Below are 195,725 nucleotides of genomic sequence, written 5' to 3'. Positions count from 1 at the left end.
CACCGTGAGCGTCTCGGTGCAGCGTTCGGGCGGCAATTCGATCGATGACATCATCCAGACCAGGATCGCGGAGACCGGCGCCGACCTGCTGGTGCTCGGCGCCTACAGCCACTCATGGCTGCGCCAGCTTCTGTTCGGCGGCGTGACGCGCACGGTGCTGCGCACCGCGCCGGTGGCAGCCTTCCTGTCGCGCTGATGCCTGTCGCTCAAAAAATGGCTCCGGTTTTGAGACAACGACATGCATGCAAGCAGAGACTTGAGGCGCGTCGCATGAATCCGTTTCGACGCGACACGCTTTAAGTCCACAGCGATCTCTGAGGCCTGCCCTTGCCAAGGCCCCTGCTCTTGCCAAGACAGGGGCTTTCCGGCTAATTCCGCGCGCATTCCCCTGTTTTCTTGCGCGCGATCCCCGCGTGCTGCGGAGTGCGCGACATGTCCCTTCCCGAAAAAGCCTTTCCGGTCTCCTGGGACCAGTTCCATCGTGACGCCCGCGCGCTCGCCTGGCGGCTGGCCGGCGCCAACAAGGGGCAGTGGAAAGCGATCGTCTGCATCACGCGAGGCGGGCTGGTCCCCGCCGCGATCATCTCGCGTGAGCTTGGCATCCGCGTCATCGAAACCGTCTGCGTCGCCTCCTATCACGACTATACCAGCCAGGGGCAGCTGCAGGTCCTCAAAGAGATCACCCCAGCCCTGCTCGCCGAAGACGGCGCCGGCGTGCTGATCATCGACGACCTGACCGACACCGGCAAGACAGCGGGCATCGTGCGCGCGATGATGCCCAAGGCGCATTTCGCCACCGTCTACGCCAAGCCGAAAGGCCGGCCGCTGGTCGATACTTTCGTCACTGAAGTCAGCCAGGACACCTGGATCTATTTCCCGTGGGACATGGGCTTCACATACCAGAAGCCGATCGCCGACGACCACGCCGGCTGATTCGCCACAACCTGCCTGTTACATACCAGCAGCTTGCACCGGGCATGATTTGCTTTCGCAAACGGGCCTGGCAGGCCAGATATTTTGCGAAATCGACGTCTATTGGTGGAAATCGGCCAGACGAGTGAAATTTTTTACTTTTATTGCCGACAATTAGCCGTAAGATTCATGAGGCGGCAAACGATTCTGGAGGCTGGGGCTAGCTTCTCCGATGTTGACGAGGCCAACGACGCACAACCATCTGGTCGAAAGGGTCCGGCGACTCTTCGGCACCGCACCCTGTCGCCTACAGGTTGCCGCCCTGCCCTGGCGCGATACCGGGAACGGCGTCGAGATCATGCTGATCACCAGTCGCGATACCGGTCGCTGGGTTTTGCCCAAGGGCTGGCCAGAGGCCAGGGAGCCGCTCTGCGAGGCCGCGGCGCGCGAGGCCGGCGAGGAAGCCGGGCTGCGCGGCAGTGTCTCTCATCTCGAAGCCGGCCGTTACTTCTACGCCAAGGTACTGGCTTCCGGCGAAGAAGTGCCGTGCGAGGTCCTGGTGTTCCCGCTGCACGTCGACAAGATCGCCGACCGCTGGAAGGAAAAACACTCCCGCACCCGCAAATGGGTCAGTTCCAGCGAAGCGGTGCACATGATCAACGAACCTGATCTTTGCCAGATTATCGCCTATTTCTGCGCCGACCCGCACAGCTTTCCCTAAACGGGACATTGGATGGCCGCACCGCGCGCCCAAGTTGTAAACCAGTTCGGCTTGCAAGGCACGATACGCATTTGCGCATCAACGTGAATGCTTTGCTAAGGAATCAAAGGTAGGATTCGGCAGCTCTGGTATTTTTCAGCGATGTCGAACCCTGCAAATCCGATTCCGAACGTGTCCGACGAGCCCCAGCGCGAGCATCGTCCGCGTGTGCTCAAGGGCGGGTCAATCATTACCGGAATTTCGAATTCGGAAGTCGGTTGCACGCTGCGCAATCAGCACGAAAGTGGCGCCGAACTGAAGATACCGCTCGAAGCCCGGGTTCCAGATCACTTTCTTCTCTATGTGCCGCTCGACGGCATTGCCTATCGGTGCGAGGTCCGCTGGCGGCACAACGACCGTATCGGGGTGCAGTTCACCAGCACCGAGCCAAAACCCCGGCTGCATTACGGCTGATCCTGCCGGGACCTGGGGTTGGCAAGCCGACCACCAGCCAATCTCGAAAAACATCAAGCTAGCGGCTATGGCTGGCCGTTCCGCCAACCCAGACGCGTTTCAATACGCCCCGCGCTCAGTTTGACCAGCGCAGCCAGGTCCGGGTTCTTTTGTTTCAGCTTCAGATCGGGAACGACGATCGAGATCGTCGCGCGACAGGCTCCCAGATTGTCGCGGATCGGAGCGGCGATACAGGCGACTGAAAAATCGGATTCGCCGGCCTGGATCGACAGCCCCTGCGCCAGCGTCGCTGCGGATGCCTTGGCAAGCACATTCTTGTCGGTTTCGGCGCGCCCCGTCGGCGAGGCCGTCGCCGAGCGGGCGAAGATCTCCAGACGCTCGGCTTCCGGCAAATGACCGACCAACAGCCGGCCCGAGGCGGTCCAGTTGAGCGGCGTGCGCGTGCCGACGCGCGACGTCACCTGGAAATGATCCTTGCCCTCTTCCATGGCGAAGACGACCATGTGGTCGCCATCGCGACCACATATCTGGACGGTCTCTTTCGAATTCTGGGCCAGTTCATGCATTTCCTGCACCGCAACGTTGAGCAGGTCGAGGGTGCGGGCATAGGTCAAGCCATATTGATATAGCCGCGGCCCGAGCCACAACAGGCCGCCATCCTTGCGGTCCAGAAGCTCCTTCTCGACCATGTCGTCGACAATGACATAGATGGTCGACAGCGGTGCGCCGATATCGCGCGCGATCTCATAGGCGGTTGCAGGCCGTCCCTGCCGCTGCAGGCAATCCAGAATTTGCAACGCACGATCAATGCCGCTGGTACGCGACCGGCGCGGCTCTGTAGCGACCTTGGTGCTGCTCAGGTCTCGATCGGTTGTCATCGTTGCCATGAGGCCTCGGGGTTCATCGCGCATGGTTGTCACAGGGCAGTAGCATGGCGGCAGTCAATCCGGCCAGTTGAGGATTGCCGCCTCGCTGGTGAGGACGCGCTCGTTGAAAGGCGTCGCGATGATTTCATTCGACTTGCGCGCAATATCGAGTTCCTCGCCAAGCCGGGCAGCCACGACGAACTCTTCGTCCGGATGAAGGTTGCAGGGGTCGAGAAGGAAATAGCCATGCTCGACTTCGTGGTCGCGCACGATCACCGGCCGGTCGCCGGCGGCCAGACGATCGGCGAGATCCCATGCGGTGATGCGGGCCTGTGCCGGATCGATCGTAAGCTTCAGGCGGTCGAGCGGGTTGTTGGTCGGATCGGGCTCGATGCTGACATTGACGCCAGCCCGCCCTTCAAGCGTCTCTATCCAGCAATCGAGCGCCCTGCGTTCGCGGGCACGAATGGCGTCATGGTCACGCACCTTCCAGGCCTGAAGTGCCGCGAGCGCCCCGACGATGCCCTCCTTGCCCACCTTCATGCCACGGCCGATGCCGCGGTTCTGCAGGTAGACGTTGCGAACCCTTTCCTTCGGCCCTGCAACGATGCCGGAGGTCGGACCGCCAAGGAATTTGTGGCCGGAATAAAGGACGAGATCGGCGCCGGCTGCGAGAAAGCCGGTGAGATCATATTCCGACGCCGCATCGACGATGACAGGCACGCCACGCGCGTGCGCAACCTCGGCAAAGATCGCCAGCGGTATCTGGGCATAGTCGACCACATGATGCGAAACGACAAAGACCGCCGCCGCGGTGCGATCGGTGATGGCACCAGCCAGATGATAGGCCGAGGCGCTGGTCGCCTGGCCAACCGGGACGACCTTGGCGCCGGTCAGCCGGATCGCCTGTTCCACCGGCGCACCATAGGAGATCATGTGCCCGGACTGGATCAGCACCTCGTCTTTCAGGCCTGATGTGTCGGGCAGCCGCTCGATCGCCCAGAGGTTCGGCCCGGTCATGCAGGCAGCCACGGCAAGACTGATCGCCGCCGAACAGGAAGCCGTGATGAAGCCGGCTTCGGCGCCGGTCAATTGCGCAATGACGGCACTGGCACGCCGATGCAGGTCGCCCATTTCGACGAATTCGCCGAGGATGGCGGAGACGGCCTCGACCGCTTGCGGGACGACGATGGAGGCACCAAGCGAGGTCATCGTGCCGGACACGTTGATGACGGGCCTCAAGCCCAGCTGGCGGCGGATGTTGTCGGGTCTGTTGTGCTTGGTCATGTCCTGTCCTCAGTCGATCGCTATGACGGCTTCGATCTCGACGGTGATGCGGCCGGGCAAGGAGCCATGGCCTACCGCTGAACGCGCGTGGATACCGGCTTCCTGGAAAACATCGATAAGCAGGTCCGAACAGCCATTGATGACAGCCGGATGGTCGGCAAAGTCGGGTGTCGCGTTGACCATGCCGAACAGCTTGACCACACGCCGCACACGGCGCAAGTCGCCCAGGGCCGTGTGCATGACGGCGATCAGGTTAATGCCCGTCAGCCGGGCATGAGCATAGGCCTCGTCAATGGTGACGTCGGCGCCGACCTTGCCGGTATGGAGCCGGCCATCGGCTTCGCTCGGTCCCTGGCCGGACAGGAACAGCAGCTTTCCCTCCTGGACGTGGGTAACAAAATTGGCGATTGGCGACGGCGCCTCGGGCAACGTTATGCCAAGCGCCGAAAGCCGGCTGTAGGGCGTGCTGTCCGGATGCTTGAACAGCTCGGAAAAGGTCATTTCAAACTCCAGTCAGACATTTTTTCATTGTGGCGGATGCATGCCACGTGATGTCCGCCGCCGACAGGCTCGACCGGCGGCACGGTTTCAGCGCAGGCCGCGATCGCTTCCGGACAGCGGGTGCGGAAGACGCAGCCGGAAGGCGGATCGATCGGGCTTGGAATGTCGCCATGCAAAGGTATGTGCGAGCGGCGCCGCGTCGGGTCCGGCACTGGCGCTGTCGCCAGCAGGGCTTTCGTGTAGGGGTGGCGTGGCGCGGCATAGACAAGGCGGCTCGGGCCGCGCTCCATGACGCGGCCGAGATACATGACCACCACCTCGTCGCAGAGATATTCGACCACCGAGAGGTCATGCGCGATGAACAGCAGCGTCAGGCCAAGCTTTCTTTGCAAGTCGCCGAACAGATTGAGCACCTGTGCCTGCACCGAGACATCGAGCGCCGAAACCGGTTCGTCGGCGACGATGAATTGCGGCTCGACGGCGAGCGCGCGCGCGATGCCAATGCGCTGGCGCTGGCCGCCGGAGAATTCGTGCGGATAGCGGCTGGCGTGGTCAGGCGACAGCCCGACCAGCGTCAGCAGCTCGGCGACCCGCTCCGCCCGCTTTTTGCCGCGGGGAAAGCCGCGCGCGTCGAGCGCCTCGCCGATGATGGCGGCGACCCGCATACGGGGATTGAGGCTGGAAAACGGATCCTGGAAGACGATCTGCAACTTCTGCCGATAGGCGCGCATGTCGCGCGACGACAGTGAGAACAGGTCGACGCCGTCGAACAGCGCCTTGCCGCCCGTCGGTTCAACCAGCCGCAGCAAGGCCCGGCCGGCGGTGGTCTTGCCCGAACCGGACTCGCCGACAAGGCCGACAGTCGAGCCGCGCTGGACATCGAAACTGACATCCTCGACCGCATGCACGATGCGGCCGTTGCGCGCTGGAAAATGCTTGGTCAGACCCTGCACGCTGAGCAGCGGCTGCGCCTCGACGGTTTGGACAAGCGCGCTCATAGCTCGGCGCTCCTGATGCAGCGGGAAGCACCGTGCGGGCCTGCCGGCACGAGTGCGGGCGGTGCTGCCCGACACGGCGCTATGGCGAAATCGCAGCGCGGCTCGAAGGCACAACCTGGCGGCAGATTGGTGATCGGCGGCACGCTGCCAGGGATCGAATAGAGCGCACGGCGCTCGCCGGCGGCGTCGATGTCGCGGGCGGCGTTCGGCGTGCAGGCCAGCAGGCCCCTGGTGTAGGGATGGCGCTGATGCGCGAACAGATCGTTGACCGGCGCCTGTTCGACGACGCGGCCGCCATACATGACGACCACATCATGGGCGATTTCGGCGACGACACCGAGATTGTGGGTGATGAACAGGATCGACATACCCATCTCGGCCTGCAGCCGGCGCAGAAGGTCGAGGATCTGCGCCTGGATGGTGACGTCGAGCGCTGTGGTCGGCTCATCGGCGATCAGCAGAGACGGGCTGCACGACAGCGCCATGGCGATCATGACGCGCTGGCGCATGCCGCCGGACATCTGGTGCGGATAGTCGTCCAGACGCGATTCGGCGTCGGGGATTTCGACATGCTTCAGCATGGCGAGCGCGCGCTTGCGCGCTTCGCGACGATCGACCGGCTCATGCAACGCGATCATCTCGCCGATCTGGTCACCGACCGTGAACAGCGGGTTGAGACTGGTCATCGGCTCCTGAAAGATCATCGCGATCTCCGAGCCGCGCATTTTCCGAAACTGCTTCTGGCTGAAGCCGGCAAGATCGTGGACGCGCTCTTGCCTGTCGCGAAACAGGATGCTGCCGCCGGCAATCGCACCCGGCCGCGACAGAAGCCCCATGATGGAGAGGCTGGTGACGGATTTTCCCGAGCCGGATTCGCCGACCACCGCGAGTGTCTTGCCGCGCTTCAGATCGAAGGTCACGCCATCCACCGCCTTGGCCGTCAGCCGGCGCGTCACGAACCACGTCCGCAGATCGCGAACCGACAGGATGACGTCGCTGGCGAACGGCTCTGTCACGACTTCCACCCGCAATGCGGACAGGCGTGGGGGCCGCCCTCGCCTTGCCTGGGCATATGGCGATGAGCTGCAACGGCGTGGGCACCCAGAATGGCATGACGCGGTTCAAACAGCCGGTGCAGTGTGCTCGGCACGCCTTGGGAATCGCGCACGGTCAGATCGGCGTCGACAACATCGAACAGCGTAAACTCCGCCGCCTTGCCTTTGTCCAGCAAGCCGTCGGTCGGCAGGCGGATGGCGCGGCGCGGCGCGGTGGTCGAGGCCGCCACCACATCCTCGAATTTCATGCCGAGCGACAACAGCTTGGACATGGTGGTGGCCATGTCCCAGACCGACGTATCCAGCGAGCGGTTGTGGAGATCGGTCGAGATCGTTGCCGGTGGCAGGCCGCGCTCGAGGGCCGCCTTGGCGACATCGAAGGAGAAGGACGCGCCGCCGTGACCGACATCGAGCACGATGCCTCGCGCCGCCGCCTGTTCGGCCAGCAGGTAGAGATCGTCGTCCTCGATGATCGAGCCGCCGGCCTTGCCGTTGAAGCAATGGGTGACGATGTCGCCTTCGGTCAAAAGGCCGAGCACGTCGTCGTAGAGCGGCGGCGGCTCGCCGACATGCACCATAATGGGCAGCTTGAGGATGCGGCTGAGTTTCTTGGCCAACCGGACGGGCGTCAGATCCCAGCCGCCTGTTATGACATGGCTGGCGCGGACTTTCAGGCCAACGATGACGTCGCGGTTGGCCTCGACCGTGGCGATGACGCGGTCGAAATCGATCGAACGCATGTCGATCAGCTCGCTGACGCGGTTGCAGGCGACGAGGCCGATCGAACCGATGTTCAGGAAGGCGTAGACGTTCTCCTTGGCAGGTTCGATGATGAATTCACGAAAGCCATGGAAATTGGCCTCGCCGGCCGAGCCGGCATCGACCATCGTGGTCACGCCACGGGCCGCACCACACTGTTCAGGGCGCAGCGAGATGTCGGTGCCGCCATACCAGACATGGACATGGAGATCGGTCCAGCCGGGTGACAGAAACGCACCCTTGGCATCGACTGTGTTGACGCCCTCGCCCGCTGCAATCGCTGACGCGGTCTCGGCGATGCGGCCCTGCTCGTCGACCAGCACGTCGATCGGCTGATCGAAGCCGCCACCGAAACCGACGGGTCTGGCGCCCTTGATGAGCAGCGGCCGGTCGGCCTTTTGGAAACGATTGCCGAACATCAGATATCCTTTGCCAGACGGGGGTCGAGAAGATCGCGCAGGCCGTCGCCTACAAGCTGCAGCGACAGCACCGTGACGACGATGGCGGCGCCAGGGAACATCATGACCCAGGGCGCCTGATCCATGTATTGGCGACCGGTGGCGATCATGGTGCCCCAGGTCGGAATGTCGGGCGAAATGCCGACGCCGAGGAAGGATAGGCCGGCTTCCGCCAGGATGGCGTTGGCGAAGATGAAGGTGCCCTGCACCAAGAGCGGCGAGGTGACGTTGCGCAGCACGTGGCGGATCAGGATGATTGGCGTCGGCACGCCCAGCGCGCGCGCCGCCTCGACATAGGGAAGTTCGCGGATGACCAGCGTCGAAGCCCGCACGACGCGCGCAAGCCGCGGCGCATAGACGATGCCGAGCGCGATGACGAGATTGACCGCAGTCGCGCCGAGTGCGGCGACCAGCGCGATGGCGAGCAGGATATCCGGGAATGCCATCATCGCATCGATCAGCCGCGAGACCGGCGCATCGAGCCGCTTGAAGTAGCCCGATGTCAGCCCGAGGATGGTGCCGATGATCGACGAAAAAATAACCACGGCGAAGCCGACGCTGAGCGAGGTGCGCGCGGCATAGAGCATGCGGGTGAAGACATCGCGGCCGAGATCGTCGGTACCGAACAGATGGTCGAGGCTCGGCGGGTGCAGCCGGCTGGCGATGGAGAGTTTTGACGGCGCATAAGGAGCGATGACGGGCGCCAGGATAGCAGCCAGCACGATGATCACCAGCACGGCGATGCCGGCGGCCGATGTCGGCCGGCCCAGCAGCCGTGAAAGGATGTTGGGCTCGGAGTGGAGCGGGATCGAGATCGCGGCCATCAGTAGCGAACCCTGGGATCGACCGCGAGATACAGCATGTCGATGGCGAAATTGACCAGCACGTAAAGCCCGGCAATGACCAGCAGCGCGCCCTGGATGACGGGATAGTCGCGTCTCAGCACCGCCGAGACGACGAGGCTGCCGACGCCTGGCAAGCCGAACACCGTCTCGGTCACCACCGCTCCGGAAATGAGTAGGGCTGCGGTCAGGCCGATGACGGTGAGGATGGGGATCAGCGCATTCTTGAAGGCATGCTTCAGCACCACGCGCCATTCGCTCATGCCCTTGGAGCGTGCGGTGCGCACATAGTCGTCGTTGAGCACGTCGAGCATCGAGGCGCGGGTGAAGCGCGTGATCAGCGCCGAAGAGACGAGGCCGAGCGCCAGCGCCGGCAACACGAGATGGTTCAGCCTGTCGGCAAAGGATGCGCCCGGCCCGCCATAGCCTGACGTGTCGAACCAGCCGAGCTTCACGGCGAAGAACTGGATGAACAGCAGCCCCAGCCAGAAGCTCGGCACGCTGGCCGCGAACATGGCGATGGTGGTCGTTGCCTGATCGAAGACCGAACCACGCTTGTAGGCGGCCAGTATGCCGACCGGCAAGGCGATCAGCGTCGCGATCAGCAGCGAGAACACGGTGAGGAAGAAGGTCGGCTCGGCACGCTGCGCAAGTGCTGATGTGACCGGCTCGCCAAGGAAGATCGACTGACCGAAATCTCCTTGCACCACGCCAAGCACATAGCGTCCGAACTGTTCGAGAATCGAGCCGTCGAGCCCGAGCCTGGAGCGAAGTGCTGCGATGTCGGCGGCCGACGCGTCGGGGCCGAGCATCACCGCTGCCGGATCGCCTGGCGTCACGCGCACGATGACGAAGACGATGGTGACCACCAGCGCCATGACGACGATCATGCCGAAAAGTCTGTTGAGGATCGAGCGCAGCATCGGTTCAGCCTGTCCCTTCCACAATCCATCGAAACGGTCTTGTCGGGCGCCGGCAAAAGTCTGGCCGGCGCCCGGTTGCGGGAGGAACTACTTGCCTTCCAGATAGGCGTTCCAGAAATACGGCCATGGCGCCGGCGTCACGCCCTTGAGCGTCGGCGCCTGGGCGGCCAATGCGTTGAAGTCGCCGATCTTGACCGCCGGAACCTCGTCGAAGACCGCCTTTTGCACATCGGCGAACAGCGCGACGCGCTTGGTCGGATCGGACTCGGCATTGAAGGCGCCCAGCACCTGGTGCTTGCGGTCGGAAACCCACCAGCCCGGCGAGGAATCCGACATGATGCCGGTCAGCGAGGGCTCAGGCAGGAACGGGCTGTGGGTGATGTAGATGTCCCAGAGCGCCGGATCGGTGCGGTTCTTGGTCAATGTCGCCCATTCGACCACGTCGAGCTGAACCTGGAAACCGGCGGCCTTGAGATACTCCGCGGCAACCTGCGCCATCTTGTAGTGGAATTCGTACTGGCGGCTGGTGAGGATACGCAACGGCTTGCCGTCGTAACCGGCCTCTTTCAGCAGTGCGGCGGCGCCCTCGGTGTCGCCGTCGGGCTTGTAGGCTTCGACGCCGGCATCGGTGTGCCAGGCATAGCCTTCGGGATAGAGCGCGCCGTCGGCGGCGAAGAAATCCTTCGACCCGAAGGCGGCAAGCAGCATGTCGTTGGGCGCCAGTGCCGCCTGGATCGCCTTGCGGATGCGGATGTCGGCGTTCAGTCCCTGCTTGGTGTTGAGGACGAAAACCGGCCAGCCGAAGGGTTTCAGGATGACGGGCGCGGTCTTGCCGCCGGAAATCTTGTCGAACGATTCCACGGGCAGTGAATCTGCATAGGCGAACTGGCCGGCAACCGCACCTTCGACGCGGGTGTTGGCATCGGGGACCGGCACGAAACGGATTTCGTCGAGATATTGCTTTCTGGCACCGCCATAACCGTTTGGCTCGCCATCGCGCGACTTGTAGCCGTCGAAGCGGGCAAGCTGGATGAACTGGTCGGGCTTGCGGTCCTTCAGCATATAGGGGCCGGTGCCGACAAAACTGGTCAGCGGGTCCTGCCCTGCATTCTCGGAGGGAATGATGATGGCGGCGGCGTTGTTGAGCGACAACAGCGCCAGCAGTGGCGCGAATGGCTTCTTGAGGCTGATCTTGACCGTGCCGTCGTCGACCGCATCGACCGAGGCAATGACCTCGGCGGCCTGCTTGCCGCGCGTGGCGATTTTCATCCAGCGCTGCAGCGACGCGACGACGTCGGCCGAGTTCATGTCGCTGCCGTCATGGAACTTCACGCCGGTTCTGAGCTTGATGGTGTAGACGAGCCCGTCAGGTGAAATCTGCGGCATGTCGGCGGCGAGAAGCGGCGTGATGCCCCAATCCTTGTCGAAGGTGTAAAGCGTTTCGTAGATGTGCTGCGTGACGATGCCGACGAGATCGGCGGTCGACGCCATTGGATCGAGCGTCGGCGGTTCGCCGATCGTGGCCACATCGATGACGCCGCCCTTGGCGGGCTCAGCCCAGACATTGCCCGTCGCCGGCAGCATAAGCGCGGCGAGCGAAGCTGCGATTTGGAAAAAGCGCTTCATCTTGGTTCCCTTCGCATCTATTCCATATTTATGGAACTTATATCTTAGTTACGGACTAGTAGATGCATCGGCCCTTCGCAACGTCAAGTTTTTTCTCCCCGGGTTGCATCCGAATCCGGGAATCGATTTGCGCCGCCATTCCCGACCGATCGCCCATTTCACCGGCAGATTGACGTATCGCCGCGGAATTGGACCCCTGTGGCCAGCGCAGATGGCGGCAATCCAGGGCAAACGGCGGCTTGCCCAGGGGCAAACGGCGGCTTGCGATCATGCCAAAGCGAATTCCGCTCAGCCGGCTTTCTATCCCCGTTATCCACATATGTGACACACAAGATGTTGGGGTCACAAAAGCTACGCAAACGAATCCTTGACGGCGCAAAACGAGTCGCCTTTTATAGGCCATGCGCTCCTGTTGAGAGTGCGACCGGAAAGTTCTGAGCCCGGTCTTTTTCCCGGATTATGTGCGTTTTTGCCCGCATTTCCGCCTGTTTACGAGGCCGGCGGAAGCGTTGGGATTGTGGGGTGGTTGGGGACGATAGGGACAATTGTCGGACTGGAATAAATTGTCTGTTAATACTATATTTAGTGTTTGCAGGTAGGTTCGACGCTAGATAGTGTGAATTTCCCTCGAGCGAGGGAATCGGAAAAAATCAGTTTTGAGGGACCCGCGGGTTCGTCGGCGCGTTGGACATGCACTTCGCAAGGAGTTTGACCAGCAGGGCCGGTGGAGACTGCAAAATGGAGAGCCGGCCGTTTTCGAACGCCGGCAGACGGCGGACATGCGCGTTTCGCATTGGGGGCAGAAATCCCTGGGGAAAAGCGCTATATATAGACAAAAGGGACCGGACCAATGCGCATCGAGCGTCGTTTCACCAAGCCAGGACAATCTGCCTACGCGGAGATCGAATTCCGCAAGGCGCTTTCGGAGATCAAGAATCCGGATGGTTCGGTGGTGTTCCGCTTGGACAATATCGACGTGCCGGCGCAGTTCTCCCAGGTTGCCGCCGACATCCTGGCGCAGAAGTATTTCCGCAAGGCCGGTGTCCCCGCGCGCCTGAAGAAGATCGAAGAGAACGACGTCCCCTCCTTCCTGTGGCGCTCGGTCGCCGATGAGGCCGAGCTGGCCAAGCTGCCGGAAGCCGAGCGCTACGGCTCCGAGATCGACGCCCGCCAGGTCTTCGACCGGCTGGCCGGCACCTGGACCTATTGGGGCTGGAAGGGCGGCTACTTCAAGGCGTCGGAGGAAGACGCGCGCGCCTTCCGTGACGAGCTTGCCTATATGCTGGCCACCCAGCGCGTGGCGCCGAATTCGCCGCAATGGTTCAACACCGGCCTACATTGGGCCTATGGCATCGACGGCCCGAGCCAGGGCCACTTCTATGTCGACCCGTTCACCGGCAAGCTGACCAAGTCGAAGTCCTCCTATGAGCACCCGCAGCCGCATGCCTGCTTCATCCAGGGCGTGCAGGACGACCTCGTCAACGAGGGCGGCATCATGGACCTGTGGGTGCGTGAAGCGCGCCTGTTCAAATACGGCTCCGGCACCGGTTCCAACTTCTCGCTGCTGCGCGGCGAAGGTGAAAAGCTGTCGGGCGGCGGCCGCTCGTCGGGCCTGATGAGCTTCCTCAAGATCGGCGACCGCGCGGCGGGCGCCATCAAGTCGGGCGGCACGACGCGCCGCGCCGCGAAAATGGTCATTGTCGACGCCGACCACCCCGATATCGAGGAATTCATCGACTGGAAGGTCAATGAAGAGCAGAAGGTCGCCTCGCTGGTGACCGGCTCGAAGATCGTCAAGAAGCATCTCGAAGCGATCATGAAGGCCTGCGTCAACTGCGAAGGCAATGGCGACGACTGCTTCGATCCGGCCATCAACACCGCGCTGAAGCGCGAGATCAAGGCGGCCAAGAAGTCCGCCGTGCCGGAGAACTACATCTACCGCGTCATCCAGTTCGCCAAGCAGGGCTATTCGTCGATGTCGTTCAAGACCTACGACACCGACTGGGATTCGGATGCCTACCTGACAGTTTCGGGCCAGAACTCCAACAATTCGGTGTCGCTGAAGGACAATTTCCTGCGCGCCGTCGAGGACGACGCCGACTGGCACCTGACCGCCCGCAAGGACGGCAAGGTATTGAAGACACTGAAGGCCAGGGACCTGTGGGAAAAGATCGGCTACGCCGCCTGGGCTTCGGCCGATCCGGGCCTGCACTTCAACACGACGATGAACGACTGGCACACCTGCGCTTCCGCCGGTGCGATCCGGGCGTCCAACCCGTGCTCGGAATACATGTTCCTCGACGACACGGCCTGCAACCTGGCATCGATCAACCTGCTGCCCTACCGCAACGCCGACGGCACCATCGACATCGCTGCCTATGAGCACACGGTGCGGCTGTGGACCATCGTTCTCGAAATCTCGGTGATGATGGCGCAGTTCCCGTCGAAGGAGATCGCCAAGCAGTCCTACGAATACCGCACGCTCGGCCTCGGCTATGCCAACATCGGCGGCCTGCTGATGACGTCGGGCATTCCCTATGACTCCGACGAAGGCCGCGCGATCTGCGCCGCACTCACCGCCATCATGACCGGTGTCGCCTACGCCACTTCGGCCGAGATGGCTTCCGAGCTCGGCGCCTTCGCCGATTACGATCGCAATGCGCAAAACATGCTGCGCGTCATGCGCAACCATCGCCGTGCCGCCTATGGCGAGAAGCAGGGCTATGAGAAGCTGGCCGTAAACCCGGTGCCGCTGGTCGCTTCCGACCTGAAGCAGCAGGATCTCGCAACCCACGCCAAGGCTGCCTGGGACCGCGCCATCGAGCTCGGCGAGGAGCATGGCTATCGCAATGCGCAGGCAACCGTGATCGCGCCAACCGGCACGATCGGCCTGGTCATGGATTGCGACACCACCGGTATCGAGCCCGACTTCGCCCTGGTGAAGTTCAAGAAGCTGGCCGGCGGCGGCTACTTCAAGATCATTAACCGCGCCGTGCCGGAAGCGCTGCGCACGCTCGGCTACTCCGAAGCCCAGATCGGCGAGATGGAAGCCTATGCGGTCGGCCACGGCAACCTCAACCAGGCGCCGGCAATCAACCCCGGCGCGCTCAAGGCCAAGGGTTTCACCGACGAGAAGATCGCGGCGCTCAATGCAGCGCTGAAGTCGGCCTTCGACATCAAGTTCGTCTTCAACCAGTGGACGCTCGGCGCCGATTGGGTGAAGGAGACGTTTGGCTTCACCGACGAGCAGCTCAACGATTTCTCGTTCGAGATCCTGCCGGCGCTCGGCTTCTCCAGGAAGGACATCGAGGCCGCCAACATCCATGTCTGCGGTGCGATGACGCTGGAAGGCGCGCCCTTCCTCAAGGCCGAACACCTGGCCGTGTTCGACTGCGCCAGCCCGTGCGGCAAGATCGGCAAGCGCTCGCTGTCGATCAACAGCCACATCCAGATGATGGCGGCGGCACAGCCCTTCATCTCCGGCGCCATCTCCAAGACCATCAACATGCCCAACGATGCGACGGTGGAAGACGCCAAGGGCGCCTACATGCTGTCGTGGAAGCTGGCGCTGAAGGCCAACGCGCTCTACCGCGACGGCTCGAAGCTGTCGCAGCCGCTCAACTCCTCGCTGCTCGCCGATGGCGAGGACGATGAGGACGAAGCCCTCGAGCAGCTGATCGCCGCACCGGCGGCGGCGCGCGCCGCACAGATCACCGAGCGGATCGTCGAGCGCATCATCGAGCGCGTGTCGCGCGAGCAGGAAAAGCTGCCCGGCCGCCGCAAGGGCTACACCCAGAAGGCCAAGATCGGTGGCAACACCATCTTCCTGCGCACCGGCGAATATGACGATGGCCGTCTCGGCGAGATCTTCATCGACATGAACAAGGAAGGCGCGACCCTGCGTGGCCTTCTCAACAACTTCGCCATCGCCATCTCGCTCGGCCTGCAATACGGCGTGCCGCTCGACGAATATGTGCACGCCTTCACCTTCACCAAATTCGAGCCGGCCGGCATGGTGCAGGGCAACGATGCCATCAAGAGCGCGACGTCGATCCTCGACTACGTGTTCCGCGAACTGGCGATCTCCTATCTCGGCCGCAACGACCTCGCCCATGTCGACCAGTCAGACTTTTCCAACACCGCGCTTGGCCGTGGCATCAGCGAAGGCAAGACGGATGCGGTCTCCAAGGGCCTGACCCGTGGCGCCTCGCCGGTGAAGCTGGTGTCGCGCGTCAGCGGCAATGATCCGAAAGGCTTTGCGGCACCCTCGGGCGCCCCTGCCCGCTCGGTGCCGACAGCCTTCTCCGGCTCCAATGTGCTGGCGCTGAAACCCGCCAGCGACGAAGCGGTCGCCTACAAGCGCGACTATGAGGAGCGGGCGAAGGAACTGGCCGAGGACATCGCCTTCGAGGAAGCGGCGGGCTCTGCTTCCGACGCCACGGCGGGATTGTTCACCGACGCCGCGGCCGTTGAAGCGGCCGAAGCCAAGAAACTCGCCAACGACCGCCGCGCAAGGTCCCTGCTGCAGGGCTACACCGGCAATTCCTGCTCCGAGTGCCAGAACTTTACCATGGTGCGGAACGGGACTTGCGAGAAGTGCGACACGTGCGGCGCGACGAGCGGGTGCAGTTGAGGAAAACTTGCGTCGGCGCTAAAACGCGACATCATCGGCCCGATCGCAAGATCGGGCCGAAATGTTTAGGTGACATGTATCGGGCCAACACGTGATTGATCACATCACCATTGCTGTGAGCGACCTTGAGAAGAGCAAGCTCTTCTACGAAAGGGCTTTTGCACCCTTGGGATACAGCCTCTCCTTCGGCAAGGAGGGCGTGTTCTGGGCCTTTGATGTCGGCGCCGGCAGCCTGTTCGAGATCCAACAATCGGACAGCAAACCACCGCTGACACGTGTACACGTGGCTTTCCGGGTGAACAGCAAGGCAGACGTCGACGCGTTTTATCGAGTTGCTCTCGAGGCCGGCGGCACAGACAATGGCGTACCAGGCCCGCGCCCGGAATATACCGCGAACTACTACGCCTGCTTCGTTCTTGATCCCGATGGCTACAACATGGAAGCCATGCTCAATGAGCCTAGCGTCTAACTCGCAGGCAACACCTGCAGCGTCTGCTCGTCAAACAACGGCTCGTCCTGGCCGATGCGGACGAACAGCAGCTTGTGCCCCTCACCCGCAGGCACCTCGAAATACTGGATGCCGTCAGGCATTTCGCCCCAGTCGCCGCAGGGCGGCTCCGGAACCTCGTTGGGGTCGGCTAGCGCTTTCAGTTCTTTCGCGTAGGCAGCGTCCGGGCTGAATGTGTAGCGCTTGACGCCGGCGGGTACTGTGCCCTCGGTGTAAGGCGCCAGCACGCAGCGGGCGCTGACGGCCTTGTCGGTCTTTTGCAGGAACAGGCGCTGCAAGGCAGCTTCGGCGGTTTCGCCTGATATGATGTCGAAAACCTCGACAAGAGGATCGGCCGCGCCGCCATCGCTGTATTTGATGGCGAGCGCGTTGCCGGCGAATTCGAAATGGATCTGGCGGAAGCCGAAGTCGCAGCGCTGCGCCCAGGCGGCCAGCCCGACATTCTTGTCCGTCAGCCTTTCCCAGACGCATTTGTCGATGGGCGGGCGCGACGGCGACGGCGCGTCCGCGCGCGCCACGGTGATTATCGTCGCGGATGCAAACAGGGCGCTGGCCCAGATGATCGATCTCATGGCGCTATTCATCGCTGCATCCTGTCAAAGTGAAGGCATCCCACGCCGAGCCATCGGGATTGGCATTGGCGAAATCGGCTCCTTCGGTGAAGGCCACGCCGAAATCGGGCAAAAGCAGACCCTTCGGCGCGGGCGTCGCTTCGCGCGAATTCAGCTGCTCGGCGCCGCCACCGGTCAAGGCATAGACTTGGCCCATCCAAATCCTGCACAGCCCGCTGCCGTCCTGCAGCCCCGCTTCGCGGTCGTCGTCGGTACAGGCGTGGCGGATGGTGCCGAGCGGAAAAGAATTCCTGCCGTTGGTCCAGGTGATGTCGGCCGGCAGGCTTGTGCCGGCGTTGGGCACGCTCAGCGAAAACACCTGCGCCGTCAGCGCCGCCGGCTCGTTGGCGAGCGGCCGGAATTGCATGACCGCGCCCGAGCGCGGCTCGCGATAGGTGGCGTGGCTCAGCAGGCATTCTTTTGCGAAGGCCGCCTGCATCGGGCCGAGCAAGCCCAGGAAAACGAAGGCCAGTGTGCGGGTGATCATCAGATGTCTCTGGGAAAGCGTTGCCTGGGGCCGCACAGTCGCATCATCCGCGCGAAAGCATAAGCGAAATCCGGAACGGCTGGGTTTGTCCGCTCCTGGACGAAAACTTATCCTGTACCCACGGCGACAGCCTGTATGGTCGAGCACAGCGGCCCAGGAGACAGATGATGCGGCGTTTGGTGATGACGATGGCAATGTCCGCATTTGCGGGCGGCCCGGCACTGGCGGCGGCGCCCTATGTCGGGGCATGGTCCAGCGACCGGCTGAACTGCAGTGCGGCGGCCGACGTCCAACGCGAAACCGTCTTCACTGTAGACCAGGCTGCCCTGTCGCTTCCCGAGTTTGGCTGCGAGCACGCGACATTTCGCAAAAATCCGACCGGATGGGTGGTGCGGGCAAGCCAATGCTACGGCTCTGACCCGTCGCTCGAAGAGCCGTTCACGCGCGTCATTCATATCGTCAGGCACGGCGCCACGCTGCGGTTCACCTGGCCTGGTTTCGACAGCGGCCCCCTCGTCCGCTGCTGAATGCGTCCATCGCCTCAGAACAGCCCGACCAGAAACGCGGCGCCACCGAGAAAGCCTGCCGAGCAGACCCACAGCAACCACAGCCCGCGCACCCGGCATTCGAGCACCGCCGAGCCGGGGTTGGCGGGGTCATAGTGCACGTCGACCTTGCTGCCTTCGACATAGTCTCGTGCCTGGCCGCCGACGAGGCCGGGCAATGAAGCCGTCACGGTGGCGCCGAAGGTCACGCGATCGGCGCTGTAGCGCTGGCCGGCGACGCCATAGGAGTAGACGATGCGAGATTTGAAGACGGTGCGCCAGCGTCGATAGCCTGAATGGCTTCGAAGCGCCTGCAGGCCCGAGGACTCGATGCGACCGGCCGCGATCGGCCATTTTGCCGCCTGCTCCGCCAACGATTTCTGGGCGAAACCCATGCGCAGGATAAACAGACCCATGAACAGCAGCAGCGCTCCCGCGCCGAGGTTCTGCGGCTTGGGCAGATGCGGGCCGATCGCCTCCAGCACACCGCCGACGGAAAACACCAGCACCAGCGCGCCGACCACCAGTCCGGCCGAAAGCTGGACCATGAACTTGAAGGCGCCTTCGGGCATGGTGCGCTCGATCACGGCTTTGCTCGGAGCCGCCGGATCATAGAACACGGTCACCTCAGCACCGCGGGGAAACCGTGCAAGGGTCTCCTTGACTTCGAAATTCCCCAGATTCTCCTGCACGCTGTAGCGCGAACCGCGAAATGTCTTGCCGCCAACCTTGTATTCGAAGGTGATTGCCGGAAAATTGCGGATCTCGGTGGAATCGCTGCTGTCCGAACCGCTGCCAGAGCTGCGGACCTCGCGTGCCTCAACGCGCGAAGAGACGATCTTTCCCGGCGCCGGCAACCAGCGGCTGACCGCCTTCACTTCTCGCCATTTCAGAAAGGTGACGATCGACAGCCCGCCGGCGACCGCGCAGGCAAAGCCGACAAGCAGAATCTTGAGCTCCAACTCGTCTCCCCCCAGGAGTGCAGGAGCCTGCACATAGACAGCAAGGCCGCGGCAATGTCTCGTATATTCGAGAAGCCGCCTCTCCAGAAAGGAAAAGACCGTCTTCCGTTGATCTGGATCAACGCACATGCACCGCTCATGCTGTCTCCTCGACACTCATCGAAGGGAGAACGAGCGTGTCGACTTACGACCTCATGGTTATCACCGCAGTGCTAGTCTGTTTCGGGTCATTCTCTGCAGTCCTGGCCTATGCCACCCTCGATGAATCGCGTCGCCGGCCACGCAGATAAGAGCAGCGCAAACAGCAACAGTCCACGCCGCGTCATGCTGGCCTGACAGCCAGGAAGGTGCTCCATTCTTCGCGATCGCGGCCGACGTTGAAATCGTCCCTGATCAGGACCAGCCCGGCGCTTTCGAGACGGGCCGCGAAGTCGTCCCTGCGCCAGTAGACCGTATGATATTCGCCTGACGTCTCACCATCGCCGTTGCGCAGAGATACGAGAAAGGCGCCGCCTGGCCGCAGCGACCCGGCTATCTTGGCAAGGACCTGGTCGGTCTGGTCGCGCGGCACATGGATCAGGACGCACAGGGCCAGCACCGCGTCGTAGGGGCCGCCGAGATCATCGGTGAGGAGATCGAGGAGTTCGCCGCGCTTGCCGCGCGCGGCCTGCAGCTCGAGAAACCGCTTCGTCGCGTCGGTGCGCCGAACCTTGACGCCCAAACTCTCCAGAAAGTCCGCATCGTATCCCGCTCCGGACCCAACTTCCAGAATCCGGCCGCTGGTACCGGCGATCGCCACAAGGCGCTTCAGCGATGCCTGCTCCCTCTCGTTGGGAACATGCCTCACGATGGCATCGTACTGTTCCGCATAATCCTCATAAGCACTGATCGTTTGACGGCTCTTCGCCAGATCCTGCGATGACACGCTCATCTTTCCCTCCCTTGCATTCTAAGTCGGTCAAAGAGACTTGCCTCAGCGGATGCTGCCGTTGGGAACATGTCCGTCGAGCATGCCGATATCGCGCAGGAAGTGGTCCGACAGGCAACGGCGATCGAGCAGGCGGCGCGAACGGGGCCTGAACGGAGCGGTGAAGAGGTCGAGCATCGGACGACGAAGCGTGTTGTAGATGGTGGTGGTCATTGCCGTGTCCTTCCGGGTTCGAGTTGATGAACAGAGCATGCCAGCTTGCAGCCTTGGATTCCAATCGAACGTCGCGTATCATGCATCAGGAGGATTGATGCGTCATGAGTTGGGAGCTGCCGCCGCTAGGCGCTATCAGGGTGTTTGAGGCCGCAGCGCGGCTGGGCAGTTTCACCAAGGCCGCCGAAGAACTCGGTATGACCCAGTCGGCTGCCAGCTATCAGATCAAAGTGCTGGAAGAACGCGCCGGAACGCCGCTTTTCATAAGAAAAACAAGGCAGATCGCCCTGACCGAGGCTGGACAGCAGTTGGCGCCGCACGCAACGGGCGCGTTCTCTACCTTGGCGGATGCGTGGGTCGCAACCAAGGGTGGAGCGACAGGCGTGCTTTCCGTGACGACGATGGAAACATTCGCAACGAACTGGCTGGCGGTCTGGCTTGGAACATTCCAGCTGATGCATCCCGATCTTGCCGTGAAGGTGAATACATCGGCCCGGCTGGTCGATTTCACACGCGAGGATATGGACATCGGCATCAGGACAGGCACCGGAAAATGGCCCGGCCTGACAGCGCATTATCTGTTCAAGGCAGACTACACGCCAATGCTCAGCCCCAAGCTGGCCGAGAGCGTGGGCGGTATTCGCCACCCCGAGGATCTCTACAAGGTAGCGCTATGCTGTGCGACCGATCCCTGGTGGAAAATCTGGTTCGAAGCAGCCGGCGTGCCCTTCGATCCCGATCGCGTCATCGCGGGTCCAATGCTGGGTTCGCAGGCTTATGATGCGATGGCGGCACTGACCGATCAGGGCGCCGCGATCCTCACCCGCAACATCTACAGCGCCCTTTTGGCAAAGGGCCAGTTGATACAGCCGTTCGAAGTCCTCGGCTCCGACGGCGACGGCTATTGGCTGGTGCACCTGGAAAGCCGCCGCAACACGCCCAAGATCAAGGTGTTCCGGGACTGGGTTCTGGCCCAGACGGCGGATATCAGGGAGAGCGAAGCACGCCGGGCCTGACGGACTGTCTCAGTCGGCGTCGGCGACGGTCTGCCGGCCACCGGCCCAATTGCGCCATTGCCGTTCGTCGCCGTGGAAGACGTTGAGGTCGATGCGGCCGGTGACGCCATGCGACAGGCCGGAGCCGGAATACTGCCAGAACAGCCATTTGCGGTCGGGGTAGACCTTCGACGGATGCCGCGCCACCGCGCGCACCCAGAACGGATAATCGAGGAATTCGCCCCTGAGATTGTCACGGTAGAAATCAGGCGCGGTGTAGATGATGGGCCGCTGGCCGTAATGGCGTTCCAGCTTGTCCATGAACACCTGCATCTTCTCCAGCACCTTTTCGCGCGACGGCCGCCGCTTGCAGCTAGACTCGCCGTTCCACTCGACGTCGATCACCGGCGGCAGCGCGCCTTCGACCCTGGGCACATTGCGGATGAACCAGTCGGCCTGCTCGCCAGCCGTGCGACACCAGTAGAAGAAGTGGTAAGCGCCACGCTTCAGGCCAGCAGCGTCGGCATTGCGCCAGTTCTTCATGAACATCGGATCGAGATGATCACCACCGTCGGTCGCCTTGATGTAGGCGAAGTTGGCGCCCTGGACGCGCAGCTTGTCCCAGTTCACGTTGCCTTGCCAGCGTGAGACGTCGACGCCGTGCACGGCAAGATGGCGGGGCGAACCCTTGCCGAAATTGATCGGCTTGGCGTCGCGAAAACCATAACGGGTGAGCGGCCCGGCAAGCATGGCCGGTGCCGCGCGGGTCAACAGCTTGGGCGGCGACACCAGGGCTGCCGGCTCGACCGGCAGCCCGCCGACATCAGGCACTTGGGGATCAGGTACATCGGGCGCGGCAAACACCCCCGTCTCTTCCTCCTCCGCCAAGCCGAACGGGCGCGTTTTCTCCCCCGGACCGTTGCCAGACATGGGAGCCAATTCGGCCCTTGCCGCCCTGTTACCCCTTGCCGCCGGAGCAGCGGCGATCGGTGCCGGCGGCCGGATCACGGAACTGGTGGTTTCGCTCGACGGTTTCTGCAAATCCAAGGCATCGATGCCGGCCGTCGACGTGCAGCCGGCAAGGCATAGCGATGCGATCAAGAAACTGATAGCGCCCGGAATCCGCATCTGGACCTGTACTCAAAACACAACAGACCGAGGGCAAAATGACAGCCAACGGACAAACCGGATCAGTTATGAATGAGAAATTACCAATAAAGTTTGAATCAAGGATTATTAGTCGGAGCGAAGGTTGACGAACGGGGTTCGCGACGGCCAAGCGGGAGCCGGGAAGAGAGTTCCGGCGCTAGCCATTCTTCCTGAAGACCCCGATCATCGGCCCCAGATTCCAGTAGTCGTCGTTGCGGCCGATGGCAGGCGCAAACAGGCTCGATATCGTGCCGTCGAGGAACAGCGCGTTGTCGCAGCCGAGCGCGTCGCGGAAAAGCCGGGCGAAGGCATGGAAGGTCACCGTGCCGTTCGAAATCGCAAACACCGCAACGCCGTCCTTTCGCACCCCGACCCCGTCGCGGGTTTTTCGCGAAGTGCTGTCGGCCTGGAATTTCGGATGCAGCTGGCCGTCGATCACCAGCATTGGCCCGGATTGCGTCGCATAATCGACGCTCGGACGCCTTTTCACAAAATCCCTGGTGGCGCGGACCGCGGCCTTGCCGTCGCGCATGTAGAAAATACCGTTCGGCTGCAGGGAAAAATTGCCGCTTCCCGATCCCGTCTTCACATCAGCCATTTCCTGGCCGTGCTCGACATAGAGACCGACCGGCGCGAGGTTCGGGTGATACATGCCGGCATTGATGCCGAACAGCATCGTGCGCCCGGCCGCCTGTTGCGCGGCATGGAGATTGTGCAGCGACTGAAACGGATTGCCCGCCGGATCTTTCCAGAACAGCTCGACCTGATATCGTTTCGGGTCGACCTCGCACACGAGATAGCTGGTCGCCTCGAAGGCGAAGTCCCTGCATGGCGGCAGCGAGGCAACCCACTGGCCCAACCCCATGCCGAGTGTCGCCACCGACGGCAGCGCGCCCTTGGCGAGCGCCAGCAGCAATGGGACCGATTGCAGAAGGGTCAAAAAATCCATGCGCGTACCGGAATCGAAGTTCGAGGCCCGGTACGGATATAGCCCGTTTCAAGCGATACTGTGGAAGACTCAGGCGCGCTTAGACAAGCCATCCCATGGCGACGCACAGTAGCAGGACGACACCGAGCACGCCGCGATAGATGACGAACGGCCAGGCCGAAAAACGCTCCAGCACGCGCATCAGCCCCCATATGGCGAAGAAGGCGGAGATCGAGGCAACGACCAGCCCGACGGCGAGGACCGACCAGCCATGGGCGTCGAGATGGACCTTGTGCAGTTCCCAAAGCTCCTTGAGACCGGCGAGCGCAATCGCGGGCAACCCGAGCAGGAACGAGAAGCGCGCCGCTTCGGCCCGCTTGAAGCCGAGCCCCAGTGCCGCGGTCAGGGTCGAGCCCGAGCGCGACACGCCGGGGATAAGCGCACCGATCTGGGCAACACCGACGAGCAGTGCATCCGCCAGCGACGCTTCGCCCATGCTGCGCCGGTGGCGTGCAAAGATCTCGGCCAGCGCCAGCAGGATCGCCATGGCGATGCAGGCCCAGCCGATCACAGTCAGGCTGCGCAGCGGCGAATTGCAGGCGTTGAGCACGCCCGACAGCGCAACGCCGGCGATGACGATCGGGATCGTCGCCAATATGATCCAGAGCGCCAGCCGGAAATGCCGGTCAGCGAAATCGCGTCGCGCCAGTGCGTCGAGCGATCCAAACAGAGTATCCCTGACGTCACTCCAGAAATAGCTGACCACCGCGGCAAGGGCCGCAAGCTGCATGGCAGCGGAGAAGGCGGAACCGGGATCCTGCCAGCCGAGCACGGCCGGCACGATGCGCATATGCGCGGTCGAGGAAATCGGCAGCAGTTCGGTGATGCCTTGCACCACGCCGAGGAACGCCACCTTGGCAAATCCCAGGCCGACGAAGCCCGTGTCCAGGCCTTGAGTGCAGATGTCGGCCAATGTCGAATTCCATGCATGAGAGATCGGACTTGCGCGGAGAGACCAGCATCGGTCAATCCCGGGCAAGCCTTATCGTCACGGGCAGGATAATCAATTTACGGATTTGTAAGCTGGTGCCGGGATGCACGCGATTCAAAACCAGCCCACCTTGGGGCCAGCTTGAGGTTCATAGGAAAAATCACAAAGCGATTTACGGGCAGAGCCAGAGTTTCTGGCATGTCCTGGCGATCACATGCGCCGGCGGCACGTCAGGTTCATCGACGGAGGGCCGGCGAACCCGTTCGAGCAGCATGCGCACCTGTTCGGGGCGGACACGATCGCGCTCCATCACAAGCAGGACCATCGGATCGCTCAAAAGCTCATCCAGGGTGCTGATGCTGTCGTTCATCCGTCGTCTCCTCGAATGCCGTGCCCGCGCCCCTTAAATAGGGAGACAAAGATGGCCCGCCAATGACGCTTTGCCGGCTATCTCGTGTCTCTTTCGATTAAATTTTGGTCATGGTTACGCTCTTCCTTCTCTCCCTGCGGACGAAGGAAAACTAGCCTGGCGGCGGAGCGCCTTCGTACTGCGGCAAGCCGTCATCGAGCATCAGCCAGGGCTGCTTCGAGGCCGTGAAAATATGCATTTGCGGCTTGAAAACTGTGGGATCGTCGAGCGAACCTGTGGTGATGCCGATAATCCCCGCGGAATCGCGCCGGGAGAACATCGTCGTGCCGCAGCTCGGGCAAAAGCCGCGTTTGAGGTCCGGCGAGGAGTTTATCGTCGCCAGTGGCCCGTCCACCGTCAAATCGTCGATGCGAAACAGCACGCGGGCGTTGAAGGCGGCACCGATCGCCCTCTGGCAAACCCGGCAGTGGCAGATGCGTTCGTTGATGGGGGCCGCGTCCGTGCGGTAGCGCACCGCCTTGCACAGGCATCCGCCCTCATATCTTGCCATCGCCCGGATCCATTGGTGGAGAGAATAAGCGGCACCGTAGCTGCGGGACCGATTGGGTCAATTGAAAAGCTTTGATACAACGTCATCGATTATCGTGATGCGGATGGAACCGAAGCCATGACGCCGGACATCGAAACCATCGGCATTGCGGACCTGTTCGGGCCGCCCTCGCCCGCTCGCGACCGCGCCGACGCCAGGATCATGGCGGCAGCCTCCGGGATCGGCTTCATGGCGGTCCGGGACTTTCCCGGCGACGACTGGCTGACACCGGACAGGCGCGCACAAGTGCTGCGCATCTTCTCGCTTGCCGAGGCCGAGAAGCAGAAACTGCTGCGCTGGAATTTCGACCGCACGAAAAACAATTTCTATCGCGGCTGGTTCCCGCTGCAGCCGACAGCCGTTTCCTACAAGGAAGGCATCGACATGGGACCGGATCTCGCCCATGCGGCTGATGTCCCGGCTTCCGACGATCCGTTGTGCGAGCCGACACCCTTGCCGACCGAAGACGCTCTGCCCGGCTGGCGCGCGGCGGCAGCGGATTACTATCGCGCGATGGAGACTGTGGGCAACGCACTGATGCGCTCGATCGCCCGCGGGCTTGGCCTGCCGGAAACCATCTTCGACGCCTATTTCAAGCATGGCATCTCGACGCTGCGGCTGATCCGTTATCCCCTGCGGGACGCCAATGCCGGGGTCGACACCAGCGGGCCGGAGTTTTCGGTTGTCCACAAGGGTGAGACGCGCACCATCATCGGCCGCGAGCATGCCGATTCCGGCTTCGTCACCTTGCTGGCACAGGACGGCGTCGAGGGCTTGCAGGCCAAGAACCTTGCCGGCGAATGGATCGACGTGCCGCCGGCCAACGGCACGCTTGCGGTCAATTTCGGCCAGCTGCTGGAACGCTGGACCGGCGGGCGCGTCCGGGCAACGCGGCACCGGGTGATTGCCCCGAAGACGGCGCGCTTCTCGATCCCGTTCTTCTACGAACCGCGCGTCGACGCCGAGATTGCGCCGTTGCCGCTGACCGGCGCGGAGCCCTTCGAGCCGTTTCTCTACGGCGACTATCTCTGGGAAGCGGCGACGAATTTCGTCGAGATGAGCGGCATCAAGCATCTCAGGCAGCCGCGCCGCGCCAAGGCTTCATAGACAAAGCCCGCCGGCCGCCTCATGGGAGACGGCCGGCGGGAATCGACGGGCGGTCATTCCGTTTCGCTGACGACCTCGTCCCAGGTCTTCACCTTGGTCTCGCCATTGAGGAAAGGCAGCGCGGCGGCCGTCAGCTCGGGGGCGAAAAAGACGTCGTAATGGGTGCGGTTGGGCAGTATCGCCAGGCGGTTCTGTGACAGGTTCTCGCGCATCCAGCCGGCGTCTTTCAGTCCGCCGCCGAGCATCTGGTAGAACTTGATCTCATGCTCGGGCCGGTACATGTCGCTGTCGCCATAGGCCAGCATGACCGGCATCTTCAGCTTGGCGACGTCGGCGGAGTAGTCGTAGTCCTGGCGCATGAAATTGCCGAGCGCGTCGAGCAGCTTCGGGAAATCCTGCGGACGTGGCGCCACTGCCATGTAGGATTTGTACATCGGCGTGTCCTTCATGAAATCGGCCGCCGCCGCACTGACCTGCGCCTGCTGGCCGCGCATCTCGGCGTAGAAGCCGTCCGCGGCGTAGCCGGTCGACACTAGGACAAGCCGGCGCACCGCTTCAGGATGCTGGACGGCCATGCGGAAGGCGACGCCGCCGCCCAGCGAATAGCCCATGACGTCGACCTTGTCGTAGCCAAGCGCCTTGACGATATCAGCCATGTCGTCGCCCATCGCCTCCAGACTGAACGGCCGCTCGCCGAGCGCCGTGCGGCCATGACCTTGCAGGTCGACACCGATGATGGTGCGGTTTTCGGCAAGCTTGGGCAGGAGCGGCGCGAACATGTCCGTGGTGCCGAGGCCGCCATGCAGCAGGAGCAGCGGCTCGCCCTTGCCGTAGATGGCATAATAGTAGGTCAGGCCGTTGATCGGCAGCAGGCCGGACTTCTCCGGCTTCGGCAGTGCGTTCGTTTCGGTCGTCATGGCGGATTTGGTCTCCTCTGCATTGGTGATGCCCGGGCAGCCAAGAAGCGCTGCGGCCGAAACAAGAATGGCGAAAATCAGGGTTTTGGACATATCGATCTCCTCTCGTCCTGCCGATATCAAAGCGTTTTGGCGAGGTCTTCGAGCTGGTCGGTGCACTGGCCCCAGCCCTCGTGGAAACCCATCTTCTCGTGCTGTTCGCGGTCGGCGGCGCTCCAATGCCTGACCCGAGCGATATAGCGGGTCTTGCCGTTGCCCTCGTCCTCGAAGGTCAGCACGCCGGTCATGAACGGCTTTTCCGACGGCTCCCATGCCTGGGTATAGGCATCGGTGAAGACGATCTTCTTGCCGGGAACGACTTCGAGGAAGACGCCTGGGTTGGGGTATTCGTTGCCATCGGGGCTCGCCATGACGACAAGGCTCGAGCCGCCGGTGCGCACATCCATTTCGGCGCGCGGCGTCGTCCACGGTTTTGGCGAGAACCATTGCGTCACCAGTTTCGGGTCGGTCCAGCAACGATAGACGTTTTCGCGCGGCGCATCGATGATGCGGGCGAGGACCAGTTCGCGGTCATTGGCGGGGGCGATGTCGAGCTTGGTGGTCATGATGGTGTCCTTGGTGTGGGTTTGATCTGGCTTGCGTCCCAAGGACGAGCCGATGAACCGCAAACCGACATGGCCGGCGACAAAAATATCGGCACCGTCTCCGATTGTGCGGAGACGTCACCTACTTCGTCATCCACGGGCGGAGCAGGAGCGTAGCGACGCGGCGCAGACCCGAGGATGACGAAGCGATGGGCGCGCGTTTCCGCCAATCGCCGAGGCATTCGGCTTATCAAAGCAGCATATCTGATCGAGAAACTGGGTGTACTGTCGACGCCTCAGTGGCGCTTGGCTTGCACCAGATAGGCCTCTATCTCGGTCTCGCCGAGCCACTTTGCCGCCTCCAGCCGATGCAGGCCTTCGACGAGGATATGGCGCTTGCCGTCGTGGCGAACCTGGATCGGCGTCTTCATGCCATTCTCCAGGATGTCCTCGGCCAGATGACGGACGGTCTCGGGATGCAGCGTCTTCTTGCGCGCCGTCGGCACGTAGATCTCGTCGACCTTGACCTTTTGCACTCTGAGCATGCCGACCCCCGTGGCGGAAACGCCGCCTCCCCTGAGATAGTCCGTTTGATGGAGTCGGCCAAGGGTGCGGCTAACGAATACGATGCCCAAGGTCATTCTCATAAGATGCCATGACAGCAGACCGTTTGCCTGTCGGCGTGCGTTTCGATATTGCGTCGGCGCGATCGTCGATGGCCACTGAGGCAAAAAACCCATGAGCAAATCTCTCGTCACCTTTGTCGGCGTCGCTCATCCCTGGATGTGCGACGTGATGGGGCACGTGAATGTGCGTCACTACGCGGCGATGTTCGACGATGCCAGCTTCCAGCTGCTCGGCCATATCGCCGGACAGGACGACAACCAGGCGTCGCAGATCGGATGGGCCGATGTGCGCACCGAAATCGACTATCGGCACGAAACGAAAGCAGGGGCGCTGATCACCATCCATTCGCATGTCGTGAAGATCGGCCGCACCTCCATCACCTTCGAACAGGTGATGTCGGGCTCGCTCGATGGCCTCGTCCGTGCATCGAGCCGGACGACCAGCGTGCGCTTCGACCTCGCCGCGCGCGCCTCGGTGGCGTTGGACGAGGCAATGCGAAACCGCGCGGCCGCCTTGCTGATCGAATAAGCCTGTCTCGGCCGGTCAGCCTTGGTAGATGCGGTCCTCGAGCGGTGTCTCGGCGATCAACGTCTGCAGCCCGGACAGCAGCGCCTTCTCGGCGCGGTTCATCGCCTTGTCCGGATTGACCAGCAGGAAGATGTCGATGGCCGGCGGCGCGTCGTAGGGCGGCAGCCGCCACAGCGTTCCATCCGCCACGTCACGCCGCGCGACGTGCAGCGGCAGCGGGCCGATACCGAGCCCGGCGACGATCATGCGCCGCACCTCTTCCAGGCTCGAGGACACGCCGACGACATCGGCGTTCAGCCGGGCTTCGCTGCGCAACAGCGCGACCGGCCGCAACGCGTCCGAAATATGGTCGGTCTGGAACGATACGGAAGGTTCATCCCTGAGATCGGCCAGCGTCAGTCCGGTTTGCCCGTAGAGCCTGTGGTGCGGCCCACAGAAGAAGCCGAAGAACTCGCGGTAGACCATCGCGTATTCCAGCGCCGGATCGCGCTGGCTGACCAGGCAGATGCCAAAGGAAGCACGCCGCTCCCTGACCTGCTTGGCGACTTCGGTGCTTGCGGCGACCGAAATGGTGATGCTGGCGCGCGGGTAGTTGCGGTGGAACTCGGACAGCGCCCGATCGAAGAGCGGCGAGACGACATGGCTTGCCGTCGCGATCATCACATGGCCGGTGACGTCGTCGCTGATGCCGCGCATCAGCAGCGGCAGCTGCGATATGGTGCCGAACACCTCGACGCTCTGCTCATAGAGAAGCCGTCCGACCTCGGTGAGTTCAAAGCGTGTCGCGTCGCGCTCGACCAGCCGCCGGCCGACCCGGTCTTCCAGCCGCCGCAGGGCATTGCTGACGCTGGGCTGCTTGAGGTTCAGCCGCTCGGCGGCGCGCGTGATGCTCTTCACCTCCGCGATGACGACGAACGTCCGCAGAAGGTTCCAGTCCAGATCCCAGACCAGCCGTTCGGGGCGCGGCAGTGCCATTCCTGATATCTATGCTCCCTATTCCCATTATCTATTTGCGCAATGATACCGCAAAGGCAATCATTGATGACAGGAAAGCGTCTGTACGCCTCCCAAGAACAAACCTTGCGCGCCATCCAGAGGACAGGAAATCAGATGAACAGAGTATTTTCCGGCATCGCCGTTGCGGCCCTGCTGCTTGCGTCGACCTTCACGGCCGTTTCGGCCAGGGCCGACGACCTCGAGAAGATCAAGGCTGCGGGCGAGCTGAAGATTTCCATGAGCGGTCAGTATCCACCCTTCAACTTCGTCAACGACCAGAATGAAGTCGTCGGCTTCGACGCCGATATCGGCAAGGCCATCGCCGAGCGCATCGGCGTCAAGGGCACCATTATCACCACGGCCTGGGACGGCATCATCGCCGGGCTGCTCGCCAACAAATACGACACCGTCGTCGGCTCGATGACGATCACGCCCGAGCGCGAAAAGGTGGTCGATTTCGTCGGGCCTTACTACCACGCCGGCCGCGCCGTTTTTGTCAGCGAGGCGTCCAAGGTGCAGAGCCTCGACGACCTCAAGGGCAAGACCATTGGTGTGACGCTGGGCGAGACGCACGAGAAATGGGCACGCGAAAAGGGCGGCTGGGATATCCGCACCTACAAGGGCCTGCCGGAACTGCTGCTGGAGCTGAGGGCCGGCCGTGTCGACGCCATCGTCGTCGACAACATTCCGGTCATGGTTGCCGTCAAGGAGACGGGCGAGAAGGTCCGCAAGCTCAACACGCCCGATATCGAAGGCGGCGCTGTTGCCATCGGCATCGCCATCCGCAAGGACAATCCTGAGCTCAAGGCTGCCATGCAGAAGGCGCTGGACGACATGCTGGCGGACGGCAGCTACGAAAAGATCTCGATGAAATGGGTCGGCAGCGACATCCGCTGACCCCTCCCTGGTTTCAGGCGGCCAAAGCCGTCTGAAGCGTCACTCCTGCTGGGCCCTTTCATGGATTTCTCCTTGATGCAGCGTGTCTTCCCGTTCTTCGTGGAAGCTGCCCTGGTGACGATCGAGATCACGGTGCTGGCCCTGATCCTGGGCCTTGCGGCTGCGGCATTAGCCGCGGCCGCCAAGATGTCGAGGTCGGCAATCCTGCGGACCATCGGCACGCTCTATGTCAGCCTGTTTCGCGGCACGCCGTGCCTGATCCAGCTCTTCGTGCTTTATTTCGGCGGCCCGCAGATCGGGATCAATCTGGAGCCGTTCGCCGCCGGCGTCATCGGCCTCGGCCTCAACATCGGCGCCTATATGGCGGAATCGATCCGTGGCGCGCTGGTCGCGGTCGACAGAGGCCAGACCGAGGCTGCCCGCACAATCGGCTTCAGCCGTTTCCAGACGCTGCGCAAGGTCGTGCTGCCGCAGGCCGCGCGGCTGATGATCCGGCCGCTCGGGGTCAATACGGTTGCTTTGTTGAAGGGATCAGCACTTGTGTCGACCATTTCAGTCGTCGAATTGACCTACACCGCCCAGCGCTTCATCGGCTCCACCTACAAGCCGTTCGAGATCTTCGGCGTTGCAGCCCTGCTCTACATGATCATGGTCTACGCGGTCGCGCGGGTCGTCGACCTGCTCGACAAACGCTTCGCCATCGTCTGACCGGAGAGAGCACGATGCAAGGTTTGGATTTCACCGTCGTCGCGCCCTACTGGGACCTTCTGCTGATCGGCGCCTGGTGGACCGCGGTGCTGACTGTTTCGGCGGGCGCGCTCAGCTTCGTCGGCGGCATCCTGTTTGCGGTCACCGTGCTCTATGCCCCGAAGATCGTTGCCTATCCCGTGCGCGCGCTCATGTGGGTGTTCATGGGTACGCCGCTGCTGCTGCAGCTGTTCCTGATCTATTTCGGCCTAGCGCAGATCGGCATCGACATCCCTGCGCTGGCCGCCGGCATTGTTGGGCTTGGCCTGCACTTTGCCGTCTACAATGCCGACATCATCCGCGCCGGCATCGTGGCCGTCGATGTCGGCCAGACGGAGGGCGCGCGCAGCATCGGCTTCGGCAAATGGCAGACGCTGCGTCATGTCGTGATCCCGCAAGCCATCCGCAACACCGCACCGCCGATCGGCGGCAACCTGATCGCGCTGTTGAAGGAATCCTCGATCGTCTCGGTCATCGGCATCGCCGAGCTGGTCCATTCGGCCCAGCTGGCGATCAGCGAAACGTTCCGCCCTTTCGAGTTCTACATCACAGCCGCGGCGCTCTACTACATTCTCAACCTTGTGCTCGAGGCGGCTTTGCGCCTGTTTGAAAGACATGTGGAGGCTTCCCGATGAGCACGCAGCGGCCCATGGTCGAGGTTCGCGGCGCGCGCAAATCCTTTGGCGCCGTCGAGGTCCTCAGAGGTATCGACCTGTCTGTCGATCGCGGTCAGATCGTCGCGATCATCGGGCCGAGCGGCTCCGGCAAGAGCACGCTGCTGCGCTCCATCAACCATCTGGAATCCTTGAATTCCGGTGAAGTCTGGCTCGACGGCGTGCAGGTCAACCAGCCCTTGCACGGCCAGGCCTTCGAGCGGCACATCAACAAGGTGCGCCAGCAGATGGGCATGGTGTTTCAGCACTTCAATCTGTTTCCGCATCTGACCGTGCTCGAGAACATTTCCATGGGACCGATCATCCTCAAAGGAATGACCAAAAGTGACGCGCATGCGCTGGCGCATAGCCTCTTGTCCAAGGTCGGGCTCGCCGACAAGATCGACGCCTATCCTTCGCGGCTTTCGGGCGGCCAGAAGCAGCGTGTGGCGATTGCCCGTGCGCTGGCGATGCAGCCCAAGGTGATGCTGTTCGACGAAGCCACCTCGGCGCTCGATCCGGAACTGGTCGACGAGGTCAACGCGGTGATGAAACAGCTTGCCGCCGAACACATGACTATGCTCATCGTAACGCATGAGATGCGCTTCGCCGGCGAGGTGGCGGACAGGGTGCTGTTCATGGATGGCGGCGTGATCGTCGAGGAAGGCCCGCCCGGCGACATGTTCCGCGCGCCGCAGAAGGAACGCACGCGCACCTTCCTCAAGAAATACCTTTCCGCCTGAGTGTGACCATGACCAGACCAAACACGGAATTCCCCGATTTCGGACTGACGCCGGAGCAGCGCCGGCACGCGGTGCGCGGCCATTACTACGAGTGGCCAGGCATGGATGGCGAGCGCGGTGAGATCTGGTGCTACAGCGACCGTTTTTCCTATCGCGCCGGCGAAACGGTGACGCTTCATGTCAGTTCGACGGCGCCGTCCTTCAGCATGGCGATCATCCGCGACGGCGGCACCGAGACCAAAGTGTTCGAGAAATTGGGCATCGCGTCGCGTTGGCAGGACAGTCCTGACCAGTGTTCAGCCGAGGGTTGCGGCTGGGAAGCGTCGTTCGAATTCCGTGTCGGGAACGGCTGGCCGTCCGGTGCCTACCGGGTCACGCTGACCGCAGACGGTCGCGACGGCAAGCCGATCCAATGCCACCATATTTTCATCGTCAGCCCGCAGCCAGGCAAGAAACCCGGCCGTGTGCTGCAGGTGGCGGCGACGGGCACCTGGCTGGCTTACAACACCTGGGGCGGTTCCAACCACTACCAGGGCATTACCGGGCCGGATCGCAATCAGTATTCACCCATCGTGTCGACGCAGCGCCCGTGGTGTCGCGGCTTCGTCGTGCTGCCGAAAGACGCGCCGCGCGTACCGCTGGAAGTCGCCGTGCCACCGAAGACCGTGCCGCGCTATCCGCATATGGAGTGGGCGCTCGCCACCGGCCATTCGAAGAAATACGCTTCGTCGGGCTGGGCCAGTTATGACAGCCACTTCTTCCGCTTCGCCGAACGAGCCGGCTATCAAGTCGATCTCGCCAGCCAGCATGATCTGCATTTTTCGCCGGAAACTCTCGACGGTTACGACTGCGCCGTCTTCGTCGGTCATGACGAATACTGGACCTGGGAGATGCGCGACGCCGTCGACACCTATGTCGAGCGCGGTGGTCATGCGGCGCGCTTTGCCGGCAATTTCATGTGGCAGACGCGGCTGGAGGACGAGGGCCGCAGGCAGGTCTGCTACAAATATCGCTCGCGTGCCGAGGACCCGGCCTATCTCCCGGGCGGCGACGTCACCCGCGCCACCAACTCCTGGGAGGCGCCGGAAATCGGCCGGCCAGGATCCGCGACCTTCGGGCTCAACGCGACCCGCGGCCTCTATGCCGGCTGGGGCGGCTGCGCGCCGCGCGGTGTGCGTGGCTTTCCGGTCTACCGGCCGGAACACTGGGCGTTCGCCGGCACCGGCATCTACTATGGTGACCTGCTGGGCGCCGACAGCCATGTCTATGGCTATGAGGTCGACGGGCTCGAGTTCGAGATACGCGGCGGCCTGCCCTACCCCACGGCGACCAGCGGTGCGCCTGTTGGCCTGCAGGTTCTCGCCGTCGGCATGGCATCCCAGGTCGAGGAAAGCGCCGACATCCCGATCGAGGACCAGTTCCTCACCGACGAGGATGGCCGCTTCACCGCCGAGACTTTGTTCGGCGAGGCGAGCGACGCCAATCTGGAAAAGGTCAAACGCGGCAACGGCATGATCGTCAATTTCCCACGCGGCAAAGGCGAGGTGTTCCATGCCGGAAGCTGCGAATGGGTCGCCGGCCTGCTAAGACAAGACCCGATGGTCGAACGCGTCACCCGCAATGTCCTCGATCGTTACCTTGGAAAGCCCTGACATGTCGAAAGTCCAGACCGCCGCTCAAGAAACCGAAGCCCGGCGCCAGTCGCATCTGTTCTATCTGTCGAGCCTGCGCCGGCCGCTGATCGACCGCGCCGAGGGCATCTATATGTGGACGCAGGACGGCCGCCGCTTCATCGACGGCTCGAGCGGCCCGATGGTCGCCAATATCGGCCACTCCAACCGCAACGTGCTGGATGCCATGAAGCGGCAGATGGACCGCGCCACCTTCGCCTATCGCCTGCATTTCGAGAACGAGCCGGCGGAAGAGCTGGCGCGGGAGCTCGCCGGCAAGCTGCCGGAAGGCATGGACCGCATCTTCTTCGTCTCCGGTGGCTCGGAAGCGACGGAATCCTGTATCAAGCTGGCGCGGCAATGGGCGGTCGCCACCGGCCAGGCCAGCCGCTGGAAGGTGATCACGCGCTTTCCCTCCTATCATGGCGGCACGCTGGGTTCGCTCTCGATCACCGGCGACGATGCGCTGGCCGAAACGTTCGAGCCGATGATGCGGGTGATGCCGACCGTGCCGGCGCCGAATGCCTGGCGCGACCGCGACAATCTCTCGATGGAACAGCGCGGCATCCGCTATGCCGACATGCTGGAGGAGAAGATCCTGGCCGAGGGCCCGGACAGCGTGGTGGCCTTCATCATGGAGCCGATCGGAGGTGCTGCGACCGCGGCCCTGGTGGCGCCGGACAGCTATTATCCACGCATCCGCGAGATCTGCGACCGCTACGGCATCCTACTCATCCATGACGAAGTGATGAGCGGGGCCGGCCGCACCGGCAAATTCCTCGGCGGCGACCACTGGAACTGCAAGCCCGACATCGTCGCGCTGTCAAAGGGGCTGGGCTCGGGCTATGCGCCGCTTGGCGCGCTGGCCGCCCCGATGCGGCTGGTGCAGCCGCTGCTCGACGCGGGCGGCTTCCAGCACGGCCACACCTATGCCGGCAACCCGCTGGCTTGCGCCGCCGGACTGGCCGTGCTCAGCGAAATGGACCGACTCGGCTTGATCGCCAATGCGGCTGCCATGGGCGACGTGCTGATGGACGGGCTGAAGGGGCTGGCGAAGCGGTTTCCGTTCATCGCCGACGTGCGCGGCAAGGGCCTGCTCACCGGCGCCCAGATGGTTGCCGATCCTGAGACCCTGAGGCCGATCGACCAGACCAAGAAGGCCACGCAGAGGCTGCTCGACCTCGCCTATGAGCGCGGGTTGATCATCTATGGCCGCAGGGTCAAGGGCGGCGTCGACGGCGACAATTTCATGGTCGCGCCGCCGATGATCGTCACCAGGGAACAGGTCGGCGAGATCGTCTCCATCATCGGCGACTCGCTGGAGGTTCTGGCCTCTGAACTCGACCTGCCGGTCGAAGGCCAGGGGTAAAAGAATGGCGCCGCGCAAAGTCATCATCACCTGCGCCGTCACCGGCTCGGTGCACACGCCGTCGATGTCGCCCTATCTGCCGGTGACGCCGGACCAGATCGCCGCCGACGCGATTGCGGCGGCCGAAGCCGGCGCCTCGATCCTGCATCTGCACGCCCGTGACCCCAGGGATGGCCGCCCGACCGCCGATCCGGACGTCTACATGCAGTTCCTGCCGCGCATCAAGCAGGCGACCGATGCGGTGATCAACATCACCACCGGCGGCTCGTCGCTGATGACTCTGGACCAGCGGTTGGCTGCACCGCTAAGGGCCGAACCCGAAATGTGCTCACTCAACATGGGCTCGATGAATTTCGCGCTGTTCCCGATGCTCGACAAATCGAGGGAATGGCAGCACGAATGGGAGCCGAAGCTGCTCGAAGCCACCCGGGACACCATCTTCAAGAACACCTTTGCCGATATGGAGGGCGTGCTGGAGCGGTTGGGCAAGGGCTGCGGCACGCGCTTCGAATTCGAATGCTACGATGTCGGCCATCTCTATTCGCTGGCGCATTTCCGCGACCGGGGTCTGGTGTCGGGACCGCTGTTCATCCAGTTCGTGCTGGGCGTATTGGGCGGCATCGGCGCCGACCCTGACAACCTCGTCCATATGAAGCGGATCGCCGACAAATTGTTTGGCGACAGCTACCAGTTCTCCGTGCTGGCCGCCGGCCGCCAGCAGATGCCGTTGATCTCGATCGCCGCGGCGATGGGCGGCAATGTCCGGGTCGGGCTGGAAGACAGTCTCTATGACGGCCGCCAGCTGGCGAAATCCAATGCCGATCAGGTGCGCCGTATCCGTGGCATTCTCGACGGGCTGTCGCTGGAGGTTGCCACGCCCACCGAAGCGCGCGACATGCTGGCGCTCAAGGGCGGCGACCGGGTGGCGTTTTGAGAGACGACCGTGACCAATCCAACATCCGATGACGTCCTGTTACGCCCCGGCCGAGTGGAAGACGTCGAAACGATCCACACGGCGATCCTGAAACTCGGCACGCATATTGGCGCGCCCGAGGAGATCATTTCGACAGCAGATGATCTGCGCACCTATGGCTTTGGCGAAAAGCCCGCCTTCTCGACCCTGATCGCCGAAGTGGACGGGGAATTTGCCGGCCTGTGCCTGCATTTTCCGATCTTTTCGACCTGGATGGGGCGGCCTGGCGTCTATGTGCAGGATCTCTATGTCGAGGATCGGTTCCGCGGCCGCAAGATCGGCGAGCGGCTGCTGCGGCATGTTGCGGCGCAGTGCCGGAAGGAAGGTGGCGTCTATCTCCGGCTGTCCGTCGACACCGACAATGAAGGTGCCAAGGCCTTCTACGAGAGGCTGGGCATCGCCTGGTCGAGCTACGAGCAAACGCAGAAGATCATCGGCGAGGCGTTCTTTGCGTTCGCCGACGCGGCCGAAAATGGGGATCAGGAATGAAAGCCTTCTATGCCGAGGAACAGAAGCGCCACGACCCCAAGGCCTTTCTTTCGAGCGGTGCGGCACAGCCCAATCCGGAAATGCCGGAGCGCGTCGAGAGATTATTAGCCGGCGCATTATCTGCGGGATGCACGATCGAGCGGCCTCGGGATCACGGGCTCGGTCCGGTCGCGGCGGTGCATACGCCGGAATATCTTGATTTCCTCGAGCATATCTACACGCGCTGGCAGCGCATCGACGGCGCGTCGGCCGAAGTGATCCCGAACATCCATCCGATTGCGCGCAACGGCTCCTATCCGGCCTCGGCGGTCGGCCAGGCCGGTTATCACATGGCCGACACCGCTTGCCCGATCTCGGGCGAAACATGGCAGAGCGCGCTGTGGAGCGCCTGGAGCGCGGTGGACGCGGCCGAGGCGGTGATGTCAGGCGCGCCGGCCGCCTACGCTCTGTGCCGCCCACCTGGCCACCATGCCTTCGCCGACGTCGCCGGCGGCTTCTGTTTCATCAACAACTCGGCCGTTGCCGCGCAGGTCTTGCGCAGGACGGCGTCGCGCGTGGCGATCCTCGATGTCGACTTGCATCACGGCAACGGCACGCAAGGGATCTTCTATACGCGGCCGGACGTACTCACCGTCTCGCTGCATGCCGATCCGGTGCGCTTCTATCCGTTCTTCTGGGGCCATGCCGACGAGCGCGGCGAAGGCCCCGGCCTCGGCTACAATTTCAACCTGCCACTGCCGCGCAAATCCGCCGACGCGGCGTTTCTCGCAGCGCTCGAGGTGGCGTTCCAGCGCATCCGTGCCTTTTCGCCGGACGCGCTGGTCGTGGCGCTCGGCCTCGATGCGTTCGAAGGCGATCCGTTCGGGGGGCTTTCGGTGTCGACGCCTGGCTTCTCGCGCATTGGCGAGGCCATCGCCAAGCTCGGCCTGCCGACGGTCATCGTCCAGGAGGGCGGCTACCTCTGCGACGAACTCGGTGACAACCTCACTGCGTTCCTCACCGGCTTCGGCGGCAAGACGCGATGAATGCTCAAGCCAGCGTCAGGAGCGCTGCTGCCTGAGCATGGCGATAACCCGGTGCACACTCTCCAGCGTCTCGTCGATTTCGGCTGTAGTGTTGTAGTGGGCAATGCCGATGCGCACGACGCCATGCTCGGCCGGAATGCCCAATTGGTGGACGATCTCCCAGGCGTAGTTGTGCCCCGACCACAGGAAGATGTTTTCGGCATTCATCTGCCGAACGATCGTCTCCGGCACGATACCGTCGACGGTGAAGGAAACCGTCGGCACGCGCTCGCTGAGCCGCTTCGAATCGGTGATGCCGTGGATGGTCAGACCTGAAATGTCGGAGAGGCCGTCGATCAGCTGTTGCGCCAGCGGGTTTTCATAGGCGATCGAAACCGCAAACGCCTTGGCAATCTTCTGCCTTCTTGAACCGCCCTCGCCTGCCGCCGCGCCAAGGTCGGCAAAGTAGTCGACCGCGGCGGTGAGCCCGGCCATCAGCTCGATCTGCGGTGTACCCAGTTCAAACCGCTCCGGCAGGCCATTGGACGAACAGCGGCATTTGTAGGGCTGCAAGTCATCGATGACGTCGCGCCGTCCCCACAAAATGCCCATGTGCGGACCGAAGAATTTGTAAGCCGAACAGATCAGGAAATCGCAGCCGAGTTCCCGAACATCGATCAAACCGTGCGGCGCGAACTGCACGGCATCGACATAGACCAGCGCGCCGGCGTTCCTGGCGATGGCGGTCAGCGCCTTCACGCGATTGATGGAACCGGTCAGGTTGCTGGCGTAGTTCAACGCAACCAGCCGTGTCTTCTCGGAAAGCAGACCAGCCAGCGTCGCCTCTTCGACCTGCCAGCTCTTTTCGTCGAACGGCAGCCAGCGCACGACGAGGCCGAGGTCCTCGGCCAGCTGCAGCCAGGGCGATACGTTGCCCTCATGGTCCATGCGGGTGAGGATGATCTCGTCGCCGGGCTTCATCGTGCGGCCGAGCGTGCGCGACATGTGGTAGGTCAGCGTCGTCATGTTGGCGCCGATGATGATTTCCTCGGGGCTCGCGGCGCCAAGGAAATCGGCCATCGCCTGATGCGCCTCATCGACGACAACTTGCGCGGCAATCGTCGTTTCGAAATAGCCGCCAAGATTGGCATTGGTGGTCAAAAGACAGCGCGACACGGCGTCGGCGACTGCCTGTGGCACCTGCGTGCCGGCAGGGTTATCGAGATAGATGCGGCGGCGGCCCTTGTCGGCCAGGGACAGTGCCGGAAATCTTTCGCGGACCAGCTCGATCGGAAAATTCATGATTGCCCGGCTCCCTTGTAATAATTGAGTAATCGGCCGCAGCCAATCCCGTTCAAGGACAGGGATTGCCGACCCGCTGGTGGATCGCGTCCACCGCTTTCTGCATCTCTTCGGTCCAGACGATTTCGACGGAAGACAGCGCCATGTCGAGCTGCGAAATGGTGGTGGCGCCGACGATGTTCGAGGTCACGAACGGCCGGCTCGAGACATAGGCATTGGCAAACAGCGCCGGTTCCAGGCCAAAGGAGCGCGCCAGCTCATTGTATTCGAGCTGTGCTTCAGCGGCATTGGGCGTCTCGTAACGTTGGCCGCGGTTGAACAGCTGCGAGCGCGACCCTTGCGGGCGCGCGCCATGGTCGTATTTGCCGGTGAGGTAGCCCTGCGCCAGCGGCGAATAGGGGAGCAACGACACCTGCTCGCGCTCGCAGACCTCGGCAAGATTCACCTCGAAGGTGCGGTTGACGAGATTGTAGGCGTTCTGGATCGACGCGACGCGGGGTCCGATCCCTTTGTCAGCCTCCGCAAGGAACCGCATCACACCCCAGGAACTCTCGTTCGACAGGCCGAAATGGCGGATCTTTCCGGCCTTCACCAGTTCGTCGAACACGGCGAGCGTCTCGGCAATCGGCGTTTCGTCAGCCGGAGCGCCGACAGAATCGGCGCGCGGCGATACGGCGCCGACGCGCGTCGGGTTGGCGCCCCAGGGAATGTCGCGTTCGGGCCAATGGATCTGATAGAGGTCGAGATAGTCGGTGCCGAGCTTGGCCAGTGACTTGTCGACGGCGTCAAAAATATCGGCGCGCACCAGCTGCGATGGCCTGTCGCCGCGAAACCAGCGGTTGGCCGTGCGGCCAACAACCTTGGAGGCTAGGATCACCTTGTCGCGGTTGCGATTGGCCTTCATCCAGCTGCCGATGATCTTTTCGGTCCGCCCTTGTGTCTCGGCCTTGGGCGGGATCGGGTAGAGCTCGGCGGTGTCGATGAAATTGACGCCGCGCGAAAAGGCCAGGTCCATCTGGGCGTGGCCCTCGGCCTCGGTGTTCTGCTGGCCCCAGGTCATGGAGCCCAGGCAGATCTGGGTAACAAGAAGATCGGTCCGACCGAGACGGCGCTTGTGCATGGAATTCTGCTCCGGAGGGAAAGCGTGCGCGGTAGCGCGGGAGGAAGCGCATCTATAGGCAAAGCAGAGGCGCTCTCCAAGCCTCGGCAGACCGACTTTTGCGTGAACCAGCTGCGTTTAGCGGCGAGCGCCGGCCAGCGCGCGGCGCTTGGCTTCGTCGATCAGCATGTTGGCCACCTGCATGCGGATCATGGCGCGCTGGCGCAGATGCGGGGCGACACGGTCGGGATGGTTGGCAAAGGCAAAGCTGCGGCGCATGCGGCTGAAGTCGGCGATCTGCTTGGGCTGGTTGAGGCCAAGTTCGACCGCGATGGATTCGGGATCCATCGGCGGCAGCTTTTCCTCGGGCTTTGGTTCTTCGCCGGCGAGAACCAGTTTGGCATGATCGAGCAAGGCGGCGAATTCGGTCGCCAGATCAGCACCCGCCTCGCGATATTCAGTGGCAAAGCCGCTGCCCGAAACCTTGATGCGGCCGGAATGGAGTTCATCGGCCACCGAGAGATAGTCGAACGGGATGGATGGACGAGCGCCGGCCTCTTCGCCCTCGATCTCGTCATCCCCAATTCCGTCGCCCTTGTCGGAAGCGACGAAGAGGTCGTCGAGCAACGAAGCGAAATCCCGCTTGGCGCCAGTAGCGATGTCAGCCTCCCTCTTGCCCGACCGTGCAAGCTTCAGAGCATAGAACCGGCTCGTTAAAAATGCATGCCACCGATCTTAACGAATTTAGCCGTTGCGCGTGTTCGCCGCTTCAACCTCCTCAATCCCAAAAACAAAAAGCCGGACTGCACTTTCATGCAGTCCGGAATTCGCCAGGAGTGGCGAGGAAAAGCCGGCCATGTAGCCAGCATTCGAGCCTACGGTGCGCGGCGCGCAAAAGTTTCGATCGATTCAGGAAATGGCGAAAAAAATTCGCCAAGACATGGCAGGCATGCAAATGCTGCACTGCACAATTGTCACGATTCACCTATACTGGCTGGCGTGGAGGACCAAACTGGAGCCTAAATCATGGGTTTCTTCACTGAAATGTTCGCCCGGCCGCGCCCGCAGGAACATCTGAGATACCGCTCGGCGCTCGCACTTCTCCATGCAATGAGCAATGCCGACCGCGCCGACATCGGCATCAAGCCGGCCGATTTTCCGCGCATCGCCCGCGAAATGTCCATTCGCTAACTACCATCGGAGTCGTCAGATGTCCCGGATCAGTCCGGGACATCTCGAAAAGTCAATCCTCAGCGCGCTCCCAGGAACGTCGCCTTGCCCAACGGCACGCCATTGTGGCGAAGGATGTCGTAAGCCGTGGTGAGGTGGAAATAGAAGTTGGGCATGGCCACATGCAGCAGATACTGCATGCCAGGCATCGAACTTTCGCGTCCGCCAAGCTTCAGCTCGATGATCTTGTCGTCGGAGCCCTCGAACTCGGCAGCCGAAAACGTCGTCAGAAGGTCCAGGGTCTTCGTGATGCGTGCCTGGATATCGGCGAAACTCGCCTCATTGTCCTCGTATCTCGGCACTTCGCGACCGGCGAGCCGGGACGGCGCGCCCTTGGCGTGATCAGTGGCGATCTGCACCTGCCGGGTCAGAGCGTACATGTCGGGCGCCAGCCGAGAGGTCAAAAACACCTGCGGATCGATCTTGCGGTCAAGCGCATTCTGTTCGGCGGTCGCCAGCACATTGGAAAGTGCTTTCAGCCTGGCTGAAAACACAGGCACGGATGCCTCATACATCGATATCGTCACGTCAAATCTCCTGCCCGGCCGAACGCCGGCGGACGCGACGTAGCGCCTTCGCGCAGGATTTTTCAAGACTGCCGACGCCGCGTCACCACGTTGCCGCAATCGCCAGAGTAGAATCTGCCCATCGAGCGGAGATTCCCGATGAGACGCGCCCTTTTCGCAGCGACTGCCTTTCTCTCCCTTGCCCCGATCGGCCAGACGGCATTGGCCGCCGAAGATGCACCCGAAGCGCCTTATGTCGACGACCGGTCGAGCGCCGATGCGGTTGTCCGTTCGCTCTACAGCGCCATCAGCCGGCACGAATTCGCCCGTGCGTGGGGCTATTTCGGCGATACAAAGCCGGCAAAGGATTTCGACAGTTTCGTCAAGGGTTATGACGGCACCGACAAGGTCGAGGTCGCCACCGGAGCTGTCTCCGACGAAGGTGCGGCCGGCAGCATTTTCTACAACGTCCCCGTCGCCATCCGCGCCACCGACAAGAGCGGCGGCGAAAAGGTGTTTGCTGGCTGCTATACGCTGCGCCAGGTGAATGCCCAGATCCAGGCGGCTCCGCCCTTCGATCCGATCCACATCGAAAAAGGCGCGCTGAAACCCTCCACCGCCGATTTCGAGGAGGCGCTGCCGCCTAGCTGCGGCGACGGCCCACCACCGCCGAAGAAAGACACCGCACTGGAGCAGGCCAAGAAAGCCTTTCTGGCGACCTATGGCGACCAGTGCGACAAGCAGTTCCTCGCCGATGAGCCGACCGTTTTTTCGATCAAATACAAGGACAAGGATGCGCAGCCCGGCGATCCCGACAAGGAGACACGGCTGTTCCATTTTTCCTGCTCGGCCGCGGCCTACAATGAAAGCTCGATTTACTACATGACCGACGACGTCTCGGGCGTGCAGCAATTGCAGTTCGCCGAACCCAAGATGGACATCCGCTACGAAAACAATGACAGCGACGGCAAATTGCTGGGCATGACTATCGTCGGTTTCCAGACGTCCGGCTGGGCGGTCAATTCCGACTATGACGAGGCTGCCCACACGATCACCACGTTCAACAAGTGGCGCGGCGTCGGCGATGCGTCCGACGCGGGGACGTATCTGTTTAGCAACGGCAATTTCTCGCTGGTCCAGTACGACGTCGATGCGTCCTATGACGGCGAGCAAAATCCGCAGACGGTTGTCGACTACAACACCGCGCCTTGAGCGCCACACGGACTTGCCGGCAGCACCGATCAGGGCGCCTTCGACAGCATCCAGTTGAGCGTGCCGCGCCAGTCGGTCATGCGGATCGGCGTGCCATGGGTGCCGGTCTCGAAACGGATGAAACGGGTTGGATAGGCCTTCGATTTGGCCAGGATCGAGCGAAAGAACGCTTCCTGATTTGCCACCGGGAACACCACGTCGTGGCTGCCCTGGCCGAAAAAGACCGGTACGCGGCGCTTGAAGGCAGGGCTGGTGAAAAAGCTCTCATCCCACAGCGAGCCGAGCAGCAGCAGCCCATTGATGCGGCCGCCTGTGTCCTTGCGCGCGGCCAGCTTCCAGCAGAGCGCGCCGCCCATCGAGCCGCAGGCGACGAAGATCTTCGCGCCGGGCGACTGTTCGGCGTAGTGACCGATCAGGGCAGCGACCTGCGCCGCTCCCGTATCGGCGAAATCGGGAAAGTCCGGGCTGAGATAGAGGCCGCCATTGCCGGCCATCAGGTTTTTGAGCCGGTTGAAATTGCCGCCGAAGGTGAAGTCGTCGACGCCCTGCTTGCGGCTGCCGCCCTGCCCGTGCAGGTAAAGCACGATGATGCCGGCGCCCTCGGTCTTGCCGACGGCGACATGCCTGACATCGCCGGCATCGGTTTTCAGCAACAGGTCCTGCTGCACCTTGCGAACGCTGGTGTCGGTGTATTGGGCGTTCACCCGGCGCTCGGGCACCTGGTCACGCTGGTTGATATCGCGCAGCTCGCGGTAATCGAGGACCGTGTAGGCGCCGTTGCTGTCGGACGACAGCGTGGCCGGATAGGCGAAGAGATCGTCCTTGAAAGGTTTTAACGTGAGCGTCTGACCTTCAGCGACCGACGACACCAGTGTTGCCGCGGTTGCAAGGACGTAGAAATATCTGAGAAAGTGAAAAGTCATCCCTCAGGCATGCGTAATTCGGCTTGGGTTTGTCAATCCTGCAGCACGCCGCCTGCGTCTTCCAGCGCCTCGCGCGTGTCGACATCGACAGACGCCGCCGCGCCGATCTCGACGTCGATGACATCGAACCCTTCGGCCTCGACGAGATGGCGGGCGCCGGTGTCGCCTTCCAGATGGGCGATCGCCGGAAACAGCGAACGCGGCAACAGCACCGGGTTGCCGCGCGTGCCGTCATGCGAGGCGCGGACCACCGCATTGCCGCCGGCCTTGCGGAAGGTATCGATCAACCTGTCGAGGTCGTCGGACGTGATGTCAGGCATGTCGCCGAGAACGATCATCACGCCGGCGCAACCTTCCGGCAGATAGGCAATGCCGGCTTTCAGCGAGGTGGACAGGCCCTCGGCAAAGTCGGGATTGTCGGCGAAGGTCACGTCGAGGCCCGCCAGCGCCGCACGCACCCGCTCGCGCTGGTGGCCGGTGACGACAATCGTGCCCGATGCCTTCGAGCCGAGCGCCCGCTCGGCGGTGCGGCGCACCAACGGCTTGCCGTCGAACAGCGCCAGCAGCTTGTTCGGCCCGCCCATGCGGCTCGACCGTCCCGCCGCCAGAAGCACGATGCCAACCTTGAGCTGGCTTTTGACCGGCAGCGGTTCGCGCGGCTGCGGCCGTGTCGGGATTTCCATCAGCAGCCCGCCGACCCCCATGCCGGCAATATCCCTGGCGGTCACGTCGAGGCCGGCGATCAGCCTGTCGAGCACCCAGTCGAAGCCGTTCTCCTTCGGGCTGCGGGCGCAACCCGGCGCACCGATGACGCGCTTGCCGTTGAGTGTACCCAGCACCAGCAGATTGCCGGGATCGACCGGCATGCCCGCGCGGACGACGGTACCGCCCGCCTTCTCGATCGCCGCCGGAACGACATCGGCGAAATCGCTCATCGCCGAGGCGCCGAAGATCACCACCATGTCATTGTCGCGCGCCAGGGAGACCGCGGCTTCCGCCACCGGCGCGATCTCATGCGGCGTGCGGCGCTCCGCCGTCAGCCTGCCGCCCGTACGCGCCAGCCGCGCTTCGGTGACGCGCAGCGTCTTGTCGAGCACGGAAGGCTTGATACCGGGCAGAACCGTCTGGATGACGCCGACACGCACGGGCCGGTAGGCATTGACGGCAAAGATCTCGCCACCGGCGCAGATTTTCGTCGCGGCGTCGACCAACGCCGAACTGACCGCGAAGGGAATGATCTTCACCGTCGCGACCATCTGGCCCTTCTCGACCGGTGCATGCTGCGCCAGTGTGGCGATGGTGATGGCCGGATCGATGGCATTGATGGCATCGATCATGGCGGCATCGACCGTGAAGATGCCCGACGCTTTGGCATGGAGATTGACCCGCCCGGTCGCGGCCGACCTGGCCTCGATGCCGCGAAAGGTCATGCTTTCGGCTATTCGTTGAGCGGCGGCATCCTCGCCGAGGTCGTCGGCGGCCAGTACGGCTGCAACGACCTGCGAAATGCCGGCGGCCCGCAGCAGCGCCACATCTTCGGCGCTCAGCCTGTGTGCCTTGCGAAAGCGGCATTCGCCGGCGGTGGTGGCGTGCGCCAGCACCGCGCCTTCCGCCGTCTCAATCGGGATCGGGCCGAATTTCACGCCGCCGCGCCTTTTGCGTCCAGCCCGCGCGAACGGAAGGCGAGGATCGCTTGCGCCAACACCGCAACGGCGATCTCGGCCGGGCTGGCAGCACCAATATCGAGCCCGATCGGCGCATGGATACGGGCGATCTGGTCAGCGGTTGCGCCCAGCGCCAGCAGGCGTTCGACCCGCTTGGCGTGCGTCTTGCGGCTGCCCAGTGCGCCGACATAGAAGCAGTTGGCATCGAGCGCGGCTTTCAGAGCGAAATCATCGACCTTCGGGTCATGGGTGACAGCGACAAGTGCGGTGTAGCTGTCGAGCGGCTGGCGCTTCAGCACATCCTCCGGCCATTCGGCATGAAGCGCCACGTCAGGGAAGCGGTCCGGCGTGGCGAAGGCGGTGCGGGGATCGATGATCTCCACGGGGTAGCCGGCAATCCTGGCCATCGGCGCCAGCGCCTGGCTGATGTGTACGGCACCGATCACCACGAGGCGCGGCTGCGGCAGATGCGCATTGAGAAAGAAAGTCCGCCCCTCTGCTTCGACCGAACCGGAATTGCCGGTGCGGAACGCCTTGGCAATCGCGGCGCCGAGATCGCCGGCGACCGGATCGCCCTCGCGCACGATCCGGTCGCGACCATCACCGAGATCGGTGACAAGGATCGCCGCACGGCGGGCACGGCGTTCGGCGTTGAGCGTTTTCAGCGCGTAGGGATCCATTCGAGATCAGCCCAGCCTTTCCACGTACACCTTGATGCGGCCACCACAGGACAGGCCGACCTGCCAGGCGGTTTCGTCGGCGACACCGAACTCCAGCATCCTGGCCTTGCCGCTGTCGATGACGTCGATGGCCTCGGTGACAACAGCGCCTTCGACGCAGCCGCCCGAAACGGAGCCGTGGAAATTGCCGTCCGCGTCGATGACCAGATGGCTGCCTACAGGCCGGGGCGCCGAACCCCAGGTCTCGACCACTGTCGCGATGGCCACGTCCTTGCCGTCCTTCATCCAGCCTTCCGCGATGATCAGCGGATCGCGGGCCTCATCCAGATAAATGCTGTTTTCCATGACCGTTTCTCTAGGAGTCTGTTTTTCTCGAGGATCCGTTTTCGGATTGGAAAGATATGGTTATGCGGCGTGCCTCGCGCCAGCGTCCAGCCATCGGCGCGGATCGACGGATTGTATCGATTTCTTGTCCAGCGACGCGCAGAGATCGGCGAGCGCATCGAGATTGTGCACCGAGCGGAACTCGTCGACATGCGGCAGCATCGCCTTGACGCCACGGGCGCGCGCCTGGAAACCGTCGAAGCGCAGCAATGGGTTCAGCCAGATCAACCGCCGGCAGGATTTGTGCAAGCGCTCCATTTCCTCCGACAGGCCGCCGACATCGTCACGCTCCAACCCGTCGGTGATCAGAAGCACGACCGCGCCCTGCCCCAGCACGCGCCGCGACCATATCAGGTTGAACTCGGCCAGTGTGTCGCCGATGCGGGTGCCGCCCGACCAGTCCTTGACCGCCGCCGAACAGTCGGCAAGTGCGGCATCCGGGTCGCGATGGCGCATCTGCCGGGTCAGGTTGGTCAGCCTTGTGCCGAAGACGAACGTGTGCACGCGCCGGCGTTTTTCCGTGAGCGCGTGCAGGAAATGCAGGAAAATGCGCGTGTATTGGCTCATCGAGCCGGAAATGTCGGCCAGCACCACCAGCGGCGGATGAACTTCGCGCGGTGAGCGGAATTTTGGCAGGATCAGTTCGCCGCCGGTGCGCGCGGCCGAACGCATCATGGCGCGCGGATCGATGCGGCGGCCATGCGCGTCGGCCTTGAAGCGCCGCGTCCGCACCATGTCGAAAGGCAGCCGCAGTTGCGCGATCGCCTTTTTCGCGTCGGCCATTTCGGCGGCGTTCATCTGGGCAAAATCCTTGGCCCGCAGCACCTCGTTGCCGGAGAAGGTGAAGCGGGCGTCGACCTCGATCTCGGGGATTTCTTGGCGCGGCTGGTTCTTCTGGTGGCCCTCGAACATCGCCTGGCTGACGCGGTTCTCGGCAGGACGGGGCTTCTGCTTTTCCCTGGTGTCGGGCGCCACCGGCGAAAACATCGCCAGCATCTTTTCGATCAGCTCGCGCGACTTCCAGTACAGCCGGAACGCTTCGTCGAAAATGGCGTGATCCTCATGCCTGGACACCAGCACGGCGTGCAGCGTCCAGTAGAAATCGTCGCGCGACCCTATGCCGGCGACCAGCACCGCCTCGATGGCATCCTTGACCGAGGCCGGCCCGACCCGCATGCCGGCCTTGCGCAAGGTGCGGGCGAAATAGACGATGTTGTCGGCGATCCGCCCATCCGCCGTCGCTTCTTTCGGTTCGGGGCGCGGCATCGCCTACTCCGCCGCCGAAAGCTCGGCCTTCACCTCGTTGAGGATGCGCCGGCCTTCGCCCTGTTCGATGCGGGCAATGTCGTCCTGGTATTTCAACAGCACGCCGATCGTGTCGGATACGGTTTCTGGATCGAGCGCCACCTTGTCGAGCTCGGTCAGCGCGCCGGCCCAGTCGATGGTTTCCGCGACGCCCGGCACCTTGAACAGCTCGATCTGACGCAGCTTCTGGATGAAGGAGACCACTTCGGCCGAAAGCCGCTGATTGGCCTGCGGCACCTTGCGGCGCACGATTTCCAGCTCGCGCTCGGCGTTGGGATAGTCGACCCAGTGATAGAGGCAACGCCGCTTCAGCGCATCGTGGATCTCGCGGGTGCGGTTGGTGGTGATGATGACGATCGGCGGTTCTTCCGCCTTGATGGTGCCGAGTTCGGGCACCGTCACCTGGAAATCGGACAGGATTTCGAGCAGGAAGGCTTCGAAGGCCTCGTCGGTACGGTCGAGCTCGTCGATCAGGAAGACTGGAGCAGCGCCCGTCTTGCCGGTCAGCGCATCGAGCACCGGGCGGCGAATCAGGTATTTTTCGGAGAAGACATTGCGCTCCATGGCGGAGCGCTCGACTTTGCCGGCCGCCTCCTCCATGCGGATCTCGATCATCTGCGCGGCGTAGTTCCACTCATAGACCGCGGAAGAAACGTCGAGGCCTTCATAGCATTGCAGGCGGATGAGCCGGCGGCCAAGCGCCTGCGCCAGCACCTTGGCGATCTCGGTCTTGCCGACGCCGGCCTCGCCCTCGAGGAACAGCGGCCGCTTCATGCGCAACGACAGGAACAGCACGGTCGCCAGCGACCGGTCCGCCACATAGTCCGCGCCGGTCAGGAGATCGAGCGTCTCGTCGATCGTCCGCGGCGCGGCGCGCGGTTTCAGCTCGGTCATTCTTTCTCCGTGAACGCCGCCGCTCCGCTTTCCAGGACGTGGTAGCTGCGGGCGTGGTAGATCAGCGGCCGCAAATTATCGCCCATCCGCAGGCCTGTCACCTTGCCGAAAAGCACACGATGGGTGGCCAGGTCCTTGGTGTCGATCAATTCGCAGTCGAACACGGCGAGCGCGCCCTTCAGCGTCGGCGCGCCGGTGGAGATCACGTCCCATTCGCCGAGCGCGAAACGCTCCTCGACCGGCAAGCCGGTGATGCCGGAAAAGCCGACCGACAGCGGCTCCTGGTGCGAAGCCAGCGTGTTCAAGGCAAATTTGCCGTTTTTCACGAACGGCTCGTTCTTCAGATTTTCACGGTTGAGGCAGACCAGAATGGTCGGCGGGGTGTCCGATACCGAACAGGCGGCGATCACCGTTGCGCCGCGCTTGCCCGCCGGCCCGTCGGTGGTGACCACATGGACGTGGCCGGCAAAGTGGCTCATCGCGTCGCGATAGGCCTGCGGCCCAATGTCGTTCTTCTTCAGCACCGGAAATTTTCCATGGTCAGGATCCTACCGACATATATGGCCAGACATAGCCCGCCACAAGCGAAGTGCCTGAGCCATATCCCGAAATTCGCGTGTTGCACCAAGGCCGGGCAGCCTTTAGGTCTTGGCGGCAATAGTGCCAGGACCTTAGAACCGGCACGGAGGACTTCATCGCTCGAATGCGACCCAGGACAAGAACAATAGCGGCGCTGTTCTGGCTGTTCATGGCCAGCGCCGCCAGCGCCCAGACGCTGCTGGTCGGCGTCGCCGCGCCCCTGTCGGGACCATCGGCCATTCTCGGCAAGCAGATCGAGGCCGGCACCGGTCTGGCGGCCGAAGCGAACGGCATCGCACTCAAGACCGTAGATGACGCCTGCACCGCCGACGGCGGCGCTGCGGCGGCCAGGGAATTCGTCGCGGCCAAGGTCAATATCGTGGTCGGCTTTCTCTGCACCGAGGCGATCGAGGCAGCGATGCCGATCCTGAAGGACGCCAACATTCCGGTCATAACCGTTGGCGTGCGAACCGAAAGCCTGACCGACCGCCGCGCCAAGACCGGCTGGCCGGTCTATCGCCTCGGGCCGCGCGGCGACGATGAGCGCAACACTGTCGCCTCTGCCCTCACCCATCTGTGGCAGAACGAGCTGTTCGCCATCATCGACGACGGCACCATCTATGGCCGTGAAATCGCCGAAACGTTGCGGGCTGCGGCCGAGCAGGCGGCGCTGAAACCGGTATTCACAGACACGTTCCGGCCACAGCTCGACAATCAGATCGGCATGATCGGTCGGCTGAAGAAGGCCGGCGCCACGCATGTTTTTGCCGGCGGCGACGGCGACGACATCGCTATCATGGGCCGCGATGCCGCACAGCTCCAGGCCGGTATCGTCTTTGCCGGCGGCGAAAATCTCCGCACACCGCCGGGCGATGTGCCTTATGCCGTGGGCACACTGATGATCGCACCGCCGGAATGGGCCGATGTCGCCGACCCCAAAGTTCTGGCAGCCTTCGCCACGCAGAAGATCGTGCCTGACGGCTATACGCTGCCGGCCTTTGCGGCGGTCGAAATCGCCAAGGCGGCGGCAGGCTTGTCTGAAAGCTCGGGCAAGCCGCTGGCTGAAGCCCTGACCGAACAGGATTTCACCACTGCGATCGGGCCGATCCGCTTTGATGCGAAAGGCGATCTCAGCCAGAGCCCCTATCGCGTCTTCCGCTTCGACGGCACACGCTTTGCGCCCTTGGAAAGCAACTGATGTTTCGCACCGGCCCGCGCAACCTGATCACCGACGTTGCCGGCCTGCGCGTCGGCAATGCGTCGGATGCCAGGCTGAAATCAGGCGTCACGACGATCCTTTGCGATGGGCCGACGGTGGCGGGCGTCCAGATCCTGGGCGGTGCGCCGGGCACCCGCGAGACCGATCTGCTCGAGCCGCACAATTCGGTCGAGGTGGTGCACGCCGTGGTGCTTTCCGGCGGTTCGGCTTTCGGCCTCGACGCGGCATCCGGGGTGCAGGCGGCGTTGCGCGAACGCGGCATCGGCCTGGAGGTCGGTGGTTTTCGCGTGCCGATCGTGCCATCGGCGATCCTGTTCGACCTGCGCAATGGCGGCGACAAGGATTGGGGCCGTTATCCACCCTACCGTGAGTTTGGCTATGAAGCAGTGCAAACCGCCACCGTCGATTTCCAACTCGGCACGATCGGTGCCGGCACCGGTGCATTGACCTCAGGGCTGAAGGGCGGTCTCGGCTCCGCCTCGACGCTGCTGGACAGTGGCATCACCATCGGTGCGCTGGCCGCCGTCAATCCGACCGGTTCGGTAACCGTTAGCCGAACCCGCCATTTCTGGGCGGCGCCGTTCGAAATCGGCGACGAATTCGGCGGGCTTGGCTATCCCTCGCCTATGCCGGACGACGCCAAGCAGATTCTTTTGAAATATCGCGACAAGCATTTTGGCAGGCAGATGGAGACCGGCGGCAACACCACCATCGCCGTCATTGCCACCGATGCGGTTCTCACCAAGGCTGCCGCCAAGCGCCTGGCGATATCGGCGCATGACGGGTTCGTGCGCGCCATCTGGCCGACACACACGCCGGCCGACGGCGACCTTGTGTTCGCGCTGGCGACAGGCACGAGCGGCATCGAACTTTCCGCCGACGCGGCAATCGACCTTTACGCCGCTGCCGGTGCCACGATGGCGCGTGCCATCAGCCGCGGCGTCTATGCAGCAACGCCTGCCGAAAACGATCTGTTTCCGGTCTGGTCGTCACGCTTGGGGTGACGCGAAGGGTTGATCAGACCGGGTCGGACTTTTCTTCCTCGAACGTCACCGCGACATCGGAATTCGCCGACAGCCAGACCTTTTTGCCATCGACCTCGGCAATCAGGCTCAGGGGAATGTAATGATGATGGCCCTTGTGAGCCCCCTCGCCGCTGTCGGCCTTGGTCAGCTTGATGCGCTGGCCGTCGACCTTGTCGACGGTGCCGACATGCACGCCATCGGCGCCGACGACTTCCATATGCTCACGAATTTTGCTGGTGTCGGTCATGGTGGTTCTCCATTGGGACTGCCGACATTAACAAATGACGGGCCGATTGGATGCATCGGCTTTTGCACTGCACGACGTTTTGATTTCGTCGTGCTAGGGGATTGAAACGATCACGGGGGTGAAGACCGATGCGAATGCTCTTTCTGTTTGCTGTTGGCTTGCTTGCACAGTTTGCGACCTCGATCGCCGCACGTGCCGGCGATGTCGCCGAGCTTGAAATCCTCGGCTTCACCAAGGACGGCGGCGTCTTCGCTTTCGAGGAATATGGCGTGCAGGATGGATCGGGCTTTCCCTATGCCAACCGCTACTACATCGACACCAGCACCGACAGCTTCCTCAAGGGCACGCCGATCCGGGTCCGGCTCGAGGACGAGAATGCCAAACTGGACGCGGCGCGCCTTCAGGCCCGGCAAAAAGGCGAAGCCATTGTCAGCCAGGCCGAGCTGAGCGCCAACCGCGGCATCACTGCGGGTTTCAACCCAGTGACCGAGCTTTCGGCCGATCCGCACCGGATGGCGGTCAACCCGCGCCCGATCTTTTCGCCGGTAGACCCACCGCTCGAGTTCCGCCTCGATGAGGTCGGCATGAACAACACCGATGGTTGCGAGAGCCAGGGCGAGATCAATGGTTTCCGGCTGCTGCGCATAGAGGCGCAGGATGGCGGCACCACCAAGCTGCTGCACGAGGACAAGGCGATACCGAAAAGCCGGGGTTGCCCGAACGGCTATCGCATCGGCGCCGTGCAGACCTTTTCAATCGACAGTCTGAGCACCTATGCGGTGCTGATCGCGGTGCGCCAATACGGCTTCGAGGGGCCGGACTTTCGCTGGATCGCGGTGACCGGCCGGCTGTGACACCGCTTGTTCAACCCGCCAGGCGCGATCGTGCGCTGAACCGCCTTCGCCACGCGATACCGACGCCGCGCACGGCGTTTTTCGGCGCCTTGTTGTGGGCGGTGACGATGGGCGCCAGTGCGCTCGTCACCCTGTTTTTGGACGACTGGGAGACACCGGCGAAAATCCGCATTGTCACCTTGCTGTTCGCAGTGGGAGCTGCGCTGGCCTTTCCGATTGGCCTGTTTGCGGCGCGGCTGGTGTCGCAGGGAAGGCGCTGGGAAGTCGCCTTCGCGGCGGCGTTCGTGTGCCTCGCCGCGGCGACGATCGGCCTGACCGGCGGGCTGTTTGCCTTGCAGTACCGCTCCTACTATGCCGAGTGGCATGCACCTGCTTTCACCCACACCTGGGCCCTCCAGTTCGTCTTCACGACGTTGATTGCGCTCTATCAGTTCGTCGTGCTGGGCATCCGGCTTTATTTTCCGCTGGGTTTCGTCGCGTTGTTTGCCGCGGGCGTCTGGTTTGCGCGCCAGCAGCGTTGAGCATTTTGCCCGCCTCTGTTAGGACGCGGGCAAACTTCTCGATACGTCAGGACTGACCGATGATCCCTCGCTATTCCCGGCCGGAAATGGTCGCCATCTGGTCGCCCGAAACCCGGTTCCGCATCTGGTTCGAGATCGAAGCCTATGCGTGCGATGCATTGGCCGAACTCGGCGTCATCCCCAGGGAAGCGGCAAAAACCATCTGGGAAAAGGGCAGTGCGGCAAAATTCGATGTCGAGGCGATCGACGAGATCGAGCGCGTCACCAAGCATGACGTCATTGCCTTCCTCACTCATCTTGCCGAATTCGTCGGGCCGGATGCGCGCTTCATCCACCAGGGCATGACGTCTTCCGACGTTCTCGACACCTGCTTTGCCGTGCAGCTTACCCGCGCCAGCGACATCCTGCTCGCCGACATCGACGGCCTCCTTGCAGCACTGAAGCGCCGTGCCTTCGAGCACAAGGACACCGTCACCATCGGCCGCAGCCACGGCATCCATGCCGAGCCGACGACCTTCGGCGTCAAGCTGGCGCAGGCCTATGCCGAGTTCTCGCGGTGCCGCGAGCGCCTGGTGCATGCGCGCGAAGACATCGCCACCTGCGCGATTTCGGGCGCGGTCGGCACCTTCGCCAACATCGACCCCTATGTCGAGGAACATGTGGCGGCGAAGCTCGGCCTGAAACCCGAGCCGGTGTCGACGCAAGTGATCCCGCGCGACCGCCACGCCATGTTCTTCGCCACGCTGGGCGTCATCGCCTCGTCGGTCGAGCGGCTGTCGATCGAGATCCGGCATTTGCAGCGCACCGAAGTGCTGGAAGCGGAAGAGTATTTTTCACCGGGCCAGAAGGGTTCGTCGGCCATGCCGCACAAGCGCAACCCGGTGCTGACCGAAAACCTCACCGGCCTTGCCCGCATGGTGCGCTCCATGGCGCTGCCGGCGATGGAGAATGTGGCGCTGTGGCACGAGCGCGACATCTCGCACTCCTCGGTCGAGCGCATGATCGGGCCGGACGCCACGGTGACGCTCGATTTCGCGCTGTCACGGCTGACCGGCGTCATCGACAAGCTGCTCGTCTATCCCGAGAACATGCTGAAGAACATGAACAAGTTCCGCGGTCTCGTGCATTCGCAGCGCGTCATGCTGGCGCTGACGCAGGCCGGCCTGTCGCGTGAAGACTCCTACCGGCTGGTGCAGCGCAACGCCATGAAAGTTTGGGAGCAAGGCGCTGATTTTCTTGAAGAACTTTTGGCCGACAAGGAAGTGATCGCAGCGCTGCCGGAAGCCGAAATCCGCGAGAAATTCGACCTGGGCTATCACACCAAGCATGTCGACACGATCTTCAAGCGGGTGTTCGGGGAGGCCTGAGACACGTCCGGAATAAAAAGAGGTCCGCAGGCCATAGCCGGCGGACCTCTTTTTTGTTTGATGTTCCGGAGGCCGGTCAGGCCTTGCCGGGAACAGCCCTGATCACCGTGCCCCAGGGATCTTCACGGGTTACCGGGCTCGTCACATTGTCCGAACGCATTTCGACCCAGGCCAGACCAGACCGGGTGGAATCGCGGCGGCCGGCGCCCGAACTCTGCCAGGCGTTGGCGCCGATGTGATGGTGATAGCCGCCCGACGACAGGAACACCGCCTGGCCACCATATTTGGCCACCGTGTCGAAGCCGAATTCCTGGTTCCACCAGGCTTCGGCGTCTTCCGGCTTGCCTACGCGCAGGTGGACATGGCCGACAATGCTGTTTTCCGGCGCGCCCTGCCAGCCGGCATCACCTGCCGGTACTTCGGCAACGACGGACGGGATGTTCAGCCGCTCCGTCGCCATGGCTATCTTGTCGCCATTCCACTTCCAGTCCTTGGGGAGGCGATCTGCATAGATCTCGATGCCGTTGCCTTCGGGATCGGTCAGGTACAGCGCTTCGCTGACCAGATGGTCGGAAGCGCCCTCGATAGTAATCTTGTCTGATATGGCGTGGTTGATCCAGCGGCCGAGATCGGCGCGGCTGGGCAGCAGGAAGGCTGTATGGAAGAGGCCGGCGCTACGCGGATCATCCGGCTTGGCCGAAGGATCGGCCTCGATGACCAGCAGCGGACGGTTGGCGGCGCCCAGCGTGATCGCACCATCGGCGCGACTCAACTCCTGCAGACCAACAACTTTGCGATAATATGCGGCAAGACTTTCGGCGTCGCGTGCCTTCAACCCGACGCGGGCAACGCTGACCGGGGTGGTGGCGGCAAAAGGCAGTTCACTCATCAGATGCTCCGTTCGACCGGCTTGCGATGAAACTCCCAGGGCGAGAAGCCCCGCGCCGCCAATCATTGTACGTCGTGTCAGTTCCAAAGTCAGGGTTCCCGCACACGGCTGTTTCTTTTCCTGACCACAGATCGTCCATCGGCATCGTTCACACAAGACGCGAAGAAGCGAACATCGTGTTCACTATTGTGATCAAGAGCGCTGTTCGTGCCCGTTGCACGAAGCGGCGCTGCTCGCTATCTCAGCGTCATGAAGGTTAGAGACGCAGATATTCTCGTCGTGCCGGGTTACACCAATTCCGGCCCCGATCATTGGCAGAGCCGATGGCAGTCGAAGCTGTCGACGGCGCGCCGCGTCGAGCAAACGGAATGGTCGAAGCCGGTGCGTGAGGACTGGACGGCGAGCGTGGCCAAGGCCGTCAACGAGGCCGAGAAACCGGTCGTCCTGGTCGCGCACTCGCTTGGTGTCGCCGCGGCGGTGCAAGCCATTGCGCAGTTCAGGAAGCCGGTTGCCGGGGCCTTCTTCGTGGCGCCGCCCGATGTCGCCAATCCCAAGGTCAAGCCGAGGCATCTGATGACCTTCGGTCCCTACCCGCGCGAGCCGCTGCCTTTTCCATCCATCGTCATCGCCAGCCGCAACGACCCGTTCTGCGCCTTCGATGTCGCCGAGGACATTGCCGGGGCGTGGGGCTCACTGTTCATCGATGCCGGCGAGACCGGTCACCTCAACGCGGATTCGGGCTTCGGGCCGTGGCCCGAAGGTTCGATGACCTTCGCCAAATTCCTGACGGATCTGAAGGCCTGAGCGTCTTCAGGAGTCGATCGAATCCCTGACGCTCTTGATCAGGGTTTTTGCGCCGAGCCCGATCAGCGCGTGTTCCGAGCCCATGGCCAGCAGGCGGTAGCCCATCGACACGACACGGCCGGCAATTGCCGGCTCGACGACATAGATCGCGGCGTGCTTTCCGGCCTTGCGGGTGCGCTCGGCGACCGAAGCCACCGTCTCCATCATGCTTTCCAGCGTCGAATTGATCGTGGCGCCATTGCTCCAGGCGATCGAGAAATCCGATGGTCCGAGGAAGATGCCGTCGATGCCCGGCGTGTCGAGGATGCCATCGAGCGCATCAAGGGCCGCCCGCGTCTCGACCATGGCGAAAGCCATGGTGCGCTGGTTGGAGTCGCGCAGCCAGTCGGCCTGGTCGCCCTTGCCGTGGCGCGGAAAAGCGTAGGTCGGCCCCCAGGAGCGCTCGCCGAGCGGCGGATATTTCATCGCGGCTGCGAACAGTTTTGCGTCGGCAACCGAGTTCACCATCGGCGCAATGACAGCCTCGGCGCCGAAGTCGAGCGCGCGGCTCGCCATGTCGAAACGGCCGACAGGAATGCGCACCAGCGCCGGCTTGCCGGCAGCGAGCACCGGCACCAGGCCACGCAGCACGCTGTCCTCGTGATGACCGCCATGCTGCATGTCGAGCGTAACGGCGTCGAAACCCTGCTTGGCGACGATTTCGACGGTCAAGGCATCCGGCACACCGGACCATGCGGTGAACAGCGTTTCATCGGCCGCAAGGCGGGACTTCAGGGACATGGACTCTTTCCTCGTTAACATCAGCAGTTTCAGCCGGAAACCGCGGCAAAGGCAAAGAAAAACCGCCCGGATAGGCCGGGCGGTCGATTGGTCCAGTCATTCTTTGTCTGTCGCAGGTTCTCTGTCGCAAAAACCGTGGGACACTTTTGCGGAACCGGCTTTGGCCCGGATCAGGTGTTCTTGATCTGCTCGATCGCCTGCGCCATCAACTCGTCCATGGTACGACGGATCTGATGGTCCGACTGGTCGACGCCGGCCGCATCGAAATCCTTGCGGATCTTGCGGAACACGTCGTGGTCGCCGGCTTCCTCGATGTCGGAAACAACCACTTCCTTGGCATAGGCGTCGGCGTCGGCGCCCGACTTTCCGAGCTTTTCGGCGGCCCACAGGCCGAGCGCCTTGTTGCGGCGCGCCGAGGCCTTGAACCGAAGTTCCTCGTCGAAAGCAAATTTGCGCTCGAAGCCCTCTTCGCGGTCTTTCATGCTGCTCATGGCGTCCCTCCGGGTCAAATTCGATTCGTTGGCAGTGAATATGTGTGTTGCCAAAGCACAAACCAAAAGGTCGCGGGCCGGTCAATACGCTTCATCGCATGCTGCGCTGCGGCATTTCAGTCCCGAAAGCGGTTGATTGGAAGGATTTGCCGATTGAGCAAACGATGTGATTGGGATAGACCCGGCATTGAACCCCACCGTAGCCGCACTATTTCAGGCAGACGGACAGAAAATGGTCTGATACCGCCTGTCCGAAACCCCAGAGAAAAATCAGATGAAAAATCGCCGCCGCATTTATGAAGGCAAGGCCAAGATCCTCTATGAGGGACCCGAACCGGGCACGCTTATCCAGTTCTTCAAGGATGATGCAACCGCGTTCAATAAGAAGAAACACGAGGTCATCGACGGCAAGGGCGTCCTCAACAACCGCATTTCCGAGTACATTTTCAACCATCTCAACCGCATGGGCATTCCGACCCACTTCATCCGCCGGCTGAACATGCGCGAGCAGCTGATCAAGGAAGTCGAGATCATTCCGCTCGAAGTGGTGGTGCGCAATGTCGCAGCCGGTTCGCTGTCCAAGCGTCTCGGCATCGAGGAAGGCACGGTTCTGCCGCGCTCGATCATCGAATTCTACTACAAGGCCGATGCGCTCGACGATCCGATGGTGTCGGAAGAGCACATCACCGCATTCGGCTGGGCAAGCCCGCAGGAGATCGACGACGTGATGGCGTTGGCCATCCGTGTCAACGACTTCCTCTCCGGCCTGTTCATGGGCGTCGGCATCCAGCTCGTCGACTTCAAGATCGAATGCGGCCGCCTGTTCGAGGGCGACATGATGCGCATCGTCGTCGCTGACGAGATTTCGCCGGACTCCTGCCGCCTGTGGGACGTGGCGACGCAGGACAAGCTCGACAAGGACCGTTTCCGCCGCGACATGGGCGGCCTTGTCGAAGCCTACCAGGAAGTTGCCCGCCGCCTCGGCATCATGAACGAGAACGAGCCGCCGCGCCCGACCGGCCCTGTGCTTGTCGCCTCGACCGAAGGCATCAAAGGCAAGCCGCACTGATAGCGGCTTGCAACCCGATAGTCAGAACAGGAGCATGTCCAGCGTGATCAAGGCCCGCATTACCGTCACCCTCAAGAACGGCGTGCTCGACCCGCAAGGCAAGGCGATAGAACACGCATTGTCCGGCCTGGGCTTCGGCGGCGTCGGCGCGGTACGGCAGGGCAAGGTATTCGACATCGAGCTGGCGGAAAGCGACAAGGCCAAGGCCGAAGCGGACCTCAAGGCCATGTGCGACAAGCTGCTGGCGAACACGGTGATCGAGAATTATAGTGTGACGCTGGGGTGACGTCGACAGCGCCCGCCAGCTGGCGGGCGATAATCCCGTCTAGATCGGGCGTGGACTGCGCGGCCTGCGAATCCACAAATAATAGATCGCGACGGCGCCAGCGATAATCGCGAGCAGTTTGTAGAACATTCGTTTGACATCACCGCCGTCGAAAACCTTGTCGATCCCTTCGGGACTGGCCGGATTTCGCAACACCTCGATCTCGGTGCCGACCGATGTGGGCATCTTCACATAATAATCTCCTGCCACGTCAAACGAATACTCGCCACCACCCGGAGCGCGATAGATGAGCCTTGCGGTGGGAATTTTCGTGATGCGCCAAGCACCCTCTCCCGGCGCCAAGGCCGGAGCAGCCCTCGCGGCATCTGAAGAGCAATCGGCGCGAGACCGCTCTACCCAGTCGCGCCTGACTTTCACTTCCAGCACACATTGCATGCCAGTCTCGACCACGTTCGCCTTTTGCCGCTCCCAAGTGAACGTGTGAATGAAGCGGAGGACGGCCGGCTTCATTGACCATGCGCCGGCGTAAAACAACGCCGCCGCCAGGGCAGTCATTGCAACCTTGACCGCGATTCGCCCGCTTGCCCTGCGTCGCTGAGCCCATTCCAGGGTTCGCAACTGTATTTCCCGGGTCCGAGGATCGTCAGAAAGCTGGCTCGGATCGCGCCCGTCGGCGATCGCGCGCTGCAGGCCCATCAACACCATTATGTTGAACCAACCCACAAGCGCGACCATCAGAAGGTGCCAATGCAACCGATGAAAGGTGGTGTGATGGCTAGCAATACAGGCGTTTGCGAAATCAATCCGAGACAAGCCGTGACGACCACCCGCGTTCCAGACACCGTCCCCCGAAACAAGCGGCAACAACAAGAATGCCGTAAGGCCCGCTCCAGTCAGAAAAAGCGCGCGGTAGGCGCGAAAGCGCCTCTTGTAGGTAAAGACATCAATCGCATCCGATATGATCATCCCTGCAGAAATGACGCCGAGGCCGACTGAAATGATCGTGGTCATGAGAAACAGGCGTGTGAACGAGACGGCACAGGCGCCGAGGCTCGTATGGAGGGAAAGCCACTTTGAAAAAAGCTCCCCCGTGGAAGGGCTGGCGTTCCACATCAGCATGAATGCGAACGCGCCGAGCGACGCCACGATCGTCGCCGACACCCACATGGAGCGTCGAATGTCCTCGCGTTCTTTGATCTTGCCGTTGTCCACCGGAGTCTCAAGTCGTTTGCAGCCATCGTCCTTATGCTGCTGCAGACGTTAAAATCCCGGATTCATACTGTATAAAAATCTTCAGAGAGCGTCTCGGACACTTCGAAGGCGAGCCCAGACTTGATCAATAGTGAGAATCCCAGCCCATCATTGGACGTTTCGCAGCTACAGATCTTGATCGATGGCTTTGTTCCAGCGACTTCCGCGCGTTCACCGGAAAAGCCGCGTGATTTGAACGAGCGTGAAACTTTCCAAACGCAATCCCACGCCGGAAAGTGTTATCCTGCGCGCCGACTCGGCAGCCATGACCAGGAACGGGGCATTATTCTTCTCTCCGACAACCGTGTCTGGTTGACCAACCACGTTTCACCCCGGTATCTGGTTCAGATGCTCGAACGGGAACTGCCATGAAATCAGCCGTCGTCCTCCTGCCCGGCCTCAATCGCGACCGCGATATGATCGCGGCGCTGACCAAGATTTCCGGAACACCGCCGGTCACCGTCTGGCAGACTGACACCGAAATCCCCGATGTCGACCTGATCGCCATTCCGGGCGGCTTTTCCTTCGGCGACTATCTTCGCTGCGGCGCGATCGCGGCGCGCATGCCGGTCATGCGGGCGGTTGCCGAAAAGGCAGCCGCGGGCGTCACGGTCATCGGCGTCTGCAACGGTTTTCAGATCCTGGTCGAGGCCGGCTTGCTGCCGGGCGCATTGATGCGCAACACCTCGCTGAAATTCGTCTGCCGGCAGGTGAAACTCGAGATCACCAACGCCAACACCATGTTCACCCGCCGCTACCAGCCGGGCCAGATCATCCGCTCGCCGGTGGCGCATCATGACGGCAATTATTTCGCCGATGCCGACACACTTGCCCGCCTCGAAGGCGAAGGCCAGGTGGTGTTCCGCTATGCGGACGGCACCAACCCCAATGGCTCGATCAATGACATTGCCGGCATCGTCAACAGCCAGGGCAATGTGCTCGGCCTGATGCCGCACCCGGAAAACCTGATCGAAGCAGCCCATGGCGGCACGGACGGCCGTGGACTGTTCGAAAGTGTCCTCGGCATCGCTGCCTGACGTCATCGAAGCGAACAGCTTGAAAACAGCCGGACATTCCTGTCTCTTTATCAGGGCAAGTCCGATTCATTGGGGAGAGAGACGGTCATGAAACTCTATTCGCGGCCGTTGTCGCCCTACTCGTCGATCGTGCGGGCACTAGCCTACATCAAGGATGTACCGCTCAAGATCATCGCGCCGCCACCGGGTTTTCCGATCCCTGAAGCGTTTCGCGCCATCTCACCGATGAACCGGATTCCGGTGCTGATCACCGGGTCGGGCGAAACGATCGTCGAGTCGGTGGTCATCGCCGAATATCTCGAGGAACGGTTTCCGGAACCGGCGCTGCTGCCGCCCGACTCCAAGGACCGTGCGCTGGTGCGCATGTTCGCCCGTATCACCGATCTCGATGTGCTGACCCCGACGATGAAGCTTTTCGAGCTTCATTTCGTGCCGAAGCGAAACAATGCCGAGATCGACGCCCAATTCGCCCGCCTGCATCACGGGCTGGCGGCAATCGAGGCGCGCATGGCGCAAGGGCCTTTCGCGCTCGGTGACGACATCAGTTTCGCCGATGCATGGCTGACGCCGACGCGGTTCATTTTCAACAATTTCCGGGCCATGACAGGGCGCCACGACCTGCTCGACGCCTATCCCAAATTCGATGCCTATGAGCAGATCGCCTCGCAGCATCCGGCATTGTCGCGGGTGTGGGGCGAGATGACCGACGGTTCGAAGATCTTTCTGTCCGAACTTGAGATGGGTGCCGCTTGATCAGGAGCAAGACGATCGCGCTGGTTGCCGCGGCCGGTTTCGCCTTGGCATCCTGCCAATCGACGCCGAAGAGCACGCCAGTCCCGTCAGGCAAAAGTGCAGCGCTTCTGGCTATGGAACAAGTGGCGATAGCGGCCCACAAATGCTGGATCGCTAGCAAGGACCCGGCCTTCAAACAGTATCAGATGGCCAACGAACTGAATTCGTTCAGCGGCACACCGCGTTTCCTGCTGGTGCCGGCCAAGCACTATGGCGGCAAACCGCTGCTGGTCGTGCAGGCGCAAGGCAATTCAAGCCGCGTCGATGCGTTCGGTCCGTTGATGAACGACCCGCTCGGCGCCCGCATTGGCTCTGACATCGCCCGCTGGCAAGCCGGCAATCCGGCCTGCGCCGCGACGGCCTAGCCCATGGGCCGGTTCCTGCAGATTGCGGGTCTGGTCATCGGTCTGGCCGGGCTCGTCCTGCAGTTCTGCATCACCATTCCGGCGTCGATGGAAGCCGGCCGCAGCCTGCTTGGCTCCATCGTCTTCCTGCTCAGCTTCTTCACCATCCTGACCAACATCGGTGCAGTGCTGGTGTATACGTCGCTGCTGTCGCCCTCCGGCTATGCGTGGTTGCCCGCCTTCGCCGGGCCGCGGATGCGCGCTGGCGTCGCGGTTTCGATCGCGCTGGTCTTCACCATCTATGCCACGGTCCTTGCACAGCTTTGGCAACCGCAGGGACTGTTCCTGCTCTGCGACGTCCTGCTGCATTATGTGACGCCGGTGCTGTTCGTGCTGTGGTGGCTGATATCAGGCACTGACGGTCGGACGCGCTGGAGCGACATTTCCTGGTGGGTGCTCTATCCCATCGCCTATCTGATCTATGCGCTGGCGCGGGCGCCGTTTGCCGGCGAGGTGCCCTACCCCTTCCTCGACGTCGCCAAGAATGGCGCAGCCAGCGTCGCCATCTCGGCGCTGGCCATCACCGGACTTTTTCTCGTGCTGTGCGTGGTCGCCGTCCTTGCAGACCATGGCGTTGCACGCACCAGGGCTCCAAAACTCCGCTAGCTTCAGTCCCAGAACGGCCTGATGCCCTCGAGGTGGGCATCGCAGCGCGAAATGCCGATATCCTTGAGCTGGTCGTCGGTCATTTCCAGCAGCGCCAGCCGGCTGCGTCGGCGCTCCAGCAGGCTGTCGATCCATCTCGCCAGCGATCTGACCAGGCGCACCAGACGGCTGACAAAGCCGCGCCGGCCCGATGGGCGTGTCGATTGACCTGATAACGCGGCGCTCGAATGACGAATTGTCGCGATTGTATTCATTTTCTTTCTACCAGAATTCTAAATTGTACCCTTTTGGCACGCGATTGATATGTATTGACTCAGAATTCGACGCAATATAGAAAATTGTCACCATGACAAATTGGCTTCCAGATCTCACTGCCGGCTCCGGCCCGCTGTATCAGCGGCTGGCGGATTCCATCGAAACGGACATCGATCGGGGCGTGATCGATGCCGGCGCAAAGCTGCCACCGCAGCGCGACCTCGCCTACGACATCGGCACCACCGTCGGCACCGTCGGCCGGGCCTATCAATTGCTGCGCGAGCGCGGGCTGGTCAGCGGCGAAGTCGGGCGCGGAACCTATGTGCTCGGCCAGCGCGCCGATGGCGCAAAACCGGACTTCCTGGCTCCGGACGTCAGCGGCGAAGGCACACGCACTATCGATGCACCGCGCGGCGAGCTGCGTTTCGACAGCATGGCGGCGCCCGACGTCGGCCAGGGCGCTGATGTCTCCGATGTCCTGTCGCGCGTGGCGCAGGACCATCCACATGAGATTTCAAGCTACGTCAGGGATTTTCCCGACCGCTGGTACGAAGCCGGCGCCCGTTGGCTGTCGCGCAATTCGTTTCACCCAAATGCCGACGCCATTGTCCCGACGCTCGGCACCCATGCCGCGGTGATGGCAGCGATCGCCGCGCTGACCACGCCGGGCGACTATGTCGCCTTCGAGCACCTCACCTATTCACAGATTTCCCGCAGCGCCGGTCTGATCGGCCGGCGGACGGCCTTGGTGGCATCGGACGATGAAGGCATCGATCCCCAGGATTTCGAGCGCGTCTGCGCGCAAAAGCATCCCAAGATGATCTTCCTGATGCCGACGGTGCAGAATCCGACACTGGTGACCTTGTCGGCGGCGCGCCGCGAAGCAATCGCGCGCGTCGCACGCGAATACAATGTCGTTCTCATCGAGGACGATCTCTATGGCCACCTCACCGATGATCCGACGCCGTTGCTGGCCGAGTATGCCCCTGAACGCACCATTGTCGCCGGCGGCCTGTCGAAGTCGGTCGCGGCCGGTGTGCGCGGCGGCTGGCTCTCCTGCCCGCCCGCCTACCGCCACCGCATCCGTGTCGCCCACAAGATGATGACCGGCGGGATGCCCTTCCTGCTGGCGGAGGTGAATGCCCGCTTGGTGCTTTCCGGTCAGGCCGGCGATATCCGCAAGCGCAGCATCGCCGAAATCAGCGCCCGCATCGCGATCGTGCGCGAGACTTTGGCCGGCTTCGCGTTCAAGTCGCACGACAAGGTGCCCTTTGTCTGGCTGACTTTGCCCGACCCGTGGCTTTCCGGCACCTTCAAGAATGCTTGCCTCGAGCACGGCGTGCTGATCAATGACGAGGACCAGTTCAAGGCCGGTCGCTCCGAGCAGACTTTCCACGGCATCCGCTTCGGTATTTCACAGCCGAAACAACGCAAGGACATCGCTGAAGGCGTCGCGGTGATCCGGCGTCTGCTGGATGAAGGCCGCGCCGGCTACGACAGCTTCTCGTGAGCCAACTCGCGACTGACAGGCCCATTAATAAGCGTCGGTTTGGCGCAGAGCAGCCCCTCCATGGCTCTCAGATCAGCCCTCTGCCTTGAAGTTCTTGGCTTCCTTCTCGGCGTTGTCTTTCCCGTGCTTCTCAGCCAGCTCCTTGGCCTGCCCAGGTGAAACGTCGGTGGTCTCCGCGATATGCATAGCCTCCTTGTCCGAGAGGCGATTGTCTTTCTTGCCCTGCTTGGTGGCCATGGTCCAAATCTCCCGATTGGTTGGAGACTTAACGGCCGGAATGTCATCCCGTTCCCCAATGGCGGTGCAGAAGCCTTCACAAACAGACAACAACGTTCCCCCACGACCCGCGATCTCGTCGCGCCCGTCGTCACCTTGTAGCTTTCCGTTGTTTTTCAGCATCCGATGGGGTGTATTGGCTCCCAAGCTTGCGATAAGACGGGACTCAAATCCCAACGCCCCGGATACAAATCGCCGCCCATGACCATTTCCAATTCCGTGCCGATCACCCCCGAGCTCATTGCCGCGCACGGGCTGAAGCCCGACGAGTATCAGCGCATTCTCGACCTTGTCGGGCGCGAGCCGAGCTTCACCGAACTCGGCATCTTCTCGGCGATGTGGAATGAGCACTGCTCCTACAAATCCTCGAAGAAGTGGTTGCGCACGCTGCCCACCACCGGCCCGCGCGTCATCCAGGGACCGGGCGAGAATGCCGGCGTGGTCGACATCGGCGATGGCGACTGCGTCGTCTTCAAGATGGAGAGCCACAACCACCCGTCCTACATCGAGCCCTACCAAGGTGCCGCGACCGGCGTCGGCGGCATCCTGCGCGACGTCTTCACCATGGGCGCGCGGCCGATCGCGGCGATGAATGCGTTGCGCTTTGGCGCGCCTGACCACCCCAAGACCAGGCATCTCGTTTCGGGCGTGGTCTCCGGTGTCGGCGGCTATGGCAACGCCTTCGGCGTGCCGACGGTCGGCGGCGAGGTCAATTTCGACGCCCGCTACAACGGCAACATCCTGGTCAACGCTTTTGCAGCGGGCCTGGCCAAGACCGACGCGATCTTCCTATCGGAAGCCAAGGGCGTCGGCCTGCCGGTCGTCTATCTCGGTGCCAAAACCGGCCGCGACGGCGTCGGCGGCGCCACAATGGCCTCGGCCGAATTCGACGACAAGATCGACGAGAAGCGCCCGACCGTTCAGGTCGGCGACCCCTTCACCGAAAAGTGCCTGCTGGAAGCCTGCCTCGAACTGATGGCCTCGGGCGCCGTCATCGCCATCCAGGACATGGGTGCTGCCGGCCTCACTTGCTCGGCGGTCGAAATGGGCGCTAAGGGCGACCTCGGCATCGAGCTCGATCTCGACAAGGTGCCGGTGCGCGAAGAGCGCATGAGCGCCTACGAAATGATGCTTTCGGAAAGCCAGGAGCGCATGCTGATGGTGCTGCGCCCGGAAAAAGAAAAGGAAGCCGAGGCGATCTTCCACAAATGGGGGCTCGACTTCGCCATCGTCGGCAAGACCACCGACGATCTGCGCTTCCGCGTGCTGCACCAGGGCGACGAGGTCGCCAACCTGCCGATCAAGGATCTCGGCGACAAGGCACCCGAGTATGACCGGCCGTGGGTCGAGCCGAAGAAGCCTGCGCCGCTGGCCGCCAATGACGTTCCGCAGGCCGATGTTGCCGATGCGCTGCTGAAGCTGCTCGGCGGCCCCGACCTGTCCTCGCGCCGTTGGGTCTGGGAACAGTATGACACGCTGATCCAGGGCAATTCGCTGCAGCTTCCAGGCGGCGATGCCGGTGTGGTCCGGGTCGAAGGCCATGCGACCAAGGCGCTCGCCTTCTCCTCCGATGTGACGCCGCGCTATTGCGAGGCTGACCCCTATGAGGGCGGCAAGCAGGCGGTGGCCGAATGCTGGCGCAACCTGACCGCCACCGGCGCTCTGCCGCTGGCGGCCACCGACAACCTCAATTTCGGCAATCCGGAACGGCCCGAGATCATGGGGCAGCTGGTTGGCGCGGTGAAAGGCATCGGCGATGCCTGCCGCGCTCTTGGCTTCCCGATCGTCTCCGGCAACGTCTCGCTCTACAACGAGACCAACGGCCAGGGCATTCTGCCGACACCGACCATCGGCGGCGTCGGCCTGATCGCCGACTGGTCGAAGATGGTGCGGACTGGCTTTGCGGCGCCAGGCCAGATGATCCTGCTGGTTGGCGCGCCCGCCTCCTGGGGAACGCATCTTGGCCAATCGGTCTATTTCAGGGACATCCACGGCCGCACGGATGGCCCGCCGCCGCCGGTCGACCTTGAGCATGAAAAACGCGTCGGCGACCACGTGCGTTCGCTGATCGCATCCGGCATCGTCACGGCGGCGCATGATGTTTCCGATGGCGGCATCGCCGTGGCTCTGGCCGAAATGGCGATGGCGTCAGGTATCGGCGCCACCGTTCCCGGGCTCGTCGGCACTGACCCGATCCCGGTCTGGTTCGGCGAGGACCAGGGTCGCTATTTGCTGACGCTGTCGATCGACCCGCATGGCGATGAATGGGACTCCATTCGCAAGCAGCAGAGCGAACTCGGCATCTTCGCGCCGTGGATCGGCTCAACCGGCGGCAGCGTGCTGAAGCTTGGCGAGGCGCGGTCAATCCCGGTCAGCGAATTGACCGGGGCCTACGAAGGCTGGTTCCCGCGCTTCATGGATCAGGCCAGTTGACCACACTGGCCGCCCGGGCGCTGCTTGCAGTCGTTTTCTGGCCGTCGCTGTTCTTCTTCTGGTTCCTCGGGCCGTTCGTCTTTTTCCTGCTGTCGACGACCTCGAGCGAGGTTTGCGCCCGGCTGGAAACGCGCGTGCAGTTTCTTGCCGCGGCCAACGGCGCCATCCCGATGCTGGCGCTGCAGAACCTCATCTACGCGGTCCCGATCGTCTGCCTGGTGCTGTGGGGCCGCCTCGCGCCGGATCCGGCACGGGCAAGGCATATCGTCACCTGCATCAAGCTTTTTGCCAGCGCGGCGGTCGTCGGGGCGTTGTGGGAGTACGGCTCGTCACTTGTCTGCGACGGTTACGGACAACCGTTCTTCTCGACCGCCTGGCAGATGACGAGTTATCTTCCCATCGTCAGCCTGGCTGTCAACGTTCCGCTCTATGTGCTGGCCTTCAGCCTTGGTCGCGCTTTCTCGACGCGCGAGGACGTTGCTGAGGATGAAGCAAGCCCACCGGCCTAGGTCCTCCCTGAGGTTCCCGGAACCGTCTTGCCCTTGGCGGGACAGAACGGCTTCAATCCGGACCGGAAAGGCTTTAGGCTCGCCCGACTCTCATCTTATGGCCGGCTACCGGCGCTCGAAACAGGATTTTGCCATGGCAATGGATGCCCACGACATCGAAAAACTGATCAAGGACGGCATTCCGGACGCCAAGGTGACGATTCGCGACCTCGCCGGCGACGGCGACCATTATGCGGCCGAGGTGGTGGCCGAGAGCTTTCGGGGAAAAAGCCGCGTCCAGCAGCACCAGATGGTCTACGACGCGCTGAAGGGCAATATGGGTGGGGTGCTGCACGCACTCGCCTTGCAGACCAGCGTTCCCGACTGACCCGCGCCGGAATATAGACCGCAACCTCACGAGTCGGTGTCGAGGGGACTGCTTGGCCCAACACGGCCCATCCTTTGCGCCATTTCAGCCACGGCACGGCTAATGTCTTGTTTCGAGCAATCGTTGGGTTTATTTGAAGGGATATGTTTCGAGCCTGACTCCCACAGGCGGGAAAGGATATTCCATGAGCGGTATCAACGACTACATCGACAACGAAGTGAAGGGCAACGACGTCGTCCTTTTCATGAAGGGCACGCCCGGTTTCCCGCAATGCGGATTTTCCGGCCAGGTCGTCCAGATCCTCGACTATATCGGCGCCGACTACAAAGGCGTGAACGTTCTGGACTCCGCCGAACTGCGCCAGGGCATCAAGGAATATTCCAACTGGCCGACGATCCCGCAGCTCTACGTCAAGGGCGAATTCGTCGGCGGCTGCGATATCATCCGCGAGATGTTCCAGGCGGGAGAACTCCAGACATTCCTGGTCGAAAAGGGCGTCAGCGTCAAAGGCGCCGCCTGATTTCTGTTTTTCGTGCATGTCGTCTGCCTGAAACAGCCGTACAGTTTCGGGTGACGTGCACCAAACGCCAGGGCAGCCCCACCTCGGCAATTTTATGTCCTGAACCCAGGACCAAGACGAGCCAATGCGCCGGCCCGCCCGGCGCATTTTCGTTTGAAAGATCGGACTTGCCGTGGACCAGCAAAAATCAGCGCCGCAATCGGCAAGCAAACTGCCTATTCCACGCTGGGAGTTCATCGCGTTGTGCGCGGCGCTGATGGCGCTGAATTCGCTGGCCATCGACATCATGCTGCCGGCTCTGCAGCAGATCGGCGCCTCGCTCGGCGTCGAAAATGAAAACCACCGGCAGTACGTCATAACGGCCTACATTCTGGGCTTCGGCGGCGGCCAACTGTTCTTCGGGCCGATCTCGGATCGCTTCGGCCGTCGCGCACCACTGGTCGCCGGGCTGGTGATCTATGTCGCCGCGGCTGCGGCGGCCGCCGTTGCACCAAGCTTTGAAACACTTCTGCTGTGCCGGGCCGTGCAAGGCCTCGGTGCGGCCGCGACCCGCGTCATTGCCGTCTCGATTGTGCGTGATACGTTCGACGGCCGGCGCATGGCCGAGGTGATGTCGCTGATCTTCATGGTGTTCATGGCGATACCAGTCATTGCTCCCGGCATCGGCCAGTTCATCATGCTGTTTGCGACCTGGCATTGGATCTTCGTCACCATGGCTGTCGGTGCGCTGATTGTCTCGGCCTGGTCGCTGCTGCGCCTGCCTGAAACATTGCATCCCGAACATCGCCGGCCGCTGACCGTGAACTCGATTGTCGGTGGCTTTCGCATCGTGCTCACCAACCGCATTGCCATCTGCTATGCCTTCGCCAGCACCTTCGTTTTCGGCGCCATGTTCGGCTTCATCGCCTCGGCGCAGCAGATCTATGTCGACATATTCAACGTCGGCGAGATGTTCCCGGTCATCTTCGCCGGGGTTGCCGGCGTGCTTGCTTTCTCCAACTTTCTGAACTCGCGCCTTGTCGGCCGCATCGGCATGCGCCGTCTGTCGCAGAGCGCGCTGCTGCTGTTCCTGGTCATCAGCCTTGCCTGGCTGGTCGTTTCGCTGGAAATGAAGATGCCGCTGTGGCTGTTCATCGCCTTTTTTGCCAGCGCCATGCTTCCGTTCGGTGCGCTCGGCGCGAATTTCAACGCGTTGGCCATGGAGCCGCTCGGCCAACTGGCCGGCACGGCGTCGTCCATCCTGGGTTTCATGCAGACGTTTCTCGGCGGCATTCTCGGCACGCTGATCGGTCAGGCTTTCAACGGCACGGTAACACCGCTGGCCGCTGGTTTCTGCAGCGTCTCGGTCGCAGCGCTGCTGATGATCTTCATCGCCGAGCGCGGCAAGATGTTCCAGCCGCAGAACCCGCCCGTTCTAGGGCACATCACCGACTTGCACTAAATTGTTGTTTTGCGCATGTCGTTCTCCCAAAACCGACGCCACTTTTGGGCGACATGCATCAGGACGAACCTTCAAGGGCTGCCGTGAAGCGAGGCGCAAGCATACGCCCCGCGATTGCTCCACCCATGCTGTCCGAAAAGGGCAATGGCAAAGCGTCATCGAGTGCCCTGAGGATTGAAGCCACGAAGGCCCGGCCGAGCCGGGCATCGGTCCCCAGGTCGGAATATGTGGCGCGAGGCTTGCCAATCAGTGTGCCGTTGCGGCGAAGCGAGAACCGCAGCGTCAGGGACATGCCGGCGGTTCCGGGCGGCGGCTTCCAACACGCATAGATAGCGTCCGACATCTCCTTTATCGTGTCGACGGGATCGGAGCTGCGACAGCTGCGCTCGTGCGAGCTTGCTTCGTGGGAGCTGGCAAACAGGGCGGCTGCAAGAGCCGCCGTCACAATTGCGAACCGAGGTTTCATTCGAGAGCCTTCGGATTTGCTTGAGATTGGATTGCTCTTCCAGCTGACCTTAGGTGATCCTATTGCGCCCAGAGCTCGCGGCGCAATTCGTGCCAGCTTTCCCGGTCGGGCGCGACAAGCAGGCCGCCGCCGAGATGCGAGGGCAGATAGGCGCTGCCGTCGAAACGTGCGGCATGGCCGCCAGCCTCGGCATGGATCAGCATACCGGCCAGATGATCCCACGGCATCAGCTTGTTGTAGACGACGAAGTGGGCATGGCCGCTCGCCAACAGACGGTATTCGTGCGCCGCGCAGCGATAGGCGAACTGCGACAGGATCTTCGTCTGGTTGCGCGCCAGCCGCGACCGCTCCGGCTCGGGCATATATTGCCAGGAGACAGAGCCGGTCATTTGCGAGATCGGCGCGGGTGCTGCGACATGCACCCTCTCGATGCTGCCATGCGCATGCCGGATATGGCTGCCGGCGCCCCTGGCGCCGATCAGCCAGTCCTTGCCGACGGGATCGTGGATGATGCCGGCAACGGTCTCGCCCTTGATCACGACCGCCAGCATGACGCCGAACAAAGGCACGCCGGAGGCGAAGTTGAAAGTGCCGTCCACCGGGTCGATGACGAAAGCCAAATCGGCATCGCCCAACCCGTTCAACAGCGCTGGATTGTCGGAACAGGCCTCCTCGCCGACGACCATCGCCGAGGGGTAGCGCTCGCGCAGCCTGGCAGTGATGAGCCGCTCGGCGTTGACGTCGGCCTCGGTCACCAGGTCGGCGGCCGAGGTCTTCTGGCGGATGTCACCCTCGCCCAGCCGTCGAAAGCGCGGCATGATCTCGGCTTTTGCCGCATCGGACAGAAGGCCAGCGAGCCAGTCGATCGCGGTGTCGTCAAATGTCATCGGATATGTCTAGCCTTGTGCTGAGGGTCTCATTGAGCGCCGCGAAATCGAACAGTTTTCTGTCGAGCAGATGCGATGGCCTGCTGTTGGACAGTGCGCGTAGCATCATGTCCTTACGACCGGGCATGCGCTTTTCGATATCCTCGAGCATCGCCTTCATGGCGTTGCGCTGGAGACCTTCCTGGCTGCCGCAAAGATCGCAGGGAATGATCGGGAACTGCATTGCGGCAGCGAATTTTTCCAGATCAACCTCGGCGCAGTAGCTCAACGGCCGCAGCACCATGACGTCGCCCTCGTCGTTGAGCAGCTTGGGCGGCATGGCGGCGAGACGGCCGCCATGGAACAGGTTCATGAAGAAGGTTTCGAGAATGTCCTCGCGATGGTGGCCGAGCACCAGCGCCGAGCACCCCTCCTCGCGCGCAATGCGGTAGAGATGGCCGCGCCTGAGACGCGAGCAGAGCGAGCAATAGGTGCTGCCCGCAGACAGCTTGTCGGTGACGACGGAATAGGTGTCCTGATACTCGATGCGATGCGGGACGGCGTATCTGTCGAGATAGTCCGGCAGGATATGTTTGGGGAAATTCGGCTGGCCCTGATCGAGATTGCAGGCCAGCAGATCGACCGGCAGCAGCCCACGCCATTTGAGGTCGAGCAGCACGGCGAGCAGACCGTAGGAATCCTTGCCGCCCGACAGCGCGACCAGCCAGCGCTGGCCGGGCTTCACCATCGAGAAATCCTCGATCGCCTGTCGGGTCAGCCGCAGCAGCCGCTTGCGCAATTTGTTGAACTCGACCGAGGATGGCACATCGGCAAACAGCGGATGAAAGCCGCCCTCGATGTCGCTGGCTCGTTCAAGCGATTCGGCGTCTGGCAGCATGTTCATGGCGTCAGTTCCAAAATCCGGGAGCAACGACTGTCCGGCGCTTCGTTGCGCCCGGAATTAGCGGAGATGGCCGACAAAGAAAAGGCCGCCTCGACGGGCGGCCTTTGCATGGTATCGCAAAACGCGTTCGCTTAGCGCGAATAGAATTCGACGACCAGGTTCGGTTCCATCTGCACGGCGAACGGAACGTCCGCCAGGCCGGGGATGCGCGAGAAGGTCGCGACCATCTTGTTGTGATCGGCTTCGATGTAATCCGGCACGTCGCGTTCGGCCAGGCCGACCGCTTCGAGAACGATGACCAGCTGCTTCGACTTTTCGCGCACTTCGACGACATCGCCCGGCTTGCAGCGATACGAGCCGATGTTGACGCGCTTGCCGTTGACGTTGACGTGGCCGTGGTTGACGAACTGACGGGCGGCGAAAATGGTCGGCACGAACTTGGCGCGGTAGACGACCGCGTCGAGACGCGACTCGAGCAGGCCGATCAGGTTCTCCGAGGTGTCGCCCTTGCGGCGATCCGCCTCTTCATAGACCTTGCGGAACTGCTTTTCCGAAACGTCGCCATAGTGACCCTTCAGCTTCTGCTTGGCGCGCAGCTGCAGGCCGAAATCGGAAAGCTTGCCCTTGCGGCGCTGGCCATGCTGGCCGGGGCCGTATTCACGCTTGTTGACCGGGGACTTCGGGCGGCCCCAGATGTTTTCGCCAAGACGGCGGTCGATCTTGTACTTCGCGGATTCGCGCTTGCTCATCGCATTCCCTTTTCAAAACAACACACCCGGAACCTCATGGCCCGGGTGAAGGAAACGCGCCCTCCTCTGGCCCCCGTTTTCGAGACCTGACAGGGTTTTCCCACGCAACGCGGCGGAAAACCCACGGGACACGTCATTTCAAACAAGATAGTAGAATTGAGTTTCCACGAATCTTGCGCACATAAAGAAAACCACCGGGCATTGCGGCCCGGTGTTGGCGCGCTGATTAAACGGAGATTTAACCGGTGTCAAGCTTGTGGCTGGCGCGGCGCAACGCAACCCTATAGCGTTCACGACGTTGATGCGATGCCGGATGTGGCGGGAGGTTTGCGCCAACGGCACCAGGAAGGGATCTGGAGCTTGAGGAGTCCAATGAGCATGAAGAAGTTCTTCCTTACCTTGGCAGGCGCCGCGGTGCTTGCAGGTTCGATGGCGGTGGCGCCCGAACCGGCGATGGCGCGCCATTGGCATGGCCACAAACAAGTCTGCCGCATCATCGTCAAGAAGAGAGTGGTGTGGCGGCACGGCCATCGCAGGGTGATCGTCGAGCGGATACGGCGCTGCCATCGCTGGTAAGGCAAAACATTTGCCCGGAGATTCTGCTTAAGGAAACAAGGCCCGCAGTTCCGCTGCGGGCCTTGTTTCCTTGGGCCGGCGTTTCGCGAATGACACACTCAGTCTTTTGACTTCTTTTCCGGCAGCCCTTTGCGCTTGGTCTCGGCGAATTCCTCGAGCTGCTTTTCGCTCATCGATTCGTACATTCCCTTGGAAGCGCCTTGGAGTTCGCTCTTCTTCGTTTCGCCGCGCTTGGCCGACAAGGCAGCGCCGGCGGCTTTCTGCTGGGCTTTCGAGGTGGCTGGCATGGTGCTTCTCCTTTCCTGTCGGAGAAACGCCGCGCTTCGGCGGTGGTTCCAGCGCCGGCGGTCCAGTCCCTCAGCCGACTGTGCCAGCCCATCAGGCGGCCGGCTTGGGCGATTTCGTTGGCAGCCTTCCCGCCTCCGGAGCCCTGGTGTAGGACGGCTGAATGAAATCACTGACCGATCCCTCGCAAGCACTCTCCACCGGCCTCGCGAAAATCCGCACCGAATTCCACGTGCCGGATGGATTTCCGGTAGCCGTAATGGCCGCCGCGGAGGCGGCGGCCAAACGTTTGCCCAACCAGCATGCCGATCGAACTGATATACCCTTCGTCACGCTGGATCCGGCAGCCTCCACCGATCTTGATCAGGCGTTTTCAATCGAGGCGAGCGGCAGCGATCTTCTGCTGCATTATGCCATTGCCGACGTAGCCTGGTTCGTCGAAGACGGCGACGCGATCGATCTCGAGGCCTGGACGCGAGGCGAGACGCTTTACTTGCCGGACGGCAAGGCCGGTCTATATCCGCCGGCACTTGCCGAGGGTGCGGCGAGCCTGTTGCCGGATGGACCGCGTCCAGCTGTCATCTTCACCGTTCGGGTCGCTGGGGACGGTCTGGTGAAATTGGACGGCGCGGAGCGGGCAATCATCCAAAGCCGCGCGAAGCTCGCCTATGACAGCGTGCGGGCCTCCGATGTCCCGGCCGGCTTTGCCGAAATGGCGCGACGCATGGCGATGAACGAAAAGGGTCGTGGCGCGTCCCGCGTCGACCCGCCCGAGCAGGAGGTGGAAAGGCTGGCCGATGGCACATTCCGGCTTTCGTTCAGACCGCTGCTGCAATCCGAGCAAGACAACGCCGCGCTTTCGCTGGCCGCCAACATGGCGATTGCCGATGCCATGCTTGCGCACCATACCGGGTTGTTCCGTGTGATGTCGGAGCCAGATGCTTTCAAGGTGCAAAGACTGCGCAACGCGGCACAGGCTCTGGGACTGTCTTGGCCGGCCTCCACCAGCTTGCGTGACTATCAGCGAACCCTTGACCCGGCCGATCCGCAACAGGCGGCGCTGATGCTGGAAATCCGGCATGCAAGCCCCGGCGCATCTTACCAACCCTACAAAGAGGGGGTTGTCCCCTGGCATGAGGCGATGGCTGCGACCTATGCTCATGCAACTGCGCCGCTCAGGCGGCTGGCCGATCGCTACGTCGTGCGCTGCGCGCTGGCGATCGCCAACGGCCAGCCCGTGCCGCAGGCCGTCACCGATGCGTTCGCTGGACTGCCGAAGGTGATGGGGCGTGCGGATGCCAGCGCTTCGCAGATCAACCATGCGGCCATCGACCTTGCCGAGGCGGTCATGCTCAGGGGACGCGAGGGAGAGACGTTCAGAGCCGTCGTGACCGACGTCAACCATGGCGTGCGCGTCCAACTTGCCGACATGCCTGTCGTGGCCAACCTGAAGGCCTCCGGGCTCGAACAGGGTGATGGCCTGACGCTAAGGTTGGTCTCGGCCGATCCGGATCAACGCAGCATCGTGTTCGAACCTGCCTGAACGGCAGACGGTCCGGTCACGGCCTAGCGCACGACCAGTCCAAAGCCCTGCATCAGCCGGCTGGTTGCGAAGTCCACCTTGCCGGAGGTGAAGACGGCGATGTCGGGCTCGCCCATCGGCAGCGGTCCATCGACCGGCGCCAGCAGCGACATGGCGCGGCGGGCGATCGCTTCGGCCGGGTCGATCCAGTCGACCGGCCAGGGCGCGGTCTTGCGCATGCGATTGGCCAGGAACGGATAATGGGTGCAGCCGAGTACGATGATGTCGGTGCGGGCGCCGTCCTTCTCGACAAAGCATGGCGCGATCTCCTCGCGCACGATCTCCTCGTCGACGAACCCCTGGCGCATATAGATTTCGGCCAGCGGCGCCAGCCGGTCAGAGCCGACCAGCCGCACGTGGCATTTCTGCGCCCATTTGCTGATCAGGTCGCGCGTGTATTGACGCTTGACCGTGCCAGGCGTCGCCAGCACCGAGACGAGCCCGGAGCGGGTGCGTTCCGCCGCCGGCTTGATCGCTGGAACCGTACCGACAAAGGGATGACCGGGGAATTTCTGGCGCAACGCGTCAATCACCAGCGTCGACGCCGTGTTGCAGGGAATGACCGAAATCTCGGGCCGGAATTTCTCCAACAGTGTGCCGAACAGCCCAAGGATATGGGCGTTGAGGGCTGGTTCCTCCCAGGCGCCATAGGGGAAAGCGGCATCGTCGGCGACATAGACAAAGCGGCGGTCAGGCATCAGCACGCGCGCTTCGCGCAGCACAGTAAGCCCGCCGATGCCCGAATCGAACATCAGGATCGGCCGCTCAGTCATTGTCGGTTCCCTTGCCGCCCAGCGGCGGCGTGTCACTGTCGTCACCATTGGCGGCGTCACCATTGGCGGCGGGCGGCTGGCGACCCACTTCCGCCTTGCGGGCACGCGTGGCGGCCGCAGGCAGGCGCCGTGGATCATCGCCAGGGGAACCATCGCCGCGCGGCATCGCCGGCGAAAACCGGTCGAGCGACGAGATGATGCCGCGCAGCACCTTCAACTCCGGTTCGGCAAAACCGGCGCGCGTCAGCACAGCGCGCAGATTGTCGATCATTTTCGGCTTCTTCGGTGCCGGCCGGAAATAGCCGCGCGCTTCCAGGGCGCCTTCGAGATAGGCGAACAGACCGTGTAGCTCTTCCTTGCTTGCCGGCTTCATGTCCCGACCGGAAAAATTGGTCTTCGTCTCGTCTTCCAGGCCGGACTTCATCCACTCGTAGGACATCAGCAGCGCGGCCTGGGCAATGTTGAGCGAGGAGAAATCGGGATCGACCGGAAAGGTCACGATCTCGTCGGCAAGGCCGACCTCGTCATTGTAGAGGCCGAAGCGCTCGCGCCCGAACAGGATGCCGGTGCGCTGGCCCAGTACGTGACGAGCCCGTAGCACCCTGCCCGCTTCCACCGGCCCGCGCACGGATTTGAAGCCATCACGTTGCCTGGCCGTGGTGGCGAAGACAAAGTTCAGGTCGGCGAGCGCCGAGGCCAGATCGTCGAAGACGGTGACAGCGTCGATGACATGATCGGCGCGGCTGGCCGCCGCGCGTGCCTTCTCGCTCGGCCAACCGTCACGAGGGTTGACGAGACGCAGCTCGACCAGGCCGAAATTGGCCATGGCGCGAGCGACCATGCCGATGTTCTCACCGAGCTGCGGCTCGACCAGGATGATCGCCGGGCCGGTGGCTGGAATGGTCATGGCGTCTTCAGTGGCTGGCATGATTGTCAATGAACTGCTGTTTGCGGCATTTCAGCGTCCCCTGCCATATTCAGCCGCGAAAATGAAGCATTCGCAAATGATGAAGGCCAGGGCCTCACATTCGTGACCGATCGCCGTTTGCGTGGCCAAAAACGCTTTGATATACGGGCGGCATCTCCCGGTCGAACGCCACGTGGGCAAGGCCGTCCTATTTCCCAGCAACGAGGCATTCTTTCCATGGCGAAGATCAAGGTGGCGAACCCGGTCGTCGAACTCGACGGCGACGAGATGACCCGTATCATCTGGCAGTTCATCAAGGACAAGCTGATCCACCCTTATCTCGACCTCAAGCTCGAATATTACGACCTCGGCATCGAGCATCGTGACGCCACCAACGACCAGGTGACCATCGATTCGGCCAACGCCATCAAGAAATACGGCGTCGGCGTGAAATGCGCGACGATCACCCCCGACGAGCAGCGCGTCGAGGAGTTCAAGCTGAAGAAGATGTGGAAGTCGCCGAACGGCACCATCCGCAACATCCTCGGCGGCACGATCTTCCGCGAACCGATCATCATGAAGAACGTGCCGCGCCTGGTGCCTGGCTGGACCAAGCCGATCATCGTCGGCCGTCATGCCTTCGGCGACCAGTACCGCGCCACCGATTTCCGCTTTCCCGGCAAGGGCAAGCTGACGATCAAGTTCGTCGGCGAGGACGGCAAGGTGATCGAGCATGACGTGTATGACGCTCCCGGCGCCGGTGTCGCCATGGCCATGTACAATCTGGACGACTCGATCCGCGAGTTTGCGCGGGCCTCGCTTAACTATGGTCTGCTGCGCAACTATCCGGTCTATTTGTCGACCAAGAACACCATCCTCAAAGCCTATGACGGCCGCTTCAAGGACATCTTCCAGGAAGTCTACGAGGCCGAGTTCGAAGCCGAGTTCAAGTCGAAGAAGCTGTGGTACGAACACCGCCTGATCGACGACATGGTGGCCTCCGCCCTGAAATGGTCGGGCGGCTATGTCTGGGCCTGCAAGAACTATGACGGTGACGTCCAGTCCGACACGGTCGCGCAAGGCTTTGGCTCGCTCGGCCTGATGACCTCGGTGCTGATGACGCCGGACGGCAAGACGGTGGAAGCCGAGGCCGCGCACGGGACCGTCACCCGCCACTACCGCCAGCACCAGAAGGGCGAGGAAACCTCGACCAACTCGATCGCCTCGATCTTCGCCTGGACGCGTGGTCTCGCCCACCGCGCCAAGCTCGACGACAATGCCGAATTGAAGCGCTTTGCCGACACGCTGGAAAAGGTCTGTATCCAGACGGTCGAGTCCGGCTTCATGACCAAGGACCTGTCGCTGCTGATCGGCCCCGATCAGCCCTGGCTTTCGACCTCGGGTTTTCTCGACAAGATCGACGAGAACCTGCAGAAGGCGATGGCCTGACCGGCAACCGGCATGGGCAAGCCCACCGTCTACGGGGCGGATTACAGCGTCTATGTGCGCATCGTCCGCCTCGTGCTTGCGGAGAAAGGCATCGACTACGAGCTTGTGCCGGTCGATGTCTTTGCCGCCGAGGGCATTCCCGCCTGGTATTTCGAGCACCACCCGTTCGGCCGCATCCCGGCGTTCTCGTATGACGGGTTTCGGCTCTTCGAGACGAGCGCGATCGCGCGCTATGTCGACGAGGCTTTCGCAGGACCAGATCTCCAGCCAACGGACGCTCGCGCCCGCGCAACCATGAACCAGATCATCGGCATGCTCGACGCCTATGCCTACAGGTCGATGGTCTGGGATGTCGCCGTCGAGCGGCTGGAGAGGGAGCCGCCCGACGAGACCCTGATCGCCAACGGGCTTTCACAGGCCAGCAAAGCGCTTCAGACGCTTTCCTCGCTGAAAGCGCCGGGGCCGTGGTTGTTGGGCGATCGGCTGACACTGGTCGATCTGCACGCAGCGCCGATCATCGGTTACTTTCTCAAAGTCAGTGAAGGGCAAAAGCTGCTGGCCGAATTTCCTGAAATCCAGGCTTGGTGGGACCGGATTTCAGCGCGCGCCAGCTTTGCCGCGACCACTCCGGCGGCCTGAGCCACCTTCATTCCGGAAGGTAGATTTCCGCCTTCATGAAGGTCTTGGCGCGACCCAGGATCAGCACACGATCTCCGGCCAGGTCGCACAAAAGGTGCCCGCCGCGCTGCGAGCACTGGAACGCTGACAGATGGGTTTTGCGGAGCTTTTCAGCCCAGTACGGCACCAGCGTCGCGTGAATGGAGCCAGTTACCGGATCCTCGGGGATGCCTGCTCCGGGAACGAAATAACGGGAGACGAAATCATGCGTTTGCCCGCGCGCGGTGATGACCAGTCCAAGCGGATGAAAGGCGCCGATCCTGAGCAAATCTGGAACGAAGGACCGCACGGACTGCTCGTCGGCAAGCTCGACGAACAGGTTCTCGAAATTACGAAAGCCCGCGACCGGATGCGGGGACAACATCTGGTGCAGTGCCGTCATGGTTTCGCCATCGACAGGTTGCGGCGCAAAACAGGGCAGGTCGAGCTGATAGGCGCCCTGCTGCTGCGAAACCCGCAACTTGCCTACCCGTGTGGCAAAGGCCATGTCATCAGTCACATTGTGTTGCGAAGCCAACACATGGGCAATCGCCAGCGTGGCATGGCCACAGAAGTCGACTTCGTGCACCGGTGTGAACCAGCGCAAATCCCAGCCCTTGCCGTTTGGCCGCGCAAAGGCGGTTTCGGCAAGATTGTTCTCGTTTGCGATGGATTGCATGACATCGTCCGCCAGCCAATCCGTCAAAATGAGGACGGCGGCAGGATTGCCCTGAAAGGCGCGGTCGGCAAAAGCGTCTACCTGATACATGATCAGCGTGGGCACGGCACCCTCCAGATGTCAGCCAGGCAGCCGGCTGTCAGGCCGGCCACGCTTCGAGGGGTGCTGGTTTACGCCGCCTCGCTGATCGCAGCCCTCACCGCCGCAATCGCATCATTGGCCTTGGAAGCATCAGGGCCACCGGCCTGCGCCATATCGGGCCGACCGCCGCCGCCCTGCCCGCCCAGTGCGGCGGAGGCGACGCGCACCAGGTCGACGGCGCTGAAGCGGCCGACGAGATCGTCGGTGACGGCGACCACAACACTCGCCTTGTTGTCCTCACCGGCGCCGACGAAGACGACGACGCCGGAACCGAGCGAACTCTTGCCAGCATCGGCCAGCGGCTTCAAATCCTTGGGCGAGACCCCGGAGACCGCCTTGCCAAGGAAGCCGACACCGGCCACGGTCTCGTTCTCCGACGGCGCACCAGCGGCAGCACCGCCGCCCAGCGCCAGCTTCTTGCGCGCTTCGGTCAGTTCCTTTTCGAGCTTCTTTCGCTCATCGAGCAGCGCCTCGACACGCGCCGGCACGTCGGCCGGCGAGATCTTCAGTGTCGCGGCGACCGATTTCAGACGCCGGTCCTGCTCATCGAGATGCCTGCGCGCGGCTTCGCCGGTCAACGCCTCGATGCGGCGTACGCCGGCGGCGACCGCGCTGTCGGAGACGACACGCACCAGGCCAATGTCGCCGGTCGCCCTGACATGCGTGCCGCCGCAGAGCTCGACCGAATAGGGCCGGTTGGCCTTGGCGCCATGCACGCCGGTGCCCATCGACACGACGCGCACTTCGTCGCCATATTTCTCGCCAAACAGCGCCATGGCGCCTTCGGCGATGGCATCGTCGACCGACATCAGGCGCGTGGACACCGGGCTGTTCTGGACGACGATCTCGTTGGCCATGCGCTCGACCTCTTCGAGATCCTCTGGCGAAATGGGCTTGTTGTGCGAGATGTCGAAGCGCAGGCGCTCCGGCGCCACCAGCGAACCCTTCTGCGCGACATGGCTGCCCAGCACCTCGCGCAGCGCCTCATGGATCAGATGCGTCGCGGAATGGTTGGCGCGCAGCCTGGTGCGGCGCGCGTGATCGACCTTCAACTCGACGGCGGCGCCCGTCTTGACGGTGCCGCTGGCCACCTTGCCGACATGGACGAACAGCCCATCAGCCTTCTTTTGCGTATCCGAAACCTCGATCGAAAAACCTTCGCCTGAAATGATACCGGTGTCGCCCATCTGGCCGCCGGACTCGGCATAGAACGGCGTCTGGTTGACGACGATCGCCACCGCGTCGCCCTTGCCGGCGCTGTCGACAGTCTTGCCGTCCCGGACAAGCGCCTGGATGATGCCTTCCGCAGCTTCAGTCTCGTAGCCGAGGAACTCGGTGGCGCCTGCCTTCTCGCGCACGGAGAACCAGATGGTCTCGGTGGCCGCGTCGCCAGACCCAGCCCAATGCTTGCGCGCCTCGGCCTTCTGCTGCTCCATCGCATTGGTGAAGCCGGCAAGATCGACCGAGATGCTGCGCTGGCGCAGCGCATCCTGTGTCAGATCGAGCGGGAAGCCGTAGGTGTCGTAGAGCTTGAAGGCCGTTTCGCCGTCCAGCATGTCGCCGGCATGCAGCGTTTCCGTCGCCTCGGAGAGCAGGCCGAGGCCGCGCACCAGCGTCTTGCGAAACCTGGTCTCCTCAAGCTTGAGGGTCTCGGTGATCAACTGTTCGCCGCGCAGCAATTCAGGATAGGCCTGGCCCATTTCGCGCACCAGCGCCGGCACCAGCTTCCACATCAGCGGCTCGCTGGCACCGAGTAACTGCGCATGGCGCATGGCGCGGCGCATGATGCGGCGCAGGACATAGCCCCGGCCTTCGTTCGACGGCAGCACGCCGTCGGCCACCAGGAAGGAGGACGAGCGCAGATGATCGGCAATGACGCGGAAGGACGCGACCGTCTCCTTGTCGGGACCATGCCCGATGGCGGACGAGGCCGCGTCGATCAGATGACGGAACAGATCGGTCTCGAAGACGCTTTCCACCCCCTGCAGGATGGACGCCATGCGCTCCAGGCCCATGCCGGTGTCGATCGACGGGCGCGGCAGGTCGATGCGCTCCTCCTTCGTCACCTGTTCATACTGCATGAACACCAGGTTCCAGAACTCGAGGAAACGGTCGCCATCCTCCTCCGGGCTGCCGGGAGGTCCGCCCCAGATGTGTTCGCCACGGTCGATGAATATCTCCGAGCACGGCCCGCAGGGTCCAGTATCGCCCATTGCCCAGAAATTGTCCGAGGTCGCGATGCGAATGATGCGATCGTCCGAAAACCCGGCGATCTTCTTCCAGAAGCCGGCCGCCTCGTCGTCCGTGTGATAGACGGTGACCAGCAGCTTGTCCTTGTTCAGCCCGAACTCCTTGGTGATCAGGTTCCAGGCAAGCTCGATGGCGCGCTCCTTGAAATAATCGCCAAAGGAGAAATTGCCGAGCATCTCGAAAAAGGTCAGATGGCGCGCGGTATAGCCGACATTGTCGAGATCGTTGTGCTTGCCGCCGGCGCGAACGCTCTTCTGGGCGGTCGAGGCGCGCGAATAGGGCCGCTTCTCCAGGCCGGTGAAGACGTTCTTGAACTGCACCATGCCGGCGTTGGTGAACATCAGCGTCGGGTCGTTGCGCGGCACCAGCGGGCTCGACGCGACGATCTCGTGACCCTCCTTGCGGAAGTAGTCGAGAAATGTCGACCGGATTTCGTTCACGCCACTCATGAATGCTGCCTTTTCGGAAGAGCCGCCGGCAAACCGACGGAAATGGGCTCTGCGTTTTAGAAGATAGGACTTGGCCTTTTAGCCGCCGCGCTTCACCCTGTCCAGAAACACGGAATTGGTCCAATCCATGGCCCCTGCCGGCAGTTCGAACCCGCTTGGTTTCGCCGCCAAAACGCAAAACCGCCGGCACTGGGCCGACGGTTTCGAAACGCAATACTCGGAACACGATTACATAAGCCTGAGATAATAGAACGCGATTATGGCCGAACTCCGGCCGGCATCGCGCACGAAGCTGTTACATCGCGCCGGATTCTTCCTCGAAACCGTCGTCGCCACCTTCAGAGCCGCCATTCTCAAGGAACTTCTCGGCGATCAGCCCGGCATTCTGCCTGAGCGCCAGTTCGATCTCGCGCGCGGTGTCGGGGTTGTCGCGCAGGAACAGCTTGGCATTCTCGCGGCCCTGGCCAAGACGCTGCGAATTGTAGGAGAACCAGGCGCCCGACTTCTCGACCACGCCGGCCTTGACTCCGAGATCGACCAGTTCGCCGGTCTTGGACACGCCTTCACCATACATGATATCGAACTCGACCACCTTGAAGGGCGGCGCCAGCTTGTTCTTGACCACCTTGACGCGGGTCTGGTTGCCGACGACCTCGTCGCGGTCCTTGACCGAACCGATGCGGCGGATATCGAGGCGCACCGAAGCGTAGAATTTCAGCGCGTTGCCGCCGGTGGTGGTTTCGGGCGAACCGAACATGACGCCGATCTTCATGCGGATCTGGTTGATGAAGATGACCATGGTGTTGGAGCGCGAGATCGAAGCGGTCAGCTTGCGCAGCGCCTGGCTCATCAGGCGGGCCTGCAGGCCGGGCAGCGAATCGCCCATCTCGCCTTCGATTTCGGCGCGTGGCGTCAGCGCGGCGACCGAATCGACCACCAGCACGTCGATGGCGCCGGAGCGCACCAGCGTGTCGCAGATTTCCAGCGCCTGCTCACCAGTGTCGGGCTGCGAGATCAGGAGGTTCTCGAGATCGACGCCAAGCTTGCGGGCATAGACTGGGTCAAGCGCGTGCTCGGCATCGACGAAGGCGCAGATGCCGCCCTTCTTCTGAGCTTCGGCCACGGTGTGCAGGGCCAGCGTCGTCTTGCCCGAGCTTTCCGGCCCATAGATCTCGACGATGCGGCCGCGCGGCAGGCCACCGACGCCAAGCGCGATGTCGAGGCCAAGCGAGCCGGTCGGCACCGTTTCGATCTCGACGACCTGCTCGTTCGCGCCGAGCCGCATGATCGAGCCCTTGCCGAAAGCCCGCTCGATCTGCGACAGCGCCGCATCCAGAGCCTTTGATTTGTCCACTGCCTTATCCTCTACAAGCCGCAAAGAATTCTGAGCCATGATACATCACCCCTTGGTCGTCAATGAAGGCCGGACAATCCGTAATCCCTGCCATTTTGTACCTTTTTTGTTCTCGTTTGGCAAGAGGGGTCAAATATCTGAAAAACAATCAATATCCAGATTTGTTCTTTTTTTGTCTCACGATTTCGTTTCACGATGCATCCCGCATTGGGCCAGACGGCTCGATTGTTTCGATCTGCCGAATCGCTGCCTTGCATGCGAAGCTTCGTCACGCAGCCTAGCGCTTGTGCGGCTGGAATAACAAAGGTCATATCGCCGGCATGCTGAAATCCGCGAAAATACTGGCCGTAGGCGGCGCCCATATCGACCGGCGCGGTCAGGTGTCCGGCCCCTACGTGCCTGCCGCCTCCAATCCCGGCACGATGCGCGAGGATGTCGGCGGCGGCGTCTTCAACGCTTTGCGCAGTGCGGTGCTTCGTGGCGTCTCCGCGTCGCTCATGTCGGTGCGCGGCGGCGATGCCGCCGCCGACACCGTTTCGCGAGCCATTGCCGAGGCAGGTATTGCCGACCTGTCGGCGGTGTTCCTCGACCGCACCACGCCGAGCTATACGGCGCTGATCGACCGCGAGGGCGAGCTGATCGTCGGCTTTGCCGACATGGCGCTCTATGACCTGGCGTTTCCCAAGCAGATCAGGCGCTCCAAGGTACGGGAGGTGATTGCTGCCGCCGATGCCGTCTTCTGCGACGCCAACCTGCCGACGGCGGCACTGGAGCGGCTGGTTTCGCTTGCCGCCGGCAAACCCGTCTTCGCCATTGCCATTTCGCCGGCCAAGATCGTGCGTTTGAAGCCGGTGCTTGGCGATCTGGCCGTCGTCTTCATGAACCGGCGCGAAGCGATCGCGCTGGCAGACCTGGACGCTGCGGCTTCTCCGCAAGACATCGTCGACGGGCTGAGACGCGCAGGGCTCAAAAGCGGCGTGGTGACGGCGGGCGGTGGCCCCATGCTGGGCTTCGATGAAGCCGGCGCCTTCTCGATCCTGCCGCCGCCGCCAAGAAAGGTCGCTGACGTCACCGGCGCCGGCGATGCGCTGGCGGGCGCAACGGTCGCTGCCTTGCTGCGCGGCCTGCCGCTGCGGGTGGCCTTGCGCGACGGCATTGCCGCGGCGACGCTTGCCATCGAAAGCGCCAACGCCGTTCCGGAGTTCACCACGGCGAGCTTCGCGGAAGCGTTGGCTCTTGTGCCGGATGCGCAGGAAGTGGCATGAGACCGGCAAATTTATAGTGCCGTAGTGTTGCCGAGCGTCCCGATGGACGCGCCGCACTCCGGATTGGAGACCCAGATGACCCCAGAGACCGCCCGCCCCTTCATCGATATCCACGCGCCGGTGGCGCAGGCCCTGGCCGCCGGTCGGCCGGTGGTGGCGCTGGAAAGCACCATCATCACCCATGGCATGCCCTACCCCGACAATGGCGCCATGGCGGCCGATGTCGAAAAGATCATCACCGATGGCGGCGCCGTGCCGGCGACGATCGCCGTGGTTGGCGGGCGCATCAAGATCGGGCTTTCGGACGGCGAACGCGAATCGCTGGCGATGACGGGCGACGCCATGAAGCTGTCGCGCGCCGATCTCGGTTTTGCGGTGGCTCAAGGGCGCACCGGCGGCACCACGGTCGCCGCCACGATGATTGCGGCGCATATGGTCGGCATAAAAGTGTTCGCCACCGGCGGCATCGGCGGCGTGCACAAGGGTGCGGAAAAGAGCTTTGACATTTCCGCCGATCTCGACGAGCTGGCGCGCACCCCGGTCATCGTCGTGTCGGCCGGCGCCAAGGCCATCCTCGACATCGAAAAGACGCTGGAAGTGCTGGAGACGCGCGGCGTGCCGGTGGTCGGCCATGGCTGCGAGACGATGCCGGCCTTCTGGTCGCGGCATTCGCCGTTCCGTGCGCCGCTGACCTTGCACAAACCGGAAGAGATCGCGCATTTCTACCAGACGAGGGCAGCGCTTGGCCTCGGCGGCGGCATGCTGATCGCCAATCCGGTGCCCGAGAACCACGAAATCCCCGCTGAAGAGATGGCCGGCTACATTGAAGCCGCGCAAAAGGCCGCCGAGGCGCTCAACGTGACCGGCAAGGCGGTGACGCCCTTCCTGCTGTCGAAAATCCTCGAACTGACCGGCGGCAGGAGCCTGAAGACCAACATCGCGCTAGTGGAGAACAATGCGCGGCTGGCGGCGAGGATTGCGAAGGCATTGTAGGTTCACGCGACAAAGACCCCCTCACCCGGATTGCCAAAACCGAATTGCAAAGGGCAATTCGGGGCAATCCGACCTCTCCCCGAGGGGAGAGGATCTCCCAGAGCCGACATCGACCTCTTCTCCCCTCGGGGAGACGGTGGCCGCGAAGCGGCCGGATGAGGGGGCGGCCTCGTGCTTGCGGGAATCTACTTCCCCGCCCGCCGCCCCGCCTCATAGGCCCGGCGCGCCCAGACCGTCATCTCGTCGGGATCATCGAAAGCGCTGTCGGGAATGCTCCAGTAGGGCATCGAGACCAGCTTGCCGTGGCGGGAGCCCGTATAGGTCCATTGCCGGCAACCGGCGGCTTCGAAGTCGGGGGCGCTTTGCTCGTCGGCCTTCAGCATCAATTCGCCGCGCAGCACGATGGCGACGATGACACCGTCGAAATAGATGCCCTTGCCGCCGAACAGTTTGCGGATGCTGACCGGGCCCAGGCCCTCGAACAGTTCGGCGATGCGTTCATTGTCCATGCCGCGATCATGTCACCGGCATTTGGCCTTGTCATCGCCGCAACCAAAATCATGCTGACAGGTTGAGAGCCATCCGTCGGAGTTTTTGTCATGCCGCTTCTGCTTAAAGGGTCCTGCCGCTGCAATGCCGTGCGTTTCGAGGTGGAGAGCCACACGCCGGTACCGTTCATGCTGTGCTACTGCTCGATCTGCCGCAAGCAGCAAGGCGGCGGCGGTTTTGCCATCAATCTCGGCGCCGACAGCGCGACGTTGAACATCAGGGGCAAAAGGAGCCTCGGCGTCTACCGGGCCGAGATCGAAGACGACGAACATCCGCAGTGCGAAATTTCGACGGGTGAGCGCAATTTCTGTCGCAAATGCGGCTCGGCGCTGTGGCTCTACGATCCGACCTGGCCAGAGCTTGTGCATCCCTTCGCCTCGGCGATCGACAGCGACCTGCCCATTCCGCCGAGCAAGGTGCATCTGATGCTGAAATACAAGGCGAACTGGGTCGAGCCCGACATTGGCAAGGGCGACAAGACGTTCGACGTCTATCCGGAGGAATCGATCGCCGACTGGCACAAGCGGACGGGCATGTGGGTGGAATAGCGATTTCGCTACGCGAAAGGAGCAGGCTCCTGATTCGTTTTGATCATCTTGTAGAGTCCGCCAAAGGCGGCCATCAAACCGAGAACGGTTACAAGACCAAGGAGCACAACCATATCGACCCTATGCGCCTCGAACGCGCAAACTCCAAATAAAACGGCAACAGCGGGTATGCAGAATTCGAATGCAATATATAGGAGCTTTATCCTGTTCGGAATCGACTTACCGAACACGTAAGAATCAAGAGACATCCGTATCTGATTGTCATTTAAATTCATGTGCAACAACAGATTACGCTTCACATACCGGTAAACACCGTAATATGCAAAAAGGGCAAACGCCATTATCAATATCGATACAGAAACCAATGGTACGATCAGGCTGTTCACGGAACGACCCCGCTTCAAAGACCATCAAACGCTGGACACCGGGAAATTATATGATGGTGACGCTCTATTTAGCGTAAATTGCGCCGCGAGCTTTTGATTTATCCAGCGATATTGGAATCCTGGCCGCGCATCAAGCGGAAGCGCGTGCTTCGGCCAGCGCCTTCAGGTCGGCCGGCTTCAATTCAACGGATTCGCCACAGCCGCACGCCGAACTCTGGTTCGGATTGTGGAAGGTGAAGCCGGTGCGCAGCGTCGTCTGCTCGAAATCCATTTCGGTGCCGAACAGGAATAGCGCTGCTTCCGGCGCGACGTAGACATGGGCACCGTCGCGCTCGATGTGGTCGTCCTTGGTGTTGGGCTCGGTCACCAGATCGACCGTGTATTCCATGCCGGCGCAGCCGCCCTTCTTGATGCCGAGACGAATGCCATGCGCGTTGTCGCGGGTAGCGACGATCTCGCGCACCCGGTCGGCGGCCTTTTCGGTCATCGTGATGACGGCGAAGCGTCCCATTCGTTTTCTCCAACCCGTTCAAGTTCAAGGCTTGTCGGACTTCACATAGATGGTTGAAACAATGATAAATGACAAGAGCGGAACGCAAATCGAGCGCCCGAGAGCACATCCGACTGTCAAGGAAACGAGCTGAGCATACCGTCAATGACAGATACAAATCAGGTGATTGTTTTCACCGAGAACCCCGAACGAGTTATGCCTCGCATGCTCGTACTGTTAGCCATCGCAATGTTCCTGGGGCTTGGAGCATTGTTTCAAACGGATAAGCCCATGCCAATCAGAGTGGGAACCGGTGTTCTCGTCTTTTTCCTGGCTTCAGTTTGTCTGCGTTCGACAGTGAGATTACTAAGAGGGCGGTATCGTGGAGTAACCATTGGACCAAACGGCTTCCAGTGCAATGAGATCGCTCCTCAATTTGTCCCTTGGTCAGCTGTGACCAGTATGTCGGAAGTGCCCATTTCTTTTCGTGGTCGACATCAATTCTCTGTCGTCGAGGTGAGAATCGAGGAATCCAGCTGGAAAGACCTCTCTCTGACAAAGGCCGCAAAATTAAACAAATTTCAAACTGGATCCATGTGGGTACCGTCGGTAGGTGCGGAGACAAGCTTTGAGAGCTTCTTCGCCACTATGAAGTCATACGCCAGCGCTCACGGCGTGGACTAAGGTCAGTACCAGCCCACCGCGACCTGCGCCTCTTCCGACATGCGGTCGGCAGACCAGGGCGGATCGAAGGTCATGTTGACCTCGACGCCGGAAACGCCTTCGACGGCGCCAACGGCGTTTTCCACCCAGCCGGGCATTTCGCCGGCGACAGGGCAGCCAGGCGCGGTCAGCGTCATGTCGATCTTGACCGACCGATTGTCCTCGATGTCGATCTTGTAGATCAGCCCAAGCTCGTAGATGTCGGCCGGGATTTCCGGATCGTAGACAGTCTTCAGCGCCGAGACGATGTCGTCGGTCAGCCGCGCCAGTTCGTCGGCTGGAATGGCTGATCCCGAAACCAGTGCATTGGGCGCGGTTTCCGGAGTGGTCTCGGCTGCGCTGCTCACATCATCCATGGTCGTCACCCAAAAAACTCGTCATCCGAAGAATTTGCGCGCTTTTTCAAGCGCCTCGGCCAAAGCGTCAACTTCGGCCCTGGTATTATACATGCCGAACGATGCCCTGCATGTGGAGGTTACACCAAAACGTTTCAACAGCGGCTGGGCGCAATGGGTGCCCGCGCGCACCGCAACGCCCTGCCGATCGATGACCATCGACACGTCGTGTGCATGAATGCCTTGCAGCTCGAACGAGATGATGGCGCCCTTGCCAGGCGCGTCGCCGAAGATGCGTAGCGAATTGATGGCGCGCAGCCGCTCATGCGCATAGTTCTTCAGATCTTCCTCGTGGGCTGCAATGCGCTCGCGGCCGACCGATTCCATATAGTCCAATGCCGCGCCAAGCCCGATCGCCTGGACGATCGGCGGCGTGCCGGCCTCGAAGCGGTGCGGCGGCTCGTTGTAGGTGACGATGTCTTCCGTCACTTCCTCGATCATCTCGCCGCCGCCCATGAAGGGGCGCATGCCCTGGAGAATGTCCTTCTTGCCGTAGAGCACGCCGATGCCCGAGGGGCCGTAGACCTTGTGACCGGTGAAGACGAAGAAGTCGCAGTCGAGATCCTGCACGTCGATCGGCATATGCACAGCGCTCTGACTGCCGTCCACGAGGACGGGAATTCCACGCGAATGCGCGATGCGCACGATCTCCTTGATCGGCGTCACCGTGCCCAGCGCATTCGACATCTGCGTGATGGCGACCAGCTTGGTGCGGTCGGTCAGGCGCTTTTCAAATTCCTCGATGTGGAAGACGCCGAGATCATCGACCGGCACCCAGACCAGTTTGGCGCCCTGCCGCTCGCGGATGAAATGCCAGGGAACGATGTTGGAATGGTGCTCCATGATCGACAGCACGATCTCGTCGCCCTCGCCGATGTTGGGCATGCCATAGCCATAAGCGACCGTGTTGATGGCCGAGGTCGTGTTCGAGGTGAAAATGATGTTGTCGGTGCTGGGCGCGTTGAGGAAGCGGCGCACCGTCTCGCGCGCCTTCTCATAAGCATCCGTCGCCGCATTGGAGAGGAAGTGCAGGCCGCGATGGACGTTGGCGTATTCCTGGGAATAGGCGTGCTGGATTGTGTCCAGCACCACCTGCGGCTTCTGTGCCGAGGCGCCATTGTCGAGATAGACCAGCTTCTTGCCGTAGACTTCCCGCGACAGGATCGGGAAATCGCGGCGGATCGCTTCGACGTCGTAGAAATCTCCGATCTTGCCCGACGCGTTCATCACTTCACCCGTGTGCCACGAACCAGTCGTCGAGCCGCGCTTCCAGCGCCTCGACGATCATCTCGTCGTCCAGTTCCTCAATCACCTCGGCAACGAAGGCTTTCACAAGGAGCCCCCGCGCGGTCTTCTCGTCGACGCCCCGTGCCATCAGGTAGAACAGATGGTCGTGGTCGATCTCGGTGACCGTCGCGCCATGGCCGCAGACGACGTCGTCGGCGAAGATTTCCAGCTCCGGCTTGGTCGAGAACTCGCCGTCATCCGACAGCAACAGCGTGTTGCAGGCCATCTTGGCGTTGGTCTTCTGCGCATATTGATGGACGTTGATGCGGCCCTGGAAGACGCCCCGCGCCTTGCCCGTCACCACGTTGCGGATGACTTCCGTCGAGGTCGTGTGCGGTACGGCATGGTCGAGCACCATGGTCACGTCGGTATGGGTGTCGCCGGCCAGAAGGTTGATGCCGCGCAATTTGAAATCGGCGCCTTCGCCTGTCGTCCTGACCACGATCTCCTGGCGCACAAGCTTGCCGCCGGCATTCATGAAGAACACCGTCAGCTTCGAATTCTTGCCTAGATGCGCCTTGAACTGCGCCAGATGCGTGGCCGTTTCCGGCTGCTCCTGCACGATCAGCCATATCACTTCGGCACCCTCGCCCAGCACGAGCTGGCTGACCGAGCTGACCAGGGCAGCCCCGTCACCCGCCTGGCGCTCGACGATAACGGCCTTGGCGCCAGCGCCGACACGCACTGGCAGGCGCACATGGGTCTGGCCACCGGCTTGCAGGTTCTGCAGTTCGATCGGCTTTTCGAGTTCCGCGCCATCGGCGATATCGACGAAATAACCGTCGGCAACGAACGCCGTGTTCAGTGCACCGATGGCGTCGTCGCTGCCATAGGGATCGAGCCCCGGCGCGATGCTGCCGTCGGTCAGCTTTTCCGACAGGCGCTGGAAAGTGACGCCTTCAAGGACCGGCACCTTGGCGTCGGACGTGCCGTTCAGGATCGACACCACGGTGGAACCGGCGACAATCGGTGCAATGGCTTTGGCCATGGCGGCCGGATCGAAGTCCGGCACCGCATTCAACAACCGGCGCAGGTCGGTGTAATGCCAGGATTCGACACGCCGCGTCGGCAGGCCGTGCTTGATCGCCTCGATGGCGTCGTCGCGCTTCAGCATCACCGCGCCGTCGCCCGGCAGCAGCGACAGCCGGTCGCCGAACGCGTCGATCAACGCTGTTTCGGCCTGCGTGCGTTGGGGTGTCGAGTGCATATTCATCAGTCTTGCCTTGCCTTCTGGCATCTCACGCGGCTTCGCCGATCACGCCGGCGTAGCCATTGGCTTCCAGGTCAAGCGCCAGCGACTTGTCGCCCGACTTGATGACCTGGCCCTTGTAGAGCACGTGCACGGTATCGGGCACGATGTGTTCGAGCAGGCGCTGATAGTGGGTGATGACCAGGAATGCCCGATCTGGCGCGCGCAATGCGTTGACGCCGTCCGAAACGATCTTCAGCGCATCGATGTCGAGGCCAGAATCGGTCTCGTCGAGCACGCACAGCTTCGGCTCCAGCAGCTTCATCTGCAGGATCTCGGCGCGCTTCTTCTCGCCTCCGGAGAAGCCGACATTGAGCGGCCGCTTCAGCATCGCCATGTCCATGCTGAGCGAGGCGGCTGCTTCCTTCACCCGCTTCAGGAATTCCGGGATCTTCAAGGGTTCCTCGCCGCGCGCCTTGCGCTGCTCGTTCATCGCCACTTTCAGGAATTCCATGGTCGCCACACCCGGTATCTCCATCGGGTATTGAAAGGCGAGGAAGATGCCTGACGTGGCGCGCTCGGCTGGATCCATTTCGAGGATCGACTGGCCGTTGTAGAGGATGTCGCCCTCGGTCACTTCATAGTCCTCGCGGCCGGCGAGGATGTAGGACAGCGTCGACTTGCCCGAGCCGTTCGGCCCCATGATCGCGGCGACCTCGCCGGCTTTCACCGTCAGGTTCAAGCCGCGGATGATTTCGGTGCCGTCATCGACGATGCGGGCGTGCAGGTTTCTGATTTCAAGCATTGTTCTTTTCTCTGAAATAATCGCCGTAAGTGATGGAGTAGTCGGTGTGCCGGCGCTGCAGGGCCATGAACCACGATAGGGACATGCCAAAACCGGCCGAGAAGACGGCAATGCCGAGGAACACATTGACGAAGGCAATGAGCAGGACGCCGGCAAATGCCGAAACAATTGTCGCGGCGGCAAATTTGGCCATGGCGATCTTGCCCTCGCGGCGGACAGCCCACAGCCGCCGCCAGCGTACGGCAAACCAGATTTCTTCTCTCGGCAGCTGCGTCGCCATGGCCACTTAGCCCACCGAGCCTTCCAGCGAGATACCGATCAGCTTCTGCGCTTCGACCGCGAACTCCATTGGCAGTTGCTGGATGACGTCCTTGACGAAGCCGTTGACGATCAGTGCGATAGCTTCCTCTTCAGGGATACCGCGCTGCATGACGTAGAATTTCTGGTCCTCGGAAATCTTCGACGTCGTCGCTTCGTGCTCGAACTGCGCCGTCGAGTTCTTGGCTTCCATGTAGGGCACCGTGTGCGCGCCGCACTGGTCGCCGATCAGCAGCGAGTCGCAGTTGGTGAAGTTGCGGGCGTTGGTCGCCTTGCGGTGCGCCGAGACCTGGCCGCGATAGGTGTTCTGCGAGAAGCCGGCGGCGATGCCCTTGGAGATGATGCGGCTCGACGTGTTCTTGCCGAGATGGATCATCTTGGTGCCGCTGTCGACCTGCTGATAGCCGTTCGACACGGCGATCGAATAGAACTCGCCCGAGGAATCGTCGCCGCGCAGGATGCAGCTCGGGTATTTCCAGGTGATGGCCGAGCCGGTCTCGACTTGCGTCCACGAAATCTTCGAGCGGTCGCCGCGGCAGTCGCCGCGCTTGGTGACGAAATTGTAGATGCCGCCCTTGCCCTCGGCGTCGCCGGGGTACCAGTTCTGCACCGTTGAGTATTTGATCTCGGCGTCGTCGAGCGCCACCAGTTCGACGACCGCGGCGTGAAGCTGGTTTTCGTCGCGTTGCGGCGCCGTGCAGCCCTCGAGATAGGAGACGTAAGCCCCCTCCTCGGCGATGATCAGCGTGCGTTCGAACTGGCCGGTGTTCTTCTCGTTCATGCGGAAATAGGTCGACAGTTCCATCGGGCAGCGCACGCCCTTGGGCACGAAGACGAAGGAGCCGTCGGTGAACACGGCCGAATTCAGCGTCGCGTAGTAATTGTCGGAGGTCGGCACGACCGAACCGAGATACTTCTTCACCAGCTCCGGATGCTCACGGATGGCTTCCGAGATCGAGCAGAAGATGACGCCGGCCTGCGCCAGCTCCTTCTTGAAGGTGGTGACGACCGAGACGGAATCGAACACGGCGTCGACGGCGACGCGGCCCGACTTGTAGACATTGTCGCTGACTTCCTCGAGTTCGGAGGCGTCGGTCTTCTGTACGCCGGCGAGGATTTCCTGCTCCCGCAGCGGAATACCCAGCTTCTCATAGACCTTCAGCAGTTCGGGATCGACATCGCTGAGCGACGTCGGGCCGGGCGTGCTCTTCGGCGCTGCGTAGAAGTAGATGTCCTGGAAATCGATCTTCGGATAGTGGACGCGCGCCCAGGTCGGCTCGTCCAGCGTCAGCCAGCGGCGATACGCTTCCAGGCGCCATTCCAGCATCCAGGACGGTTCGTCCTTCTTGGCCGAAATGAAACGGATGATGTCTTCGCTCAGCCCCTTGGGGGCCTTATCAACAGCGATTTCGGTCTGGAATCCGTATTTGTATTGGTCGACGTCGATCTTTCGGACCCGATCGATCGTGTCCTGCACAGCAGGCATATGCGTTCTCCATCCACGCCGGGGTCAAGGCCCGACAGTTTTCAAACTATGGCACCGCCAAAATGAACGCCGAAGAAGCGCTCGCGGCAGCGTAAGTTCCATATAGTGCGCCCCGACCGGAAATTCACCCGGCCAACACGAAACGCACGGCTCCACCAGGCCGAAAGGCCCAAATTCGTCCAACCGCTTACGCGGCTTTTTCTCTACTCGCCCTACGCGCGGCGATTCCAGTCAGCGCAACGCGAAATAACTCGATGTCTTCCGCGCCGGTCGCCGGTCCGATCGACACGCGCAAGGCGCCAAGACTGTCGCCGTAGCCCATGGCTTTCAGCACATGGCTCGGCCCGACCTTGCCCGACGAGCATGCGGAGCCGGCCGACAACGCCACACCGGCCAGATCGAAGGCGATCTGCGCGGTTTCAGCTTTGACGCCCGCAATAGCGAAGAATGTCGTGTTGGCAAGCCTTGGCGAACCGGTTCCAAAGATTTCCGCGTCCGGCACCAGCAATTTCATGATGGCCTCGATCTCGTCGCGGCGCTGGCGCACCGCATCGACGGCCGGCAATCCGGTCAGGGCCTCGCGTGCCGCGGCGCCAAAACCGGCAATGGCGGCGAGATTTTCAGTGCCGCCGCGATGGCCCTTCTCCTGGCCACCGCCGTTGATCAGCGGCTTCGGCATCATCAGGTCGGAAGCGGTGACGATGGCGCCGACGCCCTTGGGGCCGCCGATCTTGTGCGAGGACAGAATCAGATAATCGGCGTAATCCGCTGACATGTCGATCGATACGCGGCCCGCGGCCTGGACCGCGTCGACGACGAGGATGCCGCCCGCAGCCTTGACGATCTCAGCGATGCGATCGATCGGCTGGATGACACCGGTCTCGTTGTTGGCGGCATGGATGGCGACCAGCGGCAGGCCATCGGCCTTGTCATGGCGGCCGAGCGCCGCGACCAGGGCGCCGAGATCGGCGATGCCATTGGCATCAACGCCGATCCGCGTCACCTGTGCTGCCGGAAAGCGCCCACCATTCAACAGGCAGGGATGGTCGGCCTCGGACACGTAAAGCCGGCTCATGCGCACAGTACCACGCCCCATCTGCCAGTCTGATGTCAGCAGCGTCGAGGCGGCTTCCGTCGCGCCGGAGGTGAAAACGACATGCTCCGGCTTGGCGTTGACCAGTGCCGCAACGTCACGCCTGGCGGTCTCGATCAGGCGGCGTGCGGCGCGCCCTTCGGCGTGGACCGATGACGGGTTGGCGGCGACATCAAGCGCTGCGACCATAGCCTCGCGGGCCGCGGCAAGCAGCGGCGCACTGGCATTATAGTCGAGATAGGCGCGTATTGCGGCCATTTTCGTCCAGTTGGTCCCGTCAGAAGCCATTCCGCCGACGTATCGCGTTATTTCCTTGAAATTCCAAGGCGAGCCGTCCTATTTACGCGGCTTGCGGCGCGGGTGGCCGGGCTCGATGTCTTGCCACTCAGTTTTGAACAATTCTAAACTAGCTTCTAAGAAGACGCTCGCCCTGCGTCAAGGCCAGAGGAAGACACGTTCCGGGCGCCGCGCATTCGTATACCCAAGTGGAGTATTTCATGCCTGAGGTCATTTTCACCGGTCCTGCCGGCCGTCTGGAGGGACGTTACCAGCCTTCCAAGGAAAAGAGCGCGCCGATTGCCATCGTCCTGCACCCGCACCCCCAGTTCGGCGGCACGATGAACAACAAGATCGTCTACGACCTCTTCTATATGTTCCAGAAGCGGGATTTCACCACGCTTCGCTTCAATTTCCGCGGCATCGGCCGCAGCCAGGGCGAGTTCGATCACGGCACTGGCGAGTTGTCGGATGCCGCCGCAGCCCTCGACTGGGTGCAGTCGCTGCATCCGGATTCCAAGAGCTGCTGGGTTGCCGGTTACTCCTTCGGCTCCTGGATCGGCATGCAGCTTCTGATGCGCCGTCCCGAGATCGAAGGCTTCATCTCGATCGCGCCGCAGCCCAACACCTATGATTTCTCGTTCCTGGCGCCCTGCCCGTCATCGGGCCTGATTATCCATGGCGATGCCGACAAGGTCGCGCCACCAAAGGATGTGCAGGGCCTGGTCGACAAGCTGCACACGCAAAAGGGCATCACCATCACGCAGAAGACCTTGCCTGGCGCCAACCATTTCTTCTCCAACGACGCCGACCTGCTGCTCGAGGAATGTGCCGACTATCTCGACCGCCGGCTGGCCGGCGAATTGTCGGATCCGCGGCCGAAGCGGCTGAGATAAGCAAAGAAAGCTGGGACAGCGATGTACGAACCTCCTCAGTTCAGGGAAACGCGGCCGGAAATCCTACACGGGTTGATCCGGACGCATCCATTGGGCCTGTTGGTTTCCAACGGGCCCGAGGGGCCGGTCGCCAACGCCATCCCGTTCCTGCTCGACGCCGAAATTGGGCCGAACGGCAGGCTGCGCGCCCATCTGGCGCGGGCCAATCCGCAATGGCGCCTGCTGGCCGACAATCCGGCTTCACCCGTGCTGATCGTCTTCCAGGGCAGCGATGCCTATGTGACGCCATCCTGGTACGAGACCAAGCGCGAAACCGGCAAGGTGGTGCCGACCTGGAATTATGCCATCGTGCAGGTTCGCGGCACCGTCAAGGTGATGGATGACCAGGACTGGCTGGCGCAGCAGATCGCCGATCTGACCGTGTCCCAGGAAGGCACTCGGGAAGCGCCCTGGGCGGTGACCGATGCGCCGGCGCCGTTCATCCAGTCGCAGATCAAGGGCATTATCGGGCTGGAAATCGAGATCAGCGAAATCCACGGCAAGTGGAAGGTCAGCCAGAACCGGCCGGTCGCCGATCGCGTCGGCGTTGCACAGGGGCTCGAAAGCGAGCAGCACTCGTCGCCCGACATGGCCGGCCTGGTCAGATCCTATGGCGGGCTGGACGGCAATTAAGCTTCGGCAAAGCCGAGCAATCAGGCAGCCTTATTTGCCGGTCCGATCAGCCAAAACGTCTTCTTGCGGACCGGCAACCCCGACGGCATCGGCCGAAAGATGAAGCCGAGCCGGGCAAAGACCAGCCCACAGGCAAGCGCGAAAGCGCAGCCAAGGCCGAAGCCGGCGACGGTGTCGCTGGGATAGTGCGCGCCAACGAAGATCCGTGTCGAGGCAATGCAGGCGGTGATCGCCAGGGCGACGTACCAGCGCCTTGGGAACAACAGCAGGGCAACCCCGAACACGGCGCCCATGGTCGTTGCATGGCCGGACGGGAAGCCGGCGAAGCGCGCATCGAAAGCGAATGGATGCAGCGACAACACCCCGAATTGATTGAAATACATCGGCCGAGCCCGGCCGATCGCGTATTTCAGCACATTGACGGTCAGGCCGGACAGGCCGACGGCGCCCAGCACCAGGAAAGCCAGGCAGGTCCAGTTGTAGGCGAGCATCAGCGAGCGCCTTGAAAGGCTTCGCCAGTCCGTCAGGTTCGCGGCGACGAGCAAAAGCGCCGACGGAATGAGATACCAGCCACCCAGGCCGAACTGCGTGAAAAAATCGGCCAGGCGGACGAACCCCGGCGACCATTGGTCGCGAAGCATTCCCGCAGGGGTGTCGAGGCGAACAAATGCTGCTGCCGTCAGCAAAACCCACACCAGCACCCAGACCGACCACAAAATGTTCGGGTATCTGGCCGGGCGAGCGGCAAAGCGCTTTCTTGCGATCTGCATCGTATCGCGAAAATTGTCGACCGATCGGCGCCCCACTCCAAGGAGCATAGCGGAAACGGAACGACGCGATTTCACCAGCATTTGAAATTCGACCCTGTCATTGACGAGCCGTCATGGGGCCACACGATAAAGGCCAAGCGACAGTTTGTCTCCCGACGAATAGTTGAGGCCGTCGACTTCGGCAACGCGGGTCGCCGACTTGCCTTGCGCCGCCAGCAGCCCATTCAGCTTCTGCTCGTCCCCGATTTGTGTCAGCGCCAGCGCGCAGGCCGGATCGCCAAGCAGATGTTTGGCGACACCATCGACATCGGTCAGGACGGTTTTGGTGCCCACCAGGAACACCAGGCTCGGCTCGTGATATTCCGCTGAGGCGAGCACCGTGGTGTCGCAAGGCTTGTTGGCGCGGACCGCCGCCTCGATCGCCGGGCTCAGCCAGATCGGCTTCAGCGACGGCGCGATGACGCCGAACAACAGCCCATAGGTGATGCCGGCACACACCGCGATGGCGCCGATGCGGCGCAGCGGCACTTGCAGCTGCTGCGAAAAAGCGAAATAGCCCGCCCCCAGTGCTGCCGCGGCCGCCGGAATGCTCCACCAGGATAAGGTGCCGGTGAGGTAGATCGGTGCTCCGATGCAGACAGCCGCAAGGCCGAGGCTGACCACGGCAAGCCCGAACGCGGTCGACCACCACAACCAATTCTGCCAGCGCCTGAGCGGCGCATTCGCCTCCTGCGGCGACAATGTCAGCAGCCAGCCGATCAGCAGCGCCATGCCGGGATAGGCCGGCAGGACGTAGTGCGGCAGCTTGGTCGGGATCAGCTCGAACACCAGCCAGAACGGAATGTACCAGGCGAGGCAGAAACGCAGCCGTGGATCGTCGCGCAGACGGTTGAGGGCCTGGAGCCCGGCACCGACCGCGATCAGGCCGAAGGGCCACATGAACAGCGAATAGGTCAGCATGTAGAAACCGGGCGGCAGGCCGTGCGATTCCTCGCCCGCGGCGACCTTGGCCACCATGTCCTTGCCGACGGCATCCTGGAGAAAGGCGCCGCCGCTCTTCCAGGTGATGAGAACAACCCAAGGCAGCACGATAAGAAGCACCAGAGCGACACCGCGCACGAGCTTCAGCTTCAAAAGCCATCGCCAGTCGCGTTCGAAAGCAAACAGCGTGGCGACCGTCAGCACCGACAATAGCGGAGCGACAGGCCCCTTGATGAGGATCCCCAGGCCTTGAGCCGCCCAGAAGATCCACGGCAGATGGGCCGCTACCGGTTCGTTCCGGCGCGCTGCCAGATAGATCTGGGCGAGCGCGCCTTGCGCCGCCACGCAGCAGGCCAGCAGCATGGCGTCGGTCTTGGCGTCGCGGCCCTCGAAGGCGGTGGCGAAGATTGCCGCCATCATCAGACCGGCGGCGAGACCGGCATTGGCCCCGAAGAGCTTCGTGCCCGTCCAGGCAATGCCGACGACGGCCAAGGCAATGCCAAGCATGGAGACGAGCCGGTAGACCCAGATCGGCGCCGCTGCCCCCTCGCCGCTCAGCGCCACGGCCGTCGATTGCAGCCAGTAGATGCCGATCGGCTTCTTGTAGCGTGAGGCATCCTGAAAACGGATGTCGACATAGTCGCCGGTTTCGACCATCTGCTTGGTGGCCTGGACAAAACGCGACTCGTCGCGGTCGATTGGTGGAAGGCTCATCAGCCCGCCGAAAGTCATCAGCAGGCTGAACAGAAAGAGGATAAGATAGTTCCTGTTCATCGCGGAGCTTTCCGGATCTGATCTGCGGGATGGCCCCGTCGCGGCGCTTCAGGCCCTGCCCTGCGCGGCGCCTCAATACGCCAGCCAAAACGGCGAAGCAAGGATTCGCAACGCCATCCGCGCGGGACGCAAAACCGGAAACCACTTTTGCTGATCGCGAGTTCTTTGTTGAAGCGCGATCAGACGCAAAACCGGATTCCACTTTTGCTGATCGCGCTTGGATGCTAAACGCCCGCGTTCATGCACGCCCGAGCCACAGCGGCCGGGCGCTTTCGGGAAAGAAACAATGTCCGCCTTCAAATCCGATTTCCTGCGCACGATGAGCGAGCGCGGTTTCATCCACCAGACTTCGGATGATGCCGGCCTCGACGCTATCTTCGCCAAGGAGACGGTGACGGCCTATATCGGCTTCGACGCGACGGCCAAAAGCCTGCACGCCGGCTCGCTGATCCAGATCATGATGCTGCACTGGCTGCAGCAGACGGGTCATCGGCCGATCGCGCTGATGGGCGGCGGCACCTCGATGATCGGCGACCCGTCGTTCAAAGACGAGGCGCGCAAGCTTTTGACCCCGCAGGACATTGACGACAACCTCGCCGGCATCCGCCGCAACTTCATGCCCTACCTCAAATTCGGCAGCGGTCAGAACGACGCCATCATGGTCAACAACGCCGACTGGCTGATGGAGATCAACTACGTCAATTTCCTGCGCGACGTCGGCCGTCACTTTTCCGTCAACCGCATGCTGGCCTTCGATTCCGTCAAGCTCCGGCTCGATCGCGAGCAGTCGCTGTCGTTCCTCGAATTCAACTACATGATCTTGCAGGCCTATGATTTCGTCGAGCTTTACAAGCGTGTCGGCTGCCGCCTGCAGATGGGTGGCTCCGACCAGTGGGGCAATATCATCAACGGCATCGATCTCGGCCGCCGCATGGAGGACGCGCAGCTCTATGCGCTGACCACGCCGCTGCTCACCACCTCGTCGGGCGCCAAGATGGGCAAGTCTGCCTCGGGCGCGGTCTGGCTCGATGCGGAGATGCTGAGCCCCTATGAGTTCTGGCAGTACTGGCGCAACACCGAGGATGCCGACGTTGGCCGCTTCCTGAAACTCTACACGACGCTGCCGCTGGACGAGGTCGCGCGGCTTGAGCGGCTCGGCGGATCCGAAATCAATGAAGCCAAGAAGATCCTCGCCACCGAGATCACCGCCTTGCTGCACGGCCGCGCAGCTGCCGAACAAGCCAGCGATACGGCGCGCAAGACGTTCGAGGAAGGCGCGCTCGCCGAAGCGCTGCCGACCGTCGAGGTTGACAAGGCAGCGCTCGAAGCCGGCGTGGGCGTCCTGTCGCTGCTCGTCACCGCCGGACTGGCGGCGTCGAACGGCGAGGCGCGGCGGCATGTGCAGGGCGGTGCGGTGCGCCTGAACGACGAGCCGGTCAGCGATGAGCGCCGGCTTGTGACTTCAAAGGATTTGAGTCCGGAAAACGTCGTAAAGCTTTCTCTGGGCAGGAAAAAGCACATTCTGGTGCGGCCGATTTGACCTCGATCAGCGGTACTCGAAGATCGACCTGAATATCCCGGGCGCGATCACCGACAGCGGATTGATGTCCAGCAGCGGCTTGTTGGCATTGCCCTTGAGCCGGTAGGTGACGCCGATCAGGCCGCGGTCGCGGCCATTGCCGAGCAGCGCGCCGACGATGGGCAATTCGCCGAAGATGCGATTGAGGCCATAGACCGGCATGAACGTGCCAGTCATGTCCATGTTGTTGTTCTGATCGTAGAGCGTGCCCTGGAACGTCGTGCCGATGCGCGGGCCGCGCAGCACGCCATTGGCGATTTTCAGGTAACCGCTGCCCTTGTCGATCTCGGCGTAACCGCGTTCGAACTTCACCCGCGACGTGTCCAGCTTGCCCTTGACCGCCTGATTGAGGCTGCGGTTGTCGCCGGCCGGCGTGGTCGAGACGATGGAGGCGAGTTTCGGTTCGTTGACCACGAAAAAGTTGCTGGTATCGACCTTGCCCTTCAGCGATCCGTCGCTCGGCCCCGCCAGCGCCAGGGTGATCGATCCACCTTCCATATGCTCGTAGATGTTGAGGAACCTGAGGATGGCGCCAGCGTCCGCGGACTGCATGTTGAGCGCGCGCTGGCCAGCGCCAGTGGTGTTGCTGATGCTGATCGCAGCGCCCGAACTTGCCGTGGCGCTGACCTTAAGCCCGTTCACCCGCGATCCGGCCGCGCTGTAGTCGAGCTTCAGATTGGACAATTGCTCGTCGTGGAAACCGGTCAGTTGATCGACATCGGCGCTGACGGAAATGGCATCGGAACCGGTCGTCTTGGTGGCCGTGTCGACGTCCGAGGTGAACTGCTTGATGAGCGAGCGTGCATCCAGCGCGTTGCCTGATATGTCGACCGCATAGCCCTTGCCGGATCGCTTCACCGACACCGCAACGTCGTCGCCCCTGTTCAAGGTGACCTTGCTGAACCGCGCCGACGACAGCGCGCCATTGACCAGCACGATGCTGCCGTCGATGGAGAAGGTCTTTCCGTCGAGATTAAAGTCGGACAGCGTCGTGGTGTCGCCGGACTTGGTCATGACGAAGGTGACATTGGCGGGAACCCCTGCCCCCTTGCTCCAACCCGCCCAGGGAATGTCCAGCCTGGCATTGGTCAGATCGGCCGAGACGTTCTGGTCGCCGCTGCCGCTCTTGTCGATCGCGACCTTCACCGTTCCGCCAAGCAGCGGCTTCAAGCCGGGCATGGCGGCGGCGCGGATCTTGTCGTCGAGCACCAGGGTCACCTTGCGGATGCGCGCCGGCCCGTCATCCCTGAGCGGCTCGATCAGATCGAGTTCGGCCGGAATGCCGTTCAGCAACGCCTTGGCGGAGATCACCGCCTTTGCAGGGTCGACCGTGATCGAACCGTCTGCATCCGTCACGACCTGCCCCTCGAAAGGCTTGGCCAAGGACATACCGGTGTAGTCGAGCGACACCAGCCAATCGAGTTTCGAACTGTCGACGCCGGACTGCAGCGGAATATCCGCCTTGACGTGGCCGGTGACGCTGCCCGACAGCTCTTCCGGCAGAATGCCGACATGGCGCATGGCGTTGATCGGCTCGTAGGATGCGAGCTCGGCAACAGCGGATGCTTCGCCATCGACGTCGATGTCGAGCGCGCCGACGACCGGCGGGCGGTTGGCCGCCTTGACCGTCAGCGTGCCATTGCTGGCTGCCACGGTGCGACCGCTGGGCATATAGACGGTACCCGAGGACAAGGAGATATCGACATCGTTGCCGTGGAAGCCGACGACGCCAACCGCATCGCGTATCGGCGGGATGCGGCCGGCGGTGTCGAAGCGCGATCCCTCGATCTGGAAGCGGCCGAACACCTCGTCGGCGGACAGCGGCACGCCGTTGCCCAGGCGGCCCGGCACGACCTGGAACTGGAGGTTGGCGTCGACGACGCGGCCGCCGAACAGATTGGCCAGCACCCACAGCCGGGCGTTGCGCGCTGAAAACCATGGCCACAGCTGCTTGACGTGAGAGACCTGCATGTTGTGGATGTTGAACGCCAGATTGATCCCCGGCGCCTTGCCGTCGACGAACGCCACGGCGGCGGTGCCGAGCACCTCGCCGGAGGCAGCGGACCGAAGCGCGATCTGCTCGGCGACCAGCCTGTGGCTCACCGTGTTGTAGACACCGGCAATCCGGGCGAGGAAGGTGAGCGCTGGCTCAGGCGACTCCGAAGGTGCCAGCGACGAACCGTCGCTGGTCAGGTCGTAGCGATAGGACGGCTCCTCGCCCGCCGCGCCGCTTGCCGGCTTCGGCCCGATCGAACCGGCGAAATCGAATGTCGAGCGGCCGGTCTTCAGCAGCAATCTGTCGACCTGGACCTTGTTGCTGCCGGCAACCAGTGTCGCATTGACATCGACGTTGGCCGGAAGCAGCCCACGCGTGCCGAGATCGAGGATCGAGCCCGTCGATGACAACGCGGCCGTCAGCCGCGATGCATTCACGCCGAACCCTTCCGATCCTGTCAGTTTCAGCGTGACCGCGCCCAACTTGCCGGCAGCGGCCGTCGTGTCACCGGCATCCGCCAGATCGATGCTCGCATCCAGCGCCGTGACACGGTGCGCCGCGATATCGCGGGTGGCGGAAGCTGCAACGGTAACCGTCCTGCCGTCGACATCCGCCTTGGAGGAAAACTGCATGCCGCCCGGTCCCGACTGCACGACGGTGGCGTCGGTTATCTTGAAGAGCTTGATCGCTGCGGTTTCGGGCAGCACGAATTCGACATTGCGAAGATCGATCTGGCGCAGCGAATCTTCCCGCACGGCATCGAGTGCCCGGTTGACGTTTCCGAACACCGCAGTGGACAGCTTCTCCGGATCGATGAGGCCGTCCTCATTGCGCAGCGCGGCGGTCCAGTCGCCGCCTGACGGCATCGCGGCGACGACAATGTGGGCATCGGAGATCCTGGCGCTGGTCAGCCGCACATCGCCCCACAGCAGCGGGACCAGGCGCACGCCAAAGCGCACGCGGCCGGCATCGGCCATCGGCTTGCCGTCTGATGTCTTCAGGCTGACGTCGCTGACCTGGAGCGCGACGAAACTCGAACTGTCGAGCGTGATGCGGGCAGGCCCGACCGCGACATTGACATCGACACCGGCCAGTTTCTCAAGAGCCGTTTCCGCCTCGGTACGAAGCCGGTCGGCCCCGATGCCGGAGGCACCAACCAGATAAACGAGCACGGCCGCCAGCAGCACAAGAGCGACCAAGCCGGCAAACAGCCGCGACAGCATGCGAAAGCCGCGCCCGATCGACGCCTGACCGAGCGGCGGCACGCGGCAGGCGGACGGAAAGGCCGCCAGGTCGGTGATCTCATCACGCCTGAACCGGATCTTCTCGTGCTGCGGTTGCTCCTGATCCACGCAATTTTCCGTTGTACGAACTCGATCGTGGACGAATCCCCGTTCGACACTATATCGGTGTGGCTTGGCGCGTAACCACAAACAAGGGCATCGATATGGCTGACTTCGACGTAGGCGATCTGGCGCCGCAATTCGATCTGCCCCGCGATGGTGGTGGGTCGCTCAGCCTCGCTGCCTCGTCCGGAAAACCCGTCGTCCTCTATTTCTATCCTCAGGACGACACGACGAGCTGCACGCAAGAGGCAATAAGTTTTTCGCAGTTGAAGCCGGAGTTCGAGAAGGCCGGTGCCGTCGTGATCGGCCTCTCACCTGACAACGCCAAAAAGCACGACAAGTTCAAGTCGAAATACAATCTCACCGTCGACCTCGCCGCCGACGAGGAGCGCAAGGTGATCGAAGCCTACCATCTGTGGGTCGAGAAATCGATGTACGGCCGCAAATACATGGGCGTCGAGCGCGCGACGTTCCTGATCGGCCGCGACGGGCGGATCGCCAGGATCTGGCGCAAGGTCCGGGTCAAGGGCCATGCCGAGGACGTGCTCGAGGCCGTTCGCGCCCTTTGAGGTTTTGCCGGCACGGCTGACTCCCTACAACCCTACGCCCGTCTGGCGGGCAATCGCCGCCAGCAAGCCGGCGCCGCAAGCCTTTGTTAACCCTAATAATGTGTAATCGAGCTGTCGTGGTGTCGTAACCGAAAGCTTGGTCCCGTGAACGCAACCGGTCAGTCAGCAGTCTTCGGCAGGCGCAAGGAGCCCCATACGGTCATCATCGCCCGGGGCAACGAGATCAGGCACTTCACGATCCGCCCCTGGCTCGTGGCCTTTATTGGCTCGGCGCTCGCTGCCATTGCCATCGGCTACCTCATGGCCACCTCCTATCTCGTACTGCGCGACGACCTGATCGGCGCCACCACGGCGCGGCAGGCGCGCATGCAGCAAGCCTATGAAGACCGCATTTCGGCGCTTCGCGCCCAGGTCGACCGTATCACCAGCCGCCAGTTGCTCGACCAGCAATTGATGGAAACCAAGGTCAGCGAACTGCTTGAACGCCAGAGCCAGCTGAGTCAGCGCCACGGCCGGCTTGGCCCGCTGCTTGAACGCGCCGAGAACGAAGTCGGCGCGGCGCCGGCCGAAGATCCGGCAGCGGTTGCGAAGCCGGACAAACGCGCCGAAGTGACCGGCAGCATCGCCCCACCTGCGCAGAGCTATGCGGTCGCCAGCCCGAGCGCCGACCTCGGCTCCGGCGACACCAGGCCGTTCTCGCTGTGGTCGACGCGCTCCGATCCGCTGCCCAACGATTCAGCCGCGGATCGTGCCGACAAGCTGTTCGTCTCGATCAACCAGTCGCTGAAATCCATCGAGAGCGACCAGCTCACCCGCATCAGCACGCTTGCCGACAACGCCTACAAGAGCGCCGACGCGATCACCCAGGCGCTTCAAGCAGCCGGGCTGCCCGTCGACAGCGACTTCGGCAAGGGCGATAGCGATGTCGGCGGACCGCTGATCCCACTCGACAGTTCGATGATGTTCGACAGCAAGGTCAAGGAGTTGGACGAAGCGCTTGACGCGCTCGACCACCTCAAGAAGGAAGCGCGCCAGCTGCCGCTCACCAATCCGGCGCCGGGCCACTCCGTCACCAGCCCGTTCGGCGTGCGCACCGACCCTATCCTCGGCACCGCAGCACTCCATTCCGGCATGGATTTCAGGGCGCCGATCGGTATGGCCGCAAAGGTCACGGCGCCCGGCATCGTCACCAAGGCAGGTTGGAACGGCGGCTATGGCCGCATGGTGGAAGTCGACCACGGCAATGGTTTTGCGACGCGCTACGGACATCTCAGCGAGATCGACGTGACCGTGGGCGAGAAACTGGACGCCGGCGCCGTCATCGGCAAGACCGGCAGCAGCGGCCGCTCGACCGGCCCGCATTTGCACTATGAGGTCCGCCACAATGGCGAAGCCATCGATCCCCTGCGCTTCCTGACTGTCGGCAAGAAGGTCGCCCAGTATCTGTAGGCGATTTCGGGATTCTGCTCGATGCGGCCGATGGCCGATCGTGGCCGTTGATGGACCATGAGCGGTTTCCACCGTCCGTTGGTCAGTTTTCCCGGTGCATCGACAGAAACGAGGTCGCTGCCGAAACCAGGGTGGCCGCGCCGACCTTCAAGGCGGCCTCATCGACGCGAAACCGGGCATGGTGAAGCGGAAACACCGATCCGACCGCCTCGTTGCGGATGCCGAGCCGGAAGTAGACCGACGGACACTTCTCGCTGTAGTAGCCAAAGTCGTCCGCGATCGTCCATCCAGGCGTGTTGAGAACATTGTCAACCCCGATGCAGGCCTTGGCACTGGCGACAATCAACTCCGTCATCTCGACGTCGTTGACGACGCCGGGTTCGCCCTTGTGGATGTCGAGCTGCACACTGGCGCCGTGGGCCGTTGCTATTGCCTCCAATATCGCACGAACGCGCCGCCAGGCCCGCTCGCGGGTGGCGTCGCTGCCGCTGCGGATGGTGCCTTTCAAGGTGACCTTGCCGGCGATCACGTTGTAGGCGTTGCCGCCGTTGATGCCGGTGACTGAAATGACCAGGGGATCGTAGGGATCGATCTCGCGCGAGACGATCTTCTGCAGTTCGCTCACCATGGCGCAGGCTACGGCAATCGCGTCGATGCCCTCATACGGCTTTGCCGCATGCGCGGCCGAGCCGGTGACGAGAACATCAAATGTATCGCAGGCCAGAGTATAAGGGCCGGAACTCACGGCGATCTTGCCGGTCGGCGTGTACGGATCGACGTGGACGCAGATGGCGGCGTCGATGTCGTCGAGAAGCCCCTCCTCCACCACCCGCTTGCCGCCCGACGGTTCGTCTTCCTCCGCCGGCTGGAAGAACAGGCGGACGGTTCCGCCAAAGTCGTCCCTTGACTGGTGAAGATGGGCGGCGACCGCAAAGGCCATCGATGCGTGCGCATCATGGCCGCAGGCATGCATCACACCTGGGTTCATCGATGCGAATTCGACACCGGACTCCTCCTCGATCGGCAAGGCGTCGATGTCGGCGCGAATAGCCAGCTTTCGATTTGACGGCTTGCCGGTGCCGACAATGTCGACCGCGAGGCCAAAGCCCGCGACATCGCGAATGTCGGCAATTCCCTGATCCACCAGCATCTGCCTGAGATAACGCTGCGTGTTGGCTTCGCGGTTCGAAAGCTCCGGATTGCGGTGCAGATGGCGGCGGATCTCGATCATCCGGTCGAGAATTCCGGCATCGATATCGGTCGTGTCGGGATTCGCAGAACCGCTTGCCATGGCCGGACCCTCAGGATTTGACATGGATCTCTCGCGGGAACCTGGTCAGCGTCTCATGGCCGGTTTCGGTGACCAGGATGGTCTCGCTGATCTCGATGCCCCAGCCGTCCATCCACATGCCGAGGATGGAATGCACGACGTTGCCCGGTTCAAGCACAGTCTTGTCGCCCGGCCTGAGGCTGATCGTGTGCTCGCCCCAATCCGGCGGATAGGCGACGCCGATCGAATAGCCGATGCGCGACTCCTTCTTCAGTCCGTAGCGTTGAATGACCTTGCGCCAAGCGCCCTCGACCGCTTCGGCTGATGTTCCCGGCCTGACCGCATCGAGCACCGCATCCATGCCTTCGAGCACCGCTTTTGCCGTATCCCTGACATTTGTCGGTGTTTTGCCAAGCTGCAGGGTTCGCGCCAGCCCGGCGGCATAGCGGCGGCAGACGCCGGCAAGTTCGAGCGCAATCGTCTCGTTGTCCCCAAACCGCCTGTCGCTCCACATGATGTGCGGCGCGGACGCATTTTCGCCGCCGAGAATTGTCGGCGGCAGCGCGGTGATGTCACCCGCGAAGTCCGCACTACCGGCGATCTGCGCCGCCTGGATGGCGGCGATGGCATCGCACTCGCGAACACCCGGCGCGATCACTTCGAAGGCCCGCGTGACCGCTGCTTCGGCCAAGGTCGAGGCCTTGCGCAAATAGGCGATCTCGGGCGCCGATTTGACCGCTCGAATCCAATTCACCAGCAGATCAGCATCATGCCATTTTGCATTGGGCAGTCCGGCGACGAGCCGGGCATGCCCTTTCGGCGAGAAATAGTAGGCTTCGAGTTCGATGCCGATATGTCTGATACCCCAGCCCTTCGCGACGATCCAATTCGCGATCCAGTCCATGGGATGGCGATCGACGCGCTGAACGTGGTCTTCCGGGAAGCCAACCACGTTTTCCGGCTTCATCCAGGCTGTCAGAAGACCGCCGGCCGCATCCATGGCGCGCCCGATCCAGACCGGCTCGACCTCTTCGATTGGAACGAGCACCACCTGCGGCGTATAGAATGACCAGCCATCATAGCCGGTGATGTAATGCTGGTTGGCAACGTCGTTGACAACAAGGAGTTCGAGACCGCGCTTGGCCATCTCGGTACGGATCTTGCGCAGCCGCTGTTGGTACTCGTCGCGGGCAAACGGCAATTCGATCATTTTTGCTCCATGCTTTGTCGGATCAACGGTCGGGTTCGCCACCTTTGAAACGGTTTCGACAAGCCGGCAATCAGCCAGCGCGGCGCGTAGGCAGGTCCTGAGCAGGATGCGTCCTTTCACGGCCTTCCATGGATTCGGGTTTCGCCACCATTTATTTTTGAATTCCATTTGACTGAATAAATAAGCGGTGCCAAGTTACCCTCTCCAAGGGGCGCACGTCATGGCACTGCGGGGGACCAATCAGGAGTTCGGGCGGCCGTACAACCGGCGCATCGTGCTCGAGTCCATCCGCCTGCATGGACCGATCGCCCGCGGCGAGATTGCCCGGCGTGTCGGCCTCACCGTCCAGACCGTGTCGACCATCGTCCGCGAACTGGAAGACCAAGGCTACATCCTGTCGCTGCGCGAAGAGCCGAAGGGGCGCGGCCTGCCCCCGGCGACCCTGCGCATCAACCCCGAGGGCGGCTATGCCGTCGGCGTCCACATCACCCCGCTCGGCATCAGTGCCGCCTTGATCAATCTGAGCGGCGACGTAATCGAGAGCAACTATCGCGAAGCTCCGAACGCGGCGCCGGACCATGCCTTCGACCTGATCGGGGCGATGGTGATCGAATTGACCAGACTGCGGGCTGGCGGACGGGTGCTCGGGGTCGGCCTGGCCCTGCCCGGACCGTTCGGCGTCGAATCCATGAGTTTTGTCGGCCCGACCACCATGACCGGCTGGAAGGATGTGGCGCTGCGCGAGCGGCTGGCTGCCTCGACCGGATTGCCGGCCTTCTTTGAAACCGACATGGCGGCAGCGGCCATGGGCGAGCGCCTCTACGGCCTCGGCGCCCAGTTTTCCGAATACTACTATCTCTATTTCGGCGTCGGCCTTGGCGGTGTCATGGTTCATGACGGCGGCGCCTTGCGCGGCGCCTGGGGAAATGCCGGCGAGATCGGACACATTCCCGTCGTTCCCGGCGGCGAGGCTTGCCCGTGCGGCAACAGCGGCTGTCTCGAAAGATACCTCTCGCTCGAGGCGCTTCGGCGCTGGAACGGCAGCGAGGCCGATTGGGTGGCTGAAGTCGGCCCGATCTTCCACAATGCCGTCGCTATCATCGAGAACCTGTTCGACCCGGAGACGGTCATCCTCGGCGGGCTGGCATCCGCCGATCTGCTCGAACGGCTGGCTGGTTCGGCCGGCGGCTTGCACAACTCCGTTTCCGCACGGAAGGACCGCACGACGCCTCGAATTCTCGTCGCGCGCGGCGGGCAACATTCGGTGTTGCGCGGTGCTGCCGCCCTTGCGGTTTCGGGGGTGCTGTCACCCCGCTTCGGGCAGATGTTCGCTGCCGAACGCGAGCGCGAGCGCGACCTTCTCAAAGCCAGGGAGATTGCGGCATGAACGAACCCCTGCTGGTGCTCGACAACGTCACCAAGAACTATGGCGCGATCGAAGCGCTCAAGGGGATCAGCTTCTCGATCGGCAAGGGCGAGGTCGTGGCGCTGCTGGGCGACAATGGCGCCGGCAAATCGACGCTGGTCAAGATCATCGCAGGCGGACTGGAGCCGACCTCGGGCCGTATGCTGTTCGAGGGCAAGGAGTTTCTTGCCCGGTCGCCCGCCGAGGCCAAGGCGGCGGGCATCGAGACCGTCTACCAGGACCTGTCGCTGTGCACCAATGTCGACGTGGTCGCCAATTTCTTCATGGGCCGCGAGATCACCCGGAAGGTTCTCGGCATTCCCGTGCTCGACGAGCGCGCCATGGAAGCCGTCGTCGGAAAGGCGCTGGCCAGCGCCGGGACCCGCATTCCCTCGCTGCGCACCAATGTCGAGCATCTTTCGGGCGGCCAGCGGCAGGCCATCGAGCTGAACCGGTTCGTGCACTGGGGCGGCAAGCTGGTGCTGCTCGACGAACCGTTCGCAGCGCTTGGCGTCGAACAGACGCGGCGCGGCCTCGACATGATCCGCCAGGTGGCGAACCAGGGCATCGGCGTCGTCATCATCACCCATATCATGCAGCAGGCCTTCCAGGTCGCCGACCGGATCGTGGTGATCCGGCAAGGCGTCGTGGCCGGCGATGTCGCACGCAACAAAACAAGTCCCGATGCGGTGATCAACATGATCACCGGAGAGACGCTTGCCGGTGCCGGACCGGCGGGCTGAGGGACAAAAGAGGGGTCCGGCTTAAGAGGAGCGAACGACATGAAGCGAATACTTCTTGCTGTCTTCGGTATCCTGGCACTGGCCTTTGCCACGCTCACGCCGGCATTCGCCCAGTCCAAGGGTATCGTCTACTATATGGTGCCGACCCTGCTGGACGAGTTCCAGACCGGCTCGGTGAGCGCGCTGGAACTGTTCCTGAAGCAGACTGGCTACGAGATGAAGACGCTGAACGCCGACAACAAGACCGACGCCCAGCAGTCACAGATGAACGACGTCATCGCGCTGAAGCCGGCGGCGATCATCCTTGCCGCCGTCGATTTCAACGCACTGAAGCCGTCCATTGAAGCCGCCCGCGCGGCCGGCATTCCGGTGGTCGAGTTCGACCGCCAGATCACGTCGACGCCATCCGACTTCACCTCTGTCGCCGGAACGGTCGAGATCGGATACGTCGCCGCCGACCAGGCCGAGAAGCTGCTGAAAGCAAAGAACGGCTCGGTGAAGGGCAAGGTCCTGCAGGTGCTCGGCGACCCCGGCGACCCCTACACGCTCGACATCCAGAAGGGCTTTGAAGAGAAGATGAAGGCGTTTCCGGACGTCAAGATCATCTCGCTTCCGGCCATGCAGTGGGAAGCCAGCAATGCCGGCACCATCGTTGCCGACCAGATGCTGGCGAACCCCGACATCGATCTGATCTTCAGCCATGCCGCGCATCTTTCGGTCGCTGCTGTCGCCTCGCTCGAGGCCGCCGGCAAGAAGCCGGGCGACGTCATGCTGATGAGCTCGAACGGCGCTCCGGTCGGCCTCGACCTGATCCGCAAGGGCTGGCTCAACGTCGAAGTCGAGCAGCCGCTCTACGCGCAGGCCGCGGCTGTCGCCATGTTCATGGACAAGATCGCCAAGAAGGAAGAGATCAAGCCCGGCGAATACGACGTGCTCGGCCTGAAATCGACCGTCACCAAGGAAGCCTGGGGCCCGAACATCAAGATCCCGGGTGCCGCCATCACCAAGGAAAATGTCGACAACCCGGCCTTCTGGGGCAACCAGAAGCCGCCGACGGACACCGTCAAGTCGGTCGAATAGTCATTTGAAAGCGCTCCGGGCCGTAGCGGCCCGGAGCCTGCCCTTTCACAACGCCGCGTCCGAAGGGACGCCGTGGCGAATTTGAATCCGCGCCCGATCCTTGCGAAAATCAGCTTGATTTTCGGGGTCGTGCGCCAACCGGATCAGCCCATGAACCCGCGCACACGCATAGCCCTGGAGTTCGTTCTCGACAACCTCGTCTGGTTCATGTTGCTGTTCGTGCTGGTGGTCTTCTCGATCTTCGTCCCGAACTATTTCCAACTCGGTATCTTCGCCAACATCATCGAGGCGTCCAGCGTGCTCGGCGTCATGTCGATCGGCCTGGCGCTGGTAATCATCGCCGGTCACATGGACCTGTCGGTCGAATCCGTGGCAGCGCTCAGCGCCATGGCGGTCGGCATCCTGTTCTGCTCGTCCGGAATAGGGCTTGGCGTTCAATTGCATCCCGAATGGCTGATGGTTCCGGTGTCGCTGCTGCTGGCGCTGGCCGTCGGCGGCCTCATCGGCGCTTTCAATGGCTATCTGGTGGTCAAGGTGAAGATGAGCGCCTTCATCATCACGCTGGCGTCCTACATCTGGGTGCGTGGCCTCGTGCTCGTGATTTCGGGCGGCCGCTCGGCGCAGGACCTGGCGCCAGCCATCCGCTGGTTCGGCATCCAGCGCCTTATCGGCCTGCCGCTCACCGCCTGGATCGCGGTGGCCTGTTTCGTCGTCTTCTCGCTGATCATGGCCAAGACGCCGTTCGGCCGGCATCTCGTGATGATCGGCGGCAACGAGACGGCCACCTTCCGCGCCGGCATCCGGGTGAACCGCAATCTCATCATCGCCTTCGTTCTCGCCGGCGCCATCGCCGGTCTTGCCGGCTGGCTGCTGGCGATCCGCACCTCAGGCGCCACCGCCAATCTCGGCGTCGGTCTGCTATTCAACGCCTTCGCCGCCGTCGTCATCGGCGGCGTCAGTCTGAAAGGCGGCGTCGGCACCCTGCCTGGCGTCTATGCCGGCGTGCTGTTGCTCTCAGCCATCAACACGGCGATCAACCTGATGGGCCTGCCGGCCAACTTCACCCAGGTGATCCATGGCCTGCTGGTGCTGGCCGCCGTGCTGCTCGACGCTTTCAAGCAAACCATCCGCCAAAGACTCGCATGACAGGACGGCTCGCATGACCGGACGACTGAAAGACAAGGTGGCGCTGATCGTCGGCAGCGCCCGCGGCATCGGCAAGGGCATTGCACTCCGCTTTGCCGAGGAAGGCGCGAGGCTGGTGCTGGCCGACACCGAAGTCGAGGCCGGGCAAGCGACCGCGCACGAGCTGGGCGTTCCCTTCATCCGCACCGATATCTCGCAAATGAGCGATGCCGAGGCAGCCGTCGCGCTGGCGCTCAAGCTCCATGGCCGCCTCGACATCATCGTGCAGAATGCCGGCATCTATCCCTGGCAGCTGATCGAAAACACCAGCGCCGACGACTGGGACCGCGTCATGGCGGTCAATCTGCGCGGCACCTTCAATGCCAGCCGCGCGGCCCTGGTGCCGATGAAGGCGCAAGGCTTTGGCCGCATGCTCTACACCTCCTCCATCACCGGCCCGCATGTCACCAGCCCCGGCCATGGCCATTATTCGGCCAGCAAGGCCGGCATCAACGGCTTCATCCGTGCGGCGGCGCTCGAATTCTCCGGTTACGGCATCACCGTCAACGGTGTCGAGCCCGGCAACATCCTCACCGAGGCCATCGAACTGCATCGGGGTGCTGCCTACATCAAGAACATGGAGGACTCCATTCCACTCGGCCGCCTCGGCAGCCCGCGCGACGTCGCCAACGCCTTCCTGTTCCTCGCCTCCGACGATGCCAGCTACATCACCGGCACGACCATCATCGTCGACGGCGGGCAGCTGCTGCCCGAGGGCAATGATTTTCGGCTGTTGCCGCCTTGATCACAGCACGAACGGCAGTGAATCGCTCAGTCTCCTGACGACGAGGGGAATGAGAAGCATAACTTCAAGCGACAGATCCATCGCCCGCGTATTAGTTGGCAAACATTCCCCCACAAGTTGCAGCGGAACAACTTCGCGTCTCAAAGGTTGTTCACAAAGTGCTGATCAAGGGGGATGTTTGGCAATGACCAAAGAAATCAGAACCAGCCATATCTACCAGCGGGCACATGCTTTGGCCGAGGGTGGTGTCCACCACTCGCCAGCCGAGATCATTGCCGCATTGCTCGCCGAGGGCTACCCGGAAGCGGCCGAGTTGCTGAACTCCAGAAACATTCATGCCGATCTGCTGCGGGTTTGTGACGCGGCGGCGAATGGACAGCCAGGCACGCCATACCGTGGGCTTCGTCATTGATGCGGCCGTGGATGGATCGTGTCATTGGAATGGTGGGCGATGACGGGCTCGAACCGCCGACATCTTCGGTGTAAACGAAGCGCTCTACCAACTGAGCTAATCGCCCGCTCCGGGCCGGACCTTTAAGCGGTCAGGATCGGCTTCGCAAGGCCAAATGAGCGCAAGACGCCTTGGTTGGATGCCGGTTTTGCCAACAAAACGCCGGCTGTCAAAAAACCTTCTCCTGTTTGCTGTTATGCTGTCCTGTCACGCTTGACACCCGGTGGCGAACCCCTTATCCAGCGCCCCAACGACGAACACGGCTGACACGTGTTCGCCATGCGCGGGTGTAGCTCAGTTGGTTAGAGTGCCGGCCTGTCACGCCGGAGGTCGCGGGTTCGAGCCCCGTCACTCGCGCCACCCTCCAACCCCTTGTTCTGCAAGGGCTTCAAGGAGGGTGGCGTCGAAGCAAGTTTGGTCGAGTTTTAGTTTTTTTTGCGCCAAGTTTCAACTTTTTGAACATGCTGACTGGCGGTCCCCTGAACTGGCGTTTCAGCAAGGCACAGGCCGGCCTCGGCGATCTCGGCTCACACCATATCGACCAGGCGCACTTCCTTGTCGGCGAGGTCGCCGAGGTCGCGGCCATGACTGGAACATGGAGCAAGGATTCCTCAAACCAGATCCTTGACGTCAACGACGATGCTTTCGTCTGCGCGGCACGGCTCGAAAACGGAGCGACGGCGTCGTTCGAGGCGACGCGCGTGGCTGGAGCCCACAATCTCGGCGGCTTCATCGAGGTCGACGGCACCAAAGGGTCCGTCGCTTTCCACATGGAGCGGCTGAACGAACTGGTCATCTACGAGCCGAAGCGCGGTCCACGGGTGCAGATGGTGACGCAGGCCGGCCATCCTTACAGCGACTTCTGGCTGCCGATGGGCATCCAGGGCCAGCATCCGCTCGGCTGGAACGAGTGTTTCGCCCATCAGGCCAGACACATGCTGGAGGCCGTGGAAGGCGGCAAGCCGATCGCGCCGCGAGCCACTTTCGAGGACGGATACCGTGTAGCCGAAACCGTCGATGCGATCGCGCGGTCAGCGGAATCGGGAACCTTCAAAACCGTCAGGTTCCGGTCCTGAGTTCGCGGAATGCCGTTCTATGCAAATGCCGTTGGCAGCCCCGACGCGGACTTTTCAACATCGGTCAGAAGCGGACTCTCCCAGGGGAAAGCGCACATGACAGCTTGGCGCCGCGTATCGGCCGTCGAGAAGCGCTTTTTATTTCCTGAAGGCAGACATGGCCGACCACCACACTCCAGGTCCTCCAAAGCCTGCCCCGCATGATCCGCTTACTCAAATAATACTCGCCCCCCGGCGTCAGATCCTGCGAAGCGCGTCAGCGGGGAGAAGACGTGTAGCGCGCCAGGCCGGGTAGAGCGCGCCGAGGGGGCCAGCGATGAAGACGAAGATCAGCGCCTGCGCGATCGACCAGCCTGACAGGTAAGGCACGATCAAGCCCGCTGCGAAGTTTGTCTTCGCCGCCATCTCCATCGTGAGGACGCCGAGAATGATCCCGATGACCCCGCCGGCTGCGCTCATGATCACGCCTTCGATGAGAATGAGCCGAAGAATCCGCCGCGGTGACCAGCCAAGCGCCGCGAGAACTCCAATCTCGAACGTCCGTTCGTTCACGGCCATCAGAAGTGTATTGGCGACGGCGACAGAGGCCATCGCCATGACAACCAGTGAAATTGTCTGGGCAATCGCCCGAAGCAGATCGAAGATGCGGATGCTGCTGGAAAACTGCTCGGTGTCACCTACCTCAAACCCCTGTGCGGCTGCGATGAGCCGGGTTCGGGCAACAGCGATGTCATTCTTGTCGAGTGGGCGCTTCAACCTCACCTCGTACAAGGTAAAAACGTCCTCCCGCGACAGGAGTTGCTGCAGTCCTTCAAGCGGAACGATCGCGCTGTTCTGGTTCAGCACGGACGAGAACGACGCGATGCCGACAATCCTATAGGGCTGGAACTGCAGCTCGACGGTATCACCCACCCGCTTGTCCAATGCGCGGGCGATCGATTCGCCAAGGATCACGGACCACTGGTCCCCCGGTGCAGGGATTCGCCCCGCCAGGAGGTGCATGTCTTTCCACAGGAAGCTGTCGCTCGGCCAGCCGGCCATGACAATATTTGCAGCGTCGTCAGCGGTGGTGATGTTCAGGAGAATGCCCGACACGGCCTCGACGTTTGGTACCGCGGAAAGCCCGGAGCTCAGCGACTTGGGCACGGCGCTGCTCACGAGGTTGAACGCACTGCGTTGGCTCACCACCAAGTCCGCACCGTTCTCATTGATTCCTGAAGCAAATGAGTGCTGGACGCCAGCGGTCAGGCCGGTAAGCGCCACAAACCCCGCGACCGCCAGAGCGATGCCGAGAACCGTGAGGAGGGTGCGAAGCGGGCGCGAAATGAGACCGCGCAAGGGAAGGGTCAGCTCTGTCATGGGTTAGCGGATCCGCAACGTCGGCGCGGGCGTCGGCATCGCCGTCATTCGGTTGTCCGAACGGATGCGGCCGTCGGATATCTCGACGCGCCGACCGCACAGCGCGGCCACGTCCTCGTCATGGGTCACCACGATCACTGCGGTACCGAACTCGCGATGCGCGTTGCCAATGATGCTCATCACGGACTGGCTCGTCTGCACGTCGAGACTTCCTGTCGGCTCGTCCGCAACGAGAAGCTTCGGACGGTTGGCAAGCGCCCGCGCAATTGCAAGCCGCTGACGTTCGCCGCCCGAAAGCTCGGCCGGCCGGAGCGTAGCGCGTTCGGCAAGACCGAAATGTGCCAGAAGTTCGAGCGCGCGAACGCGACGCTGCCGCGCTCCGCCGAGGTTTCCCAACAAAGCCACCTCGATATTCTCGCGCGCCGATAAGGACTGGAGCAGGAAGAAGTTCTGGAAAACGATGCCGATCCTGCTGGCCCGCAGGGCTGCCCATGCTGCCCTCCCGTTGACGGCCCGTCCTTCGAACCGAACTTCGCCGCGCGTCGGCCGGTCGAGGCCGCAGACCAGGTTCAGGATCGTGGACTTGCCGCTCCCGCTGCGGCCGACAATGGCGACGGTCTCATCATCCTCGATCGCAAGCGACACACCGTCAACGGCGACAATACGACCGCCATCAAAGTCGCGGCCGACATTGCTCAATTCGACGAGGAGGGACATGAGCACAAGCGAGGCGTCATACCCGGCCTTTCCTGAGATCGGCGACAAGTGCTGGGATCGAGCCGCCGTTGCCGGCGAGCAGTTGGGCAACACGGTCCCGCTGCTGCACGGTCACGGAGCCGCCGTCGACAAAGACATCGCCGATGCAGAGCTGTCCGCGGCAGTGGCGGACACGCCAGTCCACTGACGTTGGGCCGTGGAGCGGCCGGCGGAATTCGCTGCGCACCAGGATGTCGCCGTTAGCCAGAGCCTTTGTGCCGAGCACGGTGAAAGTCTTGTCCTGCGTCCGCTCCAGCCTTTCGGCCAGCCTGTGTGCAATAGCATACAGAAGCGCATCGACCACCGAGGCGCGGTCGTCTGCACTCGCCCGGCGCCAATACGTCCCGAGCACGGCTTGCGCGATCCCCCTACCGTCGAACGCCGCGGAGATCGAGCGGAGCTGCGACTCTGCAGGTCCACCGTGCCCAAGCACTATCGCCGCCTGGCGCACAGTCTCAACCAACTTGACCGCGTCACTCTGCTCATCGGCAGCTGCCGAAAGCGATGGGGCGCAGATCGCGAGTAGCACCGGGACAAGCAACAGCCGGGCCAAAGCTGCCCAGCTTGCGTACGACCATGGGCCTGCTGTCATGATCCTATGTCATCCAATGCGCTGTTGGCTGTCAACATCGAGCGTCTCGGGAGCCTGTAGAGGCGCATGCCCAAAAGCGGCAGCCAGCGGTTCGAGGCGAGCGACCCGCGCTTTCTGCCTTTCCGTCAGGTCGGGATGGCGGCTACGCACCTGTTTGCCGAACGTCGCGGCGACCTGCAGTACCCGCTCCTCGCAGCCGCGGGAAAATGGCAGGCCCAGTTCACGGTAGATCCGCTTCATCTCACCCACGGGGTCGGCGGTGAGATCCTGCAGCCGCACTTCCGCGAGGTCGGCGGCTGGGATCTGAGCTCTATCGGCTAGATAGTGCATCTCTGTCGCGAGATATTCGCAGGTGATGATCTCCTCCTGCTCATCCTCGGGCAGTGGCGGCTGCAGGGCGAACGCACGTTGCAATTCGCGCGCCAGAAGGAGGTTGGACCGGAACACGACTTCCGGCGAACGGGAGATGTGGACAAACTTGGCGCCCGGAAACAGTTCCTGGAGGTAGCGGACGCGCGCCGTATGGCTCGGCGACTTGAGCAGAAGTCGCCGTCCGCCTGCAACGAGAGTAAGCTTCTGAACGAAACCGAACTGATGCGAGCGCCAGCGGCTTAACTCCCCCTTCGAAAGCGCGTCGAGATCGTGAAATCGATTAAAGAAGGCTTGCCGGCGGGGAAGTATGGCGCGTCCCGCGAGGACGGACATCCCTCCCAGATTGTTCAACGCGAAGTCGTCCTCCCCCGGCAGCTTGGCGCCCACTGGCACGACTGCGCTAAGGCGCGTCAACGGCAGCAACGGCACGAAAAGGTAGCGCAGGAGAAACCATCCAGGGACGAATGCCTGAGGGGCCAGGACCTGCGGCCAACTCGGCGATCTCAGGTCTGGATCGGCTGCCAGCAGGTTCTGCAAAAACGTCGTTCCGGATCGGAAGTAGCCGAGGACGAACACGGGGGCATTATCCCTCCCCATCTGGGGAGGTCGTAGCCGCAGCCATGCCGCAAGGATCACGCGCTCCGGCAGGGAGGTGACTGTATTGATCCCCGAAAGCAGGAGCAGGAGCACCAGGCGCGGCCAGTAGGCGGGGGGAATGTGGCCTTCCGCGCGCCATAGAATCCGCAGCACGGCGTCAAGAGGTGCCACGCACATGAAGTGCGGATACGGCAAATAGGGCGCCAGCCGACGGGCTGCGAGCGAGATGTTTTCGTGCAGGGCCTTCATCAGGCAGTCCGGAACATCATGGTCTCGGTGGTCAATCCCGGCCCAAACGCCATGCCGCAGCCGAGCAAGCCCGACGGCTCCTTCAGCATTTCAGCCATCACGAACATCACGGTCGCCGATGACATATTGCCGTATTGCCGGAGCACTTCGCGCGATACGGCGAGCGCGGTCGGCTCCAGTTTGAGTGCCCGCTCGACCGCGTCGAGCACAGAGCGGCCGCCGGGATGCACCGCCCACAAATCGATCTCCTTGGCGGGCCTGCCGCCGAGGATGGCCGGATGCTCGTTGCGCAGCGTCTCACGGACCGCGCCGGGAACCTGGCCGGACAGCACCATGTCAAAGCCGTCGTCGCGGATGTGCCAGCTCATCAGCTCCTTGCGCTCCACTGCCACGATGGCGTGGAAGCTTTCGAGCAGGATGCCGTGCGGTTCGGCCGTTACCAGTGCGGCCGCGCAACCGTCGCCCCACAGGCAGAACGAGATCAGCTTCTCAAGCTCGGTGGCTTCCCTGAAATGCAGCGTGCACAATTCGATGTTGACGATCAGCACTCGGGCGTTCGGGTCGGAGCGCACGATATGGCGAGACAGCTTCAAGGCGTTGATGGCGGCATAGCATCCCATGAAGCCGACGATGGTGCGCTCGACCGACGTCGGCAGGCCGCATCGCTGCACCAGTTCGAGGTCGATGCCAGGCGCTGAAAAGCCGGTGCAGCTCGTCACGATCAAATGCGTGATCAGCGAGCGGTCGTCGTCGGCCAGCAGCGTGTCGACGGCCTTGTGCGCGAGCTCCGGCGCGGCGGCTTCGTACATCTGCATACGAATTGCTGTGCTGGCGAAGGAACCCCTGACCGAGGTGCCGTCACGGTCGATTGCCCCGCCGCGCGGATCGTCGGCGGGCGCAAAGCAGGAATAGCGATGTTCGATGCCGGCGAGACTGACCATTCGCTCGAAAAGCGTAAGACGCTGGGCATCGTTTTCAAGCAGCGAAGCTCCATAGCGGAGGAAGAATTGATGCACGTCGTGTTCTGGAACTGACGTGGCAATACGGTTCAGATACGCTTGAGAGGACAAAATTGCTCCGACAATGAGCCCAATCGGGTCTCATAAGAGGTCTAGGAATTGGGGAAGCGTTTCCTAAGGCAAACGTCGGCATAAGGTATTTTATTGCGCGGTGCCGATATTTCTCATTAGCAAACTGTGATACCAGCCTCCGATCTTGTATGAAAGGGGCCGACCTTCGGCTTCGCCGTCCGGACTGAGTTCACATGCGAGTTCCGCCATGAACAGTGCGCGGCCATAAAGGTACGACCGAATTCTATTTGCCGGATTGCCGGCTGAAGCCTTAGATTTCCGATCCATCGCATGACCGACATAAACATCAGGCATCTGGAGCCAGAACTCCTCGACGGCCTCCCGGCCGACGATCCTGGTGCGATTGCATCCCGTCGTGATCTCGTTCGCATCAACGCATTGATGTTCCAGGCCAGGATCATGGCATCGCTCTTGCGAACGAACGTGCTGACAGCGCCGCTGCGCATCCTCGAACTCGGCGCCGGTGACGGAAAGTTCATGCTGAGAGTGGCGCGGCTGATGGCGCGGCGTTGGCCCGATGTGGAGATCGTCATGGTCGACAGGATCGACCTGATCGGCAAGGATGTGTGCAACTCTTTCGCTGAATTTGGTTGGCGGGCGCAACCTGTAACCGCCGATATATTCGATTGGACAGGGGACAGGCCCTTCGATCTTGTTTGCGCCAACCTCATCCTCCATCACTTCGACGACACGCGCCTCCTGGAGCTGTTTTCCCGGATAATGACGATGGCCCCGATGCTCGTCGCGACGGAGCCGCTCAGGGCCAAGGGGCCACTTGCCGCTACGCGGCTCCTGCGACTGATCGGCGCCTGCGCGGTTACACTGAACGACGCGACGCAAAGTGTCCGCTCCGGTTTTCGCGGCACGGAACTTTCACAATTGTGGCAGCTGTCAGGTGGAATGCCCGTGATGGAGGCCCGCAAAGGCCTATTCACTCAAGGTTTTGTAGGTGCCATTATGCCCGGCACCAAATGATGCACGACGCAATTGTCATCGGTGCCGGCCCCGCCGGCAGTTCTACCGCCATTGTGCTGGCCCAGCATGGTTGGTCGGTGGCGATGGTGGAGAAGGTCGCGTTTCCTCGCCGAAAGGTCTGCGGCGAATTCATATCGGGCACCAGCCTTGCCTTGCTCGACCAGTTGGGCGTCGGCGAAACTTGGCGCGCGGAAGCCGGCCCCGAAATACGTCGCGTCGGGTTCTTTTCTGGCGATGTTTCAGCCGAGGCGCGAATGCCGAGCGCCAAGACGGGTCTCGGCCGCGCTCTCGGCCGCGATCGTTTGGATTACATGTTGTTACAGGCCGCCGAACGCGCGGGTGTCGAAATTCTCCAGCCTTGCAAGGCTGTCGCTATTCGTCGGCACGATGATTTGCAGTTTGTGACCGTGGAGGCGGGCCAGCAACAAAAGGTTGTTAGCGCACCTGTAATTATTGCCGCGCACGGATCCTGGGAAATCGGGAAACTCCCAAGCCAGTTTGAAAGAGCGAGCCAACCTTCTGACCTTTTCGGTTTCAAAGCGCATTTTACCGGCGCCGCGCTGGCGCCCGACCTGATGCCGCTGCTGGTATTCCCGGGCGGCTATGGGGGAATGGTAACGGCAGACCATGGCCGGGCTTCAATTTCCTGCTGCATCCGCCGAGATGTTCTATCCGGCCTGCGCCGGCGCTATGGAAACATTGCGGCGGCGGATGCGGTATGGCGCCACGTCGTGGCCTCGTGCCGAGGCGTGGAAACTGTGCTGGCCGGTGCCGAATTGGATGGCCCATGGCTCGCCGCGGGACCGATCCATCCCGGTATTCGAGCTGGCTATGATCAGGGCATCTTCCGCGTCGGCAACATCGCAGGTGAGTCACACCCTGTAATCGCGGAAGGGATTTCGATGGCGCTGCAATCCGGCTGGCTCCTTGCGAGAGAACTGATCGCGTTGGGTAAAGGTCACGAGGGCCACGACGAGGCCGGACGTCGCTACGAAAGGGAATGGCGTCGGCAATTCTCGACCCGTGTGCGTGCCGCAGCCTTGATTGCCCGAATAGCGCTTGGGCCTGGCAGCGGGATGGTGATGCGCGCCGTGATCAAGAACTTTCCGGCGGCTTTAACGCTTGGCGCTCGATTGAGTGGAAAAACCCGGCCTGTTCCGGGTTTTTGACGTCAAGCAGCGCGACTCACTGGGCGTCACCTGACGGTGTACCAACGTGGCGGTTGACCGTGACGAGGTCTCAGAACACGCCCGCAATTCGATCGTGCGTTCTACACCGATCTTCCACTAAGAAATGGACAGGATCTCGAGTTCGCGCTGCCCCAGCTGGACAACGTCGCCAACGGTTTTGCCAGTCAGCGCGATGGCAACCGGCGAACCATGCGATACGGAAGCCTGAGACGGGTTGGCCTCTTCCTCACCGACGATGCGAAAGGTCTGAGTGCGGCCATCGTCACGCTCGAAGGTAATGGTGTGACCGAAGGCGATCACTTCGTTGGACGTCGGCACCGACATAAGCTGAGCCGTACGGACGCGCTCGGCATAGTAGCGCATATCTCGAACCGGGACCGCCGACTGCCGTCGCCTCTCGTTGATATCTTCCAGCACGTTAACGGCCTCGAGAGCCTGCTGAGCGCGAGCCAATTCAACCTGCAGCATCTTGAGGCCCGCCTCGGTGACGAGGTTGATCCGATCGGAGATAGCGCGGGCCGGCGCTTTCCTCCTTGGCAAATGCGACGCGCAATTGGTCTGGACTCCGTGTCGAACACTGTCAGCAATCCGAAAACCTACAGCCGACAATAAAGCAGCAACAAATTTGACGGGTGACTTTGGCGGAAACGGAATGTCCACAAAGGCTCGACGGCAGGTCTGCTCCCTTGCCTTCAATGCCAGAACCGGACGGTCCTCTTCCGGCCCCAAACAAGACATTGGAAGTCGGTGCGCAGGCTGCCCGCTACTGGCACAAAGCAGACTTGGGCGCTGCATTTTGCCGTTTGGGAATAACCACGGCTTGAGGACATTTTCTTATTGCACCCCCTCACGGTGCCAAACTCCCCTGCTCCACCTCCCCGGCATTGGGATCACCAGGCGCCGTCGCCCAGGCGAGTTCCACCAGCGTCACGGTGCGCCTTCAGGTCCCATCGAGCTGGCAGACGATGAGGCCCTGCTCCTCGATATAGGTCAAGAGGCGCCGGGCGCGGCGCAGTGAGTGCGAGCCATAGGCGCGGGCGATTGCGGCGTCGCTCGGGCATGGCCAACCTTCCTTCGCCGCACGCGCGATCATCATGAACACGCCCTGCATATCGTCGGGCAGCAGCGAGGCGCGCACCGAGACGTCCTGCCAGGCGTCATCGCCCGCTGCCATGTCGGAGCCCAGCCCAGCGCGGGCGCGCGTCAGCATGCGGCGGAATTCGGCCAAATCGGGCCCGCAGCCCTCCGTCCTCGTGCGTCTCAAAGTGTTAGCGAAAACTAATATTATTCGGCATCGTCCAAGACAATATGTCTATAATTTTGGCATATGTACAAAATTTTAATCAATTTTTTCTGGTCATCATGTCTTACTATCATCATCGGAGCTGACTCTTTGCTACTTATTCAGGGTATGTCTACAGAACGGTCGATGTTATGGTGGGTCGAGTGACGATTCCCTGGAACGATATTGTTCGTTGCAACGTTGCTCGGGAAGCGGTATCCGGGACTCTTATCGAATGATTTGAGAGGCCAGGCACCACGAGGAAGGATTTCTGATGAGCACCATCACGAACGCCAAAGGCATCCCTCTTCCCTACACCGGTGCTTCCACCCATTGGTTCTCGGCAACCGGGTCCGGACCGGAACTGCACGGCACGCCCGGCAACGACTCTTTCTGGGGAGACAGCAGTGTCAATGTCACAATGTACGGTGGCGCGGGCGACGACTACTATCATCTCTATTCCACGATCAACAAGGCGGTCGAGGATCCTGGGGCAGGTGTCGACACGATCGACACTTGGATGAGCTACAAGCTGCCCGCTAATTTCGAAAACCTCGTCGTCACCGGCGATGGCCGCTACGCGTTCGGCAATGCGCTGGACAACATCATCACGGGCGGCGCTGGCAGCCAGACGCTGGATGGCGGCAAGGGCAATGATGTCCTCATCGGCGGCGACGGTGCCGACGTCTTCATCGTCTCGAAGGGCAACGGAAGCGACCTGATCTTCGATTTCGGCGCGACGGACACCGTGCGTCTCAATGGCTACGCCCTCACCTCGTTCGAGGCCGTACAGGCCAACATGGTCCAGGCGGGAGCGAATGTGCAGCTCAACCTCGGCTCCAGCGAGGTTCTGGTGTTCAACAACACCACGATCGACAAGTTTCAGCCCGCCCAGTTCGAACTGCCGATCGACAAAACGGGCATGACGGTGTCCTTCGTCGACTACTTCAACACGCTGAATCTCTGGAACGGCCACAGCGGCACCTGGGATTCCAACTTCTGGTGGGGCGCTCCGAACGGCAGCACGCTGACCCAGAACGGCGAGCTGCAATGGTACATCGACGCCAATTACGGCCCGACGAGTTCCGTCCACCCGTTCAGCGTGGCAAACGGCGTTCTCACCATCACCGCGGCGCAGGCCCCGGACGACATCAAGCCGCTCATCAACAATTACGAATACACTTCCGGGATCCTGACGACGCACGACACCTTCTCGCAGACCTATGGCTATTTCGAAATGCGCGCCGACCTGCCCGAAACGGCCGGAGCATGGCCAGCCTTCTGGCTGCTGCCGGAAGACGGCTCGTGGCCGCCGGAGCTGGACGTGCTCGAAATGCGCGGCCAGGAACCGAACACGCTGCAGATGACGGCGCACACCAACGAGACGGGACAGCACACCAAGATTTCGTCCTCGGTGAATGTTTCGAACACCGATGGCTTCCACACCTACGGCGTGCTGTGGACGCCGGATCAGCTGATCTGGACCTACGATGGCGTCAAGGTCGCTGAGGCCGCGACGCCGTCGGATATGCATAGCCCGATGTATATGCTGGTCGATCTCGCGGTCGGCGGTTTCGCCGGGGCGCCTCCCGACCATCTGGCGACGCCGGCACAAATGAAGATCGACTATATCCGCGCTTACACGCTGGACGATGTGCAGCAGAGCCATCTGAGCATAACAGGCGAGCACACGGTCTAGGCGACCAGTGCGATGTTGCGGGATCATGTGCCATTGAGGGATGCGACGAGGCAGCAGGGCCTGCGGTCGGTGTTCATGCGCGCCATTGCCGATATCGGCGTCTTCTCGCTGCTGATCAACATCCTGCTGTTGGTGATCCCGCTCTATCTGCTGCAGGTGTATGATCGCGTGCTGCCATCCTCCAGCATCGAGACGCTGCTTTATTTGTCGGCCATGGCGGTTGTCGCGCTCGCCTTCCTCGGCTTGCTGGACGCGGTCCGCGCCATTTACACGCAGCGCGTCGCCGCTACGGTCGATCAGAAACTGGGGGCGACGACATTCGCCGTCTCGCTTGGCACCAAATATGCCGGCGGCGGCCTGTCGCCGCTGCGCGACCTGGCCTCGGTCTGCGCCTTCATCAGGTCGCGCGGCGTGGCGGTGCTGTTCGACCTGCCCTTTGCTCCTGTCTTTCTCGCCCTGCTCTATCTCATCCATCCTGTTCTGTTCTGGCTGACGCTCGCCGGCGCGGTGCTTTTGTTTCTTCTGGTCGTGGCCAATCAGCTTGCCATTGGCAGGAACGATGCCCTGTCGGCGGAACGCTCGGCCGCCGCGAGCCAGGCGGAGCAGGCCTTTGCCCGCAATGCCGAAACGCTGCGCGCCATGGGCATGGTGCGGGCCGCCGCCGAGGTGTGGGGCAGGCACGTCGCGGAAGCGCTCACCCTGCATGACCGTTCATCGAGCGCCAACGCGATCTTCAGCGCGGCGTCGCGGGCGCTGCGCATGATGCTGCAGCTGGCAATACTGGGCGCCGGCGCATGGCTGGTGCTGCAGGGGCAGATGACAGCCGGCATGATCTTCGCGTCCTCGCTGGTGTCGTCGCGCGCGCTGCAGCCACTCGACCAGCTGATCGGATCCTGGCGGCAGATCGTCGACGCCAGGCGTTCGTGGAAGCGGCTGGAGACCGCGCTTGCGGCACGTCCGGCGGAAGCGCGGAAGCTGACATTGCCGGACCCCTCCGGCGCGATCACCGCGCAGGACCTTTTCTTCATCGCGCCGAATGCCTCCTTCGGCACGGAACCCATCCTCAAGCGGCTGAATTTTGTGATCGGCGCCGGCGAGGCGGTGGCAATCATCGGCCCGAGCGGCGCCGGCAAATCCACGCTGGCGAAATTGCTTGTCGGCGCGCTCCAGCCGACCGGTGGCTCGGTCAGGATCGACGGTGCCGACCTCAGGACCTGGGACGAAAACCAGCTCGGAAAGCACATCGGCTACCTCGCGCAAGAAGTGGAGCTTTTTCCCGGATCGATCGCGCAGAATGTTGCCCGCTTCGACCCCGATGCCGATGACCCCGCGATCGTCGAAGCCGCCAGGCGCGCCGAGGCGCACGAGCTGATCCTGGCGCAGCGCGACGGCTACCAGGCCGCCATCGGTCTATCCAGCACGACGCTGTCGGGTGGCGAGCGCCAGCGGATCGGGCTGGCGCGCGCCTTCTACGGCAATCCGCGCATTCTCGTCATGGACGAGCCCAGTACCCATCTCGACGGCAGCGGCGAAGCGGCGCTCGAAGCGGTGCTTTCCGCCGCCAAAGCGGCGGGCGTTACGGCAATCGTGATAACGCACCGCCCTTCGATCGCCGCGGCCTGCGACCGCGTGATGCTTCTGCGCGGTGGAGTGGTCGAAGCCTTCGGTCCAAGCGGCGACGTGTTGCGGCAGTCGACCGCCGGCAAGGGCCTTCCCCCACAGCGCAACACGGTGGTGACAGGGTCGTTCGCCACGACGATCCGCGGCACCTCGCATAACGTCTGCTTTGGATCGTGAGGATGTCGGCGCAGAGCTTGGCCTGGGAAGGCCGACCACGCACCGACCTCCGGCGGGTGGCCTTCACTGGCTACGCCGCAATAGCACTATTGGCGGGCTGCTTCGGCTATTGGGCCGTCAGCGCGCCCTTGGCCGGCGCGGTGATCACGCAAGGCACGATCTCGGCGGCGGGCGGAAACATTCTCATTCAGCATCCCGAAGGCGGCATCATCCAGGAGTTGCTGGTCCATGAAGGTGATCGCGTGCAACAGGCCCAGGATCTGATCCTGCTCGATCGAACAGCCGCGCAGGCCGAGTTCAACCGGCTGACGAGACAGTCGATCGCGCTCAAGGCGAGCGCCTCGCGGCTGGAGGCGGAACGCGACGGATTGGACCGGCTCGCGCCAATCACAGGGACCGCGCCAGCACCGTTCCAGCACGATTTCGAGACTCTGGTTCGAGAACAGCAGAAGGAATTCAGCGCCAGGCTCGCTCGGTTTCGATCGGAACAATCGATCCTCACGCAACGGGTTGCCATGCATCGCCAGTCGGTCGTGGGATTGCAGGCCCAGAAACTCGCCATCCAGCAACAGGCCGAAATCGTGAAGAAAGAGCTCGGCATCAAGACCAGCCTGTTGGACAAGGGCCTCACCAATCGCAGCGAATATTCGCAGCTTTTGCGCAGCGAGGCCGATCTCGTCGGGCAGACCGGCGCGCTGGAGGCGGATCTTGCGGCGACCGCCACCCAGATCGTCGAAGCGCAGGCGCAGACCGAGCGTGCGACCACGCAACGCGTGGAGGAAGCGCTGACCAAGCTGGACGACGTCCGTACCAACCTGGCCGACATAGAGGAACAGATACGGGCAGCCGAGGCGGTGCTGAGGCGAACAACGATCAAGGCGCCGGCCGCGGGCATCGTGGTGTCGTCGACCTATAATTCCAAGGGAAGCGTGATTGCCCCCGGACAGAAGATCATGGAGATCCTGCCCACGGCATCGGGCCTGATCGTCGATGCACGGCTGCGGACGAAGGACATCGATCAGGTTCGTGTGGGCCAGCCGGCAAAACTGCGATTGTCCGCGTTGAACATGCGGCTCACCCCTGAGATTTCAGCCACGGTGACACAGGTTTCCGCGGACCGGCTTATCGACGAGGCTACGCACGAACCCTATTTCCGGGCCAAGCTGAAGATTGCCCCCGACCTACCGCCCGGCGTGATAGCGGAGCAGCTTTACCCTGGAATGCCGGTCGAGGCGTTCATCAGCACCGACGACCGGACTTTCTTCGAGTATCTCGCACGGCCGATGCTCGATTCCTTCGCTCGCGCTTTCACGGAACGGTAGATGTTGCGGGCCGCATAATCCGTCGGCACGCCGTCAATATCGCCAGGGGATGCCCACGCCAACTTGAATATATCCGCTCGGCTGGCCCCTGAGAGCTTCTCAGGGCGAATGATGCCGCAACCTTCGGCCTTCAGCTTTGCAACTTGGGTTTCAAGGTCCTTGTCGACGGTGCTGGAAGGTACCGCGCGCCTCTCGTGGCGCCAAACGCGACCCAGCACGTACCGAATTTGGTCCAGCCGGCGGTGCGCGACCTCACCAAGCGCTCTTTGACAATTTTGCCATGCGCTGCCCTAACCTCACCCCCTCGCCAGCAGCGCCTCGACCTCCTGCAGCGTCGGCATCGACGGCGCGGTCCCTGGTCGCGTCACCGAAATGCCGGCGACGGCACAAGCAAAGCGCACGGCTTGCAACGGCTCCACGCCCCGCGACAACGCGGCGGCAAGACCACCATTGAAGGCATCGCCCGCCCCTGTGGTTTCGACCACGGCGCCCGCACTGACGGCAGGTACATGGTCGGAGCGCTCCTTCGAGTGCAAAAGCGCGCCCTTGTCACCCAGCGTGACGATGACCGTGCCGACGCCCTTTTTCAGCAGACTGTCCGCGGCAAGGCGCGCCTCGTCGACCGAGGAGACCTTCATCCCGGTCAATTCCTCCGTCTCCGTCTCGTTGGGCGTGAGGTAGTCGCACAGCGTATAGATGCGGTCGGGAAGCTTTGCCGCCGGGGCCGGGTTGAGGATCGTCGTCACCCCTGCCCCACGCGCGATCTCCAGCGCCCGCATAGCGGCTTCGATCGGCTGTTCGAGCTGCGTGACGAAAACGCCGGCACCGCTGATCAGCGCGGCATTGGCTTCGATATCGGCAGGCGAGATCAGCATGGCGGCACCGGGGCTGACGATGATGGCGTTGTTGCCGGTGGTCTCCTCGACGAAGATGTAGGCCGCACCGGTGTAGCTTTCCGGCGTGTCGATGACGGCATTCTTGACGCCCGCCTGCGCCCAGGTCTGCCTGGCCATGTCGGCGAAGGGGTCGACGCCGAGGCGGGTGAGGAAGGTGACGTCGGCGCCGAGCTTGCCGACGGCCACCGCCTGGTTCGAGCCTTTGCCGCCCGGACCGAGCGTGAAGGATGTGCCGAGGATGGTTTCGCCCATGCGCGGTTGCCGCTGCGCCCTGTAGGCGGTGTCGGCGACGAACACACCCAGGATGACGACAGGCTTGCCCGAAGCCATGCCGCTACTCCGCATCCGGCGGCACGACGCCCTTGCGGAAGGCGAAGCAGCCGTAGAAGCGGCGTTCGCCGGTCTGGATGACGCAATAGGCCTGTTTGGCGCGCTCGTAGAAGGCATAGCGCTCGACAGCTATCATCGGCCAGGACTTGCCCTCGGCCTTGTCGACTTCCTTCTGCACTTCCTTCTGCACAGCCGGAATCTCGTCCGGCTTGCCGACGATCTCCATGCGCGCGGCGGAGTCATCGACGAACGTGTCCAGCGGGTAGAGCGACAGCACCGCCTTGGCCACCTCGGCAGCCGAGGCATCGATGCGCAGCAGGCGGCCGAGCGCGGTCTGGCGCGCCACCGAATCGGACGGAAAATTGGTGTCGGCGATGATCAAATCATCGCCATGGCCCATTGCCCGCAATGCCTGCAGCACGTCGGCATTGAGCAGCGGGTTGATGCCTTTGAGCATGATAGTCCTCGTGAAGTCCGGTTGAGATCAGAGACGCTTGCCGGTCTCGGCGTCGAAAAGATGGATCTGGTCGAGCCGCGGCTTCAGGGTCAGCGTGTCGCCGGGCTTGAAGTCGTGGCGCTCGCGAAACAGCGCCACCATCTCGCCGTCGCCGAAGCGCAGGAACACCAACGTTTCCGAGCCGGTCGGCTCAACCACCGAAATCTTCGCCGGCACGCCATCGGGATGGATCTCGAGATGTTCCGGGCGCACGCCATAGACGACGGCCTGGCCGTCCTGTGCGGCATTGCCTGGTGCAATCGGGAACAGCGTGCCCGCGATGTCGACACCGGGCTTGGCGCCCTTGCGCATGACGCCCTTGAGCAGGTTCATCGAAGGCGAGCCGATGAAGCCGGCGACAAACAGATTGGCCGGTCGGTCGAACAGTTCCAGCGGCGCGCCGACCTGCTCGATACGGCCGTCACGCATGACGACGATCTTGTCGGCCATGGTCATGGCCTCGATCTGGTCGTGGGTGACGTAGATGGTGGTGGTCTTCAACCGCTGGTGCAGTTCCTTGATCTCGGTGCGCATCTGCACGCGCAGCTTGGCGTCGAGATTGGAGAGCGGCTCGTCGAACAGGAACACCTGCGGATTGCGCACGATCGCGCGGCCCATGGCGACGCGCTGGCGCTGGCCGCCGGAAAGCTGCCTGGGATAGCGCTTCAGATAGGGATTTAGATCGAGGATGTCGGCGGCGCGCTTGACCCGCTGGGCCACCTCGGCCGCTTCGGTTTTCCGCAGCTTGAGCGCAAAGGCCATGTTCTGCTCGACGGTCTTGTGCGGATAGAGCGCATAGTTCTGGAACACCATGGCAATGTCGCGCTTGGCCGGCGGCAAATGGTTGACGACGCGGTCGCCAATGGCGATCGTGCCGGCGGAGACGGTCTCCAGCCCGGCCACCATCCTGAGCAGCGTGGACTTGCCGCAACCCGAAGGGCCAACCAGCACCACGAACTGTCCGTCGGCGATGTCGACGCTGACTTCGTGCAGAACCTTGACCGTTCCGAACGCCTTGGCCACCTTGCTGATCGCGACTTGAGCCATATACTCCCCTTCCGGCTCCCACTGGCCGTAGGCGCAGAAGCTAACCAACGCGACCGGTCAGGGCAAGTCAGTCTCTTATAGATAAAAACCTGTTCTCGTTGACACGGCGTTTGGTTGTGAGAATAGTGGCGGACGCTGGTCCGAATGCCGGTTACCCGATCCGCAAAATCGGAACTTCAATCGAGCAGGTGGGGTCCTGCGCAGTTCGTTTCCGAGCCGGGAGAATCGTTGGCGCTCCAGCGTCCGACAAGGTTGGTCATATCCATTCACGCTGATGTTCTGGGAGGAATAGTCATGAGAACAGGTCTTTACGATAAACTTGTCCGTGCCGGCGCCACACGGCGCGACATATTGAAGGGTGCGGCCAGCATGGCCGCGATCGCCGCCGCATCCGGCGCCGGGCTTGGCGCCTTGACGCGCCCTGCTTCGGCCGCAAGCGAACTGCGCGCCAAGATCCTGCAGATTCCCGGCGTTGGCAAAGGGCAGCCGACGGATGCCGATTTCCAGAAGGTCGGCGAACTTTGCCTCGAGGCGACCAAGGCCAACGTCAAGGAAGGCGAATTCGCCGGCGTCGAGCTCTCCTTCATGGGCCTCAACAACCAGAACCTGCACAATGTGCTGTTCCGCGGCTTCCTGAAGCCGTGGGAGGCCTATACCGGCGCCAAGATCAACTGGATCGACCTTGCACAGGCGGACTACAATCCGCGCCTGCAGCAGGCTATCGCCACGAACACAATCGACTTTGATATCGTCGAGATGGGCGCGCCCTTTGAAGGCGACGTCTGCGGCAAGGGCCTGACCTCTGAGATGCCGGACTGGGTCAGGAAGCAGATCGATATGGACGACATTGTTGCCTATCTGAAGCCGCCAGTCGGCACCTGGAACGGCAAGCAATATCGCGTGACCGTCGACGGCGACACGCACAACTTCAACTACCGCACCGACGTGTTCTCCGACTCTGATCTGGCAGCAGCCTGGAAATCCGATAGCGGCGACAAGGCAGGCCTGACGGAATGGGGCGTGCCGAAGACATGGCAGCAGGTGCAGGCCGTGACCAAGTTCCTTAAGGGCAAGAAGATGAAGGGCCAGGATGTCTACGGCTACCTCGACGCGCCCAAGCCTTGGGGTGGATTCGGCTTCTACTTCCTCGGCAGCCGTGCCAGTGCTTATGCCAAGCACCCTGATGACAAGGCGTGGCTGTTCGACGCCGATACGATGAAGCCGCGCGTCAACAACCCGGCCTGGGTGCGCGCCATCCAGGACGTGATCGACGCGCTGCCTTTCGAACCGCAGGATCAAATCAATGCCGACCCGAACCAGACGTGTTTCTCCCAATTCCTGGGCGGCACTGGTTCGATGCTGGCTTGGTGGGGAGACGCTGGCTCGAATGCGAAGACTAACGACTCCTCGGTCGTCGGCGACGTCACCGGCTTTTCGATCCTGCCGGGCTCGGACGATGTCTACAACTCCAAGACAGGCAAGTGGGACAAGCTCGCCAGCGGCCCGAACTATGCGCCGAACTGCGCCTATCTCGGCTGGGGCGTCTATGTCATGGCCCGCGTCGACTCGGACGAGAAGAAGAAGAAGGCAGCCTGGTCGGCGGCGGCCCATCTCGGCGGCAAGGACCTGTCGCTCTGGTGCGCGGCGTATCCGTCGGGCTTCCAGCCTTACCGTAACTCCCATTTCGACATTCCGGAATGGGTGGCGGCCGGCTACGACGAGGCCTTCATCACCTCGTATCTCAAGTCGGAAGCCGACAGCTACAACCATCCCAACGCGGCGATCGAGCCGCGCATCCCCGGCATCTTCCAGTACTACAGTGCCGCCGAGGACATTCTGGCCAACACCTTCGCCGGCAAGATGAAAGCGCAGGAAGGCGCCGACGCGATCGCGGCTGCCTGGGAGAAGCTGACCGACCAGATCGGCCGCGACAACCAGGTCAAGCTCTACAAGGCCTCGCTCGGCGTGTAGGCTGGCCCCATATGAACCCATGGTCCGGCGGTGAAGGCTGTCGGACCACAAAGCTCCATCGTAGAGCCTTCCTGAATGGGCGAGATTTGTGGCTGACCAGACTTCGACCGCAAACCAGTGGCCGGCAGATGCCGGCCCCTACGACCTGATTTCTCCGGCCCGCAAACGGCTTGGCTGGGCATTGATGGCGGCTGCGACGCTTGGCCTGCTGGCGGTCATTGCGCTGGAGGTCTTGTACAAGAGCAGCGCCGATGGCGTCGGTTTCGAGACCTGGCGTCCCGTCGTCTATGCCTATGTGCTTTGGGGTGTAGCCATCGGCATCGGTCAGGTGCTGACGCGCGGCGAGGATGGCCAGCGCGCGCTATTCCTGCTGCCGGCGCTGTTGTTCACCATCGCCATGGTGATCTTCCCGACTCTGTTCGGTTTCTACATCGCGCTCACCGACTGGAACCTCAGTTCCTTCAGCGGCCGCAAATTCAACGGGCTCGACAATTTCTGGCAGATGCTGGGCGACCCCTACTATCGCAATGCGCTGTTCAACATGGTGCTCTATGTGCTGGCGGTGGCGGTAGAATATGTCATTGCCTTCGGCTTGGCATTGCTGCTCAACGCGCAGATCCGGGCGCGAAAATTCTTCCGTGTTGTCTTCCTCTTGCCCTTGATGCTGTCGCCGGTCGCGGTGTCGTGGATGATCGGCAAATCGCTGATGGAGTACCGCTTCGGACCGGCGGCCACATTGGCGCGTCATCTCGGCTGGGAAAATCCGGCCTTCTTCTCTGACCCGATCATCGCGCGCATTGCGATCATGGTGCTGGACGCCTGGACCTTCATTCCGTTCATGATGATCATGCTGCTGGCCGGGCTGCAGGCGATGTCGCGCGAGGTGCTCGAAGCCGCACGCGTCGACGGCGCCAATGCGTGGCAGACCTTCTGGCAGGTCACCTTCCCGCTGATGCTGCCGGTTTCGGTGACGGCGTTGATCCTGCGCATCATCTTCAAGCTGAAGCTTGCCGACATCATCATCACGGTGACATCGGGCGGCCCCGGCGGCGCCACCGATTCCGTGTCGAGCTTCATCTACCGCGAATATCGCGACCGCTCGAACGTCGGCTACGGAACCATGCTGGCGATGGCCTATCTGGTGATCATCGTCGTGTTCGTCACCTGGCTGCTGAAATTTGCCAACCGTTTTGTCCGCAATGTGAATTGAGCCAAGATGAGCGTTCAGACCACCGAATATGTAGCCTCGGAGATCCGCTCACCGGCGAGCTTCCTCGCCAGCCGCGTCTTCATCTATGGGGCGCTGGCCTTCTGGGCGTTCATCTGCCTGTTTCCGATCTACTGGACGATCACGACCTCGTTCAAGACCGCGGTTGATGTCACGCAAGGCCATCTCATCCCCTTCGTCGACTTCCAGCCGGACTGGAAGGGCTGGCGCTCGCTCGGCCTGTCGCCGGACTCGATCTTCCAGACCTCTACGGTGCGCGAGGAGTTCCTCAAGCGCTTCATGAATTCGGTGATCACCTCGGTCGGCGCGTCGAGCCTCGCCATCGTCATCGGCAGCCTCGCCGCCTACGGGCTCACCCGCTATCGCTATCATTTCGCCTGGTTCAAGAACGAAGACATCTCGTTCTTCTTCCTGTCGCAGCTGATCCTGCCGCCGGTGGTGCTCGCCCTGCCCTTCCTGGTGCTCTACCGCGAAGTCGGTCTGCTCGACACGCGCGTCGGGCTGATCCTGCTCTACACGCTGATGGTGCTGCCGATCGTCATCTGGATCATGCGCGACCAGTTCAACTCGATCCCGGTCGAGCTCGAGGAAGCAGCGCTCGTCGACGGGCTGTCGATCTGGGGCGCCTTCTTCCGCATCGTCATGCCGATCGCGCTGCCGGGCATGGTCGCCGCCTTCATCCTGGCAATGGTGCTGTGCTGGAATGAGTATTTCTTCGCCGCCCTTTTGACCTCGACCGACGCCAAGACCATCCCTGTCATGGTGGCGAGCCAGACCGGCTCGCAAGGCATCAACTGGTGGTCGATGGCAGCACTCGCCACCGCCGCAATAGCGCCACTCGCCGTCATCGGCATTGCGCTCGAACGCTATCTGATCATGGGCATGACCGCGGGAGCGGTGAAGTAGCAGGGCCAGCCTTCCCTTCTCCCGCAAGCTGTGGGGGTGAGCAGCCGGTTCGCCGGGACGCTGCCAAGCAGCGGGGACACGGTAGGTGGATCGGCCACCCCGGCCCTTCGCAGGCTCAGGGCGTTCGAAGCTCGAAAAGCCAAGCAATTGGCTTTTCGTCCGCCACGCGGACCGCTTCTCACCCCGCAAGGGGAGGAGGAAGAACCGCGCTAGGCCCTTAGAATTGTGCGCAGGTGATCCATGATCATGGCGACGCCCTTCTGCCCGAGTTCCGCTGAAGCATCCCTGGCACTCGCCGTATACCAGCTCTTGTTGTCTTCGAAGTGGCCAGCATCGACAGCCTCCGGGCATAGCGCCAGCATCAGTGAGGTCTCGCCGATGCCGGCATGGTCGAACGGGTACTTGCCGTTCATGTCAGCCGACATCAGCGGATGCACCTGCACCCAGTTGAAGAAATTCTCACCCGCAGCGTGTCCAGAATAGTAGTCGGCCATCGCCTGAGAGCCCCACCAGCCCTCGCCGCGTTCCTTCTCGAGAAAGCGGAAGATCGCCTGCCGACCGGCGGTCTTGAACGCCAGATCGGTCGGCATGCCCGCGGCGAAATTCTCGGTCTGGTGGTGGATGATGGCGTGGATGTTGCGAAAGCCGATGCGCAGCAGGCTGTAGAACAGCTCCTCGCCGAACGGCGCCAGCGCGTTGCCGCCGACCTGCACCGAGCCGCTGCCTTCCGGCGGCGCCACCGCATAGCTCGCAGCACCGTAGTAGAAGGGCGGCAGGATGACGACGTCCTTCTCCTTTTCGAACAGCTCCAGCGTCTTGACGACGGCCAGCGTGTCCATGCCGACCGCCATGTGTTCGCCGTGGTATTCGAGCACGCCAAGCGGCAGAGCGACCGGCCAGTTCTCGGCGATCGCCTTGCGGATCTGGTGCGGCAGCATCAGTTCATAGCGCATGATCTATTCCATGTTGGTGTGGCGGGCGCGCATCGCTTCGGGCGACGCGCCGATCAAATCCTTAAGCTTCAGCACCATCGCCTCGAACAGCAGGAACAGCGCGCCTTCGAACACCGAGCCCATCGGCAGCACCGATGTCCTCTGTGCCCCCTGATCGTTGGCCATGGTCTGCGCGGGGATGAGCAGCGTGAAATCGGCGCGCTGTGCCGCACCGCTTTCGGCCTGGGCGGTTAGCAGCAGGTTGGTTGCACCGGCATCGTGCGCAACCTGCATGAGGGTCAGCACGGTCGAAGTCTCTCCCGGCCCGGAGCTGACCAGGAAAACATCCCCCTGCCCCAGCGGCGGCGTGGTCATGTCGCCGACCACGGCGACAGGCAGGCCCAGATGGTAGAGCCGCATCGCAAAACCCTTGACCTGCAAGGCCTCGCGGCCGCAGCCGTAGACGACGATCAGTCGGGCGCTCGCCAGCATCTTGCAGGCGGCGTCGATCCGGCTCTCATCGATGCGCGCCAGCACGCCGCCGAGTTCGTCAAGCGCGGTCTCGAACAGGCTTTTGCTCTTGTCGCTCACCGCAAACCTGCCATTGAAATCATCCTGGGATTTTGCCGCCCTTGCTGCCGCGAACAGCTTGATTTTGCTCATGCTAGCAACCGCGAAAATGCGTGTCCAACGCGCAGCTACGCTTTTGCCAGATCACAGGCATGATAGTGTCATGTCAGACAAATCAAGCGAGGCAAACGGCAGGATATGAAGACACGGCATTTCGACCGCATCGGCAATGGCGGCATCAGTTTTACCGAACTCGGCTTCGGCACGGCGCCGCTCGGCAACCTCTATCGTGCCGTCTCGGACGAGGACGCCAACGCCACGCTGGAAGCCGCCTGGGCGACCGGCTGCCGCTACTACGACACCGCGCCGCTGTACGGGCTTGGCCTGTCGGAAACGCGGCTCAACCCGTTCCTGCGCGGCAAGAAGCGCGACGACTACGTGCTGTCGAGCAAGGTCGGTCGCATCATGCGCGCCTGCCCGCCGGAAGAGCGCACCGGCATCGGCAAGTTCTTCGACACGCCGTCGCGCCGCGAGGTGTACGACTACAGCTATGACGGCGTCATGCGCTCGTTCGAAGCCTCGCTGGAGCGTCTCGGCGTCGACCGTATCGACATCCTCTTCGTGCATGATGTCGACATCTTCACCCATGGCAGCAAGGAAGCGTCCGACCGGCGCATCGAGGAGTTCATGCGCTCGGGCTATTATGGCTTGCTCTCGCTCCGCGACCAGGGCGTCATCAGGGCGTTCGGTGGTGGCATCAACGAATGGCAGGTTGCGCAGACGCTGGCTGAGCGCGGCGACTTCGACCTGTTCTTGCTGGCCGGGCGCTATACGCTGCTGGAACAGGAGGCGCTGGCATCCTTCCTGCCGCTCTGCCAGGCACGCGGTATCGGCATCGTTCTCGGCGGGCCCTACAACTCCGGCATCCTTGCAACAGGGCCGAAGCCAGGCGCCTACTACAATTACTCCGAAGCAACGAAGGACATCCTCGACCGGGTCGCCGGCATCGAGAGCGTCTGCAAGCGCCATGGCGTGCGGCTGATCGAGGCCGCCCTGCAATTCCCGCTGCTGCACCCCTCGGTCGTCTCGGTGATCCCCGGTGGCCAGCGGCCGAGCGAAGTCGAGAGCAACCGCTCGCTGCTCGATGCGAAACTGCCCGCAGCGCTTTGGGCCGATCTCAAGAAGGAAGGTCTGATGCACCCTGAAGCGCCGACCGCATAAGCCGGCCGCCATCGCGTCAGCGTCGGGCACAAAAATGAAAAGCCGGGCAAGCCCGGCTTTTCTGGTCGCGTGTACCTGCGTAGGCCACGAAAATGAAAAGCCGGGCAAGCCCGGCTTTTCTGGTCTCTGAAAAGAAAAACCGCTTAGTTGACTGCGTCCTTGAGGCCTTTGCCGGCCGAGAACTTCGGCACGGTGCGTGCCGGAATCTTCACTTCGGCGCCGGTCTGAGGATTGCGGCCGGTCGACGCCGCACGCTTTGACACGGTGAAATTGCCAAAGCCGACAAGCCGGACATCGCCGCCCTTCTTCAGTTCACCGGTGATCACGGAAAATACCGCATCGACCGCCGACTGCGCGTCACCCTTCGAAATGCTCGCGGCGTCGGCGACAGCGGATACCAGTTCGTTCTTGTTCATAAAAATTCCCTTCCATGAGAACACCGGAACTATCGACTCATCCGGCAGGAAACGGACTTTAGAAAGAAGCGTTCCCGCAACCAAGTCGAAAAGGCAGGAAAAAAGCGGAAAAAGCCCGGAAATGCTGGGTTTTTCACATGAAAAAGCCGGGCGCTAGGCCCGGCTCTCTGTTTGTGCACTGCAACCTTAGCGAAAACCAACGCATGGCCCCGAAAACCGTGGCCGGTTTTCGGAAAGGACCATACGCAAGTCCAAGGCACTAGAGCGTCCTTTGCGTCCAAGTGGACGCGCGGCGCTCTAATGCGCCAGAGGCTTTCCAGCGTCGTCGGCACTGTCTGTCGCGGCCGGCGGATTGACCGGTTCGACCCATTCGATCGGCTCCGGCATACGCACCAGCGCGTGGCGCAACACCTCACCGACCCGAGAGACCGGAATAATCTCCATGCCGTTCTTCACATTGTCCGGAATCTCCGCCAGGTCCTTGGCGTTGTCTTCCGGGATCAGCACCTTCTTGATGCCGCCGCGCAGTGCGGCGAGCAGCTTCTCCTTGAGCCCGCCGATCGGCAAGATGCGGCCGCGAAGCGTTATCTCGCCAGTCATCGCCACATCCGCCCGGACCGGAATACCCGTCAGTACCGACACAATGGCTGTCGCCATGGCAGCACCTGCGGACGGGCCGTCCTTCGGCGTGGCGCCTTCCGGCAAGTGCACGTGGATGTCGCGCTTGTCGAACAGAGGCGGCTCGATGCCGAAATCGACGGCGCGCGAGCGGACATAGGAGGCCGCCGCCGAAATCGATTCCTTCATCACGTCGCGCAGATTGCCGGTCACCGTCATGCGGCCCTTGCCGGGCATCATGACGCCTTCGACCGTCAGCAGCTCGCCGCCAACTTCCGTCCAGGCAAGACCCGTAACGACACCGACCTGATCGTCAGCCTCGACCTGACCGAAGCGGAAGCGCTGAACACCGAGGTAATCGGCAAGGTTCGCCGCCGTGATGCTCACCGTCTTCTTCTTCGTCTTCAGAATCTCGGTCACCGCCTTGCGCCCGAGCTTCATCAGCTCGCGCTCCAGGCTCCTGACGCCCGCTTCACGGGTGTAGGTCTGGACGATGGCGCGGATCGCGTCCTCACCGACGGAAAACTCCTTCGGCTGCAGCGCGTGATCGCGGATCACCTTCGGCATCAGGTGCCGCTTGGCGATCTCGATCTTCTCGTCCTCGGTGTAACCGGCGATACGGATGATCTCCATGCGGTCCATCAAGGGCGCCGGGATGTTCAGCGTATTCGCCGTCGTCACGAACATCACGCTCGACAGATCGTACTCGACCTCGAGGTAGTGGTCCATGAACGTCGAGTTCTGTTCCGGATCGAGCACCTCGAGCAACGCCGACGACGGATCGCCACGGAAGTCCTGGCCCATCTTGTCGATCTCGTCGAGCAGGAAGAGCGGATTGGACTTCTTCGCCTTCTTCATCGACTGGATGACCTTGCCGGGCATCGAGCCGATATAGGTGCGGCGGTGGCCACGGATCTCGGCCTCGTCACGCACACCGCCCAGCGCCATGCGGATGAACTCACGTCCAGTCGCCTTGGCGATCGACTTGCCGAGCGAGGTCTTGCCGACGCCGGGAGGGCCGACGAGGCACAGGATCGGCCCCTTCAGCTTCTTCTGGCGGCTTTGCACGGCGAGATACTCGACGATGCGCTCCTTGACCTTGTCGAGGCCGAAATGATCGGTATCGAGCACGTTCTGCGCGAAAGCCAGGTCCTGTTTGACCTTGGAGTTCTTGCCCCACGGGATCGACAGGATCCAGTCGAGATAGTTGCGCACGACGGTCGATTCCGCCGACATCGGCGACATCGTCCTGAGCTTCTTCAACTCGGCTTCCGCCTTTTCGCGGGCCTCCTTGGAGAGCTTGGTCTTCTTGATGCGCGCCTCGATCTCGGCGGCTTCGTCGCGGCCGTCCTCGCCCTCGCCGAGCTCCTTCTGGATCGCCTTCATCTGCTCGTTGAGGTAGTATTCGCGCTGCGTCTTCTCCATCTGGCGCTTGACGCGTGAACGGATGCGCTTCTCCACCTGCAGGACGGAGATTTCGGCTTCCATGAAGCCCATCGCCTTTTCCAGCCGCTCCTTGACCGAGAGCGTGGCCAGCATTTCCTGCTTTTCAGGAATCTTGATGGCGAGATGCGAGGCAACCGTGTCGGCGAGCTTGGAATAGTCGTCGATCTGGCTGGCGGCACCCACCACTTCGGGCGAGATCTTCTTGTTCAGCTTGACGTAATTCTCGAAATCGGTGACGACCGAACGGGCCAGCGCCTCGACCTCGACCTCTTCCTCTTCCGGCTCGACCAGCGCCGCAGCGCGGGCCTCGTGGAAGTCGGGACGGTCGGTGAACGAGACGATTTTCGCGCGCGAGGCGCCCTCGACCAGAACCTTGACGGTACCGTCGGGCAGCTTCAGCAATTGCAGCACGTTGGCGAGCGTGCCGATGTCAAAGATGGCATCGGGCTCGGGATCGTCGTCGGCGGCATTCATCTGGGTGGCAAGCAGAATCTGCTTTTCCTGACCCATCACTTCTTCCAGCGCCTTGATCGACTTCTCACGCCCGACGAAGAGCGGAACGATCATGTGCGGAAACACCACGATGTCGCGCAGTGGGAGGACTGCGAAGACGCCGTCGCTGGGAGCCTTGGATACTTTGGCCATTGTCCAACCTTTCATATCGCGGCCGCCAATCAGCCAACCGCGAATCCTATATTAACGACCGGGGATCGTTCCGCCTACCACCGTTTGTGACGGGAGTTTTACAGCACAGAAATCGGGCACCTCGGCCTTCTCCAATTAGTTGGATGCACGATCCACAAAGATCAAGGGGCGAGCACAAATCCGCACCTCCAACTTGCCCTGAAGTGACACATTTGCGACGCCAAGACCGGGCCCGCCCACAAAACCCTGGGCGACAGCAAAACGGCGCCTTGCGGCGCCGTTTCAGAATTTCGCTGCGGGCTCATGTCAGGCGCTGACATTGCCCTTCTTTTCCTTCTGCTCGGAGTAGATGTAGAGCGGCCGGGCACTGCCGGTCACCACCTCCTCCGAAATCACCACTTCGCGCACGCCTTCGAGCGCCGGAAGTTCGAACATCGTGTCGAGCAGGATCGCTTCCATGATCGAACGCAGGCCGCGGGCGCCGGTCTTGCGCTCGATGGCGCGCTTGGCGATCGCCGACAGGGCGTTCTCGTGGAAGGTCAGGTCGACATTCTCCATCTCGAACAGACGCTGGTACTGCTTGACCAGCGCGTTCTTCGGCTCGGTCAGGATCTGGATCAGCGCCGGCTCGTCGAGATCCTCCAGCGTCGCCAGAACCGGCAGACGGCCGACAAACTCGGGGATGAGGCCGAACTTCAACAAATCCTCTGGCTCGACCAGGCGGAACACGTCACCGGTGCGGCGATCCTCGGGCGAAGCGACGATGGCGCCGAAGCCGATCGATGTCTTGCGGCCGCGATCGGAGATGATCTTGTCCAGGCCGGCGAAGGCGCCGCCGCAGATGAACAGGATGTTGGCGGTGTCGACCTGCAGGAATTCCTGCTGCGGATGCTTCCTGCCGCCCTGCGGCGGCACGGAGGCAACCGTGCCTTCCATGATCTTCAGCAAAGCCTGCTGCACGCCCTCGCCCGACACGTCGCGGGTGATCGAGGGATTGTCGGACTTGCGCGAGATCTTGTCGATTTCGTCGATGTAGACAATGCCGCGCTGGGCCCGCTCGACATTGTAGTCGGCCGACTGCAACAGCTTCAGGATGATGTTCTCGACGTCCTCGCCGACATAGCCGGCTTCGGTCAGCGTCGTGGCATCAGCCATGGTGAAGGGCACGTCGATGATGCGGGCCAGCGTCTGCGCAAGCAGCGTCTTGCCGCAACCGGTCGGGCCGATCAGCAGGATATTCGACTTCGCCAGCTCGACATCGTTGTTCTTGCCGGCATGCGCGAGGCGCTTGTAGTGGTTGTGGACCGCCACCGACAGCACGCGCTTGGCGTAGGGCTGGCCGATGACGTAATCGTCGAGAACCTTGAGGATCTCCTGCGGTGTCGGCACGCCCTCGCGCGACTTCACCATCGAGGTCTTGTTCTCCTCGCGGATGATGTCCATGCAGAGCTCGACGCACTCGTCGCAGATGAAGACCGTCGGACCGGCGATCAGCTTGCGCACTTCGTGCTGGCTTTTGCCGCAAAACGAGCAGTAAAGCGTGTTCTTGGAATCGCCGCTGTTGTTGCCGACCTTGCTCATTTTCATGTCCTTTCATGGCCGCCCGCCGATGGTCTGGCTGAAAGGGCGCATACTCTATCTATCGCGGGAATCCGCCGCCGCCAGTGTGTCCCGGCTCCCGCAACGCATTCCGTACGAAACACAAATCAGAAAACGTGGCAATGATTCGCGACAACCCCGCATAAAGCTAAGCCGCCGAAACTCAACATAGCCTTAACGTAGGCAATCCTGTCCCCCGAGGGAACAGCCAATTGTGGCCGAAATGCCGCAAGACGCACCAAAAGCGCGTGATGCCGCCATCCAACTGCCAACCAGCCCTTATGCCACAGCACCTTCAGCCGGCTCGCGCGACGAAATGACCTTGTCGATGAGGCCGAAATCCCTGGCTTCGTCGGCGGTCATGAAATGGTCGCGGTCGAGCGTCTTCTCGATCTCTTCGTAGCTCTTGCCGGTGTGCTTGACGTAGACCTCGTTGAGGCGACGCTTCAGCTTGATGATGTCCTGGGCATGGCGCTCGATGTCGGACGCCTGGCCCTGGAAGCCGCCGGAAGGCTGGTGAACCATGATACGGGCGTTCGGCGTGGCAAAGCGCATGTCCTTGTGGCCGGCAGTCAAGAGCAGCGAGCCCATCGAGGCCGCCTGGCCGATGCAGAGCGTCGACACCGCCGGCTTGATGAACTGCATGGTGTCGTAGATCGCCATGCCCGAGGTGACGACGCCGCCCGGCGAATTGATGTAGAGGTTGATTTCCTTCTTCGGATTCTCGGCTTCCAGGAACAGCAGCTGCGCGCAGACCAGCGTCGCCATGCCGTCCTCGACCGGACCGGTGATGAAAATGATGCGCTCCTTGAGGAGGCGAGAGAAAATGTCGTAGGCCCGCTCGCCACGATTGGTCTGTTCGACCACCATCGGAACGAGGTTCATGTAGGTTTCGACGGGGTTCTTCATCAGATATCTCTTATCTCGCGGTGGGATTCCGGCGCCGGGAATGCTGGCAGATCGGGCAGAATCGGTTCTGGATCGTTATTCCGTAAATAGGATGCCGGCTCATCCTTGTGCAAGGCCGCCCCCTCCTAGCCATCTGGGTAAGTCGAATCAAGGTTACATTTCACGGGATTCATCGACCTGTGCTGTGATCATTCGGCGGTGTTGTCACCACCGTAGCAATTTCTTAACCGCATCGCTAAACGAAATGCGCCGAAATCGCTTTTCTCCGAGGCGGCTTCCCCTACAATTCAGCGTTGAACCTATGAGTTCAACAGGGGGAGTGTCATGTCTGGGAAAACCGCATGCTTCGCCATTGCCGGGCTGACCATGCTCGGCACGATTTCGCAGACGGCGGCCGGCGGCCGCGCCGTCGAATGCTATGAACCCGTCCGAACGCCTGATGTCTACGACACGGTATACGAAGACGTGCTGGTCAGTCCGCCCGGCCAGCAGGTCGACTATGTCCCTGCCATCTACGGCACCCGCGAACGCGTGGTGATGACCGTTCCGGCACAGGTGACCTACGAGGTCGTGCCCGCCGTCACCCGCATCGTCTACCATACGGTCCGGGTCGATGGCGGCGGCTATTCCTGGGAATGGCGCGTCATCCATGGCCGCAAGGTGCTCTGCAAGATCTGGCACAAGGCGCGTTATGAGCGCGTCGCCGAAACCGTCGTCATCCAGCCCGAACGCACGCGCCGCGTCGTCACTCCCGCACAGTACGACAGCATCGCCGAGGAGGTGCTGGTGCAGCCGGAACAGAGACGCGTCATCGATGTTCCCGCCTCTTACCAGACCGTCGCGCGCCGCGTGCTGCTCCGTGAAGGGTCTTCAGGCTGGCGCCGCGTGCATATTCCCAGGCATTGCCAGGATTAGGTCAAGCGTCGGCGGCATTCAGGCCACCTCCGCTCGCAGCCATGCCTTCAGGCCGGCGACATCGCCATCACCAATGGCGGCGGCAACGCGCCGGCCGACCGCGGCGCCGAACTTGTAGCCATGGCCGGAGCAGGCCGAGACGATCAGGCACTTCCCCTTTTCATGCGCCATGAATTTCTCGTCGGCGGTGAAAGTGTAGGCGCAGGTAACGACTTCGGTCACCCGGTACTCATCGATCCGGGCGATCGGCGGCGAGAACAGGTTGCGGATCGCCTCGCCCTCACCGGCCACCGGCTGACGGTTCCAGTCGGCGTCGCTGGTCGGCACCCTGTGCAGCCCGGACCCAAATTTCATGCCGGCGCCGCCGGAGGGCGGGATCACATAGCCGTCGACCGTGCCACCGATATCGAGGACGACGGGTGACGCCTGCCAGGCGGCCTTGAGGTCGGCCGGCGGTTCGACATAGGCGAGTGCGGTTCGATATGTCTTCAGTTCGCCGTCCAGTTCCGGAAACAGTTTCAGCACCCAGGCACCTGCCGTGACGACGATGCGGTCGGCCTGCATCGTCTCGCCGCTTTCAAGCACGATATGGCCGGCCTCGGAGTCGATCGCGGTGACCTTGCTGTGTTCGTAGACATTGGCGCCGTTGGCGCGCAGCCACTTTGCCAGACCGGAGGCGATCTTGCGGCAATGCAGCGCGCCACCTTCAATCGAAAAATAGGCATAGCGGAACGAACCGGCTTCGAGAAACGGCCAGCGCTTCACGGCTGCATCCGGCTCCAGCAATTCGAAGGGAAAATTGCCCTCTTCCAGTCCCTCGCGGTATTCCTCGGCCTCGTCGCCCGGCTCGCGCGAAATGCAGACAAATCCGCGCGCATCGAGGTGGCTTTCGCCGAGATCGGCCCACATCTCGTCCCACGCCTGATAGGCCTCGGTGATCAACCGGCCATAGCCGGTTCCCGCCCGGTAGGCGCGGCGGATGATGCGGTGGTGGTCGCCCGACGCTGCCAACGGGTTGGGGATCGGCCCCTGCTCGACGATGGAAACGCTGTGGCCGGCCTTGACCAGCGACCACGCCGTGGAGAGACCGGCGATACCCGCGCCGACAACGATCACATTCATCAAATCAGTCTTTCCGCAGGCGGTCGGCTGGCTCAACGCATTGGGTTGCGGGCGCCAACATACGGTCTGGAACCCGGCTGGCAAGCCGCGCTATTGGTCTGACATGAGCAAATTGACGCCGCCCACCCTGGCCTTTGATCCAGCCACTCGTCACCTGCGGCTGGACCCGCACGAGCCGACCTTCTTCCAGAACCCTTACGAGGCCTATGCCTTTCTGCACGGCGCATCGAACGCATTCTTCTGGGAAGAATTCGGCTTCTGGTGTTTTGGCGGTTTCGATGACGTCAACCGGCTGCTGCGCGACCGCCGCTTCGGTCGCCAGAACCCGGCCGGCATTCCTGACAGCCGCGGCATCGGACAGGACCGGAACCATCTCAGCGCCTTCGACAGCATCGAAGCCAATTCCATGCTGGAGCTCGAGCCGCCGGTGCACACGCGGCTGAGAACGCTGGTCAATCGTGCCTTCGTCTCGCGCCAGGTCGAACGGCTGCGGCCGCGTGTCGAAGCGCTCGCCAACGACCTGATCGACCGCTTCGAACCGGGCCAGGCCGTCGACCTGCTGCCCGCCTTCGCCGCGCCCTTGCCGATCACCATCATTGCCGAAATGCTCGGCGTGCCGGTCGAGATGGGGCCGCAACTGCTCGACTGGTCGCACCGGATGGTCGCCATGTACATCCACGGCCGCACCCGCGAAACCGAAGAGACGGCCAACCGCGCTGCGCGCGATTTTTCCGACTTTTTACGCGGCTATGTCACTGAGCGGCGCAAGAACCCCGGCGACGACCTGCTGTCGCTGCTGATCTCGGCGCAGGAGGACGGTGAGAGGCTGTCGGAGGACGAGATGGTGTCCTCTGCGATCCTGCTGCTCAATGCCGGTCATGAAGCGACGGTGCATCAGACCGGCAACGCTGTCCGCTCCATCCTTATGCAAGGCGGCGATGTCAGCCGCTTCTTCGGTTCACCAGAAGCGGCCGCGGCAACGGTCGAGGAATGCCTGCGCTTCGACGCGCCGCTGCACATGTTCACGCGCTACGCCTATCAGGAGATCGAGGTCTCGCCCGGTATCGTGGTGCAGCCGGGCCAGACGATCGGGCTGCTGCTCGGCATGGCCAACCATGACCCGCGCGCCTTCGCCGAACCGCAAGCCTTCCGGCCGGATCGCGCGGACCAGAAGAATGTATCCTTCGGCGCCGGTATCCATTTCTGCATCGGTGCACCGCTGGCCCGGCTCGAATTGCAGGTGTCGCTGAAAACCCTGTTCGAGCGCCACCCAAAGCTCCATCTTGCCGAAAGGCCAAGCTTCCGCGACACTTACCACTTCCATGGGCTGGAAACGCTCGCCGTCGGCTTCTGACGATCGCGGGCCAGAGGCTGCGATATGAGGTTGTTTTCGAGACCGACGACGGCGTTCGCAGTGGCAATGCTTTGTCTATGCCTGGGGACAGCGCATGCCCAGGATCTGCCCGAAAACATCCCGTGGGCAAACAGTGTTGCGATCGCCGAGAAGATGGCGACCGGCCTGCTGGGGCAGAAGACCGGATCGAAGGACTTTCCCGCGGCATCCTTTGCCGTCGCGGTCGATCTCAACCTTGACGGATTTGCGGAAATCTTCGCCTATCGCCATGCGCCGGATTGCGACGGCATCCGTTGCGGCAACTTCATGTTCGTCCTGGAAGGCAACAGCTATCACGAGGTTCTCGGCGACATTCCAGGCGCAAGACTGGCGCCGCAGGACAAAATCGCGCTCGGGGCCTTCAAGCGAAACGGTTTTCTCGACATGCAGTTCGACCAGATGACGATAAGTTGGGACGGCAAGCGCTATGCCGACGCCTCCAGCTTTCCGGCCTCATCGCTCGACGGCGCGGCCTTCCTGACGGCTTGCCAGAAAAGCAAATCCAACGAGCAACCGGCCGACGGCGAAGCCGAGCGCGTGAGCGCTGAATGCCAATGCCAGCTTAACCGGTTTCAGGTGACCAGCTTCACGCAGGCCGATCTCGACATGTACACCGCGTCGCTGGGGGAGAATTTCGACTATCCGACGGGCGGGAAAGAGATTGCCTGGCAGGCGCTTCTGAAAAATGCCGAGGATGTCGGCACCGGCTGCAACGTCGCCAGCGGCAAGAGCCAATGGCCGCCAGCCTATTTCAATCATGGCGACCAGCCGCAACAGAAGCTGAATTTCGACGGCTTCCTCGATGCCTGTCCGGCACAGGCCTTCATCCTCACCAACCACAAGATCGGCTCGCCGGACCGTGCGCTCACCCTTTGCGGCTGCCTTGCCCGCGAAGTGCCGACCCAGGGCATTGGCCAGGAAGGGCTCGATCTGCTGACGCAATATTATCGCGACGAGATCTCCGACGCGGATGTCGAGGCACAGGCTGCCGACGTCCTGGCCTTCCACGACAAGGCGTCGGAAGCTTGCCTCAGCCAGTTTCCGGCAAAATAGGATGGCGACACTTTGCCTGACATGACCGAGTTGAAATTCGCCTTCCTGGAAGAGCCGCCATTCTGCTTCACCGGCGCATCGGGCGAGGTCTCCGGCTGTGACGTCAAGCTTGCGCGCCGCCTCGGTGACATGCTCGGATTGGCGAGCTTCAGCCCGATCGAAACCGAATTCGCTGAACTGCTACCGGGGCTGGTCGCGGGCCGCTGGACCATGACGACCGGCCTGTTCGTCTCCGAAGAACGCAAGCAGCTTGTCGATTTCACACGGCCGATCTGGGCGTTGCAGGACGGGTTGCTGGTGGCGAAAGACAATCCGCGCGGCTTTCGCGGCTACCAATCCATCGCTGAGAACCAGAAGGCGTTGATTGGCGTCATAACCGATCAGGTTCAGCATCTTACCGCGTTGCACAACGGAATCGCGCCTGAGCAGGTCAGGATGTTTGCAACTCAGGCGGATGCGGCACAGGCTGTCGCCGATGGCACGGTGCACGCTTATGCCAGCGTTGCGATGGCGCATCGAGGTTATCTGGCGCAGCGGCCCGACATGCCGCTTGGGTTTGTCGAGATTCCTCCGATTGAAAAGCAACCGTCGGCCGGCGCCTTTGCGATCGCCAAGGGCAACAGCGCCCTGGTCCGGCACATCGATTCCTGTCTCGGCGAATTGCTGGGCAGCGACTGGCACCGGCAGATGATGGCCCGATACGGATTTTCGGACAGCGATATCGATCGCGTCGTCTGATCCGTTCCCGATGCCTACAACTTGATTACATATTCTTTGCGGGTCGTTTCAAGCACTTCCCAGCTTCCCCTAAAGCCGGGCCTCAGCACGAAGCTGTCGCCCGCCTTGACGGTGCGCGCTTGCCCGCCGTCCTCCGCGATCACCGAAACGCCGGACAGGATGTGGCAGAACTCCCACTCGTCATAGACGATGCGCCACTTGCCGGGAGTCGATTCCCAGATGCCGGCGTAAAGGCCGCCCTCCCGCTCCTCGACATTCCAGGTGCGGAATTTCGGATCACCCGAGATCAGCCGATCCGGCGCCGGCGCGCCCTGTTCGGCGTCGACAGTGTCGACGCCGATGGCAAGAAATTTTGGCTCGGCCATGATCGGTCAGACCTTGGCGAGCGCCTGTTCGAGGTCGGCGACGATGTCGTTGACGTCCTCGATGCCGATGGAGAGCCGCACGGTGTCCGGGCCCGCGCCGGCCTTGACCTTCTGCTCGTCGGAAAGCTGGCGGTGCGTGGTCGACGCCGGGTGGATAACCAGCGACTTGGTGTCGCCGACATTGGCCAGGTGCGAGAACAGTTCGAGCGCCTCGACGAATTTCACGCCGGCGTCATAGCCGCCCTTGAGAGCGAAGGTGAACACGGCGCCGGCGCCAAGCGGGGAGTACTTCTTCTGCAGCGCGTTGTTCTTGTCGCTGGGCAGGCCGGGGTAGTTAACCGAGGCAACCTTGGGGTGATTGGACAGCCAGGCGGCAACCGTCACGGCGTTGTCGCAGTGGCGCTGCATGCGCAGCGGCAAGGTTTCCAGGCCGGTCAGGATGAGGAAGGCGTTGAACGGCGAGATCGCCGGGCCGAGATCGCGCAGGCCGAGCACGCGCGCGGCAATGGCAAAAGCGAAATTGCCGAAGGTTTCGTGCAGGACGAGGCCGCCATATTCGGGGCGCGGTTCCGACAGCATCGGATACTTGCCCGATTTCGACCAGTCGAAGGTGCCGCCATCGACGATGGCGCCGCCGATCGAATTGCCATGGCCGCCGATGAACTTGGTCAGCGAATGCACGACGATGTCGGCGCCATGCTCGATCGGCCGGATCAGGTAGGGCGAGGCCAGCGTGTTGTCGACGATCAGCGGCAGGCCGTGCTTGCGCGCGATGTCGCCAATCTTCTCGATGTCGACGAAGGTGCCGCCCGGATTGGCGAGGCTCTCGATGAAGATCGCCTTGGTCCTGTCGTCGATCTGGCTTTCGAAGGTCGAGATGTCATTGGTGTCGGCCCAGCGCACCTCCCAGCCATAATTCTTGAAGGCATGGCCGAACTGATTGATCGAACCGCCATAGAGCTTGTTGGCGGCAACGAAATTGTCGCCCGGCTGCATCAGATTGTGGAACACGATCACCTGCGCGGCATGGCCGGAGGCGACCGCGAGTGCCGCCGTGCCGCCTTCAAGGGCCGCCATGCGCTCTTCCAGCACCGCCTGCGTCGGGTTCATGATGCGGGTGTAGATGTTGCCGAAGGCCTTCAGCCCGAACAGCGAGGCGGCATGGTCGGCATCGTCGAAGACGAAGGAGGTCGTCTGGTAGATCGGCGTGGCGCGTGCGCCGGTCGCCGGATCTGGTTTGGCGCCGGCATGGACGGCGAGCGTATTGAAACCTGGCGTGCGGGTCACTGAAAACCTCCCTGAAAAACCTTCTGAAATTCGCCGGGCATTCTTGGCGAAGCCCGGCCTCGAATGCAAAGAAGAAAATACCCTTCCGTGCAGGACCTTTTATGAAGCGGCAGGAAAATACCGCGTTTGCCGGAATAATTTTGCGCTTTCGCCCCTCGCCTATTTCTGGCGAACGCCGAAACTCTGGAATCCGGCGCGCATCAGCGGCTTCTTCGACGACAGCACGCCGGAGTTGACACCGGTCCAACCGATCTCGCCGGACAGCTTGCCATATTCGATCTTTGGGCAGCGGTTCATCACCACCTTGATGCCGGCAGCCTCGGCGCGCGCGGCTGCCTCGTCATGGCGCACACCAAGCTGCATCCAGATGACTTTCGGCAAGGGATCGAGCCGCAACGCCTCGTCGACGATGCCAGGCACAGCCGCTGGCGCGCGAAAAATGTCGACCATGTCGATCGGCTCTGGAATATCGGCGAGCCTGGAATAGGTCATCCGGCCGAGGATTTCCTTGCCGGCCTGGCCAGGGTTGATCGGGAATACCTGATATCCCTTGGCCAGCAGATATTTCAGCACGAAATAGCTCGGTCGCACATCGTTGGCGGACGCGCCGACCATGGCGACGGTCTTCACCGAATTGAGGATGCCGGCGATGTAGGTGTTGTCGTAGCTATCGTGGTTCATGCGGCTTCCTGCGGTAGTGGTATCGGTAGAGTTCACGGCTGAATCCAAGCGAAGCGTAGAGTGCGCGAGCCGGCGTGTTGTCGGCCACTACCTGCAGGCATGCGGCGTGAGCCCCTGCCCGCCGCGCCCAGTCGATGAGGCCGCCGACAGTCTTGCGGCCCAGGCCTTGCTGCCTGAAACGGCCGTCGGTTTCAACCGATTCCAGCACAAGCAGGCCATTGCGGATGACACCATAGGCCAAGGCGGCAATTTCGCTGTCCCGTTCGCACGACACAAATGCACGCTCGCCAACAATCAGCCCGGTCATCTGCCGAAAGATGCGGCGCTCGGCGTCGTCGAAGGCGCCCATGCGGAACTTCGCCGCGAGCCAGTCCTCGTCCGGCACCTTCAAAACGGTGACCTGCTCGTCGCGGACTTCGGCCAGGTCGCCGATCCCGGCATGGAGATGGATCGTTCCGCCTTCCGGCTGGTAGCCGCGATGGTCGAGTGCGGCTTCGAGCTCGCCGGCGATGTCGGGAACCCGAAACAAGGGCGTCTGGCCGTGGCCGATGTAGAAGGACTCGGTGGTGTCGATCACTGCATCGGGCGCGCCGCGCTTGCCACGCAAGGGATTGGCCGAATTGGTGCGCCGGATGCGTCCGCCCGATTGCCGCAGAAGCCAGCCGTCAACGACCGTCTCGGTCGCCGCGGGCCAGCCTTCGCGGCACGCCTGCTCGACGCACCAGTTGAGATCATCGTCGCCGGCGCTCACGCGTCATCCTCCCGCAGCGCTTCCTCCATAAAGGCCTGCGGATCGGTACAGAAGTCGCGCATCATGCGAAAATGATCGGTATCGCTGAAATCAGTTGGGTCCAGCCCGAAGCGGCTTATGCGGAACAGCCGCGCCCCGGGACAAGCCATCAGCAGCGGCGAATGCGTCGCCATGATCACTTGCGCAGTGCCCGACTGGTCCATGCGCCGCAGCATCTTGAGCAGTTCGATCTGGCGTGACGGCGACAGCGCGCTCTCAGGCTCGTCAAGGATATAGATGCCCTGCCTGCGGCAGCGCTCCTCGAAAAAGCGGATAAACCCCTCGCCATGCGACCAGGACAGGAAATCCGGCGGTGGTGGCCTGAAGGGGTCTTCCAGCGCCGCCTGATCGAGATAGCGAGCCACGGAGTAGAAGGATTCGGCGCGAAAGAACCAGCCGGCGGTGACTTTCGGCAGCCAGTGGCCACGGAATGTGTTTGCCAGTGCCGCACCGCTCTTGTCGATGGCGCTGGAATGGTCGACCGGCCTATAACCCTTGCCACCGCCGGCTTCGTCGTAGCCGGCAAGTGCGCCGATGGCCTCGAGCAGCGTCGATTTGCCGGTGCCGTTCTCGCCGACAATGATGGTGATCGGCGTGGTGAATTCGAGTTCGAAGTCATGGCCGCGAAACAGCGGCAGGTTCCAGGGGTATTTTTCCCAATCCTCGACCCGCGCGGGATCAAGCAGGATGCGCTTGAGATAGGGAGCCTTGAGCCGCGTCAGCTGCTTGCGATGGGCCATCAGCCAGGCAGCGAAATCGTGCCGTCTTCCGCGATCGGAAAGGCCGGATTGTGCGCCACTTCCCAGACATGTCCGTCGGCGTCGGCGAAATAGCCGTACCAGCCGCCCCAGAAGGCCCGGCCGGCCGGCTTGACGATGCGGCCGCCGGCTTCTTGCGCCATGGCGAGCACCTCGTCCACCTCGGCGTCGGAGCGGGTGTTGTAGGCGAGATAGACAGCCGACGGCGCCCCGGTGAAGGCAATGCCGGAATCCTCCTCGGCGCTGGCGCGCGGGAACAGGCCGAGAATGACGCCGCCCATCTGGAAGAAGGCAACACCGTCGGTGATGCCGGCATGACGGGTCAGGCCCATCGCCTCATAGAAGCGCACCGCGCGGTCGAGATCGTCAGTCGCGATCGTTATGATGGAAATGTGTGGTTCCACGATTACTCGTCCGTCCATTCCGGCTTGCGCTTGCCGATGAAGGCGCCAATGCCTTCCTCCGCGTCGCGTGCCAGCATGTTCTCGACCATGATGCGGCCGGTATAGGCATAGGCGTCCGCCAATCCCATTTCGGCCTGCGCGTAAAACGCCTCCTTGCCAGTCTTGATCACCAAAGATGATTTGGAAGCAATGGTTTGTGCGTATTTGGTGACAATCTGATTCAGGTACTCGCGCGGCACGACTCGGTTGACCAGACCGAACTCCTTGGCGGTTGCCGCATCGATGGTCTCGCCGGTCAACAGCATCTCCATCGCATGCTTGCGCGAAACGTTGCGCGACAGCGCCACCATGGGCGTCGAACAGAACAGACCGATGTTGACGCCCGGCGTGCAGAACGTTGCCTCGTGCGAGGCGATCGCCAGATCGCAACTGGCGACCAGTTGCAGCCCCGCCGCGGTGGCCAGGCCGTCGACCTCGGCGATGACAGGCAAGGGATGACGCACGATCGCCTGCATCAGCGTCGCACAAGCCGCAAACGTCTCTGCGAAGAAGGCCTTGCCATGATCGGCATCGGCGCGGCGCGCGGTCATTTCCTTGAGATCATGGCCGGCGCAGAACACCTTGCCGGCCGCCGACAAAACGATGACGCGAACGGCCTTGTTGGTCTTGGCGCGCTCAAGTTCGGCCGTCAGCGCCGCCATCACCATCAGCGACAGGGCGTTGGCGGGCGGATTGGCGAGCGTGAGGCGCAGCACGCCCTTGTCCAGTTGTGCGACAACCGGACCTTCAATGGCGGCAGGCTTGATGGCAAGGATTTCGGCCATGGATAAGGTCTCCGCGATTCCGCTCGGGGCTGCCAGAGTATCTAATACCGGATCGGATTTCGTCCAACACCCATCGCTTGCGCCAGGGGACGAAGGTTGCCAGAAATGCCGCGCTGCCCATACAGCTACGCACAAAACGAGAGACCGACATGCCCGCCCAAACCAACCTGAAGCCGGTGCTGACCGCGCAACAAGTCAATGCGCTGATGGAAACCGTCTATCCGCAGCTCAATAAGCAGTTCAAATATTTCGAGGCGATCGACGTGTTCCCTGGCGGCTGCACCGTGCGGCTCAATGCCGGCGAGCGGCACCTGCGTCCCGGCGGCACCGTATCCGGCCCCTCGCTGTTCACGCTGGCCGACATCGGCGGTTATGTCTGCGTGCTGTCGCATGCCGGGCCGGACGCGCTTTCCGTTACCGTCAACCTCGACATCAATTTCGTCCGCAAGGCCGAGGCTGGACCGATCGACGGCCATTGCCGCATTCTGAAGCTGGGAAAGAGCCTGATGGTGTTCGACATCGACATCGTCGCCGGCGCGGACGGACACACGGTGGCGCACGCCACCGGCACCTATTCGATCCCTCCGAAGCGAAATGACGATGTGGTAAAATAATACCTTTTATCTAAACTATTGTTTTTGCAGCCCTTTACCTGCTATCGACCGTTTCGCGCGTCTTGACGCCACAACCACCCTCGCCTATAAGCCCTCACGAAGCAGCGGCCCGCAAAGGCCGCCGTTTTGTTATTGGCCGCGGGCAAGCGCTTTTCGCCAATCCAAGCAACAAGAAACGCCTTCCCTCGTGAAGGTCAGAACCGAGAGCAGAAAACATGACAACCTTTTCGCAGAAGCCTGCGGATGTGGTGAAGAAGTGGATCCTGATCGACGCCGAAGGTCTCGTCGTCGGTCGTCTGGCCACTGTCATCGCCAATCATCTTCGCGGCAAGCACAAGCCGACCTTCACCCCGCATGTCGACGACGGCGACAACGTCATCGTCATCAATGCCGACAAGGTGGTGTTCACCGGCAAGAAGTTCACCGACAAGGTCTATTACTGGCACACCGGTCACCCAGGCGGCATCAAGGAGCGCACCGCGCGCCAGCTGCTCGAGGGGCGTTTCCCCGAACGTGTCGTCGAGAAGGCCGTTGAGCGCATGGTCCCGCGTGGCCCGCTCGGCCGTCGCCAGATGAAGAACCTGCGCGTCTATGCAGGTGCCGAGCATCCGCATGTCGCCCAGCAGCCCGTCGTGCTCGACGTGGCCAAGCTGAACGCCAAGAACAAGAAGGTCGCATAAGATGGCTGAGCTTTCCTCGCTCGCAGAACTGGGCGCCGCCACGGGCAACACCAACACCCAGCCGGCAGCTCCCGTCCACGTCCAGAAGCTCGACAAGTCGGGCCGCGCTTATGCCACCGGCAAGCGCAAGAACGCCATTGCGCGCGTCTGGGTGAAGCCGGGTTCCGGCAAGATCATCGTCAACGACAAGGAATTCGCGACCTATTTCGCGCGTCCGGTCCTGCAGATGATCCTCAACCAGCCGATCATCGCCTCCAACCGCGCCGGCCAGTACGACATCATCGCGACCGTCGTCGGTGGCGGTCTCTCCGGCCAGGCGGGCGCCGTGCGTCACGGCATCTCCAAGGCGCTGACCTACTACGAGCCGACGCTGCGCGCCGTGCTCAAGAAGGGTGGCTTCCTGACCCGCGACAGCCGCGTCGTCGAGCGCAAGAAGTACGGCAAGGCGAAGGCCCGTCGTTCGTTCCAGTTCTCGAAGCGCTAAGCGCTCCGAAATTCAGACAATCGAAAGGCCGCCTCCGGGCGGCCTTTTTGTTTGCGGCTCGGCAGGGAGGTAGAAGAGCGCGGCACCCTACCTCCCTTCGATGAGGAGGTCGGCGCGCAGCGCCGGGTGGGGTGATGGCGCCGGGGCGGCAATGCCTGGCGGCAGACCTCAAGGCCTGCCGGCCTTGATGAAATCAATAAACGCTCGCAGCGGGGCTGGCACCAGGCGCCGGCCGGGATAGTAGAGGAACGGCCCGGGAAAACTCGGCCACCACGGTTCGAGAATGGGCTCAAGGGCGCCGCTTTCGAAGTAAGGGCGGAGCCAGCCCTCGAAGAGGCCGATGATGCCGGTGCCGGCGATGGCCGCGTCGACGGCAAGATCGGTCGCCCCGCCGATCCGCACGATCAACGGCCCCGTCGGATCGACCCGCACCACCTCGCCGTCGCGCTCGAATTCCCAGGGCAGCATCGCACCGCTGGCAAAGCGCCCGCGCACGCAAGAGTGGCCAAGCAGGTCGCTCGGGTGTTCCGGGCGCCCATGGCGAGCAAGATAGGCAGGGCTGGCGGCGGTCGCGAAATGCTGCACGCGCGGCCCGATCGGCACCGCGATCATGTCCTGTTCCAGCCGCTCGTCATAGCGGATGCCGGCGTCGCACCCGGCTGCCAGCACGTCGACAAAGTTCTCGTCGGCGATCACCTCCAGCCGGATACCGGGGTAAGCGGCGAGGAAACCCGGCACGATATCGGGCAATATCAGCCGCGCGGCGCTGACCGGCACATTGAGACGCAACGAGCCCGCCGGCCTGTCGCGAAAGCCGTTCACCACGTCCAGCGCCGCCTCCACCTCCGACAGCGCCGGGCCGAGCCGCTCCAGCAGGCTGAGGCCCGCCTCAGTCGGGACAACGCTCCGCGTCGTGCGGTTGAACAGCCTGACACCGAGCTGCACTTCCAGGCGACGCACCGCCTCACTCAAGCCGGAGGCGCTGCCGCCGCTGGCACGCGCGCCGTCGCGGAAGCCGCCAGCGCGCGCCACCGCCACGAAGGCGTTCAGGTCACTAAGGTCCATCATTGTCCGTAATTCCGCACAGCCTGTGTGGATTGTACCTGATTATCACGAGGTTGAGCAGCGCCTATCTCTGTCTCCTCAAAGGAGATCAATCATGTCCAACATCCAACAATCCGGCACCTTCACCCTTGGCAGCCACACCGTGAAACGGCTCGGCTACGGCGCCATGCAGCTCGCCGGACCCGGCGTGTTCGGGCCGCCTAGGGACCATGACGCTGCATTGGCCGTGCTGCGCGAGGCCATTGCGCAAGGCGTCGACCACATCGATACCAGCGACTTTTACGGTCCGCACGTCACCAACCGGCTGATCCGCGAGGCCCTGGCACCCTACAAGGACGATCTCGTCATCGTCACCAAGATCGGCGCCCGCCGCGGCATGGATGGGTCGTGGTTGCCGGCCTTCTCTCCCGAAGCGCTGACCCAGGCGGTGCACGACAACCTAAGCAATCTCGGGCTCGAAGTGCTCGAAGTGGTCAATTTGCGCATCATGTTCGATACCCATGGTCCGGCCGAGGGATCGATCGAAGCGCCGCTCACCGTGCTGGCCGGGCTTCAACAACAGGGCCTGGTCCGGCACATCGGGCTGAGCAACGTGACGTCGGCGCAGATCGCCGAAGGGCGCCGGATCGCCGAGATCGTCTGCGTGCAGAACCAGTACAATCTGGCACATCGCGACGACGACGCCCTGATCGACGACCTTGCCCGCGACGGCATTGCCTATGTGCCGTTCTTCCCGCTCGGCGGCTTCAATCCACTGCAATCTTCCACCCTGTCGAAAGTCGCAGCGCGCCTCGGCGCCACACCCATGCAGGTCGCGCTCGCCTGGCTGCTGCGCCGCGCGCCCAACATCCTGCTGATCCCCGGCACATCGTCGGTCGGGCATCTCAGGGAAAACCTAGCGGCGGGTGAACTCGAATTGCCACAGGATGTGCTCAGCGAACTGGACGGCGTGGCGCTGGCGGCTTGAAGCTAGCCAATCTCCCCCCTCGTGGGGGAGATTGGCTGCCGCAGCCGCCGCTTAGTTGATACTCGCCGTATTCGCCGGCTCAGCCGGCCGCGCCTCATCAGCATAAGGCACGCGAAAACCGTTCGCCGCCAGCCAGTCGATGGCCGCCTTCGGCTCGTCGGTCTGGATGATGGTGGCGCCCCGATCAGCCCAAAAACCCCAGCTTTCGCGCGGCAGGCTGGCTTGCACTGCCAGTTCGTCGCCGCGGCCGCCAGCCAGGAAGCCGCCCGGCTTGTTGACGATGGCGTAGGTGTCGGCCCAGATGTGCCAGTTACCCCTCACCGCGGCCGCGCGCATGCGCGTGCTGAACAGTGGTCCGCCGGTCTCGGTCAATTTCTCGGCGCCTGCCCGCCAGTTGATCAGCTCGATCGCACGCGGCGAAAAGGCACCGTCGACCGTCTCGGCGAAACCGGCATCATGCACCGCGTCGTCGGCGATGATGGGCATGAACTGGAAGCCGCCGCCGATGGCGCCCATGGCGGCCTTGACCGCGGAAATCCGCTGTGAATTCCACAGGTTCTCCTTGACGATGACCTGCTCGGCCATGCCGAGGTCGCGGGCGACCGCGATCATGCCTGGGAGGTCGCCGACTTCGAGCTTGTTGTCGAGATTGATGAGGATCCTGTCCCTGGTCGCCATGAGCATCTCGCGCAGCGTCGAGACTGTCTCGTCGGTGACGGCGCCGGTGCCCTCAATCACAAGCCTGCAGGTCTTGAGCTCGGCCAGCGTGTATTTGACCACCTCGCCCTTGCAGGTCGTGGTGCGGTCGAGCCAGCTGTCATGCATGACGACGAACTCACCGTCCTTCGAGCGCCGGATGTCGACCTCGACGATCTCGGCGCCCATGGCGATCGAACCTTCCACAGCGGCAATCGAATTCTCCGCATAAAGCGTCTTGCCAGCCTGCATGCTACCGGCGCGATGCGCGGCCACCATGACGTGGTCGCGCCACTGGTTGGCATGCTCGAAGCGGTCGAGGATCTGCCTGGCGCGGGTTTCGCCGGCCAAGGCTTGGCCAGAGGCAGCCGCCAAGGCCGCGGAAAACAGAAGGCTCAGCCAAAGGGTCCGCATCGAGAATCGCTCCTTGCCGGATCGAAACCCGGATAGGCGATGCCCGTGACATCTGGGTGAACGAAGCCGGCTAGCGGATTTCTGGTTTGAGCATGATCTCTGGACAAACGGTTTCCGTTTGTCCGAGAAAACCGGCTTCCACTTTTCGGGATCATGCTCGCAAAAGCTCTCCTCAGATGCGTTTCGAGAGCCGGCGGAACCACGCCATGGCCGGCATCTCGACGAAACGCCAGGTGATCCAGGATGCGGCGATGGTGGCGGCGAGCATGACGACGATCGCCACCGCTCCCGTCCAGCCGGCGCCGAAGCCGGTGGCAGGCTGGCCGCGCAGCATGAAGTCGCCAATCAGGCCGAGGCCCAGCTTGCGTTCGACAAGCCCGGCGACGTTGATCAGGCGCGCCTGGACGAAGATGTGGACCATGTAGATCGAATAGGACAGCGCGCCGAGCGTCAGCATGACCGGGGCTCTCAGCAAGGCGCTGATCCAGCCGCCTTCATGGGCGAACAGAAACAGCGCCAGCGCGAACACCATGGGTGCCGCGATGCCGAAATCATTGCCGCCGGCCAGCGAAACGAAAAGCACGATGACGGCCATCATGACGATTTCAGCAAGGGTCCAGTCCATCCGTGGGCCACTCCTGGCGAGGGCCTGTCGTGCCCCTGCAATGGAATCATGCTGAAACCAGGCCAGCAAGGCGCCGAGCGAGAAGCCGTACAGGCAGCGGATGAAGCCGAAATCGAAGGACACATCCATATGATGGGTCGAGAAGCCGAGCAGGAACAGCGGCGCGGTGACGGCGGCGGCAACGAACCATATCCAGGCGCGCGCGCCGGCGACGAAGACCACGCCAGCAAACAAGAGATAGGCGAAGAACTCGGCCGAAATGCTCCAGCTTGGCGCATTCCAGGTCAATTGATCTTCGAAGCCGACACCCTGGAGCAGGAGAAGATTGGCAAGCAGACTCCTAGGGTCGAAGCCGCCGGTGAAGGGAGCAGCCCCGGTGCCATGCAGTTGCGGCAACATCAGCCGCAGCAGCTCGAAGCCGGCAAAGGCGGCAAGCATGAGCAGATGCAGCGGGTAGATGCGACCGAAACGGACCAGGGCGAAGCGAGCAACCTGTTCCGGCTGATTGAGCCGATTGCCGTAGCTGCTGGCAATGACGAAGCCGGACAGAACGAAGAAGAAATCGACGAAGAGGTAGGACGAACCGATGAAGGCGCTTTGCGAAATCGTCGAACCGGTCGGGAAGTGAAACAATGCCACCAGAAGCGCACAGATACCGCGCCACGAATCAAGGACCAGGAAGCGTTCACCGGCGATCGTACCGGTGTGGGTCGACGCCGCGGCACGCGTGGCGTTGAGAAATGCCGTCTGCGTCATGATGATACAAATCCTGTCTTGCCGTGGCACTCGCGCAGCGCCACTCCGTCTCGCCAAGCTGTGACTGGCATCTTCCGTGCCGGTTCTGTAGTTGTTGCACCCCGATGAAAAACGAGGATCCGTAATGGCGAACAACAACATCGACAACGCCTTCACCGCCCGTTCCAAAACGGGCGCCGCATTCGAGCCGACCTACTCCGGCGCACTGTCGTTCATGCGGCGCAAATACACCAAGGACGTGAAGGGCGCGGATGCGGTGGTGTGGGGTATTCCCTTCGATGCCGCCGTCACCAACCGGCCCGGCGCCCGCTTCGGGCCGCAGGCGATTCGCCGCGCCTCGGCGATCCTCGACAACGACCCGCAATATCCGTTCTCACGCGATCTGTTCGAGCATCTGGCGGTCGTCGACTATGGCGATTGCCTGCTCGACTCGGGCAACCACCAGAAGACGCCCGGCACGATCGAGCGCGAAGCGGCGAAGATCCTCAAATCCGGCGCCTTCCTGCTGACGCTCGGCGGCGACCATTTCGTCACCTGGCCGCTGCTCAAGGCGCATGCCGCCATCCATGGGCCGCTCGCTTTGGTGCAATTCGACGCCCATCAGGATACCTGGCCGGACGACGGCAAGCGCATCGACCACGGATCCTTCGTCGGCCGCGCCGTCAAGGAAGGCATCATCGATCCCGACCGGTCGATCCAGATCGGCATCCGCACCCATGCGCCCGACACGTTCGGCATCAAGATCCTCTACGGCCATGAAATCGAGGAGATGCGGGCGTCCGACATCGCCTACGCCATCGTCGACCGCACCGGCGGCAAGAAGACCTATCTCACCTTCGACATCGACTGCCTCGATCCGGCCTATGCGCCGGGAACCGGCACGCCGGTTGCCGGCGGACCGTCCTCGGCGAAGATCCTTTCGACGCTGCGCCAGCTCAACCAGATCGATATTGTCGGCGCCGATGTCGTAGAGGTTGCGCCGGCCTATGATCACGCCGATATAACGGCGATCGCCGGCTCCATGGTGGCCATGCAATATCTCGGCCTGCTGGCGGAGCGAAAGGCACGGCTTGAAGAGCTGAACAACGGCCATCACAACGGTGCCGCAGTGAACCACGGTAACGGCATATAGTCCTAGAATATCAGGGAATTTGATCAATCCATGAAACCGAAAATCTTCATCGACGGCGAACACGGCACCACCGGCCTGCAGATCCGGGCGTTGCTGGCTGAGCGCGGCGACCTGGAAATCATCTCGGTTCCCGCCGAGCGCCGCAAGGAAACGGCTGCGCGCGCCGAGTTCCTCAATGCCGCCGATGTCGCGATCCTGTGCCTGCCCGACGATGCGGCAAAGGAGAGTGTTTCGCTGATCGCCAACAGCACCACCAAGGTCATCGATGCGTCGACCGCGCATCGCGTGGCGGAAGGCTGGGCGTATGGCTTCGCCGAGATGGACAAGACACAGGCGAAGACGATTGCCTCGGCAAAACGCGTCGCCAACCCCGGCTGCTGGCCGCAGGGACCGATCGCAACGCTGCGGCCGCTGGTCACCGCCGGCCTGCTGCCGGCGGATTTCCCGATCACCGTCAACGGCATTTCGGGCTATTCGGGCGGCGGACGGCCGATGATCGAGGACTATGTCGCCAAGGGCGAGGACGCCTCGGAATTCCTGCCCTACGGCCTCACTCTGCAGCACAAGCACGTGCCGGAACTGAGGGCCTATGCCAGGCTGTCGCATGATCCGATCATGCAGCCGGCGGTCGGCAATTTCGCCCAGGGCATGATCACCGTTGTGCCATTGCAGCTTGGCGGCCTCGACCATGTGCCGACGGGTGCGGAGCTGCATGCGGCGATCGCCGACCATTTCGCCGCCATCAAGGGCGGTGTGGTCGAGGTGGCGCCCTACGCGCATTCGGAGCGCATGCCGGAAATCGATCCGGAGATCTACAACGGCACCAACCGGATGAAGGTCTATGTCTTCGCCAACGACAAACGGGCGCAGGCACTGCTGCTGGCGGTCTACGACAATCTCGGCAAAGGTGCCTCGGGTGCTGCCGTCCAGAACATGGACCTGATGCTCGGCCTCTGATGGACGCGCCAACCTTTCCGACGCGCTGGAAAGTCAGGGCGCCCGAACTCATTGCCGAGACCTTTTCGAGCCGTATCTGGAAGGTTTTGCGAGAAGACGGCTCGCCGGCGATCGTCAAGGCACTCAAGCCTTTCGACGATGTCGCCGACGAGTTGCGCGGAGAGCATTATCTTGCCTGGCGGCGCGGCGAAGGCGCGGTGCGTCTGCTCGGCCGCGACGGCCACAGCATGCTGCTCGAATATGCCGGTGAAACCCTGCTGCAGCAGGTTCTCGACGAACAGAGCGACAACGCCGCCACTGAAATCGCGGCCGATGTGATGGCAAAACTGTTTTCACAGGGGAAAGACCCCTTCCCGCCCGAGCTTCAGCCGCTCAGGGAACGGTTTTCAAGCTTATTCAAGAAGGCCGCAACCGACCGCGATTCGGACCATGACAGCCTTTATGTCGAGGCCGCCATCATTGCCGACCGGCTGCTGGCGGATCCACATGATATCAGGCCCCTGCATGGCGACCTGCATCACGAAAACATCCTGCACGGGCGGCGCGGCTGGCTGGCCATCGATCCGAAGGGGGTTCTCGGCGATCCCGGCTTCGACGCCGCGAACATGTTCTACAACCCGCTCGACCGAGATGAGCTTTGCCTCGATCCGGAGCGAACAGCGCATATGGCGGACGTCTTTGCCAGAACACTGGGCCAGACACCACCAGCCATCCTCGATCATGCCATCGCCTATGGGTGCCTGTCGGCGTCCTGGCATCATGAGGACGGCAACGCGGTCGAGGAGAATCGCGAATTGTCGATCGCCGGGGCGATCCGGGCGGTGCGGGCAAGCTTCTGATCGCACGGGGCAACGGCGCGGTGCTAACCGCTTGTTCACCACAATGGGCTACTGACTGGTCTCGGCTCCACTTCGGGATTTGTCATGGTCAGCGCGATTTCGGGTTCCTCACCGGCAACCCAGCATTCCTCGTCCAGTTCGTCGAGCAATGCAGCCCAGGAGGCCGCGCTCGAAAAGCAGATTCAGGATTTGGAAGACCAGGCCAAGGCCATCAAGGATCAGGTCAAGGCCGCCCAGGTGCAGCAGGATATCGCCGTGGCCCAAGCCAAGCTCGATGCGCTCAAGGCCGCCGACAAGGCAGCCAAGGCCGATCAGGGGCAGTCTGCACCATCCGCCGCAGCGTTGCGTCAGGCGGAGTTCGACGGCGAGAAGACGACATCGTCAAACGAATTCTGGATGTGACTGGCCGATCGGCTCGGGATCAGCTCCTGAGCGCGATTGCATGCGGCAAGGGATAGGCGCCCTTGGTGCCGCGCCAATGCGCTGATGCAAAGCCCAGCACAATCAGTGCAAAGGCTTGATGGGTCAGCGCCATATGCAGCGGCACATGCATCAGCAGCGTGCCGATGCCGATCGAGGCCTGCACCAGCACCAGCAGAAACAGCAACGTCGCGCGCCGCGCATGCGTTGAGCCTGGCAGCCGCCGGCGCGTGGCGATCATGTGCCACAAGGCCACGATGAACACCGTATAGGCGCCGAGCCGATGGATGAACTGCACCGTCTTCGGGCTTTCGAAGAAGTTGCGCCATGCCGGCTCGAGGATCAGCAGGTCGCCAGGGATGATCTTGCCATCCATCAGCGGCCAGGTGTTGTAGCTCAAGCCGGCGTCGAGCCCGGCGACCAGGCCTCCGAGATAGATCTGGATCAGCGCCAGCAGCACGATGAAGCCAGCCAGCCTCTGCGTCGACCGATCGGCGGCGGGTTCGGAATGCGGCGCCAGTCCGCGCGCGACCACCATGGTCGCGGTGAAGATCAGCGCCGCGAGTGTCAGGTGGGTCGCCAGCCGGTACTGGCTGACGGAGACCCGGTCGACCAGACCGGAGGCCACCATCCACCAGCCGATGGCGCCCTGCAGGCCGCCGAGCAAGAGAATGCCCACGAGTTTCGGTCCCAGGCCGCGCTCGACGCGGCGCGTCGCCCAGAAGAACAGCAGCGGCAGGGCAAAGACCAGGCCGACGCTGCGCGCCAGGATGCGGTGCGCCCATTCCCACCAGAAGATCGACTTGAAGGCCTCGATGCTCATGCCCTTGTTGAGCTCGGCATATTGCGGGATCTGCTGATAGAGCTGGAATTCCTCTTGCCACTCGGCGTCGTTGAGCGGCGGTATCACGCCGTGGATCGGCTTCCACTCCGTAATCGACAGGCCGGAATCGGTTAGCCTCGTGGCGCCGCCGACCAGCACCAGCGCAAACAGCACCAGAAGCACCACATAGAGCCAGCCGCGCAGCAGCGCCCGGTTATGCAGGTCGCGGTCGCGGGCGACGTATGGCGCAGCAGCTGATATGGCAGCCATGATCTTGTCCCGGCAGGTTGGTTTGGCGGATTGGTGGACCATCGCACCCGTGCTGGCAAGGCCATGCGGCGCGGCACGCCGTCGCGCCGCGCCTCACCGGTTGCACAGCTTCGCGTCAAGGCCTATGCGGGGCAACAGCCCTTGAGCTTGCCGGGCCGCCTGTGCGAATTGCCGGCATGCTCGACCAGGAGACCAACCATGCCCCTGCGCCTGAAAAAGCTGATCGGAATGTTCCTGCTGGTGGCGCTGGTCATCATCTATGCGCTGGTCGCATCGATCTTCGCGGTCGCCCGGCTGTCGGAATCGGGCCCGTGGGTGCATTTCCTGTTCTTCCTGCTCAGCGGCCTGCTCTGGGTGCTGCCGGCGATGGGCATCATCAAATGGCTGATGCTGGAGCCACGGACCAAGCGCTAGGCGGAACCCGACCCCATCAGATGGTAACGACCATCTTGCCGGCATTGGCGAGCGGCGTCGTCACGCCCGACAGCATGGTGCGGATATGGGCAAGGCTCTGGTAGCGGCCGTTGACTGAAATGCGCGGCAAGGCATGCAGGAAGCCGGCATGCTCGGCACGCAGCACACCGTGGCGCGTCGTCACGGCGGAGGTGTAGCCGGCGTCGCGGGCAAAGCCCACCTCGCGGCAGCCGACAGCGCTGGCATAACCATAGGGGTAGGCGAAATGGCTGGGCTTCTCGCCCAGTTCGGCCTGCAACATGCCGCGCACGGCGCCGATCTCGTGCCGGGCACCGGTTTCGGAAAGCCGCTTCAGATTGCTGTGGTTGATCGTGTGGGCGCCGATCGTCACCAGCGGATGCGCGGCCATGCCGCGGATCTCGTCCCAACTCATCAATGTGCGCAATCGCGGGCCGTCGGCGTCGATGCCATTTGAGCGAGCCAGATCGCGCAACACCGCCTGCAGGTCCTCCTCGCGGACTTCGGAGGTGAGATAGGCGTGCAGGCGTGCATTGGCCTGCAGTTTCTTCGCAGGTGTCGAGCAATCGATCGTCAGGGGACCATTCGGTCGCGTCAGAGTGAGGCTATCGCGCGCTTTGACGATATCCTCGACCACATCCCACCACAGGTCGGCCGTGCCGTTGATCAGCCCCGGCGCTACATAGATGGTGATCGGCGCGCCGTGCTTCTCCAGCACCGGCAGCGCCTCGGTCATGTTGTCGCGATAAGCGTCGTCGGCGGTGATGGTGGCAAACTCGCCGCCCTTGCCGCCTGCCTTGATGCGCTCAACGGCTTCGTCCATGGAGACAAAGGCATAACCATGCGCCTTCATGTCGGCGATCATGGCATCGAGGAAACCGGGAGCAATGTTGAGATGCCGGTTGACGCTGTCGGGCCTTTCCGGCGTCGCGGTAACGCGATGCAGCATCAGGATGGCGCCGATGCCGCCGATGAATGGTTTGGCCAGCGGTGCGAGACCGGTATAGCGGGCGACGTTCAGCGCCAGTTTCCGGATTGCCTCCCCGCCGTCGATCATTCATTCACCTTTTGCGCCTAGGCTGATCCAAGCACGGAATGCGCCTACGCGAACCCCCAAATCGCGATCAATACGCCCTAAGGATTGAGGTATGGTTGACGCTGCAGCGTCATTTGACGGCAATCGGCTTGCGGCGACCGAGGCGTCGTCGCGCGCCTTGCCACGGAACCATGCCGGCCTGTCGATTTCAGTGGCGTCCACGGACGGACTGGTGGCCTATGCCGAGTTCTGCCGCTCGGCCCTGTTTGCACCGCCGCAGAGTGCTGCCTGGATCCTGAGCTGGGCTGCCGAGGTCCGACCGGATCTGCTCGTTGCGACACTGAGCACCGAAGGCAAGCCGGTTTTCTCGTTGGCCCTGGAGGTCACCGCCAGCGGTCCGTTCCGCGTCGCCCGCTTAATGGGTGGCCGCCACGCCAATGGCAACTTCGTCGCCGCGGATCCGCACTGGCTGGCCAGATCAGATGTTCCGGCCATCCGAGCGATGCTGACGGCCATCGCCAAGGCACGTCCGGACATCGATCTCGTCGCACTGGAACGATTGCTGCCCGATCTCGACGGCGTCGCCAATCCCCTAGGCGCGCTTGACCATTTTGCCAGCCCCAATCTGTCGCTGGCCGTTGACCTCGACGGCGGCTTCGATGCGCTGCTTTCTCGCGCCAGCGGCAAACGCAAGCGCAAGAAGCACCGTTCGCAGACACGCAAGTTCGAAGCCGTCGGCAGTCATCGCCGCATCGAAGCCAGAACCGCCGACGAGGCGAACAGGCTGCTCGACGCCTTTTTCGAGATGAAGGAATTCCGCTTCCGCAAGATGGGCATCGCCAACGTCTTCGGCGACAGGCAGGTGCGCGGCTTCTTCCGCGCGCTGTTTTCGCAAGCGCTTGCCGAGGACGAGCCCTCCTTCATGCTGCACGGGCTCGAGGTTGCCGGCAAGCTGCGCGCCATCACCGGGTCGAGCCGTTCAGGCAAGCGACTGATCTGCGAGTTCGGCGCGATCGCCGAGGACGATCTCGGCCACACCAGCCCCGGCGATTTCCTGTTCTTCGACAACATCCAGGAAGCCTGCGAGGCCGGTTTCAAGGTCTATGATTTCTCGGTCGGCGACGAGCCTTACAAGCGGCTGTGGTGTGATATCGAAACCCGGCATTTCGAAGTGCTGATACCGCTGACCCTGAAGGGCCGCGTGCTGGCGCTGGCGCTTCGGCAAGGCACAGGGCTCAAGGCCTTCATCAAGAACAGCCCGACGATCTGGAAGCTGACCAAGATGCTGCGCCGCAGGGCGGCCGGACAGGCAGCGCCCGCCGAAGACGATAGCTAAGGCCATGAAGCCGACCATCCGCACACTGTCGCTGCAGGAGCTGGCGGTTCTCGTCGACTGGGCGGCCGCAGAAGGCTGGAACCCAGGCCTTGAAGACGCGGCGATGTTCCAGGCCGCGGACCCGGAAGGCTTCATCGGCGCCTTTGTCGGCAACGAAATGGTCGCCGCAGTGTCGGCAGTGGCCTATGGAAGCGAGTTCGGTTTCATCGGCCTCTACATCTGCCGGCCGGACATGCGCGGCAAAGGCTACGGCAAGGCGGTGTGGAACGCTGGGATGACGAGACTTGCCGGCCGCACTATCGGCCTCGACGGCGTCGCCGAGCAGCAGGCCAATTACCGGAGCAAGGGCTTCAGGCCGGCTTACGAGACCATCCGCTACAGCGGGCGCACGGCAGGCCCGGCGGTCAACGCCGACGGACTGAGGACAGTGACGACTGAGCTCGTGCCCGACATCATCGCCTATGACACGCATTGTTTTCCGGGACCGCGGCGGGCGTTCCTGCATCGATGGCTGCAGGCACCGCATCACGGGCTGGCGGCGATCAGTTCACGCGGCACCACCGGCTACGCCGTGGCGCGGCCGTGCCGTTCCGGCTTCAAGATCGGCCCGCTGTTTGCCGACGACCTGGAAATCGCCCTGCAATTGCTGGACGGACTGGCTGGTGCCTGCGGGAGCGGCGACCTGCATATCGACGTCCCCGCCGATAATATCGGTTTCATAGCCGCACTCGAGTCGGGCGGCTTTGCGCCGACCTTCGCCACCACCCGCATGTACAAGGGCCCGGCTCCGAAGCTTGGGCCGCAGCGGCTGTTCGGCGTAACGACCCTGGAACTGGGATAGAGATCAGACGCCGCCCGAACAGGCCTCCGCCAAGCGATCCGCGGCTCTCTCAGGCGGCGGCTGTGCGCCGTCCCGGCACCGGATTGCCGGGCGGTTCGTGGCCGAGCGGCGTCACCAGCGTCAGGTCGGGATAACCATTCTCGATCAGCCTGACCGCGGCCTGCGTCACCTCGTCGTCCGGCTCCAGCATGGAGAGAAAGACCTCGGTGGCATCGCCGGCCAGACGGCCGATGCCTTGCGCGTCGGCCGGTCCGCATTCGACCACGACCAGATCATAGGCCGTTGTCAGCGACTGCATGATGATCGGCAGCCGGTCGGCGGCGCGCATGGCGCGGACCGGATCGGCGGTGCCGACCGGAATGACGTGACAGTCCGAATAGAGATCGGCGTGGATGACGTCGCTGAACTGCGCTTCCGAAGCGAGCAGATTGGTGATGCCGGGGAAAAGCCCGCTATCCAGCATCGGCCGCGAGGCCGCCCCCGAAGCGGTCAGGTCCAGCAACAGCACGCGCAGGCCGGCGTCCGCGACCTCGCGGGCCACCAGGATCGCCGATGCCGCCGCCTCGTCGCCCTCCGGCGAGACGAATATGGCGCGCGCCGCACCGCTGGCGATCAGCTTTTCGGCAGCCTTCTCGATGTCGATCTCGCCCAGGGTGGAACGCACCGGTTCGGGCTCGGCAACCGTCTGCTCGGTGGTCGCCGCATCGGGCATCGCACCCCTATCAGTCGCCTCGGCCCTGTAGGGCATCGTGGCCGTGTGGAGCTCGGCCTCCGCTTCAGCCAGACGGTCCCCCATTTCCTGACGAACGACAGAATCCTGAGGGATCGCGGGTTCCGCGCGGACAGCCGGCATTGCGACCCTATCAGGTGCCTGCGCGACATGTGGCATCGCGACCTCGTCGATCCGCTCGAAGCGGGAACCGGTCGCCGGCCGCATCGCGCGGCCTGAAAACAGCTCCCGCAGCAGCGTCACGATAGCCATGATCAGCAGCGATGCGGCGAAAGCGGCGCCAACGATCGGCCCGACCTTCGGGAAATAGGCCTCGGAGGGAACCGACGCTTTTGAGGCGATCCGGGCGTCGACCGGCAGATAGTTGCGATCCTGGCGCGAAGCCGCTTCGCGGTAGTTGGTCAGATACAGTTCGAGTTGCTGCCGTTTGGCAGTCGCGTCGCGCTGCAGCGCGTCGAGATCGACCTGCTGCTCACCGGCCTGCGCCGAAGCCGCCTTCAACGTGTTGACGTCTGCGACAAGCTGGTTCTCGCGGGCCTTTGCCGTCTCGGCCTGCATCAACAGGCCTTTCATGATCTTCTGGGCCTCGCTACGGATCTGTGCGTCGAGATCGGCCAGTTGCGATTTCAGCGCGCGAATACGCGGATGATTGCCAAGCAGCGTCGTCGACAGATCGGCGATGTTGGAGCGCAATTCGACCTGGCGCTCGCGCAAGCGCTGGATCAGATCCGATGACAAAACCTCTGGCACGGCATCCAGCGAACCGCCATTCTGCAGCGCCCTGCGCACACCGTCGGCTGTCGCTTCGGCCGCGGCGCGATTGGCGCGCACTTTCGACAGTTCGCTCGACAGCTCCGAAAGCTGCTGGGTGGCCAGCACCGAATTGTTGCCACCCATCAGAAGATCGGACTGTGAGCGGTAGGCGGCGACTTTCGCCTCGGCGGTTTTGACCTGCTGCTGCAGATCGGCGATCTCCGGCGCCAGAAAGTCGGCGGCAGCGTTGTTCGATTCCAGCTTGGCCGCCCCTTGCCCCGCTATATAGGCGGCGGCAATGGCGTCCGGTATGGCGGCCGCCAGCTTGGGATCTTCCGATGAGAACTCGATAGCAATGATGCGGGTCTTCTCGACGCCATAGACGTTGAGCTTCTCGTGCATTTTCTTGAGGACGCGCTCTTCCGTCGGAATTTCCATCGGGTCGCTTTTCAGGCCAACTAGAACCAGAGCACGGCTCAACGGCGACATATCGAGCGCTTCGTCGAACTCGGGCAGCTTTTCCAGACCAAGCTTTTGCGCGACCTGCTTGAGGATTTCGTTGGAGGAAATTATCTGGACCTGGGTGGCGACGCCTTGTTCGTCGAGAATTGGCTTGTCGGTGTCGTTGTTGTTGCTGGCCGGCCGCGTATAGACGGATTCACGCGGAGCGATCTCCACCTGCGTCTCGGCCTTATAGTGCCGAGTCGCCAGCGAAGCGAAGGCGAACGCCAGCCCCGTCACCACTAGGACGACGACGACTATGCGCAGCCAGTTCCTCGCTAGGCTGGCGAAGAGCTGCCTGAGATCGACGTCGACATCTGCGGCCGCGGACTGAACGGACATGCATCCCTACTCCGATACTGGGTCAGCACGTACCGTAAACAACTATGGTAACTCAGCCGTTAAGATCGCGGTAAGTTCCCGTTAGGGTTTACTGGCGGGCGATAAACAAAACCGCCAAAAATCGTAAAACTCTTGTCGATGCGCCGCGTGTCGGCCGCTCCCTTTACCGGCCATTAACCCTAACAGGATGATAACGGGCCTCGATCCCTGATGTTTGCTGCGACGCTGCAGCGGCCAGTCGAAGGTACCTGTCCGGTCATGAAAAGCACTGCTTCCCTGTTTCGCGCTCTGCTTGCCGTATCGATGCTTGCTGGCTGTTCCAGTTACCGGCCGACGCCGGCGGCCTTCCATGAGGTGCTCGATCAGCCCTATCGTCTTGGCGCCGGCGACCGCGTCCGCGTCACCGTGTTCGAGCAGGACGGGCTGACCAACACCTACAGCGTCGACCAGTCCGGCTACCTCTCCTTCCCGCTTGTCGGCGCCATACCGGCGCGCGGCCACACCGCGCAGCAGATGGAAAAGGCAATCGCCGACAAATTGCGGCAAGGCTACCTGCGCGATCCCGACGTCTCGGTCGAGATCGACCGCTACCGGCCGATCTTCGTCATGGGCGAAGTCGGAGCCGCGGGGCAATACTCTTACGTCCCCGGCCTGACAGTGCAGAAGGCAATCGCCATTGCCGGCGGTTTCTCGCCGCGCGCCAATCAGGAAAGCGTCGACATCACCCGCGACATCAACGGCAAGGTGATGACCGGCCGCGTGGTCACCTCCGACCCGCTGCTGCCCGGCGATACCGTCTACGTCCGCGAACGTCTGTTCTGACAGATACCAAGTGGCGGACACACTCAGGATCGTCCATTGCTTTCGTTCACCCGTCGGAGGAATTTTCCGGCATGTGCGCGATCTGACCGAGGCGCAGGTCGCGGCCGGGCATTCCGTCGGTATCGTCTGCGATTCGACCACCGGCGGCGAGTTCGAGGAACATCTGTTCGAGCAGATGCAGGACATGCTGGCGCTCGGCATCCATCGCACGCCGATGCAGCGCCATGTCGGCCCGGGCGACCTTGCCTCGGCCTGGCGCACTTACAGGATCATCAAGGAATTGCGGCCGGACGTGTTGCACGGGCACGGCGCCAAGGGTGGCGCTTATGCCCGTCTGTTCGGCTCATTGTTGCGGGTATCAAGGTCTCGCGTAGCCCGCCTTTATTCACCGCATGGTGGCTCTCTCCACTATGACGAGAACACGACCACCGGAAAGCTGTTCTTCGCGCTCGAGCGCTTCATGGCCCGCTTCACCGACTACCTGCTGTTTGTCTCCGACTATGAACGGCGAACATATCGCAGGAAGGTCGGCGAGCCGCCCATTCCCAACGCCCTTGTCTATAACGGCCTGCGCGCCACCGAATTCGAACCGGTGGTCACGGAGCCCGACGCGGCCGATCTGCTCTATATCGGCATGATGCGCGACCTGAAGGGACCGGACATCTTCATCGATGCACTGGCCCTCGCCGGCCCCCAGTTCGGCCGCGCGCTGACCGCGGTGATGGTCGGCGACGGAGACGACCTGCCGCGTTACCACGCGCAAGTGAAACGCCTCGGGATTGAGCGCCATGTCCGCTTCCTGCCGCCGATGCCGGCCAGGGAGGCTTTTGCGCTGGCGGCGCTCGTCATCGTTCCCTCGCGCGCCGAGGCCATGCCCTATATCGTGCTGGAAACGCTTGCGGCGGGAAAGCCGATGATCGCAACCGCGGTCGGCGGCATTCCAGAGATCTTCGGCACCGGTTCCCCTGCCCTGATCCGGCCCGACCCGGTCGAGCTTGCCGACAAGATGAGCCAGGCGCTGGCCGACCCCGCCGCCTATCACGACCTGATGCCCGATGGCGCCGACCTCAAGGCGCGCTTCGGCGCCGATGTGATGGCCGCCGACATCGAGAAGGCCTACTTCGCCGCGCTCGGCAAATAGACGCAAAGGCCAAGCCGTTTCAAAGCCACGGGTTGTTTCAAGGGTTTCTTAGCTCTCTTTTGCTATTCACCGAAGGGAAGCTTGCGGAAAGCCCCATGAACGAGATCGACCCCGCGCGCCGCTTTTCACCAGAGGCGGTGCGTAAATTCGACGGCCCGGCCGATGGCGACACGCCCGGCGGCATGAACGATGTCGCCCGCCAGGTCGCTTCGCAGTACAGGCGCGATACCATGTCGCCGATCATGGTCAGCGGCGTCCTGCGCATGGTCGAATTCGGGTTGTTGCTGCTGTCCGGGCTCGGCGTCTATTTCCATTATGTCGGGTTCTTCAACTATCTCGCCTGGCAATATCCGCTGACGATCGCGGCCGCGTCGTTCCTTGCCGTGGTGCTGCTCGACGTCACCGACTGCTACCAGATCGTCGCCCTGATGCGGCCCATCGCCAATTTCAGCCGCATCCTGCTGGCCTGGGCTGGCGCCTTCGCGCTGATGGCGTTGACCGCGTTCGCCACGAAGATGTCGGAAGACTATTCGCGCCTTTTGTTCGGCACCTGGTTCGTCATCGGCTTCGTTCTCATCTTCGGCCTCAGGCTGGTGATGTCGAAGCTGATCCGAGCCTGGGCGCGTGATGGCCGCATGGAGCGGCGCGCCGTGATCGTCGGCGGCGGCAAGGCGGCGGAAGTCCTGATCCGCTCGGTCGAAAAACAGCCCTACAACGATATCCGCATCTGCGGCATCTTCGACGATCGCGGCGACAAGCGCTCGCCGCCCATCGTCGCTGGCTATCCCAAGCTCGGCACCATTTCGGAACTGATCGAATTCGCCCGCATCGCCCGCATCGACATGCTGATCGTATCGCTGCCGCTGACCGCCGAATCGCGCGTGCTGCAGTTGCTGAAGAAACTGTGGGTGCTGCCGGTCGACATCCGGCTGTCGGCGCATTCCAACGCGCTGCAGTTTCGCCCGCGCGCCTATTCCTACATCGGCGCGGTGCCGATGCTCGACATCTTCGACAAGCCGATCAACGACTGGGATTCGGTTGCCAAGCGCGCCTTCGACATCGTCTTCAGCCTGATCGGTATCGTGGTGTTCTCGCCGGTGATGCTGGCGACCGCGATCGCCATCAAGCTCGACAGCAAGGGGCCGGTGCTGTTCCACCAGAAGCGGCACGGTTTCAACAACGAGATCATCGAGGTCTACAAGTTCCGCTCGATGTATACGGACAAGGCCGACCCGACCGCCAAGCAGACGGTGACCAAGAACGACCCGCGCGTCACCCGCGTCGGCCGCTTCATCCGCAAGACCTCGATCGACGAGCTGCCGCAGTTCTTCAACTCGCTCTTGGGTTCGCTGTCGTTGGTCGGTCCACGCCCGCATGCCATCGCCGCGCAGTCGCACAATTTGCTCTACAATGAAGTGGTCGACGGCTATTTCGCGCGCCACAAGGTCAAGCCCGGCGTCACCGGCTGGGCGCAGATCAATGGCTGGCGCGGCGAGATGGACACCAACGAGAAGATCCGCATGCGGACGGAATATGATCTCTACTACATCGAGAACTGGTCGCTGCTGTTCGACTTGCGGATCCTGTTCCTGACGCCGATCCGGCTGCTCAACACGGAAAACGCCTATTGAGCGCGATCAGCCATGATTTGCCGCGCGCGGCGGTCAACGCCAAGCTGACCGCGCTGATTTCCTCGGGCGCGGTCTTCCTCGGCATTCTGCTGTCCGGCTTCGTCATCAGCGAGCCGGCGCCCTATGAACTCTACATGGCTGGGCTGATCGCCATCTGGGCGCTTTTCGGCTTGAGGATTTCCCGCGCGGCCACGCCGCTCCTGGTCCTGCTGGTGACGATGAACATTGGCGGCATGATCTCCATGACGCAGATGGCGGACCTCGCCAACACGCCGCTCTATCTCGCCGTATCGCTGTTTCTTGCCTTCAGCGCGGTGTTCTTCGCATCGATCACCGCTGTACAGCCGAGCCTCTACCGACTGATCTTCATTGCCTACGTGGTTTCCGCCGTGGCGACCTCGCTGCTTGGCATTGCAGGCTATTTCCACGCCTTTCCGGGCGCCGAAATGTTCACCAAATACGACCGTGCCGCCGGCGCCTTCCAGGACCCGAACGTGTTCGGACCGTTCCTGGTGCTGCCCGGCATCTATCTGCTCTATCTGCTTTTGACCGGACCGGTCACGCGCATGCCGCTTTTGGCAGTGCCGCTGCTGATCATCACCGCCGGTATCTTCTTCTCGTTCTCGCGCGGCGCCTGGGGCATGTTCGCCGTCTCGGCAGTCCTGCTCACCGGCTGCCTGTTCCTGCAAAGCGCCAGCGGCATGTTCCGGCTGCGCGTGGTGGTGATGACGATCGCCGCGCTGGCGCTGCTGGTCGTCGCCATGATCGTCATCCTGCAGCTGCCCGGCGTGTCGGAGATGTTTTCCAACCGCGCCCATCTCGAGCAGAGCTACGACACCGCCCGCCTCGGCCGCTTCGCCCGCTACGGCATCGGCTTCCAGATGGCGATGGAGCATCCGTTCGGCATCGGCCCGCTGGTCTTCGGCACGATCTTCGGCGAAGACACCCACGACATCTGGCTGAAGATGCTGATGGACTATGGCTGGCTCGGCTTCGTGTCGTTCCTCACGCTCGTCGCCTGGACGATGGCAGCCGGATTCCGCATCCTGCTGCGCGACCGGCCATGGCAGCCCTATCTCCTGTGCGCCTATGTCGCCTTCATCGGCAATATCGGGCTCGGCACCTTCATCGACATCGACCATTGGCGCCATGTCTACCTGCTGCTCGGCCTGATCTGGGGCGCCATCGCGCTGGAATACCGCCACCAGCTGCTCTTGCGGCCTGCCTTGCAGCGCTCATCAGCACCCGCAATCGCAGCGGGATAAAAGTCGCGGAATTCGGTTGACCCGCACGGGGTTATCACGATACATCGCGACCGGTCCGGAGTGTAGCGCAGCCCGGTAGCGCACTTGACTGGGGGTCAAGGGGTCGTCGGTTCGAATCCGGCCACTCCGACCATTTCAAACAAGGACTTGCCCCCAAAGTCCGCCTTTCCAGATGCCCCGGTCAGTCTGGCCAAATCTTGGATCGGGGCAAAATCCCGGAACGTGTCCTCTATCGTCTTGCTTGAAGTCCGGGTTAGGCCCGCCCTACCCCTGGCATACATCGACCCACTCAGCGCCGATTAGATCGACCATGCGCTGCGGGCTGATCCGCACTGCAGCATTGGTGGCGCCTGCCGCTGGCACCACCTCTTCGAATTCGCGCAGCGATACGTCGCAATAAACCGGCAGCGGCGCCGGCAGGCCGAACGGGCAGACGCCGCCGACCGGGTGGCTGGTCGCTTCGACAACCTCGGCGGCGTCGAGCATGCGCGGCTTGCCGCCGAACTGGTCCTTGAACTTGCGGTTGTCCAGCCTGGCGATGCCGCTGGTCACCACCAGCATGGTGCGGTCGCCGACGCGCAGGCAGATCGTCTTGGCGATCTGTGCCGGCAGCACGCCATGCGCCTCAGCCGCCAGGGTCACTGTGGCCGAGCTCGCCTGCGTGACGATGACATCGATGTCGGGTGCGTGGGCGGCGAAGAAGGCACGAACGGAGTCCAGGCTCATATCGAAAAACCCATGGTTCAAAACCGTGAAGGACGGCGGAATGCGGTCCGGCAGCCAAGGCCGCCGCGCGTATAAGGTCGTGCGACATACAAATCGGCAAGCGCCAGGCTGAAGCGGAACGCTGCGGCAGGTACGAGGAAACCCGCCAAGGAGGCCTTGGCGGGTTCTCTGGAATGCCTGGGCGGATTTATGCCAGCGATCGACCTTGCGTCGCCGGCGTCGGCACAGGGCTGATCAGAGCCTCCTGGGAAAGTCGAAGCGCTGACACAATACGACGCAGCTTCGACGGATCCGTTATCCTGCCGTTCTCGATATCCTCAATCTCATCGACCGACAGTCCGCATGTCAGGGACAGCTTTTCCACGCTGTAGCCGCGGGCCTCCCGCATCGCTCTGAGGGTGCTGTAATCTGGCCCGCTCCCGTTGGTTGCCGGTTCGGAGAGGGCTTCGCTTTTTGCATTATGGGGCATTGGCAACTCCATGACTGAAAGAGTTTGATCAAATGAGGAGTGTTGCCTGAGACGATCGGGAAGATGCCCGCTCGGCAGCGATTTGCCAAGAGCCAAACGGACCGTCACGGGATCGTGAACCGCGGGATCGGGTACACGTCGCGATCAAGTTGTTTTGAATGCTCGATTGACCTTTTGCCCGGCAGTTTCGCCCCGCTCGTTCGTTATCCCCAAGTCGCTGGCGTGAAAACCATCCGGTTCCAGCCAGCTCGTTTCCGGAAGGACCTCTGCAATGAACTTGAAGACACTCATGGTCGTGCTCGGCACGATCTCCAGCCTTTCCGTCGCCGGTGTGGGCAGCGCTCAAGCGGCGGACGCGCAGCGCGTGCGCGGCACCGTGGTCAGTTTCGAACCATCGCTGCTCACCGTGAAAACCCGCCAGGGCGATACTTCGGCAATCAAGCTCAATGCCGACTGGAAGATCTCAGGCGTCGCCAACGCATCCGTAAAGGACATCAAGCAGGGCGATTTCCTCGGCATCGCCTCCGTGTCGAAAGCGGATGGCGGCAGCGGTGCCCTGGAGGTGGTGGTTTTCCCGGCCGCGCTGAAAGGCACCGGCGAAGGTGACCGTCCCTGGGACCTGCAGCCAAACAGCCGGATGACCAACGGCACCGTCGCCGACGTCACCGATGTAAGCGGTCGAGCGGTCACGCTGACCTATGACAATGGCCAGACCAAGAAGATTTCGATCCCCGACAACACGCCTGTCGTCACCTTCGCGCCGGCCACGCCGACCGACCTCAAGCCGGGCGCTACGGTCTTCGTTACCGCTCAGCGGGCCAGTAACGGCACGCTGAGCAGCAGTCGCGTCGTGGTCGGAAACAATGGTGTCGTTCCGCCGATGTAGTCGAACAGGGCGGCCAAGTCGCCGCCCTTCGATCTTGCCGCGGATGGTGGTGGCAGCCCGGATTCCTCAGAAACAGTCCAGAAACAAAATTCTACAATCGGGAAATACTGACGAAAAAAATCGGGAGCGTAATCCCATCCGCGGCGGTCGGGCTATCGCCCCGATTCATAGACGGCCGCGAAAGAAAGGAAACGATCCATGAAGAAGTCCCTCCTCTCAGCCCTCGGGCTTGCAGTTGCGCTGGCTTTCACGGTGCCGGTGATCGGCGCAACGAGCGCGGATGCGGCTCCGATGGCCAAGCATCATCGTCATCATCATCGTCATCACCACCACGTCCGCCATCACCACCATCATCATCATCACCACGTGAAGAAGACGATGAAGAAGACCTACTAAGCACACCAGACTGCCAACGAGAAGACCGGCCTTGGCTTCTTGTTCCGAGGCTGGCCTTCTCCGATCCTCGAGCCGCGATCGCGGACTGGATCGACAATTCACGCAAATCCAACGCCGCGACGCCTGCAAAACCTTTTACGAAAACAACAAATCGCGATACGGAATGGGATATATCTGACCGGCGATCTGCCCGGATCGGACTCAGCCAACAACGGCCGGGTATCCCTGATGACGGCCAAGGCCAATTTTTCCTGGACAGGACGCATTATTCTGTCGGTTGCACGCTTGTTGCTGACCGTTCGCCATCCCGCGCTTACAGTGCGGTTCGTGAAAAAACTCGGCTATCTGCCCAATCCGGCCGCGCCCGAAACATACCATGAAATGTTGCTCTGGCGAAAAATCCTCGACCGCAATCCACTGTTCGTAACACTGACCGACAAGCTTGCTGCCAAGGCTCATATAAGCAGCGCCTGCCCCGAACTTGCCTTGCCACGGACGCTCTGGTCAGGGCGCGACCCTGCCGACATTCCTCTCGATCTGCTGGCCGGCGATGTCATCGTCAAGACAAACCACGGCTGCGCGATGAACATATTCGTTGCCGGCGGCGACCCCAATCGCGGCCACATCATCGCCAAGGTGAGGCACTGGCTGAGAAAACGTTATGGCCGCCGCGATGGCGAATGGGCCTATTGGCCAGTCGTTCGCACCGTTTTCGTGGAAGAGCGGCTGGCGCTGTCCGGCACAAGGATCGCAACCGACATCAAGGTGCATGTTTGCGGCGGCGTGGTCACGCATGCCTGGGTCGAGGATAAGGCCGCGCGACGTTCGCTGCTTTTGGATCGGGAAGCCAATCCATTGCCCGGGCGCGATCCGGACTATCCCCGCGAGGATCAGGCCGTGCCCGTCAATGCGCGGCTTCTCAGCTATGTCCGCCAGGCGGTGTCGATCGCCCCTGCCATCGCCGGCAACCTCGACTACATCCGCGTCGACTTCCTGGTCACCGATCATTGTCTCTACGCCGGCGAGATCGTCGTCTATCCCGGCGCTGGCTATGGCACCTGCACCAATCCGGCGTTCGCCGGCGAAATCGAGCGGCTCTGGCGGCTCGACCAATCCGCCTTCCTGCGGCGGCATCACAAAGGTGCTGTGGCCCTATATGCCGAAGCACTTCGCGCCAAGCTCGCGAACTAAATTAGTCCCGGCCACGGCATTTCCATTTTTTGAAGGACAGGTCATGCCAGACCCGCGCCGCATCGGTCTCCGCGTCGATCAACCCGCCGGGCGGCTATGTGACGTTGCGCGCCGAGCAGAATCTCCTGCTGGTGGTCACCGCCTGCTCGGTTGACTATTATTCAACCAATGGCGGGATCTGCACCGAAATCCATGTCGAGATCACCTCGACACAGTGAGGACCGGCCTCCGATCCTGGTGCCGGCATCGCTGCAAAATCATTGACTACACATAAAGACTTCTTTATATCCTTATTCGACTTCGAAACATGAAAGCCAATCCTATGACGACCACCAACCCGATCGATGCGCTGCTGGCTGAAAAGGGCGTGCTGCTGGCCGATGGTGCCACCGGCACCAATTTGTTCGCCATGGGTCTGGAGGCCGGCGAGGCACCCGAGCTACTGAACGAAACGGCGCCCGACACCATCACCAGCCTGCACCAGAATTTCGTCGATGCCGGCGCCGACATCATCCTCACCAACTCGTTCGGCGGCACCCGTCACCGCTTGAAGCTTCACCATGCGCAGGATCGCGTGCATGCGCTGAACAAGCGCGCCGCCGAGCTCGCACGCGCTGTCGCCGACAGAGCCGGCCGCAAGGTGATCGTCGCCGGCTCGGTCGGCCCGACCGGCGAATTGCTGGTGCCGCTTGGCGCCATGACCTATGACGAGGCGGTCGATGCCTTCGCCGAGCAGATCGAGGGCCTCAAGGAAGGCGGCGCCGAAGTCGCCTGGATCGAGACGATGTCGGCTCCCGACGAGATCCGCGCCGCCGCCGAGGCTGCCATTCGCGTCGGCCTGCCCTACACCTACACCGGTTCCTTCGACACCGCCGGCCGCACCATGATGGGCCTGCTGCCGAAGGATATCCACGGCGTCACCGACGGACTTTCGCAAGCGCCGCTCGGCGTTGGTGCCAATTGCGGCGTCGGCGCGTCCGACATCTTGGCCTCGCTGCTCGACATGACCGAGGCGAAGCCGGAGGCGACGGTGATCGTCAAGGGCAATTGCGGCATTCCTGAATTCCGCGGCACCGAAATCCATTATTCCGGCACACCCGAACTGATGGCCGATTATGTGCGCCTCGCTGTCGACGGCGGCGCCAAAATTATCGGCGGCTGCTGCGGCACCTCGTTCCAGCACCTTGCCGCCATGCGCAAGGCGCTCGATGCGCACACCAAGGCGGATCGTCCGACGGTTGCCGCAATTGTCGAGCGCATCGGTCCGATGCGCAACAAGGTGGCGACGGAAAACACCGCCGAGACCAGTGAAGCCCGCCGCGAGCGCCGCCGCAGCCGCGCCTGACCTTATCAGTCTTCGATTATTCGCTGTTGTCGGCGTAGCTCGACTGCGCCGACTTGAAGTCGACCACATTGTCGCCGCTCATCGTCATCAGCGCGCCGGATGAAACCGGATCGGTTATCTGCTCCAGCATGATGCGGAAGCGGTCGTTGGTCAGCGCCGACATGGCGGTGTTGCGGGCAGCGGTGACATTGTCGCTGATACGCCTGGATTCCGCCGACGGTGCCGACGAAGCGGCTGGCCCTTGAGCTGGAAGGTCTCGTGCCGGCGGTATCGAGTTGGCGATAGTCCTGATCTGCAATTTCGGCTCCCTCAAGCCCAGTACACCTGTCCCGTGTAGCAAGAGGGAGTTGCGATCCGGTACCGGAAATGCCGTGCAATTTAACGATCATGCAGGTTAACGCTACGCCTCGGATCTGTTGAGATTCAAGTCAGGCCGAGTCGAGAATGGTAATTTTCGAGAATCGGAGCGGAGCGTACTTAAAGTACGTGAGCCCCGGAAGCGCAGGGAACCCCATTCGCAGGCCGGCCTCACCTGAATATCAATAGGTCCGAAAAAAGGCCGGCAAGGGAATGAACCCCTCGCCGGCCTGCCTCACCCGCCCGTTGGTCGGTTTCCCGTATCAGAACGATCCCATCTGAAAGAAACCGGCCGTCATCACCACTACCGGTTACCGCCCAGCGCCGAGGCAAGGCGCACAAGCGAGAGGAACTCGGACCTGTACCCAAACGGGTCGGCTCCTCGAGCGGCGGTGGCGATCTCCATGATCTTGTCGTAACCGAACTTCGCGGTCGCATCCTCGTCGCGCAGCTTCTGGCCGAAGGCCGCAACCGCGACGGAGAAACGCTGGTCGGTGCTGGCCTGGTCGAAGGACGAAATCTCGTTGGCCGAGGTCACCGGCGTGGTGATCAGCTTCGAGACGTCTTCATTGGGCAGCTTGTAGCGGATCTTGACGAAGGCATATTCGTCCGCATTGGCGACGCCGCCATTGTCCACCGACGCCTGGCCATAACGCAGCGGATCGATCTGCTCGCCACCGCTGCCCTTGGGCGTGATCTCGTAGATCGCGGTGACCGAGTGGCCCGAACCGATATCGCCGGCATCGACGCGGTCATTGTTGAAATCCTCGCGGTTCAAGGCGCGGGTCTCGTAGCCGATCAGGCGATATTCCGAGACCTTGTTCGGGTTGAACTCGACCTGGATCTTCACGTCCTTGGCAATGGTGAACAGCGTCGAGGAGGCATCCTCGACAAGCACCTTTTCAGCTTCGGCCAGCGTGTCGATATAGGCGGCGGTGCCGTTGCCGTTCTGGGCGATGGTCTGCATCATCTGGTCGTTCAGATTGCCGCGGCCGAAGCCGAACACCGACAGGAAGACACCGGTCTTGCGCTCGCTTTCGATCAGCCGCTTCAGATCATCATCGTCGCTCTGGCCGACATTGAAGTCGCCGTCAGTGGCAAGCATCACCCGGTTGACGCCATCCTTGACGAAGGATTTTTGCGCCAGCCTGTAGGCTTCCTTGATGCCCGCCTCGCCGGCCGTGCTGCCGCCGGGCGTCAAATTGTCGATGGCACTGAGGATTTTGTCCTTTTCGGACGCCTTGGTCGGCTCCAGGACTGTGCCCGCATCACCCGCATAGGTGACGATCGAGATGGTGTCGTCCGCCTTCAGCTTGCCGACCAGCAACCGGAAAGCCGATTTGAGCAGCGGCAGCTTGTCCGGCTCGTCCATCGAACCCGAGACATCGATCAGGAAGACCAGATTGGCCTTCGGCTGCTCGGTCGGCTTGACGTCAAACCCCTTGATGGCGACATGCATCAGCTTGGTCTGCGTGTTCCAAGGCGTTGGCATCACGCTGACGGTCGAGTTGAACGGCGTCGAAGCCGACTCCGGGCCCTTCCAGTCATAGGGGAAGTAGTTGATCATCTCCTCGACGCGCACCGTGTCGGCCTGCGGCAGGGTGCCCTGCTTCAGCGAGCTGCGCACAAAGGAATAGGAGGCCGTGTCGACGTCGATCGAGAAGGTCGAGACCGGATCCTCGAGTGCTGCATGCACCGGATTGGTCTTGAAATCCTCGACGCGATCGCGGTTTTCCTCCTGCGGCTGCATCTGGTCGGCCGGCAAGGTCGACGGCGGCTGCACCATCAGCTTGGACTCGGCCGGCATGCGGGCGGCCCGAGAGGTGCTGGGCGTGCTTATGGAGCCGTCCAGCGCAAACTCGCCCGTCGGAGCTGGCGCAGGAGGTGCAACGTTCGTCTTTCCGGCGTCGGCAGCATCCTGGCGGGGAGCGCCCGTCGCCGATTCCTGCTGTGCCGTACCGCCAGCAATGGTCGATTCGGATTTCGGCGGCGAGGCCGGCGCCACAAGTGCATCGGTGGCGTCGCGGCTTTCCACATCCGCGTCGGCCTTCTTGTCCTTCTCCAACCCGGTCGGAGCTTGCTTCGGCTCGGCGGTCGTCGGCTTCAGGGTCGCCGGCTTGTCGGCCAGCGTCTCGCTGATCTTCTCGTCGCCGCCGAATTTGGGCGGCTGTTCCCTCAGCAGATGGAAGGTGGCGTATCCGGCGATCGGCAGGGCGACGAGCCCGGCAAGGGCCGGCGTGGCAATGAGTTTCTTTTGCATGATCTCGCTCCAGAGCTTTTGTGCTCGCTCTGTGAGACGAAGCCCGCCAAGCGATCCTTGGGTGACAGCAGAAATATTTTCCTGATCGTATGCGCGCAGGGCGACTTCGAAAGCACGCGCCTTGGCGTCCCGGGCGGGCGCCGGCACTGCTGCATCGCGCAATCTCTTGAGTTCGTTGTCGTCGACCATGGTCACACTTCCCCGGCCGAGCGCATCAGCGTCTTCAGCCGTTTCTTCGCTTCATGGATGTGCCAGGAAACCGTCGTCTCCGAGATCGCCATCGCCTCGGCGGCGGCCGCGTGGCTCAGGCCCTCGCCATAGACCAGCAGCACGGCGTCGCGTTGCTTGTCGGGCAATTGCCGAACCGCCACCCACAGCGCTTCGGCCGGGTCTTCCGGTTCGACCGACGCCTCGCCCGAGATCAGCGCATGGACGCCATAGGCCTCGGTCTTGACCGTCTCGCGCGCGGTCTTTCGCATCATGTCGCGCGCGGCGTTCATCGTCACGGAATAGAGCCATGTCGTGAAGGCGGCGCCGCCGCGATAGTCGCGGATCGCCTTGCCTAACCGCACACAGACTTCCTGGGCGATGTCTTCGGCATCGGCCTTCCGGCCGCACCAGCGATAGGCGGCGCGATAGACGAAGTCGTAGTGACGCTCCAGCAATGTGCTGAAGGCCCCCCTGTCTCCGCCCTTCGCCCGTCCGATCAGTTCGGCGTCGGAGGCTTCGCTTTCATCCAGCATCATCGCCATCATTTGCCTGTTGGACGAAGGCTAATGGCTAATCCTTGGGACAATGGGAAGATTTTTTTGAAAACGGCCGGATCGTGACCACCCACGCTCCCGCTTGACACATACATATCTCGGCGGTTATATGTCAATCAATAGCCACAGGGTTATCGATCCCAAATGACCAACGATCACGATGTCCTGTTCAGAACGCTCTCCGATCCGACGCGTCGCGCGATCTTCGAGCGCCTGTGCCGGCAAGGCGAGCAGACGGTTGGCGCTTTGACAGCTCAGTCGGGTGTCTCGCAGCCAGCGGTGTCGAAGCATCTCGGCGTGCTCCGGCAGGCCGGACTGGTGCGCGACCGCCATGAGGGACGGCAGACCCATTATAGCGCCCAGCTCGCAGCGCTTTCTCCCCTGACCGACTGGACGAACCAGATGAACGCGTTCTGGCAAAGCCGGTTCGACGACCTCGAGAATTTGCTCAAAAGAATGGACCAATGATCAACACTGCGACCGAAACGCGCTCCGTCATCGTCGAACGTGAAATCCCCTATCCGCCGGAGAAGATCTGGCGTGCCCTCACCCAACCGCATCTGATCGAGGAGTGGCTGATGAAGAACAACTTCAAGCCAGTCGTGGACCACCGTTTCAATCTCAGCGCGGACTGGGGCGGCGTCGACTGCCAGGTCCAGACGGTCGAGCCCAACAAGACACTGTCCTACACCTGGGACACCAAGGATCTCGAGAGCGTCGTCACCTGGACGCTCACCGCTACGAGCACGGGAACCCATCTGCGCATGGAGCAGACGGGCTTCCGGCCGGATCAACAGCCATATTTCCGCGGCGCCACGGTCGGCTGGCAAAGGTTCCTTACTGCCCTGGAGGACGTCCTGGCGCGGCTGGATTGAAACCGCCGGCAAGCGGATTGCTGGTCCGCTTCGGCTCTTTTTGACGGGAGGTGCCATTGGACTGGAACAAGTGGATCCGGCAAATTCATCGCTGGCTGTCGATCATCTTTACGCTGACCGTCATCGCCAACTTCGCCACCATGGCATTTGGGCAGCCTCCCGCCTGGGTGGTCTACTCGCCGCTCTTGCCGCTCTTCCTGCTGCTGTTCAGCGGCCTTTACATGTTCGTGCTGCCCTATGCCGCCAAGGGGCGCGGCGCGCAGCGTGCCGGCGGATAGGAGTGGGCAGAATGGCCAAGGCGCAGGGACAATCGACCACGGCCAAGGCTGCGCCGGTCCTGCTTTCGGGCGGCAACCCGCAAATCGCCAAGGGCGACGGCGACGCCCTGGTGCAGGCCTACATCGCTGCAATGCCGGGCCGGAAGCGTGGTCTCGGCGAGCGTCTCGACGCGCTCATCGTGCGCAACGTGCCTGACGTTCGCAAGGCCGTGCGATGGAACTCGCCGTTCTACGGCATCGAGGGTCAAGGCTGGTTCGTGTCGTTTCATGTCTTCACCCCCTACGTGAAGGTAACCTTCTTCAGAGGCATGTCGTTGCAGCCGATTCCACCCGGCGGCACGGCGAAAAGCAAGGACGTTCGCTGGATCGACATCCGCGAAGACGATGCGTTCGACGAGGCGCAAATGGCGGACTGGATCAAGCAGGCCGCTGCCCTGCCCGGCTGGATTCCGTAGCGGTCACAGAGGCAAGAATACGACAGAGGAGAAAGTGCGATGAAGATCAAGCTAACCAGCGTGTATGTGGACAACCAGGAAAACGCGCTGCGCTTCTACACCGACGTGCTGGGCTTCACCAAGAAGGCCGATTTCAGCAACGGGCCCTATCGCTGGCTGACCGTGGCCTCAGCTGAAGAGCCTGATGGAACGGAGCTGCAGCTCGCGCTCAACGACAACCCGGCCGCCAAAGCCTATCAGGAAGCCATCTTCAAGCAGGGTCAGCCCGCGGTCATGTTCTTCACCGACGACGTCAAGGGCGACTATGAGCGCATCAAGGCGAAGGGTGGCGCGTTTATCAAGCCGCCGACCGAGGTGACCGGTTCGACCATCGCCCAGCTGAAAGACAGCTGCGGCAACCTCGTTCAGATCACCCAGCTGGCGCGCTGGTAACGGGCGGCGGTTGAAACGCGTCGAGGCATAGGAAGGCACCCAATGAACCCATCCGAACAGATCGACCAGCTGATCGCCGGCCTCACGGACTGGCGCGCCGAGATGCTGGCTGGCATCCGCAAGACCATCCTTGCAGCCGACCCGGACATCGTCGAGGAGTGGAAGTGGATGGGCAGCCCGGTATGGTGCCTCGACGGGAACATCGTGGTCGGCAACGCCCACAAGGACAAGGTGAAGCTCACCTTTTCCCACGGCGCGAGCCTGCCGGACCCCGACAAGCTGTTCAACAACGGTTTTGGCGGCAAGGTGTGGCGGGCAATCGATATCCTTGAGGGCGATAAGCTCGATGAGCGTGCCCTGAAAGACCTCGTCCGTGCCGCGATCGACTACAACCAGGCCAAAAAGAAGAAGAAAGCGCCGGCGGTTACTCGGGCGAAGGCGCAGAAGTAAGACTATGAAGCCGGTCGTGGATCGGCGCTTTCGACCCTAAGCCGCCTGCCCCGCCACCCAGCCCGACGACCACGCCCACTGGAAATTATAGCCACCCAGCCAACCCGTGACATCGACGGCTTCGCCTATGAAGAACAGGCCCGGCACGGATTTCGCCTGCATCGTTTTCTGCTCCAATCCGTTGGTGTCGACCCCGCCCAGTGTCACTTCGGCGGTGCGGTAGCCCTCTGAACCGGCAGGCTTGATGCGCCAGTCATTGACCGCAGCGGCGACGGTTTTGATCTGGGCATCGGAAAGATCGGCAAGGTTGCCGTCGATCCCGGTTCGCTCGGCTATCGACTGCGCCAGCCGCTTCGGGAGATGATTTGCCAGCACGGTCTGCACCGCTTGCCGTCCATTTCCGCGCTTGGCGATACGAATGATTTCCGCCACATCAACTCCCGGCAGCATGGCAATGCGGATTTCATCCCCCTCGCGCCAATAGGAAGAGATCTGCAGGATGGACGGTCCGCTGACACCGCGATGCGTGAACAGCATCGCTTCGGAAAACCGCGTCTTGCCGCAGGCGACTTCCGCGTCCACGGCGTTGCCGGCCAGGGGCGCCAGGCGCTCGAGCGTGTTTGCATCGAAGGTCAGTGGCACCAGCGCCGGCCGCGTTTCGACAACGGCAAGGCCGAACCGTTCGGCAAGCTCATAGCCGAAGCCGGTCGCCCCCATCTTGGGGATCGACTTGCCGCCGCAGGCCACGACAACGGACTGGCAAGTGACCGTGCCCGTGGAGAGGGTGAGCACAAACCCCTCCTCGGTCTTGCGGACATCCTCAACCCTGGTCGACAGTGCCAGCTCCACGCCCCTGTCCTGCATTTCCGAGATCAGCATGTCGATGATCTGGCGTGCGGAGCCATCGCAGAACAGCTGCCCCAGTGTCTTTTCGTGATAGGCGATGCGGTGGCGTTCGACGAGCGCAATGAAATCGCGCTGCGTATAGCGGCTGAGCGCCGAGATGCAGAAATGGGGATTGTCCGAGAGAAAGTTCTTCGGGCTGGCATGGATGTTGGTGAAATTGCACCGGCCGCCGCCGGAGATGCGGATTTTTTCGCCGGGCATTGCCGCATGATCGAGGATCAGCACCGAACGGCCGCGCTTGGCCGCTTCCACGGCGCACATCATTCCGGCGGCACCCGCGCCGATGATCACGACATCATAGGATTGCATCAGGCTATTCGTTCCCGCTCGACCCGCTAATCCGGGGCCGCGCCATTAGTGCTGCCTGATAGCGCGAACGGGACGAGCAGCCAACAGGCAAGAACAGCCGCGGAAAGGCTTAGATCAGGGTCTCGGCGAACAGCGTCGTCAATCGCTTCCAGTGGCGTTCCGCACCCGCGGCATTGAAAACGCTATGATCGGGTACGCACCAGCCATGCGCCATACCGGCATAGTTCTCGATGACATGGTCGACTTCCGCAACCCGCAGCGCCTCGGCCAGTCGCGCGGACTGTTCCGGCGGGAAACTTCTGTCGACGCCGGATGTGCCGACATAGACACGCGCCTTGATGGAGGCCGCCTTGCGATGCGGGCTGTCGGCGGCGTCGCTGGCCAGATTGCCGCCATGGAAGCTCGCGGCCGCCTCTATCCTGTCGGGATAGGTTGCGGCGGCATTCAGTGCCCGGCCGCCACCCATGCAGTAACCAACGGTGCCGACCGGTCCGGTGACGCCCTCGGCAGCAAGTGCATCGAGGAATGCACCGCTGTCGCTGATAGTCATATCCTGCGAGGTGCCTGTGACCAGCGCCATCAGCGCCGCCTTGGTCTTTTCCTCGACGAAGGCGGTCTTGGCGTCGAACGGCCCGTAAGGCGCATTGCGGTAGAACAGGTCGGGCACCAGCACCGCATAACCTTCATTCGCCAGCCGCTCAGCCATGCTGCTGAGCGCCGGCCGCGGACCGAAAGCATCCTGATAAAGAATGACGCCAGCCTTGGCCGGAGATGCGTTTGCCGAGCGGAAAAGCCCTGCTTTGGCAACGCCATCCCTGGTCTTGATCTGAAGGTCCTGCTTCGTCATCGCCCGCTCCGTTCGATTGATGCGCGATACATATCCGGCCAAGCCGATACGGCAAGGCGTTCCCTGAACGCGGCAGTCAACATTTCGTGCAGGATTGCGTGACGCGTTATCGGTCGTCGGCGCGCACGGTCCGTGCGCCCACATGCAGCGCGTGGCCGGCGCCGAACCCCATGATGGCGGCGCCAAGCCCGAGCGCTACAAACAGGAGGGCCGACGCCGAAAAACTGCCGGTCCAGCCACGGATCAACCCCACCAGCAGCGGGCCGAAGGCCGCCAGAACATAGCCCACACCTTGCGCCATGCCCGAAAGATGCGCCGCCACATGCGAATCCGGCGAACGCAGCACGATCAGGCTCATGGCAGCCGCGATCAGGCCGCCCTGCCCGATGCCTTGCAGGACCGCCCAGAACAGCACGGTCGAGGTCGGAGCGAAAAGAATGCCGAGCAGCGCAATCACCGCTGTGGCAACGAGCGCCACATTGATGCCGCGCTGGTCTTTCAGCCGCATCGCAAAGGACGGCACGGCAAGGCACGTGATGACCTGCGCCATCACCGATACCGAAACCATGGCGCCGGCGGTGGCCGCGTCGAAACCGCGCTCGCGCAGGATCGGCGCCAGCCAGCCGAAGATGCAATAGGCAAGCGCTGACTGCAGCCCCATGAACAGCGTCACCTGCCACGCCAAGCGATCGCGCCAAAGCCCGACGACGCGAAACCCTTGATGGCTGACCTGCTGTCGGCTGCCGAGCGCCTGCGGAATCCATATCAACAGCACGACCAGCGTCGGCACCGCCCAGGCAGCGAGCGCTCCCGACCATGAACCCGTGACCAAATGCTCGATCGGCAGTGTGAAACCCGCGGCGGCGGCCGAACCGGCGCAGAGCGCCATGGTGTAGAGCCCGGTCATGACGGCGGCCCTGTCGGCAAAATCACGCTTCACCAGGCCCGGCAGCAGGACGTTGCCGATGGCTATGGCACCGCCGGCAAGGAAGGTGGCGACAAACAGCAAGGGAACCGATTCGAACCAGCGCAGCCCGGTGCCCAGCACCAGCAAGGTGAGCGCGCCGAGCAGCGTGCGTTCAGCCCCATAGCGTTGGGCAAGTTTTGGCGCGAAGGGCGCAAACAGACCCAGGCACAAAACGGGCAGCGTCGTCAGCAGGCTGGCGCCGGTCGTCGAAAGCCCGGTTGCCTGCATCACCTCCGGCAGCAGCACCGACAGGCTGGAAAACAGCGGCCGCAGGCTGAAGGCGATCAGCACAAGGCTCGCGCCAAGCACAATACGTGCTGCACGGCTGCGCAGTTCAGGCGGCTGCGGTGCGGGCAGGCTGTCGACTTCCGCATCGATGAGCTCCAGCCCCTTGATGGCCTCGGATTGCGGCTTCGGGTCAGGCTGACGAAAACTCTGGTTCATTGCGAAAGCAGTCTTTCAAGTTGGGCAAGCACCGGCGCCATGAAGGCGCGGACGGCGGCAATCGCGCGCTCGGGATCGCTAGCGGCAATGGCCTCGACGATTGCCGCATGCGCCTGCTGGTCCGGTTCGGGCAGATTGCCGTCGAGCGTGGCGTGGATGGTCTCGGTGATGGCGGCGGTGAAGAAGTCGTAAAGCTCCATCATCGCCCTGTTGCCGGACGCGGCGACGACGGACTTGTGGAAGGCGAGGTCGCGACGGATGAAGGCATCGCTTCCGCCGTCCGCGACGGTGCCGCGCTCGGCAAGCAGTTGGCGCATCCCTTCGAGATCGGCCGGCGTGTGACGCAAGGCGGCTAGCCGTGCCGCCTCGAGGTCCAGCGCCGCCCGCGCCTCCCATTGATCGCGCAGGCCACTGCGCTTGACCCGGTCGAGCGCGGCAGAGGTATCGACGGCAGAGCGCACATAAGTGCCCGAGCCCTGGCGCGTATCGAGGAATCCCTGCGAGACCAGCACCCGCACTGCCTCGCGCACCGTGCCACGGCTGACCGACAAAAGGTCGGTCAGGGCTGCCTCATTGGGAATACGCTCGCCGACGCCCCAGCGGCCGCTGACGATCTCGGCACGCAGGCTTTCGGCGGCGCTGTCGGTAAGATTGGTTCTGGTGGCGGGTTGCATCGAGCCTATTCATCAAGTCATCTGATGACTTGATGAATAGGCTCGCTTCTGTCGATCGTCAAGGCGCTCTTTTGGAACCCACAGTCACGCACCGATGCAAAACCCGTAAGGCAGGTTTCGATCAGCCGGCCACCGCCGCAAAGCTTGCCATGTGAAACGCCTGGACCTCCGGCGGATAGCGATAGGCCGTGCCATAGGGACAGGCATTGCGGTCGAGGCAGCCGCTGCTGCGGCACGGTTCGCCATTCGCTCCCCGCACATGCGCCAGACAGGATTGATGGGCGAATCCTTGCCCGGAATAGGCGTCGACTGGGCACGATTTCAGGCAGGGTTTCTCGACACAGCTATCGCAAAGATGGGGCGCTGCCTCAGCGGCTTGAACCGAAAGCTCGTCGTCGAACAGCAGCGCACCGCGATAGGCATGCCAGAGCCCGTATCGCTGATGCATGAGGATACCGAGCGGTGACGGCCTCAACCCCTCCGCCCGCATCGCCCATTGCTGGAACGGCAGATAAGGTCTGTCGGAAGGCGAAACGGCCCGCGCTCCGAACGTCTCCGCCACCGCGCCGATCACTTCGCGCGACCAACTGTCGAGCGGATCGGCGATGGTCCGTGGTTGCTTTTCCCGCCAGCGCAGGAAATGCGGCCAGGGTGCCGCGCCCGCCTGCCCCACCAGTAGGACGGCCGCTGCCGGCGCACCCGATGAGCCCGTTGGCGGCGCTTCCCCTAGTGCAAAATTGAAGCCGCCACGAAGAATAAGGCCGTTGGCGAAAAGCGCCGCAGCAATGCGGTCAACGCTGCCGGCAGGCGCAATCATTCCTTCTTGACCGGATCGGAGAACGCGCTCCGCCAGACTTCCTTGTGGATGATGTTGGCGACTTTAGCCCCGCCTGATTCGGGCTCCTTTCAAGTGAAGGCGTCGGGCATCGACCCCTTCTTCTTGGCGATAAAGTCTTTCAACGCTTCGTCGATGCTCGGATCGAGATACGGCGCCTCGTAGCTTTCCAGCCAGCGGCGGGCGAGATCGTTGGCACGCTGCGGCGCAGTCTTCTCGCCTTCGGCCAGCCATTGCTCGTAGGAATTGTTGTCGGCGATGTTGGAACGGTAGAAGGCAGTCTGGAAATTGGCCTGGGTGTGGTCGCAGCCGAGATAGTGACTGCCCGGCCCGACCTGGCGGATGGCATCCATCGCCTGGCCGTTTTCCGACAGATCGACGCCCTCGGAAAACTTCTGCGTCATGCCGAGCTGGTCGATGTCCATCATGAATTTTTCATAGCAGGACGCCAGCCCGCCCTCGAGCCAGCCGGCCGAATGCAGCACGAAATTGGTGCCGGCCAGGATGGTCGAGTTCAGCGTGTTGGCGCTTTCATAGGCCGCCTGCGCATCCGGAACCTTGGACGCGCAGAGCGAGCCGCCAGTACGGAACGGCAGACCGAGGCGGCGCGCCAGCTGTGCGGCGCCATAGGAAACCAGCGACGGCTCCGGCGTGCCGAAGGTCGGCGCGCCCGACTGCATCGAGATCGACGAGGCGAAGGTACCGAACAGCACCGGCGCGCCGGGACGGATCAGCTGCGTGAACGAGGCGCCGGCCAGCACTTCAGCCAGAACCTGCGTCAGCGTGCCGGCGACCGTCACCGGGCTCATGGCGCCGGCAAGGATGAATGGCGTGACGATGCAGGCCTGGTTGTGGCGCGCATAGACCTTCAGCGCCCCGAGCATGGTCTCGTCGAACACCATCGGCGAATTGGCGTTGATCAGGCTGGTCAGCACCGTGTTGTTCTCGACGAAATCGTCGCCGAACACGATCTTGGCCATGGCGACGGTATCTTCGGCGCGCTCCGGCGCGGTTACCGAGCCCATGAACGGCTTGTCGGAATATTTGATGTGGCTGTAGATCATGTCGAGGTGGCGCTTGTTGACCGGCACATCGACCGGCTCGCACACTGTGCCGCCCGAATGGTGGATCGACGGCGCCATATAGGCGAGCTTCACGAAATTCTGGAAATCCTCGATCGTCGCATAGCGCCTGACGCCATCGAGGTCGCGGACGAAGGGCGGGCCGTAGACCGGCGCGAAGACGGTGGCATTGCCGCCGATCTGCACCGAGCGCTCGGAATTGCGGGCATGCTGGGTGTAGACGGACGGCGCGGTCTTGAGCAGCGAACGGCACAGACCCTTCGGAAAGTGCACGCGCTCGCCCTTGATGTCGGCGCCGGCCTCTTTCCACAGTTGCAGCGCTTCCGCGTCATCGCGGAAGATGATGCCGATCTCCTCGAGCACCGTGTCGGTGTTCTTCTCGATCAGCGCCAGGCCTTCCTCGTCCAGCACCTCATAAACGTTGATCTTGCGCTTGATGTAGGTGAGCTGCGTGCCCGGACCGCCGCCCGAACGTGCTGCCCGCCGGGCAGCAGCTCCGCCGCTGGCGCCGCGCCCACGTCGCGCGTTTGACGCTTCCTGATCGACTGCCGCGTGTTCGCTCATGGTGGTTCTTCCCTGAATCTGTTCTTGTCTGGAATCCATAGCGGCTGCCTCTCGCCGCTTCTTGCCAGATCGTAGCCATGCACCCTATTCGAAACGGCCCGCCAGCGCCAACGCCTGTCGCAAAATCGACAAGAATTCCAAGAGAGTTACGGTCGCTTTCCTTTTGCGGGAAGTCGCAAATCAGCTATGGATACATGCCCTCAGCGGGTTAGGTATGAACGCGAATATTTTGTGCTTTGCGACATGGTCGCGATGCCGGCAGGAGCTCGATACAAATGTCCGACGACGAGATCATCCTTTCCGAACTTTCCGACGACGAGTTGGTGCAGCAGATGCACGACGATCTCTATGACGGGCTGAAGGAAGAG

Annotated in this window: 204 protein-coding genes, 3 tRNA genes and 2 pseudogenes; 101 read left to right on the top strand and 108 right to left on the bottom strand. The window is 62.5% G+C overall.

Going from position 1 to position 195,725, the window contains the following annotated elements; genetic code table 11:
- The 4 genes from C8D77_RS26855 to C8D77_RS26840 all read left to right on the top strand — a co-directional run.
- Positions 1-196 (top strand): universal stress protein (locus C8D77_RS26855; protein WP_146211810.1); only part of this gene is annotated, 196 nt, incomplete at its 5' end.
- Positions 197-432: 236 nt separating this feature from the next.
- Positions 433-933 (top strand): xanthine phosphoribosyltransferase, encoded by a 501-nt coding sequence (gpt, locus tag C8D77_RS26850; protein WP_057145797.1) that lies wholly within the window; start codon positions 433-435, stop codon positions 931-933.
- A gap of 211 nt (positions 934-1,144) precedes the next feature.
- A complete protein-coding gene (locus C8D77_RS26845; RefSeq protein ID WP_109669793.1) occupies positions 1,145-1,633 on the top strand; it encodes an NUDIX hydrolase in 489 nt (162 codons plus the stop codon).
- A gap of 141 nt (positions 1,634-1,774) precedes the next feature.
- On the top strand, positions 1,775-2,086 hold the full coding sequence (locus C8D77_RS26840; protein WP_109669790.1) for a PilZ domain-containing protein: 312 nt from the start codon (positions 1,775-1,777) through the stop codon (positions 2,084-2,086).
- Positions 2,087-2,151: 65 nt separating this feature from the next.
- On the opposite strand, the gene C8D77_RS26835 is transcribed toward C8D77_RS26840, so the two are convergent.
- The 9 genes from C8D77_RS26835 to C8D77_RS26795 all read right to left on the bottom strand — a co-directional run bounded on the left by C8D77_RS26835 (position 2,152) and on the right by C8D77_RS26795 (position 11,401).
- A complete protein-coding gene (locus C8D77_RS26835; protein ID WP_109669787.1) occupies positions 2,152-2,973 on the bottom strand; it encodes an IclR family transcriptional regulator in 822 nt (273 codons plus the stop codon).
- A gap of 54 nt (positions 2,974-3,027) precedes the next feature.
- On the bottom strand, positions 3,028-4,239 hold the full coding sequence (locus C8D77_RS26830; protein WP_109669784.1) for an aminotransferase class V-fold PLP-dependent enzyme: 1,212 nt from the start codon (positions 4,237-4,239) through the stop codon (positions 3,028-3,030).
- A 9-nt stretch (positions 4,240-4,248) separates the two neighbouring features.
- Positions 4,249-4,740: a RidA family protein gene (locus C8D77_RS26825; protein ID WP_109669782.1), complete on the bottom strand. Its 492-nt coding sequence runs from the start codon at positions 4,738-4,740 to the stop codon at positions 4,249-4,251.
- Positions 4,737-5,738 (bottom strand): ABC transporter ATP-binding protein, encoded by a 1,002-nt coding sequence (locus tag C8D77_RS26820; protein WP_109669779.1) that lies wholly within the window; start codon positions 5,736-5,738, stop codon positions 4,737-4,739. Before C8D77_RS26820 ends, C8D77_RS26825 begins: the two co-directional genes overlap by 4 nt.
- Positions 5,735-6,754, bottom strand: coding sequence for an ABC transporter ATP-binding protein (locus C8D77_RS26815; protein WP_109669845.1), 1,020 nt, complete (start codon positions 6,752-6,754; stop codon positions 5,735-5,737). The genes C8D77_RS26820 and C8D77_RS26815 overlap by 4 nt, the downstream gene beginning before the upstream one ends.
- The gene (locus C8D77_RS26810) at positions 6,751-7,971 is read right to left on the bottom strand and encodes an amidohydrolase/deacetylase family metallohydrolase (protein WP_109669777.1); all 1,221 of its coding nucleotides are present in this window, start codon (positions 7,969-7,971) and stop codon (positions 6,751-6,753) included. The genes C8D77_RS26815 and C8D77_RS26810 overlap by 4 nt, the downstream gene beginning before the upstream one ends.
- Positions 7,971-8,834 (bottom strand): ABC transporter permease, encoded by an 864-nt coding sequence (locus tag C8D77_RS26805; protein ID WP_109669775.1) that lies wholly within the window; start codon positions 8,832-8,834, stop codon positions 7,971-7,973. The genes C8D77_RS26810 and C8D77_RS26805 overlap by 1 nt, the downstream gene beginning before the upstream one ends.
- Entirely contained in the window at positions 8,834-9,775 is a 942-nt protein-coding gene (locus tag C8D77_RS26800; protein WP_109669772.1) for an ABC transporter permease, read from the bottom strand. The genes C8D77_RS26805 and C8D77_RS26800 overlap by 1 nt, the downstream gene beginning before the upstream one ends.
- An 87-nt stretch (positions 9,776-9,862) precedes the next feature.
- Complete coding sequence (locus tag C8D77_RS26795; protein ID WP_109669770.1) at positions 9,863-11,401, bottom strand: ABC transporter substrate-binding protein; 1,539 nt, start codon at positions 11,399-11,401, stop codon at positions 9,863-9,865.
- Between the two features lie 850 nt (positions 11,402-12,251).
- Here C8D77_RS26795 and C8D77_RS26785 point away from each other — a divergent pair.
- The gene (locus C8D77_RS26785) at positions 12,252-16,034 is read left to right on the top strand and encodes a vitamin B12-dependent ribonucleotide reductase (RefSeq protein ID WP_109669765.1); all 3,783 of its coding nucleotides are present in this window, start codon (positions 12,252-12,254) and stop codon (positions 16,032-16,034) included.
- 91 nt (positions 16,035-16,125) lie between these two features.
- Positions 16,126-16,503 (top strand): VOC family protein, encoded by a 378-nt coding sequence (locus C8D77_RS26780; RefSeq protein WP_109669762.1) that lies wholly within the window; start codon positions 16,126-16,128, stop codon positions 16,501-16,503.
- On the opposite strand, the gene C8D77_RS26775 is transcribed toward C8D77_RS26780, so the two are convergent.
- Positions 16,500-17,114 carry a hypothetical protein gene (locus C8D77_RS26775; RefSeq protein ID WP_245951880.1) on the bottom strand — a complete coding sequence of 205 codons (615 nt, stop codon included), beginning with the start codon at positions 17,112-17,114 and terminating at the stop codon, positions 16,500-16,502. The genes C8D77_RS26780 and C8D77_RS26775 overlap by 4 nt on opposite strands.
- A gap of 4 nt (positions 17,115-17,118) precedes the next feature.
- Positions 17,119-17,640, bottom strand: coding sequence for a hypothetical protein (locus C8D77_RS26770; RefSeq protein WP_109669757.1), 522 nt, complete (start codon positions 17,638-17,640; stop codon positions 17,119-17,121).
- Positions 17,641-17,834: 194 nt separating this feature from the next.
- Here C8D77_RS26770 and C8D77_RS26765 point away from each other — a divergent pair, with 194 nt between their 5' ends.
- Positions 17,835-18,167, top strand: coding sequence for a hypothetical protein (locus C8D77_RS26765; RefSeq protein ID WP_245462856.1), 333 nt, complete (start codon positions 17,835-17,837; stop codon positions 18,165-18,167).
- A 14-nt stretch (positions 18,168-18,181) separates the two neighbouring features.
- Here the strand turns inward: C8D77_RS26765 and C8D77_RS26760 are convergent, their stop codons facing one another.
- The 3 genes from C8D77_RS26760 to C8D77_RS37710 all read right to left on the bottom strand — a co-directional run bounded on the left by C8D77_RS26760 (position 18,182) and on the right by C8D77_RS37710 (position 20,288).
- Positions 18,182-19,147 (bottom strand): DUF3592 domain-containing protein, encoded by a 966-nt coding sequence (locus C8D77_RS26760; protein ID WP_245951879.1) that lies wholly within the window; start codon positions 19,145-19,147, stop codon positions 18,182-18,184.
- A 322-nt stretch (positions 19,148-19,469) separates the two neighbouring features.
- Positions 19,470-20,078, bottom strand: a complete 609-nt coding sequence (locus C8D77_RS26755; RefSeq protein WP_109669751.1) for a class I SAM-dependent DNA methyltransferase — start codon at positions 20,076-20,078, stop codon at positions 19,470-19,472.
- 42 nt (positions 20,079-20,120) lie between these two features.
- Positions 20,121-20,288 carry a hypothetical protein gene (locus C8D77_RS37710; RefSeq protein WP_170136820.1) on the bottom strand — a complete coding sequence of 56 codons (168 nt, stop codon included), beginning with the start codon at positions 20,286-20,288 and terminating at the stop codon, positions 20,121-20,123.
- A gap of 104 nt (positions 20,289-20,392) precedes the next feature.
- On the opposite strand from C8D77_RS37710, the gene C8D77_RS26750 reads away from it, so the two are divergent.
- Entirely contained in the window at positions 20,393-21,304 is a 912-nt protein-coding gene (locus C8D77_RS26750) for a LysR family transcriptional regulator (RefSeq protein ID WP_109669749.1), read from the top strand.
- Positions 21,305-21,313: 9 nt separating this feature from the next.
- On the opposite strand, the gene C8D77_RS26745 is transcribed toward C8D77_RS26750, so the two are convergent.
- The 5 genes from C8D77_RS26745 to C8D77_RS26725 all read right to left on the bottom strand — a co-directional run bounded on the left by C8D77_RS26745 (position 21,314) and on the right by C8D77_RS26725 (position 25,271).
- On the bottom strand, positions 21,314-22,411 hold the full coding sequence (locus tag C8D77_RS26745; RefSeq protein WP_109669747.1) for a glycoside hydrolase family 25 protein: 1,098 nt from the start codon (positions 22,409-22,411) through the stop codon (positions 21,314-21,316).
- 178 nt (positions 22,412-22,589) lie between these two features.
- Complete coding sequence (locus tag C8D77_RS26740; protein ID WP_109669745.1) at positions 22,590-23,381, bottom strand: phosphodiester glycosidase family protein; 792 nt, start codon at positions 23,379-23,381, stop codon at positions 22,590-22,592.
- 79 nt (positions 23,382-23,460) lie between these two features.
- Complete coding sequence (locus C8D77_RS26735) at positions 23,461-24,333, bottom strand: undecaprenyl-diphosphate phosphatase (RefSeq protein WP_109669743.1); 873 nt, start codon at positions 24,331-24,333, stop codon at positions 23,461-23,463.
- Between the two features lie 190 nt (positions 24,334-24,523).
- Positions 24,524-24,721, bottom strand: coding sequence for a hypothetical protein (locus tag C8D77_RS26730; RefSeq protein WP_109669740.1), 198 nt, complete (start codon positions 24,719-24,721; stop codon positions 24,524-24,526).
- A 151-nt stretch (positions 24,722-24,872) separates the two neighbouring features.
- Complete coding sequence (locus C8D77_RS26725) at positions 24,873-25,271, bottom strand: GFA family protein (RefSeq protein WP_109669738.1); 399 nt, start codon at positions 25,269-25,271, stop codon at positions 24,873-24,875.
- A gap of 117 nt (positions 25,272-25,388) precedes the next feature.
- Between C8D77_RS26725 and C8D77_RS26720 the strand changes: the two genes are divergently transcribed.
- Positions 25,389-26,417 (top strand): isopenicillin N synthase family dioxygenase, encoded by a 1,029-nt coding sequence (locus tag C8D77_RS26720; RefSeq protein ID WP_109669736.1) that lies wholly within the window; start codon positions 25,389-25,391, stop codon positions 26,415-26,417.
- Positions 26,418-26,470: 53 nt separating this feature from the next.
- Here C8D77_RS26720 and C8D77_RS26715 read toward each other — a convergent pair whose 3' ends face one another.
- The 3 genes from C8D77_RS26715 to C8D77_RS26705 all read right to left on the bottom strand — a co-directional run bounded on the left by C8D77_RS26715 (position 26,471) and on the right by C8D77_RS26705 (position 28,463).
- Positions 26,471-27,427 carry an alpha/beta fold hydrolase gene (locus tag C8D77_RS26715; protein ID WP_109669734.1) on the bottom strand — a complete coding sequence of 319 codons (957 nt, stop codon included), beginning with the start codon at positions 27,425-27,427 and terminating at the stop codon, positions 26,471-26,473.
- A gap of 26 nt (positions 27,428-27,453) precedes the next feature.
- Positions 27,454-27,939, bottom strand: coding sequence for an SRPBCC family protein (locus C8D77_RS26710; RefSeq protein WP_109669841.1), 486 nt, complete (start codon positions 27,937-27,939; stop codon positions 27,454-27,456).
- 275 nt (positions 27,940-28,214) lie between these two features.
- Positions 28,215-28,463 (bottom strand): ParB N-terminal domain-containing protein, encoded by a 249-nt coding sequence (locus C8D77_RS26705; RefSeq protein ID WP_013532091.1) that lies wholly within the window; start codon positions 28,461-28,463, stop codon positions 28,215-28,217.
- A 193-nt stretch (positions 28,464-28,656) separates the two neighbouring features.
- Here C8D77_RS26705 and C8D77_RS26700 point away from each other — a divergent pair, with 193 nt between their 5' ends.
- The gene (locus C8D77_RS26700) at positions 28,657-29,073 is read left to right on the top strand and encodes an acyl-CoA thioesterase (protein WP_109669731.1); all 417 of its coding nucleotides are present in this window, start codon (positions 28,657-28,659) and stop codon (positions 29,071-29,073) included.
- Between the two features lie 15 nt (positions 29,074-29,088).
- Here the strand turns inward: C8D77_RS26700 and C8D77_RS26695 are convergent, their stop codons facing one another.
- Positions 29,089-30,048: a LysR family transcriptional regulator gene (locus C8D77_RS26695; RefSeq protein ID WP_109669729.1), complete on the bottom strand. Its 960-nt coding sequence runs from the start codon at positions 30,046-30,048 to the stop codon at positions 29,089-29,091.
- Between the two features lie 135 nt (positions 30,049-30,183).
- On the opposite strand from C8D77_RS26695, the gene C8D77_RS26690 reads away from it, so the two are divergent.
- From C8D77_RS26690 to C8D77_RS26650, 9 genes are read left to right on the top strand one after another with little or no spacing between them, the layout of a single operon-like run.
- Positions 30,184-30,966: an ABC transporter substrate-binding protein gene (locus C8D77_RS26690; RefSeq protein ID WP_109669726.1), complete on the top strand. Its 783-nt coding sequence runs from the start codon at positions 30,184-30,186 to the stop codon at positions 30,964-30,966.
- Between the two features lie 60 nt (positions 30,967-31,026).
- Positions 31,027-31,674, top strand: a complete 648-nt coding sequence (locus C8D77_RS26685) for an amino acid ABC transporter permease (RefSeq protein ID WP_109669723.1) — start codon at positions 31,027-31,029, stop codon at positions 31,672-31,674.
- Between the two features lie 14 nt (positions 31,675-31,688).
- Entirely contained in the window at positions 31,689-32,348 is a 660-nt protein-coding gene (locus tag C8D77_RS26680; RefSeq protein ID WP_109669720.1) for an amino acid ABC transporter permease, read from the top strand.
- A complete protein-coding gene (locus tag C8D77_RS26675) occupies positions 32,345-33,109 on the top strand; it encodes an amino acid ABC transporter ATP-binding protein (RefSeq protein ID WP_109669717.1) in 765 nt (254 codons plus the stop codon). Before C8D77_RS26680 ends, C8D77_RS26675 begins: the two co-directional genes overlap by 4 nt.
- 8 nt (positions 33,110-33,117) lie before the next feature.
- Positions 33,118-34,761, top strand: coding sequence for a N,N-dimethylformamidase beta subunit family domain-containing protein (locus C8D77_RS26670; protein ID WP_109669715.1), 1,644 nt, complete (start codon positions 33,118-33,120; stop codon positions 34,759-34,761).
- Position 34,762: 1 nt separating this feature from the next.
- Positions 34,763-36,148 (top strand): aminotransferase family protein, encoded by a 1,386-nt coding sequence (locus C8D77_RS26665; protein ID WP_109669712.1) that lies wholly within the window; start codon positions 34,763-34,765, stop codon positions 36,146-36,148.
- A gap of 4 nt (positions 36,149-36,152) precedes the next feature.
- The gene (kce, locus tag C8D77_RS26660; RefSeq protein ID WP_109669709.1) at positions 36,153-37,082 is read left to right on the top strand and encodes a 3,5-dioxohexanoate:acetyl-CoA acetone transferase; all 930 of its coding nucleotides are present in this window, start codon (positions 36,153-36,155) and stop codon (positions 37,080-37,082) included.
- A 9-nt stretch (positions 37,083-37,091) separates the two neighbouring features.
- Complete coding sequence (locus C8D77_RS26655; RefSeq protein WP_164548705.1) at positions 37,092-37,610, top strand: GNAT family N-acetyltransferase; 519 nt, start codon at positions 37,092-37,094, stop codon at positions 37,608-37,610.
- Positions 37,607-38,635, top strand: a complete 1,029-nt coding sequence (locus C8D77_RS26650; RefSeq protein WP_109669706.1) for a histone deacetylase family protein — start codon at positions 37,607-37,609, stop codon at positions 38,633-38,635. The genes C8D77_RS26655 and C8D77_RS26650 overlap by 4 nt, the downstream gene beginning before the upstream one ends.
- A gap of 15 nt (positions 38,636-38,650) precedes the next feature.
- On the opposite strand, the gene C8D77_RS26645 is transcribed toward C8D77_RS26650, so the two are convergent.
- From C8D77_RS26645 to C8D77_RS26635, 3 genes are all read right to left on the bottom strand, one after another.
- Entirely contained in the window at positions 38,651-39,916 is a 1,266-nt protein-coding gene (locus tag C8D77_RS26645; RefSeq protein WP_109669704.1) for a cysteine desulfurase-like protein, read from the bottom strand.
- Positions 39,917-39,968: 52 nt separating this feature from the next.
- A complete protein-coding gene (locus C8D77_RS26640; RefSeq protein WP_109669702.1) occupies positions 39,969-41,036 on the bottom strand; it encodes an aldo/keto reductase in 1,068 nt (355 codons plus the stop codon).
- A gap of 117 nt (positions 41,037-41,153) precedes the next feature.
- On the bottom strand, positions 41,154-41,642 hold the full coding sequence (locus C8D77_RS26635; protein ID WP_109669699.1) for a hypothetical protein: 489 nt from the start codon (positions 41,640-41,642) through the stop codon (positions 41,154-41,156).
- Between the two features lie 399 nt (positions 41,643-42,041).
- Here C8D77_RS26635 and C8D77_RS26630 point away from each other — a divergent pair, with 399 nt between their 5' ends.
- On the top strand, positions 42,042-42,206 hold the full coding sequence (locus C8D77_RS26630) for a hypothetical protein (protein ID WP_109669696.1): 165 nt from the start codon (positions 42,042-42,044) through the stop codon (positions 42,204-42,206).
- A gap of 59 nt (positions 42,207-42,265) precedes the next feature.
- Here the strand turns inward: C8D77_RS26630 and C8D77_RS26625 are convergent, their stop codons facing one another.
- Positions 42,266-42,772, bottom strand: a complete 507-nt coding sequence (locus C8D77_RS26625; protein WP_109669693.1) for a DUF1993 domain-containing protein — start codon at positions 42,770-42,772, stop codon at positions 42,266-42,268.
- 138 nt (positions 42,773-42,910) lie between these two features.
- On the opposite strand from C8D77_RS26625, the gene C8D77_RS26620 reads away from it, so the two are divergent.
- Complete coding sequence (locus C8D77_RS26620; protein WP_109669690.1) at positions 42,911-43,963, top strand: DUF1176 domain-containing protein; 1,053 nt, start codon at positions 42,911-42,913, stop codon at positions 43,961-43,963.
- A 29-nt stretch (positions 43,964-43,992) separates the two neighbouring features.
- On the opposite strand, the gene C8D77_RS26615 is transcribed toward C8D77_RS26620, so the two are convergent.
- Genes C8D77_RS26615 through C8D77_RS26585 form a run of 7 tightly spaced genes read right to left on the bottom strand, consistent with a single transcriptional unit; the run spans position 43,993 to position 50,337 of the window.
- On the bottom strand, positions 43,993-44,886 hold the full coding sequence (locus C8D77_RS26615; protein WP_109669688.1) for an alpha/beta hydrolase: 894 nt from the start codon (positions 44,884-44,886) through the stop codon (positions 43,993-43,995).
- A gap of 32 nt (positions 44,887-44,918) precedes the next feature.
- Positions 44,919-46,529, bottom strand: a complete 1,611-nt coding sequence (locus C8D77_RS26610) for an NTP transferase domain-containing protein (protein WP_109669685.1) — start codon at positions 46,527-46,529, stop codon at positions 44,919-44,921.
- On the bottom strand, positions 46,526-47,230 hold the full coding sequence (locus C8D77_RS26605; protein WP_109669683.1) for an XdhC family protein: 705 nt from the start codon (positions 47,228-47,230) through the stop codon (positions 46,526-46,528). The genes C8D77_RS26610 and C8D77_RS26605 overlap by 4 nt, the downstream gene beginning before the upstream one ends.
- 6 nt (positions 47,231-47,236) lie before the next feature.
- Entirely contained in the window at positions 47,237-47,575 is a 339-nt protein-coding gene (locus C8D77_RS26600) for an XdhC family protein (RefSeq protein WP_056594403.1), read from the bottom strand.
- Positions 47,576-47,635: 60 nt separating this feature from the next.
- Positions 47,636-48,880 (bottom strand): vWA domain-containing protein, encoded by a 1,245-nt coding sequence (locus tag C8D77_RS26595; RefSeq protein ID WP_109669680.1) that lies wholly within the window; start codon positions 48,878-48,880, stop codon positions 47,636-47,638.
- 3 nt (positions 48,881-48,883) lie between these two features.
- Positions 48,884-49,813, bottom strand: a complete 930-nt coding sequence (locus tag C8D77_RS26590) for an AAA family ATPase (protein WP_023810354.1) — start codon at positions 49,811-49,813, stop codon at positions 48,884-48,886.
- The gene (locus C8D77_RS26585) at positions 49,810-50,337 is read right to left on the bottom strand and encodes a flavin reductase (RefSeq protein WP_109669677.1); all 528 of its coding nucleotides are present in this window, start codon (positions 50,335-50,337) and stop codon (positions 49,810-49,812) included. The genes C8D77_RS26590 and C8D77_RS26585 overlap by 4 nt, the downstream gene beginning before the upstream one ends.
- Before the next feature lie 179 nt (positions 50,338-50,516).
- Between C8D77_RS26585 and C8D77_RS26580 the strand changes: the two genes are divergently transcribed.
- On the top strand, positions 50,517-51,590 hold the full coding sequence (locus C8D77_RS26580; protein WP_109669675.1) for a branched-chain amino acid ABC transporter substrate-binding protein: 1,074 nt from the start codon (positions 50,517-50,519) through the stop codon (positions 51,588-51,590).
- Positions 51,590-52,615 carry a P1 family peptidase gene (locus C8D77_RS26575; RefSeq protein ID WP_109669672.1) on the top strand — a complete coding sequence of 342 codons (1,026 nt, stop codon included), beginning with the start codon at positions 51,590-51,592 and terminating at the stop codon, positions 52,613-52,615. Before C8D77_RS26580 ends, C8D77_RS26575 begins: the two co-directional genes overlap by 1 nt.
- Before the next feature lie 13 nt (positions 52,616-52,628).
- On the opposite strand, the gene C8D77_RS26570 is transcribed toward C8D77_RS26575, so the two are convergent.
- Entirely contained in the window at positions 52,629-52,883 is a 255-nt protein-coding gene (locus tag C8D77_RS26570; protein ID WP_013532118.1) for a DUF2171 domain-containing protein, read from the bottom strand.
- A gap of 128 nt (positions 52,884-53,011) precedes the next feature.
- Between C8D77_RS26570 and C8D77_RS26565 the strand changes: the two genes are divergently transcribed.
- The 3 genes from C8D77_RS26565 to purB all read left to right on the top strand — a co-directional run bounded on the left by C8D77_RS26565 (position 53,012) and on the right by purB (position 55,625).
- Positions 53,012-53,737, top strand: a complete 726-nt coding sequence (locus C8D77_RS26565) for a DUF2259 domain-containing protein (protein ID WP_109669669.1) — start codon at positions 53,012-53,014, stop codon at positions 53,735-53,737.
- A 107-nt stretch (positions 53,738-53,844) separates the two neighbouring features.
- The gene (locus C8D77_RS26560) at positions 53,845-54,258 is read left to right on the top strand and encodes a hypothetical protein (RefSeq protein ID WP_109669836.1); all 414 of its coding nucleotides are present in this window, start codon (positions 53,845-53,847) and stop codon (positions 54,256-54,258) included.
- A 59-nt stretch (positions 54,259-54,317) separates the two neighbouring features.
- A complete protein-coding gene (gene purB / locus C8D77_RS26555; RefSeq protein WP_109669667.1) occupies positions 54,318-55,625 on the top strand; it encodes an adenylosuccinate lyase in 1,308 nt (435 codons plus the stop codon).
- Positions 55,626-55,701: 76 nt separating this feature from the next.
- Here the strand turns inward: purB and C8D77_RS26550 are convergent, their stop codons facing one another.
- A complete protein-coding gene (locus C8D77_RS26550; RefSeq protein WP_109669664.1) occupies positions 55,702-56,514 on the bottom strand; it encodes a VOC family protein in 813 nt (270 codons plus the stop codon).
- 249 nt (positions 56,515-56,763) lie between these two features.
- On the opposite strand from C8D77_RS26550, the gene C8D77_RS26545 reads away from it, so the two are divergent.
- Complete coding sequence (locus C8D77_RS26545) at positions 56,764-57,318, top strand: RBBP9/YdeN family alpha/beta hydrolase (protein WP_109669661.1); 555 nt, start codon at positions 56,764-56,766, stop codon at positions 57,316-57,318.
- 6 nt (positions 57,319-57,324) lie between these two features.
- Here the strand turns inward: C8D77_RS26545 and C8D77_RS26540 are convergent, their stop codons facing one another.
- A complete protein-coding gene (locus C8D77_RS26540) occupies positions 57,325-58,098 on the bottom strand; it encodes an HpcH/HpaI aldolase family protein (RefSeq protein WP_109669658.1) in 774 nt (257 codons plus the stop codon).
- Between the two features lie 170 nt (positions 58,099-58,268).
- Positions 58,269-58,589 carry a DUF1476 domain-containing protein gene (locus C8D77_RS26535; protein WP_056562205.1) on the bottom strand — a complete coding sequence of 107 codons (321 nt, stop codon included), beginning with the start codon at positions 58,587-58,589 and terminating at the stop codon, positions 58,269-58,271.
- Between the two features lie 274 nt (positions 58,590-58,863).
- Between C8D77_RS26535 and purC the strand changes: the two genes are divergently transcribed.
- Both purC and purS read left to right on the top strand, forming a co-directional pair.
- The gene (gene purC / locus C8D77_RS26530; RefSeq protein WP_056594372.1) at positions 58,864-59,658 is read left to right on the top strand and encodes a phosphoribosylaminoimidazolesuccinocarboxamide synthase; all 795 of its coding nucleotides are present in this window, start codon (positions 58,864-58,866) and stop codon (positions 59,656-59,658) included.
- Positions 59,659-59,701: 43 nt separating this feature from the next.
- Positions 59,702-59,944 (top strand): phosphoribosylformylglycinamidine synthase subunit PurS, encoded by a 243-nt coding sequence (gene purS, locus C8D77_RS26525; protein WP_109669834.1) that lies wholly within the window; start codon positions 59,702-59,704, stop codon positions 59,942-59,944.
- A gap of 39 nt (positions 59,945-59,983) precedes the next feature.
- Here purS and C8D77_RS26520 read toward each other — a convergent pair whose 3' ends face one another.
- Positions 59,984-61,156, bottom strand: coding sequence for a hypothetical protein (locus C8D77_RS26520; RefSeq protein ID WP_109669655.1), 1,173 nt, complete (start codon positions 61,154-61,156; stop codon positions 59,984-59,986).
- A gap of 407 nt (positions 61,157-61,563) precedes the next feature.
- On the opposite strand from C8D77_RS26520, the gene purQ reads away from it, so the two are divergent.
- The 4 genes from purQ to C8D77_RS26500 all read left to right on the top strand — a co-directional run bounded on the left by purQ (position 61,564) and on the right by C8D77_RS26500 (position 64,034).
- A complete protein-coding gene (gene purQ, locus C8D77_RS26515; RefSeq protein WP_109669652.1) occupies positions 61,564-62,232 on the top strand; it encodes a phosphoribosylformylglycinamidine synthase subunit PurQ in 669 nt (222 codons plus the stop codon).
- A gap of 87 nt (positions 62,233-62,319) precedes the next feature.
- Entirely contained in the window at positions 62,320-62,985 is a 666-nt protein-coding gene (locus C8D77_RS26510; RefSeq protein ID WP_109669650.1) for a glutathione S-transferase family protein, read from the top strand.
- Entirely contained in the window at positions 62,982-63,389 is a 408-nt protein-coding gene (locus tag C8D77_RS26505; protein ID WP_109669647.1) for a hypothetical protein, read from the top strand. The genes C8D77_RS26510 and C8D77_RS26505 overlap by 4 nt, the downstream gene beginning before the upstream one ends.
- A 3-nt stretch (positions 63,390-63,392) precedes the next feature.
- A complete protein-coding gene (locus C8D77_RS26500) occupies positions 63,393-64,034 on the top strand; it encodes a Pr6Pr family membrane protein (protein WP_109669645.1) in 642 nt (213 codons plus the stop codon).
- A 2-nt stretch (positions 64,035-64,036) separates the two neighbouring features.
- Here C8D77_RS26500 and C8D77_RS26495 read toward each other — a convergent pair whose 3' ends face one another.
- Positions 64,037-64,288, bottom strand: a complete 252-nt coding sequence (locus tag C8D77_RS26495; RefSeq protein WP_109669642.1) for a DUF1127 domain-containing protein — start codon at positions 64,286-64,288, stop codon at positions 64,037-64,039.
- 92 nt (positions 64,289-64,380) lie between these two features.
- On the opposite strand from C8D77_RS26495, the gene C8D77_RS26490 reads away from it, so the two are divergent.
- The gene (locus C8D77_RS26490) at positions 64,381-65,799 is read left to right on the top strand and encodes an aminotransferase-like domain-containing protein (RefSeq protein WP_109669639.1); all 1,419 of its coding nucleotides are present in this window, start codon (positions 64,381-64,383) and stop codon (positions 65,797-65,799) included.
- Positions 65,800-65,871: 72 nt separating this feature from the next.
- Here the strand turns inward: C8D77_RS26490 and C8D77_RS38090 are convergent, their stop codons facing one another.
- Complete coding sequence (locus C8D77_RS38090; RefSeq protein WP_109669637.1) at positions 65,872-66,198, bottom strand: hypothetical protein; 327 nt, start codon at positions 66,196-66,198, stop codon at positions 65,872-65,874.
- A gap of 78 nt (positions 66,199-66,276) precedes the next feature.
- On the opposite strand from C8D77_RS38090, the gene purL reads away from it, so the two are divergent.
- The 5 genes from purL (at position 66,277) to C8D77_RS26460 (ending at position 71,345) form a co-directional block, all read left to right on the top strand.
- Positions 66,277-68,508, top strand: a complete 2,232-nt coding sequence (purL, locus tag C8D77_RS26480) for a phosphoribosylformylglycinamidine synthase subunit PurL (RefSeq protein WP_109669635.1) — start codon at positions 66,277-66,279, stop codon at positions 68,506-68,508.
- Positions 68,505-69,017, top strand: a complete 513-nt coding sequence (locus C8D77_RS26475; protein ID WP_109669632.1) for a hypothetical protein — start codon at positions 68,505-68,507, stop codon at positions 69,015-69,017. The genes purL and C8D77_RS26475 overlap by 4 nt, the downstream gene beginning before the upstream one ends.
- 133 nt (positions 69,018-69,150) lie before the next feature.
- Positions 69,151-69,384: a BolA/IbaG family iron-sulfur metabolism protein gene (locus tag C8D77_RS26470; protein WP_010909092.1), complete on the top strand. Its 234-nt coding sequence runs from the start codon at positions 69,151-69,153 to the stop codon at positions 69,382-69,384.
- Between the two features lie 184 nt (positions 69,385-69,568).
- A complete protein-coding gene (gene grxD / locus C8D77_RS26465; RefSeq protein ID WP_006332883.1) occupies positions 69,569-69,904 on the top strand; it encodes a Grx4 family monothiol glutaredoxin in 336 nt (111 codons plus the stop codon).
- A gap of 172 nt (positions 69,905-70,076) precedes the next feature.
- The gene (locus tag C8D77_RS26460) at positions 70,077-71,345 is read left to right on the top strand and encodes a multidrug effflux MFS transporter (protein ID WP_109669630.1); all 1,269 of its coding nucleotides are present in this window, start codon (positions 70,077-70,079) and stop codon (positions 71,343-71,345) included.
- A 525-nt stretch (positions 71,346-71,870) separates the two neighbouring features.
- On the opposite strand, the gene C8D77_RS26450 is transcribed toward C8D77_RS26460, so the two are convergent.
- The 3 genes from C8D77_RS26450 to rpsD form a co-directional block, all read right to left on the bottom strand.
- Positions 71,871-72,698, bottom strand: coding sequence for an inositol monophosphatase family protein (locus tag C8D77_RS26450; protein WP_109669625.1), 828 nt, complete (start codon positions 72,696-72,698; stop codon positions 71,871-71,873).
- Entirely contained in the window at positions 72,688-73,581 is an 894-nt protein-coding gene (gene ttcA / locus C8D77_RS26445; RefSeq protein ID WP_109669623.1) for a tRNA 2-thiocytidine(32) synthetase TtcA, read from the bottom strand. Before ttcA ends, C8D77_RS26450 begins: the two co-directional genes overlap by 11 nt.
- A 131-nt stretch (positions 73,582-73,712) precedes the next feature.
- Complete coding sequence (rpsD, locus tag C8D77_RS26440) at positions 73,713-74,330, bottom strand: 30S ribosomal protein S4 (RefSeq protein WP_023759539.1); 618 nt, start codon at positions 74,328-74,330, stop codon at positions 73,713-73,715.
- 378 nt (positions 74,331-74,708) lie between these two features.
- Between rpsD and C8D77_RS26435 the strand changes: the two genes are divergently transcribed.
- Complete coding sequence (locus C8D77_RS26435) at positions 74,709-74,906, top strand: hypothetical protein (protein WP_027042433.1); 198 nt, start codon at positions 74,709-74,711, stop codon at positions 74,904-74,906.
- 98 nt (positions 74,907-75,004) lie between these two features.
- Here the strand turns inward: C8D77_RS26435 and C8D77_RS26430 are convergent, their stop codons facing one another.
- Positions 75,005-75,193 carry a DUF3008 family protein gene (locus C8D77_RS26430; protein WP_023810328.1) on the bottom strand — a complete coding sequence of 63 codons (189 nt, stop codon included), beginning with the start codon at positions 75,191-75,193 and terminating at the stop codon, positions 75,005-75,007.
- A gap of 161 nt (positions 75,194-75,354) precedes the next feature.
- Between C8D77_RS26430 and C8D77_RS26425 the strand changes: the two genes are divergently transcribed.
- Positions 75,355-76,734, top strand: coding sequence for an RNB domain-containing ribonuclease (locus tag C8D77_RS26425; protein WP_109669620.1), 1,380 nt, complete (start codon positions 75,355-75,357; stop codon positions 76,732-76,734).
- 23 nt (positions 76,735-76,757) lie between these two features.
- On the opposite strand, the gene murI is transcribed toward C8D77_RS26425, so the two are convergent.
- A complete protein-coding gene (gene murI / locus C8D77_RS26420) occupies positions 76,758-77,546 on the bottom strand; it encodes a glutamate racemase (protein ID WP_109669618.1) in 789 nt (262 codons plus the stop codon).
- A complete protein-coding gene (locus C8D77_RS26415) occupies positions 77,539-78,453 on the bottom strand; it encodes an RNA methyltransferase (RefSeq protein ID WP_170136819.1) in 915 nt (304 codons plus the stop codon). Before C8D77_RS26415 ends, murI begins: the two co-directional genes overlap by 8 nt.
- A 237-nt stretch (positions 78,454-78,690) precedes the next feature.
- Here C8D77_RS26415 and C8D77_RS26410 point away from each other — a divergent pair, with 237 nt between their 5' ends.
- Complete coding sequence (locus C8D77_RS26410; RefSeq protein WP_109669613.1) at positions 78,691-79,902, top strand: NADP-dependent isocitrate dehydrogenase; 1,212 nt, start codon at positions 78,691-78,693, stop codon at positions 79,900-79,902.
- Positions 79,903-79,914: 12 nt separating this feature from the next.
- Positions 79,915-80,541: a glutathione S-transferase family protein gene (locus C8D77_RS26405; protein ID WP_109669610.1), complete on the top strand. Its 627-nt coding sequence runs from the start codon at positions 79,915-79,917 to the stop codon at positions 80,539-80,541.
- Between the two features lie 7 nt (positions 80,542-80,548).
- On the opposite strand, the gene C8D77_RS26400 is transcribed toward C8D77_RS26405, so the two are convergent.
- From C8D77_RS26400 to recA, 3 genes are all read right to left on the bottom strand, one after another.
- A complete protein-coding gene (locus tag C8D77_RS26400) occupies positions 80,549-81,343 on the bottom strand; it encodes a PhzF family phenazine biosynthesis protein (protein ID WP_245951876.1) in 795 nt (264 codons plus the stop codon).
- Between the two features lie 65 nt (positions 81,344-81,408).
- Positions 81,409-84,078, bottom strand: a complete 2,670-nt coding sequence (gene alaS / locus C8D77_RS26395) for an alanine--tRNA ligase (protein ID WP_109669607.1) — start codon at positions 84,076-84,078, stop codon at positions 81,409-81,411.
- Positions 84,079-84,373: 295 nt separating this feature from the next.
- A complete protein-coding gene (recA, locus tag C8D77_RS26390; RefSeq protein ID WP_057145834.1) occupies positions 84,374-85,471 on the bottom strand; it encodes a recombinase RecA in 1,098 nt (365 codons plus the stop codon).
- A gap of 281 nt (positions 85,472-85,752) precedes the next feature.
- On the opposite strand from recA, the gene C8D77_RS26385 reads away from it, so the two are divergent.
- Positions 85,753-86,697 carry a carbohydrate kinase family protein gene (locus C8D77_RS26385; protein WP_109669605.1) on the top strand — a complete coding sequence of 315 codons (945 nt, stop codon included), beginning with the start codon at positions 85,753-85,755 and terminating at the stop codon, positions 86,695-86,697.
- A gap of 75 nt (positions 86,698-86,772) precedes the next feature.
- Positions 86,773-87,690 (top strand): pseudouridine-5'-phosphate glycosidase, encoded by a 918-nt coding sequence (locus C8D77_RS26380; RefSeq protein ID WP_109669829.1) that lies wholly within the window; start codon positions 86,773-86,775, stop codon positions 87,688-87,690.
- 185 nt (positions 87,691-87,875) lie between these two features.
- Here C8D77_RS26380 and C8D77_RS26375 read toward each other — a convergent pair whose 3' ends face one another.
- Complete coding sequence (locus C8D77_RS26375) at positions 87,876-88,199, bottom strand: TfoX/Sxy family protein (RefSeq protein ID WP_109669603.1); 324 nt, start codon at positions 88,197-88,199, stop codon at positions 87,876-87,878.
- A gap of 90 nt (positions 88,200-88,289) precedes the next feature.
- Between C8D77_RS26375 and C8D77_RS26370 the strand changes: the two genes are divergently transcribed.
- A complete protein-coding gene (locus C8D77_RS26370) occupies positions 88,290-88,787 on the top strand; it encodes a GFA family protein (RefSeq protein ID WP_109669601.1) in 498 nt (165 codons plus the stop codon).
- An 8-nt stretch (positions 88,788-88,795) separates the two neighbouring features.
- Here the strand turns inward: C8D77_RS26370 and C8D77_RS26365 are convergent, their stop codons facing one another.
- Positions 88,796-89,173, bottom strand: coding sequence for a hypothetical protein (locus tag C8D77_RS26365; protein WP_146211809.1), 378 nt, complete (start codon positions 89,171-89,173; stop codon positions 88,796-88,798).
- Positions 89,174-89,303: 130 nt separating this feature from the next.
- Positions 89,304-89,684, bottom strand: coding sequence for a Fe-S cluster assembly scaffold SufA (sufA, locus tag C8D77_RS26360; RefSeq protein WP_013532156.1), 381 nt, complete (start codon positions 89,682-89,684; stop codon positions 89,304-89,306).
- A gap of 144 nt (positions 89,685-89,828) precedes the next feature.
- Between sufA and C8D77_RS37315 the strand changes: the two genes are divergently transcribed.
- Positions 89,829-90,347: a hypothetical protein gene (locus C8D77_RS37315; RefSeq protein ID WP_146211808.1), complete on the top strand. Its 519-nt coding sequence runs from the start codon at positions 89,829-89,831 to the stop codon at positions 90,345-90,347.
- A 2-nt stretch (positions 90,348-90,349) separates the two neighbouring features.
- Here C8D77_RS37315 and C8D77_RS26350 read toward each other — a convergent pair whose 3' ends face one another.
- The 7 genes from C8D77_RS26350 to C8D77_RS26320 form a co-directional block, all read right to left on the bottom strand.
- Positions 90,350-90,742, bottom strand: coding sequence for an SUF system Fe-S cluster assembly protein (locus tag C8D77_RS26350; protein ID WP_109669593.1), 393 nt, complete (start codon positions 90,740-90,742; stop codon positions 90,350-90,352).
- Between the two features lie 21 nt (positions 90,743-90,763).
- On the bottom strand, positions 90,764-92,008 hold the full coding sequence (locus C8D77_RS26345; RefSeq protein ID WP_109669591.1) for a cysteine desulfurase: 1,245 nt from the start codon (positions 92,006-92,008) through the stop codon (positions 90,764-90,766).
- A gap of 4 nt (positions 92,009-92,012) precedes the next feature.
- The gene (gene sufD, locus C8D77_RS26340) at positions 92,013-93,281 is read right to left on the bottom strand and encodes a Fe-S cluster assembly protein SufD (protein ID WP_109669826.1); all 1,269 of its coding nucleotides are present in this window, start codon (positions 93,279-93,281) and stop codon (positions 92,013-92,015) included.
- 25 nt (positions 93,282-93,306) lie between these two features.
- Positions 93,307-94,062, bottom strand: coding sequence for a Fe-S cluster assembly ATPase SufC (gene sufC, locus C8D77_RS26335; protein WP_023810312.1), 756 nt, complete (start codon positions 94,060-94,062; stop codon positions 93,307-93,309).
- A complete protein-coding gene (locus C8D77_RS26330; RefSeq protein ID WP_109669588.1) occupies positions 94,055-94,342 on the bottom strand; it encodes a hypothetical protein in 288 nt (95 codons plus the stop codon). Before C8D77_RS26330 ends, sufC begins: the two co-directional genes overlap by 8 nt.
- 6 nt (positions 94,343-94,348) lie before the next feature.
- The gene (gene sufB / locus C8D77_RS26325; protein WP_109669585.1) at positions 94,349-95,866 is read right to left on the bottom strand and encodes a Fe-S cluster assembly protein SufB; all 1,518 of its coding nucleotides are present in this window, start codon (positions 95,864-95,866) and stop codon (positions 94,349-94,351) included.
- 187 nt (positions 95,867-96,053) lie between these two features.
- A complete protein-coding gene (locus C8D77_RS26320; RefSeq protein ID WP_109669824.1) occupies positions 96,054-97,217 on the bottom strand; it encodes a cysteine desulfurase family protein in 1,164 nt (387 codons plus the stop codon).
- Positions 97,218-97,456: 239 nt separating this feature from the next.
- Here C8D77_RS26320 and C8D77_RS26315 point away from each other — a divergent pair, with 239 nt between their 5' ends.
- A complete protein-coding gene (locus tag C8D77_RS26315) occupies positions 97,457-98,131 on the top strand; it encodes an alpha/beta hydrolase (protein WP_013532163.1) in 675 nt (224 codons plus the stop codon).
- Between the two features lie 21 nt (positions 98,132-98,152).
- On the top strand, positions 98,153-98,803 hold the full coding sequence (locus C8D77_RS26310; RefSeq protein ID WP_109669582.1) for an FMN-binding negative transcriptional regulator: 651 nt from the start codon (positions 98,153-98,155) through the stop codon (positions 98,801-98,803).
- Positions 98,804-98,823: 20 nt separating this feature from the next.
- Here the strand turns inward: C8D77_RS26310 and C8D77_RS26305 are convergent, their stop codons facing one another.
- From C8D77_RS26305 to C8D77_RS37310, 3 genes are all read right to left on the bottom strand, one after another.
- Positions 98,824-99,573, bottom strand: coding sequence for a phosphatase PAP2 family protein (locus C8D77_RS26305; RefSeq protein ID WP_245951875.1), 750 nt, complete (start codon positions 99,571-99,573; stop codon positions 98,824-98,826).
- Positions 99,574-99,684: 111 nt separating this feature from the next.
- On the bottom strand, positions 99,685-101,328 hold the full coding sequence (locus tag C8D77_RS26300; RefSeq protein ID WP_109669577.1) for an ArnT family glycosyltransferase: 1,644 nt from the start codon (positions 101,326-101,328) through the stop codon (positions 99,685-99,687).
- Between the two features lie 72 nt (positions 101,329-101,400).
- Positions 101,401-101,628, bottom strand: coding sequence for a hypothetical protein (locus C8D77_RS37310; RefSeq protein ID WP_146211807.1), 228 nt, complete (start codon positions 101,626-101,628; stop codon positions 101,401-101,403).
- Here C8D77_RS37310 and tyrS point away from each other — a divergent pair.
- Positions 101,615-102,868, top strand: coding sequence for a tyrosine--tRNA ligase (tyrS, locus tag C8D77_RS26295; protein ID WP_109669574.1), 1,254 nt, complete (start codon positions 101,615-101,617; stop codon positions 102,866-102,868). The genes C8D77_RS37310 and tyrS overlap by 14 nt on opposite strands.
- Before the next feature lie 6 nt (positions 102,869-102,874).
- On the opposite strand, the gene C8D77_RS26290 is transcribed toward tyrS, so the two are convergent.
- Positions 102,875-106,255, bottom strand: a complete 3,381-nt coding sequence (locus C8D77_RS26290; protein ID WP_109669572.1) for a DUF3971 domain-containing protein — start codon at positions 106,253-106,255, stop codon at positions 102,875-102,877.
- A gap of 95 nt (positions 106,256-106,350) precedes the next feature.
- Here C8D77_RS26290 and C8D77_RS26285 point away from each other — a divergent pair, with 95 nt between their 5' ends.
- On the top strand, positions 106,351-106,818 hold the full coding sequence (locus tag C8D77_RS26285; protein WP_109669570.1) for a peroxiredoxin: 468 nt from the start codon (positions 106,351-106,353) through the stop codon (positions 106,816-106,818).
- Between the two features lie 144 nt (positions 106,819-106,962).
- Entirely contained in the window at positions 106,963-108,267 is a 1,305-nt protein-coding gene (locus tag C8D77_RS26280) for a M23 family metallopeptidase (RefSeq protein WP_109669568.1), read from the top strand.
- A gap of 82 nt (positions 108,268-108,349) precedes the next feature.
- On the opposite strand, the gene C8D77_RS26275 is transcribed toward C8D77_RS26280, so the two are convergent.
- Positions 108,350-109,558: a M20 metallopeptidase family protein gene (locus tag C8D77_RS26275; RefSeq protein ID WP_245951874.1), complete on the bottom strand. Its 1,209-nt coding sequence runs from the start codon at positions 109,556-109,558 to the stop codon at positions 108,350-108,352.
- A gap of 10 nt (positions 109,559-109,568) precedes the next feature.
- On the bottom strand, positions 109,569-110,747 hold the full coding sequence (locus C8D77_RS26270; RefSeq protein ID WP_109669821.1) for a M24 family metallopeptidase: 1,179 nt from the start codon (positions 110,745-110,747) through the stop codon (positions 109,569-109,571).
- A 220-nt stretch (positions 110,748-110,967) separates the two neighbouring features.
- Between C8D77_RS26270 and C8D77_RS26265 the strand changes: the two genes are divergently transcribed.
- The 6 genes from C8D77_RS26265 (at position 110,968) to C8D77_RS26240 (ending at position 116,317) form a co-directional block, all read left to right on the top strand.
- Positions 110,968-112,134: an ROK family transcriptional regulator gene (locus tag C8D77_RS26265; protein ID WP_109669563.1), complete on the top strand. Its 1,167-nt coding sequence runs from the start codon at positions 110,968-110,970 to the stop codon at positions 112,132-112,134.
- Positions 112,131-112,895, top strand: a complete 765-nt coding sequence (locus C8D77_RS26260) for an ATP-binding cassette domain-containing protein (protein WP_109669560.1) — start codon at positions 112,131-112,133, stop codon at positions 112,893-112,895. Before C8D77_RS26265 ends, C8D77_RS26260 begins: the two co-directional genes overlap by 4 nt.
- A gap of 39 nt (positions 112,896-112,934) precedes the next feature.
- Positions 112,935-113,975, top strand: coding sequence for a sugar ABC transporter substrate-binding protein (locus C8D77_RS26255; protein WP_057145852.1), 1,041 nt, complete (start codon positions 112,935-112,937; stop codon positions 113,973-113,975).
- Between the two features lie 150 nt (positions 113,976-114,125).
- Complete coding sequence (locus C8D77_RS26250; RefSeq protein ID WP_109669819.1) at positions 114,126-115,121, top strand: ABC transporter permease; 996 nt, start codon at positions 114,126-114,128, stop codon at positions 115,119-115,121.
- A gap of 13 nt (positions 115,122-115,134) precedes the next feature.
- Positions 115,135-115,905: an SDR family NAD(P)-dependent oxidoreductase gene (locus C8D77_RS26245; RefSeq protein WP_109669558.1), complete on the top strand. Its 771-nt coding sequence runs from the start codon at positions 115,135-115,137 to the stop codon at positions 115,903-115,905.
- Positions 115,906-116,089: 184 nt separating this feature from the next.
- On the top strand, positions 116,090-116,317 hold the full coding sequence (locus tag C8D77_RS26240) for a hypothetical protein (RefSeq protein WP_109669556.1): 228 nt from the start codon (positions 116,090-116,092) through the stop codon (positions 116,315-116,317).
- A 30-nt stretch (positions 116,318-116,347) separates the two neighbouring features.
- Here C8D77_RS26240 and C8D77_RS26235 read toward each other — a convergent pair.
- Positions 116,348-116,423, bottom strand: a tRNA-Val gene (locus C8D77_RS26235).
- Between the two features lie 216 nt (positions 116,424-116,639).
- Here C8D77_RS26235 and C8D77_RS26230 point away from each other — a divergent pair.
- Both C8D77_RS26230 and C8D77_RS26225 read left to right on the top strand, forming a co-directional pair.
- Positions 116,640-116,716: transfer RNA gene (locus C8D77_RS26230), tRNA-Asp, on the top strand.
- A 17-nt stretch (positions 116,717-116,733) separates the two neighbouring features.
- On the top strand, positions 116,734-117,432 hold the full coding sequence (locus C8D77_RS26225; RefSeq protein ID WP_425453763.1) for a Gfo/Idh/MocA family protein: 699 nt from the start codon (positions 116,734-116,736) through the stop codon (positions 117,430-117,432).
- 237 nt (positions 117,433-117,669) lie between these two features.
- Here C8D77_RS26225 and C8D77_RS26220 read toward each other — a convergent pair whose 3' ends face one another.
- From C8D77_RS26220 to C8D77_RS26200, 5 genes are read right to left on the bottom strand one after another with little or no spacing between them, the layout of a single operon-like run.
- Positions 117,670-118,791 (bottom strand): ABC transporter permease, encoded by a 1,122-nt coding sequence (locus C8D77_RS26220; protein WP_109669551.1) that lies wholly within the window; start codon positions 118,789-118,791, stop codon positions 117,670-117,672.
- Positions 118,792-118,794: 3 nt separating this feature from the next.
- The gene (locus C8D77_RS26215) at positions 118,795-119,508 is read right to left on the bottom strand and encodes an ABC transporter ATP-binding protein (RefSeq protein ID WP_109669549.1); all 714 of its coding nucleotides are present in this window, start codon (positions 119,506-119,508) and stop codon (positions 118,795-118,797) included.
- Positions 119,509-119,524: 16 nt separating this feature from the next.
- A complete protein-coding gene (locus C8D77_RS38845) occupies positions 119,525-120,139 on the bottom strand; it encodes a Tgt2/MlaC family protein (protein WP_109669547.1) in 615 nt (204 codons plus the stop codon).
- 9 nt (positions 120,140-120,148) lie between these two features.
- Positions 120,149-121,357, bottom strand: coding sequence for a sulfotransferase family protein (locus C8D77_RS26205; protein WP_109669545.1), 1,209 nt, complete (start codon positions 121,355-121,357; stop codon positions 120,149-120,151).
- Positions 121,357-122,373: a type III polyketide synthase gene (locus C8D77_RS26200; RefSeq protein WP_245951873.1), complete on the bottom strand. Its 1,017-nt coding sequence runs from the start codon at positions 122,371-122,373 to the stop codon at positions 121,357-121,359. The genes C8D77_RS26205 and C8D77_RS26200 overlap by 1 nt, the downstream gene beginning before the upstream one ends.
- 345 nt (positions 122,374-122,718) lie before the next feature.
- Here C8D77_RS26200 and C8D77_RS26195 point away from each other — a divergent pair, with 345 nt between their 5' ends.
- On the top strand, positions 122,719-123,423 hold the full coding sequence (locus tag C8D77_RS26195) for a class I SAM-dependent methyltransferase (RefSeq protein ID WP_109669539.1): 705 nt from the start codon (positions 122,719-122,721) through the stop codon (positions 123,421-123,423).
- On the top strand, positions 123,423-124,592 hold the full coding sequence (locus tag C8D77_RS26190) for an NAD(P)/FAD-dependent oxidoreductase (RefSeq protein WP_245951872.1): 1,170 nt from the start codon (positions 123,423-123,425) through the stop codon (positions 124,590-124,592). Before C8D77_RS26195 ends, C8D77_RS26190 begins: the two co-directional genes overlap by 1 nt.
- A 117-nt stretch (positions 124,593-124,709) precedes the next feature.
- On the opposite strand, the gene greA is transcribed toward C8D77_RS26190, so the two are convergent.
- Together greA and C8D77_RS26180 are read right to left on the bottom strand one after the other, a co-directional pair.
- Positions 124,710-125,273, bottom strand: coding sequence for a transcription elongation factor GreA (gene greA, locus C8D77_RS26185; protein WP_425453759.1), 564 nt, complete (start codon positions 125,271-125,273; stop codon positions 124,710-124,712).
- A gap of 187 nt (positions 125,274-125,460) precedes the next feature.
- A pseudogene (locus C8D77_RS26180) lies at positions 125,461-125,871 on the bottom strand (ATP-binding protein); the annotation flags it as partial.
- A gap of 298 nt (positions 125,872-126,169) precedes the next feature.
- Here C8D77_RS26180 and eglC point away from each other — a divergent pair.
- From eglC to C8D77_RS26165, 3 genes are read left to right on the top strand one after another with little or no spacing between them, the layout of a single operon-like run.
- A complete protein-coding gene (gene eglC / locus C8D77_RS26175; protein WP_109669532.1) occupies positions 126,170-127,594 on the top strand; it encodes an endo-1,3-1,4-beta-glycanase EglC in 1,425 nt (474 codons plus the stop codon).
- Between the two features lie 12 nt (positions 127,595-127,606).
- Positions 127,607-129,391, top strand: a complete 1,785-nt coding sequence (locus tag C8D77_RS26170; RefSeq protein ID WP_109669529.1) for a type I secretion system permease/ATPase — start codon at positions 127,607-127,609, stop codon at positions 129,389-129,391.
- Between the two features lie 2 nt (positions 129,392-129,393).
- Complete coding sequence (locus tag C8D77_RS26165) at positions 129,394-130,713, top strand: HlyD family type I secretion periplasmic adaptor subunit (protein ID WP_109669527.1); 1,320 nt, start codon at positions 129,394-129,396, stop codon at positions 130,711-130,713.
- Between the two features lie 296 nt (positions 130,714-131,009).
- On the opposite strand, the gene rbsK is transcribed toward C8D77_RS26165, so the two are convergent.
- Genes rbsK through C8D77_RS26145 form a run of 3 tightly spaced genes read right to left on the bottom strand, consistent with a single transcriptional unit; the run spans position 131,010 to position 133,482 of the window.
- Complete coding sequence (rbsK, locus tag C8D77_RS26155; protein WP_109669523.1) at positions 131,010-131,939, bottom strand: ribokinase; 930 nt, start codon at positions 131,937-131,939, stop codon at positions 131,010-131,012.
- Positions 131,940-131,943: 4 nt separating this feature from the next.
- Positions 131,944-132,396, bottom strand: coding sequence for an RbsD/FucU family protein (locus tag C8D77_RS26150; RefSeq protein ID WP_109669521.1), 453 nt, complete (start codon positions 132,394-132,396; stop codon positions 131,944-131,946).
- 27 nt (positions 132,397-132,423) lie between these two features.
- The gene (locus C8D77_RS26145; protein ID WP_109669519.1) at positions 132,424-133,482 is read right to left on the bottom strand and encodes an ABC transporter ATP-binding protein; all 1,059 of its coding nucleotides are present in this window, start codon (positions 133,480-133,482) and stop codon (positions 132,424-132,426) included.
- Between the two features lie 294 nt (positions 133,483-133,776).
- Between C8D77_RS26145 and C8D77_RS26140 the strand changes: the two genes are divergently transcribed.
- The 3 genes from C8D77_RS26140 (at position 133,777) to C8D77_RS26130 (ending at position 137,587) form a co-directional block, all read left to right on the top strand.
- On the top strand, positions 133,777-135,453 hold the full coding sequence (locus C8D77_RS26140; protein WP_109669516.1) for an ABC transporter substrate-binding protein: 1,677 nt from the start codon (positions 133,777-133,779) through the stop codon (positions 135,451-135,453).
- Positions 135,454-135,541: 88 nt separating this feature from the next.
- The gene (locus C8D77_RS26135) at positions 135,542-136,663 is read left to right on the top strand and encodes a carbohydrate ABC transporter permease (RefSeq protein ID WP_109669514.1); all 1,122 of its coding nucleotides are present in this window, start codon (positions 135,542-135,544) and stop codon (positions 136,661-136,663) included.
- Between the two features lie 6 nt (positions 136,664-136,669).
- Positions 136,670-137,587 (top strand): carbohydrate ABC transporter permease, encoded by a 918-nt coding sequence (locus C8D77_RS26130; protein ID WP_056594228.1) that lies wholly within the window; start codon positions 136,670-136,672, stop codon positions 137,585-137,587.
- A 209-nt stretch (positions 137,588-137,796) separates the two neighbouring features.
- On the opposite strand, the gene C8D77_RS26125 is transcribed toward C8D77_RS26130, so the two are convergent.
- Positions 137,797-138,540 carry a creatininase family protein gene (locus C8D77_RS26125; protein ID WP_109669512.1) on the bottom strand — a complete coding sequence of 248 codons (744 nt, stop codon included), beginning with the start codon at positions 138,538-138,540 and terminating at the stop codon, positions 137,797-137,799.
- Positions 138,541-138,543: 3 nt separating this feature from the next.
- Complete coding sequence (locus C8D77_RS26120; protein ID WP_425453758.1) at positions 138,544-139,182, bottom strand: SIS domain-containing protein; 639 nt, start codon at positions 139,180-139,182, stop codon at positions 138,544-138,546.
- Between the two features lie 105 nt (positions 139,183-139,287).
- Here C8D77_RS26120 and C8D77_RS26115 point away from each other — a divergent pair, with 105 nt between their 5' ends.
- Positions 139,288-140,310, top strand: a complete 1,023-nt coding sequence (locus C8D77_RS26115; protein ID WP_109669510.1) for an aldo/keto reductase — start codon at positions 139,288-139,290, stop codon at positions 140,308-140,310.
- A 143-nt stretch (positions 140,311-140,453) separates the two neighbouring features.
- Here the strand turns inward: C8D77_RS26115 and C8D77_RS26110 are convergent, their stop codons facing one another.
- The 4 genes from C8D77_RS26110 to clpP form a co-directional block, all read right to left on the bottom strand.
- A complete protein-coding gene (locus tag C8D77_RS26110; protein WP_006201846.1) occupies positions 140,454-140,726 on the bottom strand; it encodes an HU family DNA-binding protein in 273 nt (90 codons plus the stop codon).
- Between the two features lie 297 nt (positions 140,727-141,023).
- Positions 141,024-143,435, bottom strand: coding sequence for an endopeptidase La (lon, locus tag C8D77_RS26105; protein ID WP_109669508.1), 2,412 nt, complete (start codon positions 143,433-143,435; stop codon positions 141,024-141,026).
- Positions 143,436-143,741: 306 nt separating this feature from the next.
- The gene (gene clpX / locus C8D77_RS26100) at positions 143,742-145,016 is read right to left on the bottom strand and encodes an ATP-dependent Clp protease ATP-binding subunit ClpX (protein WP_023759839.1); all 1,275 of its coding nucleotides are present in this window, start codon (positions 145,014-145,016) and stop codon (positions 143,742-143,744) included.
- A gap of 297 nt (positions 145,017-145,313) precedes the next feature.
- A complete protein-coding gene (clpP, locus tag C8D77_RS26095; RefSeq protein WP_109669506.1) occupies positions 145,314-145,943 on the bottom strand; it encodes an ATP-dependent Clp endopeptidase proteolytic subunit ClpP in 630 nt (209 codons plus the stop codon).
- 324 nt (positions 145,944-146,267) lie between these two features.
- Here clpP and C8D77_RS26090 point away from each other — a divergent pair, with 324 nt between their 5' ends.
- The gene (locus C8D77_RS26090) at positions 146,268-146,858 is read left to right on the top strand and encodes a hypothetical protein (RefSeq protein WP_109669503.1); all 591 of its coding nucleotides are present in this window, start codon (positions 146,268-146,270) and stop codon (positions 146,856-146,858) included.
- An 18-nt stretch (positions 146,859-146,876) separates the two neighbouring features.
- Here the strand turns inward: C8D77_RS26090 and C8D77_RS26085 are convergent, their stop codons facing one another.
- Positions 146,877-147,980: an NAD(P)/FAD-dependent oxidoreductase gene (locus C8D77_RS26085; protein WP_109669814.1), complete on the bottom strand. Its 1,104-nt coding sequence runs from the start codon at positions 147,978-147,980 to the stop codon at positions 146,877-146,879.
- Between the two features lie 103 nt (positions 147,981-148,083).
- On the opposite strand from C8D77_RS26085, the gene C8D77_RS26080 reads away from it, so the two are divergent.
- From C8D77_RS26080 to C8D77_RS26070, 3 genes are read left to right on the top strand one after another with little or no spacing between them, the layout of a single operon-like run.
- Positions 148,084-149,334: a cytochrome P450 gene (locus C8D77_RS26080; protein ID WP_109669501.1), complete on the top strand. Its 1,251-nt coding sequence runs from the start codon at positions 148,084-148,086 to the stop codon at positions 149,332-149,334.
- Between the two features lie 24 nt (positions 149,335-149,358).
- Positions 149,359-150,426: a hypothetical protein gene (locus C8D77_RS26075; RefSeq protein WP_109669499.1), complete on the top strand. Its 1,068-nt coding sequence runs from the start codon at positions 149,359-149,361 to the stop codon at positions 150,424-150,426.
- A 21-nt stretch (positions 150,427-150,447) separates the two neighbouring features.
- On the top strand, positions 150,448-151,164 hold the full coding sequence (locus tag C8D77_RS26070) for a transporter substrate-binding domain-containing protein (RefSeq protein WP_109669497.1): 717 nt from the start codon (positions 150,448-150,450) through the stop codon (positions 151,162-151,164).
- A 14-nt stretch (positions 151,165-151,178) separates the two neighbouring features.
- Here the strand turns inward: C8D77_RS26070 and C8D77_RS26065 are convergent, their stop codons facing one another.
- The 7 genes from C8D77_RS26065 to C8D77_RS26035 form a co-directional block, all read right to left on the bottom strand.
- Positions 151,179-151,529 (bottom strand): cupin domain-containing protein, encoded by a 351-nt coding sequence (locus C8D77_RS26065; protein ID WP_109669495.1) that lies wholly within the window; start codon positions 151,527-151,529, stop codon positions 151,179-151,181.
- Between the two features lie 6 nt (positions 151,530-151,535).
- On the bottom strand, positions 151,536-152,816 hold the full coding sequence (locus C8D77_RS26060; RefSeq protein ID WP_024504598.1) for an O-acetylhomoserine aminocarboxypropyltransferase: 1,281 nt from the start codon (positions 152,814-152,816) through the stop codon (positions 151,536-151,538).
- 159 nt (positions 152,817-152,975) lie between these two features.
- Positions 152,976-153,497, bottom strand: a complete 522-nt coding sequence (locus tag C8D77_RS26055) for a CoA-binding protein (protein ID WP_109669492.1) — start codon at positions 153,495-153,497, stop codon at positions 152,976-152,978.
- Entirely contained in the window at positions 153,484-154,248 is a 765-nt protein-coding gene (locus C8D77_RS26050; RefSeq protein ID WP_109669489.1) for a GNAT family N-acetyltransferase, read from the bottom strand. Before C8D77_RS26050 ends, C8D77_RS26055 begins: the two co-directional genes overlap by 14 nt.
- A complete protein-coding gene (locus tag C8D77_RS26045; RefSeq protein ID WP_109669486.1) occupies positions 154,245-155,027 on the bottom strand; it encodes an AAA family ATPase in 783 nt (260 codons plus the stop codon). The genes C8D77_RS26050 and C8D77_RS26045 overlap by 4 nt, the downstream gene beginning before the upstream one ends.
- The gene (locus C8D77_RS26040) at positions 155,027-155,449 is read right to left on the bottom strand and encodes a VOC family protein (RefSeq protein WP_109669484.1); all 423 of its coding nucleotides are present in this window, start codon (positions 155,447-155,449) and stop codon (positions 155,027-155,029) included. Before C8D77_RS26040 ends, C8D77_RS26045 begins: the two co-directional genes overlap by 1 nt.
- Before the next feature lie 2 nt (positions 155,450-155,451).
- Positions 155,452-156,273, bottom strand: coding sequence for an enoyl-CoA hydratase (locus C8D77_RS26035; RefSeq protein ID WP_109669481.1), 822 nt, complete (start codon positions 156,271-156,273; stop codon positions 155,452-155,454).
- Between the two features lie 149 nt (positions 156,274-156,422).
- Between C8D77_RS26035 and C8D77_RS26030 the strand changes: the two genes are divergently transcribed.
- The 3 genes from C8D77_RS26030 to rpsI all read left to right on the top strand — a co-directional run bounded on the left by C8D77_RS26030 (position 156,423) and on the right by rpsI (position 158,051).
- Positions 156,423-156,887: a PaaI family thioesterase gene (locus C8D77_RS26030; RefSeq protein WP_109669811.1), complete on the top strand. Its 465-nt coding sequence runs from the start codon at positions 156,423-156,425 to the stop codon at positions 156,885-156,887.
- A gap of 215 nt (positions 156,888-157,102) precedes the next feature.
- On the top strand, positions 157,103-157,567 hold the full coding sequence (gene rplM, locus C8D77_RS26025; RefSeq protein ID WP_013532205.1) for a 50S ribosomal protein L13: 465 nt from the start codon (positions 157,103-157,105) through the stop codon (positions 157,565-157,567).
- A gap of 1 nt (position 157,568) precedes the next feature.
- The gene (gene rpsI, locus C8D77_RS26020) at positions 157,569-158,051 is read left to right on the top strand and encodes a 30S ribosomal protein S9 (protein WP_056594184.1); all 483 of its coding nucleotides are present in this window, start codon (positions 157,569-157,571) and stop codon (positions 158,049-158,051) included.
- Positions 158,052-158,219: 168 nt separating this feature from the next.
- Here rpsI and C8D77_RS26015 read toward each other — a convergent pair whose 3' ends face one another.
- A complete protein-coding gene (locus C8D77_RS26015; protein WP_109669478.1) occupies positions 158,220-159,119 on the bottom strand; it encodes a LysR family transcriptional regulator in 900 nt (299 codons plus the stop codon).
- Positions 159,120-159,210: 91 nt separating this feature from the next.
- Between C8D77_RS26015 and C8D77_RS26010 the strand changes: the two genes are divergently transcribed.
- Entirely contained in the window at positions 159,211-160,083 is an 873-nt protein-coding gene (locus C8D77_RS26010; RefSeq protein ID WP_109669475.1) for an aldo/keto reductase family oxidoreductase, read from the top strand.
- Between the two features lie 51 nt (positions 160,084-160,134).
- On the opposite strand, the gene C8D77_RS26005 is transcribed toward C8D77_RS26010, so the two are convergent.
- Positions 160,135-161,193: a glycerophosphodiester phosphodiesterase family protein gene (locus C8D77_RS26005; protein WP_109669472.1), complete on the bottom strand. Its 1,059-nt coding sequence runs from the start codon at positions 161,191-161,193 to the stop codon at positions 160,135-160,137.
- 172 nt (positions 161,194-161,365) lie between these two features.
- Positions 161,366-162,574: an acyltransferase family protein gene (locus C8D77_RS26000; RefSeq protein WP_109669469.1), complete on the bottom strand. Its 1,209-nt coding sequence runs from the start codon at positions 162,572-162,574 to the stop codon at positions 161,366-161,368.
- Positions 162,575-162,698: 124 nt separating this feature from the next.
- Between C8D77_RS26000 and speB the strand changes: the two genes are divergently transcribed.
- The 4 genes from speB (at position 162,699) to C8D77_RS25980 (ending at position 165,904) form a co-directional block, all read left to right on the top strand.
- The gene (gene speB, locus C8D77_RS25995; RefSeq protein WP_109669467.1) at positions 162,699-163,706 is read left to right on the top strand and encodes an agmatinase; all 1,008 of its coding nucleotides are present in this window, start codon (positions 162,699-162,701) and stop codon (positions 163,704-163,706) included.
- 30 nt (positions 163,707-163,736) lie between these two features.
- Complete coding sequence (gene argC, locus C8D77_RS25990) at positions 163,737-164,663, top strand: N-acetyl-gamma-glutamyl-phosphate reductase (RefSeq protein ID WP_109669464.1); 927 nt, start codon at positions 163,737-163,739, stop codon at positions 164,661-164,663.
- Positions 164,660-165,502, top strand: a complete 843-nt coding sequence (locus C8D77_RS25985; RefSeq protein WP_425453762.1) for an aminoglycoside phosphotransferase family protein — start codon at positions 164,660-164,662, stop codon at positions 165,500-165,502. Before argC ends, C8D77_RS25985 begins: the two co-directional genes overlap by 4 nt.
- A gap of 84 nt (positions 165,503-165,586) precedes the next feature.
- Complete coding sequence (locus C8D77_RS25980; RefSeq protein WP_109669458.1) at positions 165,587-165,904, top strand: hypothetical protein; 318 nt, start codon at positions 165,587-165,589, stop codon at positions 165,902-165,904.
- Positions 165,905-165,923: 19 nt separating this feature from the next.
- Here C8D77_RS25980 and C8D77_RS25975 read toward each other — a convergent pair whose 3' ends face one another.
- Entirely contained in the window at positions 165,924-167,015 is a 1,092-nt protein-coding gene (locus tag C8D77_RS25975) for a COX15/CtaA family protein (protein WP_109669809.1), read from the bottom strand.
- A 198-nt stretch (positions 167,016-167,213) separates the two neighbouring features.
- Here C8D77_RS25975 and C8D77_RS25970 point away from each other — a divergent pair, with 198 nt between their 5' ends.
- On the top strand, positions 167,214-167,429 hold the full coding sequence (locus tag C8D77_RS25970; protein WP_109669806.1) for a DUF2842 domain-containing protein: 216 nt from the start codon (positions 167,214-167,216) through the stop codon (positions 167,427-167,429).
- Positions 167,430-167,445: 16 nt separating this feature from the next.
- Here the strand turns inward: C8D77_RS25970 and C8D77_RS25965 are convergent, their stop codons facing one another.
- A complete protein-coding gene (locus C8D77_RS25965; RefSeq protein ID WP_109669456.1) occupies positions 167,446-168,504 on the bottom strand; it encodes a polysaccharide deacetylase family protein in 1,059 nt (352 codons plus the stop codon).
- Between the two features lie 91 nt (positions 168,505-168,595).
- Between C8D77_RS25965 and C8D77_RS25960 the strand changes: the two genes are divergently transcribed.
- Both C8D77_RS25960 and C8D77_RS25955 read left to right on the top strand, forming a co-directional pair.
- Complete coding sequence (locus tag C8D77_RS25960; RefSeq protein ID WP_109669453.1) at positions 168,596-169,819, top strand: GNAT family N-acetyltransferase; 1,224 nt, start codon at positions 168,596-168,598, stop codon at positions 169,817-169,819.
- Between the two features lie 4 nt (positions 169,820-169,823).
- Positions 169,824-170,660 (top strand): GNAT family N-acetyltransferase, encoded by an 837-nt coding sequence (locus C8D77_RS25955; protein ID WP_109669451.1) that lies wholly within the window; start codon positions 169,824-169,826, stop codon positions 170,658-170,660.
- A gap of 49 nt (positions 170,661-170,709) precedes the next feature.
- Here C8D77_RS25955 and C8D77_RS25950 read toward each other — a convergent pair whose 3' ends face one another.
- The gene (locus C8D77_RS25950; RefSeq protein WP_109669448.1) at positions 170,710-172,986 is read right to left on the bottom strand and encodes a GumC family protein; all 2,277 of its coding nucleotides are present in this window, start codon (positions 172,984-172,986) and stop codon (positions 170,710-170,712) included.
- 258 nt (positions 172,987-173,244) lie between these two features.
- Between C8D77_RS25950 and C8D77_RS25945 the strand changes: the two genes are divergently transcribed.
- The 5 genes from C8D77_RS25945 (at position 173,245) to C8D77_RS25925 (ending at position 177,978) form a co-directional block, all read left to right on the top strand.
- Positions 173,245-173,808 carry a polysaccharide biosynthesis/export family protein gene (locus C8D77_RS25945; RefSeq protein ID WP_109669803.1) on the top strand — a complete coding sequence of 188 codons (564 nt, stop codon included), beginning with the start codon at positions 173,245-173,247 and terminating at the stop codon, positions 173,806-173,808.
- Positions 173,809-173,818: 10 nt separating this feature from the next.
- Complete coding sequence (locus C8D77_RS25940; protein WP_109669446.1) at positions 173,819-174,949, top strand: glycosyltransferase family 4 protein; 1,131 nt, start codon at positions 173,819-173,821, stop codon at positions 174,947-174,949.
- A gap of 95 nt (positions 174,950-175,044) precedes the next feature.
- Positions 175,045-176,580, top strand: coding sequence for an undecaprenyl-phosphate glucose phosphotransferase (locus C8D77_RS25935; RefSeq protein ID WP_109669444.1), 1,536 nt, complete (start codon positions 175,045-175,047; stop codon positions 176,578-176,580).
- Positions 176,577-177,845, top strand: coding sequence for an O-antigen ligase family protein (locus tag C8D77_RS25930; RefSeq protein ID WP_109669441.1), 1,269 nt, complete (start codon positions 176,577-176,579; stop codon positions 177,843-177,845). Before C8D77_RS25935 ends, C8D77_RS25930 begins: the two co-directional genes overlap by 4 nt.
- A gap of 56 nt (positions 177,846-177,901) precedes the next feature.
- Positions 177,902-177,978, top strand: a tRNA-Pro gene (locus C8D77_RS25925).
- Positions 177,979-178,109: 131 nt separating this feature from the next.
- Here the strand turns inward: C8D77_RS25925 and C8D77_RS25920 are convergent.
- Entirely contained in the window at positions 178,110-178,571 is a 462-nt protein-coding gene (locus tag C8D77_RS25920; protein ID WP_109669800.1) for a YbaK/EbsC family protein, read from the bottom strand.
- A 187-nt stretch (positions 178,572-178,758) separates the two neighbouring features.
- The gene (locus tag C8D77_RS25915) at positions 178,759-179,040 is read right to left on the bottom strand and encodes a helix-turn-helix domain-containing protein (RefSeq protein WP_109669797.1); all 282 of its coding nucleotides are present in this window, start codon (positions 179,038-179,040) and stop codon (positions 178,759-178,761) included.
- A gap of 271 nt (positions 179,041-179,311) precedes the next feature.
- Here C8D77_RS25915 and C8D77_RS25910 point away from each other — a divergent pair, with 271 nt between their 5' ends.
- The 5 genes from C8D77_RS25910 to bmt all read left to right on the top strand — a co-directional run bounded on the left by C8D77_RS25910 (position 179,312) and on the right by bmt (position 182,858).
- Positions 179,312-179,926 (top strand): hypothetical protein, encoded by a 615-nt coding sequence (locus tag C8D77_RS25910; protein ID WP_109669438.1) that lies wholly within the window; start codon positions 179,312-179,314, stop codon positions 179,924-179,926.
- A gap of 198 nt (positions 179,927-180,124) precedes the next feature.
- Positions 180,125-180,322 carry a hypothetical protein gene (locus tag C8D77_RS37305; protein WP_126069386.1) on the top strand — a complete coding sequence of 66 codons (198 nt, stop codon included), beginning with the start codon at positions 180,125-180,127 and terminating at the stop codon, positions 180,320-180,322.
- 228 nt (positions 180,323-180,550) lie between these two features.
- Positions 180,551-181,513, top strand: coding sequence for an ATP-grasp fold amidoligase family protein (locus tag C8D77_RS25905; protein WP_109669436.1), 963 nt, complete (start codon positions 180,551-180,553; stop codon positions 181,511-181,513).
- Between the two features lie 29 nt (positions 181,514-181,542).
- Complete coding sequence (locus tag C8D77_RS25900; RefSeq protein ID WP_109669433.1) at positions 181,543-181,731, top strand: hypothetical protein; 189 nt, start codon at positions 181,543-181,545, stop codon at positions 181,729-181,731.
- A gap of 104 nt (positions 181,732-181,835) precedes the next feature.
- Positions 181,836-182,858 (top strand): betaine--homocysteine S-methyltransferase, encoded by a 1,023-nt coding sequence (bmt, locus tag C8D77_RS25895; RefSeq protein ID WP_164548712.1) that lies wholly within the window; start codon positions 181,836-181,838, stop codon positions 182,856-182,858.
- A 16-nt stretch (positions 182,859-182,874) separates the two neighbouring features.
- Here the strand turns inward: bmt and C8D77_RS37695 are convergent, their stop codons facing one another.
- The 3 genes from C8D77_RS37695 to C8D77_RS25880 form a co-directional block, all read right to left on the bottom strand.
- Positions 182,875-183,156, bottom strand: coding sequence for a hypothetical protein (locus tag C8D77_RS37695; protein ID WP_164548713.1), 282 nt, complete (start codon positions 183,154-183,156; stop codon positions 182,875-182,877).
- A gap of 363 nt (positions 183,157-183,519) precedes the next feature.
- Entirely contained in the window at positions 183,520-185,664 is a 2,145-nt protein-coding gene (locus C8D77_RS25885) for a YfbK domain-containing protein (RefSeq protein WP_109669425.1), read from the bottom strand.
- Positions 185,665-185,666: 2 nt separating this feature from the next.
- Complete coding sequence (locus C8D77_RS25880) at positions 185,667-186,227, bottom strand: RNA polymerase sigma factor (RefSeq protein ID WP_109669795.1); 561 nt, start codon at positions 186,225-186,227, stop codon at positions 185,667-185,669.
- A gap of 156 nt (positions 186,228-186,383) precedes the next feature.
- On the opposite strand from C8D77_RS25880, the gene C8D77_RS25875 reads away from it, so the two are divergent.
- From C8D77_RS25875 to C8D77_RS25850, 6 genes are read left to right on the top strand one after another with little or no spacing between them, the layout of a single operon-like run.
- On the top strand, positions 186,384-186,707 hold the full coding sequence (locus tag C8D77_RS25875; RefSeq protein WP_109669422.1) for an ArsR/SmtB family transcription factor: 324 nt from the start codon (positions 186,384-186,386) through the stop codon (positions 186,705-186,707).
- Complete coding sequence (locus C8D77_RS25870) at positions 186,704-187,114, top strand: SRPBCC family protein (protein ID WP_109669419.1); 411 nt, start codon at positions 186,704-186,706, stop codon at positions 187,112-187,114. Before C8D77_RS25875 ends, C8D77_RS25870 begins: the two co-directional genes overlap by 4 nt.
- A gap of 56 nt (positions 187,115-187,170) precedes the next feature.
- Entirely contained in the window at positions 187,171-187,392 is a 222-nt protein-coding gene (locus C8D77_RS25865) for a hypothetical protein (protein ID WP_109669416.1), read from the top strand.
- An 11-nt stretch (positions 187,393-187,403) separates the two neighbouring features.
- Entirely contained in the window at positions 187,404-187,847 is a 444-nt protein-coding gene (locus C8D77_RS25860; RefSeq protein ID WP_109669414.1) for a DUF1801 domain-containing protein, read from the top strand.
- 39 nt (positions 187,848-187,886) lie between these two features.
- Complete coding sequence (locus C8D77_RS25855; RefSeq protein WP_109669412.1) at positions 187,887-188,279, top strand: VOC family protein; 393 nt, start codon at positions 187,887-187,889, stop codon at positions 188,277-188,279.
- Positions 188,280-188,321: 42 nt separating this feature from the next.
- On the top strand, positions 188,322-188,729 hold the full coding sequence (locus tag C8D77_RS25850) for a DUF1801 domain-containing protein (RefSeq protein WP_109669409.1): 408 nt from the start codon (positions 188,322-188,324) through the stop codon (positions 188,727-188,729).
- A 36-nt stretch (positions 188,730-188,765) separates the two neighbouring features.
- Here C8D77_RS25850 and C8D77_RS25845 read toward each other — a convergent pair whose 3' ends face one another.
- The 6 genes from C8D77_RS25845 to C8D77_RS25820 all read right to left on the bottom strand — a co-directional run bounded on the left by C8D77_RS25845 (position 188,766) and on the right by C8D77_RS25820 (position 195,357).
- Positions 188,766-189,944: a BaiN/RdsA family NAD(P)/FAD-dependent oxidoreductase gene (locus C8D77_RS25845; protein ID WP_109669406.1), complete on the bottom strand. Its 1,179-nt coding sequence runs from the start codon at positions 189,942-189,944 to the stop codon at positions 188,766-188,768.
- Positions 189,945-190,053: 109 nt separating this feature from the next.
- Entirely contained in the window at positions 190,054-190,791 is a 738-nt protein-coding gene (locus tag C8D77_RS25840) for a dienelactone hydrolase family protein (RefSeq protein ID WP_109669404.1), read from the bottom strand.
- Positions 190,792-190,897: 106 nt separating this feature from the next.
- On the bottom strand, positions 190,898-192,202 hold the full coding sequence (locus C8D77_RS25835) for a CynX/NimT family MFS transporter (protein ID WP_109669401.1): 1,305 nt from the start codon (positions 192,200-192,202) through the stop codon (positions 190,898-190,900).
- Positions 192,199-192,876, bottom strand: a complete 678-nt coding sequence (locus tag C8D77_RS25830) for a FadR/GntR family transcriptional regulator (protein ID WP_109669398.1) — start codon at positions 192,874-192,876, stop codon at positions 192,199-192,201. The genes C8D77_RS25835 and C8D77_RS25830 overlap by 4 nt, the downstream gene beginning before the upstream one ends.
- 121 nt (positions 192,877-192,997) lie before the next feature.
- Entirely contained in the window at positions 192,998-193,693 is a 696-nt protein-coding gene (locus tag C8D77_RS25825; RefSeq protein ID WP_109669395.1) for a 4Fe-4S dicluster domain-containing protein, read from the bottom strand.
- Between the two features lie 89 nt (positions 193,694-193,782).
- Positions 193,783-195,357: a trimethylamine methyltransferase family protein gene (locus C8D77_RS25820; RefSeq protein WP_109669393.1), complete on the bottom strand. Its 1,575-nt coding sequence runs from the start codon at positions 195,355-195,357 to the stop codon at positions 193,783-193,785.
- Between the two features lie 275 nt (positions 195,358-195,632).
- Between C8D77_RS25820 and C8D77_RS38405 the strand changes: the two are divergent.
- A pseudogene (locus tag C8D77_RS38405) lies at positions 195,633-195,725 on the top strand (cobalamin-binding protein); the annotation flags it as partial.

Origin of the sequence: Mesorhizobium loti (assembly GCF_003148495.1) — a bacterium.
Taxonomy (GTDB): Bacteria; Pseudomonadota; Alphaproteobacteria; order Rhizobiales; family Rhizobiaceae; genus Mesorhizobium; species Mesorhizobium loti.
This window is presented reverse-complemented; position numbering and strand designations above follow the sequence as displayed.

What these genes read in the sequence shown, in the direction of transcription:
- gpt (WP_057145797.1), top strand. Translation starts at nt 433, where the DNA reads ATGTCCCTTCCCGAAAAAGCCTTTCCGGTCTCCTGGGACCAGTTCCAT.
- C8D77_RS26845 (WP_109669793.1), top strand. Translation starts at nt 1,145, where the DNA reads ATGTTGACGAGGCCAACGACGCACAACCATCTGGTCGAAAGGGTCCGG.
- C8D77_RS26840 (WP_109669790.1), top strand. Translation starts at nt 1,775, where the DNA reads ATGTCGAACCCTGCAAATCCGATTCCGAACGTGTCCGACGAGCCCCAG.
- C8D77_RS26835 (WP_109669787.1), bottom strand. Translation starts at nt 2,973, where the DNA reads ATGGCAACGATGACAACCGATCGAGACCTGAGCAGCACCAAGGTCGCT.
- C8D77_RS26830 (WP_109669784.1), bottom strand. Translation starts at nt 4,239, where the DNA reads ATGACCAAGCACAACAGACCCGACAACATCCGCCGCCAGCTGGGCTTG.
- C8D77_RS26825 (WP_109669782.1), bottom strand. Translation starts at nt 4,740, where the DNA reads ATGACCTTTTCCGAGCTGTTCAAGCATCCGGACAGCACGCCCTACAGC.
- C8D77_RS26820 (WP_109669779.1), bottom strand. Translation starts at nt 5,738, where the DNA reads ATGAGCGCGCTTGTCCAAACCGTCGAGGCGCAGCCGCTGCTCAGCGTG.
- C8D77_RS26810 (WP_109669777.1), bottom strand. Translation starts at nt 7,971, where the DNA reads ATGTTCGGCAATCGTTTCCAAAAGGCCGACCGGCCGCTGCTCATCAAG.
- C8D77_RS26805 (WP_109669775.1), bottom strand. Translation starts at nt 8,834, where the DNA reads ATGGCCGCGATCTCGATCCCGCTCCACTCCGAGCCCAACATCCTTTCA.
- C8D77_RS26800 (WP_109669772.1), bottom strand. Translation starts at nt 9,775, where the DNA reads ATGCTGCGCTCGATCCTCAACAGACTTTTCGGCATGATCGTCGTCATG.
- C8D77_RS26795 (WP_109669770.1), bottom strand. Translation starts at nt 11,401, where the DNA reads ATGAAGCGCTTTTTCCAAATCGCAGCTTCGCTCGCCGCGCTTATGCTG.
- C8D77_RS26785 (WP_109669765.1), top strand. Translation starts at nt 12,252, where the DNA reads ATGCGCATCGAGCGTCGTTTCACCAAGCCAGGACAATCTGCCTACGCG.
- C8D77_RS26775 (WP_245951880.1), bottom strand. Translation starts at nt 17,114, where the DNA reads ATGAGATCGATCATCTGGGCCAGCGCCCTGTTTGCATCCGCGACGATA.
- C8D77_RS26770 (WP_109669757.1), bottom strand. Translation starts at nt 17,640, where the DNA reads ATGATCACCCGCACACTGGCCTTCGTTTTCCTGGGCTTGCTCGGCCCG.
- C8D77_RS26765 (WP_245462856.1), top strand. Translation starts at nt 17,835, where the DNA reads ATGTCCGCATTTGCGGGCGGCCCGGCACTGGCGGCGGCGCCCTATGTC.
- C8D77_RS26755 (WP_109669751.1), bottom strand. Translation starts at nt 20,078, where the DNA reads ATGAGCGTGTCATCGCAGGATCTGGCGAAGAGCCGTCAAACGATCAGT.
- C8D77_RS37710 (WP_170136820.1), bottom strand. Translation starts at nt 20,288, where the DNA reads ATGACCACCACCATCTACAACACGCTTCGTCGTCCGATGCTCGACCTC.
- C8D77_RS26750 (WP_109669749.1), top strand. Translation starts at nt 20,393, where the DNA reads ATGAGTTGGGAGCTGCCGCCGCTAGGCGCTATCAGGGTGTTTGAGGCC.
- C8D77_RS26745 (WP_109669747.1), bottom strand. Translation starts at nt 22,411, where the DNA reads ATGCGGATTCCGGGCGCTATCAGTTTCTTGATCGCATCGCTATGCCTT.
- C8D77_RS26740 (WP_109669745.1), bottom strand. Translation starts at nt 23,381, where the DNA reads ATGGATTTTTTGACCCTTCTGCAATCGGTCCCATTGCTGCTGGCGCTC.
- C8D77_RS26730 (WP_109669740.1), bottom strand. Translation starts at nt 24,721, where the DNA reads ATGAACGACAGCATCAGCACCCTGGATGAGCTTTTGAGCGATCCGATG.
- C8D77_RS26725 (WP_109669738.1), bottom strand. Translation starts at nt 25,271, where the DNA reads ATGGCAAGATATGAGGGCGGATGCCTGTGCAAGGCGGTGCGCTACCGC.
- C8D77_RS26720 (WP_109669736.1), top strand. Translation starts at nt 25,389, where the DNA reads ATGACGCCGGACATCGAAACCATCGGCATTGCGGACCTGTTCGGGCCG.
- C8D77_RS26715 (WP_109669734.1), bottom strand. Translation starts at nt 27,427, where the DNA reads ATGTCCAAAACCCTGATTTTCGCCATTCTTGTTTCGGCCGCAGCGCTT.
- C8D77_RS26710 (WP_109669841.1), bottom strand. Translation starts at nt 27,939, where the DNA reads ATGACCACCAAGCTCGACATCGCCCCCGCCAATGACCGCGAACTGGTC.
- C8D77_RS26705 (WP_013532091.1), bottom strand. Translation starts at nt 28,463, where the DNA reads ATGCTCAGAGTGCAAAAGGTCAAGGTCGACGAGATCTACGTGCCGACG.
- C8D77_RS26700 (WP_109669731.1), top strand. Translation starts at nt 28,657, where the DNA reads ATGAGCAAATCTCTCGTCACCTTTGTCGGCGTCGCTCATCCCTGGATG.
- C8D77_RS26695 (WP_109669729.1), bottom strand. Translation starts at nt 30,048, where the DNA reads ATGGCACTGCCGCGCCCCGAACGGCTGGTCTGGGATCTGGACTGGAAC.
- C8D77_RS26690 (WP_109669726.1), top strand. Translation starts at nt 30,184, where the DNA reads ATGAACAGAGTATTTTCCGGCATCGCCGTTGCGGCCCTGCTGCTTGCG.
- C8D77_RS26685 (WP_109669723.1), top strand. Translation starts at nt 31,027, where the DNA reads ATGGATTTCTCCTTGATGCAGCGTGTCTTCCCGTTCTTCGTGGAAGCT.
- C8D77_RS26680 (WP_109669720.1), top strand. Translation starts at nt 31,689, where the DNA reads ATGCAAGGTTTGGATTTCACCGTCGTCGCGCCCTACTGGGACCTTCTG.
- C8D77_RS26675 (WP_109669717.1), top strand. Translation starts at nt 32,345, where the DNA reads ATGAGCACGCAGCGGCCCATGGTCGAGGTTCGCGGCGCGCGCAAATCC.
- C8D77_RS26670 (WP_109669715.1), top strand. Translation starts at nt 33,118, where the DNA reads ATGACCAGACCAAACACGGAATTCCCCGATTTCGGACTGACGCCGGAG.
- C8D77_RS26665 (WP_109669712.1), top strand. Translation starts at nt 34,763, where the DNA reads ATGTCGAAAGTCCAGACCGCCGCTCAAGAAACCGAAGCCCGGCGCCAG.
- kce (WP_109669709.1), top strand. Translation starts at nt 36,153, where the DNA reads ATGGCGCCGCGCAAAGTCATCATCACCTGCGCCGTCACCGGCTCGGTG.
- C8D77_RS26650 (WP_109669706.1), top strand. Translation starts at nt 37,607, where the DNA reads ATGAAAGCCTTCTATGCCGAGGAACAGAAGCGCCACGACCCCAAGGCC.
- C8D77_RS26645 (WP_109669704.1), bottom strand. Translation starts at nt 39,916, where the DNA reads ATGAATTTTCCGATCGAGCTGGTCCGCGAAAGATTTCCGGCACTGTCC.
- C8D77_RS26640 (WP_109669702.1), bottom strand. Translation starts at nt 41,036, where the DNA reads ATGCACAAGCGCCGTCTCGGTCGGACCGATCTTCTTGTTACCCAGATC.
- C8D77_RS26630 (WP_109669696.1), top strand. Translation starts at nt 42,042, where the DNA reads ATGGGTTTCTTCACTGAAATGTTCGCCCGGCCGCGCCCGCAGGAACAT.
- C8D77_RS26620 (WP_109669690.1), top strand. Translation starts at nt 42,911, where the DNA reads ATGAGACGCGCCCTTTTCGCAGCGACTGCCTTTCTCTCCCTTGCCCCG.
- C8D77_RS26615 (WP_109669688.1), bottom strand. Translation starts at nt 44,886, where the DNA reads ATGACTTTTCACTTTCTCAGATATTTCTACGTCCTTGCAACCGCGGCA.
- C8D77_RS26605 (WP_109669683.1), bottom strand. Translation starts at nt 47,230, where the DNA reads ATGGATCCCTACGCGCTGAAAACGCTCAACGCCGAACGCCGTGCCCGC.
- C8D77_RS26600 (WP_056594403.1), bottom strand. Translation starts at nt 47,575, where the DNA reads ATGGAAAACAGCATTTATCTGGATGAGGCCCGCGATCCGCTGATCATC.
- C8D77_RS26595 (WP_109669680.1), bottom strand. Translation starts at nt 48,880, where the DNA reads ATGCCGCGCCCCGAACCGAAAGAAGCGACGGCGGATGGGCGGATCGCC.
- C8D77_RS26590 (WP_023810354.1), bottom strand. Translation starts at nt 49,813, where the DNA reads ATGACCGAGCTGAAACCGCGCGCCGCGCCGCGGACGATCGACGAGACG.
- C8D77_RS26580 (WP_109669675.1), top strand. Translation starts at nt 50,517, where the DNA reads ATGCGACCCAGGACAAGAACAATAGCGGCGCTGTTCTGGCTGTTCATG.
- C8D77_RS26575 (WP_109669672.1), top strand. Translation starts at nt 51,590, where the DNA reads ATGTTTCGCACCGGCCCGCGCAACCTGATCACCGACGTTGCCGGCCTG.
- C8D77_RS26570 (WP_013532118.1), bottom strand. Translation starts at nt 52,883, where the DNA reads ATGACCGACACCAGCAAAATTCGTGAGCATATGGAAGTCGTCGGCGCC.
- C8D77_RS26565 (WP_109669669.1), top strand. Translation starts at nt 53,012, where the DNA reads ATGCGAATGCTCTTTCTGTTTGCTGTTGGCTTGCTTGCACAGTTTGCG.
- C8D77_RS26560 (WP_109669836.1), top strand. Translation starts at nt 53,845, where the DNA reads ATGGGCGCCAGTGCGCTCGTCACCCTGTTTTTGGACGACTGGGAGACA.
- purB (WP_109669667.1), top strand. Translation starts at nt 54,318, where the DNA reads ATGATCCCTCGCTATTCCCGGCCGGAAATGGTCGCCATCTGGTCGCCC.
- C8D77_RS26550 (WP_109669664.1), bottom strand. Translation starts at nt 56,514, where the DNA reads ATGAGTGAACTGCCTTTTGCCGCCACCACCCCGGTCAGCGTTGCCCGC.
- C8D77_RS26545 (WP_109669661.1), top strand. Translation starts at nt 56,764, where the DNA reads ATGAAGGTTAGAGACGCAGATATTCTCGTCGTGCCGGGTTACACCAAT.
- C8D77_RS26540 (WP_109669658.1), bottom strand. Translation starts at nt 58,098, where the DNA reads ATGTCCCTGAAGTCCCGCCTTGCGGCCGATGAAACGCTGTTCACCGCA.
- C8D77_RS26535 (WP_056562205.1), bottom strand. Translation starts at nt 58,589, where the DNA reads ATGAGCAGCATGAAAGACCGCGAAGAGGGCTTCGAGCGCAAATTTGCT.
- purC (WP_056594372.1), top strand. Translation starts at nt 58,864, where the DNA reads ATGAAAAATCGCCGCCGCATTTATGAAGGCAAGGCCAAGATCCTCTAT.
- purQ (WP_109669652.1), top strand. Translation starts at nt 61,564, where the DNA reads ATGAAATCAGCCGTCGTCCTCCTGCCCGGCCTCAATCGCGACCGCGAT.
- C8D77_RS26510 (WP_109669650.1), top strand. Translation starts at nt 62,320, where the DNA reads ATGAAACTCTATTCGCGGCCGTTGTCGCCCTACTCGTCGATCGTGCGG.
- C8D77_RS26500 (WP_109669645.1), top strand. Translation starts at nt 63,393, where the DNA reads ATGGGCCGGTTCCTGCAGATTGCGGGTCTGGTCATCGGTCTGGCCGGG.
- C8D77_RS26495 (WP_109669642.1), bottom strand. Translation starts at nt 64,288, where the DNA reads ATGAATACAATCGCGACAATTCGTCATTCGAGCGCCGCGTTATCAGGT.
- C8D77_RS26490 (WP_109669639.1), top strand. Translation starts at nt 64,381, where the DNA reads ATGACAAATTGGCTTCCAGATCTCACTGCCGGCTCCGGCCCGCTGTAT.
- C8D77_RS38090 (WP_109669637.1), bottom strand. Translation starts at nt 66,198, where the DNA reads ATGCTGAAAAACAACGGAAAGCTACAAGGTGACGACGGGCGCGACGAG.
- purL (WP_109669635.1), top strand. Translation starts at nt 66,277, where the DNA reads ATGACCATTTCCAATTCCGTGCCGATCACCCCCGAGCTCATTGCCGCG.
- C8D77_RS26470 (WP_010909092.1), top strand. Translation starts at nt 69,151, where the DNA reads ATGGCAATGGATGCCCACGACATCGAAAAACTGATCAAGGACGGCATT.
- grxD (WP_006332883.1), top strand. Translation starts at nt 69,569, where the DNA reads ATGAGCGGTATCAACGACTACATCGACAACGAAGTGAAGGGCAACGAC.
- C8D77_RS26450 (WP_109669625.1), bottom strand. Translation starts at nt 72,698, where the DNA reads ATGACATTTGACGACACCGCGATCGACTGGCTCGCTGGCCTTCTGTCC.
- ttcA (WP_109669623.1), bottom strand. Translation starts at nt 73,581, where the DNA reads ATGAACATGCTGCCAGACGCCGAATCGCTTGAACGAGCCAGCGACATC.
- rpsD (WP_023759539.1), bottom strand. Translation starts at nt 74,330, where the DNA reads ATGAGCAAGCGCGAATCCGCGAAGTACAAGATCGACCGCCGTCTTGGC.
- C8D77_RS26435 (WP_027042433.1), top strand. Translation starts at nt 74,709, where the DNA reads ATGAAGAAGTTCTTCCTTACCTTGGCAGGCGCCGCGGTGCTTGCAGGT.
- C8D77_RS26430 (WP_023810328.1), bottom strand. Translation starts at nt 75,193, where the DNA reads ATGCCAGCCACCTCGAAAGCCCAGCAGAAAGCCGCCGGCGCTGCCTTG.
- C8D77_RS26425 (WP_109669620.1), top strand. Translation starts at nt 75,355, where the DNA reads ATGAAATCACTGACCGATCCCTCGCAAGCACTCTCCACCGGCCTCGCG.
- murI (WP_109669618.1), bottom strand. Translation starts at nt 77,546, where the DNA reads ATGACTGAGCGGCCGATCCTGATGTTCGATTCGGGCATCGGCGGGCTT.
- C8D77_RS26415 (WP_170136819.1), bottom strand. Translation starts at nt 78,453, where the DNA reads ATGACCATTCCAGCCACCGGCCCGGCGATCATCCTGGTCGAGCCGCAG.
- C8D77_RS26410 (WP_109669613.1), top strand. Translation starts at nt 78,691, where the DNA reads ATGGCGAAGATCAAGGTGGCGAACCCGGTCGTCGAACTCGACGGCGAC.
- C8D77_RS26405 (WP_109669610.1), top strand. Translation starts at nt 79,915, where the DNA reads ATGGGCAAGCCCACCGTCTACGGGGCGGATTACAGCGTCTATGTGCGC.
- alaS (WP_109669607.1), bottom strand. Translation starts at nt 84,078, where the DNA reads ATGAGTGGCGTGAACGAAATCCGGTCGACATTTCTCGACTACTTCCGC.
- recA (WP_057145834.1), bottom strand. Translation starts at nt 85,471, where the DNA reads ATGGCTCAGAATTCTTTGCGGCTTGTAGAGGATAAGGCAGTGGACAAA.
- C8D77_RS26385 (WP_109669605.1), top strand. Translation starts at nt 85,753, where the DNA reads ATGCTGAAATCCGCGAAAATACTGGCCGTAGGCGGCGCCCATATCGAC.
- C8D77_RS26380 (WP_109669829.1), top strand. Translation starts at nt 86,773, where the DNA reads ATGACCCCAGAGACCGCCCGCCCCTTCATCGATATCCACGCGCCGGTG.
- C8D77_RS26375 (WP_109669603.1), bottom strand. Translation starts at nt 88,199, where the DNA reads ATGGACAATGAACGCATCGCCGAACTGTTCGAGGGCCTGGGCCCGGTC.
- C8D77_RS26370 (WP_109669601.1), top strand. Translation starts at nt 88,290, where the DNA reads ATGCCGCTTCTGCTTAAAGGGTCCTGCCGCTGCAATGCCGTGCGTTTC.
- sufA (WP_013532156.1), bottom strand. Translation starts at nt 89,684, where the DNA reads ATGGGACGCTTCGCCGTCATCACGATGACCGAAAAGGCCGCCGACCGG.
- C8D77_RS37315 (WP_146211808.1), top strand. Translation starts at nt 89,829, where the DNA reads ATGACAGATACAAATCAGGTGATTGTTTTCACCGAGAACCCCGAACGA.
- C8D77_RS26350 (WP_109669593.1), bottom strand. Translation starts at nt 90,742, where the DNA reads ATGGATGATGTGAGCAGCGCAGCCGAGACCACTCCGGAAACCGCGCCC.
- C8D77_RS26345 (WP_109669591.1), bottom strand. Translation starts at nt 92,008, where the DNA reads ATGAACGCGTCGGGCAAGATCGGAGATTTCTACGACGTCGAAGCGATC.
- sufD (WP_109669826.1), bottom strand. Translation starts at nt 93,281, where the DNA reads ATGAATATGCACTCGACACCCCAACGCACGCAGGCCGAAACAGCGTTG.
- sufC (WP_023810312.1), bottom strand. Translation starts at nt 94,062, where the DNA reads ATGCTTGAAATCAGAAACCTGCACGCCCGCATCGTCGATGACGGCACC.
- C8D77_RS26330 (WP_109669588.1), bottom strand. Translation starts at nt 94,342, where the DNA reads ATGGCGACGCAGCTGCCGAGAGAAGAAATCTGGTTTGCCGTACGCTGG.
- sufB (WP_109669585.1), bottom strand. Translation starts at nt 95,866, where the DNA reads ATGCCTGCTGTGCAGGACACGATCGATCGGGTCCGAAAGATCGACGTC.
- C8D77_RS26320 (WP_109669824.1), bottom strand. Translation starts at nt 97,217, where the DNA reads ATGGCCGCAATACGCGCCTATCTCGACTATAATGCCAGTGCGCCGCTG.
- C8D77_RS26315 (WP_013532163.1), top strand. Translation starts at nt 97,457, where the DNA reads ATGCCTGAGGTCATTTTCACCGGTCCTGCCGGCCGTCTGGAGGGACGT.
- C8D77_RS26310 (WP_109669582.1), top strand. Translation starts at nt 98,153, where the DNA reads ATGTACGAACCTCCTCAGTTCAGGGAAACGCGGCCGGAAATCCTACAC.
- C8D77_RS26305 (WP_245951875.1), bottom strand. Translation starts at nt 99,573, where the DNA reads ATGCAGATCGCAAGAAAGCGCTTTGCCGCTCGCCCGGCCAGATACCCG.
- C8D77_RS26300 (WP_109669577.1), bottom strand. Translation starts at nt 101,328, where the DNA reads ATGAACAGGAACTATCTTATCCTCTTTCTGTTCAGCCTGCTGATGACT.
- tyrS (WP_109669574.1), top strand. Translation starts at nt 101,615, where the DNA reads ATGTCCGCCTTCAAATCCGATTTCCTGCGCACGATGAGCGAGCGCGGT.
- C8D77_RS26285 (WP_109669570.1), top strand. Translation starts at nt 106,351, where the DNA reads ATGGCTGACTTCGACGTAGGCGATCTGGCGCCGCAATTCGATCTGCCC.
- C8D77_RS26275 (WP_245951874.1), bottom strand. Translation starts at nt 109,558, where the DNA reads ATGGCAAGCGGTTCTGCGAATCCCGACACGACCGATATCGATGCCGGA.
- C8D77_RS26270 (WP_109669821.1), bottom strand. Translation starts at nt 110,747, where the DNA reads ATGATCGAATTGCCGTTTGCCCGCGACGAGTACCAACAGCGGCTGCGC.
- C8D77_RS26265 (WP_109669563.1), top strand. Translation starts at nt 110,968, where the DNA reads ATGGCACTGCGGGGGACCAATCAGGAGTTCGGGCGGCCGTACAACCGG.
- C8D77_RS26260 (WP_109669560.1), top strand. Translation starts at nt 112,131, where the DNA reads ATGAACGAACCCCTGCTGGTGCTCGACAACGTCACCAAGAACTATGGC.
- C8D77_RS26255 (WP_057145852.1), top strand. Translation starts at nt 112,935, where the DNA reads ATGAAGCGAATACTTCTTGCTGTCTTCGGTATCCTGGCACTGGCCTTT.
- C8D77_RS26250 (WP_109669819.1), top strand. Translation starts at nt 114,126, where the DNA reads ATGAACCCGCGCACACGCATAGCCCTGGAGTTCGTTCTCGACAACCTC.
- C8D77_RS26245 (WP_109669558.1), top strand. Translation starts at nt 115,135, where the DNA reads ATGACCGGACGACTGAAAGACAAGGTGGCGCTGATCGTCGGCAGCGCC.
- C8D77_RS26240 (WP_109669556.1), top strand. Translation starts at nt 116,090, where the DNA reads ATGACCAAAGAAATCAGAACCAGCCATATCTACCAGCGGGCACATGCT.
- C8D77_RS26220 (WP_109669551.1), bottom strand. Translation starts at nt 118,791, where the DNA reads ATGACAGAGCTGACCCTTCCCTTGCGCGGTCTCATTTCGCGCCCGCTT.
- C8D77_RS26215 (WP_109669549.1), bottom strand. Translation starts at nt 119,508, where the DNA reads ATGTCCCTCCTCGTCGAATTGAGCAATGTCGGCCGCGACTTTGATGGC.
- C8D77_RS38845 (WP_109669547.1), bottom strand. Translation starts at nt 120,139, where the DNA reads ATGACAGCAGGCCCATGGTCGTACGCAAGCTGGGCAGCTTTGGCCCGG.
- C8D77_RS26205 (WP_109669545.1), bottom strand. Translation starts at nt 121,357, where the DNA reads ATGAAGGCCCTGCACGAAAACATCTCGCTCGCAGCCCGTCGGCTGGCG.
- C8D77_RS26195 (WP_109669539.1), top strand. Translation starts at nt 122,719, where the DNA reads ATGACCGACATAAACATCAGGCATCTGGAGCCAGAACTCCTCGACGGC.
- C8D77_RS26190 (WP_245951872.1), top strand. Translation starts at nt 123,423, where the DNA reads ATGCACGACGCAATTGTCATCGGTGCCGGCCCCGCCGGCAGTTCTACC.
- eglC (WP_109669532.1), top strand. Translation starts at nt 126,170, where the DNA reads ATGAGCACCATCACGAACGCCAAAGGCATCCCTCTTCCCTACACCGGT.
- C8D77_RS26170 (WP_109669529.1), top strand. Translation starts at nt 127,607, where the DNA reads ATGTTGCGGGATCATGTGCCATTGAGGGATGCGACGAGGCAGCAGGGC.
- C8D77_RS26165 (WP_109669527.1), top strand. Translation starts at nt 129,394, where the DNA reads ATGTCGGCGCAGAGCTTGGCCTGGGAAGGCCGACCACGCACCGACCTC.
- rbsK (WP_109669523.1), bottom strand. Translation starts at nt 131,939, where the DNA reads ATGGCTTCGGGCAAGCCTGTCGTCATCCTGGGTGTGTTCGTCGCCGAC.
- C8D77_RS26150 (WP_109669521.1), bottom strand. Translation starts at nt 132,396, where the DNA reads ATGCTCAAAGGCATCAACCCGCTGCTCAATGCCGACGTGCTGCAGGCA.
- C8D77_RS26145 (WP_109669519.1), bottom strand. Translation starts at nt 133,482, where the DNA reads ATGGCTCAAGTCGCGATCAGCAAGGTGGCCAAGGCGTTCGGAACGGTC.
- C8D77_RS26140 (WP_109669516.1), top strand. Translation starts at nt 133,777, where the DNA reads ATGAGAACAGGTCTTTACGATAAACTTGTCCGTGCCGGCGCCACACGG.
- C8D77_RS26130 (WP_056594228.1), top strand. Translation starts at nt 136,670, where the DNA reads ATGAGCGTTCAGACCACCGAATATGTAGCCTCGGAGATCCGCTCACCG.
- C8D77_RS26125 (WP_109669512.1), bottom strand. Translation starts at nt 138,540, where the DNA reads ATGCGCTATGAACTGATGCTGCCGCACCAGATCCGCAAGGCGATCGCC.
- C8D77_RS26120 (WP_425453758.1), bottom strand. Translation starts at nt 139,182, where the DNA reads ATGAGCAAAATCAAGCTGTTCGCGGCAGCAAGGGCGGCAAAATCCCAG.
- C8D77_RS26115 (WP_109669510.1), top strand. Translation starts at nt 139,288, where the DNA reads ATGAAGACACGGCATTTCGACCGCATCGGCAATGGCGGCATCAGTTTT.
- C8D77_RS26110 (WP_006201846.1), bottom strand. Translation starts at nt 140,726, where the DNA reads ATGAACAAGAACGAACTGGTATCCGCTGTCGCCGACGCCGCGAGCATT.
- lon (WP_109669508.1), bottom strand. Translation starts at nt 143,435, where the DNA reads ATGGCCAAAGTATCCAAGGCTCCCAGCGACGGCGTCTTCGCAGTCCTC.
- clpX (WP_023759839.1), bottom strand. Translation starts at nt 145,016, where the DNA reads ATGAGCAAGGTCGGCAACAACAGCGGCGATTCCAAGAACACGCTTTAC.
- clpP (WP_109669506.1), bottom strand. Translation starts at nt 145,943, where the DNA reads ATGAAGAACCCCGTCGAAACCTACATGAACCTCGTTCCGATGGTGGTC.
- C8D77_RS26090 (WP_109669503.1), top strand. Translation starts at nt 146,268, where the DNA reads ATGTCTGGGAAAACCGCATGCTTCGCCATTGCCGGGCTGACCATGCTC.
- C8D77_RS26085 (WP_109669814.1), bottom strand. Translation starts at nt 147,980, where the DNA reads ATGAATGTGATCGTTGTCGGCGCGGGTATCGCCGGTCTCTCCACGGCG.
- C8D77_RS26080 (WP_109669501.1), top strand. Translation starts at nt 148,084, where the DNA reads ATGAGCAAATTGACGCCGCCCACCCTGGCCTTTGATCCAGCCACTCGT.
- C8D77_RS26075 (WP_109669499.1), top strand. Translation starts at nt 149,359, where the DNA reads ATGAGGTTGTTTTCGAGACCGACGACGGCGTTCGCAGTGGCAATGCTT.
- C8D77_RS26070 (WP_109669497.1), top strand. Translation starts at nt 150,448, where the DNA reads ATGACCGAGTTGAAATTCGCCTTCCTGGAAGAGCCGCCATTCTGCTTC.
- C8D77_RS26065 (WP_109669495.1), bottom strand. Translation starts at nt 151,529, where the DNA reads ATGGCCGAGCCAAAATTTCTTGCCATCGGCGTCGACACTGTCGACGCC.
- C8D77_RS26055 (WP_109669492.1), bottom strand. Translation starts at nt 153,497, where the DNA reads ATGAACCACGATAGCTACGACAACACCTACATCGCCGGCATCCTCAAT.
- C8D77_RS26045 (WP_109669486.1), bottom strand. Translation starts at nt 155,027, where the DNA reads ATGGCCCATCGCAAGCAGCTGACGCGGCTCAAGGCTCCCTATCTCAAG.
- C8D77_RS26035 (WP_109669481.1), bottom strand. Translation starts at nt 156,273, where the DNA reads ATGGCCGAAATCCTTGCCATCAAGCCTGCCGCCATTGAAGGTCCGGTT.
- C8D77_RS26030 (WP_109669811.1), top strand. Translation starts at nt 156,423, where the DNA reads ATGCCCGCCCAAACCAACCTGAAGCCGGTGCTGACCGCGCAACAAGTC.
- rplM (WP_013532205.1), top strand. Translation starts at nt 157,103, where the DNA reads ATGACAACCTTTTCGCAGAAGCCTGCGGATGTGGTGAAGAAGTGGATC.
- rpsI (WP_056594184.1), top strand. Translation starts at nt 157,569, where the DNA reads ATGGCTGAGCTTTCCTCGCTCGCAGAACTGGGCGCCGCCACGGGCAAC.
- C8D77_RS26015 (WP_109669478.1), bottom strand. Translation starts at nt 159,119, where the DNA reads ATGATGGACCTTAGTGACCTGAACGCCTTCGTGGCGGTGGCGCGCGCT.
- C8D77_RS26010 (WP_109669475.1), top strand. Translation starts at nt 159,211, where the DNA reads ATGTCCAACATCCAACAATCCGGCACCTTCACCCTTGGCAGCCACACC.
- C8D77_RS26005 (WP_109669472.1), bottom strand. Translation starts at nt 161,193, where the DNA reads ATGCGGACCCTTTGGCTGAGCCTTCTGTTTTCCGCGGCCTTGGCGGCT.
- C8D77_RS26000 (WP_109669469.1), bottom strand. Translation starts at nt 162,574, where the DNA reads ATGACGCAGACGGCATTTCTCAACGCCACGCGTGCCGCGGCGTCGACC.
- speB (WP_109669467.1), top strand. Translation starts at nt 162,699, where the DNA reads ATGGCGAACAACAACATCGACAACGCCTTCACCGCCCGTTCCAAAACG.
- argC (WP_109669464.1), top strand. Translation starts at nt 163,737, where the DNA reads ATGAAACCGAAAATCTTCATCGACGGCGAACACGGCACCACCGGCCTG.
- C8D77_RS25980 (WP_109669458.1), top strand. Translation starts at nt 165,587, where the DNA reads ATGGTCAGCGCGATTTCGGGTTCCTCACCGGCAACCCAGCATTCCTCG.
- C8D77_RS25975 (WP_109669809.1), bottom strand. Translation starts at nt 167,015, where the DNA reads ATGGCTGCCATATCAGCTGCTGCGCCATACGTCGCCCGCGACCGCGAC.
- C8D77_RS25970 (WP_109669806.1), top strand. Translation starts at nt 167,214, where the DNA reads ATGCCCCTGCGCCTGAAAAAGCTGATCGGAATGTTCCTGCTGGTGGCG.
- C8D77_RS25965 (WP_109669456.1), bottom strand. Translation starts at nt 168,504, where the DNA reads ATGATCGACGGCGGGGAGGCAATCCGGAAACTGGCGCTGAACGTCGCC.
- C8D77_RS25960 (WP_109669453.1), top strand. Translation starts at nt 168,596, where the DNA reads ATGGTTGACGCTGCAGCGTCATTTGACGGCAATCGGCTTGCGGCGACC.
- C8D77_RS25955 (WP_109669451.1), top strand. Translation starts at nt 169,824, where the DNA reads ATGAAGCCGACCATCCGCACACTGTCGCTGCAGGAGCTGGCGGTTCTC.
- C8D77_RS25950 (WP_109669448.1), bottom strand. Translation starts at nt 172,986, where the DNA reads ATGTCCGTTCAGTCCGCGGCCGCAGATGTCGACGTCGATCTCAGGCAG.
- C8D77_RS25945 (WP_109669803.1), top strand. Translation starts at nt 173,245, where the DNA reads ATGAAAAGCACTGCTTCCCTGTTTCGCGCTCTGCTTGCCGTATCGATG.
- C8D77_RS25935 (WP_109669444.1), top strand. Translation starts at nt 175,045, where the DNA reads ATGAACGAGATCGACCCCGCGCGCCGCTTTTCACCAGAGGCGGTGCGT.
- C8D77_RS25920 (WP_109669800.1), bottom strand. Translation starts at nt 178,571, where the DNA reads ATGAGCCTGGACTCCGTTCGTGCCTTCTTCGCCGCCCACGCACCCGAC.
- C8D77_RS25915 (WP_109669797.1), bottom strand. Translation starts at nt 179,040, where the DNA reads ATGCCCCATAATGCAAAAAGCGAAGCCCTCTCCGAACCGGCAACCAAC.
- C8D77_RS25910 (WP_109669438.1), top strand. Translation starts at nt 179,312, where the DNA reads ATGAACTTGAAGACACTCATGGTCGTGCTCGGCACGATCTCCAGCCTT.
- C8D77_RS37305 (WP_126069386.1), top strand. Translation starts at nt 180,125, where the DNA reads ATGAAGAAGTCCCTCCTCTCAGCCCTCGGGCTTGCAGTTGCGCTGGCT.
- C8D77_RS25905 (WP_109669436.1), top strand. Translation starts at nt 180,551, where the DNA reads ATGACGGCCAAGGCCAATTTTTCCTGGACAGGACGCATTATTCTGTCG.
- bmt (WP_164548712.1), top strand. Translation starts at nt 181,836, where the DNA reads ATGACGACCACCAACCCGATCGATGCGCTGCTGGCTGAAAAGGGCGTG.
- C8D77_RS25885 (WP_109669425.1), bottom strand. Translation starts at nt 185,664, where the DNA reads ATGGTCGACGACAACGAACTCAAGAGATTGCGCGATGCAGCAGTGCCG.
- C8D77_RS25880 (WP_109669795.1), bottom strand. Translation starts at nt 186,227, where the DNA reads ATGGCGATGATGCTGGATGAAAGCGAAGCCTCCGACGCCGAACTGATC.
- C8D77_RS25875 (WP_109669422.1), top strand. Translation starts at nt 186,384, where the DNA reads ATGACCAACGATCACGATGTCCTGTTCAGAACGCTCTCCGATCCGACG.
- C8D77_RS25870 (WP_109669419.1), top strand. Translation starts at nt 186,704, where the DNA reads ATGATCAACACTGCGACCGAAACGCGCTCCGTCATCGTCGAACGTGAA.
- C8D77_RS25860 (WP_109669414.1), top strand. Translation starts at nt 187,404, where the DNA reads ATGGCCAAGGCGCAGGGACAATCGACCACGGCCAAGGCTGCGCCGGTC.
- C8D77_RS25855 (WP_109669412.1), top strand. Translation starts at nt 187,887, where the DNA reads ATGAAGATCAAGCTAACCAGCGTGTATGTGGACAACCAGGAAAACGCG.
- C8D77_RS25850 (WP_109669409.1), top strand. Translation starts at nt 188,322, where the DNA reads ATGAACCCATCCGAACAGATCGACCAGCTGATCGCCGGCCTCACGGAC.
- C8D77_RS25845 (WP_109669406.1), bottom strand. Translation starts at nt 189,944, where the DNA reads ATGCAATCCTATGATGTCGTGATCATCGGCGCGGGTGCCGCCGGAATG.
- C8D77_RS25840 (WP_109669404.1), bottom strand. Translation starts at nt 190,791, where the DNA reads ATGACGAAGCAGGACCTTCAGATCAAGACCAGGGATGGCGTTGCCAAA.
- C8D77_RS25835 (WP_109669401.1), bottom strand. Translation starts at nt 192,202, where the DNA reads ATGAACCAGAGTTTTCGTCAGCCTGACCCGAAGCCGCAATCCGAGGCC.
- C8D77_RS25830 (WP_109669398.1), bottom strand. Translation starts at nt 192,876, where the DNA reads ATGCAACCCGCCACCAGAACCAATCTTACCGACAGCGCCGCCGAAAGC.
- C8D77_RS25825 (WP_109669395.1), bottom strand. Translation starts at nt 193,693, where the DNA reads ATGATTGCGCCTGCCGGCAGCGTTGACCGCATTGCTGCGGCGCTTTTC.
- C8D77_RS25820 (WP_109669393.1), bottom strand. Translation starts at nt 195,357, where the DNA reads ATGAGCGAACACGCGGCAGTCGATCAGGAAGCGTCAAACGCGCGACGT.